This window comes from Nocardia sp. CDC160, assembly GCF_035818795.1.
Taxonomy (GTDB): Bacteria; Actinomycetota; Actinomycetes; order Mycobacteriales; family Mycobacteriaceae; genus Nocardia.
Window position 1 is genome coordinate 518,240 of the sequence record NZ_JAYKYT010000001.1, and the last position, 230,686, is coordinate 748,925.

The following is a 230,686-nucleotide window of genomic DNA, read 5'->3' on the forward strand; positions in this document are numbered from 1 at the left end:
GCCACCACCTGGGTGGCGTTGAGCGAGTTGCCGCCCAGTTCGAAGAAGTCGTCGTCCGCGCCGACCCGCTCGAGCCGCAGCACGGTGGCGAACACGTCGGCGACGGTGCGCTCGGCGGCGGTGGCGGGCTCGCGGTACTCGCGGGCCTGGAACTCCGGCACCGGCAGCGCCTTGCGGTCCAGCTTGCCGGAGGCGTTGAGCGGCATGGCATCCAGGCGCACCACGGCCGAGGGCACCATGTAGGACGGCACGGATTCGCGGGTGTGCGCGAGCAGCTCGGCGTCGGTGACGGACGCGCCGTCCTCGAGCACCACATACGCCACGAGACGGTCGCCGGTGACGGCGCGCACCAGCGTGACCGCGGCCCGGTGCACGGCCTCGTGCGACAGCAGCACCGTCTCGATCTCGCCGAGTTCGATGCGCTGGCCGCGCAGCTTGACCTGGAAGTCGCTGCGGCCCAGGTATTCCAGCGCGTGCCCGTCGCCGTCGGCGACCCAGCGCACGACGTCGCCGGTGCGGTAGAGCCGCTGCCCGTCCGCGTGGGCGACGAAGCGTTCGGCGGTCAGCGCGGGCGCGCCCAGGTAGCCGCGCGCCAATTGCACACCGGCGACGTAGAGTTCACCGGCCGCGCCGAACGGCACCGGCCGCAGCTGCCGATCCAGCACCAGCACCCGGGTGTTGGCGACCGGGCTGCCGATCGGCACCGCGACGCCGTGGGCGCGCTCGGCCGGGTGGGCGGTGACCACGGTGGCCTCGGCCGGGCCGTACCAGTTGACCAGGGCCGTATCCGGCAGGGCCGCCGCGAATTTCGCGGCGCTCTCGGCGGACAGCGCCTCACCGGCGGCGAACACCCAGCGCAGCGACGGATGCCGCCGGGCGGGCTGCTCTTCGAGGGACACGGGACCGTCGAGGTAGGCGTCGAGCATGGACGGCACGAAATGCACGGAGGTGACCGCGTATTCGTCGATCACGCTCGCGATATAGGCCGGATCGCGGTGCCCGTCCGGCTCGGCGACGACCACGGCCGCGCCGGTCTGCAACGGCCAGAACAGCTCCCAGGTGGAGATGTCGAAGGTGATGGGCGTCTTGTGCAGCACCACATCGCCGGGCCGGTGCGGGTAGGTGCGCTGGGCCCACCGGAACTGGTTGGCCATCTGCCGGTGCGTGATCACCACGCCCTTGGGGCGGCCGGTGGAGCCGGAGGTGTAGATGACGTAGGCGGCATTGTCGGCCCGCACCTCGGCGGGTGCGACCTCGACCAGCGGGTCCGCGCCCGCGAGCGCGTCGACGAAGAACAGCGGTACGCCCGAGGCGGTTTCGAAGTCGTCGGCGGCGCGGGTGAGCACGCACACCGGCGCGGACCCGGCCAGCACGTACTCGTTGCGCTCGGCCGGATGGTCCGGGTCCACCGGCACGTACGCGCCGCCGGAGCGCAGCACCGCGTAGATGGCGACCACCAGGTCGATGCCGCGGCGCATGGCCACGGCCACCCGCGATTCCGCGCCCACGCCGCGCAGGGTCAGTTCCTGGGCGAGGCGGCGCGAGCGGGCGTCGAGCTCGGCGTAGCTGAGGGTGGTGCGGCCGAAGATCACAGCCGGGGCGTCCGGCGTGCGCGCCACCTGGGCGTCGAACAGCGTCAGCAGCGTCGAATCGTCCAGCAGCTCCGGCACTTCGGTGGCATTGACGGCGGCCAGTTCGCGGCGCTCCGCGTCGAGCAGCGCGTCCACCTCGGCGACCCGAGCCCGCGGATCGGCGGCAATGCGGCCCAGCAACACCGAGAGCCGGTGCGCGATGGCCTGTGCCGCCTCCTCCTCGAACAGGTCGCGCAGGTACTTCACGCCGAAGCTGAGGCCCCGGCCGCGCGGCTGCACCATGACCGTGAGCGGGTAGTGGGTGCCATTGGTCGCGTGCGCGCCGAGAATGCCCGCGCCGTCGATGGGCGCGGCGGCGTCGTCGAGGGATTCCTCGTCGACCGGGAAGGAGGCGAACACCACGATGGAGTCGAAAAGCCCGTCGACCCCGGCGATTTCCTGGATTTCACCGAGTCCGACGTAGTGGTGGTCGAGCAGGGCGGCCTGCTCGTCCTGCAGCGCCCGCAGCACCTCGGTGACGGTGTCGCCCGCGTGCAACCGCACGCGCACCGGAATGGCGTTGAGGAACAGGCCGATCATGGTCTCGATGCCCGCCAGCTGCGGCGGACGCCCGGACACGGTGGCGCCGAAGACGACATCGTCGCGGTCGGTGCTGCGGCCGATGAGCAGACCCCACGCGGCCTGCACGACGGTGTTGAGTGTGACACCCGCCTCGTGCGCGACCCTGGTCAGCGCGGCGGTGTCGTCCTCGGACAGCTGGAAGACGACTTCGCCGATGCCGGAGGTGATTTCGCGCGACGGGTCGACCGCGGCCAGCGGCGTCGGCTCGGTGAAGCCCGCGAGGGTCTCGCGCCACGCCTCGCGCGCGGCCTCGTGATCGCGGGCGGCCAGCCAGGCCAGGTAGTCGCGGTAGGACCGCACGGCCGGAATCGCCGTCGCGTCGCCCCCGGCCGCGTACAGCAGCAGCATGTCCTGGATGAGCAGCGGCATCGACCAGCCGTCGATGAGGATGTGGTGGCTGGTGACGCAGAAGCGGTAGCGGTCCGCGGCGGTCCGGTACAGGGTCATGCGCAGCAGCGGCCCCGCGCCCATGTCGAAGTGGCGGGCCACGTCGAAGGCCATCAGCCGGTCGGTCTCGGCGACCGCCTCGGCGGGCACCCGGTCGCTGAGATCCAGGTACTGCCACGGCAATTCGACATCGTCCAGCACGACCTGCACCGGATTGCCCGCGCCGTCCTCGGCGAAGACCGCGCGCAGGTTCACGTGCCGGTCCAACATCGCCTGCGCGGCGGCGTGCACGCGCGCCACGTCGATTTCACCGGCCAGGTCCAGCGCGAACTGCACCATGTAGGCGTCGACGGAGGATTCGGCCAGCCGGGCGTGGAACAGCATGCCCGACTGCAGCGGCGTCAGCGGCCACACCTCGGACATGCTCGGGTACCGCTCGCGTAGCCGCGCCTCGTCGGCGGCCGACAGCTCGACCAGCGGCCCGGTCGCGAGTTCCTCGGTGGCCGAGTCGTTCTCGACCGGTACCGCGAGCTCGGCCAGCGCGGCCACGGTGCGGGCGGCGAACATCTCCTTGGGCTTGAAGCCCAGACCGCGGGCCCGGGCCCGGGAGACGATCTGGATGGCGGTGATGGAATCCACGCCGAGGGTGAAGAAGTCGTCGTCGAGGCCCACCCGGTCCAGGTGCAGCACCTCGGCGATGACCTCGGCCACGGCCTGCTGCGCCGGGGTCTGCGGCGCGCGGTATTCGGTGACCTCGAGCTCCGGCTCGGGCAGGGCGCGGCGGTCCAGCTTGCCCGCGGGGGTCAGCGGGATCTCGTCGAGCACCATGATGACCGACGGCACCATGTGCGCGGGCAGCGTCCGCTCGGCGAGGGCCGCCAGCTCGGCGGTGTCGATCGAGAAGCCCGGGGCGGCATGCACATACGACACCAGCGCGGTGGCGCGGCCGTTCACCTCGTGGCCGACGGTGACCGCGAAGTCCACCGCGTCCGGCCCGGCCAGCACGGCGTCGATCTCGCCCAGCTCGATGCGCAGCCCGCGAATCTTGACCTGGAAGTCGTTGCGGCCCACGTACTCCAGTTCCCCGGCGACATTGGCGCGCACCAGGTCACCGGTGCGGTAGAGCCGGGAACCAGTGTCCTCGAACGGGTTCGCCACGAAACGCGAGGCGGTCAGCTCGGGTCGCGCGTGGTAGCCGCGGGCCAGCAGCGCACCGGCGATGTACAGCTCACCGGGTGTCCCGACCGGCACCGGCCGCAGGAATTCGTCCAGCACGTAGGCGGTGGCCCCGCGAATGGCCGCGCCGATGGTGACCGGGCGCTCCGGCGCGAGCGGGTCGGAGATATTGGTGGCAATGGTCGCCTCGGTCGGGCCGTAGGCATTGTGGAAGCGGCGGCGGCCGGTCGCGTCCCCGGCCCAGCGGCGCACCAGCTCGGCCGAAATGGCCTCGCCGCCACCGACGATCGCCTCCATGCCGGTGAGTTGGTCGGGATCCAGCGAGGCCAGCACCGAGGGCGTGATCAGCCCGTGCGTCACCCGCTCGCGCGCGATGAGGCGGCCCAGTTCGTCACCGCCGTAGACCTCGGGCACGGTGACGACCATGGTCGCCGCCGCACCGACCGCCATGAGCAGTTCCATGATGGAGGCGTCGAAGGACGGCGTCGCCACGTGCAGCACCCGCGACTCCGGGCCGATGCCGAAGCGCTCGCGCATCTCCGCGGTCAGCGCGGCAATGCCGGTGTGGGTGACCACGACGCCCTTGGGCAGGCCGGTCGAGCCGGAGGTGTAGATGACGTAGGCGGTGTGCTCGGCGCGCAGCGGGCGCACCCGGTCGGCATTGGTGACCGGTTCGGCCGGATAGCTCTGGGCCGCGGCCGCGATCTCCTCGGTGTCCAGCTCCAGCCAGGGCAGGGTGGTCGGCAGGGTCGAGCGGGTGTCGGTGACGGTCAGGCCGAGCACGGCGCGGGAGTCGGAGACCATGTGCAGCACGCGGTCGGCCGGATAGTTGGGGTCGACGGGGACGAATCCGGCACCGGTCTTGGCGACCGCCCAGACCGCCACCACCGACTCGATCGAGCGGCGAATGCCGACGGCGACCAGATCCTCGGGACCGATGCCGCGCGCGATGAGCAGACGCGCCAGCCGGTTCGACCGCTCGTCGAGTTCGGCGTAGCCGAGTTCGGTCAGGGTGGCGTCCGCGTCGGCGAGGACGACGGCGGTGCCGCCCGGATTCGCCTCGACGGCCGTGGCCAGCAGCTGCGGCAGCGTCGGAACGTGCGGTCCGCGGCGGGTCCGGGTGGGGCGTACGCGAGCCGTGCGGGTCATGCCATTACCGCCACGAGCTCGTTCTTCCGGTCCCCGACCACCCGAATCATGCAGCTGTCCCTCATCCTGTCCGTCATTGCTCGACCGCCCGTGTGCACCGAAAACCTTCATCGGATTCACGCAGGCCGCGTTACTCGACCACGCGTTCGCGGGGCCGAGTGCTCGGCCCCGAGGCGGGGTCGCGCGGCGCTTCCCTCAAGGAGTATTCAGTCCTGCGGGCGGGAGAGCCACTCCGGGCAATTTACCCGGTCCTCATCGGGCGTCGGCGGCTCCGGGAAGGGTGAGGACGGTGCGGCCCGACCACTGCGCCGGGACCGCACCGCTATTCGCCACCGCACCGCGGCCTTCCACCACGACGGCCGCGAGATCATCGAGGTCGGCGGGATCCAGCCCGTCCAGGCGGCCGCGTTCGGCGAAGAGGTGGGTGACCCATTCCTCGGCGAGGGTGTCGGTGAGATCGGATTCCGAGTCCGTCAGGACCATTGACGCCCCGACCCCGCCCGCGGCGATGGCCTCCAGCACCACGAACGGGTGATCCGCGGAAGTCAGGTGGTACGTGCGGGATTCGAAGGTCAGCTCCGTCTCGACGCGGACCCGTTCGGCCAGTTCCGCCACCGCGTCGTAGCTCAGCGACCCCCGGCCGGGTGCGGCGAACGCTATGTCCGCGCCGCGCAGCGCCCGGGTCCGGTGGGCGTAGGTCACCGGCCGCGCGGATTCGGTGGCGATCTCGGCGGCCACGGCCGGATCGTCCACGGCCAGCCAGTCGATGCCGGGCACGGCGATCGGAAGTCCGGTGGTCAGGCCGAGTTTCACGTCGAGTTCGCTCGGTGGCAGCCGGTCCAGGGCGGCCAGGGCGATGACGGCGGCACCGGCCTTGAGCACGGCCCAGGTGGCCACGACCAGGTCGACACCGCGGTCGAAGCGGACCGCCACACCGGTGCCGGGTCCGCAGCCGCGTCCGATCAGGAAGCGGGCCAGGCGGGAGGAGCGGGCGTCGAGATCGCGGTAGGACACCGTCTCCTCGCCCCACACCAGGGCCGGACCGTCGGGGTCGTCCTCGACCGTGGCCGTCAGCGACTGCGGCAGGGCGGTGCCGCGGACGGCGGCGGTCGACACCGGCGTGGGTGCGGGCAGGGACCGGGCGCGCTCGGCCGGGTCCAGAATGTCGATGTCGCCCACCGGAATATGCGAGTCGCGGGTGACGGCAGCCAGAATGCGCAGCAGTCGCGCGCCCAGCGCCTCGATGGTGGCCTCGTCGAACAGTTCGGTGGCGTAGGCGAAGACGACGGCCAGGTCGCCGGGACCGCCGTCGGCGGCGGGCGGGCCGGGCTCGACCGAGATCTGCAGATCGAACTTGGCGGCGGCCAGATCCGCGTCCACGGCGGACACCGTCAGCCCGGGCAGTTCGAGGGCGGCCACCTCGTTGTTCTGCAGTGCCAGCACCACCTGCAGCAGCGGATCGCCCGGACCGCGGCCCGGTGCGGCCAATTCGGCCACCCGCTCGTAGGGCACATCGGCGTGGGCGAAGGCGGACAGATCGGTTTCGCGGGCGGCGGCCACCACCTGGTCGAAGGAGGCCGCGGTGTCGACGGCGGTGCGCAGGGCGAGGGTGTTCACGAACATGCCGACCAAGCCGTCGAGGACCCGTTCGCCGCGACCCGCGACGGCGGTGCCGATGGTGATGTCGGCGCTGCCGGACATGCGGGCCAGCAGTACCGCGACCGCGGCGTGCATCACCATGAACAGCGACGCATTGTGCCGTCGCGCAATGCGATTCAGTTCCGCGTGGATGTCGGCGGGCACCACCGTGTCGACGAGCGCGCCCGCCATGGACGGCACCGCCGGGCGGGGTCGATCCAGCGGCAATGGCTGGCGCGCGGGCAGATTCGCGAGCTGTGCGCGCCAGTAGTCGAGCTGCGCGGCGGCCGTGGAGTTCTCGTCGTCCTCGGACCCGATCACGGCGCGCTGCCAGAGCGCGAAGTCGGCGTACTGCACGGGAAGCGGTGCCCAGCTCGGGGTTTCGCCCTCGGCGCGCGATAGGTACGCGGTCATCAGGTCCCGGGCCAGCGGCGCGAAGGATGCGCCGTCGGCGGCGATGTGATGGGCCACCAGGATGAGCAGATAGTCGTCGGGCGCGTCACCGGTGAGCAGTCGCAGCCGCACCGGAACCCGTTGTGCCACATCGAATCCGGTGAGCACCAGCTCCCGCACCCGTGCGCCGATGTCGTGGGCGCGCTCGATCTCGAGCCCGCCCGGCAGCGCGTCGGCGACGGAGAGGATCTCCTGATAGGGCGCACCGCCGGGACCGGATTCCGGGTAGCGGGTGCGCAGCACCTCGTGCCGGGTGAGGATGTCCTCGACGGCCTGCGCCAGCGCGGGCACGTCGAGTGCGCCGGTCAGACGAATGACCATGGGGATGTTGTAGGCCGGGGACTCCGGATCCAACTGGTTGAGCACCCACATGCGCTGCTGCGCCAGCGACAACGGAATCCGCGCCGGACGCTCCCCCGCCACCAAGGGCGGGCGCGCGCCCGCGGCCGTGCCCGGCACAATGCGTGCGGCCAAGCCGGAAACCGTTGCGGTCTCGAAGAGCTCACGCACCGCGACGGTCGTCTCGAGGGCCTCGTTGATGCGCGATACGGCACGGGTCGCGATCAGTGAATTGCCGCCCAGCTCGAAGAAGTCGTCGTCGGCACCGACCCGCTCGGCACCGAGCAGATCCGCGAACACCCCCGCCACGATCTCCTCGATCGGCGTCGAGGGAGCACGGAACGACTTGGCTTCGAAGACCGGGGCGGGCAGCGCCTTACGGTCCAACTTGCCCGAGGCATTGAGCGGGAACTCATCCAACACCACGATCGCCGACGGCACCATGTACGCCGGAAGCGACTGCGCCAGTGCGGCTTTCACCTCCGCGAGGTCGAGTTCGACGGCGGGCTCACCGACCACATAGGCCACCAGCTGATCACCGGCGTGCGCGTCGGCGCGCACCACGACCACCGACTGCGCGATGCCCGGTCGGGCGAGCAGCGCCGCCTCGATCTCACCGAGCTCGATGCGCAGACCACGCAATTTCACCTGGAAGTCGGTGCGGCCCAGGTACTCCAGCTCGCCCTCGGCCGTCCACTTCACCAGGTCGCCGGTGCGGTATATGCGGTCGCCGTCGCCGAACGGGTCGGCCACGAAGCGATCCGCGGTCAGATCCGGGCGGGCCACATAGCCGGTGGCGAGCTGGTCACCGGCCAGGTACAGCTCACCGGCGATACCCGGCGCGACCGGCCGCAGCCGCGAATCCAGCACGTACAGGCGGGTATTGAACACCGGCCGCCCGATCGGCACCGACACGGTGTCGGCATCGGTGACCTCGTGATAGGTGACGTCGACCGCGGCCTCGGTGGGTCCGTACAGGTTGTGCAGCCGCGCGCCGGTCAGCTCGCGCAGTCGCTGGGCGGTCGGCGCGGGTAGCGCCTCACCGGAGGCGAACACCTGCCGCAGCGCGAGTTCGCCGGGCGCGATCTCACCGCCGAGCGCGGACAGGAAGACCGCGAGCATGGACGGCACGAAATGCGCCGTGGTGACGCCGTGTTCGGCAATGACCCGCGCCAGGTAGATCGGATCGCGGTGCCCGTCCGGCTTGGCGACCACCAGCCGTGCGCCGGTCTGCAAGGGCCAGAAGAACTCCCACACCGACACGTCGAAGGTGGCGGGGGTCTTCTGCAACACGACATCGGCGTAGCTCAGCCGGTATTGCGCCTGCATCCACACCAGGCGGTTCACGATCGCGGCGTGCGAGACGGCGACGCCCTTCGGCCGCCCGGTCGATCCCGAGGTGAACAGCACATAGGCGGTGTGCTCGGCGCGCAAGGGATGCGGCCGTTCGGCATTCGTGATCGGCCCGGCGGCCCGGCGGGTCCGCGCGAGCTCCTCGACCTCCTCGACGAACAGGGTCGGGATGCCGGAGCCGCTGCCGAAGCCGTCGCGCCAGGTGGTCAGCGCCAGCCGGGGCCGGGCGGTGTCGAGAATGTGCTCATTGCGGTCGATGGGCTGTTCCGGATCCAGCGGCACGTACGCCGCCCCGGTCTGCAGGACCGCGTACATGGCCACCACGAGTTCGGTGGAGCGCCGAATGGCCAGGGCCACCAGGGTTTCCGGTCCGACGCCGTAGCCGTCCATGAGCTCGCGGGCCAGTCGGCGGGAGCGCTGCGCCAGTTCCCGATAGGTGAGGCGCTCGTCGTCGAAGACCAGCGCCACCGCCTCCGGGGTCTCGGCCACCTGGGCCTCGAACATCGAAACCAGGGTCGGCACAATGCCTTCCGGCAGGCCGACCGCGGTGCGCACATCGAATTCGGTGTCGTTCCAGTCGGTCAGGACCCGGTGCCGCTCCGCGGCGGAAAGCAGGTCGAGATCGCCGACCGGGGCATCGGGATCGGCGGCGACCAGCTCCAGCACCCGCGCGAAGCGGCGAGCGAAGGAGGCGATGGTCGGCTCGTCGAAAAGATCCGTGGCATAGGAGAATTCGGCGGCCATGCCGGTGCCGTCGCCGCGCTCGTCCACCGTTTCCTGCACGGTGAGCTGGAAGTCGAACTTGGCGAAGGGCACCTCGAGGTCCGCACCGGAGACGGTGAGGCCGGGTAGTCGGAATTCCGTCGGGGCCAGGTTCTGGAACGACAGCATGACCTGGAACAGTGGATTGCGAGCCTGCGAGCGGGCGGGTTCGAGCAGGTCCACCAGGCGTTCGAAGGGCACGTCGGCGTGGCCGAAGGCGCGCACATCCGATTCGCGGACCCGGCCCAGCAATTCGGTGAAGCCGAGCGCGGGATCGACATCGGCGCGCAGCACCAGGGTATTGACGAACATGCCGATGAGATCGTCGAGTTCGGCGTAGCCGCGGCCCGCCACCGGGGTGCCGATCGCGATGTCCCGGGTGCCGGAGAGCGACGCCAGCAGCACGGCCAGCGCGGCGTGCACCACCATGAACGTGGTGCCGTTGCTGCCGCGCGCGAGCCCGCGCACCCCCGCGTACACGGCGTCATCCAGTTCGAAGCGGAACGTTCCGCCCCGATAGGAGGCGACCGGCGGGCGCGGCCGATCCGACGGCAGCACCAGTTCGTCGGGCAGGTCGGCCAGGGTTTCGCGCCAGAACGCGATCTGCCGTGCCAGCGTGGAGTTCTCGTCGTCCTCGGACCCCAGTACCGTGCGCTGCCACAGGGTGTAGTCGGCGTACTGCACCGGCAGCGGCCGCCACTGCGGCACGGTGCCCGAACCGCGAGACACGTAGGCGCTCACCAGATCCCGAATGAACGGCCCCATGGAGAAGCCGTCGGCGGCGATGTGGTGGACCACGCACACCAGCACCTGTTCGCCGGGCGCGAGCCGCAGCACCGCCAGCCGAATCGGCGGGGCGGCGGTGACGTCGAAGCCCGCGCCGCCCAGGGCCATGACCCGGGCGGTCACGGTGTCCGCGTCGACGTCCTCGACCGAAAGGTCCGGCACCGCACGCTCATCGGTGAGCGGCAGCACCTGCTGGTAGCCCTCGCCGTCCACCTCGGGGTAGACGGTGCGCAGCACCTCGTGCCGTTCCACCAGGTCGCGGACGGCCGCGCGCAGCGCCTCGAGGTCCAGGTCGCCGGACAGCCGCACCGCGAGCGGCACATTGTCGACCGCGCTGTTCGGATCGAAGCGATTGAGGAACCACATGCGCTGCTGCGCGTAGGACAGCGGCACCCGGTCGGGTCGCGGTCCGGCGGTCAGCGCGGGTGTGGCATTGTCGGCCGCGACCTCGCCGGTGACCAGTCGGGCCAGGTCGGCGACCGTGGACGCCTCGAAGAGCACGCGCACCGGGACCCGGGTGCCCAGCGCCGTCCCGATTCGGGCGACCGCCTGGGTGGCCAGCAGCGAATTGCCGCCCAGTTCGAAGAAGTCGTCGTCGGAGCCCACCGGCAGCGGCTCCGCGCCCGGCGGCGTGAGCAGGCCCGAGAACACCTCGGCCACAGCCTGTTCGGCCGGTGTGGCGGGTGCCTTGAATGTCTTGCCGGTGAACACCGGTTCCGGGAGCCGCTCGCGATCCACCTTGCCGACCGGGGTCAGCGGGATCTCGTCGAGCACCATGATGGCGGCCGGAACCATGTACGCGGGCAGGGATTCTCCGGCGAAGGACGCCAATTCCGCGGTGTCCAAACGCTTTCCGGGCGACGGCAGCACATAGGTGACCAGGGCGGCCGCACCGGTGGGCAGCGTGGTGCCGAGGGTGACCGCGAAATCCACGTCCGGGTGCCCGACGAAGGCGCTGTCGATCTCCCCGAGTTCGATGCGCAGGCCGCGGATCTTGACCTGGAAGTCGGTCCGGCCGTGGTGCTCGAAGTTGCCGTTCTCCAGGCGTTTGACGAGGTCACCGGTCCGGTACAGGCGCTGTCCGGGTTCGCCGTACGGGCTGGCGACAAAACGCTCGGCCGTCAACGCGGGCCGGTTCAGATAGCCCTCGGCCAGGGCCGGGCCCGCCAGATACAGCTCGCCGACCACACCCGGCGGCACCGGCCGCAGCCCGGCGTCCAGCACGTACGCGCCGATGCCCGGCAGCAGGGTGCCGATGTGGGTGCCGCCGCCCGGTGCGAGGGGCGCGGTGCCGGTCGAGAGCGCGGTGACCTCGGTGGGTCCGTATTCGATGTAGAAGTCGCGCTCGGGGGTGATCCAGCGGTCCACCAGCGCGGGCGGTACCCGTTCACCGCCGCACATGATCGCCTGCAGGTCCTGCGGCACGGCCGGATCCAGCGATTCCAGCACCGCCGGGGTGATGCAGATGTGGGTGACCCGCTCGCGGCGCAGCAGTTCGGACAGCTCCGGGCCGCCGAAGACATCCGGCGGGACCACGACTAGCGTCGCGCCCGCGCTGAACGCGTACAGCATCTCGACGATGGAGAAGTCGAAGCTGGGGGTGGTCAGCTGGGTGATGCGCGAATCCCCGGTCACCGCACGGCTTTCCCGGCGTGCGGCCAGTCCGGCCAGGCCCGCGTGGGTGATGGCCACGCCCTTGGGTTTTCCGGTGGAACCGGAGGTGTAGATGACGTAGGCCAGGTGCTGTTCGGTCAGCGGCCGGGTGCGGTCGGCGTAGGAGATGGGGTGGGCGGGCCGGTCGGCGATGCGGTCGGCGCGGGCCGGATCGTCGAGTTCGATCCAGTAGGCGGCGGTGCCCAGCCCGGGGCGGTGGGCCGCCAGGGTGACGCCGAATTTCGCGCCGGAATCGGTGAGCATGTGCTCGATCCGATCCGGCGGATAGGTCGGATCCACCGGCAGATACGTGGCACCGGTCTTGACGATGGCCCACATGGCCAGCACCGATTCGATCGAGCGGGCAATGCCCATGGCCACCACATCGCCGGGGCCGACACCCAGGGCGATGAGTTCGCGCGCCACCTGCGAGGACTGTTCGTCGAGCTCGCGATAGGTGAGCTCGCGCAGATCCCCGGGCACTCCGGTCGGGTTGAAGCTGACGGCCACGGCATCGGCCGCGGATTCCACTGCGGCGGTGAGCAGTTGCCCGAAGAATGGGCTGCCGGAACGGCGACGGCGACCACCGCGAGCTGATCTGCGAGCAGTATCCATCTTGTTGTTCACCTCACAGGTACAGCAGTCCACACGTGTCGAGACATCTCGACCAGCCCGAACCCGACCAGACCGCGCGGCCGGGCGAACCGGCACAGCATATCCGCGGACGGCTGGTGCGGCGGCTCGAACTGGAAGGGACTATCGCGGCTCCGGTCGCGGCGTTGCAGCATGTGAGCCGCGCCATAGCTATTGAGAATAGCTATGGATCGCGCCGCCGGGAGGTGAATCCGGCGGCGCGAGAAGCGGCTTCGGGACCGCCTATTCGGGCAGCACCAGCACGGTGGCGGACTCCGACCACCGCTCGGCGGCGGGGGTGGGAGCGTCCAGCACCAGGGCGCGAAGATCCTCGAGCGGAGCGGGATTCAGCTCGCCCAACCGGTCGTGCTCGGCGAAGACGTGGGTGACCCACTCCTCGGCGAGGGCCTCGGACAGGTCCGCACCCGACTCCGGATCCACCAGCACCACCGACGCGCCGACCGCACCGGCGGCCACCACCTCGATCATGGCCAGCGCGGTGTCGGCCGCGCCGTGGTGGAAGGTGCGGGATTCGAAGGTGAGGTCCAGGCCGCGGGCCCGATCCACCACGGCGGCCAGGCCGTCGTAGGTGAGTTCGCCGTCGGCCGCCACCCGGGCCAGATCGTCGCCACGCAGCGCGCGAATTCGATGGGCGTAGGTGACCGGTCGCGCCGACTCGGCCGCGATCTCGGCCGCCGTCTCCGGATCGTCGAGGACCAGCCACTCCACACCGCCCACGGATTCGGGTGCGATGCCGACGGTGATGCCGACCTTCACGTCCTGCCCCGGGGCCTCGGCGGAGGCGAGCGGGACCACCATGGTGCCCGCCTTCAGCACCGCCCACACCGCGACGACCTGATCCACGCCGCGGTCCAGTCGCAGCACGACACCCGTGCCCGGACCGCTGCCGCGGGCGATGAGCACCCGGGCCAGGCGCGACGAGCGCGCGTCGAGTTCCTGGTAGGTCAGGGTCTGCTCGCCCCAGACCAGGGCCGGGCCCTCCGGATCGTCCTCGGCCGCGGTGGTGAGCACCTGGGCCAGGGCGGCACCGCGCACGCCGACCCCGGCGGGCTCCGGCGCGGGCTGCGAAAGCGCGTGCACCGCGGTCGATTCCGCCTCGTCCAGCAGCACGATATCGCCGACCGGCAGGTGCGGATCCGCGGCGACCGCGGTGAGCACCCGCTCCAGCGCCCGGCCGAAGGAGTCCATGGAGGACTCCTCGAACAGCTCGGTGTCGTAGTTGAGGATCACGGCCAGCTCGCCCGCCGCGCCGTCCACGCCGGGGCGCGGTTCGACACTGATCTGCAGGTCGAACTTGGCCGTGGCCAGGTCGGTCTCGACCGCGGCGACGGTGAGGCCCGGCAGTTCCAGCACCGGGGTCTCGGTGTTCTGCAGCGAGAGCACCACCTGCAGCAGCGGATTCGCGGGGGTGCGGCCGGGTGCCGCGATCTCCGCGACCCGCTCGAACGGGATGTCCGCGTGCGCGAAGGCCGACAGGTCGGTCTCGCGGGCCCGCTCGACCAGATCGTCGAACGGCGCGGACACATCGACCTGGGTGCGCAGGGTGAGGGTGTTGACGAACATGCCGACCAGATCGTCCAGCGCGCGCTCGCCACGACCGGCGACCGCCGTGCCGAGCACGACGTCCGCGCTGCCCGACAGGCGCGCGAGCCAGGCCGCCACGGCGGCGTGCACCACCATGAACAGCGAGGCATTGTGCTGGCGCGCAAGGCGATTCAGGCCCGCGTGCACCTCGGCCGGGAGGGTGTAGTCCAGCAGCGCGCCGCGCATGGCGGACGCGGCGGGACGCGGGCGGTCCAGCGGCAGCAGCGGGCGGACCGGCAGTCCGGCCAGCTGTTCGCGCCAGTAGTCCAGTTGTGCCGCGGCGGCGGAGTTCTCGTCCTCCTCGAGGCCGAGTGCCGCGCGCTGCCAGACCGCGTAGTCGGCGTACTGCACCGCCAGCGGCGTCCAGGCCGGGGCCGTTCCGGCGGCGTGCGCCAGGTACGCCGTCATCAGGTCCCGGGCCAGCGGGGCCATGGACGCGCCGTCGGCCGCGATGTGGTGGGCCACCAGGACCAGCAGGTAGTCGTCCGGATCGTCGCCGCTGATCAGGCGGATGCGCACCGGAACCCGTTGGGCCACATCGAATCCGGTGCCGACCAGCTCGGCGACGCGGGCGCCGATATCGGCGGCGCGTTCCAGCTCCAGACCGCCCGGCAGCGCGTCGGCGACCGAGAGGATCTCCTGGTAGGCGGGTGCGCCCGGGGCCGACTCCGGGTAGCGGGTGCGCAACACCTCGTGCCGGGTCAGGACATCCTCGACGGCGTGCCGCAGGGCGGGCACGTCGAGTGCGCCGGTCAGGCGAATGACCATGGGGATGTTGTAGGCCGGGGACTCCGGATCCAACTGGTTGAGCACCCACATGCGCTGCTGGGCCAGCGACAACGGGATGCGCGCCGGACGCTCCCCCGCCACCAGCGGCGGACGCGCGACCGCGCCGGTGCCCGGCACGATGCGCGCCGCGAGGCCGGAAACCGTTGCGGTCTCGAAGAGTTCACGCACGGCGACGGTGGTGTCCAGGGCGGCGTTGATGCGGGACACCGCGCGGGTGGCGATCAAGGAGTTGCCGCCGAGCTCGAAGAAGTCGTCGTCGGCACCGACGCGATCCGCGCCGAGCAGATCGGCGAACACCCCCGCCACGATCTCCTCGATCGGCGTCGACGGAGCGCGGAAGGACTTGGTCTCGAAGACCGGGGCGGGCAGCGCCTTGCGGTCCAGCTTGCCCGAGGCATTGAGCGGGAACTCGTCCAGCACAACGATCGCCGTCGGCACCATGTACGCCGGAAGTGCCTGCGCCAGAGCGCTCTTCAGGGTGTCGGCGGTGACCTCGGCATCCGTGGACGCCACGTAGCCGACCAGCTGATCACCGGTGTGCGCGTCGGCGCGCACCACCACGACCGACTGCGCGACACCCGGCTGGGCCAGCAGTGCCGCCTCGATCTCCCCGAGCTCGATGCGCAGACCGCGCAGCTTCACCTGGAAGTCGGTGCGGCCCAAGTACTCCAGCTCGCCCTCGGCCGTCCACTTCACGAGATCGCCCGTGCGGTAGAGGCGTTCGCCGGTCCCGAACGGGTCGGCGACGAAGCGGTCGGCGGTCAGGTCGGGCCGCTCGACATATCCGCGCGCCAGCTGCACGCCCGCCAGGTACAGCTCACCCGCGACGCCCACCGGCACCGGGTTGAGTCGTGAATCCAGCACGTAGACACGGGTATTGAAGACCGGCCGACCGATCGGCATCGACACGGTGTCCGCGTCGGTCGCCTCGTGGTAGGTGACGTCGACCGCGGCTTCGGTGGGGCCGTACAGATTGTGCAGTCGGGCACCGGTCAGCGCGCGCAACTGGCGCGCGGTCGGCGCGGGCAGGGCCTCACCGGACGCGAACACCTGCCGCAGACCGCGACCCGCGTCCGCCAGCTCGCTGTCGTTGTCGAGCGTGGCCACGAAGGCCGACAGCATGGACGGCACGAAATGCGCCGTGGTGATGCGCTGTTCGGCGATGATCTGCGCCAGATACACCGGATCGCGATGCCCGTCGGGCTTGGCGACCACCAGGCGCGCGCCGGTCTGCAAGGGCCAGAAGAACTCCCACACCGACACGTCGAAGGTGGCCGGGGTCTTCTGCAGCACCGCGTCATCCGCGGTCAGCGGGTACTCGTGCTGCATCCACACCAGGCGGTTGACGATCGCGGCGTGCGATACCGCGACGCCCTTGGGCCGTCCGGTCGAACCCGAGGTGAAGATGACGTAGGCCGTGTTCGCCGCCCGCAGCGGCGCGATCCGCTCGGCATCGGTGATCGGGGCACCGCTGTGCCGTTGCAGCGCAACGTCTTCGAGCTGCTCCACCCACAGCAGCGTCAGCTCCCGGCCGCCCGAGGAGAACCCGTCCCGCTCGGTGGTCAGGATCATGCGAGGCTGCGCGGTGTCGAGAATGTGGCCATTGCGTTCGATCGGCTGGTCCGGGTCCAGTGGCACATAGGCCGCACCGGTCTTCAGCACCGCGTACATGGCGACCACCAACTCGACCGACCGCCGCATGGCCAGCGCCACCAGCGATTCCGGTCCCGCGCCGTAGCCGTTCATGATGAGTTCGCGGGCCAGGCGATTGGCACGCTCGGACAGCTCGCGGTAGGTGAGGGTCTCACCCTCGAAGACCAGCGCGACGGCGTCGGGGGTCGCCGCGACCTGCGCCTCGAAACGCGAAACCAGGGTCGCCGCATCGCCTTCCGGCAGTGTGCCCGCCACATCGAAGGCGGTGGCGTTCCAGTCGCCCAGCACCCGCTGCCGCTCCCCCGCCGAGAACAGCGGGAGATCCCCGACCGGCGCGGTCGGGGCGGCGGTCACCGCGGCCAGCACGCGCTGGAAGCGGGCCGCCAGCTCGGCGACCGTGGCCGGGTCGAAAAGGTCGGTGGCGTAGGAGAATTCGGCGGCCATGGCGGTCGCGTCGCCCTGTTCGTCGTGCGATTCCTGCAGGGTGAGCTGCAGATCGAACTTGGCGAAGGGGATCTCCAGGTCCGCGCCCGCCACCGTGAGCCCGGGCAGCTCCAGGCGGGTCGGTGCCATGTTCTGGAAGGTCAGCATGACCTGGAACAGCGGATTGCGGGCCTGCGAGCGGGCCGGGTCCAGCAGTTCCACCAGGCGCTCGAACGGCACGTCGGCGTGGCCGAAGGCGCGCACGTCGGTCTCGCGCACCGCGCCCACCAGGTCCGCGAAGGAGGCGGCCGGGTCGATGTCGGTGCGCAGCACCAGGGTGTTGACGAACATGCCGATGAGGTCGTCGAGTTCGGCCTCGCCGCGCCCGGCCACCGGGGTGCCGATGGCGATGTCGCGGGTGCCCGACAGCCGCGCCAGCAGCACCGCCAGCGCGGCGTGCACCACCATGAACAGCGTGGTGTTGTGGGTTTCGGCGAATCGCCGTGCGGCCGCGTAGATCTCGTCGTCCAGGCGGAAGGCGTGGGTGCCGCCCCGATAGGAGGCGACGGCGGGCCGCGGGCGATCCCACGGCAGCACCAGCTCATCGGGCAGGTCGGCCAGCTCGGCGCGCCAGTAGGCGATCTGGCGGGCCAGCGGCGAATCCGGATCGTCCTCGCCGCCCAGCGACTCCCGCTGCCACACCGCGTAATCCGCGTACTGGACCGGCAGCGGGGCCCACGACGGCACCGCGCCGCGCACCCGCTCGGCGTAGGCGGTGACCAGGTCGCGGGCCAGCACGCCGATCGAAACGCCGTCGGCGGCAATGTGATAGATCGCGGCGACCAGCACGTGCTCGTCGGGCGCGAGACGCAGCAGGCGCAGCCGCAGCGGCGGCGCGGCGGTCACGTCGAAGCCGGTGCCGACCACCTCGGCCACGGCGGCCGGGACCTCGGCGGCGTCGACGTCGACCACCGGCAGCTCCGGCAGCGCGCGCGGATTCTCGATCGAGAGCACCTGCTGGAAGCCCTCGCCGTCCACCTCGGGGTAGATGGTGCGCAGCACCTCGTGGCGCGCGACCAGATCCGCGGCGGCGGCCCGCATGGCATCCACGTCCAGCGCACCGGACAACCGCACCGCGAGCGGCATATTGTCCACGGCGCTGTTCGGGTCGAAACGATTGAGGAACCACATGCGCTGCTGTGCGAACGACAGCGGCACCCGATCCGGGCGCGGCAGCGTACCCAGCGCCGGACCGGTTGCGGCCGGGGCGGTTTCGCCCTCGAGCGCCCGCGCCAGCTCGGCCACGGTCGAGCCCGCGAACAGCACGTGCACCGGAACCCGCACGCCCAGCGCCGTTCCGATGCGGGCGGCGGCCTGCGCCGCCAGCAGCGAGTTGCCGCCGAGCTCGAAGAAGTCGTCGTCCGCGCCCACGCGCGCCTCCGGGTTGTCCGGAATCAGCAGGGCCGCGAAGACTTCCGCGATGAGCTCCTCGGCCCGGGTGGCGGGGGCGCGGAACTCGCGGGCCGCGAACACGGGCTCCGGCAGGGCATTTCGATCCAGCTTGCCGACCGGGGTCAGCGGAATCTCGTCGAGCACCACGATCGCGGACGGCACCATGTAGGCGGGCAGCGACTCGCCGACGTGGGCGGCCAGCGCCGCGGTGTCCAGGCTCGCGCCCGGCCGCGGCAGCACGTAGGACACCAGCGCGGTCGCGCCCGAGGGCAGCGACTTGCCCAGGGTGGCAGCGAAATCCACGTCCGGGTGCGCGCTCAGCGCATTGTCGATCTCGCCCAGCTCGATGCGCAGGCCGCGGATCTTCACCTGGAAGTCGGAGCGACCCAGGTACTCGATGATGCCCGGGCGGTCGGCGTCGGCGGGGGTGCGGCGGACCAGGTCGCCGGTGCGGTACAGCCGCGCGCCCGGGGTACCGGCCGCCTCGCCGAAGGGGCTGGCCACGAAGCGTTCCGAGGTCAGGCCGGGGCGGCCCTTGTAGCCCTGTGCCAGTGCGGGACCCGACAGGTAGAGCTCGCCGACGACGCCGTCCGGCACCGGGCGCAGCCGCGAATCCAGCACGTAGGCACCGACTCCCGGAATCGCCGAGCCGATGGTGATGGCCTCGCCCGGCAGCAGCGGTGCGCTCGAGGTGGCCAGAATGGTGGCCTCGGTGGGGCCGTAGCCGTTGTAGAAGGAGCGGGTCTCGCTGGCCCAGCGCGACACCAGTTCGGGACCGAACTTGTCGCCCGCGACCACGACGGTGCTCAGCTCGGTCAATCCCGCCGGATCCACCGACTCCAGCGCGCCCGGCGTGATCAGCACGTGCGTGACGCGTTCGCGGCCCAGCAGTTCGGCCAGTTCCACGCCGCCGAAGACACCGGCCGGTGCGATGACGAGGGTCGCACCCGCGGTGAAGGTCAGCAGCAATTCCAGCACCGAGACGTCGAAGCTCGGCGAGCAGACGTGCAGCACGCGCGACTCGGGGGTGACCGCGTAGTGCTCGCGCTCGGCGGCCACCAGCCCGGCCAGGCCGGTGTGGGTGACCACCACACCCTTGGGCTTGCCGGTCGAGCCGGAGGTGTAGATGACGTAGGCCGGGTGCTGTTCGGTCAGCGTGCCCAGGCGGTCGGCGTAGGAGATGGGGTGGTCCGGGTGCGCGGCAATGCGCTGCGCCTGGGCCGGATCGTCGAGTTCGATCCACTCGGCCGCGTCGCCCAGCGCGCCGCGGTACTCCCGCGTCGTCAGGCCGAGCACCGCGCCGGAATCGGTGAGCAGGTGTTCGATGCGGTCCGGCGGATAGGCCGGGTCGACGGGCACGTACGCCGCGCCGGTCTTGGCGATGGCCCACACCGACAGCACCGACTCGATCGAGCGGGTGATGCCGATGGCGACCATGTCACCGGGCCCGACCCCGCGCGCGATCAGCTCCCGGGCCAATCGCGAGGACCGCGCGTCGAGTTCGCGGTAGCTGATCTCTCGCTGGTCGGCCGGATTACCGGTAGGGTTGAAACGAATCGCAGTCACATTGGCCGCCGATTCGACGGCGGAGGTGAGCAACTGTCCGAAGAGCGGGCTGCCGGACCGACGCCGACGAGTACCGCGAGCAGAACGGCGGGCAGTCTCCATACGCGTGCAATCACCTCTCGGGTCCGTCTTTTCCGCAGGCCGAAGACACTTCGACCGAACCCCACAAAAGTGACGTCTGTTCCCGGGACGTCGAGAGGGTCAGCGGATCACTCGATCATATCGAGGCGCGCGAGCGGCCTCGAGCGGCCATACACCGCAACTATCGCTGAGCAGCGAAGATTGTTGCTACGAAGTGACTTGGACCACAGGATGTTTACAGCCAGCCGCGGCGTGTCGCCTGCACACCCGCTTGGAAGCGGGTGCTGGCGCCGAGGCGCTCGAGCAGACTTGCGGTGCGGCGCACCACCGTTCGACGCGAGAGGCCGAGGCGGCGGGCGATGGTGTCGTCGGTCGCGCCCATGCTCATGAGGGTCAGGATCGCCTTGTCGCGCTCGTCCAGGGCCTCGGCGGGATTCACCGAGATCGGCGTCGCCATGAGCCACAGCGCGTCGAAGGTCTTGACCAGCAGGTCCAGCGTGGGCGACGGGCCCACGCGCACACCCATGGGATCGCCGCGGCGTTCGTCGGTGTGCAGCACCAGCACCGCGCGCCGGTCGTCGGCGACGATCAGCTTCATGGGCGGATCGGGCAGCGTACGCGCCTGCGCGCCAACCGCATTGGTGGCCAGCACGTGCCGCAGCCGCTCCGGATCCTGGTAGATGGTCTCCTGATACAGGGTCCGGTAGTCGATTCCGGCCTGGATGCGCGAGGACTTGAGCTCGAACATCCGCTCCTCGGTCTCCACATCGGAGAGGAACGGGCCGCGCTCCACCACCTTCACGCAGGAGTGCGCGGTGTGCTGCAGATCCTCGAAATCGGCCAGCAGCTGGCGACGTTCGTACACCGCCACCACCGCGCCGTCGGCATCGGTGGTGCGGCGCACCGAGCGGAAGGTCTCACCCAGGCGCGCGGCGGCCGACTGCATGCGCAGCATGTCCTGATTGCGGCGTCGAGTCTCGGCCTCCGACAAGGCTTCCGGGGCGTGCGCGTCGAAACGCACCACGCCCTTGCCGTCGGTCAGGCGAACCGCGGCCTCGAGCTGGCACAGCGCCTCCAGCGCGGCCTCGGCCACGCGCGGCGGAATGGCCAGGCGCTCGGCCACTTCCGGCACGGTCGAGCGCGGATGCTGCACGAGCACGGCGTAGCAGCGGCCGGGCAGCGAGGCCGGGTCGAAGAGATCGTCCAGTGTCGTCACCGCGCCCACCGGCGTGCGCCGGTCCGGAAAACGTCCGGTCGGGGGAAGCGGTGAACGCTCTACTGGTCCGGTCCCCACTGCTGCTGCATGAGAACGCCCTTGCTGGCTAGCCATGGCAGCGGATCCATCTTGTTGTCGGCGGCGTCCCAGATCTCGAGGTGCAGATGGGGACCGGTGGAGTTCCCGCGGTTGCCCACGGAGGCGATCACATCGCCGGTGTTCACGCGCTGGCCGGTGGTCACGTACATGTCGTTGACGTGGCCGTAGACCGCGGTGGTGCCGTCGTCCTGCTTGACGCGCACCCAGAGGCCGAAGCCCGAGGCGGGACCGGCATCGATGACCGTGCCGCCCATGACGGAGTGGATCGGGGTGCCGATCGGGTCGGCGAAGTCGATGCCGTAGTGCATCGCGCCCCAGCGCATGCCGAAGCCGGAGGTCAGCTGGCCGTCGACCGGCTTGACCACGCCCGGGCCCGGATTGAGCTGCTGCTGAAGGGTTTTGAGGGTCTGCTCGGCCTGCTGCAGCGGGGCGGAGATCTCCGGCGGCAGGTTCTGCAGGCCGAAGGGGGCCGGATCCGGCGTGGTAGCCGCGACGGCCTGCGCCTGCGGCGCGTGCTCGGCGACGGGGGCGGCGTCCGGCTTGGCCTGCTTCAGTTCCAGGGCCGTCTGGTCGGTCGCGGCGACGTCCTCGCCGATGGTGGTCGGCTTCTCGTCGTGGTTGGGTAGGAGCGGGGCGGCGTGCGCGAGGGCGGGGACCAGCTGCGTCGCGGTGCCGATCAGGGCTCCGGCGGCGACGGCCACGCCCGCGGCGGTCTTCACGCGATCGGTGGCGGTGGGTTCGGCCCGGTGCCGTCGACGGGACGGGGTGCCAGCACGGCCAGCACCGGAATCACCAAGCAAATCCATGACTGTTACGGAGTTCGCGGTAGTTCTGTGGTGCGGCACTGCAAGTCCTAGCGTTCGGTGGGTCCGGTAACGATTCGGCATCGCTGTGACGGAAACTGTACTCGGTTGTGACCATTCCGCAACCTTTTGTGCGATAACGCCAGCTCGAGTACTCGAACCCTTGATCACAAAAGGTAACCGACGAGGCACACTTGTGACATGGTTCTCGACGAGTTGGGTACGCCAGTTGTTCTTGCCCCCATGGCCGGTGGGCCCTCGACACCGGAATTGGCCGCGGCCGTGTCCGAGGCCGGGGGGCTGGGTTTCGTCGCCGCCGGGTATCTGCCCGCAGGTGAGCTCGCGGCGCGCATCAAGTCCACCCGGGCTCTGACCACCCGTCCGTTCGGGGTCAACCTCTTCTACCCCTCCGAGCCCAGCCCGACCGCTCGGTTCTCTCCCTATATAGAGGAGCTGTCGCGCGACTACCCCGTCGGCGACGCCAAGCACGACACCGACGACTGGGACGCCAAACTCGACCTGCTCATCGCCGAGCCGGTAGCGGTGGTGTCGAGCACCTTCGGCTGTCCGACGGCATCGGAGATCGCCCGGTTGCACGCGGTGGGCTCCGAGGTGTGGGTGACGGTCACGTCCGTGGCCGAGGCCCGGCAGGCCGTGGCGGCGGGCGCGGACGTGCTGGTCGCGCAGGGCGCGGAGGCCGGTGGGCATCGCGGGACCTTCATTGACGATCCGGCCGACGATCTCGCCGATCCGCTGGGCGTGCTGGCCCTGGTGCAGTTGCTGCGCGCGGCCGTCGAGGTGCCGATCGTGGCGGCGGGCGGGCTCGCCACCGGTGCCGCGGTCGCCGCGGCGCTGGCCGCCGGTGCTTCGGCCGCGCAAGTCGGCACCGCGTTCCTGCGCTGCCCCGAGGCCGGGACCGCACCGTTCATGCGCGCGGCCATCGCCGCCGACACCCCCACCATGCTGACGCGCGCCTTCACCGGGCGCCGCGCGCGCGGCCTGCGCAATCGCTTCATGGTCGAGCATCTCGACGCGCCCGCCGCCTACCCCGAGATCCATTACGCCACCGGGCCTTTGCGCGCCGCCGCGCGCACCGCGGGCAATGCCGAGGAAGTGAATCTCTGGGCAGGTCAGGCGCATTCGCTGGCCCCGGAGCTACCGGCGGGTGAGCTGGTGCGCAAGCTGACGGCGGATGCGAAAATTGCTCTGGAACGGGCACTTTCACTGCGAATCCAGGGTTATTGACAACCGCTTTCATCTACAATCGGCTGACATCTTCCGCCATCCCATGAGGAGAGCGTTATGTCACTCGACGTACCCACCGCCCTACTCGAGCGCGCTGAACGCGGTGAAGTCAGCGACGCAGAGTTCGTCGAATGCGTCCGTAACTCGCTGCCCTACGCCTACGAGGTCGTCAGCCGGGTAGCCGCCGATCTGCGTTCCGGCACGGCGGAATTCGCCGACAACACCATCGCACCACCCGACGAGACGGCCCGCGGCCAACTCCTGCGCGCCATGGCCTCCGACGCCATCCGCGGCGGTCTGGAACGCCACTTCAACATCAAGCTCGCCTTCCAGAACTGCCACCGGGTCGCGGCCTTCCCGCTCTCCTCGGTAGGCAACGACACCTACACCACCTTCATCTCCACCCGCGCCCAGCTCCTCAACCAGAGCCCCGAACTCCGCAACTGCTGAGCGTCCCACCCGGCTTCGGCGCGACCGCACCCCGGTCGCGCCGAACCGTGTTCGCCCGATTCGTCCCGGCTCAGCGGCCGCCGGAGGACCGCCACCGCTGCCGCTCGCGGCGGAATTTCCTGGTCTCCCGGACCGCGAGCCACACGAATATCGCCAACGGGCCCACAAACAGGAACCACGCGATCACCGTCGACCCGGCGTCGCCGAAGCCATTGGTGAAGGTGACCCCGATGGTCCCGATGGTCATGATTCCGAAGAACAAGATCAGCAGGCCCAATACCACCCACCACACCGGCTGCCACGGCCGAATCCGCGGTTTCGGCGGCGGGTTCCCCAGGCTGGAATGGCCCGGCCGCTGCGACGGGTACTGCGGGCCATAACCCGTTCCGCCCGAACCGATTCCACCGTGCGGCGACAGACCCGGCACCGGCGTAGGACCGGCGGGTATTCCGGGCATGACGCTCGGTCGGGGTGTCACCCCGGGCGGCGGTGTCTGCGTCTGGACGTGTTGATGGGGTGCGGAAACATAGGAACGCCCCGGGGGTGGCGTGGGCGCTGGATAACGCATGACCGGCATAGAGCCGGGACCCGGGATGGGTTGGACCTCATCCCATTTCACGGTCGGCGCAGCGCGGCGATTCGGTCCGGGCGACTGCGGTCCCGGAGGCGCGTTCAGCGCCGCGCGTGCCGCCGCGGCCAGGGCACCCGCACTGGCGTAGCGCTGGTCCGGATCCTTCGCCATGCCGCGGGCGATCACCGTGTCGAGGGCGGCGGGGACGAGCGCATTGCGGTCCCCCGCCCGGGGCGGGTCGCTGGTGAGGTGGGCCGCCATCTGCTGCACCGGATCGGTGTGGGCGAAAGGCTTGGCACCGGTGAGGGTTTCGTAGAGCAGGCAGGCCAGGGAGTAGACATCCGAGCGCAGATCCTCGGTGCCGGAATAGCGTTCGGGGGCCATGTACGCCCATGTGCCGACGGCGACACCGGTCGTGGTGATGTTGGCCTGTCCGCCGCCGCGGGCAATGCCGAAGTCGATGAGGTACGCGAAGCCGTTGGGCAGGGTCAGGACATTGGAGGGCTTCACATCTCGATGGACGAGGCCCGCGCGGTGCGCGATATCGAGGGCCTCCGCGACCTGCGTGACGAGATCGACGGCGCGGGCGGGGGTGAGCGCACCCGACTCGCGCAGAATCTTGCCGAGATCGGAGCCGTCGACGAGTTCCATATCGATATACAGGCGACCGTCGAGTTCCCCGAAGGCGTGGATGGGCACCACGTGCGGCCCGCGCAGGCGAGCGGCCAGGCGGGCCTCGCGTTCGAAGCGGCGACGATAGTCCGCGTCGGTGGCCAGCTCGGCGGGGAGAAGTTTCAGTGCCACTTCACGTTCGAGGCGGGTGTCCTGGGCGAGCCACACCTGACCCATGCCGCCCCGGCCGAGCAACTCGACGAGTCGATAGTGGCCGAGTCTGCCGTCGCTCGGCACCTGCCCTCCCCACGCTCGAGCGCATACTGCGCGCGCTCAGCATACGGCCACCGAACCTCGACACGCATCATGCGAAATCCGGCCCGACCGCCGCACCGAATCAGACCTCCAGGAGTTTGCGTTTGAGGATCTTGCCGGTGGGGTTGCGGGGGAGTTCGGGGAGGTAGACGACCTCGCGGGGGACCTTGTAGCGGGCCAGGTTCGATTTGACGAAGTCCTTGAGGTCCGGCTCGGGGAGGGTGTGGCCGTCGTGGAGGACGACGAAGGCCTTCAGGCGGGCGCCGAAAACCTCGTCGGGGACACCGATCACGGCTGCCTCGCGGACGGCGGGGTGGGTGTAGAGCAGTTCCTCGACTTCCACCGGGAAGACGTTCTCGCCGCCCGAGACGATCATGTCGTCGTCACGGCCGTCGATGAAAAGCCTGCCCTCGCTGTCGAAGTGGCCAACGTCGCCGGACGACATGAGGCCGCGAATGATCTCCTTGTGGCCGCCGCCGGTGTAGCCCTCGAACTGAATGGAATTGCCGACGAAGATGCGGCCGGTCGCGCCATTGGGCACGGTGCGGCCGCGCTCGTCGAGGATGCGCACGCGCGCGCCGAGCACCGGTTTGCCCACGCAGCCGGGCTCTTCGGCGAGATCCTCCGGGGTGGCGATGGTGGCGTAGGCGACCTCGGTCGAGCCGTACAGGTTGTAGACCACCGGGCCGAAGGCGGCGGTCACCTCCCGGCACAGTTGCGCGCCCAGCTGGGAACCGGCCACGAAGATGATGCGCACCGCGGACAGGTCGTGCCCGGTCAGCGCGCGGCCGCCCAGATCCATCATGCGCGACAACATGACCGGGACCACGATCACCGTGGTGGCCTTGTGTTCGGCGATGGAATCGATGGCGGTCTGCGGGTCGAAGCGGCGGCGGATCACCAGGGTGGAGCCGAAGCCGAGGGTCAGCATGGCCATGGCGAAACCGAGCGTGTGGAACATGGGGGCGCAGCATTCGGTCACCTCGTTCACCCGGAACGGGACCTTGGACAGCAGACCGCCCAGGGACAGCAGCGATTTCGGCTCCGCGCGCGGCGCGCCCTTCGGGGTGCCGGTGGTGCCGCTGGTGAGCAGGATGATGCGCGGGTCCGCGCCGGGCGCGGGCGGGGCATCGGGTGATCCCTGGGCGATGAGGAATTCGAGGCTGTCCTCGCGCGGCTCCTCGGTCCAGGCCCGGTAGCTACCGCGGCGCGGGTGCACCTCGTCGAGCATGGGGGCGTACTCGTCGTCGTAGACGAGCAGGTCGGTGCCCTCGCGGGTGGCGACGTCGCGAATCTGCGGTCCCGCGAAATCGGTGTTCAGCAGGATGATCTTGGCGCCGCACTTGGCGGCCGCGAAGACGGCCTCGATCAGTCCGCGGTGATTGCGCGCCAGAATGGCCACGCCCTCACGGGGTTTCAGCCCGCGCTCGCGCCAGGCATTGGCCAGCCGATTGGAGCGGTCCTCGAGCTCGGCGAAGGTCAGTTCGCCCAGCTCGTCGATGATCGCGGTGCGCCCGCCGTAGCGGGCCGCCGACAGCCGCAACCCCGCCGCCAGGGTGCCGTAGCGCAGCATGGCGGTGGCCGCCGACAGCAGCACGGTCGGTGATTCGATGCGCGCCAGGCCCGCCTCCAGCACCAGCCGCGCCGATTCCGCCTCCAGATAGGCCCGCTCCCCCAGCGACCTGATCAGCCCGAGAGTCATGCGCGAGCACCCCCGACCACCGATTCACCCTGCGCGCGTCCCGATTCCAGCACCCCGGACCTCCTCGTCCACCCCTGCCGTTTTGGGGGCATCCGCCCTCAAACTAACGGTACGGACGCGCGCCCGCGACCGGAAACCTCCGACCACCTGGTCTCTTCCCTCGGGTCCCCGACTCTCGTCCACTTTTCACCATGACGTGTCTTCTTTGCACCTCGCCCGCACCCGCGCCCGAGCCCAGGATGGAAGCCATGACGACGATCACCGATCCCGCTTCCCTCCCAACCCTTTTCGAGTCTCGCCTGAACGCGGGCGACATCGACGGCGTCCTGGCCCTCTTCGCCCCCGACGCCACCATGCGCACCACCACCGGCACGGTGATCACCGGCCCCGACGCCCTGCGTCAGGAAATCACCGGCACCGTCGCCGCCAACGGCCACCTCACCAACAAGCCCCGCCACGTCCTCGTCGGCGCGGACACGGCCCTGCTGATCACCGACTGGACCATGGAAATCACCACCCCCGAAGGCCGCATCTCCCCCACCGGCAGCACCGCCAACATCGCCCGCCGACTCCCCGACGGCGAATGGCGCTTCGCCGTCCTCAACCCCCTCGGCACCGCCTGACCCCTTACCTGGAATTAAGCGATTCGCCGCGAGGTTGCTGATATGACGGGTACCACCACACGAGCGAAGGGACCGTTCGATGGCGAAGATGACCGGTGAAGAGCGTGAAAAGTTTCTGGCCGAGCTTCATGTGGGGGTGATCGCAATCGAACGACCGGATCGCGCCCCCTTGGCGGTGCCGATCTGGTACGCCTACGAACCCGGCGGCGAGGTCCACATCTGGACCGAATCCGGCTCGGTGAAGGAGAAGCTGATCCGCGCCGCAGGCCGCTTCACCCTCACGGCCCAGGTCGAAGAGCAGCCCTACCGCTACGTCTCGGTGGAGGGCCCCGTCACCGGCATCGAGCTCGGCACCCCGGAAACAGTGGGCCCCATCGCGATTCGCTACCTCGGCGAGGCCGCAGGCACGGCGTTCACCGACCAGAACCTCACCCCCGAATCCCTCCTCATCCGCATGCGGCCCGAACGCTGGCTGACCACGGACTACTCGAAGGAGTGACCGGGCCGGGGGCGGCGGATCAGCCTCGGAAGGCGCGGCGGTAGGCGCCGGGGGTGGTGCCGACGTGGGTGCGGAAGCGGCGGCGGAGGTTGACGGCCGAGGCGAGGCCGACTCGGGTGGCGATGGCCTCGACGGGGAGGTCGGTGTCCTCGAGGAGGGTGCGGGCGGCGGCTATGCGGCGGGACAGGAGCCACGCGCCCGGGCTGGTGCCGAGTTGATCGGTGAAGCGACGGGCCACGGTTCGAGGTGAGACGTTGAGGTGGGCGGCCATGTCGTCGACCGAAAGCGGCTGTGACAGGCGGGCTTCGGCCCAGGCGAGGAGGCCTTCGAGGACGTCGGTCGGTGGGGCGGGCGGAGCGTATTGAATCTGGCCGCCCGTGCGGTGCGGGGGCATGACCATGTGACGGGCGAGCAGGGCGGCATGCGCCGCGCCGTGGTCCTTGCGAACCAGGTGCAGGCACAGGTCGATGCCCGCACCGGCCCCCGCGCTGGTGGCGACATCGCCATGATCGACGTAGAGCGCGTTGGGTTCGACTCGAACACGGGGGAATTCGCGCCGCAGCTGGTCGGCGCGGGCCCAGTGGGTGGTGGCCGATCGGCCGTCGAGCAGACCGGTGCGAGCCAGGGCGAAGACGCCGGAGCAGATGGTGACGATGCGCGCGCCGCGGGCGTGCGCACGCACCAGCGCGCGGTGCACCCGCGGGGAGAGTGGAGTCTCGACCGGAAGCCAGCCCGGGATGATCACCGTGTCGGCGGACGCCAGCGCCGAAAGCCCCTGCGCCACATCCACCGTGTACCCGGAGGTCGTCGGCACCGGCCCCGGCTCCTCGGCGCACACGCTGAACTCGTAGTACTGCGGCACCCCGACCCGCGCCGTGCCGAACACCTCGGCGGCGCAGCCGAGTTCGAAGGTCGACTGCACCGGCCGCACCAGAGCCACCACGCGATGCATGGCAGAAAAGTACCCCATGACGTCATTGCTGACACTGGCCGACCGACTCCGCCCACGGCACCGTGGTGATCATGAACCCCGAGATCCTCGACCAGCCCGGCTACACCTCCATCGCCGTCACGGAATCCCCTGTGCGCGAGATCTTCCCGGGTATCCGCGTACGCCCCCTCTGGAAGGGCCCGTCCGGCGCGAGCGCCCACCTCCTCGAAATGGACCCCAACACCTCCTGGCCGCGCAAAGACATCCACGAGCCCGGCCCCGAAGAGGTCTACGTCGTCTCCGGCATCTTCAACGACGGCGCCCGCGACTACCCCGCGGGCACCTTCCTCCACGCCCCCGCCGGATCCTGGCACATCCCCTCAACCACCACGGGCTGCACCCTGTTCGTCTTCTACCCCGAGGGCTAGCCCCCGAAGCGCCTACGCGCCGAGCACAGACGCGGCGCGGAGCTGGCGGACGTACACGTCCTGCGTCGCGCGAGCGACCGTGTTCCCGTCGGCGTCATAGATCGTGGTGGAATGCGTGGTGATCGACTTGGCGCCGTCGCGGGTGGCCTCCCGAATCTGTTCGGCCCGCGTGGCGTCGAGTTCCATGGTGGCGGTGACGATTCCGCGCCCGGGTGCGACGAATTCGATACCGGATCGGACGCTCCAGACGCGGTAATCATCACCGAGTTGCCCGCGTGCCATGATCCCGAAGAACGGGTCGGTCATCGCATACAGCGTGCCTCCGAACGCCGCGCCGTTGATATTGCGGTTCCAGGGCCGCACGCGATGCGACACCCGCACCGACGTCCAGTCCTCGGCCACATGCTCGACCCGCACACCCGCGAATAACAGCGGCGGATAAGCGCTCATCAGATACCGAAACGCACGCGCCGACGGCAACCGCACCGAATCCCCCACTCCGCTCATCCCCGAGCCACTTTCACACTTGTGCCCTCGGCAGGATTCGAACCTGCGACACCCGCTTTAGGAGAGCGGTGCTCTATCCCCTGAGCTACGAGGGCTGGACGCGCCGGGCGGGCCCGGTCGGCGTGGACGTCGGGGAGTCTACCCGGTGGTGGGGGTTGGGGCCGCATCCGTTGGGTGGGGCGGGTCAGCGGGGGTGGTTGAGGGCGTAGCGGGTGCGTTCGGCGGGGGTGGCGTGCAGGACGCCGGGGGCGTCGAGGGTGGCGGGGAGACCGTGCTGGGTGAGGCGGTGGGCGCGGTTGGGGGCCATGTAGGCGGCGCAGTAGAAGAGGGCGAGGATCAGCGCGAGCAGGGTCATGGCGCAGCGGATCCAGACGGGGCCGGGGAAGGCGAGGAGGAAGGCCGCGAAGATCGGGAGGAACGGGATCATGCCGCGGGTGAGATGCCTTGTGTAGGCGTGCTTTCCGGTCAGGTCGTGGAGCACCCAGTCGCGCAGGTCGGCGGGCATGGGGCGGCCGACGGTGTAGCCGAGCCATTCGGGGAAGCTGGGGCGGCGGCGTTGGCGGATCATGACGGGCTCCTCTCGACCGCGGTGTTCAGCGGTTCCGATTTCAGCCTGCCGCGGCCGACGCCGCCCAGCTAGACGGCGGTTTTCTCGCAGTCCATAGCCTCGTTCTATGCCCGGGGCACTATCGCCGGGTGGCCTGCCCCTCGTCGTAGTCCGACGCCGCGAAGGTGCTCGTCTTCCGGCGGAACAGCAGCGTCGCGCCCGGCCAGTTGTTGGTGATCCGCCCCGAGGCGTTGCGATACCAGCTCGAGCAGAAGTTCCAGGGGGTGTCCTTCAACCGCTTCTGCAGCCAGTCGTCCCAGGCCTGTTCGGCCTCGGCCCGCGCCGACAGGAACCGACCCGGCCGCTCGCCCAGGTACTCGATGACCTGTCGAATGTAGCGGGCCTGCGACTCCAGCATGTAGATGATCGATCCCGACCCGACATTGGTGTTCGGCCCGTACATCATGAACAGGTTGGGGAAGCCGGGCACCGACATGCCCAGGAACGCCCGCGCCCCCTCCGGCGACCACTCGTCGGCGAGCTTGCGGCCTTGCAGGCCATAGATATTCATGGGCGCGAGGAATTCGGTTCCCTTGAACCCGGTCCCGTAGACGATCACGTCCACCGGATGCTCCACACCGTCCGCGGTGCGAATTCCGTTGGGCGTCACCGCCTCGATGGCGGTTGTCTCCACGGTCACATTGCTCTGCGCGAGCGCCGGGAAGTACGCGTTGGAGAACAGTCCGCGCTTGCAGCCCGCCGCGTAATCGGGAGTCAGCTTGGCGCGCAAGGCCGCATCGGGCACCTGCTTCTCGCGATGCCGGTCGGCGATGGCGATGACCGGCGCCTTGATCGCCGGAATGTCGGTGAGCGCCAAGGCCAGCACCTCGAAGAACGACCAGATGGCGAACCGCTCGGCCATCCGCGTCACCGGCACATGCTTGAACAGCGCGTGATGCAGCGGCGTGTACTCGGTGTCGAACTTGGGCAGCACCCAGGCGGCCGACCGCTGGAACAGGGTCAGGTGCTCGACCTGCGGCTGAATCTCCGGAATGTATTGAATCGCACTGGCTCCCGTGCCGATGCAGGCCACTCGCTTGCCGGTGAGATCCACCGAGTGGTCCCATTCGGCCGAGTGGAAGGCCGCGCCGGTGAAGGTGTCGATGCCGGGTAGGTTGGGCAGAGCCGGGCGGGAGAGCTGCCCGACGGCGGGAATGAGCACGTCCGCCAGGTGGGTGACGCCGTCGGCGGTCCGCACCCGCCAGATACCGCCCTGCTCATCGAATTCCGCGTCGACCACCTCGGTGCCGAATTCGATCTTCGACGGCAGATCGTATTTCTCGGCCACCGCGCGCATGTAGTCGTGGATGTCGCGCTGCTGCGAGAACCGCCGCGGCCAATCGGATTTCGGCTCGAACGACCACGAGTACAGCGGCGACGGCACATCGCAGGCAGCCCCCGGATAGGTGTTCTCGCGCCAGACGCCGCCCAGATCGGCCGCCTTCTCCAGGATGGTGAAGTTGTTCAGGCCGTGGCGGCGCAATTCCAGGGCCATGCCCAGTCCGGCGAACCCGGCACCGATGATCAGAATCGACGGCTCTCGCTGCATATCAGCAACGGTAGGGGGCGTTCTCGCTGGTCATGGAGACATCGCCGGTCAGTGAATCGGTATTTTCGGCCAGCTCCGGATGTGGAGGCCGCTTCCGGCATAACTGAGCGCTTGCTCACCTTGCTCACAATTCGCTGTCCGAGTCAGTGAGCGCGTCTGACCTGCGGCGCTGCCGCTCGACTGGACAGCCCGATGTGGGACTCAATATATTCACGGAAGTCTTTGCTCCAATTTTCTTGTCCTGGTTAGTGATTGGCTATTCTGCGACGCCGCAGGGGGTGTCGTCAGCGCGCCGAGCCGCTGACCAGGATCGCGGAACCGGTCGGTCGTCGTGTTGGGCGGCGGCGGATCGGTCACGGGCTGCGGACGGCGAGGGTGGGGTTCGTCGTCCGCAGCCCGAAGTTTTCGTGTCCGATTTCAGCTACGCTCGCCGCTAGTGACTCAGTTCACTCTCCAGTAGGCACATGCAAGGAGCGGTTGGGAAATGTTGAGCACCATGCAGGACGAGCAGCTGTCACTCGCGACACTGCTGCGCTACGCCTCCACCTTCCAGGGCGACAGCCACGTCTCCACCTGGACCGGAGACGGCGTCCGCACCCAGACCTATCGCGAGGTCGGCCAGGACGCGGCCCGGCTCGCCAATGCCCTGCGTGACCTGGGCATCGGGGTGGGCGACCGGGTCGGCACGTTCATGTGGAACAACAACGAGCACATGGTCGCCTACATCGCGGTGCCCGCCATGGGCGCGGTGTTGCACGCGCTGAACATTCGACTGTTTCCCGAGCAGCTGGTGTACGTGGCCAATCACGCCGAGGACCAGGTCGTGATCGTGGACGGCTCGCTGCTGCCGATGTTCGCCCAGTACCTGCCCAACCTGAAGACGGTGCGCCACGTCATCGTCGCCAATGGCGATGCCGCCGCACTGCAGGCGCCCGAGGGCGTCACCGTGCACTCCTACACGGAACTGCTTGCCGCGCAGCCCGATACCTACGACTTCCCGGTCATCGACGAGCGTTCCGCCGCGGGCATGTGCTACACCTCCGGCACCACCGGCGACCCCAAGGGCGTCGTCTACTCCCACCGCTCCAACTGGTTGCACGCCATGCAGGTGATCTCGCCCAACGGCATGGGCTTCACCGCGTCGGACACCGTGCTGGCCATCGTGCCGCTGTTCCACGCCAATGCCTGGGGCATCCCGTACGCCGCGCTCATGTCGGGCGCGAATGTGCTCATGCCCGACCGCTTTCTGCAGCCCGCGCCGCTGCTGGAGATGATGGAGCAGGCGCGCCCGACCTTCGCCGCCGCCGTGCCCACCATCTGGGGCGGCGTGCTGGCCGCACTGCAGGCCCAGCCGCAGGACATCTCGTATCTGCGCACCTGTGTGGTCGGCGGCGCGGCGGTGCCGCCGTCGATGATGCGCGCCTTCGAGGAGCGTCACCATGTGAAGCTGCTGCACGCGTGGGGCATGACCGAGACCTCCCCGCTGGGTTCGGTCGCCCACCCGCCCGCCGGGGCGGAGGGTGAGGAGGCCTGGGCCTACCGCTACACCCAGGGCCGATTCCCCGCCGGTGTGCAGGCGCGCCTGGTCGCCGACGACGGCTCGATCGTCCCTAACGACGGGGAAGCCCTGGGCGAGTTGGAGGTTCGCGGCCCGTGGATCACCGGCTCGTACTACTCGCCCTCCGGCGGCGAGGTCGATCCGGACAAGTTCCACGACGGCTGGCTCCGCACCGGCGATGTCGGCAAGATCAGCCCGAATGGCTACCTGACCCTGGTCGACCGCTCCAAGGACGTCATCAAGTCCGGCGGCGAATGGATCTCCTCGGTGGATCTCGAGAACGCCGTCATGGGTCACCCCGCCGTCGCCGAGGCCGCCGTCATCGGCATTCCGGACGAGAAGTGGGACGAACGGCCCCTGGTCGCCATCGTCCTGGTCGCGGGCGCCGAAACGAAACCCGAAGAACTGCGCGACTTCCTGGCCCCCAAGTTCGCGAAATGGCAACTCCCCGAACACTGGACCTTCATCGACGAGGTCCCCAAGACCAGCGTCGGCAAGTTCGACAAGAAGCGCCTGCGCGCACAGCATGCGGACGGCACGTTGCGGGTGATCACCCTGGCCTGACAGCCGAATGGGCCGATCCCTGCACAATCACACCGAAATTGCCAGGAAACTGTCGTCCAGCAGCGATTTGTGCAGGGATCGGCCCATTTCGTCCGGTCAGGTGAAGCGGGGCCCAGCACCGCCTCGCTACGCCGCATCATGCGCGGTCCACGGTGATCGGCGGGCTTTGTTTCTTGGTCCGGCGCGAGGCTACGCCAGTCCCTGCGCAACACGCTCCCAGGCGTCTCGAACGGCGGCCAGCGCGATCTCGGCACTGATCATCAACCGTGTCTGACCGGCCAACTGCGCGTTCCAGTCATCCTCATTCGGCGCATGATCGAACAATTGCGGGGTTGGGAGCCGGTTGGTCGGACCGTACCTGCGGTACAGCGTCCCTGCATCGCCGTTGATCGCCCCAATGTCGCTGAGCGCCCAGAGATCCCAGAGGTCGCGTGATGCCCGCCGATCGTGCCATGTTGTCGTCCTTCCCGCCGCAAAGGCCGGCAACGTTGGTACGAGCAGCTCGGCCGGTGGCACATCGCTGTATCGCTGTTCGAGACTGCGGAGTTCGGTCGGCCACATCGCTCTGCCCTGGGCCGACAGCAACTGGATCTTGACGAACACACCCGATGCGGAGCGAAGATTGGCGGCCCCGGTATCCGGGACGTCACTCAGCGGCGGTGCCCATTCCAACCGGCCGAAGCTCCGCGCGACCGATCGCGGCAAAGCGGCGTCCAGTTCGGCCGCGAGCATCCTCCGATTGCTCAGTGCCACCAGATCGATGTCTTCGCTGAGCCTGCCGCGCACCAGATGTGTACGGGCAAGTGCGGTTCCACCGATGAAGTGCACCCGATCAGCGAATCCGCGGCTGATTGCTGCTAGCAGATGGGAGATCAGATGGTCGCGCTCGACTTGCTCCGGAGCGACTCCGAATTGTACTGCGACACTGTCACGTTCACCCAAACTCATCCGCGATCCAACCTTCCGCCCGTCGAAGTGCCGCACCCAACCGCTGATCTGCAGCGAGCTGTGCAAGTCTCGACGAATCGCTACCCCGGTAGAGCGTCATGATCGCCGAACGAACCTCCGCCTCGGCGTTTCCCAGTTTCGGGCGTCGGGCAAGATCGAGCACGGTCTGTTCCGGAGTGGTGACCAGCGTTGGGCCCAGTGCCGTTTCGACGCGCTCAGCATCGAGTGTGTCGGTATCACGGCGAACGAAATGAACCTGCGCCGAGCGGTCTGCCAGTGTGATCGGCCGGTGTTGGCTCGGGACCGCGATCACCGCCGTCGCCAGTGCACGAGGTACGGCTCCCAACATGCGCGCTGCACTGATGCCCATGACAATCACCTGATCCGGCCCGTAAATCGACGACGCAATACCTGCGGCGGCTGCCTCGAGCCCGGGCAGCCAGGTCCGGCCGATGTAGTCCGGCGGGACGATGATGTAGTAGCCGTGAGCAACGCGATGCAGCACACCTTGATCGACAAGTCGCGCGACCTCGGGCCGCGGTTGAGCATAGATGTCGGCCAAGTCCTGCGGCCGCACGGTCCGAAGCGGTGTGCGCCAGAGTTCGCTGGGCAACAATGTGCTGCGACGCCCAGCCACCAGCATCACCTCCCTAAAGAGTATGCATTTAGTTGGCCTTTACCCAACGAAATGCATACTACCCCCTCCAGTTCCGACTTCGGCAGGGCCTCGTTCGAGCCTGCGGTGGCGGCGGCACGCGGCCTGCCAGGTCGAGGGGGTCTGGGATGCTGGGCGACATGGCGGAAGGATAGGTCGATTCTGCGGCGGACATGCCGTGGGTGGGCGTGTCAGGTTGGCGTCAGGTCGGTGTCAGCGGGGGTGGGGATAGTCGGTTGCGTACCAGCTACTACCAGCTGAAAGAGCGACTGAGATGAACACTTTCAATACGCCGGGGCCCGTTGGGGTCGAGATCGATGTGCTGTGCGGGAACGTCAGCGTCGCCGCTTCCGATCGGGGGGACACCGTGGTGGAGGTGCTGCCCACGGACGGAACGAAGAAGGCCGATGTGCGGGCTGCGGAGCGGACTCGGGTCGAGATGGTGGGGGGCGTTGTGCGGGTGACGATGCCGAAGGATTGGCGGACCTATACGCCGTTCGGGGGGAATGCCTCGATCGAGGTGAGTATTCAGGTGCCGACGGGGTCTCGGGTTAAGGCGCAGGCGGGGGTGGGGAACATTCGCGGGGCGGGTGGGCTCGGGGAGTGCGAGTTGGAGTTGGCGCTGGGCGACATTGTCGTGGAGCGGCCGCTCGGCTCGGTGTCGGCGAAGAACTGCAAGGGCGATATTCGCATCGGTGAGGCGGTGCGCGGGGCGATGCGGTTGCAGACGTCCATGGGTGATCTCGAGATCGGGATTCGCCCGGGCAGCGCGGTGCAGGTGGAGACCACCTCCCAGAACGGTTCCGCGCGTAGCGCGATGGGGCCGGTCGCCACGGGCCCGGACACGGTGCACGTGTTCGCGCAGACCGCCCTCGGCAATGTCGTCATTCGACACACCGCCGCCGCCTGACCACCAATCAGCTTCTACTACAAGGATTTACGATGACTCAGACCATTCCCGTCCCGCACGGCCTCCCCATGGAACGCAATGCCGGACCGTTCGCCCCGCCGCGTGAGATCTCCGAACTGCGCGCGGCCCGCCCGGTCAGCCCGCTGGTGTTCCCCGACGGTCATCACGGCTGGCTGGTGACCGGCTATGACGAGGTCCGAAAGCTGTTGGCCGACACCCGATTCAGCTCCCGCCTCGATCTCGGTGTGATTCACGTGCCCTACGAGACGCCGGGCATGCCGACCCCGACCGAACCGTCCCCGCAGATTCCGGGCCTGTTCGTCGCCATGGACCCGCCGGACCACACCCGCCTGCGGCACAAGCTCACCGGCGCTTTCACCCTGCGGCGCATGAAGCAGTTGCAGGATCACCTGGCCGAGATCGTGGAACGGCAGCTCGACGAGATGGCCCAATTGACACCGCCGGTCGATCTGGTGCGGCACTTCGCGCTGCCGGTGCCCTCGCTGGTGATCTGCGAAATGCTCGGCGTCCCTTACGAAGATCGCGCCACCTTCCAGGTGAACTCCGCCAAGTTCCTGGTCAAGGAGCAGACCCTGGAGGAGAAGGGCGCGGCCTACGGCGCGATGACCGCCTACCTGGCCGAACTGGTCGTGAGCAAGCGCGCCGAACCCGGCGAGGACATCCTCTCGGATCTGGCGCGCGACCCGGATCTGAGCATCGAGGAGCTGGTCGGCATCGCCTTCCTGCTGCTGCTCGCGGGCCACGAGACCACCGCGAACATGTTGGCGCTCGGCACGTTCGCGCTCTTGGAGCATCCGGAGCAGCTGGCCGAGTTGCGCGCCGATCCGGACCTGCTGCCCGATGCGGTCGAGGAGCTCATCCGCTACCTGTCGGTCGCGGACATCTTCTACCGCTATGCCACCGAGGACATCGAGCTGGGCGGCGAAACCATCACGAAGGGTTCGACGGTCGTCGTCTCCCTGCTGGCCGCCAACCACGACCCGCGGAAGTTCGATGACCCCGACGCCCTGGACATCCATCGCCAGCCGCGCGGTCTGGTGGCGTTCGGGCACGGCGTCCACCTGTGCCTCGGTCACCAGTTGGCCCGCCTGGAGATGCGCGCGGGCTTCGGCGGACTGCTGCGTCGCTTCCCGACGCTGCGGCTGGCCGTCGACGCCGATCAGGTGCCGCTGCGGACCGACATGAATATCTATGGCGTGCACGAACTGCCCGTCACCTGGACGGAGGGCGACCACTGAGCCGGGCCCCGGCCACGTCCGAACGTGATCCGACGACCGGTGGACACGCACGGCAGAATGGCCGGGTGCGAATCAGGACGCTTGGACCGCTCGACATCCGGGCAGACGACGGGAACCCGATCGAGGTGCCGGGTGCTCGACTGCGAGGGCTGCTCATCGCCCTCGCGCTCGAGCCCGGCCGCGCGGTCCCCAAGACGAAACTGGTCGACTGGATTTGGGGCGAGCAGCCGCCCGCCGACGCGGCGAACGCCCTGCAGGCCTTGGTGTCCCGACTGCGCCGACTGCTGCCCGACGGCTCGATCGAGGTGCAGGCGGGCGGCTACCGGCTGCTCGCGCGGCCCGAGAATGTCGATGCCGTCCGCTTCGAACAGCTCGTCGACCAGGCCCGCGGCGGTGACGACGGCCAGCGGGCGCGACTGCTGCGCGAGGCCCTCGAGCTGTGGCGCGGGGAGTTCATGCAGGACATCGGCGTACCCGGCAGTGAGATCGTGGACGCGGTGCTGGTGCGGTTCGAGGGGCTGCGCCTGGCCGCCATGGAGGATCTCTACGAGGCCGAGATCCGGCTGGGCCGCGACGCGGAGCTGATCCCGGAACTGACCGAACTGGTGACCCAACACCCCATGCGGGAGCGACTGACCGGTTCGCTCATGCGGGCCTTGGCCGCCGCCGGACGCACCACCGAGGCCCTCACCGCCTACGAGCGACTGCGCGAAACCCTCGCCGACGAACTGGGCGTGGACCCCGCCCCGGAACTGTCCGCACTGCATCTGGCGCTACTGCGCGGCGAGGTCGGCGCGCGCCAAGAGGACGAGCGCAAGACAAATCTGCGCGCCGAACTGACCACCTTCGTCGGCAAACAGGGCGAGATCGCCGCAGTGCGCGAACTGGTTGCGGCACACCGGCTCACGACCCTGACCGGCCCCGGCGGCTCCGGCAAGACCCGCCTAGCCGTCGAGGTGGCCCACACCCTGCTCGAGGATCTGCCGGACGGGGCGTGGCTGGTGGAGCTGGTCTCCGCCGACGCCAAGGGCGATCTGGCCCAATCCGTGCTGGCCGCACTGGGTCTGCGCGACGCCCTGCTCGGCAGCGGCGCCCACGCCGAACCGATGGACCGGCTCATCGCCGCCCTGCGCGAGCGCGAAACCCTGCTCATTCTCGACAACTGCGAGCACGTCATCGACGCCGCCGCGGCCTTCGCCCACCGCCTGCTGGGGGAATGCCGACGGCTACGGATTCTCGCCACCAGCCGTGAGCCCCTGGGTATTACGGGCGAGGCGCTCTGGCAGGTGCAGCCGTTGAGCCTGCCCGCCGCCGACGCCGACCCGACCGCCATCGCGGCCTCCCCCGCCGTCCAACTCCTGCTGGATCGGGCCCGCGCGGTGCGCACGGACCTCGCGACCGACACCGCGACCCTCACCACCATGGCGCGCGTCTGCCGCGCGCTCGACGGCATCCCGCTGGCCATCGAATTGGCCGCGGCCCGCCTGCGCACCATGTCCCTCGAGCAGCTCGCCACCCGCCTCGACGACCGCTTCCGCCTGCTGACCGGCGGCAGCCGCACCGCGATACCGCAGCATCGGACGCTGCGCGCGGTGGTCGACTGGAGTTGGGAGTTGCTCTCCGACGCCGAACGCATGGTGCTGCGCCGCCTCGCGGTGTTCTCCGGCGGCGCGAGTCTGGAAGCGGCCGAACAGGTTTGCGTCGCGTGCGACCCCGACGCGGGTGACGGGAAGAGCACGGCGGTCGAGCAGTGGGAGGTGCTCGAACTGCTGACCGCGCTGACCGAGAAGTCCCTGCTGCTCGTCACCGAGGACGGCGGCCCGCGCTATCGCATGCTGGACACCATCAGACAGTATGCGCGCGAACGCCTCGAGGAGTCGGGCGAGGCCGATCACGTACGGCGAGCGCATCTTTCGTACTTCACCGACCTCGCCGCGCAGGCCGAACCCCGGCTGCGCCGCGCCGACCAGCTGGAGTGGCTGGCCATCCTCGATCGGGAGCACGACAATATCGCCGCGGCCATGCGCGGCGCGCTCGCGGATCGCGACGGGACCGCGGCCATGCGGCTCGCGGCGGCGGGCGGCTGGTACTGGTGGCTGGCCGGGCACAAGGCCGAAGGCCTGGAGTTCGTCATGGCGGCCGCCGATCTGCCCGCCGAGGTGGATGACGCAACCCGGGTCACGGTGTACGGGCTCGTTTCGCACTTCCTGTCCTCGGGGCCGAACGATCAACGCCAAGTGCAGGATTGGATTCACAAGGCCTACGAGCTGAGTCGCGACGGCCGCGGCGGCGGGCACCCCACGGTGGCACTGGTGGCCGCGTTGGAGCGCCTGTTCCAAGGCCCGGAGGCCATGCTGACCGCGTTCGAGCCGCAGCTCACCGATGACGATCCGTGGGTGCGGGCGCTGGCCCGGCTCCAGATGGGCAAGATGCGGGTGGTGCTCGGCCAGGGCGGTCACGAGGTGGACGAGTATTTCGAGACCGCGCTGGCCGAGTTCCGGGCCATCGGCGAACGGTGGGGAATGTCGTTCGCGCTCACCGAGTTGGCCGAACGCCTGGCCCAGCGCGGCGAATTCGTTTCCGCGTGTGAGCATTTGGGTCAGGCGATCACGGTGGTGAGCGAGGTCGGCACGCTCGAGGACGTGGTCCGAATCCGCTCGCGGCAGGCCCAGTTGTACTGGCTGCTGGGCGATTCGGAGGCGAGTGCCGCCGCCACGGCCGAGGCGCTGCGGGCCGCGGATCGGTCCGGCTGGCCCAATGCCAAGGGTGAGCTGGCGCTGTCGATGGCGGAACTGGCCCGCTGGCAGGGCGACGCCGAGGAGGCGTACCGCCAGATCGACCTCGCGACAACCCAATTGGACAGCGGGCAGGAGCATCAGTACGTCTACGCGCAGATCCATTCCCTGCGTGGCTATCTCACGGATGATCTCGACAAGGCCCGCGAACACCATGCCGCCGCCTTCGAATCGGCCATAGCGGCGGGCCACGCGCAGCTGATCGCCCAGATCATCGTCGGCATAGCGGATCTCGCGCTGCGCAACGACGAGTTCGAGCAGGCCGCGCGGCTGCTCGCGGCCAGCGCACGGGTGCGCGGCGTGCCCGATCGTTCCCTGCCGGATACGGCGCGCATCGAGGAGGCGACACGAGATCGCCTCGGTGAAGCGGGCTTCACCGAGGCGATGAGGGAAGGGGCGGAATCGGATTGGAGCAATCTGGTCTCGATCACGCTCGCTTGTTGAACGTGGCCCGCGACCACACGTATCCGACAATGGCGAACCCGGCGCACCAGGCCAGCGCGGCGGCGGTGTAGCCGCCCGACGGGTGTCCGGTGAGAAACCCGCGCAGGGATTCGATGATCGGGGTGAAGGGCTGGTACTGCGCGAACTGCTTGACACCCGCGCCCATCTTGTCGGCGGGCACGATCGCGCTGCTCAGGAAGGGCAGCATGATCAGCGGCACCACGGACATGCCCGCGGATTCCGGGGTCTTGGCCGCCATGCCCAGCGCCACGACCAGCCAGGAGGCTGCGAACGAGGTCGCGAGCACGATGCCGATCGCACCGAGCCATTCACCGGCGCTCGCCGGGGACCGGAAGCCCAGGGCGAAGGCCACACCGAGCACGGCCGCCAGGGCGATCACATTGGTGAGGATGGTGGCCGCCACGTGGCCGGTCAGCACCGCGCCCCGCGACACGTCCATGACCTTGAACCGGTTGATGACGCCCTTGGCCATGTCCGAGCTCACCGAGACCGCGGTGCCGGAGAGCCCGTAATTGATGGCCAGCAGCAGCATGCCGGGAGTCGCGTAGTCGATGTAGTGCCCGCCGACATTGAAGGCGCTGCCGAAAACGTAGACGAAGATCAGCAGCATCATCACCGGCATGAGCGCGGCATTGAAGACCGTGACCGGGTTGCGGACGATGTGTTTGAAGTTGCGGCGCAGCATGATCGACGAATCGCCGATCGCGGCGGCCAGGGGGCTGGGGGTGATGGTCGCGGTGCTCATTGTGCTTCGGCCTCCGTGGTGGCGTGCCCGGTCAGGGCGAGGAAAACGTCATCGAGATCAGGGGTATGGATGGAGACCTCATCGGCCTCGAGGGAGTGGTCGGCGAGCCGATCCAGCAGCGCGCGCAGGGGTTTCGTGCCGCCATTGCCCGGCACCTGCAGGGTCAGTGCGTCGTGGTCGGGGGTGGCGACGGGCAGCACCCGCAGCGCCGCTTCGAAAGTCGCGCGGTCGCCGAACCGGAGCTGGATGTAGCTGCCGGGCACCTGCCGCTTGAGGTCGTCGGGGGTGCCCTGGGCGACGATGCGTCCGCCGTCGAGCACCGCGATCTGGTCGGCGAGCTGGTCCGCCTCCTCGAGGTACTGGGTGGTGAGGAAGATGGTCACGCCGTCGGCGACCAGTTCTCGCACTATGTCCCACAGGGCGCGGCGGCTGCGCGGATCCAGGCCGGTGGTCGGCTCGTCCAGGAAGACGATTTGCGGCCGGGTGACCAGGGTCATCGCCAGGTCCAGCTTGCGGCGCATACCGCCGGAGTAGGTGGAGGCCTGCTTGCGCGCCGACTCGGTCAGTGCGAAGCGCTCCAGCAGCGAATCGACCACCTGCTTGCGGTCATTGCCGCGCAGCCGGTGCAGATCGGCCATCAGCTGGAGGTTCTCCTCGCCGGTGAGCAGATCGTCGACGGCCGCGAACTGACCGGTGACCCCGATCGACGCGCGGACCGCCTTGGTCTGCGTGGCGATGTCGTAGCCCGCGACCCGCGCCGTCCCGCCGTCGGCAGTGAGCAGCGTGGTCAGGACATTGACCGTGGTGGTCTTGCCCGCGCCGTTGGGACCGAGCAGCGAGAAGATGGTGCCCGCACCGATGGTCAGATCGATGCCGTCGAGGATCGTCTTGTCCCCGTATGCCTTGCGCAACCCGGAGGCCGCGATTGCTGTGCTGTTCATGGCGACAACATTCGCCGGGCCGCCTGATACGGACCTGACACCGACCTGACATGCCCGCTGATACCCGATTTTCCCTGCTCAGACCTGTCTTTTGCGGGCCGGGCTTGCCGCCGTGCTCACCTGCCGCCTAGCGTGAGGGCCGCCGTGGTGCTCGGGAAACCGGTGGGAAACCGGTGCGGCCCTCGCCACTGTGATCGGTTAGTCGGTGCGTCGTCCGGTCCGCTCGCGCGGGCCGGGGTCACGGAATCTCGGTTCCGGAAGACCAGACACGCCGGTGTTCGACCCGTCAGCCAGGAGACCGGCCACGGCACCAACGAACCCCGTCCACGAGGTGCTGGAGAGGCCGCCCTAGATGTCCCTGCCCGAAAACCCGGTCCCGAGAACGCTTCCCGCCCTGCGTTGGGAGCGCCGCGACTGGCTCCGCACCGGCGGACTGCTCGCCGTCATCGCCGTGATGCACATAGTGGCGTTCGGCATTCTGTTCGCGCTGGTGCTGCCCCAGCACTACACCGTCGGCACCCAGGTGTTCGGGGTCGGGCTGGGTGTCACCGCCTACACCCTGGGCATGCGGCACGCCTTCGACGCCGACCACATCGCCGCCATCGACAACACCACCCGCAAGCTCATGGCCGACGGCAAACGCCCGGTGTCCGTGGGCTTCTGGTTCGCGCTCGGCCATTCCACCGTGGTGGTGCTGCTGGCCGCCGGGATCGCGGCCGGGGCCCGGGTGGCCACCACGCTGGTCGACGACGACTCCAGTGCGCGAAAGGATCTGGGCCTGGTCGCCACGCTCAGTTCCGGCACCTTCCTGTATCTGATCGCCGCGCTGAATCTGGTGGCACTGGCCGGAATCTGGCGGGTGTTCAAGGCCATGCGGGCCGGACAGTTCGACGAGCACGAGCTCGAACGGCACCTGGACAATCGCGGTTTCATCAATCGGATCCTGGGACGGTTGACCCGCTCCATCACGCGACCCGGGCAGATGTATCCGATCGGCCTGCTGTTCGGCATCGGCTTCGACACCGCCACCGAGGTGACGCTCATGGTGATGGCCGGGTCCGGCGCGGCCGCGGGCCTGCCCTGGTACGCCATCGTCTGCCTGCCGCTGCTGTTCGCCTCGGGCATGAGCCTGTTCGACACCCTCGACGGCACCTTCATGAATTTCGCCTACCACTGGGCGTTCTCGAACCCGGTGCGCAAGGTGTACTACAACCTGACCATCACCGGGCTCTCCATCGCGGTGGCCTTCCTGATCGGCACCATCGAATTGGTCGGCATCGTCCACGACAAGCTCGATCTCACCGATCCGATCACCGCCTGGATCGCCGGAATCGACCTGAACAATGTGGGATTCGTGATCGTCGGCCTGTTCGTGGCGGTGTGGGCGATCGCGCTGGCCTACTGGCGGCTGGCGAAGGTCGAGTCGCGCTGGTCCTTGACGGCCGAAAGGCCGTAGAGCACAGGGATGATCGGGGCGGTCTCGGGCAGCCGCCACCAGCCGTTGTCGGTGCGGACCATACCCGGCCAGCGCGGCCACGGGAGCGTCTCGGTCTCGGTGAGGCCGGTGATGCGCAGGCCCGCGGCCAGCAGGGCATTGATCACCTCGCCCAGGCCGTGCCGCCATTCGTAGGCGGTGGTGTCGGTGGTGAGGTCCGGGCCGTCGGTGTAGGTGTGGACGCTGTCGCGGCGCTGGGCACCCCGGCCTTCGAGGTAATCGTCGTGCAGCACAAGGCGATTCGGGTCCTCGCCCGGCGCCGGGGTGGGGCCGAGGGCGTGCAGCAGTGGATGGAATTCGACCAGGTAGAACAGCCCGCCGGGCCGCAGGAGATCGGCGATCACGCGGGCCCAGCGGTCCAGGTCCGGCAGGTAGCAGAGCGCGCCCTTGCCGGTGTAGACGATGTCGAAGCCCCTGCCGGTCAAGGACTCTCGCGCGTCGTAGACGTCCGCGCACACGTATTCGACGGTGTCCCCGGCCAATTCGCGGGCATGCCGCACCGACTCCGGCGAGAAGTCGAGACCGACCGTACGGGCCCCGCGCCGCGCGAATTCGATTGTCTCCGTGCCGAGATGGCATTGCAGGTGCAGCACATCGCGATCGCGCACCTCGCCGAGGGCATCCCATTCGAACGGCGCGAACCAATAGCCCGAATCATGGTCCCGATAGAAACTGCTGGCGGCGTGAATGCCCGCGCGGGCATCCCAATTGCGACGGTTCACCGACAGGGGATCGATGCTCACGCCGCCATGCTAGGTCGTCAGAACAGGGACTGGGCGTCGGCCGCGATGAAGAAGCCGTGACCGTCCACCGAGCAGCGCACCCCACTCTGCATGGATTCGCAGATCACCCCGCGCACACCGATGGTCTGACCGTATTCGAGGACCTTGCCGCCACCCTCGTGATTGCCCGGCGCGGTCGAGCCGTCGGTGGGCGGGCCGACGTAGACACCCTGGTTGAGGCAGACGAATTCGGCGGTCCCCTCCCGCACCTGCGCGGCCACCTCGTGGGCGGGGTTGTTGGCACACGACAGCCCGGCCGGAATCACGGTGGCGTTCTTCAGCTGACAGCCCACGGTGTGGATATTGTCCACGTAGATGCCACATTTGATGTTCTTGCTGGGCGACTGGAAGTAGTAGTGACCCTGCGACTCGAAGTCACGGGCGTCCACATTCACGTCGTCGCGGTTCGGGAGGGTCGGCGTCGACTTGGCGGCCGTGGTTCCCGGCGCGGAGCCCGGGGCCGAGGTCGCCACCGGTCCGGACGGGGTCGCCTGGACGGTGGACGCGGGCGCACCGGAGGTACCGGTGTCGGGGTCACAACCGGCCAGCGCTCCGACCATCAGGAGGGCGGCGGCCGCGGTGAGGAGCTTCTTCATGATCACTTCGCTTTCGGTCGTCGAACATGGTCGGTGGCGCGCCTGGCAGATCATTGGCAATTCATTTCCCCCACAGAAACATTCGTTCGAATCGCGATTGTCGTTAGTTGCACTAATAGCCCCAGATTCGAGGGGCTTGACGGTCTAGGCTGTCTGCCATGACGCCGCTGCAGCGCTATATCGCAGAGGAAATCGCCACCGACCACGCCGAAGGCCTGCTCAGCCGCCGGGAGGCACTGCGACGGCTGGGACTGCTCGGCATGGGCACACCCGCCGCGGTGGCCCTGCTCGCCGCGTGCGCGGAATCCTCGAAGCCATCCTCCCCCACCACCCCCGCCACGGGCACGACCGCGTCCGGCGCGCCCGCCGCGCCGCCGGGCACCGCGACGGCCGTCAAGCCGACCGCCATCACCCTGCCCGGCCCCGAGGGCCGCACCCTGCAGGCGGCCTGGGCGGAGGCCGCGCAGCCCAAGGGCGGCGTGCTGGTGATCCACGAGAACAAGGGCCTCACCGACCACATCCGTTCCGTGACAGGCCGTTTCGCGGGCGTCGGCTATTCGGCGCTGGCGGTGGATCTGCTCTCCGAGGAAGGCGGCACCGCCTCCTTCACCGACGAGGCCGCCGCCACCGCGGCGCTGAGCAAGATCCCGCAGGATCGCTTCGTCGCCGATCTGCGCGCCGGGCTGACCGAGCTCGGTAGGCGAGTTCCGGGAAAGAAGCTGGGCGCCACCGGTTTCTGCTTCGGCGGCGGCCTGACCTGGTTGCTGCTCACCTCCGGCACGCCCGAACTGGCCGCGGCCACGCCCTTCTACGGCCCCTTCCCCGACGGCGGTCAGTTCACCGGCTCCAAGGCCGCGGTCCTCGCCGTCTACGGCGCGTTGGACAGCCGCGTCGACGCCTCCCGCCCGGCCGCGGAGGCCGCCCTGGACAAGGCGGGCCTGCCCCACGAGAGCTATGTCGCCGACAATGCCGACCACGCCTTCTTCAATGACACCGGCGCCCGCTACCAGCCCACCGCCGCCGCGGAAGCCTGGCGTCGCGTCCTCGACTGGTACGGCCGCTACCTCGCCTGATCGCCCCTGATGTTTGGATGGGCGGGTGGAGTTGCGTCAACTGCGGTATTTCGTGACGGTCGCCGAGGAGTTGCATTTCGGGCGGGCGGCCGAGCGTTTACACATCGCGCAACCCGCCGTGAGTCAGCAGGTGCAGCGGCTGGAACGGGATCTGGGGGTGCAGTTGTTGGACCGGTCGCCGCGGCGCGTGCGGTTGACCGAGGCCGGATTGCGGTTTCTGCCCGCGGCGCGCACCGTGCTGGCAGCGGCGGATCAGGCGCGGGCGACGGTCGCCGAACTCGCGGGCGGACGGGCCGAGGTGTTCCGGCTGGGGACGGTGACCGGGCTCGGCGAGCGACTGGACGCGGTGCTCGACGCCTTCGCGGACAAGGCACCGCAGGTGCAGGTGGAATTGGTGGCGCTGCCGGTGCGGGAACGGCTGGCGCAGGTGGCCGACGGACGGCTGGATGCCGCGTTCGTGCGGTCGCCGGAACCCGAGGAGAGCCCGGAGCTGGATTTCCTGCCCGCCTGGGATGATCCCCTGGTGGTGGCGCTGCCCGCCAAACACGCACTGGCGAAACAGGATTCGGTGCAGCTGACCGATCTGGCCACCGTGCCGCTGCGGCTGACCGAGCGACGCAATCATCCGGCGCTGGTGGATCTGGTGCTGAACGCCTGTGCCCGTGCGGGATTCGAGCCGGTGCCCGCCCCGACCTCGACCACACTGCAGGACACCCTCGCGGCCATCGGCGCGGGCTCACCCATGTGGACCGTCGTCTACGAGTCGAATGCCCGGCAGGTCCACAACTCCCGGGTGGCGTTCCGCCCGTTCGCGGACGCGGGCATGAGTCTGCCCATCGCGCTGGCGGTGCGCGCGGACGCCGCCTCGCCGAATCTGCGCCTGCTCGGCGCGCTGCTCGCGAATTTCACACGATAAGGATCGCTTATCGCTGCGCTAGCGACCTGGCCATTGGTCGGGGCGCGGAATTCCGGTGAACTGTTCTCAGGCCGCCGAACGGATCGGAACTCGGAGGAAGAACTCCGAGATGGCCTGCACACCAACCTTTTTCGTGAAGGAGAACAGTCATGCCCATCGTCACCGTGCAGCAGGGTCCCCGCACCGTCGAGCTGAAGCGCGACCTGGTTCGCCGCATTACCGACGCCTTCGTCGACGCCTACCAGATCCCGGCCGAGGCCGTGCAGGTCTGGATCCACGAGACCCCCGCCGACAGCTGGGGCACCGCGGGCCGCCTGACCGCCGACGGCAAGTAGCCGGAGCCCGTCGGTCCGCCGCGGCCGCTCGACCCGGGTCCCCGACCCGCCACCGAGTCGCCCGCGGCGCGCCGTCCCGCCCCGGCGCATTCCACACGTTCACTCCCCCAAGGACTTTCCATGCCCATAGCCGTCTTCGCGCTGGCCCTGTGCGCCTTCGCCATTGGACTCACCGAATTCGTGGTCGCGGGGCTCCTGCCCAATATCGCGACCGACCTGCACGCCTCGATTCCGGCCGCGGGCCTGCTGGTCTCCGGCTACGCCCTCGGCGTGGTCATCGGCGCGCCGCTGCTCACCGCCCTCACCGGCACGGTCGAACGCCGCCGTCTGCTGACCGGACTCATGACCTTGTTCCTGTTCGGCAGCGTGGTCTCGGCGCTGGCCCCGGGGTACGGCGTGCTCATGCTGGGCCGCATCCTCGCGGCCCTGGCCCACGGCGCGTTCATGGGCGTGGGCATCGTGGCCGCCGGTGAACTGGTACCCGCCGACAAGCGCGGGCGGGCACTGTCCCTCGTGATCAGCGGCGCGACGCTGGCCACCGTGCTGGGCGTGCCGTTCGGCACCCTGATCGGGCAGCAACTCGGCTGGCGGGCCACCTTCTGGATCGTGGCCGTCTGCGCCGCCGTCGGCCTGGCCGGAGTGGCCACGCTGGTGCCGCGCGCCGAACGCGCCGCGCAGGGCGACCTGCGCACCGAGTTCACCACCCTGCGCCAGCCGCAGGTGCTGCTGGTTCTGCTGATCACCGTGCTGGGCTTCGGCGGCGTCATGACCTCCTACACCTTCATCGCCGAAATGGCCACGCGGGTCACCGGTTTCGCCAGCGGCTCGGTCATCTGGATCACCATGCTGTTCGGCCTGGGCACCGTGGTCGGCAATCTGGCGAGCGGCCGATTCACCGACCGCTACCCGCGCGCGGCCGTACCCGTGGCGCTGGGACTGCTGGCGCTGGTGTTGGCCGTGCTCACCCTCGCCATCCACGACAAGGCCGCCACCTGCGTGACCGTATTCCTCTTCGGTGCTGCCGCTTTCGGCACCCTCGCCCCGCTGCAGATGCGCGTCATGGCCAAGGCGCAGGCCGCGCCCACCCTCGCCTCGGCGACCAATGTGGCGGCGTTCAACCTGGCCAATACGGTCGGACCGCTGCTGGGTGGCGCACTGCTCAATGCCGGATTCGGTTACCCCACGCTGAATCTCGCGGGTGCGCTGGTGACCGCCACCGGTTTGACAGTCGCCCTTCGTAGCCTGGCCGCCGAGCGCCCCCGAACCATCCCGGCCGAACCGGCCCTCATCACGGCCTGACCCCCGACCACACCTTTACGAGAACGGTTGAATCCCATGCCTTTCGCACCCGTCACCCTCACCAACGGCCCCAGCACCGTCGAATACCTCGTCACCGGCAGCGGTCCGGGCGTGGTCCTGGTGCACGGCACCTTCGCCAATGCCGAGGCCAACTGGGCCGAGCTCATGGCGGAACTGGGCGAGCGCTACACGGTCGTCGCCCCCAACTACGCCGGATCCGGTGCCACCGCGGCCCCGGACACGGTGACCGTCGACGATCTGGCCGCCCAGGTCCTGGCCGCCGCCGACCACGCGGGACTGACGAGCTTCCACCTCGCCGGGCACTCGCTGGGCGCGGTCGCGGCGGCCGCGCTGGCCGCCCGGCACCCCGAGCGCGTGAATTCGCTTGTCCTGCATGCCCCCTGGGCGGCCACCGGGATCCGCGCCGCCGCCCAGTTCGAGCTGTGGCAGCACCTGCTGCGCACCGATCCCGCCGCACTCGCCCGACTGCTGCCCCTGACGGTGCTGAAGCCGGAGACCGTGGCGTCGTGGAGCGCGGCCGATTTCGAGGACACCGTCGCCGCCTTCGCCGGTCTCCTCGCGCCGAGCCACGCCGTGCAGGTGGCCGCCGACCGCGACGCCGATATTCGAGACCTGCTCCCGCGCATCACCTCTGCCACACTGGTGCTCGCCAGCGCCCAGGATCAGATCGTCCCGATCGCCGAGCAACGTGAGGTCGCCCATGCCATTCCCGCCGCCGAATACCTCGAGTTCGACGCCGGTCACGCCCTGCCGCTCGAGGACGGCCCGGCCTTCGCCAAGGCCATCACCGAGTTCTTCGACCGCCACACCGACGCCTGAGCGCTCCGGCGAATCCCTCGCGACCGACACCTCCCGGCCCGGACCGACCATCCGGTTCCGCGAGGTGTCGGAGCCGTTCCAACCTGGTATCGAACCAGCATGTTCGCAGGTAGAGGCCGATTTCAGAGGTACAACGACAGCATGAGCGAGCAAGTCGGCAGCGCTGCCGTACCGGCACCGGCGGGACGTTCGGTGGAATTCTGGGGCTACTGCATGTGGGGCCTCGCGGGGCTGGCAATCGCGGTGTCCGAACTCGCGTCGGTCTTCCGACTGGCGAGCTGGCCGACCATCTCCAATACCATCGGGCACCTCGAGACCCAGCACGACTGGGTGCGGCTGATCGTGGTCGCGGTGATCGTGCTGCTGGCCTACTACGCGGTCCCCCAGCTGACCACCCCGCCCGCGCCGGTCGTGCAGTCGGTGGCCGGTCGCACGCTCACCGCGAACGGTCGTGTCACCAAGGGAGATTCACCGGTCACCCTGCTGGGCGCGGGCTACCTGGTGGCCGCCATCGGTACCTACATCTTCGGCGTGCTGTTCGCGGCGGCCGACCGCGGCATGCACCCGAATTCCTATCTGGGCGCGTACGTCCTCTACGGTCTGATCGCCCTCATGTGGGTGATCGTCCCCAGCATCCTGGCCATGTTCTTCAGCCGAGATGTCCCGTTCCCCACCCTGTTTCGCACGATCGGCTATCTGGAGCGGCGCGCCCACCCGGTGGCCGCCATCCTGCTCGCCGGACTGGTCGTCCTACTGATTCACCTGGCCTTCTACCCCTGGCCGGTGGTCGCGAACTGACCCTATTTGCGTCCGCGTAGCACCAGGAAGGCCGCGTAGGCCGCCCCCGCGACACCGACCACTACGACCACACCGATGGTTGTCAGGATTGCGTCCACCCTTGCGATTCTAGGCTTTTCGGCGAGATCCGGCGGCGTGGTCAGCGCGGGTGATGGGGGCGGCGGCGAATCGTCAGCGCGTCGGCGACCGACAGCAGCAGTGTCGTGGTGTCGTCGGTGTGCGCCCACCACCGATGCCGCACACCGGCCGTGCAGTAGAAGGTGTCCCCCGTCCCGAGCACGTGCTCCTCACCCCCGGCCACCACCGTGATCGCGCCCCGCACCACATAGATCAATTCGTCATTGGCGTGGGCGAATTCGCGGTCGCCGTGTGCCGAGCCGCCGGTGAATTCCAAGGCCCGCAGATCACGGTCGCCGTGCACGAGCGAGCGGACCGATCCGTCGGCCGCCTCGGCCTGCGGCAGCCGGGTGTCCTCGTCGGCGCGCACCACGGGCGAGCTCGGCGCGTCGTCGGCCTCGGACAGCAACTCGGTCGCGTTGACGCCCAAGGCATCCGCGATGCGCTGCAACGACCGCAGGCTGGAACTGCTGCGCCCGTTCTCGAATTGGCTCAGGAACGACTGCGACAACCCGGTCGACTCGGCCAGCCGCGCCAGCGTCAGCCCGGCGGCCAGGCGCCGGGCATGCACGACCCGGCCGAGCCGCCGCCAGCGTCCGTGTTCGATATCCACTCCATGCCCTTCGGTCCGCCTCGAGCCGCCCTTTCGGTTTGCCTCGAGCCGATCGGAAATCTTCACCCCGAGAACAATCTACTGAATATTCAGTAAGTCTGAATATTTGGAGGAACCGTGGAGCAGAACACCCTCAAGCGCCGGGGCATCGGACTCATCGACAGCGATCCCGACCTGGCCTTCCCGGGCTACACCCTGTACGCACCGCTGGCCGGGAACGGCGTCGTCGACCTGGTCGATCTCGCGGGCGAGCGCGTGCACCGCTGGCAGTTGCCCTACCGTCCCGGCCGTCACGCCCGGCTGCTGCCCGGCGGCACCCTCGCCTACAACGGATCCACCCTGGCCGCGGGCGTGCTGTTCCCCATGTGGCGCAAGTACAGCGGCGGTTCCATGGGCAAGTACGCGCCCGACGGCACCCTGCTCGCCGAACACCGCGACGACCTGCAACACCACGACGCCCACCACTACGACGACGGCCGCATCCTCTACACCGCGGTCGAACCGCTGACGGGCGCGGCCGCGGCGCGCATTCGCGGCGGCGTGCCCGGCACCGAGGCGGACGGCACGGTGTGGGCCGATGTCATTCGCGAGGTCGACGCGGACGGCACCCTGCTGTGGGAGTGGCAGGCCGCGGCCCACCTCGATCCCGCCGATCACGTACTGCAGCCGCATTATTGGCGCGAGCACTGGCCGCTCATCAACAGCGTGCACCCGCTCGACGAACACACCGTGGTGGCCAGCCTGCGCAGCGTGTCGGCGGTGATCCTGATCGACCGCCGCACCGGCCGCGCCACCACCCTCACCGACCGTTCGACCGTGGCGCAGCAGCATCACGTCACCCCGGTCGGCGACGGCCGCGTGCTGCTCTTCGACAATGGCACCTTCCGCACCGGCGAGTCGGTGACCTACAGCCGAGTCCTCGAAATCGACCTGGCGACAGGCGAACTCGCGTGGACCTACCAGGATTCCCCGCGCGAGGCGTTCTTCACCCCGTACATGGGCGGCGCGCAGCGGCTGGCGAATGGCAACACCCTCATCACCGAGGCGGCGTTCGGGCGCATCTTCGAGGTGACGCCGGATCGGCGGATCTGCTGGGAGTACGTGGTCCCGTCGTTCACCGAATACCCCGACGCCGGGACCGCCGAGACGTTCCCGGGCGTCTCGAACGCGATCTTCCGCGCCTACCGCTACGCCCCCGCGGAGATCCCCTGGCTGTAGTGGGTCCCGGCGCGGCGCGCATGACCGATCGGGTGAACAGGCGTATGCAGGAGGCATGGGTCGCCATCCGCAGCGGACGCCGTTCTATGGGGTGTTGATGCTGATCGGGGTCATGCTCTCCGGGCTCTGGGTCCGGGACTGGCCCTGGTTGTGGCTGCGGGCGATCGGATTCATCGGTTTGTTCGTCATCGCGTTCGTCGGGTTCATCATGACGTTTCGCGATCTCTCATGACGCAAATATTGCATACATAGCGATTCATGCATATGGTGGTCCGGGCACTACCGAAGGAGGGTCATGGGCGGACACGAGCATGCACACGGACACGATCACGCCGGGCATTCGCACGGCGCGACCGCGGACAGCGACAAGCGCTGGCTGGCGGGCGCGCTCGCGGTCATCGTGGCGTTCCTGCTCGGTGAGGTCGTGGTCGGTCTCATCGCCGGATCGCTGGCCCTGCTCTCCGATGCCGCGCACATGCTCACCGACGCGGCCTCGATCGTGCTGGCGCTGTGGGCGATTCGGCTGGCCGCCAAGCCCGCCGAGGGCCGCATGACCTACGGCTGGAAGCGCGCCGAGATCCTCTCCGCCCAGGCCAATGGCCTGACCCTGCTGGGCCTGGCGGCCTGGCTCACCTACGAGGCGATTCGCCGCCTCATCGATCCGCCCGAGGTGACCGGTGGGCTGGTGCTGGCCACCGCCCTCCTCGGCATCGCGGTGAACGTGCTGGCCAGCTGGATGATCTCGCGCGCCAACCGGACCAGCCTCAATGTCGAGGGCGCGTACCAGCACATCCTCAACGACCTGTTCGCCTTCATCGCGACGGCCGTGGCCGGTCTGATCATCATGCTCACCGGCTTCGCCCGCGCGGACGGCATCGCGACGCTGATCGTGGTGGTCCTCATGGTCAAGGCGGGCATCGGACTGGTGCGCGCCTCGGGCCGCATCTTCCTCGAGGCCGCGCCCGCCTACCTCGACCCGATCGAGATCGGCCGGGAGATGGCCCACGTGGACTCGGTGGTCGAGGTCCACGACCTGCACATCTGGGAGATCACCTCCGGCGTCCCGTCACTGTCGGCGCACATCCTGGTCGCCCCGGGGGCCGACAGCCAATCCGTGCGCGCCGCCGTGGCCCACATGCTGGCCGAGCGGCACCACATCGATCACGCCGTCCTCCAGGTCGACTTCACCGATCACGAGGAATGCCCGCCCGACGACCACGACCACGAGCCGCACTGCGCCGAACCCCACGGCCCGGTGCACCGCAAAACCATTGCCACGAACTGAGTTCGGGCGCGCTCAGACGGCGAGCGCGTGCCGTTCGGCGAGGCGGGCCAGCGCCGCCGCGGCCGGGGAATCCGGCGCGGCGGTGTAGAGCACCAGCAGTTGGTCGGGATCACCTGGGAGAACCAGGGTTTCGTAGCCGAGTTCCAGGCGGCCCACTTCGGGATGCTGAATCAGCTTGGCCCCGAAGGTTTTCTCCTTGACCGGGTGGGCCGCCCAGTGGCGGCGGAAGTCGGGGCTGCGGGCGGAGAGTTCTGCGACCAGGGCCGCGATTTTCGGGTCGTCGGGGTGCAGGCCCGCGTCGCGGCGGAGGTAGGCGACGGTTTCACCCGCGACGGTTTCCCAGTCGGGGTAGAAGGTCGGGGCCGCGGGCTCGAGGAAGAGATAGCGGGCCTGGTTGCGTTCCGCGGCGGGTACCCGGGAGAAGCCGGAGACCAAGTCGCCCATGGCATTCCAGGCCAGTACATCCATGCGGCGACCCAGGATGAAGGCCGGAGCGGTGAGGGCGTCGAGAATCAGACGGGCACCCGGCCGAATGGTGTCGGTGTAGACCCCCGAGGCCGTGGTCGGGCGGGCGTCGACCGTTCCGGTGGGGCGGGCCAGGGCGTAGAGGTGCAGGCGCTCCGAATCGGTCAGGCGCAGGGCGCGGGCGACGGCGTCGAGCACCGCGTCCGAAACGTGTTTGCCGCGACCCTGTTCCAGGCGGATGTAGTAGTCGACGCTGACACCCGCCAGTTGCGCCACCTCCTCGCGGCGCAACCCGGGGACGCGGCGGCGGCCGTATTCGCGCAGACCGGCCTCGGCGGGCTGGATGCGGGAGCGGCGGGAGCGCAGGAAATCGCCCAGGTCGTTCGGCATGGTTTCCAGCCTACGAATCGATCCTGGTACTGGCAGACCCAGGAACACCTTCACCCTCGTTGACCCGCTTGCGCGCTCGCAAGATGAGTGCACACCAGCGAGAGCGAAGGAACAAGAAATGAGCTACGAGAACCTGACCGGTCGGACCGCCGTCATCGCCGGAGCCGCCAGCGGCATGGGCGAGGCCACCGCGCTGCTGCTGGCCCGCAATGGGGCCAAGGTGGCGCTGCTGGCGCGGCGCGCCGATCGGCTGGAGACCCTGGCCGCCAAGATCGAGGCCGAGGGCGGCACCGCGCTGGCGGTGGCGGTGGACGTCACCGATTCGGCGAGCGTCACCGCCGCGGCCGAGGCCGTGCACGCCGCGTTCGGGCCCGTCGATCTGGTGGTGAACTCGGCGGGCGTCATGCTGCCCAACCCCATTGCCGACGGCCGCGAGGACGAGTGGACCCGCATGCTGGAGACCAATGTCGCGGGGCGGCTGCGCATGATCCGCGCCTTCCTGCCCGACCTGCTGGCGGCGGGCGAGGCGGGCCGCGCCGCCGATCTGGTGAACATCTCCTCCATCGGCGCGCACGTGCCCTTCCCCAGCTACGCGGTGTACGGGGCGACGCAGGCCGCGATCACCCAGCTGTCCAACGGGTTGCGGAGCGAACTGGGCGCGCGCAAGGTGCGGGTCACCAATATCGAACCCGGTCTGACCGACACCGAACTGGGCAATCACATCGACAATGCCGAACTGAGCGGGCAATTGGACGGCATGTTCCAGGTCATGGAGTCGCTGCGCGCCGACGATATCGCCGATCTCATCGCCTACACCACCAGCCGCCCGGCCCATGTGAACCTGCGCCAGGTCATCGTGCTGCCCACCCAGCAGGCGTAATCGGTTCTCGGGGGCGTGATCACCGCCTGCGTAGGGTGGGATCATGCGGGTGGGACGAGGGCTACCGGGACTGTTGGCATTCGCGCTGCTGATCGCGGTGGTGGTGGCCACCGCGTGGGCACAACAGCCGCACGGGTACCGGGACTCGGACGCACCGGCGGATGTGTTCAGTGCGGCAAGGGCATTCACCACGATCGACGCCATCGCCCGGCAGCCGCACCCGGTCGGGACCGCCGAACACGACAGGGTCCGGGACCAGCTCGCGGACCAGCTGCGAAACCTCGGTGCGCAGACCGAGATTCGCACGGGCGTCGGGCGATTTCCCGTCGGGCTGCTCGACGACAATCCCAATATCGGCCTGGTCCACAATATTGTCGGCCGCTTCCCGGGCACGGACTCCACCGGCACCGTTTACCTTGTCGCCCACTACGATTCGGTGCCGTCCGCCCCGGGCGCGAACGATGACGGGGCGGGTGTGGCGGCAGTCCTGGAATCGGTTCGGGCACTGCGCGCGAGCGGTACCAACCCATTGCGCAACGACCTGGTCGTCCTGCTCACCGACGGTGAGGAACCCGGGCTGCTCGGCGCGGAAGCCTTTGTGGCGTCCGGTGATTACGACCGGAACCACGGCGTGGTCATCAATCACGAGGCACGCGGCACCAGCGGACCGTCCCTGCTGTGGCGGCTCACCCGGCCGGAGGGCGGGCTGATCGCGGCGGTGGCGCGGGCGGTTCCGAATCCGAACACCGATTCGCTCAGCACCGCCATGGCGGGCGACGCCACCTCGAGCAACTCCGATTTCACGGCCTTCCGGCCGGGCGGGCTGCGGGTATTGGACTGGGCGTACACCGGTTCGAGCGCGTACTACCACAACCGGCTCGACGATCCGGCCCACGTGCATCTGCCCACGCTGCAACAACTCGGCCAGAACACCCTGGCTCAGATCCACGAATTCGGCAACGCCGATCTGCGTGACACCTCGGACGATTCGAATCCGGCGTTCTTCCCGCTCCCGTTCGGTCTGCTGGTCGTGGTGCCGGTCTGGGTGATCATCGCGCTGGCGGTGGTGCCGGTCCTCGCGGTGGCGTGGATGATCCGACAGGTGCGGTGCACCGGCGAGGCGAGCCTGCCGCGCCTCGCGCTCGCGGCCCTCACATCGATATTGGCGGTGCCGATCGCCATGATCGCCACGGCCGGGTGGTGGACGCTGATGCAGGCGATTCGACCGGACTACGCCACCGGACCGGTCGACCCCTACCGTCCCGGATTCTTCCAAGCCGCCGTGCTGTTCGTGTCCATCGCGCTGCTGCTGGCCTGGTATGTGTTCGCGCGCAGGGTTTTCGGACCCACCGCGGCACCGGTCGGACTCCTCACCGGCGTCGCGGTGATCGGCGCGGTGTTCGCCGCCGCCGCTCCCGCCGCCGCATCGCTGCTCGTCGTGCCGACCTGCGCCGCGGCCGTGGGCGTGGCGCTCGCGTTCGTGGTGCCGGAGCGTTGGCGACTGCCGCTGATCACCGTATTCCTGCTGCCCGCAGCCGTTTTCCTCGGTCTGGCCGCCTGGTCCGGCTTGCAATCCGGGCTCGCCACCGCGCCGTATCTGGCCGCGCCGGTCACCATGCTGCTGGGCGGACTGCTGCTGCTCGCACCGGCTCACTCCTGGCCGCCGCGCCGCGCCTGGTCGATCCCACTCACCGCGGTGTTGATCGTCTGCGCGTTGACCGCCGCCGGGCTGGCCGTCGACACCTATGACGATCAGCATCCGCGCCGAACCCAGTTGGACTACGCGCTCGACGCGGACAAGGGGGAAGCGCACTGGATTTCGGCGCTCGCACCCGACGACTGGACCCGCGCCTTCGTCACCACCACCGAACCGGATCCCAAGTACACCGGCCTGTCCGACCACGTGGTGTCGAGCGGACCGGCTCCGGTGCAGCAGCTCGCCGCCCCGCACGCCGAAATACTCTCCGACATCACCGATTCCGGTCGGCGCACCCTGCGCCTGCGGCTGACCTCACCGCGCGGCGCGCCCCGCATCGATCTGCGCTGGGACACCGATCTCGGCGCGCTGCGGGTCGCGGGACGTGCGATCACGCCGGTGCCCGCCACGGGTTTCCACTTCTACGCGCTCCCGGCCGAGGGCATCGAGGTGGAGCTGGTGGCCCCGGCCGGTCCGCTCACGCTGCGGCTGGCCGACTACTCCTGGCTACCGGACTCGCACCTCGACGCCCTTCCGACACTGCCGAACGACCGCTACTACCGTCAGGACAGCGACGCGGCCGTATTCAGCACGCTCGCACTGCCGTAACCGACGAGCTGACCGATCGGCACCGATCCGAGTCGGCCGTGATGGTCCAGCTCACCGTCGCCGCGCCAGCAGCCCAGTTCGCCGGTGCGGAACATTCGCTCGCCGGGGCGGCCGTAGGGATCGGCGACGAATCGGCCGCCGGTGAGTCCGGACCGGTGATGGTAGCCGCGCGCCAATCCCGCTCCGGCCACATAGATCTCACCGACCACCCCGGGCGGCAGCGGATTCATCTTCTCGTCCAGCACATAGCAGCGCCCACCGACCACCGGGCCGCCGATGGACACCGCGGCATGCTGCGCCGCCGCGCCCAGGGGTCGGCTCATGGTGGCGCACATGCCCGCCTCGGCCCAGCCGTACCCGGTCACGAACGACCGTCCGGCCGACCAGATTCCGGTCAGCTTGGGCGGGCAGGGCGCGCCCGTGGTGGCGAGCAGTCGCAACTGCGGCAGCGGCTCGGCACCGGGCAGGGTGGCGAGAATGTGCGGGGTCAGCACGGCATGGGTGACCGCGGCGTCGGCCATGAGCTCGTAGAGATCCGCGCCCGCGTAGGGTCCGGCCGGGGCCAGCACCAGGGCCGCCCCGGAAGCCAAGGCCAGCAAGAGTTCCCACACCGCGGTGTCGCGGCCCGGCGCGGCCGCGGCCAGCACCCGGGCGTCCGGATCGGTATCGCAGCGTTGAGCCTGGGTGACCACCAGATTGGCGAGTCCGGCGTGGGTGATGGTCGCGCCGCGCACGATCCCGCTCGACGCCTGCGGGTAGACGACGTACGCCGGATGCTGCAGCCGCAGCGGCCGCACCCGCTCGGCATCGGTGACCGGCGTCGCCAGCGGGAGCGAGAACACCCCGCCCGTACCCGGCGCGCTCTCACCGCTGGTCCGGGCGAGCGGCGCGTGCGCGCCCTCGGCCACCAGTTCGCGGGCTCGCGCGTCCAGCACCGCCGGATCGTCGCCGCCGTCGACCCCGTATCGATCCAGGGGTACGACCGGATCCACGGCCATCCAGCCCAAACCGCCCAATACCGGCAGTTGGTCGCGTCGGTAGTCGGTCGTAATCCCGGCGACCGCACCGGAATCCGCGAGGATCGGCGCGATGCGGGCGGGCGGCGTATCCGGGTCGACGGACAGGAAGGCGGCCCCGGCGTGCGCGACCGCGCACACTGCCACCACCCAGGCCGGGGAGCGCGGCAACGCGACGGCCACCACGTCCTCCGGGCCGATGCCCGCGCCGATCAGTCTGCGCGCCAAGCTGTTCGCATGCTCGGACAGCTCACGGTAGGTGAGGGTGAGGTACCCGCAGACCACGGCCGGGGCCTCCGGATCGTAGGACGCGGCGCGGCTGAGCAGCTGGGGTAGCGTCAGCGCGACGGCCGTGCTGGTGTCGTTCCATTGGCGTAGCTGTCGCTGCCAATCGAACGTGGAGTCGCCGGTGCGGGCGGACTCGGCGGTGCGGCCGTCGAATGCCGGTGTGCTTTCGCAAACATCCGGAGAATCGGCGAGCATTGTCCCTCCCGAGGGTCGAGACCTGCGGATTGCGCCGGAGCGCGGCGGTTTCGCGCTCCGACTGCGGACAGTACAGCACCGGAGCAGCAAGTCCGGCGCTATTCCGGCGTGCCGCGAGCAGTCGATCATCAGGCGTTATGTGGACATGCGATCAAACCGCGCGACACCCACGAGATCGGCCCGATGCGGGTTCACATCGGGCCGATTCTGTCCGCCGGACCGGGCAGTGGCCGGACGGTTCCCGGGGCAGGTGTTCCGGGATCGGGGTCGGAGAGGGATCCGACCCCGAAAACCTACGGTAGCCAAGCCATTCCCCGAGCGGTATCGGTTACTTGTCCTAACTTCTGGGACGCCGCGCGTTTCTCAGGCCGTGCACACCATGACCCGCCCCAGGTTGCGGCGGGTTTCGACGAGTTCGACCGCGGCCTCCATGTCCGACAGCGCGAGCACGGTGTGGCGGGGACGAATTCGCCCCTCCGCCAATAGCGTCCACAGTTCGGCGCGCCACGCGTCGAGCAGGTCGGGACGGGTGCGGCTGAGCAGACCCATGGAGAAACCGGTGACGGTCTTCAGCTCGCCGAGCAGGGTATTGACATCGACACTGCCGCCGTAGGCGCTGAAGGCGACCAGACGGCCGTGCGGGGCAAGGGTTTCCACGCCGCGCTGCACCATGTCCGCCCCGACGCCGTCGAGGACGACATCGACCTTCTCGGTCCAGTCCTGCGCGTAGGTGATCACCTCGTCCGCACCGCAGTCGCGCAGGAACTCGGCCTTGTCGGCGGAGCTGACCGCCGCGATGACCCGGGCCGCGCCGAGCGCCTTCGCCAGCTGCACGGCGAGGTGACCGACCCCGCTGGCCGCGCCGGTGACCAGCACCGACTCCCCCGCGGCGAAGCGCGCCGTCTTCAGCAGCCCGAGCGCGATGACACCGCCGCGAATCACCGCCAGCGCGTCGGCGGCCTCGACCCCGTCGGGGATCTCGGTCATCAATGGCGGTGCGGCGAGGGCGTATTCGGCGTACGCCCCCTCGAAAACCACTCCCCCGACCCGCTTTCCGACCCACTCGGCCAGCTCGGGCCCGGCCGCCACGACCGTGCCGACGATCTCGCCACCATCGGGCCCGCCCGCGCCGCGCTCCAGCATCCGCAGCAGCCCGACGCTCACGCCCGCCAATTCGGTGCGCACCAGCAGCTGCCCCGGGCCGGGCGTGAGCTCCGCGGCGGTGACCACGTCGGCGCGGCGGCCGGAGAACTGAATCTTGCGCATCGGTACTGCCTTTCATCATTTCTTATGACGGACCTAAATTTATGCCAACTAGGTCCGCGTGTCAAACAAAGCGCGGCGGCCGTCCGGAGACGACCGCCGCGCTGGCGTGCGGGGGTGGGCTAGCTGTCGACCTTTTCGTGCTCGACGACCGCGTGATGCTTCGAGCCCCAACCGACGTGGGCCTCGGCGCGCATGCGCTCGACCATGTGCGGGTAGTGCAACTCGAACGCCGGACGCTCCGAACGGACGCGCGGCAGCTCGTAGAAGTTGTGCCGCGGCGGCGGGCAGGAGGTCGCCCACTCCAGGGAGTTGCCGTAGCCCCAGGGATCGTCCACGGTGACCGGTTCGCCGTAGCGGTAGGACTTGAAGACGTTCCACACGAAGGGCAGCACCGACGCGCCGAGGATGAACGACCCGATCGTGGAAATGGTGTTCAGCGTGGTGAATCCGTCACTGGGCAGGTAGTCGGCGTAGCGGCGCGGCATGCCCTGGTTACCCAGCCAGTGCTGCACCAGGAACGTGGTGTGGAAGCCGACGAAGGTGGTCCAGAAGTGCCACTTGCCCAAGCGCTCGTCGAGCATGCGGCCGGTCATCTTCGGGAACCAGAAGTAGATGCCCGAATAGGTGGCGAAGGCGATGGTGCCGAAGAGCACGTAGTGGAAGTGCGCCACCACGAAATACGAGTCCGAGACGTGGAAGTCCAGCGGCGGCGAGGCCAGCAGCACGCCGGTGAGCCCGCCGAAGAGGAACGTCACGATGAACCCGCACGCGAACAACATGGGCGTCTCGAAGGTGAGCTGACCGCGCCACATGGTGCCGATCCAGTTGAAGAACTTCACACCGGTCGGGACCGCGATGAGGAAGGTCATGAACGAGAAGTACGGCAGCAGAACGGCACCGGTCGCGTACATGTGGTGCGCCCACACCGCGATGGACAGCGCCGCGATGGCGAAGGTCGCGTAGACCAGGGTGGTGTAGCCGAAGATCGGCTTGCGGCTGAAGACCGGGAAGACCTCGGACACGATGCCGAAGAACGGCAGCGCGATGATGTACACCTCGGGGTGGCCGAAGTACCAGAACAGGTGCTGGTACAGGATCGCGCCGCCGTTCGCGGCGTCGTAGATGTGCCCGCCGAGGTGGCGGTCGTAGGCCAGGCCGAACAGCGCGGCGGTCAGGATCGGGAAGGCCACCAGGATAAGGAAACTCGTCACGAAGATGGTCCAGGTGAACACCGGCATGCGGAACAGCGTCATGCCCGGGCAGCGCAGGCAGACCACCGTGGTGATCATATTGACGCCGCCGAGGATGGTGCCCAGACCGGAGACCGCCAGACCCAGAATCCACAGGTCACCGCCGACGCCCGGGGAGTGGACGATGTCCGAGAGCGGGGTGTACGCGGTCCAGCCGAAGTCGGCCGCGCCGCCCGGGGTGAGGAATCCGGCGGTGGCCATGCTCGCGCCGAACAGGTACAGCCAGTAGCTCAGCGCGTTCAAGCGCGGGAAGGCGACGTCGGGCGCGCCGATCTGCAGCGGCAGCACCACATTCGCGAAGCCGAAGACGATGGCGGTCGCGTAGAACAGCAGCATGATCGTGCCGTGCATGGTGAACAGCTGGTTGAACTGCTCGGTCGAGAGGAACTGCATGCCCGGGCGGGCCAGCTCGGCGCGCATGAGCAGCGCCATGATCCCGCCGATCAGGAAGAAGGTGATGGCGGTGGTCAGGTACATCATCCCGAGCATCTTGGGGTCGGTCGTGGTGATCGCCTTGTAGATGAACGAGCCCTTCAGACCACGTCGCGCGGGAAACGGGCGCGCCCAGTCCAGATTCTCTTCGGGCTTTGGAGCAACTGCTGTCACCACATCCTCCTCGGGAGGGGTTCCGTCCAGCTCTACCAATCGGGGCACATAGAACGGCGCACAGCGTACCTACAGCAAATAGATCTTCGCCGAAAACACTCCGGGTGGGGCGAATCGGGATCGAACTGCAAGATACTGCAGGGCTATCGCCGGGATGTCGGCGGCCGTCCCGATCGACGCCGGGCGGGCGGCGCGCGGTTCGACGCACGCGGCGCGCAATCCTGGCATCGGGGCGCGAATCGAGTAGGGTCCTGGCCGTGGGGGTCAGTTCGACATCCAGCGAAACCGACCGGCTGGAACCAGTTTTGGTGCGTTTTTCAACGGCAGTTCACCGGCCGACGTCACGAAAACCTCATAGGTCAGGCTTCATTATCACCACCATGTCTCGTTCGCTCCGCGCCCGCATTGCCACCGTCGCCGTGGTCGGCACCCTCGGCACCCTGCTCGCCGCGGGCGCCGCCACCGCCACCGACGAACCCCGGGCCGTCATTCACGGCCGCTCCGAGGTGACCGCGCGCGTCACCGGCGAGAAGCCGGGCAACCGATGCCAGATCGCGGCCGCCGACGTGAGCGGGCCGTGGGGCACCGTCGGCTCCGACGGGACGGTCGCGCTGACCCTCGGCGCCGGGCACGGCAGCGCCAAGAAACTGCGGGTGATCTGCGAGGACCCCAAGCGCGGCGACACCAGCATGCACACCGTCCGCTCCGATCGCGTCACCTTCGACGGCATCCTCTCCCCCATCCGCCAGATCATGCACAACCGCTTCTTCGGGGCTCGATAACAACTCTCGTAACTCGGGCCTCCGCCTCCCCGCGGCCGGGCTTCGCCCCCGAACCCCCTCGAGATTCTGGGGGCGCTTCCCCCGAACCCCCGGTCAGTGTCCAGCGCGGGCGGCGGCTACGGCGGCGCGGACGGCGGGAACGGTTTCGGTGGCGAAGTGGTGGACGGGTTCTTCACCGTCCGGGTCGACGGGGAGCAGGAATTCGCTGATGCCGTGGGACAGGGCCGCTTCGGTGAGCTGGGTGGGGGTCATGGTGGGGTCGATGACGTAGGCGCGGCGGATCAAGGCGGGTACCCGGCCCGCTTCGCGCGCGCCGGTGTCGATGGTGGCCATCAGGTCGGGGAGGCGGTCGGGCGGGGCGTAGCTGTAGCCACCGAGCCAGCCATCGGCGAGCTCCCCGGTCATGCGGAGGGCGCGCGGACCGTAGACACCGAGCCAGATGCCGATCGAATGTGCCGGGGGCGGACCGGGTTTCGCGCCGCGCAGGGGGTAGAACTCACCCGCCAGCTGCGAGCGTTCCCCCTCACCCCAGAGGGCGCGAATCACGGCGATGGCCTCGCGCAGGGCGGCCAGCGCCTGCCCCGGGTCGCGGCGGGTGCCGCCCATCGCCTCGATGGCGTCCCAGAACGCGCCCGCGCCCAGCCCGAGCTCGACGCGACCCCCGCTGAGCAGGTCCAGGCTGGCGGCGGCGCGGGCCAGCACGGCGGGCGGGCGCAGCGGCAGATTCGCGACCGCGGGCATGAGGGTCAGATTCCGGGTGACGGCGGCCAGATAGGACAGCAGCGTCCAGGTGTCCAGGAAGGCCGGTTGATACGGATGGTCTTGTACCGCCAGCACTTCCAGCCCGGCCTCGTCGGCGTGGTGGACCAGGCGCAGCAGCGCGCGCCCGCGTGCCGCCTCGGGCGGAACGAAGATTCCGAACCTGAGCTCATGCCCGTAATCCGCCATAGCGACTATCAAGCTACCGCCGCGGCCGACCGGTCCGGGCCATCCCGCGTCGGCTCGGCGAGTCCCGTTGACCATCTCCGTTTCAGATCGTGATCAACCGGCAATCCGAATCCATAGTCGTTGCCCGCCAACGAATTACAATCGAGATCGGGCCGACGGGGGCGCGGCCCGGTCTTTTCGGCAGTCGGGCCGCGCGCGAGGCGGCCGATGAAAGGACGTGCGGGGTGCAGGTTCACAGCACGATCGATATGGCACGCAAACACCTGCGAAAGGTCGAGCCCTCGGCCCTGCAGCACGCCCGGAACCGCTTGGCGGAGACCGGAATAGCGCGCCTGGGCTTTCTGCTCCCGCACCGGGTCAAACGCATGATGGCCGCCGAGGCGCTGGCCCTGCTCGACCACCACCGGCAGTGGGGCGAACTGCTGCCCGAGGGCGAGGGCACCGCCCGCCAGCGCATCGACCTGACCCAGCAGGAGGTGGCGGCGCACGCGTCCTGCATTCCCGGGCTCTACGACTGTGAACCCTTGCGGCACAGCCTTTCCGTGATCACGGCCGAGCCCGTGCTGCCCTGCCCGGACGCCACCCGCTACACCGTCAGCCGCCTGCATCACGACGACGCGGTGGGCCAATGGCATTGGGACGACTTCGCTTTCGCCCTCACCCTGCTGGTGGAATGCCCGCCGCTGTCGGACGGCGGCTTCGTGCAGACGGTGGCGCACACCCGCCGCGACTGGGACCACGCCGACGTGTATCGGACCTTGACGCGCAACCCGATTCACTCGTGGGAGCTGCATCCCGGGGACCTGTACCTGATGCGCGCGGACACCACCCTGCATCGGGTGCACCCCTTCGTGAACGGCCGCCGCACCACCGTGGCACTGGCCTTCGCCTCGCGCACCGACGCCGAGCGCGAACAGGCGCGGCGGGAGGCCGAACTCGCGCCCCGGTAATACGGGAACTCGGCACCGGAGCAAGCGGTCGGCGCGGGCCGGGACCGGTCGGTCGACACTGCTGGACGTTTGCGCTCACCCGATAGGGGTAACGCGAATCATATAGAGTGGTAACTTGATTCATCGTTAACACAGCGGGGGGCAGTGTCGCCGCACCGTGTCCGCTCCGGGCTGTTCTGCCCTCCCGCTTTAGGCGACCCCCATGGACCTTCTCAATCCTCTCGACGCGATCTTCCTGGCCATCGAATCCCGCGAACACCCCATGCACGTGGGTGGCCTGCAACTGTTCGAACCGCCCGAGGACGCCGGACCCGAGTACACCCGGGAACTCTTCGCGGCCATGACCGCCGCGTCCGAGGTGCGCCCCCGGTTCCGCCGCCAGCCCCGCCGCCTGCTGGGCGGCTTCTCCAGCCTCGCGTGGTCGCATGCCGACACCGTGGATATGGGCTACCACCTGCGCAGATCGGCCCTCCCCGCACCGGGCGGGCTGGACGATCTGCTCGATCTCACCGAGCGCCTGCACGGCATCCTGCTGGACCGGCACCGCCCGCTGTGGGAGGCCCGACTCATCGAGGGCCTGGCCGACGGCCGCTTCGCGGTCTACATGAAAATGCATCACGCCCTCATCGACGGCGTCTCGGCCATGCGGCTGTTGCAGCGCACCCTCACCGACGACCCGTTCGACACCCGACTGACCGTCCCGTGGGGCACGCCGCCACCGGTCCGCGACGACACCGTCGAACCCGAAAGCCCTTGGGCGCACCTGCGCCGGGCGGTGCCCCGCATGCTGCGGGCCACCGGATCGATCGCCGCGCCGTTGCGGGGTGTGCTCGACGGACGCCTCACCCTGCCGATGACCGCGCCGCGCACCCTGTTCAACACCTCGATCGGCGGGGCCCGGCGCATCGCGGTGCGGTCCTGGCCGCTGGAGCGGATCAATGCCGTGCGGCTGACCACCGGGGCCACGGTCAATGACGTGGTGCTGGCCATGAGCGCCGCCGCGCTGCGCACCTACCTGCTCGAGCGGGACGCGCTGCCGGACGAGCCGCTGATCGCCATGGTGCCGGTGAATATTCGCAGCGCCGCCGAATCCGATACCGCCGAGGGCAATATGGTCGCGGCCTGCCTGGCGAATCTGGGCACGCACATCGACGATCCGGCCGAGCGGCTCCGCGTCATCAGCACCTCGATGCGCGAGGCCAAGCAGGTGTTCACGCAATTGCCGAAGCTGGAGGCCATGGCCTTGTCGGCCGCGCTGATGACACCGCTCGGGGTCTCGCTGCTGCCCGGATTCGAGGCGTTGCCGCGCATGCCGTTCAATCTGGTGATCTCGAATGTGCCCGGACCGCGGAAACCGGTCTATATGCAGGGCGCGCGGCTGGACGCCAACTACCCACTGTCGATTCCCTTCGAATCGCAGGCCATGAACATCACGCTGGCCACCAATGGCGACAATCTCGATTTCGGACTGGTCGGCTGCCGACGGACCGTGCCGGATCTGGATCGGATGATCGACCATTTGGAGAACGGTCTGGCCGAGCTGGAAAGGGCCACCGCCTGAGAGGGCGCATCGGGTACCGCCCGAGGGCTCATTAGGCTAGGCCGGTGGAATGGTCCGAACTGCGGGAACAGAGCCTGATTCTCGAGGATGCGGCGGTCTTGGCCCTGAACAAGCCCGCCGGAATCTCGGTGACCGGCGAGCGCCACGACACCGACATCGTGGAAATGGCCGCCGCACAGGGCGAGACGCTGTACCCGGTGCACCGCATCGACAAGGTCACCTCGGGTCTGGTGCTGCTCGCCAAGCAGTTGCCCGCGCACGGTGAGCTCACCCGGCAGTTCAACAAGCGCACGGCGAAGAAGGCCTACTTGGCCGTCACCGAATCCACGGGTCTGCCCGATCATGGCGTCATCGATCTGCCCCTGAGCGTCGGCCGCAAGAACCGGGTCCGCATCGCCGCGCCCCGCGAGAGCATTCGCCGCGCGGGCGATACCTGGCTGGTCGACGAGCAGGATGTGCTCGCGGGCAAGAACTATCCGTCGGTCACCGAATTCGCCACCGTCGCCCGCACGCAGGCGCACACCGTGCTGGCGCTGCGCCCGATCACCGGGCGGCGGCATCAAATTCGCGTGCACCTGGCCTGGATCGGTCACCCCATCGTCGGCGATCCGCTCTTCGACAGGTCCGGCGCGCACGCGCGCACCCATCTGCATTCGTGGCGGCTGAGCCTGGCGGCATCCTGGCGACCGTCCGCTCTGCTGGAACTCGAGGCCGAGCCGGGAGCCGATTTCTGGCAACCGGTCTCGGCGGCGCTCACCGACGACCCGCGGCAACTGTTGAGCAGCGCAAGCGAACTCATGGCGCGGACCACACCGGCCGGGCATTGATATTGGTTCGCTATATTGGGTGGCGGGTCTCACCGATGCACATCCGGGCAGGTCAATTAGCCTCATGGGGGTGACCGCGGTGTGGCGGCACCGCCGGGCGCAATGTCGCGGCCCTTCATAGAAAGCGAACGCCGATGGTTCTGCTGGCTCAGCTCAGTGACACCCATTTCAATATGGGCGCACGCAATGTCGAACGCGTGGAACGGGTCATGGCCTATCTCGCCGAGCTGCCGCAGCGACCGGACCTCATCATCGTCACCGGCGATATCGCCGACGAGGGTGAGGTCGAGGAATATCAGCAGGCGCGCCTGGCCCTCGCCTCCGAGGTGCCGGTCCTGGTGCTCCCCGGCAATCACGACGACCGCGGCAATATGCGCCAGGTGCTCTTCGGTCAGGATCCGAATTACGAACCCATCAATGCCGTACATCGCGGTGACGGCGTGACCGTGGTCCTGTTGGACTCCAGCATTCCCGGCAAGCCCGAGGGCCACCTCGACGAGGTGACCTACGCGTTCCTCGAGGACGCGCTCGCGCAGACCGCCGCCGACGATGTGGTCCTGGTGGCCATGCACCATCCGCCGGTGGCCGTGCAGTCCACCGTGGTGGATCCGATTCGCCTCACCAATCCCGAACGCCTGGCCGAGATCGTGGCGGGCGACGCGCGCATTGCCGCCGTCCTCACCGGCCACGTGCACGCCGGGCTCATGACGAGCTTCGCAGGCAAGCCGCTGATCGTTGCTCCCAGCGTCTCCTCCACCATCGGCTGCGAATGGGAAACGGCCGCACCGGGACACGTGCCCATCGACTTCGCGCCCGACCCGTCGCTGGTGTTCCACTCGATCACCGAGGCCGGGCTGCTGTCGATGTTCCGGCCCGTCGCCATGGGCGGCTGGCTCAGCGAACCTGCGGAGTGAACGCGCCGCGCCGGTAGACCGACGGGGTGGTGCCGGTCCAGCGCTTGAAGGCGTGAATGAACGTGGACGCCTCCGCGTAACCCAGCCGAATGGCCACATCGCTGACCGACAGCGGTGTGGCCGTGAGCATTTCCTCCGCCAGCGCGCGCCGCACCTCGTCGAGCAGCTGCCGGTAGCTGGTGCCCGCGGCGTCCAGGTGACGGCGCAGCGTGCGGGTACTCATATTGAGATCCCTTGCCACGGCGTCGATTCCGGGCGGCACCGCGAAACCGTCCACCCCGCCGCGTGGAACCAGTCGGCCGCGCACCTCGGCCGCGATGCCGGTGCGGGACCGTCGGCGCGACACCAGGTCCCGGCACTGCGCCAGGCACATGGCCCAGGTGTGCTCATTGGCCTGCGGCAGCGGCTGTTCCAGGATGGCCGGGTCCAGCGCGAAGGTGGTGTGCGGCTGGTCGAAATGCGGTTGCAGGCCATAGATCTCGGTGTAGAGGTCCAGGCTCGGCGGGGCCGGGAAGTCGAAGTCGGCGCGCAGCAGTTCGACGCGGTGGCCGAGCAGATCCGAGAGCACCTGGTGCATGGCCGTCACATCCCGTTCCACCAGGAAGCGCCGCACATCCGCGGGCACCCGCTCATCGTGGATGCGGGCCACGAATTCGCCCGGCTGCCAGCGGGCCGCCGGAATGCAGAAGGTGAAGCTGAGTTCCAGGTAGCGCAGCGCGAAGGAGATGGCCTCGCCGAGGGTGGGGCTGCTGACGCAGGCGAATCCGAAGATGCCGAAGGTGGAGATGCGGTACCGCCGCCCCACCTCGAGACCCAGGTTCGGGCGCGCACCCAACTCGCGCACCAGATTCCGAATGACCGCGAGTTCGGTGTGCGCGTCGATCTGCGCGTCCGGGTCCGCCAGTTGCTTCTCGGTGAGCCCGCTGCCCGCCAGCATGCGTGCCGTCGTCACCCCGTGCTCGCGGGCGAAACCCACCATGAGCGCCACACTCGCCACGCCGCGCGGGAAATCCCAGTCCCGTACCCCCGCCTCCTGCACAGTGCTCATAGCCTGATTATGGCCGAAATTCTCGATCTTCTCGCCCACTAAATCGGACCCTCGCTCCTACAGTGAGAAGGGACCTTCGATGTGAGGAGCACCACAATGCCGTCGGTCATCATCATCGGCGCGGGATTCGGCGGACTCGGCATGGCGATCGAGTTGCAGCGCAATGGCTTCGGTGAGTTCACCATCCTCGAGAAGGCCGCCGACCTGGGCGGGGTCTGGCGGGAGAACACCTATCCGGGGGCCGCCTGCGATGTGCCGTCCCCGCTGTACTCGTTCTCCCACGAACCCAAACCCAAGTGGCGGCAGCGGTATTCGACCCGCGAGGACATCTGGGCGTACATGCGCGGGGTCGCCGAACGACACCGCCTGTACGACTCCATCGTGTTCGGGGCCGACGTGACCGAGGCCGAATTCGACGAATCGACCGGCCGGTGGACGGTGTCGACCGCCGACGGCGTGACGCGCACGGCGGACATTCTGGTGTCGGCGGTCGGGCAGCTGTCACGACCGGCCATGCCCGCCATACCCGGGATCGAGCGCTTCGCCGGGGAATCGTTCCATTCGGCGCAGTGGGATCACGCGGTGGAGTTGGACGGCAAGCGGGTAGCCTGCATCGGCACCGGGGCCAGCGCCATCCAGTACGTGCCCGAAATCCAGCCGCGGGCCGCGCATTTGACGGTGTTCCAGCGCACCGCGCCCTGGGTGCTGCCCAAGTTCGACACCGACTACAAGCCGGTGCATCAGCGGATTCTCATCGAGATTCCGGGAATGCCGGTGGCCGAACGCTTTTCCTGGTGGGCCATCGCGGAATTCATCGCGCTGGGGCTGGTGGAGTTCCCCGGCATCGTGCGCATGGTCTCGCGCATCGCCGAGAAGCATCTGGAGGAGCAGGTCACCGATCCGGTGCTGCGCGCCAAGCTCACACCCGACTACCCCATCGGCTGCAAGCGCGGATTGTTCTCCAACGACTTCTATCCCGCCCTGTGCGAACCGAATGTCGACGTCGAGACCACCGCCATCACCGAGATCGTGCCCGAGGGCATCCGCACCGCCGACGGTGTCCTGCACCCCGCGGATGTCATCATCTACGGCACCGGCTTCAAGGGCACGGAATTCCTGTGGCCCATGAAGATTCGCGGCCGCGGCGGACGCAACCTGTCCGATGTATGGGAGGGCGGCGCACACGCCTACCTCGGCCTCACGGTCCCCGAATTCCCCAATTTCTTCATGGTGTACGGCCCCAACACCAACCTGGGCGTCGGTTCCATCATCTACATGATCGAATCCCAGGCCCACTACATCCGCCACGCCATCCAACTGCTCGCCGAACGCCCCCACACCTTCCTCGAGGTCCGCCCCGAGCCCGAACGCGCCTACAACGAGGCCCTCCAACAACGCCTGGCCCGCACCCCCTGGAACTTCTGCACCAGCTGGTACCGCACCGCCTCCGGCCGCATCACCAACAACTGGCCCGGCACCACCCGCAGCTACCGCCGCCGCACCCGCAATTTGAACCTCTCCCACTACACCTTCACCCCGATCCCCGGCTGATCAGCTCTCGGCCGGTCCGGCTTCCGGCTTGCGGAAGTCCCCGGTTTCGGGATCGAAGTGCAGCATGATGCGGGACTGGTAACTCGACAGTGTGGAGAACGCGCCGAGGCCGCTGACCAGGATCACCACACCGGCTATCCACGAGATGTGCCAGAAGGCCGCGCCGACCCCGACGCAGGCCCCGCCCAGGCCCAGCGATTTCGCCATCGACGCCAGCACGCCGAGCACCGGATATCCCTTGGGCGACGGCCAATCCTCGATCAGCACCAGAACGGCCAGGTGCGGGAGCGCCACCGCCCAGGCGATCACCGCGATCATGGCCGCGACACCCATCGACGAGGCGGTCAGAAAGGCTTGCAGGATAACGGTTCCAATGGCGATCAAGCCGCCGTAGGTCAACCGATCCTGCCGCACCCAGGCGGCCCGCTCCTCCGGCGTCGAATGCTCCACCAACCACTCGTTGTCCTCGCCCATGCCCTCATCGTCGGCGATGGAGACGGCTCGGCCGGGCAGGCGTGACCGATTCGGTGACCTATTTGTGGGTCTACTGCGGGGATCGGCGATCTTGCTAGAGTTCGCCGTCGCCCTTTGTCCAGTGACGGTGGGCGTTCGACCAGAGGACCGGGTGGGGATGAAGCGTGTTTTCGGGGTGGCGTCGACATGTGCGGCGGCCGCCCTCGTGACGATGGGCGCGGCGAACGCGGCCATCGAGGATGTCGGCAATGGCGACCCGAATCTCCTGGCCCAGCAGCAAATCCGCCATCTGGCGGTCGGCACCGACATCGCCGCCGACACCTGGGTCTTCACCCCGCCCGCGAGCAATCTCACCTGCTACTGGGCCTACGTCCCCTATCCGGGCCACGACGCCCAGGGCACCCCGTACTCCCCCTGGCCCGACACGGTCCACCTCGTCGGCCCCACCGGCTGGACCGAACACCTGACTCCCAGCGCGATTATCGAGACGAACTGCTACATGCACCGATAACCGGCCTGGGCGGCACCACCGCACACCCCGCGGCAGTGCCTTCGACAAATGATCCGCAAGACATCGACAGTGAGGAACCGATCATGCTCGACATCATCAACGTCCTGTTCAACCTGTTCAGCAAGGGTTTCAACGTCGCGCAGACGGGATCGTCCTACATGCAGCAGAAGCAGCACTGACGGGCTACCGCGTCAGAGCCCCCGTGCTGGCACGGGACCCGGGTCAGGTGGCGAAGGAGCTCAGGCCGGAGGTCCAGGCGGCGGAGAGGTCGGCGTCGGGAGGAAATCGGGCATCGAGCTCGAGGCTGACCATGCCGTGGGCGAAGGCCCACAGGGCTCGGGCGCGAGCCTGATTGCCGCCGACGGCGTCCAGGAGGGGTTGCGCCGCACGCTCTTCCAAGCCGGGCGGCAGGAGATCGCGGCGCAGAGGGCGGTAGTTCATGAGGCGGTAGACGTGGGGGTGGGCGAGAGCGTAGGTACGGTAGGCCTGGGCCACGGCCGAAATACCTTGCGGTGCCGCCGATTCCATCACCGCGGCGATTTCCGCGAAGCCGTCCGCCACCACCAGGGTCTCGAGGGCGGTCTTGTCGGGCACGTGCTTGTAGAGCGACGGGGCCTTGATTCCCAAGGCGTCGGCCACATTTCGCATGGTGAGGGCCGCCGGGCCCTGCTCGTCCAATAGCGCGCGAGCGGCGGCGGCGATCTGCCGCTGCCGCTCGGTGAGCGTTTCGATCGGCTCAGGCACGGATGAATCCGTCCGCGGTGCGCAGGCCGTAGCCAGCGGCACGGTCGATGGCGATGTGCAGCATCCAGGCCAGCAGGAACGTGAAGAGGGCCGGAAGCTGCGGGCCCGCAAGGGCATACGCGAGGGTGAGGGCCAGCGGGATCCAGGTGCGGTGGGCGGCGTTGTAGAAGGGGACCGCCTGGCGGGGTAGCTGTCCCTGCCGCACGGGATCTTTCGCGCCGATCGCGGCGAAGAAGGTCAGATCCGGGGCGATGAGCCCCGCCACCAGCGCCAGCCAGGAGCCGGTGCCGTGATTGACGCCCTCGAGGATGGCGAAGGCGGCGAGGAACAGCGCCCAGGCGATCCAACCGGCCTTGCGGACCGTGGTCGGGAGGCGGTGGTCGGTGGTGGTCGACAGGGTGGCGGGGATGGCGGTCATCGGACCCTCCGAGGTGTCTAACAGGGGCTAACGTTGTTAGCCATCAAGTTAGGCTAACGCCGTTAGCCTGTCAACCCCGAGGTATCAGGCCGCCGTCGGCGCAGCCGCGGGCTCGATGTCGACCGCGGCTTCCTGCTCGTGAAACCCCGGCAGGTACCGGTCTACGAACGGGATCATGAGCTGAATCAGCGGACCGATGCCGAAGGCGTACACCACGGTGCCGACCCCGACGCTGCCGCCGAGAATCCAGCCGACTGACAACACTGTTGCTTCGATCCCGGTGCGAATCAGCCAGACCGGTTTCCCGGTTCGCCGAACCAGGCCAGTCATCAGGCCATCGCGCGGCCCCGGACCCATGCCCGCACCGATATAGAGGACCGTCGCCACCGCGTTCAACAGCACCGCCGCGGCCATGGCCCCGATGCGCACCGGCAGCGCGTGCAATTCGGGCAGCAGCCACAGTCCCGCGTCCACCGAGACGCCGATGACGATGACATTGCTGACCGTGCCCAGACCGGGCCGCTGCCGCAACGGAATCCAGGCCAGCAGTACCGCCGCGCCGACGATCGCCACGATGGTGCCGAAGCTCAGCGGCACGTGATCGGCCACGCCCTGATGGAATACATCCCACGGGTCCAGGCCGAGCGCGGCGCGAATCATGACGGCCATGGAGAAGCCGTACAACCAGAGTCCGACATACAGGGCAATGAGGCGGCGCAACAACATTGACCGATCATGGCGGCAACTGGCATGCAAACGGTAGATCCAGTTGCCAATTGCTGGCCTTCTATCTGGATATATTCTTTCTTACTAAAAACCGCGCAACGTCATGGTTACGACGCGCGGTATGCCGTTGACCCCGCGACACACCCGCAGTTACTTTGGTTCTCCGATGCGCCGGAGTTTCTTATCGGCGCGAAGTGCGAATCCGTGGTCTGGAGCGTCGGCAGAGAAGGCGCTGGAGGGCGTGATGCGGCGGGATGACGCATTGATCGGGGTACGCACGCGCGAAACGGCGGGGCGTTCGCGTGGATTTCGACTGTGGCGGCGCATCGGTCTCCTCGGCGCCGCCACCCTCCTGGCGGCCGCGGTCGCGGTGCCCGGCACCCGGGCCGACATTCCCTATCCGGACGACGACCCGTTCTATGCCGCCCCAATCTCATTGGGAGAGTTCGCCAATGGCGCGATCCTGAACTCGCGGCCGATCGCCGTACTCGGGCTGCCGCTCCCGCTGGCGGGCTGGCAGTTGCAATACCGCACCACCGATTCCGCCGACGAGGCCGCCGCCGATGTGGCGACGGTCCTGGAACCGCTCACCCCCTGGAACGGTCCCGGCGATCGGCCGCTGCTCTCGTATCAGATCGCCGAGGACAGTCTCGGCACCCGGTGCGCGCCCTCGTTCGCACTGCGCGGCGGACGCGACTTCTCCATCGCCACAACACTATTGGACGTGCCGTTCCTGGCCGAGGCGTTGCGCCGCGGCTGGGCGGTGGTGGTCTCGGACTACGAAGGCCCGAAGTCGCGCTTCTTCGACGGCGTGAACTCCGGCCGAGCGGTCCTGGACGGCGTCCGCGCCGCCAAATCCTTTGCACCCCTCAGTATCACCGACTCCAGCCCGCTGGGCGCGTGGGGCTACTCGGGTGGCGCGTTCGCGACCCTGTGGGCCATGCAGTTGCGCGCGAGCTACGCGCCGGAACTCGCCTTCGCCGGTGTGACCTCCGGCGGTGTGCCGACCGATATCCCCGCCATCGCGCGCGGGGTGGACGGCAGCTATCAGGCCGGGCTGGCGGTGCTGATTCTGATCGCCTTGGCGCGCAACGATGCAGGCTCCGGACTGGCCGACATCTTGAACGACAGCGGTCACGCGCTCATGGCCCAGGAGGCGACCTCCTGTGGCGGCGATCTGGTGGTGCACCACTTCTTCCGGCATGTGGACGACTTCTCCACGGTCCCGGATCTGCTCGGCAGCGCTGCCTTTCGAGCCGCCGCCAACCATCAGGAACTCGGCGGCTGGGCCCCCGACGTGCCGCTGTATCTGTACCACAGCAACAACGACGATGTGATCCCGTCGGCGGGCTTCAGCGCCCTGGTCGACCGGTACTGCGCGCTGGGCGCGACCCTCACCGCCGTACACAGCGCGATACCGGGCCACAATCCCGCGGCGGTCGGGGAAGCCTTGGGAGCCATGAACTTCCTGTCCGACCGGTTCGCGGGCAACCCGGTGGCTGCCGGGTGCACCGTGCGATGACGTCAGCACGGGGCACCCGACGTTCAGGGGGTCAGTTGTCCCCGGGCTGTGCCCACTTGGTGGTGCCGGGCGCGCCCGTCAGCGTGCTGATCAGGTCGATACCGGCGATGAGCAGCGTCGGGCCGCCGACCACCAGGGTGCCGATGATCGCGCCGATACCCGCTGCGACCGGTACCGTCGCCAAACCGAAGGCGCCGCCGAGGAATCCGATGGCGCCCACCGCCGCGCCGATCGCGAGCCCGACGAAACTGCCGATGGCGGTGGCGATTCCGAACTGGCTGCTGAAGGCATTCATGGCGCGCTGGTTCTCGTTCAACGAGGCCACCGGGTGCAGAGCCGGGGTGGCGGCCGCGGCGTCCTTGACCGCGGTCAGGCTCAGGGTCGCGCCATTGTCGGTGACGCTGGTGGGCAGCGGGTAGCTCAGGCCGTCCTGTTCGAAGGACAGCGGCAGGGTCAATACCGTCTCACCGGCGGCGTCCTTGATGTTCACCGACGCACCGGTGAGCTCGAAACTGCCATTGGTGAGGGTGGTGACGACCGTATTGCCTAGTAGCTGGGTCTGGTAACCAATATCCGGCACAGCCGGATCCGCGTGTGCCACACCGGCTCCGGCTATGGCAACGGCGGTGACGACCGGAGCAGCGACCGCGGTGATTTTGCGCAGCATCATGGGTAGTCCAATCTCCATCAGGTTTTCTGACGGTAGCGCGCACCACCGACGCTTCGAATAATTTTCGGCTCGAGTCGTACTAAAACAGCAGTTCGACAGCGGCACCCAGGCCGCACATCAAAGCCACCACCAGCAGCGCCACCGCATCGGCGCGCCCGGGTGCGCCGGGGCGGGCGGTGAGCTCGCCGGTCCCGCCGCGGGTGGTGATGGCCTCGCCGAGTTCACCGGCGCGGCGGGTCGAGACGGCCATGCTCGCGGTCAGAATGTCGACCAGCGGGTTCTCCGCCGCGCGGTGCAGCAGCGAATCCTTCGGCCGCAGTTTGCGGGCCGCGCGCAGGATTCGCATCTCCTCCAACAGCAGGGGCAGCCCGCGCAGTGTCAGGGCCACCACCACGGCCCACTCGTCGACCGGGATGGCGTGGCGGACGCCGTGGCGGGTCCAGCCGATCTTCTTCAGCGGCGCGCCGAGTTTGGCCAGCGCCGGGGCGATCTCACCCATCGGGGTGGTCCAGGCGACCAGGAAAGAGGAACCGAGCAGCAGGAATCCGAACAGCACGACCTGCGCGTACCGCAGCAGCGCCGAGGCGCCGACGGGCGCGTTGATGGCCGCGCCGATCGCAATGCCGATCCACACCACCCAGGGGAAACGCGGCAGCGTGCCCAGGGGCAGCTTCGCGAGCAGGAAGACGCCGATCAGGAATGCCGTGGCGAGGCCGAGCAGCCACCAGGACGGAATGAACATGAGCAGCAGGCTGAAGGCGAAGACACCGATCATCTTGGTACCGGCCCAGAGTCGATGCACCGGGCTGTCGACCGGGACCTCGCGGAGAACGACACTGCTCATCGGATGCCTCCGCTGAAATCGTGGGCCGGGTATCGCGTTGTGGCGGCGTCGTTTTCGATCAGACGCCCATCGCGCAGATGCACGGTGCGGTCGCACACCGCGGCCATGTCGGCAACATCGTGGGAGATGACGATCAGGGTGAGACCCGAATCCCGTAGTCGGGCAAGCAGTTCCACCACCCCGGCGCGTCCCTCCGGATCGAGTCCGGCCAGCGGCTCGTCGAGCACCACCACCTGCGGGTGGCTCGCCACGATGGCCGCCAGCACCACCCGTTTGGCCTGGCCGCCGCTGAGTTCTTCGATGGACCGGGAGGCCAGCGCGCGATCCAGACCGACCGCGTCGAGCGCCTTGGCGACCGCGTAGGTGCCGCGCCCGCCCCAGTCCTCGATCTCCTCGCCCACGGTCTGGCGCTGCAGTTGCAGGCGGGAATGCTGAAACGCCAACTGCACGGCCCCGATTCGCTTGTGCACAGGGCGGGTGCGGGTGAATTCGCGCAGCTGGCAGGTGCCCGCCGTGGGCACGGTGAGTCCGGCCATGATCCAGGCCAGGGTGGACTTCCCGGAACCGTTGCCGCCCACGACGAGCAGGGCCTCGCCACGCCGCACACTCAGGTCGATGCCGTGCAGGGCCGGAGCCTCCCACGGGGTGCCGCGGTTGTATGTGTGTGCGACGCCGCGTAATTCGAGCACGGTGTCGCCCATCGGGCGGCGACGCGGATCGCCGAGCGGACGCGGCCACGCGGGCAGATGCTCGACGGCGCGACCGTCCGCCAGGTGGACCACGCGGTCGGCGGCGGCCGCGTCGGCCTCGTGGTGGGTCACCAGCACGACCGCCATGGGGTGTCGTCGGGGCAGGGCGGCCAGCAGGGCGACCAGGTCGCGGCGGCCGTCCGGGTCGATCATCGAGGTGGCCTCGTCGGCGATGAGCAGCGTGGGCTGCCGGGCCAGGGCGGCGGCCACGGCCAGGCGCTGCTGCTGACCGCCGGACAGGGTGGCGGTCTCGCGGCCGCCCATCCCGGCCAGTCCGACCTCCGCGAGCAGGCCCTCGATATCCACCTCGGCGGCATAGTCGGTGGGCAGGCCCCACACCACGTCATCGGCCACGAGCACACCGAGGGTCTGGCTTTCGGGTCGCTGCAACACCATCGCGGTGCCGCCGCGCACGCCCAGGCCCGCCGCGCCCGGCCGGGTGACGGTGCCGCTGGTCGGCGGTCGGCCCGCGAGAATCCTGGTGAGCGTGGACTTCCCGGACCCGTTGTGGCCGACGATCGCCACGAACTCGCCGATATCGACGGTCAGATCGATGCCGTGCAGGGCATCGGCGCGTGCCGTCGGGTAGCGAAAGGTGACCTCCCGCAAGGTGACCGGCAGCGGCGCCACCGGTCGATCGTCGGCGGGCGCGTCCAGCAGATCATTGCGGCCGGGCAGCCAGGTCAGCCGATCCAGCACCGAACCGAGCACGAACCAGGAGAACACGCCGCTGCCCACCATCGCCGCGACAATGCCACCGCCGACGAACGCCCACCACCAGTGCAGAACGGTACTGGTGAGGTCGGCGACGGCCCGGCCCAGCGGTTCCAGCGAAGACTGCCGCGCCGCAAGGTTTTCCACGCCCTTGGCGGAATTGCGAATGGCGTCGAAGAGCAGATGCCGCGATCGGGCCAGCACCAGCAGCATGCCGACGGTCAAGGCGGCCATGATGGTTCCCGCCAGCGCCGAGAGCGCCACCACCGCGGGCAATCCGCCGCGCCTGCGCTTGACGGTCCCGATGATCCCCCCGATCACCGCGACCCCGACCAGGTTCTCCGCCGGGAGCAACCCGGCCGCCACGAAGGTCACCAGCGTCCCCGCGACGGTGGTCGCCAACTGCGTCCGAAATCGATACCGATGCGCCAGCAACCCCATCGGCACCGCCGCCACCAACTGCAGCGCGGCCGCGAACGGCACCAGGGACCCGAGGGTCACCAGCGCGACGGTCGCCCCACCCAAGACGGCCGCCGCCGCCAGTTCGATCGGCCGCAAAGCCCCCGTGGGCAGCGCCACCCTGGAACTCCCGGCGCGGGACACTCCAACCTGGTCACTCAGGCCACCGCGAATCCGGTACGAATCGGTCACGCCTACCAGTCTGCCGTGCCCGACCCCCTACCCACGGCGACCTCTCAACATCTCCACAGACTCGGGGCACCACACCCACAACTCGACCAGCCGGTCTCCGATTGATGTCGGGCCGTCGATCCGCGTCCGTCACGCCGGGCCTCGGGTGTCGATGAGGTCGGCGAAGATTCGGGTGATGCGGGCGGTGAGGGCTTCGGGGGTGGTGCCGGATTGGGTGGCGCGGAGGGCGAATTTGCCGTCGACGGTGAGGGCTGCCATGCCGTGGGCGAGGGACCACCAGGCCAGGGCCATGGTTTCGGCGTCGGCGGCGGGGAGGAAGCCGGAGGTGACGGCGTCGGCGACGGTGGACTCGAGGACGGCGAAGGCGGCGTCGCCCGCGGCCTCGGTGTCGGGGTGTTTGTCGGGTTGGGAGAGTTCGGGGCGGAACATGATTTGGAAGTAGGCGGCGTGGTCGCGGGCGAAATCGACGTAGCCGATGGCCATGGCGATGAGGGCGGCGCGCGGGTCGGGGGCGTTGTCGCGGGCGGATGTCATTGCCGCGCCGAGGATTTCGAAGCCGCGGGCGGCGAGTGCCGACATCAGGGCGGCCCGGTCGGCGAAGTGATGGTAGGGCGCGCCGGGGCTGACGCCCGCCTCGCGGGCGACCTTGCGCAGGCTCACGGCGGCCAGGCCCTCGGACTCGATCAGCTGCAGGGACGCGCGCAGTAGTTCCTCGCGGAGGTCTCCGTGGTGATAGCGGTCCTTGGTCGGCGGCATGGGACGACTGTAAGGGGTTGACGGCTCACGGCCCCGCAATCTATACATTGTTCAGATTCTAAACACTGCTCAGATTGGGGTTCGACCATGTCCGATCTCGTGCTCGTCACCGGCGCCTCCGGCTTCGTCGCGGGCCATGTCATTCAGGAACTGCTCGGTCGCGGCTATCGGGTGCGCGGGACGGTGCGGTCGGTCAAGCGCGCCGCGGAGGTTACGAAGGTGCTGCCCGGGGTCGAACTGGTCGAAGCCGATCTGGGCTCGGACACCGGCTGGGCCGAGGCGGTCGAGGGCTGCCGGTACGTGGTGCACACCGCCTCGCCGTTCCCGTCCACCGAACCGAAGCACGAAGACGAACTGGTTCGGCCCGCCGTCGACGGGACCCTGCGCGTGCTGCGCGCCGCGGCCGCGAGCGGCGTCGAACGGGTGGTCATCACCTCGTCCATCGCGGCGGTCGCGGTCGGGAACGAGGGCCGTACGCTCACCGAGGCCGACTGGTCCGACACCGCGCGGTGCGACGCCTACCAGAAAAGCAAGACCCTGGCCGAGCGCGCCGCCTGGGACTTCGTGGCCGAGCACCCGGAAATCGAACTGGCCGTGATCAATCCGGGCATGATCATCGGCCCGGTGCTGCGCGGCGAGGCCGGTACCTCGGTCGGGGGCATCCGGACCGTGCTGGCCGGTGACATGCCGGGTGTGCCCCGCCTCAACTTCGCCACCGTCGATGTCCGCGATCTGGCCGTCGCGCACCGGTTGGCCATGGAGGTCCCCGAGGCCGCCGGGAATCGCTACATCTGCGCCGGACCCGAGGTCTCCTTCCCCGCCATGGCGGAGATCCTCGCGCAGCGTTACCGCGTCACCACCCGCGTCCTTCCCGACTGGCTGGTCCGGTTGGTCGGGCGTTTCAACCCCGATGCCCGCCTCGCGGCCCGATTCCTCGGCCGCCACGAAATCCTCAGTGCCGCCAAGGCCGAGCAGGAACTCGGCTGGCAGCAGCGCCCGCTCGCCGATTCCCTCTTCGACACCGCCGCCAGCCTGATCGAATTCGGCCTGGTCACCGACCCGGGCTCGCCCAAGGCCCGCGCCGCCTGACACCGCGCTCCCTCACCTCGCCTATCGGCCCTCGCCGCCGCTTGGACCTCCGGACCCTCCGCCCTGCGACAGCCATAAATCTAGGCCGAAAATAGCCACCACCTGCTGTAGTACAAATCGTGTACAGTATTGATATGAGCATTTCATTCCGACCCACCGATGTAGATCGAGCCAAGTTAACCAAGCTAGCGCACCCCGGCGAGAGCCAATCCGACGTCTTGCGCAGAGCGCTCGACGCCCTCGACCAGCTCGACTGGGAACGCGACGCCCAAGCCGCCGCGAGCGCCATCATGGCCTCGGGTGAGAACCTCAATGACGAACCGGACGCCTGGTGAGCTATATCCGCGGTGCAGTGCACCGCATCGACCTCGGCAACGGGCGGGGGCACGAACAAGGTGGCCGACGCTACGGTGTCGTACTGTCGGTCACCGAATGGTCCATGGTCACGGTGGTTCCCACATCAACCTCGGCACAGCCCAGTCCCTTCCGACCCGAAATCGAAATCGGCGGCACCCCGACGCGCCTGTTGGTCGATCAAATGCGTGCTCTCGACGTGGCCTACATGAAGCCGGAGATGGTGGACTTCCTCACCGCGGCCGACCTCACAAAGCTCGAGACGGCAATCCGCCGCTACCTGCGGCTATAGAATTTCGCGGCAGTACCCTCCGGCGTCTCCCGGATTTCGAGATGGCGGTCACCCGGCGGCTCGAAAACGTCAGTCGGAGCTGGGAATCCAGGCCGGATGCCAGAGGCGTCCGGTCTCGGTCCAGTTCTGGAAGCGGACCGTCCCGGTGAGTTTCGGGCTCACCCACACCGCGTCCTTGCGCTCCTCGGCGGTGAGCTCATTGCCGAACGGACTGGTCTTGCGCTCGAGTCGACGCAGCCGATCGGCCAGATCGTTCATCTCCTGCTCGCTGAAGCCCGTGCCGACCCGCCCCAGGTAGTACAGCTCCCCGTCGTGCGGCACTCCCACCAGCAGCGAGGCGAATTGCCTGACCTCCGAACGCCGATACCCGCCGACCACCACCGACAACGTCCGCCAATTCCGGGTCTTGATCCACGACTGACCGCGCCGCCCGGGTAGGTAGATCGAGTCCCGACGCTTGGCGACCACGCCCTCCATGCCGTGATCCTGGCTGTAGCGCAGGGCTTCCGCGCCCGAACCCTTCAGCTGCTGCGGCACGATCAGCGAACGCGCCTGCCCGGCAAGGGCTTCCAACACCCGCCGCCGATCCTCGTAGCGCTTGCGCACCAGCGACGTGCCGTCGAGATAGAGCAGGTCGAAGGCCAGGAACACCGCCTTGGCCTTGTTCTCGCGCAGCAGACCGAGATTCGCGCCGCCGTGATCGTCGAAGACGACCGCCTCACCATCGAGCACCGCGCTGTGGCCGGACAGCTCCGCACCCAGCCCGGCCACGCCCGGATACTTTCCGGTGACCACATGCCCGGCGCGCGAGCGCAGCGTCACCGCGCCGTCCTCGATCTCGGCGATCAGCCGGAATCCGTCCCATTTGGTCTCGAACGCCCAATGGTCGGCATCGAGTGTGGTCACGTCCCCCGGCGTGGCCAGCATGGGCGTCAATCCGTGCGGCATCGGCGCGGGCGTGCGCCTCGCCGAAACCCTTTCTCCCCCATTGCCTTCCGAGCCCGGCCGGGTCTGGTCCTTCATCAGGTGCATGAGCCACTGATTCCCATTGGTCTGAATCAGCGCGTACCGCCCGTCCAGCCGCTCACCCCGCAGCCACACGATGACCTCGTCGTCACGCCACTTCTCGGTCTCGTAGGTGCCGGTATCCCAGATGGTCATCTCACCACCGCCATACTCCCCCTTGGGAATCGACCCGTGAAAGGTGAGGTACTCCATCGGATGATCCTCGGTGTGCACGGCCAGGCGATTCTCGCCGGTATCGGTCGGCGGCCCCTTGGGTACCGCCCAGGACACCAGCACGCCATCTCGTTCCAGCCGCAGATCCCAATGCAAGCGCCGGGCGTGATGCTCCTGCACCACGAATCGATCCCCCGACCCCGCGGCTGGCGGACCCGACGGCACCGGCTCGGGCGTGCGTTGCGGATCGCGCTTGGACCGATAGATCTCGAGCCGGTCCGGAGTCCCCTCCGACTCATCGACCGCGTCCGGCTCCGTCTCGTCTGCCGCCTCCCCCTCGTCAACCGGCTCCGCCTCGCCGATCGCCTCCGGCAGTGGCTCGTCCAGCCCCGCGAGCAGATCCCCCTGCTCCTCCCAGCGCCGCAATACCTCCTCGAACCGCAAGTGCCGCAACCGCTTTGGCTTCTCGATCTCCTCCCACGCGCGCGGCGCGGCCACCCACGGCTCGGCCCGCCCGCGCAGCGAATACGGCGCGATGGTGGTCTTGGCCGGATTGTTCTGACTCCAGTCCAGGAACACCTTCCGGTCCCGCGCGGCCTTGGACATGTTCGCCGTCACCAGTTCCGGGCGCAGCTGTTGCAGATTGGTCGCCACCTGTTTGGCCACCGCCGAGGCCCCGTTCGGCCCCAGCTTGCGGTCCAGTGGCACGTAGACGTGAATTCCCTTGGAGCCGCTCGTCACCGGAAACGCTTCCAGCCCCACCTCACGCACCACATCCCGCAGGATCAGCGCCACCTCCGCGCACTGCGCCAGCCCTGCCCCCGGCCCGGGATCCAGATCGAACACCAGGCGCGTGATGTCCCCGACCTCGGCCCCGTCGAAACGCCATTGCGGCACATGCAATTCCAGCGCCGCCTGCTGCCCCAGCCACGCCATCCCCGCGACACTGTCGATGAGCGGATACGTCACCGGCCGGTCGGAATGTTGAACCGTCCTCCGCTCCAACCACTTCGGCGCGTGCTCGGCCAGATTCTTCTCGAAGAAGGACTGCTCCTCCACCCCGTTCGGCCACCGCTTGCGCGTCACCGGCCGCTCGGCGATATGCGGCAGCAGGGCCGGGGCGATGGCCGTGAAATAGTCGATGACCTCCCCCTTGGTGGTCCCGGTGGCCGGATACAGGACCTTGTCGAGGTTGGTGAGCCCAACCTCGATACCCCCGAAATCCTTGCGGGATCCCATAACAGCAGTTTAGGTCCGTCCACCGACAAAACCAGGCAAGCTGGCGGACCCGCGAAAAGCCAACGGGCCGTTCGGGGTCAGCAGCGGTGATCCCGAACGGCCCGTGACAACGAGCTTTCTGAGCCGGAGGCTCTGCCCTACGGAGCCGGAGGCTCTGCTCTAGGGAGCCGGAGGCTGCTCGCCCTCCGGGGCGGGTTCCGGAGCCGGGGCCGGTTCCGGGGCGGGTTCGGCCGCCGCCTCGGCGGGTGCGGGCTCGGCGGGGGCCTCGGCCGATGCCGGAGCCTCGGTCGGGATGGCGTTCTTGACTGCCTCCGTGCCCTTGTCGATCTGGGAGGAGAACTTCCCCCCGGTCTTCTCGTCGATCACATGCCCGGCCTTGTCGACCGCCTGCTCAATCTTCTCGGCGTTTTGGGCCGCCACCTCTTTGCCCTTGCCGACCAAGCCTTTGAGCGTGTCCATGAAACCCACAGCCCTGCTCCTTCAATCTCGGTCCGTTATTGGCGAACATCTTCCCACCACGCCTCCCGTGGCGGCTGAGCAATCGGGTCGATCCGCTCCCCCGGCTTCGGCACGGCGATGCGTGTCCCGGCCGCCGCAGCCGCCTCGACCAGCCGCGACACCGGCTCCGACCAGCCGTGGAAGGCCAGGTTGAAGGTGGCCCAGTGGATCGGCACCAGCACCCCGTACCCCGGATCGCCGACACACAGATCGGCGTGGGCGCGCACCGCCTCCTCGGGATTCATGTGCACGTCCGGCCAGTGCCGGTCGTAGGCCCCGATGGGCAGCAGCGTCAGATCGAACGGCCCCAGCCGCGCGCCCGCCTCGGCGAAGGCCTTGGTGTAGCCGGTGTCGCCGCCGAAGTAGACGCGCCGCGTCGGCCCGGCGATCGACCAGGACGCCCACAGCGTGGTATTGCGCACCAGCCCGCGCCCGGAGAAGTGCCGCGCCTCGGCGCAGGTGATCACCAGATCGGTACCGTCACCGTGCGCCCGCTCCAGCTCCGACAGCGAAACCGAAGCGGCCCAGTCCAATTCGACAATGCGCTGCTCGGGCACGTCCCAGTGCCGCAGATGCGCGCCGATGCCGATCGGCACGATGAACGGGCAGTCCTGGCTCGCCACCAGCCCGGCCACCGTCTCGCGATCGAGATGGTCGTAGTGGTCGTGCGAGATGAGCACGGCGTCCAGCGGCGGCAGCTCCGACAGCGGCGACGGCACCGGATGCAGCCGGGCCGGACCCACCAGCGGCGACGGCGAAACCCGTTCGCTCCACACCGGATCGGTCAGCACCCGATACCCGTCCACCTCCACCAGGCAGGTGGCGTGCCCGTACCAGGTGACCGCCAGATCCCCGGCCTGGGCGGGCAGTTCCGGCGTCACCAGCGGGATCTCGCCCGGCGGGCGGCCATTGTTGCGCTGGGTGACCAGCTGATAGATCAGTTCGAACGGCGACCCGGTGAGCTGAGAACTCGGCTCGGTGTTGTGGAACTGCCGATTGCGATAGCTTCGCGCGCCCCGAGCCGTCGGCGCGATCGCGGAAATGGACGCGCCCATGGCGGTGGGAATGCCCCACGCCGCCCGGACCAACCAGGAAATACCGAATGCACCCGCAGCCATACCCACCAGTTTCCGCGCATTCGCGGTCCCGCGCTGCCCGTTCATCGGCCCTCGAACTTCGCAGCCCGCTTCTGCTGGCGTGCCGCGCGCGCCTCCTGCGCGTCGTCACTGCGCCACGCCGCGTCGAGGGCGGCGCTCTGCTCGGCGGTGTCGGGGCCGCGGGTGTCGTCGTCATTGAAGACCAGCTTCATGTGCCGCAGCGACAGCGGCGCGAGCTCGGCGATCTGCTTGGCCCAGGCCTGTGCGTCGGCCAGGGTGCCGATCTTGTTGGCGAAACCGAAGCCGTAGGCGTCGGCGGCGGAGACCCGCTCCGCGCCCAGCAGAATGGTGCGCGCCGGGCCGGGCCCGATCAGGTTCGACAGTCGCCGCACGGTCCAACGGTCAACGGAGATACCGAGTTTCGCCGCCGGAATGGCGATGAACGAATCCGCCGTCATGACCCGAAGATCCGAGGCCAGGGCCAGTTGCACGCCCGCACCCAGCGCCCCGCCGTTGATCGCCGAGATCACCGGCACCGGAATCGTCTCGATGGTGCGCAACATGGCGAGCAGCCCACCCAGGAAGCTGTCCGAATACACCCCGTCCAGATCCGCGCCCGCGCTGAACAGCGGCCCCTGACCGGTCAGCAAGATCACCCGCGCCGAGGTCGCGGCCTCCTCGAGCGCCGCCCGCAGACTCCCGATGAGCTCCTCGTTCAGGGCGTTCCGGCGTTCCGGACGCTGCAATTCGATGGTGACGACCTCACCATCGCGGCTGACTCCGAGCATCTGTCCCTTCCCCACTGCGCAACTCACCTGCCCTACCTACCGATGATCGGCTTTCACTCTAAGTGGGCGTACCGTCGGGTCGGTGACCGCAACACCCGATGTCGACATCCTCGTGATCGGTGCCGGGCAGGCCGGATTGTCGGTCGGCTTCCACCTGCGCCGCCTCGGCCTGCGGCCGGAACGCGATTTCCTGATTGTCGATCACTCGCCCGCGCCGGGCGGGGCGTGGCAGTTCCGGTGGCCGTCACTGACATTGAGCACCGTCAATCGGGTGCACGATCTGCCGGGCATGTCCTTCGCCGAGACCCTGCCCGAGGGTTCGGAGAACGCCCAGGCGGCCACGGCCGTGCCGCGCTACTTCGCGCTCTACGAGGAGCGTTTCGACCTGCGGGTGCACCGGCCGGTGTCGGTGACCGTGGTGTGCGACCGCGCCACCGCCGCCACCTGCCCGAACCAGGAGGTCGACGGGCTGCTGCACGCGGAGTGCAAGCCCACCGAGACCCTCAAGGTGCGCGGTCTGGTGAACGCGACCGGCACCTGGGACAAGCCGTTCATTCCGTACTACCGGGGCGCGGAAACCTTCGCGGGCCGACAGCTGCACGCCCACGACTACCGCACCGCAAGGGAATTCGAGGGCAAGCACGTGGTCGTGGTGGGCGGCGGCATCACCGCCGTCCAACTGCTCGACGAGATCTCGCAGGTGACCGACACCACCTGGGTGACCCGGCGCGAACCCGTCTTCCGCCGTGGACCTTTCGCCCCCGAGGACGGCCGCGCGGCCGTGGCCATCGTGGAAGACCGTGTGCGGCGCGGACTTCCGCCCGGCTCGGTGGTGTCGGTGACCGGTTTGCGCGAGGACCCGCGAGTGAAGGCCATGCAGGCGCGGGGCGTGCTCGACCGCCACCCCATGTTCGACCGCATCGAACCCGACGGAATCCGTTGGGCGGACGGCACTTTCCAGCGCGCCGATGTCATCCTGTGGGCCACCGGATTCCGCAGCTCCCTCGACCATCTGGCCCCGTTGCGACTACGCGGGCCGGGTGGCGGCATCAAGATGGCCGGTCACCTGGCGACTCAGGTCGACGCGGATCCGCGTATTCACCTAATCGGCTACGGACCTTCCGCGAGCACCATCGGGGCGAACCGCGCGGGCCGCGCCGCCGCCGTCGAATTGACTTCCTACCTGGGCATTCCCACGCGCGCCGCGGTCTGAGTCCCGCGCGGCGGCGGATCAGGCGGGTGCGTCCATGTCCATGAGGTCGGGGTCCGCGCCCTGGCGTCCGTCCTTGTCGATGCCCGCGATCTGCGTCATCTCGCGGCCGGTGAGCTCGAAGTCGAAGATCGCCAGATTCTCCGCCATGCGCGCGGGGTTCGTGGACTTCGGAATGGCCACGTTCCCGAGCTGCATGTGCCAGCGCAGGATGATCTGGGCGGGCGTGCGCCCCAGCTTGTCGGCCAGCGCGATGATGACCGAATCGTTGAACTCCGCGCCGCGCCCCAGCGGGCTCCACGCCTCGGTCACGATGCCGTGCGCGGCGTGGAAGGCCCGCAGCTCCGACTGCGCGAAATACGGGTGCAGTTCGACCTGATTGATCGCGGGCACCTCCCCGGTCTCCCCGATCAGCCGCTCCAGATGCCGCTTGGTGAAGTTGGAGACGCCGATCGAGACCACCCGGCCCTGCCGCTTGAGCGCCTGCAGCGCGCGAAAGGTGTCGACATAGCGATCGGCCGACGGCACCGGCCAGTGGATCAGGTACAGGTCGAGGGTCTCGAGCCCGAGCCGCTTCATGCTCGCGTCGAAGGCGCGCAGGGTGGCGTCGTAGCCGTGGTCGGCGTTCCACAGTTTGGTGGTGATGAAGACCTCGTCGCGCGGCAGGCCCGACTCGCGAACGGCGCGACCCACGGCGTCCTCGTTGCCGTAGAAGGAGGCGGTGTCGATGCTGCGGTAACCGAGTTCGAGGGCGGTCGAGATGGTGTCGGCGGCCTGCTCCCCGGCAACCTTGTACACACCGAAACCGAGCTTCGGCATGACCTGCCCGTCGGCCAGGACGATTGCCGGAATTGCGCTGGTCTCACTGCGGTAGTTCACCACTCCGACCGTAGCAAACCGGACAGGTCAGTTAACTTTCAGCGTGTTGAGAAATCAGAACGATCAGGACGGGAGACCGAGGCGGCGGTAGCGCCGGTGTCGCTCCGCCGCGAGCTTGTCCATCGACTGCGCGGTCAGCCCCGCCAGCTCCTCGGCAATCGCGGTGACCACGCGCTGCGCGAAGTCCACCGATTCCTCGGCGGCGTCGGGGTACTCGTGCACGATGCGGTCGACAATGCCGTCGGCCTCGAGGTCCACCGCGCGAATGCGCTGGGCGGCGGCCAGGTACGGGGCGTGCCCGATGTCGCGGTGGACGATGGCGCTGGCACCCTCGGGCGGCAGCGGGGCCAGCCAGCCATTGGCGGCCGCCAGCACCCGGTCGGCGGGCAGCAGCGCCAGCGCGCCACCGCCGCTGCCCTGGCCCAGCAGCACCGACACCGTCGGGGTGTCCAGCGTGACGAGATCGGCCAGGCAGCGGGCGATCTCGGGGGCCAGGCCGCGTTCCTCGGCCTCGCGCGAGAGGGCCGCGCCCGCGGTGTCGATCACCAGCACCAGTGGAACCCGCAACTCCGCGGCCAGGTGCATGCTGCGTCGCGCCTCCCGCAGCGCCGCCGGACCCATGGTGTGCTCGGGCGACTGACCCGCGCGATCGTGGCCGAAGACCACGCACGGCTGCCCCCGGAAGCGGGCCAGTGCGTGCGCGACGGTGCGGTCGAGCTCGCCCTGCCCGGTGCCGGACAATGGAACTCGATCGGTGACATGGCGCAGCAGCTCGCGAATCCCGGGCCGATCCCCGCGCCGGGAGATCAGCACCGTCTGCCAGGCGTGCACCTCGGCGGTGTCCCGCACCGCCGGGCCGCCGCGCTCCTGCGGTCCCGCCAGGAACGAACCCCGGCCGGACTTGGGCGGCGTTGCCTCGCTTCGACTTTCGGGCAGCGGCAGCGGTCCGTCGCAGAGCACCGTGAGCGCGCGATGCGCGATGCGCCGGAACACCGACACCGGCACCACACCGTCGATAACGCCATTGCGGTAAAGGTTTTCGGCCGTCTGCACACCTTCGGGGAACCGCTTCCCGTACAGCGCCTTGTACACCCGCGGCCCGAGGAAGCCGACCAGCGCGCCCGGCTCGGCAAAAGTCATGTGCCCCAACGAACCCCACGAGGCGAACACCCCGCCCATGGTCGGGTCGCGCAGGTACACCAGATACGGATGCCCGGCCGCCTTGTGCACGGCGAGGGCACCCGCCACCTTCACCATTTGCACGAAAGCGACTGTGCCCTCCTGCATTCGGGTGCCGCCGGAGGTCGGCGAGGCGAGCAGCGGCAGACCGAGCTCGGTCGCCCGTTCCACCGCCGTCACAATGCGTTCGGCCGCGGCGACGCCGACAGACCCTGCGAGAAACGCGAATTCGCACGCGATCACGGCGACCCGCCGTCCGCGCAGCAACCCCTCCCCGGTGAGCACCGCTTCATCGGTCCCCGCCGTTGCCGCAGCAGTCAGCAACTCGCGGCCATACTGCGGCGATGCCGCCACCCGCACGGGCGGATGATCCCAGCTCACGAAGGAACCGGGATCCAGCAATTCGCCGAGCAACTCCCGCGCCGAGATCGTCACAGCGCGAGCCTAACCGGCCCCGTCGTCAGTACGGCCGACGGCGGTGGCCGGGTGTGTCAGTATCCCTGCACGACCTTGCGCAGCGCGTATTCGGTCACCGCGACCAGGGCCTGCTTCACCGGCTCTCGACGACGCGCGTCGATCGAGAGGATCGGCACGTCCGCGGGCACCGCCAGGGCCTGGCGGATGTCCTCGACCGGATACCGTGGCGCATCGTCGAACTCGTTGATGGCCACCAGGAAGGGTAGGTTGCGCGCCTCGAAGTAGTCGACGGCGGCGAAACTGTCCTCCAACCGGCGAGTGTCGACCAGCACCACCGCGCCGATGGCGCCCTTGATGAGGTCGTCCCACATGAACCAGAAGCGGTACTGGCCGGGCGTACCGAACAGGTACAGCACCAGGTCGTCGGCCAGGCTGATGCGGCCGAAGTCCATGGCCACCGTGGTGGTGGCCTTCGACGGGACCCCGGTCAGGGAGTCCACGCCGACACTGGCATTGGTCACCAAAGCCTCGGTGCGCAGCGGAACGATCTCCGACACGGCACCGACCAGGGTGGTCTTGCCGACACCGAAACCACCGGCCACGACGATCTTGGCCGACGTGGGCTTGCTGGTGCGCGTGTCGACCTGTGTCGTCGAATCAAATACGCCGGAGTCCACTGAGAACCCTTTCGATCAGCTCGCGACGTTCATCGTCGCTGGAATCGTCTTTCAATGTCGCCGATACCCGCACGTGTCCGGCATCGATGAGGTCGGCGACCAGCACCCGCGCGACACCGAGCGGAATGCCCAGTCGCGCGGCCACTTCGGCAACCGACGGCGATTCTCTGCACAACTCCACGATTGACGTCTCGATATTGGTGAGTTCGAACTGCCGCTCGAGGGCGACCGGATGCGATGCGACGAGCGCCTCCAGGGCGAGCTCCACCTTCGGCCGGGTGCGACCGGCCGTCAGTGAATAGGGGCGAACCAAGCTCGGTTCGGCGCTCCCAACGCGTTCGTTGTCTATGTCCATCCCGCCATCAGGAACCCATCGTGACGCGAGGTGTGGCCTGCACCGTCTGGCCCACTCGCTCGACCAACAACGCCATCTCGTATCCCACCTGGCCGATATCGCAGGACGTATTCGTCAGCACCGCCAGGTACGAGCCGTCACCGACCGCCATGAGCAGCAGGTAGCCGTGTTCCATCTCGACCACCGACTGCAACACGGTGCCGCCCTCGAACAAGTTCGACACACCCACCGAGAGGCTCGCGAGCCCCGCGGTCACCGCGGACAGCTGTTCGGCACGGTCCACCGGCAGCTGCGCACTCGCGGCCATCAAAAGGCCGTCAGCGGATACCAGAACCGCGTGCGCAACGCCGGGAACCTCATTGGCGAAATTCGAAACCAGCCAATCCAGCTGACGCTTCGTACCACCTAGATCGGGGTTCATCGGTCTCCTTTATCTCCGGTTAGGTTCATTGCTCTCATGGCGCGGCCATCCCGGACGCCCTGCTGGTGACGACTCAAGCTTGACCTGATGGATTCTGGGTCCCGGTGGGCTGCCTTGTCAGCGTTTCCGTTCACACCGCCGGGCACAAGTCGGTTACCCGGGTCACGCTGCGGCAGACCGGCCGCGGTTCGCTTGTCCGGCGTGGCCTCGACGGCACGCCGCGCGGCCTGCCAACCCTCATCGCCGGGTGATTCGAAGGAGGCGGCCACCTGGGACCGGTCGGCATTCGGATCCGACAGCCACGCCGACATCATCTCCGCGAAGATCGGCGTGCCGCCCATGACCGAGTCGCCGCCGGAATCGGCTGGCTGCAAACGGGTCTGGAAGAACGACGCCGCCTTGGTCGGATTCGATTTGAAGCTGTGGCGTCCCGGCTCCTTGACACCGTCGGTGCCCCGCTGCGGCAGGCCGACACCCGGGATCGGGGCCGGGCGCTGCGGCAGCACCGCACCCGGATCCCGCTGGGGCAGACCGTTCGCACCGCGCTGCGGGAGCGGACCATTCAGCGGATCCGACAACGGATCCGGCTTGGCACCCCGCTGGGGCAGTCCACCCGCGAGCGGATCGCGCTGAGTCAGGCCGCCCGACAACGGATCCGCTCCGGGGGCACCACGCTGCGGCAGACCACCCGCGGAATCCCGCTGGGCCGCTCCACCTCCCAGCGCCTGACCACCGGCCGCGGCACCGCGCTGCGGCAGTCCACCCGCCGCGGGGTCACGCTTGGGCAGGCCGCCGTCGCGCGGCGGGATCCCATCGCGCTGGCCCGCACCACCGCCGAGAGCCTGACCCGGCTTCTCCGAATCCTGCTGCGGAGCCGAACCATTGGCACCGTCCCGCTGCGCGGCGGCACCGCGCTGCGGGAGTCCACCCGGACCCCGTTGCGCCGGAGCGCCATTGGCGCCCGGCTGACGGGTCGGCAGACCACCCGGCGCGGCGTCGCGCTGCGGAAGACCACCCGAGGCCGAATCCCGCTGCGGGAGACCACCGGCGGCGGGCTCACGACGGGTCGGACCCGAATCGCGCTGCGGCGCACCCGGAGCGCCATTGGCACCCGGCTCACGGGTGGGCAGGCCACCCGGGGCCTGGCCACCGGCCGCCGGACGCGGCGGCTGGCCGACACCGGGTTCCCGGCCCGGCGCACCATTGGTGCCCGGCTGACGGGTCGGCAGACCGCTCGGACCCGAATCCCGCTGCGGCGCGGGCGCGCCATCGCGAGGCGGAAGTCCGACGGAGGGATTGCGCTGCGGCATCGCACCCGACTGACCGGGCTGCGGCATTCCCCCCAGACCCGGACCGCGCGGCGCGGCCCCCGGCTCCCCCGGTGCGCCCGGTCGCGGCGGCATGCCGCCCGGAGCACCCTGACGCTTGAGCATATTGGCGGCCAGACCGCCTCGCGGCTGGGCCGGGGCATCGCCCTGGCCACGCTGCGGCAGACTCGCACCCGGCTGTGCCGCGGGCGCGGACGGACCGTGCGCACCCGGATCCCGCTGAGGTAGTCCGGTGGGTCTCGAGCCGCCCGGGGCGGACACGGTGTGCTTGACGGTCGGACCGTTCACGCCGGGCTGACGCACCGGTAGACCGCCGGGCACCTGGGCGCCGGGCTGGCGGGTGGGTAGACCGGTCGCGGCGCTCGCCGCGGCCGGGGTCGGGCTCGGGGCGGCACCGGCCGCCGTGCCCGCCGGAATCGGCCCGCTCCCACCGGGATCCACGGTGACCATGACATTGCCGGTCGCCGTGCGGGTGACCGCGCGCATCTGCATGGAGGACGGCGCACCGGCCTGGTTGCCCGCGCCCGCGGCGGCGGGCTGCGGACGCTGCGGCACGTCCTGCGGCTGCGGCGGCACCGAGATCGGTCCGCCCGCCGACACGATCAGCGGCTTGGGCACGTGCACGGTGACCGTCACGCCCGGATCGCGGGCGGTGTCGAAGGTCGGGCGCAGGCGCACGGTCAGGCCGTGGCGCTCGGCCAGGCGGCCGACCACGAACAGACCCATGTGGCGCGCGGTGTCCGGGCCGACCTCGGCCACGGCCTCGAGTCGGCGGTTGATCTCGGCCATTTCGGCCGGGGGCATACCGATACCGCGGTCGGCGACCTCGATCAGCAGACCCTGATCGTGGGCCTGGGCGAAGGTGAACTTGACGTCGGTCTCCGGCGGAGAGGCGCGCAGCGCGTTGTCCAGGAGCTCGGCGAACAGGTGCGCGAGGTCGGAGGCGGCGGGCTCGACCAGCGAACCACGCGGCGTGGCACCCAGTTTGACGCGTTCGTAGTCCTCCACCTCGGAGATGGCGGCGCGCAGCACGTCGGCGATCTCGACCGGCGCGGACTTGGTCCGGCGCTGCTTGGTACCGGCCAGAATGAGCAGGTTGTCACCATTGCGCCGCATGCGGGCGGCCAGGTGGTCGAGGCGGAAGAGGTTCTCGAGCAGGCGCGGGTCCTTCTCGTCGTACTCCATCGCCTCGATGAGCGAGAGCTGATGATCGACAAGGGACTTGGAGCGCCGGGCCAGGGTCTCGAACATGTCGTTGACCTGGGTACGCATGGCGGCCTGGTCGGCCGCGAGGCGCAGCGCCTGACCGTGGATGTCGTCGACGGCGCGCGCGAGCTGGCCGATCTCCTCGTCGGTGTGCACCGGCATCGGTTCCAGCGGAACGTCTTCGGGGTCCGCGCCGTCGCGCAGCGCGGAAACTTCCTGGCCAAGGTCGTATTCGGCGACGCGCAGGGCGGCCAGGCGCAGACGGCGCAGCGGGACGATCATCGCGCGCGCGATCAGCACGGCCAGCGCCATGGCGCCGAGGATGGTGGCGATGACGATGATCGAGTACCGGATGGCGCCGGAGCGGGCGCTCGAGGCCAGATCATCGACTCGGGAAACGATGTCCTTGGTCGCACCGGTGGCGATGGACTGGTAGCCGTTGATGCTGGCGACCAGGGAATCCTTCAGTTCGGCGACCGGCAGCTGACCGGCCTGCGCCTGCGGTCCGTTGACCAGCTGGACGCGGGTGTCGGCCTGGCGCTGCAGTTCCGCGATGGTGGCGTCGCCGTCCGGGAAGCGGTGGGCGAGCACGGCCAGCATCTGCCGCTCGGTATTGACACCGATCTGGATGTCCTTGAGGCCATCCTTCACGTTGTTGCGTAGGGCCTCCGCCATACCGGCGACCTCGTTGAACAGCATCCACCGGGAGTTCAGCGAGTCGACCAGGCGCAGCTTGGACTGGTCCACGTTCTTGTCGGCGACGCTGGCCACGATGTTCTCCACCGTGCGCACGCTGTCGCCACGAATCCGCTCGACCTGGGTCACCGTGTCGGGAATCGACTTCGACGGGGCCAGGCCCTGGGCCCGGATCGCCTTGGCGCCCACGATCATCTCGTCCAGCGCCTGCCGGGCGCTGGGCATGTCACTCAATCGCGCGGCGGCCTTCTCGGCGAAGGAGATCGCCGTATCCAACTGCGCGAGTTCCGGGTCCGAGGTCAGCGACTGGTTCGGGCCCAGCATGATCATCTGGCCGGAGGCGACCTGGGCCGCGTCCGCACTGAGACCGGTGATCGCCGGGATCACCCCGACGTGGTCGGTCGCTGTCGAGAGTCGGCTCGAGTCCGCGAACTCCGCCGAAATCCTGGACGCTCCCAGCACAACCGCGACCAATAGCGGCACGGCGAGGACCGCCGTGACCTTCCATCGCAGGTCCCAGTTGCTCAGCGCCCAGCGCTTATTGCTGCCGGACCTAGCGGCGTCACGCATCTCCCACTCACTTTCCAAACTGGCCCCAGCCACGCGCCATCAGCGAGCCTCCGCGATCGCACGCTGGGCTCGTCAGGCAGAGCTGACCGAGAACTGCGGCTGGCCGAGAAATTGCGTCCATGACGGCCGAAATATGTGACATGCGATTCTAACGGATCAATAACTTCTTGTGTGACCTCTTGGCAACCACCGGTCCCTGACCTGCCGTTTGCAGGCAAACTTAAAGGTCGCGGCGTCCGCCCGGACGTCGCGTGAAGTCTGCCACAATCAGGTCGATCTATCGAGGCGGGCATCTCAGCGCATCTCAAGGACACAAGGCGGAGCTAGGGAGTCACCGGGTTGAACGCGAAGCAGGAGTACCGACCGGCGTATCAGCTGAGCCTGGTCGATCCCTCGGAGTTCTGGCGGGACGCGGCCGAATCCATCAGCTGGGATGTTCCACCCACCCAGATTCTCGACACCGCGGCTCGTCCGACGGCGCGCTGGTTTCCCGACGCTCGCCTCAACACCTCCTACAACGCACTGGATCGTCATGTGCGCGAGATCACAACTCCAGACGGCACTTCCGGCGGTCAGGAGGGGGGTCGCGCCGATCAACCGGCCCTAATATACGACTCCGCTATGACCGGGTCCAGGCGGATCTACACATATCGGGAGCTGCTGGACGAAGTCGCCCGATTTGCCGGATCCATGCTGCGATTGGGCGTCAAGACCGGTGATCGGGTCGTCATCTATATGCCGATGATCCCGGAAGCCGTGGTGGCCATGCTGGCCTGCGCCCGCATCGGGGCTGTGCACTCGGTGGTCTTCGGCGGGTTCGCCGCGCACGAGCTGGCCGCGCGTATCGACGATGCCGAACCTGTGCTGATTATCACTGCCTCCGGCGGACTCGAGCCCGGCCGCCGCATCGAATACCCGCCCATCGTGCTGGCCGCCCTCGACCTCGCCAAGACCACCGCGCCTCGCACGGTCCTGGTCAAGCAGCGAGAAGGCTTCCCCACCATTCGTTTTCCCGCCGAGCAGGCGGCCACCGAGCACCTGCCCGCCTCCACCGAGACCGTGGTGGCGCGCTGGCTCGATTGGGACGAGGCGCAGATCGGGGCCGAACCGGCCGAACCGGTCTCGCTGGCCGCGACCGATCCGCTCTACATCCTCTACACCTCCGGAACCACCGGAAAGCCCAAGGGCGTGGTGCGCGACAACGGCGGGCACGCGGTCGCGCTGGCCTGGTCCATGCGCAATATCTACGAGGTCGCGGCCGGGCAGACCATGCTCACCACCTCCGATATCGGCTGGGTGGTGGGCCATTCCTACATCGTGTACGCGCCGCTGCTGGTCGGGGCGACCACCGTGCTCTACGAGGGCAAACCGATCGGGACCCCGGACGCGGGGACGTTCTGGCGATTGGTGGACGAGTACAAGGTGGACGTGATGTTCACCGCACCAACGGCTTTGCGGGCCATCCGCCGCGCCGACCCGGACGCCGCGGCCGCCCACCGCCACGATCTGTCCTCCCTGAAGGCGCTGTTCTGCGCCGGTGAGCGCCTGGACCCGGCCACCTACGAGTGGGCCGTGGAGACGCTGCTGGCCGAGTATCCGCAGTGCCCGGTGGTGGATCACTGGTGGCAGACCGAGACCGGCTGGCCGATCTGCGCCAATCCGCTCGGGCTGCAGCAGCTTCCGATCAAGGCCGGTTCGGCCTCGGTGCCGGTGCCCGGCTACCGGCTGCGGGTGCTGGACTCCGAGGGCAATGCGGTCGCGCCGAATACGGAGGGAAACATCGTCATCGGGCTGCCGCTGCCGCCCGGGACGCTGACCACCCTGTGGCGCGACGACGATCGGTACGAGCGCTCTTATCTCTCCGCCTATCCCGGCCACTATCTGACCGGGGACTCCGGCTTCTTCGACGAGGACGGCTACCTCTATGTCCTCGGCCGCAGCGACGACGTCATCAATATGGCCGGGCATCGACTCTCGGCGGGCGGGATCGAGGCGGCCATCGCCGGGCATCCGGCCGTGGCCGAGACCGCGGTGGTCGGCATTCCGGATGAGCTGAAGGGTCAGCGGCCCATCGGCTATGTGGTGTTGAAGACCGGGGTCGACCTCGAGCCCGAGCGCTTGCGGGCGGAGATCATCGAGCGGGTGCGCGAGCGCGTCGGCGCGATCGCCACCCTCTACGACGTGGTCGCGGTGACCGCCCTGCCCAAGACCCGCTCGGGAAAGATCCTGCGCCGCACCATGCGTCAGATCGCCGCGGGCGACTCCTACGAGGTGCCGCCCACCATCGACGACGCCGCCATGCTGCCCACTTTGGAGAAGCAGATCCGCGACGCGGTCACCCTCATGGAGGACAAGGAGCGCATTGCCGCCGCCGAGGCCGCCTCCGCCGCCACCATGCCCATCACCCGCATCGATCCGGCCGCCCTCGACACCGGTCTGGCGGCGCCCGCCACCGATCCCACCGCCCAGGGCTGACGCGCTCGGGGTCTCCCCTCAAGGTTTTCTCAGACTTGGTTCATCGGCCTCCCATCCGCGTGCTTTAGCGTCGGGCGGATGAACTTCATCCGTATCCGCCGTGCCGGTGTCCTCCTCGGAGCTGGCGCGGCGGCCGCCGTGGCCCTCGCCCTCGCGCCCGCCACCGCCTCCGCGTCCCCCGCGGATCTGGTTGCGCCGCTGCTCAACTCGACCTGCACCTTCAACCAGGTGGATGCCGCCCTGCACGACAAGGCCCCGGCGCTGGCCTCGTTCCTGGACCAGAATCCCAGCTACAAGGACGAATTGAGGGCCAAGTTCGAGCTCTCCCCGGCCGAGCGCCAGGCCGAACTCGACCAGTATCTGAAGGACAACCCGGACGCCGCCAACCAGGCGGCCAGCGACCCGCGCGCCGGTGGAATCGCCGCCGCCATCCAGCAGGTCGCCGACTCCTGCCACAACTACTGAGGCAGCGGCTGCCAAAATGGAGTCCGTGGTCGAACGCGGTGAGGTACCCACGGTCCTGGTCGTGGATGACGACGAGGATGTGCTCGCATCGGTCGAGCGCGGGCTCCGGCTGTCCGGTTTCCGGGTGGTGATCGCCCGGGACGGCGCGGCGGCACTGCGCAGCGTCAATGAATCCGCCCCCGATGCGGTCGTGCTCGATATGAACATGCCCGTGCTGGACGGCGCGGGCGTGGTCACCGCGCTGCGCGCCATGGGCAACGAGGTGCCGATCTGCGTGCTGTCGGCGCGCAGCTCGGTCGACGACCGCATCGCGGGACTGGAGTCCGGGGCCGACGACTACCTGGTGAAGCCGTTCGTGCTCGCCGAACTGGTGGCCCGCATCAAGGCGCTGCTGCGGCGGCGCTCCGACGCACCCGCCTCCGCCATTCCGGGCGCGATCACGGTGGGGCCCTTGGAAGTCGATGTCGCCGGATATCGCGCACTGCTCAACGGCACCGAAATCGAGCTCACCAAAAGGGAATTCGAGCTGTTGTCCACGCTGGCCCGCAGCGCCGGGGTGGTGCTGAGCCGGGAACGGCTGCTGGAACTGGTGTGGGGCTACGACTTCGCCGCCGACACCAATGTGGTGGACGTGTTCGTCGGCTATCTGCGCCGCAAGCTCGAGGTCGACGGCACCCCGCGCCTGCTGCACACCATTCGCGGGGTCGGATTCGTCCTGCGCGCACCCAAATGAATTCCCACCGGATCGCGCCCGCGGTGGTCTCGCGCCGCCGCCGCTGGTCCTACACGCTGCGGGTGCGCGTCGCCGCCGCCGCGGCCCTGGGCGCGACCATCATCGTGGCGATTCTGAGCTGGATCACCATCTACGCCATCGGCCGCAGCAATATGGCCCAGGCCGACGAGCAGCTGTCGATGGTGTCGCGGCTGGTGCTCATCCAGCCGGTCTTCGCCGTCAATGTGGTCGATCTGCTCGCGCCCAACAAGGAAATGGCGCTGACCGTGCGCAATGCGGACGGTTCCCTGGCCAGCACGCCGGTGCGGCTGCCCGCGCTGCCGGTCGGCAATGCCACCGTCACCGTGGACGGCGACACCTATCGGGTGCTCACCACCACCGAGGCGCAGCCCGCGGGACGCGTTGTGTCCCTGGGCATTCCGACCAACCAGACCGAGAAGACGATCCACGAGCAGCGGCAGTGGGTGTATCTCGCGGCGGCGCTGGCGGTCACGGCCTCGGCCGGACTGGGCTGGCTGTTCGGCGGGCGCGCGGTGCGGCCCATCGTGAAACTCACCGGGGCCCTGGACGAACGCGGACCCAATGGCGAATCCGGGGCCCCGCTGTCGGTGGCGGGTTCGGGTGTGAAGGAGGCCGACAAGCTCGCCGAGGCGGTCAACACCCTGCTGGAGCGGGTGGATCGGGCGCAGACCGAGACGGCCGCCGCCCTGGAGACCGCCCGCGATTTCGCCGCCGTCTCCGCCCACGAGCTGCGCACCCCGCTCACCGCCATGCGCACCGACCTCGAGGTGCTCTCCACCCTGGACCTGAGCGAGGACCAGCGTCGGGAGATCCTCACCGACCTGCAGCGCGGACAGAACCGGGTCGAGACCACGCTCGCCGCGCTGGAACGGCTGGCCGCGGGCGATCTCACCAACGAGCGCGATCACGTGGTCACCGATGTGGCCGAACTCTGCGATGCCGCCGCGCACGACGCCATGCGGCACTTCCCGCAGTTGAAGGTGCGCATCGACACCGACGCCGAACTGGTCACCCGCGGCCTGCCCACCGGTCTGCGACTGGCCGTGGACAATGCCCTCACCAATTCGGCCAAGCACGGCGGCGCGACCGAGGCCGTGGTGTCCGCGCATCGCTATGTCAACGGGCACCGCTATCCCAACGGCTGCATCGTGATCGCCGTCGACGACAATGGCCGCGGGCTGCCCCCCGAGGAGCGGGAGGCGGTGTTCGAACGGTTCTTCCGCGGCAGCCGGGCCGCCAAGGGTGGATCCGGGCTGGGGCTGGCGCTGGTCGCGCAGCAGGCCCAATTGCACGGTGGCCGAGCCTATTTCGAGGACAGCATGCTGGGTGGCGCGCGGCTGGTGCTGGAACTTCCGGATCGACCGGTCTTTACCGAACCCTCAGACTCTCATCAGAGGTAGGACCATACGCGACCGCTACGGTCTTCATGGTGTTCGGAAAACGCACCCGCTGGGTCCTGATCATCCTGCTGCTCGCCGCCGCGGTCACCGCGGGCACGATCAGCGTCCTGCGGCTGCGCACCGCGCCTTCCGCGGTCGCGCTCATCAACGGTGACAGCGGTCCGCTGGGCGCGCGCATCGCCAAAGAGCTGCAGGACAGCCCGAACCGGCACTGGGACGTGGTGGACGAGGCCAGCACCAAGGACTACGCGGCGGTGATCACGCTGCCCACCGACCTGACCACCGATATCAAGTCGCTGGCCACCGACAAGCCGGTGAAGGCGCAGGTCACCGTGACCACGCACGATCGGGCCGATGCGAATCTGGTCAATGACGCGGTCAACGAGGTGACCAAGAAGATCAGCGCGGCCGGACTGGACACCATGTTCGCGACCATGAACACCGCGCGCCTGCAGCTCTCGCAGATCGCGGGCACGTCGCAGCTGCTCAGCGCGGGTGTGGGCGCGGCGGCCGACGGGGCGGCGCAGTTCTCCGGCGGCGCGGACCAGATGATGGACTTCCTGAATCAGGCGAAAGCCGGTGCGGGACAGCTGACCTCGGGCATCGACGCGCTGAACTCCACGCTGAGCGCCGCCACCACGCAGGCGAATCAGCTTGCCACGGCGCTGGATTCGACCGGCGTCACCATGGGCCAGGTCACCCAGGCGGCGAGCACGCTGTCGGGTGGGCTGAATTTCGTGGTGCCGTTGCTGCAGGCGCTGCCGTTCGCGAACGACCCGCAACTCGCGTCGGTCATCACCCAGTTGCAGGGTCTGCAGACGGTCGCCAATCAGGCGGACGCCCAGTTGAGTGGGTTCGCGAATCTGACCGGCACGCAAGTCACTCCGGATACGCAGGTCGGCCAGTTGCTGCGCGATGCCGCGGCCAAGCTCAACGACGCCAGCGCGCAGTTGAATCAGGGCGCGTCCCTGGCGCAGCAGATCCCGGCCATCGCCGATCAGGCGGGGACCCAGCTGATCGCGGCCATGCAGGCCCTCACCGGTGGCGTGACCCAGCTCCAGGCCGTCACCAAAACCCTGGGCAATCAGACAAATCAGGCGCTCGGCTCGCTCCCTCAGCTGGGAGTTCCCCAGCAGGCGACCATTTCGGCCGCCCTGACCGACCCGGTCGACATCGTCCGCAAATAACGTTCGCAAACAGTTAGCAACAATCGGCGGTGCGCCCGGTTAAACTGTGCCCGAATTGCTCTAATCGACCTGTTTCGGAAGCTCGTCCGCTCTATCCGTTCCCTGGCTTCACCCAGCGCCCCGGTACCGGAGAGGAAACGATCGTGAGCATGCTCATGGCCGCGCACGACATGTACGGCACGGTTCTCGCGCAAATCGGCAATCCCACCGCGGAGACCCCGCCCATGGCCGACAAGATGATGAAGATGTTCCGCTACTTCACCTGGTTCGCCCAGATGTCCGGCATCGCGGCCATCACCTACGGCGGCGGGCGCTTCGCCTGGGAGAAATGGGGCGGCGGCTCGGCCTCGCCGAAGATGGTCGCCAATGCCATGATGGGCGGCGCGGTCGCCACCAGCGGCGGAACCATCATGAATGCCGTCATTGGCTCATAGGTTCGGGAGACAATGCGGAGGGCAATACCCCCGCATCCCCCTGGGGAGGATCCGATGACGTACGGCAACGATCCCTACTCGCAGCAACCGCAACAGCCCGGCTACGGGCAGCAGCCCCCGCCGGGATACGGGCAGCAGCCGCCCGGATACGGCCAGCAACCCCCGGCGGGCGGATACCCGGGCCAGCCCGGCGGCTATCCCCCGGGCGCGGGCCCCGCCGGATATCCCCCGGGGTATGCCGCGTATCCCCAAGCGCCCTATGCCAGTTGGGGCGCGCGCTTCGGCGCGTACCTCATCGACGCGCTGATCATCGGCGTGCCCGCGGCCATCTTCTACGGCATCGGATTCGCCATCGGCTTCAAGAACGCGGACTGCACCACCGAGTCGACCGACTCCTCGTACAGCACCTCGTGCTCGGGCGGGCTGTCGGGTGCGGGAATCGCGCTGATCGCCATCGGCTGGCTGATCGCCGTCATCGGCGGGTTCTACTTCATCTATATGGAGGGCAAGACCGGGCAGACCCCGGGCCGCAAGATGTTGGGCATCAGGCTGGTTCGCGAGGCCGACGGGCAGCCGCTCGGCTTCGGCATGGCGTTCGTGCGGCGACTCGCCCACGTGGTGGACGCGCTGCCGTGCTACGTCGGCTTCCTGTGGCCGCTCTGGGACGCCAAGCGGCAGACCTTCGCCGACAAGATCATGAACTCGATCGTCGTGAAGGTCTGACCCAACTCTCGGATGCTCTCAGGGGCTCCGCCCCTGAAACCCCTCGAGATATCCGGGGGCTCCGCCCCCGAACCCCCATCTCCGGGGGCTTTGCCTCCGAACCCCCGAAAAACCTTGGCCGCCCGCGCTTTTCAGCGCGGGCGGCCATGTTGTCATGACGGACAGCGAGCGTCAGTTCAGGACGTCGAGCAGGTCGATGACGAAGACCAGGGTCTTGCCGCCGAGCGGGTGGCCGGAACCGGCCGAGCCGTAGGCCAGCTGCGGCGGGATGGTGAGCTGGCGGCGGCCGCCGACCTTCATGCCGGGAATGCCGTCCTGCCAGCCCTGGATCAGGCCGCGCAGCGGGAAGGTGATGGCCTCGCCGCGGTCCCAGGAAGCGTCGAACTGGTCGCCGGTGTCGTACTCGACGCCCACGTAGTGCACCTTGACGTTGTCGCCCGGCTTGGCCTCCGCGCCATCGCCCACGGTGAGATCCTTGATCACGAGCTCGGCGGGGGCGGGGCCGTCCTGAAACTCGATTTCCGGCTTGTCGCTCATGGGCTGTCCTCTTCGATTGGATCGGGATCGGTCTTGATCACCCTATCCCCGCGGAAATCGACGCCCGCAATGGAGGCGAAAATGGCACGGTGGCCGAAGTGATCGATATCGACGACCCGGGCGATCCGAGGGTCGCCGATTTCCGCGACCTCAATAACGCCGATCGGCGGCCCGACCTGCCCGGCGGCAAGGGATTGGTGATCGCCGAGGGCGTGGTGGTGGTCCAGCGCATGCTGGCCTCGCGCTTCACCCCTTTCGGATTGTTCGGGGTCGAACGCCGATATGAGCAGCTCGCCGAGGACCTGGCCGGAGTGGATATCCCCTACTACCGGACCAGCGCCGAGGTGATGGCGCAGGTCGTCGGATTTCATTTGAATCGGGGTGTGCTGGCTGGCGCATATAGGCCACGCGAACTCACTGTGGACGAGGTGCTCGCCGACGCGCGGACGGTGGCCGTGCTCGAGGGCGTGAACGATCACGAGAACATCGGCTCGATCTTCCGCAATGCCGCCGGATTGGGCGCGGACGCCGTGCTGTTCGGCGACCGCTGCTCGGATCCGCTGTACCGGCGTGCCGTCCGCGTCTCCATGGGACATGTGCTGCGCGTGCCGTTCGCGCAGCTGCCGCCCTTCCCGGACGGCCTCGACGTCCTGCGCGACAAGGGCTTCCAGATCATCGCGCTCACCCCGAACCCCAAGGCCGACACCCTGGCCCACGCCATGACCGGCGACAAGGTGGCCCTACTGCTCGGTGCGGAGGGCCCCGGGCTCACCGAGGAAACCATGCGGGCCAGCGATACTCGCGCCCGCATCCCCATGACGCCGGGCACCGATTCGCTTAATGTGGCCACCGCAGCCGCCATGGCCTTCTACGAGAGAGTGCGAGCGCAGTGAGCCATCCGCCCGACGGACCGTATGGATACGGATATTCCGAGCCAACCCCGTGGGCGGCCGGGATCGCCGTGCTCGTGCTGGTGGCCGCGCTGACCACGGTGGGCGTGTACGCCTTCGGGGTCGCGCTGGCCCAGATTCATTGGACGCTGTCGGTGGCGGTCAATCTGATCGCGGTGGGCGGGGCCGCGCCGACCGCGTGGCGGTGGCGGTACGCGCCGGTGACCCGCTGGGTGATCGGCGGACTGGGCATCGGCGTGCTGCTGGCCTGGTTCGCCCTGCTGTTCTTCTGATCAGGACACCCGGTCCAATTCAGGAGACCCGGTCGCGGCCCCGCAGCCAGCGCAGCAGGCCGCGCTTGTTGGCGTACTCCACACGCGGTTCGGGCGGGGCTTCCAGGTCGGGCGCTTCTCCCTTGGGGAACAGCGAGAAACCGCACACCTCGATCTGATCGGCGGTCAAATCGTCCTCGGAAGTCTTGCCGTGGTAGCGGAATCCGAGCCACTCCTGATTGGCGGCATCGGCGAAATCGGGCGGATCGAAGGGCAGCAGTTGCGGATCGGGCAGCTCGCCGGGCACCAGTTCGATGGGGTAGTCACCCGCCCAGTACGGACGCTCCCACACCCGCGGCATGCCCTCGTCCTCGAGAATATTGACCCGGGTGGCGCTGAACGAGCGACGGAATTCGCCACGCTCCCATTCGGCGAACGCGCCCCAGCCCAGCGACAGGTCGTAGGAGATGAGGTAGGTGTGTTCGGAGGCGAGCGGGCGCACCAGCAGCTCCGGCAGTTTGGTGGGGCGCGGCAGCGCGGCCTGATTCGAGCAGACGACGGTGACGCCGGGATAGCAACCGATATAGACGGATTCGGGATCGGGCCCTGCCCAGACCTTCATGGTGCCCGACGCGGCGGGCACCACATCGCGGTCGGGATTGAGCTGTTTGGCGAGCGCGAAGGCGGCATCCGGGTCGGGCCCGGGATGTTCGCGCAGGACGGCCACCGCATCGGGGGCGTCGACGTACCACAGGGATGAGACCGTTGACGGCACCCGACGTCACCTCCCTAGTCATTGCGCACAAGATAGCTAATTATGAGCAATACTCGGCGGCCGAACGTCGGCGTCGACGCTGATCGGCCCGGCAATGACCGCCACCAGAAATGAATCTACCCTCGCGGCGGCCGAAATGTCGCTGATGCCAACCCCGTTTCCCGGCGTGCCGGACAGCGCGAAGCTAGAGGGCTTAGCAACCCTCTAGCATCCGAAAAAATCGCGCGGTGCCCGGATCGGCCGGTCGAGATCGACCGTGCGCCTCAGTGGCCCGATCTCCTCAGTGGCCCGAGCTGCGGACGCCTAGGAGCACGTCTTCCCAGGACGGCATCGGAGCCTTGCCGCCGCGCTTCGCGCGATTCGGCTTCTGCGCGTTCTGCTTCGCGGCGGGCTGCGCCGGGGCGGGCGCGGGAGCCGGTTCCGGGGTCACCTCGGCGGCGGGCGCGGCCGGAGCCGGAATTGCCGGGGCCGACGGCTCTTTCGCCGCCGGGGCGGGCGCGGGAGCCGGGGCGGCGGCCGTGACCGGCACGGTGCCGTCACCGACCGCGGCACGCTGCTCGAAGTAGTCCTCCGAGCTCTGCTGCTTGGCGACGCGCGCGGGTGCGGCGTCGTAATCGGCCGCGCGCTCCTCGCGCGGGGCGGGCGCGGGCACGGGAGCCGGGGCGGCCTCCACGACGGCCTCGGTCTGGTCCGGGAGGATGGTCGCCAGGCCGCGCAGGGCCCGGCCGAAGTCGGGATCGATGAGATCGGAGGCCGGATCGTCGAGCGGCACCACCGAGCCGCCGTGCGCGTCGGGCTGGTAGCGCCAGTGCGCGGCGATCACCGAACGGCCCGCCTGCCACTGCAATTGGGCCACCCAGTAGCCCTTCTCGTCCTTCCAGGCGTCCCATTCGGCGACCTCGATATTGTGGCCGCGCTCGGCGAAGGCGGCCGACACGATCTCGATCAGGGTCTCCACGGCGGGACCGTCATTGCGGACCGGGTGCGCCTTCTGCGCCAGCTCGGCGGCCCGGGCACGTTCCAGCAGAACGGGATACGCGAAACGCTCCACCCGCGACAGCGGCATGCCCGACTCTTCGGTGACCTGCTCCACCGAAGCACCCGCGCGGATACGGGCCTGGATATCGCGAGGACGCATCGTGGCTTCCGTTTCGATCTCGATTTGGCCGAATCGGGCAAGATCTCCGCGGGCAGCGGCGCGCAGTTTGTCATCGGCGGCGAGCCGGTACTTCTGGCCGCTCTCGGTATCGATGCACACGATGTGCGTGGAATCGGGCGTCAATCCGATCACTCGAAGTTCACGCACCGTTACCTCCTGTTCGCTGCGTAACTCACAGCTATAGCTAGGCTCGCGACACCGCCCACGTTCTGGAACAGTAGTGCACTTCTGAGAATCATGGGGCAAGACACGCGGCGCGGAAATCTGTTCGAAGACTTCCGCGCCGCATTAGTGTGAGCGATTCGCCTGTGCGGCGAAACCGATTTCAGGCTCTCGCGAAGATCGTGAGAAAACCGTGAATCGGAGCTGTTTTTACTGCTCAGCCGAGCTTTTCGACGACCCAGTCGATGCAGCGGGTCAGCTGCGAGACATCCTCGGGATCGATGGCCGGGAACATGCCGATGCGCAGCTGGTTACGGCCCAGCTTCCGGTACGGCTCGGTGTCCACGATTCCATTGGCGCGCAGCACCTTCGCCACCGCCGCGGCGTCCACGCTCTCGGCGAAGTCGATGGTGCCGACCACCTGCGAGCGCAGCGCCGGGTTCTGCACGAACGGCGTGGCGTACTCGCTGGTCTCGGCCCACGAGTACAGGCGTGAGGAGGAGTCGGCGGTGCGCTTCACGGCCCAGTCCAGACCGCCATTGCCATTCAGCCATTCGATCTGGTTGGCGAACAGCAACAGGGTGGCAAGCGCCGGGGTGTTGTAGGTCTGGTCCTTGGTGGAGTTGTCGATCGCGATCGGCAGCGAGAGGAATTCGGGGGTCCAGCGACCCGAGTTCTTGATCTCCTCCACCCGCTCGAGCGCCTTGGGGCTCATGAGCGCGATCCACAGGCCGCCGTCGGAGGCGAAGCACTTCTGCGGGGCGAAGTAGTAGACGTCCGAATCGGTGATGTTCACCGGCAGGCCGCCCGCGCCGGAGGTGGCGTCGATGGCGATCAGCGCGTGCTCGGAACCGGCCGGACGCGACACCGGAATGGCGACACCGGTGGAGGTCTCGTTGTGGGCCCAGCCGATGAGGTCCACCGACGGGTTCGAGGTCGGCTCGGGGGCGTCGCCCGGCTCCGACTTCACCACGATCGGGTCACCGATGAAGGGGTTGCCCTTGGCCACCGAGGCGAACTTGGAGGAGAACTCGCCATTGCTCAGGTGCAGCGACTTCTCGCGGATCAGGCCGAAGGCGGCGGCGTCCCAGAACGCGGTGGTGCCACCGTTGCCCAGCACGACCTCGTAACCCTCGGGCAGCGAGAACAATTCGCGCAGACCGGAGCGCACCCGGGCCACCACGTCCTTGACCGGCTTCTGCCGGTGGGAGGTGCCGAACACCGAGGCGCCGGTATCCACCAGGGACTGCAGCTGCTCGGGGCGGACCTTGGAGGGGCCGCAACCGAACCGTCCGTCGGCGGGCTTGAGATCGTCGGGGATGGTCGGGAACGCAGAGGTCATGGCGACAAGGGTAGAGGTGCTATCACCCGCGCTCACAGGTGGGTCTCGGGTGGGTCCGGCCCGCGAAAACATTCCTACTTCCCCGGTTCGCGAACCCGCGCGTAACGCTGTGGCGGGCCCCACACAACCATTACGGTTTACCGCCATGGACATGGCCGCACACGAGCGACCGAGCACCACCCCGGACCCGGAATCCGCTTCCGCCCCCACCGCACCCCCGGCCTCGGCGAATTCGGGCCGCCCACAACGCCACCCGTACCCCGAGCCCGGCCCGCGCCTGGGCCTGCTGGCGCGCCTGTCCTCCCAATTCGGCTCCCGCGGCCTGACCCGCCGCGGCCCCGCCCTCGACGACGCCGCCCGCCGCGAACTCCTCCTGCACGGCGTCCAGGGCACCGCCACCATCCTCAGCGTGCGCACCCCGGCGAAAATCGCCCCGGCCGCGCAGGATTCGACGCCGGACCGCGCCGACGGATCGGGCACGAAGATCCACCCGGCCGAAGACCGCTTCCCCGGCGGCGATTCGTCCGCTGTCGATCCGCGCGGGCGGGGCGAGCGGCGGGCGGATATTCGGACTCGGGCGGAGAAGCGGGTGGATGCGCGGGCCGCGGCCGAAAGGCGGGCCGAGACCCGGGGTGGGGATGTGCTCGAGGCCGGGGTTGAGTTCTGGGTGCGGATACAGCTCGAGGATCGGCACGCGTACGACACCCGGGTGCGGCAGCGGGTGAGCGCCGCCGATCGGGAGTGGATGCAGCCGGGGGACATCGTCTGCTGCCGGGTCGATCCAGGGGATCACGATCGGGTGGTGCTGTATCTGCCCGCGCCGGAGGAGACTTCGCGCACCGGCATTGCCAAGATCCTCGCCGACGGGCGGCGGGCTCGGGCCACGGTGTTGGCGGCCACGCCGGTCGCCGCCGATTACACCGGGCGCGACGATCCGGTGTTGCGTCTGGATCTCGAGCTACACGCGTGGGACGAACCCGCTCCGTGGCGGGTCCGGGTGGTGCAGCCGGTTCCGTTGTCGGCCATGGAATTGATCGATCTGGGTCGCCACCTCGAGGTCGCCTTCTTCACCGTCGACCGTGGGGAATCGGTCGCGGTGGACTGGGCCGCGTCGCGAGAAGTGTGACCGCGTCGCGGACGTGTGACGGCTAGGGCAGATGCACGAACTGGAAACCGTTGGCCTTCAGGGCCGGAAGCGCGGCCAGCATGCCCGCGCCGGTACCGGACTTGGGGCGGTGCATGTGGGCCAGCGAGATGCCACCGGCCTTGGCGGCCATCATGTTGGACTGCACCTGATTGGACGAGGCCGTCGCGCCGAAGTCCGCGTTCACCGAGTAGCCGACCGGGGTCTCGCCCAGCTCCTTGACGATGGCGACCGCGACATCGTCGTAATGGGCGGTGCCCGCGCGGAAGAAGCGCGGAGCGTGACCGGTCAGGGCGGTGATGCGCTGGTGATTGCCCCACACCTCGTCCACGGCGGCCGCGGCATTGGCGGTGCCCTTGATCTCGTAGGCGGCGCGGCCGGTGACCGAGAGCGGGCAGTGCGCGGTGCCGTGATTGCCGATCTCGAACAGCGGGTTCGCGGCCAACTGCCCGGCGCGGGCCGGGTTGGCGTCGATCCAGCGCTTGTTCAGGAACAGGGTGGCCGGAATCTGCTGGGCCTGCAGGAAGGCGAGCAGGTTCTCGTCGATGTCATTGTTGCCGGGCCCGCCGCAGGCGTCGAAGGTGACCGCGAACTGCTTACCGGCGGCATTGAATCCGGTGAGGATGCCGTCGACGTCGGTGCCCCACGCCTTCGGGCTCTGACCGGCGAATTTGGCGGCCACGGCGTCGGGATTGACCGTGGACAGCGGTAAGCGCGCCGGGGTGGCGCTGCCGCGCGGCGGCTCCAGGATGCGGTCGGACGAATTGCCGTTCGCCACACCGCATCCGGCGGTGACGAAGCTCGCGGCGAGCGCCGCGCCCGCGGCGAAGAGGCCGCGCCTGGACAGTCCTGCATCGAGCACCGGTGCAGGTTATGTGAATCCGATCTCAGGTTCCAGGACCTGAACCAGGTTTATTTCACCCGTCGCGGTCTGGCAACCAGTTCGCCACCGCAGTTGGGGCAGGTGTAATCCATTGTTCGACCGCAGGATTCACAGAAGCTGCACTCGTACGAGCAGATCAGGGCCGGGCCGTCGGGCAGCAATTCGGCAACCTCGCAGCGTTCACAGCGTGTCCGCATCTCCAACGCCATCTCGGCCCCTTTCCGCTCCCGCCGCCGACCTCGCCGACGCGACTGTGATCGATTTCCAGTTCATCCCGAGGGCCGAATTGCTCCAGACTGTAGCCTGCTCGACCGAATCAACCCTTTTGCAAGGAAGCACATTGACCTACCCGAACAACCCATACCCGCAGCAGCAGCAGCCGGGCTACGGCTACCCGCCCGCCGACCAGCCCGCCCCCGGCGGCTACGGCGCTCCCCAACCGGGCTACGGCGCACCGCAACCCGCCTACGGCGCACCCCAGCAGCCCGCCTACGGCGCGCCCCAACCCGCTTACGGCGCACCACAACCCGCCTACGGCGCACCCCAGCAGCCCGCGTACGGGGCTCCTCAGCCGGGCTATGACGCGCAATCGCCCTACGGCGCTCCGCAGCAGCCCGCCTACGGGGCATCCCAACCCGCCTACGGCGCAGCGCAACCCGCGTTCGGCGCACCGCAGCCCGGCTACGCTCCGTTCGGGGGATACGGGGCGCAGTACGCGAGCTGGGGCGCACGCTTCGGCGCGTACCTGATCGACGCGGCCATCTGGATCCTTCCGGGCGTGATCCTGCGGACCATCGCGGTCACCGCGGGCACATCGAAGGTGCACTACAACATCGACTCCAACTACCACACCACCTACTCGGGTGGCGGCCTGAACGCCTTGGGCTGGATCTGCCTGCTGCTCGCCTTCGTTGTCGGCATCGCGGGCCTGCTGTTCATCAGCTACCAGGAGGGCACGACCGGCCAGACGCCGGGCAAGAAGGTCGTCGGGATCCGCCTGGTTCGCGAATCCACCGGACAGCCGGTCGGTTTCGGCCTCGCCATCGGCCGCCGTCTGCTGCACTTCATCGACGGCCTCCCCTGCTACCTCGGCTTCCTGTGGCCCGCGTGGGACGCAAAGAAGCAGACCTTTGCCGACAAGATCGTGAACACCATCGTCGTCAAGGCTTGACCCAACTCTCGGGGGCTCTCAGGGGTTCCCCCCTGAAACCCCCGAAGATCTCCGGGCCCCGGCCCAAACCCACGAAAAGCCGTGGCCCGCAGCGAATTCGCTGCGGGCCACGGTTGATCCTGCACAAGTTTACTTGTGCGACACCAGGTTCCAGCCCGGCACCGTCTCCGGTCGGCGCGGGGCCGGGCCGGTGTAGATGGCGGCCGGGCGAACCAGCTTGCCCAGCTTCTTCTGTTCGAGGATGTGCGCACACCATCCGGCGGTGCGGCCGCAGGTGAACATGGCGGGCATCATGTGCGCCGGAACCTCGGCGAAGTCCAGGATCACCGCGGCCCAGAACTCGACATTGGTCTCGATGGCGCGGTCGGGGCGGCGCTCGCGCAGCTCGGCCAGGGCGGCCTGCTCCAGCGCGGCGGCGACCTCGTAGCGCGGGGCGGCCAGGCGCTTGGCGGTCTCGCGCAGCACCTTCGCGCGCGGGTCCTGGGCGCGGTAGACGCGGTGACCGAAGCCCATCAGCTTTTCCTTGCGGTCCAGGATGCCCTTGACCAGAGCCCGTGCGTCACCGGTCTTTTCGACCTCTTCGATCATGGGCAGCACGCGGGCCGGGGCGCCGCCGTGCAGCGGGCCGGACATGGCGCCGATGGCGCCGGAGAGCGAGGCCGCCACGTCCGCGCCGGTGGAGGCGATGACGCGGGCGGTGAAGGTGGAGGCGTTCATGCCGTGCTCGGCGGCCGACACCCAGTAGGCGTCGATGGCCTCGATGTGGCGCGGGTCCGGGTCACCCTTCCAGCGGGTCATGAACCGCTCGGTAATGGTGGTGCACTCGTCGATCTTCTTCTGCGGCACCGCGGGCTGGTAGATGCCGCGCGCGGACTGGGCGACATACGACAGTGCCATGACCGAGGCGCGCGCGAGGTTCTCGCGGGCGGTGTCGTCGTCGATGTCCAGCAGCGGCTGGTAACCCCAGATCGGGGCCAGCATGGCCAGCCCGGCCTGCACGTCGACCCGCACGTCGCCGGTGTGCACCGGCAGCGGGAAGGGCTCGGCGGGCGGTAGGCCACGGCCGAATTCGCCGTCCACAAGGAGCGCCCAGACATCGCCGAAGGTGACGTGATTGCCGACCAGATCCTCGATGTCGACGCCGCGATACCGGAGCGCACCGCCGTCCTTGTCCGGTTCGGCGATATCGGTCGTGAAGGCGACCACGCCCTCGAGACCGCTCACGAATCCGTCGGGGACGACGGAATTGGGTACCGCAGCGCTGGCAGTCATGTTGTGACTCTCCTTGCAAATCGGGCTGCCCGATCCCTGGGCAGCCACGCCGATCACCGTGAGCTTAACCCTCGCATTACCCCGGAGTAACGTCTGCCCCATGGTTGACCAGGAGAAATTCGCCACCCCCGCGCTCGATCTGGCGGCCCTGCGGGTCGAGTACGGAGTCGATCAGGGTGACAACCATCCCGCCCGCGACACCGACCTGGACGAGACCTGGCTGGCGCAGGGCTGGGAGCCCTTGCTGCGCAGGTGGATCGAGGATGCCACCGGTGCGGGCCTGACCGATCCCAATGCCATGGTGTTGAGCACCGTCGAGCTCACCGAGACCGGTCCCAAGCCGTCCTCGCGAACGGTCCTGTGCAAGGGGCTGTCTCCCGAAGGTGTGACTTTTTACACGAATTACGAATCCTTCAAGGGCCGTCAGCTCACCCAAACCCCCTACGCCTCGGCCACTTTCGTGTGGACCCCGCTGGGCCGACAGGTGACCGTGCGCGGGCCGGTGCACCGGGTTTCGGCCGAGACCACCGAGATCTACTGGCAGTCCCGCCCGCGCGGCTCCCGCCTGGGCGCGTGGGCCTCGGAGCAGTCGCGGCCCATCGCCTCGCGCGCCGATCTGGATCGACAGATGGACGCGACAGCGGCCCGCTTCGCCGAGGTGGACGACGTTCCGCTGCCCCCGTTCTGGGGCGGCTTCCAAATCCAACCCGAGACCGTCGAGTTCTGGCAGGGCCGACGCAGCCGCATGCACAACCGCATCAAGGTCACCCTGGAGCCGGGCAACACCGACGTATCCGCCATGAAAATCGAACGCCTCCAACCCTGACGGATTCTCTACCCCCGCGAGAGTTGGAAATCTCACGTTCAAATGGTGGGATGATCGGCCCAAAATTCCTAGCCAAGCCCCGTTTCGCCGCTCTAGTGTCTGACCGGTGAAGCTGCTCGCCGACATAACTCCATTGCGGAATCCTGACTACCGCCGGTTGTGGACAACCGGCATCGTCACCGTCATCGGCGCGCAGCTGTCCGTGGTCGCCGTCCCCAAGCAGCTCTACGACATCACCCACAGCTCTTCGTATGTGGGCCTTGCCGGACTCTTCGGCCTCATCCCCCTGATCGTCTTCGGCCTGTGGGGCGGCGCGCTCGCCGACGCCATGGACCGCCGCAAGATGCTGCTCATCACCGGTGCGGGCACCGGCCTGACCGCCCTGGCCTTCTGGGCGCAGGCGGCCGCCGGACTGAACAATGTCTGGCTCGTGCTGGTGCTGTTCGCGGTCCAGCAGGCGTTCTTCGCCATGAACCAGCCCGCCCGCAGCGCCGTCTACCCGCGCCTGCTGCCGCCCGAACAACTCCCGGCGGCCAACTCGCTGAGCATGACCGTCATGCAGTTCGGCGCGATCGCCGGACCGGTGCTGGCGGGCATGCTGATTCCGCTCGCGGGCCTGTCCACGCTGTACCTGCTCGACGCCGTCGCCCTGCTGGCCACCCTGTGGGCCACCTGGAAGCTGCCGCCCATCCCGCCGCACGGCGAGACCCGGCGCGCGGGCCTGCGCGAGGTGTTCGACGGCTTCGCCTACCTGGCCACCCAGAAGATCCTGCTGGCGTCCTTCGCGGTGGACGTGGTGGCCATGGTGTTCGGCATGCCGCGCGCCCTGTTCCCGCAGATCGCGCAGGACAGTTTCGGCGATTCCGCTTCCGGCGGAACGGCTTTGGGTCTGTTGTTCGCGGCCATGTCGGTGGGCGCGGTGCTGGGCGGGGTGTTCTCGGGCTGGCTGTCGCGGGTGCGTCGACAGGGCTTGGCGGTGGTGGTCTGCATCGTGCTGTGGGGTGCGGGCATGGTCGGGTTCGGCCTGGCCGTGGGCCTGGTCGGGCACGGGCTGAGCATGACGCTCGCGCTCTGGATCGCCCTGGGCTGCCTGGCCTTCGGCGGTGCCGTGGACATGTTCTCGGCCGCCCTGCGCACCACCATGCTGCAGTCGGTCGCGACCGACGAGATGCGCGGACGCCTGCAGGGCGTGTTCATCGTCGTGGTGGCGGGCGGACCGCGCATCGGTGATGTTGCGCACGGTTTCGCGGCGGCCGCGGTGGGTACTGCTGTGGCAGCGGCGGGCGGCGGTGCGCTGGTCGTGATCGGCATGATGATCTCGGCCGTGATTTTCCCGGCATTCGTGCGATACCGGGTGGCACGTGCGCATTCCGAGGTCCAGCTCGCCTGATGCGTTTCAACTGTGCAATCTCGCAGTTCGCGCCATTAGCACATGCTCGCCGCTGTCCTCACACGCAAATACGGTGACCGTGAGGTAATAAGAGACACCCTCATTACTCGGGCGTAGTGGACAGCGGCTAGCGTTGACTCGAGCGCATCGCGCGCCGACCGCGTCCGATGCCTACGGTTACAAGCCTGAGAGGGATCCTTCCGTGCCCGCTGAGAACATCATCAACGTCGACGACGACGCCAAGCCGGTACTGCAATACCCGGGCGGCGAGTACCCGATGACCGTCGCCAAGGCTGTCGAGGGCAACGACGGAATCGACCTGGGCAAGCTGCTGGCCAGCACCGGGTACGTCACCTACGACCCCGGCTTCATGAACACCGCCTCGACCAAGTCGGCCATCACCTACATCGACGGTGAGGCCGGTATTTTGCGCTACCGCGGCATTCCGATCGAGCAGCTGGCGGGCAAGTCGACCTTCATCGAGGTCAGCTACCTGCTGATCTACGGCGAGCTGCCGACCCAGGCCCAGCTCGACGACTTCACCAACCGGATTCGCCGCCACACCCTGCTGCACGAGGACCTGAAGCGGTTCTTCGACGGCTTCCCGCGCAACGCGCACCCGATGCCGGTGCTGTCGTCCGCGGTGAACGCGCTGTCGGCCTACTACCAGGACTCGCTGGACCCGCGCGATCCCGAGCAGGTCGAGCTGTCCACCATCCGACTACTGGCCAAGCTGCCGACCATCGCGGCCTACGCCTACAAGAAGTCGGTCGGCCAGCCGTTCCTGTACCCGGACAACTCGCTGTCGCTGGTGGAGAACTTCCTGCGGATGACCTTCGGCTTCCCGGCCGAGCCCTACGAGGTCGACCCGGAGATCGCCGCGGCGCTGGACATGCTGCTCATCCTGCACGCCGATCACGAGCAGAACTGCTCGACCTCGACCGTGCGCCTGGTGGGTTCGTCCGACGCCAACCTGTTCACCTCCGTCTCCGGCGGCATCAACGCGCTCTGGGGTCCGCTGCACGGCGGCGCGAACCAGGCCGTGCTGGAGATGTTGGACGAGATCAAGGCCTCCGGCGGCGACGTCAAGGAGTTCGTCCGCAAGGTCAAGAACAAGGAAGACGGCGTGAAGCTCATGGGCTTCGGGCACCGCGTCTACCGCAACTACGACCCGCGCGCCACGCTGGTCAAGCAGGTCGCGGACAACATCCTGGCCAAGATCGGCGGCGACGACCAGCTGCTCGACATCGCCAAGTCGCTCGAAGAGGCCGCCCTCACCGACGACTACTTCATCGAGCGTCGCCTGTACCCGAACGTCGACTTCTACACCGGCGTCATCTACCGGGCCATGGGCTTCCCGACCCGCATGTTCACCGTGCTCTTCGCCATGGGCCGCCTGCCGGGCTGGATCGCCCACTGGCGCGAAATGCACCGCGAGCCTTTGAAGATCGGCCGCCCGCGCCAGATCTACACCGGCTACGGTGAGCGCGACTACATCGAGATCGCCGGTCGCTGACCACTTTTCGGAACACCCCGCCGCAATGCATCGTTGCGGCGGGGTTTTTCGTTTACAAGGACTTGTTAAGGATCTTGCTGGGGCCCGGCGGCAATCTTGTTCCCGTCAGAAGGACAACCCACGGAGGGGAACATCATGCTCGGACTGCTGGATCTCGGATCCTCGATCGCCGCCAACGCCACCGCCGCGATCGGCAACATCCTCAACATCATCGGGATCCTGACCCATCCCTGATCGATCCGGACTCCGGGTGGGTACCTGCCGCGGCGGGGGCGGCAGGTACCCGCCCGGAGAAAATCGGATGCGACGGCCGAATATTCGTGGGATGTTCGGATCATGGCATCGACGAATGGCTTCCTCGTGCGTTCGGCGCGAGCGGACGAGCGCGCGGAGATCCTGCGCCTGTCGGAGATCTGCTTCGGGATTCGGGTGAACCCGGCCGATACCGAATTCGGCACCCAGGTCTTTCCGACCGAGCGGGCGCTGGTGGCGGTGGACGGCGATCAGATCGTCGGACACGCCAACGACCGCGTCATGACCGTGACGGTCCCGGGCGAGCGCACCGTGCAAGCCAGCGGCGTCACCAGTGTCGTTGTCGCGCCGACGCATCGGCGACGCGGCATATTGCGCGCGCTCTACACGCGCCTGCACGAGCGCAGCGAGTCCGAGAAGCTGCCGCTCACCATCTTCACCGCCAGCGAGGGCACCATCTACGGCCGCTTCGGCTACGGCCCGACCGTGGTGGCCAATGAGATCTCGATTCGCGGGCGCACCGCCGAATTCCGCTCCACCACACCGGATCCCGGTGGCGTCCGGATGGCGACGCTGGAGCAGGCCAAGACCGTCCTGCCCGAAATCTACGACCGCTGGCGGCGTCTCGTCCCGGGCGCGCAGATTCGGCCCGAAGCCCGTTGGCAGCAGCGGGTTTTCGCGGACGCCGTACAGAACGAGGGCGGCTCGCCGCCGTTCTTCCTGGTCCACCCGGACGGTTACGCCATCTTCCGACGAGCCTGGAACGACGCGGGCAAGAACGTCGCGACCGTTCAGGAATTGCGGCCCATCACCCCCGAAGCCCACATCGCGCTCTGGCGGGTGCTGCTGAGCCTGGACCTGGTCAGCACCATCGAGGCCGAGCTCACCGACCACGACCCCCTCCCCTACCTGGTGACCGATCCGCGCCTGGTGAAGGTCACCGGTCGGCACGACGCCCTGTGGGCGCGCGTCATGGACGTCCCGGCCGCGCTGTCCGCGCGGACCTACCGGCGGGATCTGGATATCGTGCTGTCCGTACAGGATCCGTTCCGCGCGGCGGGCGGCAGTTTCGCCCTGCGGGTGCGCGACGGCATCGCCGAATGCGAACCCACCGACCGCGCCCCGGATCTGGAACTCGGCATCGACGTGCTGGGCAGCCTCTACTTCGGTGCGTACCGGGCGCGGGCCTTCGCCGCCGCCAATCGCATCCAGGCCAAGGATCCGGGGACGCTGCGCGCCTTCGACGAGGCGTTCACCTCGGAGCGGGACGCGGAGCTGGGCTGGTTCTTCTGATCCGGCACCCGGGCCGGAAATCAGGGTTTTCCCTGGTGTCGCCGATCCAGGGGCCTGGCATGCTGGGGATTGTGAAACCCATCCAGTTGATACTCAACGTCCTGTGGTTCGTGCTGGTCGGATTCTGGATGGCGCTGGGCTACGTGGTGGCCGGGTTGATCTGCTGCATCCTGATCGTCACGATCCCGTGGGGCATCGCGTCGTTCCGGATCGCGAATTTCGTGCTGTGGCCCTTCGGCCGCGAGGCCGTCCAGAAGCCGGGCGCGGGTGTCGGGTCCATGCTCGGCAATATCATCTGGATCATCGTGGCGGGCTGGTGGCTGGCGCTGGGTCACCTGATGACCAGCATCGCCCTCGCGATCACCATCATCGGAATCCCGTTCGCCTGGGCGAATCTCAAGCTGATCCCGATCTCCCTGTTCCCGCTGGGCCGCGAAATCGTAGACAGCGACCGACGTTTCGGGTACTGAGAAGGGGTTTCAGGGGAAGCCCCTGAGGGCCCGGGGAGTCGGATTTCTATTCGGACTCGTCCACGATCTGTTTCATGATGGCGACGGCCTCGGCGAGCACCTTCAGCTGTTCGGGGCTCAGGCCCGAAAGCTGATCGGTCATCCACGCCTCCCGCGCCTGGTTCTCATCCGCGACGAGCGCCCGCCCGGCCGGTGAGAGCGAGACGATGATCTGCCGCCCGTCGGTCGGGTGCGGATTGCGTTCCACCAGATCCAATTCCGACAGCGACGCGATGACCCGGGTCATGGACGGCGGCTGCACCCGCTCCTTGGCGGCCAGCGTGCCCGGCGTCATGGCACCCTCCCGATTCAGGGTGGCGAGCGCGGAGAGTTGGGTCAGCGAAATCTGGGCATCGGCCCGCCTGCCCCGCAGATGCCGAGTCAAGCGCACCACCGCCAGCGAGAGTTCACCGGCGAGCGCTCGAATATCGGAAGGCGTTGTCACAGAGGCAAACGATACGGGACCGTCCGCGCGGGGGTCGGCTGTTCGGCGCTCAGTTTCCGCTGTTCGGCGCGCACCCCTCCGGTCCGGTGGGGTGACGATTAGTCTGGTCGGGTGACGATGCCGCCCGTGCCGGAGATTCCCCCGCGCTTCACCGACCCGCGCCCCGTCCTGGCCGTGGGCACCCTCGGATTCCTCATCGCCACCATCGCGGTGTGGGCCAATGACGCGTGGGCCACCGCGCGCCCGGTCTGCCTGATGGGCCTCGCCGTCGGTCTGCTCGGCTACACGATTTTCGCCATCCAGCGCCGCGGTGCGCGCCGCGGCGACAAGGGCGCACAACTCGGTTTGGACTGAGGCCCGATACTTCGATTGGACCGACCGCGCGCCCGGGATGCCGGGAATGCCTCGCTGACAGTTGGTCTGGACCACGGGGTAAAAACCAACCTGCGGAGCGTGCGAATTGACTGCGCGCGTCGTGGACGCTTAACTCCCTGGAGTGTCCTCCCGATTGAGCGTCGAAGAACGACGGGCCCACCTTATCGAGGCAGCCATCGGCCTTGCCGAAAAAAAGGGCGTGGCAGGAGTTACCACGCGCGATGTTGCCCAGGCAGCCGGTGTTTCCCTCGGTGTGGTGCATTACTGTTTCGAAAACAAAGATCAGCTGATGACCGAGCTGGTCAAGGCACTCTCGATGGAATTGCGAGATTCCGTCGATGCCAACGAAGCGGTATGGCAAGACGTCGGATCCGGAAAAGAAGCGCTTCAACAATTGGTGCGCGCTGGCCTGGAACTCATGTGGCTCAACATCGAAGCCACTCCGGAGCGCCAACTACTCACCTACGAAACGACCACCTACGCACTACGCGAAGGTGAGCAGACCCCGGCGAAACTCGCGATCGCGCGTGAGCAGTACACGTTCAACGACTCCACCGTCGCCGATGTCTGCGAGCATGCGCGCGAGGCCACCGGCACCCAGTGGACCGTTCCGGTCGGCACCCTGTCGCGATTCATCCTCGCCACCATCGACGGCATCGTGCTGCGGTGGCTGGTCGACAACGACAGTGCCGCCGTCCGTGAGCAATTGGACGTGCTGGCCACCACCGTGGCGGCCCACGCGGCCTGATCCGCGTCCACCGTCATTCCGGCGACTTGCGGCCGGGATCCACGGCGACAGTGTGGATCCCGGCTCATGAGCGCGCCGGGGTGACGCGCGCGCTCAGCGGCGTGCGAGGTTCTGGGGCTGCGCCTGCACGTGCGTGACCCCGTCCTCGTGCCACCAGGCCACCGCCACGGTGGCCTCGTACGCGCCCGAGAGTCGGACGCGCAGTTCGTCGTGCACCACGAGTTCGCCCGGGGGCGTGGTGAAGTCGAACTGCAGGCGCAGCAGCACGCCGAGCGGCTCGGCCGCCCAGCTGGTTTCGCGGCCGGTGCTCACCACCTCGGCGGTGACCGCCTCCGAGGCGAGCGGCAGATCCAGCAGGGTCGCAAGGGGTTTCGCCGAGGTGATGTCACCGACCACCAGGCGGTCGACCGGCAGCGCCGGACCGAACCAGGAGCGATCCAGCACCAGCGCGTCGGCGGCCGGGATCACCTCGCCCGACAGCGCGCGCACCTGACCGGGCAGCACCAGCTCCTCGGTGTCCAGGCGACCGGCGTCGAGCGCCTCGGCCAACAGTTGGTAGGTCCGCGAAATCGATTCGGGGCCGGGCCTTCTCGCCGGATCGGCGAGAGCGTCCAGCAGTTCCTCGGCCAGGGCGGTGGTCAGCACCTCCGGGTCGGCGAGCACGCCGCGCAGCACCGTCAGATCGGTGGCGTCGAAGCCCGGCAGCTGCGGGAGCAGACCGGAGAACAGGGTGTCGTCCGGGTGCCGCATGAGGCCGAGCGGAATGCCGTCGATGTGGGCGTGCTGGCGCAGCCACCAGGCGGTGTAGCCGTCGCGATCGGCGAGCAGCGGGCGGGTGGTCGGGTCGGACAGCAACAGCCGCAGGGCTTCCGGCCATTCGCCGTCGTCCACCAGGTCCAGGTCGCGCACGGCGATCAGCTCGGCGGGATCCTCGGCCAGGCCCTCCCACCAGGTTTCCTCGTCGTCGAGATGGTGGTCGGGTCCGGTCGGATCCGATTCGGCCACCAGGGTGAAGCCCCAGCCGACACCGATGGCGCGCAAGGCCTCCGGGCCGTAGGTCTCCAGTACGTCCTCGGCGACAGTGGCGAACGGCGAATCCTCCACCAGCACCCGGCCGAGCGGTGCGTCGGGGAGCAGCAGTTCGTCGGCGGGCGTCGATTCGCCGGAGACGTCCGGCAATTCGAGCAGGCCCAGCCAGGACGGCAGCATCCCCGGAGCGGCCAGGGTGTGCGCCGCCAGCTTCAGCACCGCGTCCACGGTGTCGGGATCGCTCGGGTCGTCCTCCAGCACCGCCCGCAGGCCGGGATCATTCAGCAGATCCTCCGGCGAGGCCTGTCGCGCGCCGAGCCGACCCAGCAGCTCGTGGGCCGCCTCGGGATGCACCAGCCGCGCCCAGTGCACCGGAATCGCCGACTCCAACCGGTCGTCCAGCACCACGGTGCGCGGACCGGTCACCAACCGACCGTCGGTCAGCGGCACCGCGAGCGCACCCAGTTCCTCCACCGCCAGTGGGTCCACCGCGAACGACTCCAGGGCGTCGTAGAGCGAATACCACCACTGCGGTTCACGTTCCAGGCTGCTCGACAGCTCGGCGATCCGCGCGAGTCCGATCCGGTGCACGTCCAGCACCGACAGGGCGTCGGCGTACATGCGGCCCGACAGTTCCGGAATCACCAGCGGCCCAACCATATCCGCCAGATGATCGGCCAATTCGGCGGTCACACCGGTGAATACGCTGGCCCGTCGGGGAGCGGCCACCGCTCCCCAGGAATCCGTGCCGGTACCCGTGCCCGCGGATTCATCCACAGCCATCCCCAAGGGCGAAAGGTCCGCGACCGCTTCGAGATCGGCGAGATCACCGGATTCGGCGGTGTCGAAGGTGGCGACCACATCGTGCGGTCCGATCGCATCGTGGGGTTCGACAGCGCCGCGGGGTTCGACAGCGTCGGACGCGGAGTCGTCCGACTGGGGGAGGTCCCACAGCGGCAGCATCTCCTGCTCCCACGCCTTGACCGGGCGGGCCCCCGATGCGGCGGGTGCGGGCCGATCGGCCGAGGCGTCCACCGGATCAGCCGCGGCCTCGGATTCAGCATTGCCCGCGGCCTCGGATTCCGCATCGGCCGTGGCTTCCGGAAGTCCCAGCGCGGCATCGAGATCCGCAGGGGGCACGCCGTATTCGCCACCGGTGTCGGTGCGGGCGGTGAGGACGGGGAGCCATTCGTTGTCACGCAATTCCGCGACCAGGGCCTCGCGCAGCGCGCTGTCGGCCTCGCTGCGGGCGAAGCCGGGCAGCGGCACAAGAACCAGGCGGTCGCGCGGCGGCAGGGCGCGCGCGAAATCGGCGTAGCCGGTGGCCAGGTCGGGCAGGTGGGCGCCGGGGAGCAGGCGGCGGCGATCCGGCTGCATCGGAATGTCGGCGATGAGCAGGGCCGGGATGGACAGCTCCTCGTCGGAGCGGGTCGGCGCGCGCAGGACGTCCGGGTGGGCGGCGACCGGGCGGCCGTCGCGCACCGGGAGCAGCCAGCGGGCCCGCTCGGTGCGGAACTGCCACCACAGCTGCTCGTCGGAATTCGGGCCGGTGACACGGAGTTCGGTGAGTCCGCGCTCGAGATCGCGTTCGACGCGGGTGATCTCGTCGTCATTGATCCGGATGCGGTGCAGCGCGGGCAGTTCCAGCAGCAGGTCGGCCGCCTCCGCGCGCATTTCGGCGAGCAGGGCGACGGTGTCGACATCCTCGCGGAGCCGCAGCACGATCTCGCTGTCGAACCCGTCCGCGGGGCGCTCCTCGATGGCCCAGGCCAGTCGCAGCGCCGGGGGCTCGAAACCGCCCGGCACCTCCGGGATCTCGATGCCCTGCGCGCCCAGCAGGGCCCAGGTCTCGGCGCGCGAGAACCGCACCGAACCGCTGGTCGAGCGCAACTCCACCTCGTCGGAGACCGTCAGCACCGCGGTGAAGCCCACGCCGAACTTGCCGACCGCCGCGCCCTCGGTCTTGCCGGAGGCGCGCAGCGCGGTCAGCGCGTGCACACCCGAAACGTCCAGGGCCGCGCCGCTGTTGGCGACATGCAGGGTGCGCCCGTCCAGCCAGACCGCGACGCGCCCCGGCACCCCGGCTTTGACCGCCGCGTCGGCCGCGTTCTGCGCCAGCTCGGTCAGCAGTCGATCCCGGTAGCCCGACCGCACCAGATCGGCCTCGGTGGCGGCGTCCTCGCGCAACCGCGTGGGCGATCCGCGCCACGCGGCCACCACTCCGGCCCGCAGCGCCTCGGTCCCGAACGGATCCCCCAGATCGGTCGCGATCACGGCCTACACCCCTTCCCGCACAACGGTTTCATGGCACGCCCGCACCTCGGGTCTCTCGCACGCCCGCGGCGTTTCTGGCACGCCCGCAGTTGGTTTCTGACACGCCAGAGCCAAGCATCCGGTCAATTCACAGAATTCCGGCGCACTTCGCCGGGAAACAGGTCCGCCGCACCGATTTCACCGGTGCGGCGACAGGCTAACGGCCCAGAGCGACTCAGCGCGACTCCGCAGCTCCAGAATCGGGCTCCACCCGCACCGCGTTCACGGCCCAGGCATCGTCATACACCGAATCCGGATCCACCTCGAACAGCCCGACCGGACCATCCGCCACCGCCGTCTCGGGCGCGGCAGCCGGAGCCGACTGCGGCGACTCGCCCGAATCAGCGGCAGCATCTTCCGATTCGGCCGCGCCCGCATCGGCCGTGCCGGGCTCATCGACCGTGCCCGCCGTCTCGGGCGCGACCGCCGGAGCCACCTCGAGCGAATCCGCGGCCTCCGCGGTGGACTCATCGGCGGCGTCGACCTCATCATCGGAGGCCGTTTCCACAGCCACGTCCGACTTGCCCTCTTCAGCGGATTCCGCTTCGGCGGCGGGGGTTTCCGGGCGCAGGTCGGCGGTCGGGATCAGTTCGACGGCCGCGTCGTCGTAGGCCTCGTAGAGGGGCGAGCCGCCACCGGTGGGCAGCTCCACATCCGAGTGCGCGCCGCAGCCGTAGGCGACGTGCACGACATGCCCGTCGGCTCCCATGGCATTGGCGCACACGCCGAAGGCGGCTCGCATCGCACCGGCGAGGGGGACGTAGAAGCCGCACAGGCCGCAGGTGGACGGGGCGGCGCGGGCCATGTCGGTGTCGGGACCGTATTCGGAGAACCAGCGCTCGGCGGCCTCCTCGCGTCCCTCGCGGGAGAGCACGCGGGTGCGGCCGAGACCGATCTCGAGGGCCACCTCGTCCACGGCCGGATCGCCGGTGGCCACATAGCCGGGCACCAGGCGCGGGTCGTCGGGCGGCGGGGCCAGCAGATCGCCGGGCGCGAGATCGCCGGGGCGAATGCGCTGTTCCCACGGAATGAAGTCGGGGGCCACCAGGGCGTCGGGGCCGGGCAGCAGCGCCGACTCGCTCACCGTCACCGTGTCCGCCTCCGGCGGGGCCGCCACCACGACCGCCCACTGCCAGCCGCGATAGCCGGGCAGCGTGGCCTCGAAATGGTGGGTGGCCGAGGATTCGTCCTCGGCGGTCACGCCCAGATGCGCGCCCACACCGATCGGCTCCAGATCCAGGAGCGCACGGCGGGCCAGCTGGACCGCCTCCGCCAGGATCGGTCGCACACCGGACTCCGAAACTCCAACCGCGCTCACGCCCTACATTTTGCCGTATGGAGCGCAAACGCCGTGCACCGGTAGCGGCCGCCACGATCATGCTGTGCGCGGCCGTGGCCCTGGCCGCGACCGCGACCGGCTGCACCAGCAGGGACAACACGCCGAAGCTGCGCCTGGAAGTCGTCGCGACTCGGCCGCACGATCCGGGCGCGTTCACCGAGGGCTTAGAGGTCGACGGGTCGGTGCTCTACGAGAGCACCGGGCTCTCCGGTCACTCCTATATTCAGGCGACCGACCTGAGCAGCGGAGCCGAGCTGGCCCGCGTCGACCTGCCCGCACCCCTGTTCGGGGAGGGCATCACCCGGGTCGGGGACCTGCTCTGGCAACTCACCTACAAGGACGGCATCGCCATCGCGCGAGACCCGGCCACCCTCACCGAGATCCGCCGGACCCGGTTCGACGGCGAGGGTTGGGGCCTGTGCACGCGCGGCAATCGGGTGCTCATGAGCAATGGCGGCGCGACCCTCACCTTCCGCGATCCGCAGACCTTCGCCGTGACCGGCACGGTCACGCTCACCAGCCACCGGGACGCGCGGCTCAATGAACTCGATTGCGCCCCGGACGGTTCCGTCTACGCCAATACCTGGCCCACCGACACGATCCTGCGCATCGACCCCGACACCGGTGCGGTGCTGGCGAGCATCGATGCCTCCGGCCTGCTCCCGCGCTCGGCCCGCACCCCGGACACCGATGTCCTCAACGGCATCGCGAACATCCCCGGCACCGACCGCTTTCTCCTCACCGGGAAAAAGTGGCCGACGTCCTACGAAGTCCGCTTCGTACCCGCCTGACAGCCCCTCGCGAGGGGCCTTTTGTCCCCTTTGTGGCGGCCCACACCGCCCGTAGTGCAGCCACCGGCCTGCGGCACTGCAAGAATTGGGTGCGTGACTCCTCCCCGTGACCCCGGTGCCGACCCAGGTCGCTGGGGCGACGAGGACTCCCCCATGATCGAACGGCACCCGGGGTACGACCGCTATCCGCCCGCGAACCGCGCGGGCCGCCGCCCCGCGCCACCGCCGAGCGAGCCCGAAGTGCCGGAATTCCTCACCCGCCGCGCCCCCGGGCAACCCGTCGACCCGCCCCGCGCGAGCACCGAACCACCGTACGGACCGAGCAATGAGGCTCGGCGTGGCCGCGGCGACGAGCCCCCGCACGAATCGGAGGCTCGCACGTCACGCTGGTCGCGCCGCCGCCACGACAAGTCGGCCAAGGACAACCCGCCGACTCGCCCGTACGAAACCCGCTCGCCCGCGGCCACTCCGCCCGAGCCGGACGCATGGCAGCAGCCGCACGACTTCGGAACCGGCCGACCGGTTCGCTACGACCCGGACGCCGGACCCGTCCACGAATCCAAGCGCTCGCACCGCCACCAACCGGACCCACATCGTCCCGACCCGGACCGGACCCGCCCGTACGACGCGGACACCACCCGGCCATACGGTTCGGACACCACCCGGCCGTATGACTCGAACCCGAAGCGGCCGTACGACTCCGAGGGCTCTCATGGTGCGGACCCCCGGCGACCCTACGACGCGGAGCAAACCCGCTCGTACGACGCGAAGGCCGGGCGCGCGCATCGCCACGGAGCCGAGTCCGGACCGCCCGCACGGCGGGACGAGGGCTACGCGACACGCCCGGACGCCGGTCGGCATCCCCATGAGCCGCCGCGCCCGGATCCGGCCGAGCCGCAATCGTTCGCGCAACAACCGGATTCGCATGACAGCGGCGGTCTGAACAAGCCGCCGCGCAAGCTCACCGTCACCCGGGTCGCGGCGCGCCGCAGCATCGAGCTGACTCAGAGCGGATTCGCGACCTTCCAGCGCGCGGCCAAGGCCGACGGCGCGGAGGAATCCGGCCTCACCGCGCTGATCTACGCCACCATGGCGAATTTCGCGACCGACGCGGCCATCGCGGTGGCGCTGGCCAACACCCTGTTCTTCGCCAGTGCCACGGCGGAATCCAAAACCAAAGTGGCGCTGTACCTTTTGATCACCATTGCCCCGTTCGCGGTGATCGCGCCGGTTATCGGTCCCATGCTGGACCGGCTGCAGCGCGGCCGAAGGGTCGCGCTGGCGGGCTCTTTCGCGCTGCGTGTGCTGATCGCGGGCCTGCTCATCTTCAATATCGACAACTGGGCGCTGTATCCGCTGGCCCTGTGCATGCTGATCCTCAGCAAGTCGTTCTCGGTGCTCAAATCCGCGGTCACGCCGCGCGTACTGCCACCCGGAATCGACCTGGTGCGCACCAACTCCCGGCTCACGGTGTTCGGTCTGGTCGGCGGCACCATGGTCGCGGGCGGCGTGGCCGCGCTGGCCGCCAAGATCGCCGGTTCGACCGGGGCACTGCTGGTGGCGGCGGCGCTGGCGGCCGCGGGCACGGTGCTGAGCCTGCGCATCCCGTCCTGGGTGGAGGTCACCGAGGGCGAGGTTCCCGCGACCATCGGCTATCACGGCGACGACGCGCGCACCGAGGTGCTGGACCCGAGCCGGGCCGACGAGGTGCAGCCCTCCAAACGCCGCCAGCCGCTGGGTCGTTCGGTGGTGACCGGCCTGTGGGGCAACGGCACCGTCCGGCTGCTGACCGGTTTCCTCTTCTTCTACCCCGCCTTCGTCGCCAAGGGCACCGAACATCGGCCGGTCCAGCAGATCGCCATGCTCGCGGTGATCGCGGTGGCCGCGGCGATCGGCAATTTCGCGGGCAATGCGACCGGCGCGCGCATGAAACTCGGTCGCCCGCAGTTGATCGTGCTCAGTTGCACCATCGCCTGTGTGGCCGTCGCGGTCGTCGCGGCGATCACGGGCAATCTGCTGGGCGCGGCGATCGCCACCCTGGTGGCCGCGGGCGCGAGCGCGCTGGCCAAGGTCTCACTGGACGCCTCCATCCAGGACGATCTGCCCATCGAGTCCATCGCCTCCGGTTTCGGGCGCTCGGAGACCGTGTTGCAGCTGGCCTGGGTCTTCGGCGGCGCGCTGGGCGTGCTGCTGCCCACGAAGTGGTGGATCGGTTTCACTGTGATCTCGTCGGTGATGGCGCTGGGCTTGATCCAAACCGTGGTCAGCTACCGTGGTCATTCGCTACTGCCCGGTTTGGGCGGTAACCGACCTCAGCACGCCAAGCAGGAGGTCCCCGGTGCGCACGGCGCGGGGGAACCCACTCCATGACGGACAGGACAAACCCCGTGAGCCAATCCAAAACCCGCACGATCGTCGCCCTGGCCGGAGCGGCACTGCTGGTTTTCGTGGCGGCGGTGGCCGCCGTGGTCACGATCGCGGTACGCCATACCGACCAGCCGAGCCCGGAGATCACCGCGTACGCGCACGGTAGGTCCGTCTCGGTGAACCCGTACCTGTACTGCGATCTGCAGGTCTCCAAAGAGCGCTTGGCCGTGGGGAAATGCGATTCCACCAAGGCCGTCTCCGACCTCGACGTCCCGCCGGGCTCCCCGCTGCAGCTGTCGCTGCCCAAGGAGATCGCCGACGCGCCGTGGGAGATCCTGCTCGGCTACCGCATCCCGGGTCCCAAGGGCGACACCGCCGAGCCGGTGCTGATCACCTCGCAGGACTATCCGGACAAGCCGCTGGCCATCACCATCAAGACCCCGGCCAATGAGCATGTGCGCCTGGCGATCATGGAACTGCACCTGCCCATTCCGGCCCGCGACGAGGCGGGCAACGAGGGCGTCGTCTCGCGTGGCATCTGGTCCATCCAGACCCCCGCCTTCGACCCCGCCCTCTTCAGCTGAGGCCGCAAGCCCCCCACACGAAACGGGCCCCGGTGATTCGAATCACCGGGGCCCGTTGGCTTCTCGAAGCGACCTGTTGGCCTTGCGAAGCGACTAGTGGTCGAGCTCGCGCGCCACGCCGCGCACCACTTCGGCAATGCGCTGGGCGGTCTTGCGATCCGGGTACTTGCCGCGCCGCAGATCCGGCTGCACCTTGGTCTCCAACAGCGTGATCATGTCCTCGATCAGACCGTGCAGCTCGTCGGGCTCCTTGCGGTTGACGGGGGCGTCGCCCCGGCCGCCACCGCGCCGGTCGCCGCGCTCACCGCGGCCGCCGCGGTCCTCGCGGAGGTTCGGGGTCTCCAGCAGCTTCAGCGAAAGCGCCTGCGGGCCACGGCGACCCGCGGCCATTCCGAATTCCACACGCTGTCCCGGCTTGAGCGCCTCGACCCCATCGGGCAGCGCCGACGAGCGAACATAGACGTCCTCACCCTCATCCTGGGAAAGGAAGCCGAAGCCCTTTTCGACGTCGTACCACTTCACCTTGCCGGTCGGCACTGCGCTCACCCGTTCGTCACTAAAGCCCGGGCAGCGCCGGGCACACTCACGGTCACGAGGATTCGCACCCCCGCAACCTTTCCGTTTGCGAAAAGAACGCGCCCCACACAGCTATGCAGGACGCGATAGACACCGAGTCTACCCCGGTGTGAATAGCGCGAGCACATCAGTTTTACGGTCGAGAGGTGTCCGACACCTCTTCCAAGCAGGCGCCCCGCGGTTCGGCGAGCGTGCTGCTGTATATCGCCTTGGGCCTGTTCGCGATTGGATTGCTGGCGGTTTTCGCAATCTTCGGCGTCCATCTGTGCAGCGATGCCGACCCGGGGCTGTGGCTGTATCTGCTCGCCATGTGCGCGCCGTTGGGGTTCCTGCTCGCGATCGTGTTCGCGCTCTGGTCGGGTCGCCGATCGCGCTGACGCGGACTCGGGCTGCGACACGCAGAATGCCCCGTTCGTTACCCGAGCATGCGTGTGATCTTCATCACATAACGAGAAGGTCACAGGGCGGTGACAGACCCCTATCGGCCGAGACTCGCCGTGACCACCTGCGCAGAAGCCAAGCGGAACCCCTTGCGCCGGTTAGTGACCCGGACAGACACGACGGTTACCAAAAGGAGACTTTTCGCGGCAGTCGTCGTAGTGTTCTCCACCAGCCGGGTCAGCCCGGCGCCACCGGCCCGCCGCACCGAACTTCGCCCCGCGGGTACGGACCCCCAACTGGAATCAGGGGCGAAGACGAGGAACAGCGCACACCATGTGCGCCGGGCCGGACGACCTCTCAGTTCGACCCCGGTAGTCGGCCTCGCAGGCGCGTACGAGAGGAAAGACCCGAAAATGAGTGGACGCCATCGCAAGCCGACCAACACCGGCCGCACTGTCGCCAAGGTTGCCCTGACGGGCATCGCTCTCGGCGGCGCGGGAGTGGCCATGGCAGGTAACGCCAGCGCGGCACCCGACTCCGACTGGGACCGTCTCGCCCAGTGCGAGGCAGGCGGTAACTGGGGTATCAACACCGGCAACGGTTTCCAGGGCGGGCTGCAGTTCTCGCCCGGCACCTGGACCGCACACGGCGGTGGCGAATACGCCCCCACCGCCAACCAGGCCACCCGCGAGCAGCAGATCGCGGTCGCCGAGAAGGTGCTCGCCACCCAGGGCTGGAGCGCCTGGCCCTCCTGCTCCGCGAGCCTCGGCCTGCACAGCGCCCCCACCCCCCGCACCTCCCCCGCGCCCGCCGTGGACACCCCGCAGTGGAACCCGGCCCAGCCCGGCCCCGGCGCCGGGTCCGACGGCACGCAGGAAGTCTTCCAGGCCGTCGACCGCGCAATCGCGGTCGCGCAGTCGCAGGGCATCAACATCCCCCAGCCCGCCCTGGACTTCCTCAACGCCACCAAGGCCAGCGGCACCAAGCTGGACCCGAACGTCGTGAACTTCTTCGAGGCGAACAAGGGCCTGCTGCCCCAGTAGCTCTCTCCCCGAATGCCCCGCGTCAACGCCGACGCGGGGCATTCGCGCGTTCGGGGCCCCCAGAGTTACGAGGGTTGTCCTCGATAGCTGGCGAGACGCCCTGCCGGGGGCAAACTTCCGGGTGCCGGAGGGGGCGGTCTTGTCACCCTCATGCCAGAATGAGCGGCGTGGTGAACAAATCGAAGAAGCCCTATGTCGACAATGGCTGGCCGGACCTGGCCAACGGCGATCACGCGGTCACCGAACTCTCGTCGACCCGCTCCGGCGGACTGTCCCCGTACGGCGAGGACACCGAGTTCCCGCTTCCGGTCGATCAGCTGCCCTACGTGCACCCGCACACCATCGTCAACCGCTGATCCGACGCACGACCGACAACCATGCGGTTAACGGCGCTCGGCCCCGGGCGGCCGCCGCGCATACGACTCCAGGCCCCTACTACCGCCTGGTCTCCGCGGCGGCCGCTGACCCGCGCCCGCGTGAGTCTCGTCCGCGCCGTACCGGATTCGTCGACAGCCCGATGGATCGGGTGAAGTGACCGAAACGCCCTCCCCCGCCGCGACCGGCACCGGGGCTGACGCCGCCGTTCCCGGCGAACCCCCCGCCGCCGCATCCGGCGCTCCCGCCAAGAAGTCCCGCACCGCCGCCGCGCGGGCGGATGTGACTCTGGCCGAATGGCTTTCCAAGCGCTCCGACGACGATCTGGTGACGCTGCTGGAACTGCGCCCGGATCTGGCCGTCCCCCTGCCCGCCTCGATGGCGGTGCTGGCGGCGCGCACCGAGCAGCGCGCCTCGGTGCTGCGCGCGGGTGAGGAACTGGACACCCTCGACTTCGCGATTATCGAAACCCTTGTCGTGCAAGGGGCCGCGGACGGCCGACACGGTGCGCCCCTGCCCGCCAAGACCCTGCGCAAGCTGCTCTCGGATCTGGTTCCGGCGGCGACAGTGAATGCCGCGGTGCAGAAGCTGCGCGCCCGCGCCCTCGTGTGGGGTCCGGACACCGGGCTGCGGCTCACGCCGTCGGCGCAGGACGCGCTGCCGTGGCCGCTGGGCAGCACCACCGAACTGCCGGACGCGCTCACCGAACCCGAGATCGTCGCGGCCCTGGCCGAATCCACGCCCCAGGACCGCGCGCTGCTCGACAAGCTGGCCACCACCGGACCCCGCGGCCGCACCCGCGATGCCGCGCCCGGCACCGCGAGCGACCGCCCGGTCCAGCGGTTGCTGTCGCGGCGCCTGTTGAACTGGATCGACGAGGAGACCGTCGAACTGCCGATCGCGGTCGGCCAGGTGCTGCGCGGGGAACCGGTCACCGATCCGCACGCGCTCACCGCCCCGCATCCCGATGTCACCAAGCACGCGCCCGCCGACATCAATGCCGTGGCCGCGGGCGAGGTGGGAGAGCTGTTGCGGCACAGCGCCGCCGTGCTCGACGTGCTGGGCCAGGCCCCCGCGCCGGTACTGCGCTCCGGCGGCCTCGGGGTGCGCGAGCTGCGCCGGATCGCCAAGCAGACCGGCGTCGACGAGACCCGCCTCGGCCTGCTGGTCGAAATCCTCACCGCGGCACGGCTGCTCGACAAGGGCACCCCCGAGCCCGCGCCCGAGGGCGACGGCACCGAGGACTACTGGACGCCCACCACCACCTCCGACGCCTGGCGCGCGGTGGTACCGCCGCGCCGCTGGGTGGTGCTGGCGCAGGCCTGGCTGGAGCTGGATCGCTTCCCGTGGATGATCGGCCTGCGCGACGCCAATGACAAACCGCTGGCGGCGCTTTCGGCGGAGCTGCGCACCGTGCACGCGGTGCGCGACCGCCGCGCCATCCTGGACCTGCTGGCCGAATTCCCGCCCGGCACCGAGGTTTCGGCGGCGGACCTGGGTCGCATCCTGGCCTGGCGGCAGCCGCGCCGCCGACGGCACTATCGCCGCGAAGCGGTGGAAAGCACACTGGCGGAAGCGGAGTCGCTGGGTCTGGTGGCGCGCGGGGCGGTGACCTCGGCGGGCCGGGCCCTGTTGCACGGCAGCCCCGAGGACGCCGAATCCGAGATGGCGACCGCGCTGCCGGAACCGGTGGACCACGTGCTGGTGCAGGCCGATTTGACGATCATCGCGCCCGGCCCGCTCACCCCGGAACTCCAGGACCGGATTGCCATGGTCGCCGATGTCGAATCGGCCGGTGCCGCAACGGTATACCGGCTCAGCGACACCTCGGTGCGGCGCGCCCTGGACGCGGGCGCGACGGCCGCGGAACTGCACAATCTGTTCACCACGCATTCCCGTACGCCGGTCCCGCAGTCGCTGACCTACCTCATCGACGATGTGGCCCGCCGCCACGGCCGCCTGCGCGCGGGCATGGCGCAGAGTTTCGTGCGCAGTGAGGATCCGACGCTGCTGGCCGAGGTGCTCGCCGCACCCGTCGCCGGGGAACTGGCCTTGCGCGCGGTCGCGCCCACCGTCGCGATCTCCCAGGCGTCCCTGGGCGAGGTGCTGGAGCGCTTGCGCGCCGCGGGTTTCAGCCCGGCGGGCGAGGATTCCTCCGGGGCCATCGTCGATCTGCGGCCGCGCGGTGCCCGCCTGGCCGCGCGCCAGCAGTCCCGATCGGCCTGGCGGCCCAACCCGCCGACCACCGAACAGCTGCGGTCCCTGGTCTCCGAACTACGCGCGGGCGAGCGGGCCGCCAATGCCCGTTCCGGCGAAGCGGTGCGCGCCGACGGCTCACGCACCAGCACCGCCGCCACCCTCAACCTGCTCCAGCTTGCCGCCCGCACCCGCAGACCCGTGCACATCGGCTACGTGGACGCGCAGGGCGTCGCCACGCAGCGAGTGGTGGAGCCGCTCAAGGTGGGTGGCGGCCAACTCGACGCGCTGGATCCCGTCACCGGCGCGGTCCGCCACTTCACCCTGCACCGCATCGCCTCGGTCGCCCTGGTCGAATAGCGAAAGGCCCGGTGCGACAGCGTTGTCGGCTGTCACCCCGGGCCTCTCGAAAGCTGGTTTACCCCTTCGGGTTTCCTAGGCAAAACGTGGTCTTCGGCTCCGGCACGATCCGGAAGCCGATGGCCGAGTTGGCGTCGCAGGCGAATTCGTCGGCCTGTCCGTCGATACGCTTCAGCACCTTGAACGACGCCTCGGGGGCCGTGCACGCCACGAACTTGTACCCGGTGGTCTTGCTCTCGTTGTAGCAGGCCCCTTCCTTGAAGTTCGGGCTCAGGCACAGGAACGCGGTGGTGCCGCCATTGAGGGTTTCCTCGTAGGAGGTCTGCTCCTCCTTGCAGTCGGTCTTCTTGTCGTAGACCGCCGCCACCTTGTAGACCGCCTTCTCATCCGTGCACGCGACGGGCGCGGTCTTGGAGTCGGTGGCGGAGCCCTCGATGACGTTGATGCAGTCACCCACCTTCGACTTGGCGGTATCGGACTTGCTGGCGTCCTTCAGCATCGAACAGCCGGAAACGGCCAGCACGGCCACGGCCACCGCCACGAGGGCGAGCACGAGGCGCACCAGCGTCCTCGTTCCTGCGAGCTTCACTAGCGAAAACCTTTCTCACCGAACAGTTCACGGCTGTGAACGCGGTGAGAATACCTGTGCCGTGACCGAATCCGCATCCGACGTGCGGGTTATGCCGATCTCCTATGAAATACTCAGCGCAGCACCGGCAGGGCCATCATGCCGCGCATGCCCAGCAGCGACAGATTGACGAGGAGGGTGGGCAGCGTGCTGAGGAACTGCAGGCTCAGGGCGTTCATGGTCGTACCTCTCGATCGGAACTAACTGAACAAATGTCCAACGTGGCCCCCGCGCTCTGTGTCGCTCCCCACGCTTGTGTCGTTACATAAGCACGTCAACGGGTTTCGCGCTCATCGCGCGGAGCCGGTCCCGGATCCACTCCCCGAGCCGCTGTCCGCCGAGCCGGTCCCGGAACCGCTGTCCGCCGAGCCCGTTCCGATGGGTCCGTCGGGCACGGTCGCGCCCTTGGATCCGGGCCGGTTGATATAGACGGTCACCGGGGTGGACGCATCGGCCTCGACCGTCACCACCCGCGCCCCGGCCGCCGAGGTGACATGGCCGCCGTCCACGCGCACCGCGTACCCGGACGGGTAGTGCACGTCCGACACGTAGATCTCGGTGATTCCCGCGCGCGGGGTGTAGCGATAGGCGAAGTCACCGGAGTCCGGATCGAAGATCATCCGGCCGGGAGTGCCCGCCGTGGCCCGCGGATAGGTGCGCACCAATTGCTTGCCGATATCCCCGGCGAAGGGATCGGGCTTGGGTCCCGAGGGGCCGAAACTCGAGCTGTAGTGCCAGTACTGCCAGCTCACAAATCGATTGTCGGCATTGACGAGGGTATTGCGCAGGACGCTCGCGTCGCCGTCGCCGAATTCGGTGACCAGCGTGGGCAGTCCGGTTCTGGCGGTGAAGGAGTCGATATTGCTCCAGGTCTTGTTCTGCTGTGCCGGGCACAGACCGCGCAGGAACGCGGGCAGTCCCATATAGATGGCCAACTGGCTGGGGATGCAGTAGTCGTGCGGCGCGAACGCGATATCGGGCGCGCTGATCGGCGGATTCTTGCCCAGGTTGGTGGGCATGGTCTCGTTCCAGGTGACATTCGGCTCCCACAGCACCATGAGATCGCCATTGCGCGACCGCACGGCATCGGTCAGCTTCTGCATGGCCGCCTGGTATTTCACGTCGAAGCCGGGGCAGCCGTTGGGATAGCAGGACAGGAATGCCGATCCGGGCCACGGCTCGTTCAACAGCTCGATGCCGAGCGCACCCGGGTGGCCGCTCACCCGCACCGCGAGCGCCCCGAGCGCGTCGCCCAGGTAGTCCAGTACGCCATAGGTGTTGTCCCACACCTCATCCCAGCCCTGATTCATGCTCGGCATCAGGTAGTACAGCGGGAAACCGACGTTCGGCTCCCCCGCGCCGGGCCGCGCGTGGATGGCCCACTCGGGAAATCCATTGCCGCCCCACACCTTCGACAGTCCGTCCTGGTGATTGTCGAGCACAGTGTGAATCCCGTAGCGCGCCAAGGTATCCACCACCCCGGCGATCCGATCGAGGTACGCGGTGTCGAGCACGCCGCGGGTGGGCATGAGCCCGTCGAACGAAACCCCGAGCCGGACCGTATTGAAGCCGTGCCGGGCGAGCAGCGCCGCGTCGTCGGCGGTGAGGGTGAACCCGTCGCCGGGTTCGATATAGGGCGGTTCCTTGTCCACATTGTTGACACCGTGCAGCAGGATCACCCGCCCGCTGTCGTCCACGAAGCGCGGGCCGTCGGTATGGATCCGCGCGATCGCCGTCGCGTCCGGCGCACCGGACGCGGTCGCCGCGGGCACGAGCAGCGCGCCCGCGAGGGCCGCGATGACAGCCCTCGCCATCCATCCCCGCGCCCGCCGCCACCGACTTCGTGCCGTTCTCCCGCGCATCCGCACCCCTGTTCAGTTGAATCGGACCAACGCCAAAATGGACAAGCGTCCAAGTTTCGAGTGATCGTAGCCACAGAAACTCGCGTCTTGACCGTTTTCGCCGAATCCACCACCCGTCGCACCGACCCCAACGGGCTAGCGACCTGCGCTGTCAGCGAAAAGGACGCAGGTCACGTGGCCTTGTCGGTGGCTTCCTGGAGAATGGACGAGGCTCATTCGAGCCGGACAAGCCAGGAGGTGTTCGTGAGCGACGGCCCACTCATCGTGCAGAGCGACAAGACGCTGCTGCTGGAGGTCGATCATGAGTCGGCCGATGCGGCGCGGCAGGCCATCGCGCCGTTCGCGGAGCTGGAACGCGCGCCCGAACACGTGCACACCTACCGGGTGACACCCCTGGCCCTGTGGAACGCGCGGGCCGCCGGGCACGACGCCGAGCAGGTGGTGGACGCGCTGGTCAGCTTCAGCCGGTACGCGGTGCCGCAGCCGCTGCTGGTGGACATTGTCGACACCATGGCCCGCTACGGGCGCCTGCAGTTGATGAAGCATCCGGCGCACGGGCTGGTGCTGAACAGCCTGGATCGCGCGGTGCTCGAGGAAGTGCTGCGGCACAAGAAGATTCAGCCCATGCTGGGCGCGCGCATCGATGACGACACGGTCGTGGTGCATCCCTCCGAGCGCGGGCGCATCAAGCAGATGCTGCTCAAGATCGGTTGGCCCGCGGAGGATCTCGCCGGGTACGTGGACGGCGAGGCGCATCGGATCGATCTGGATTTCGAGTCCAGTGATTGGCATCTGCGCGACTATCAGGAGCTGGCGGCGGACTCGTTCTGGGCGGGTGGCTCGGGCGTGGTGGTCCTGCCCTGTGGCGCGGGCAAGACCATGGTGGGCGCGGCGGCCATGGCGAAGGCCAAGGCGACCACGCTGATCCTGGTCACCAATACCGTCGCCGGGCGGCAGTGGCGGCGCGAGCTGCTGGCCCGCACCTCGCTCACCGAGGACGAGATCGGCGAATACTCCGGTGAGCGCAAGGAGATTCGGCCGGTCACCATTGCCACCTACCAGGTGATCACGCGAAAGACCAAGGGCGAGTACCGGCATCTGGAGCTGTTCGACAGCCGCGACTGGGGCCTGGTCATCTACGACGAGGTGCACCTGCTGCCCGCGCCGGTCTTCCGCATGACCGCGGATCTGCAGTCGCGCCGCCGCCTCGGACTGACCGCCACCCTGGTGCGCGAGGACGGCCGCGAGGGCGATGTGTTCTCCCTCATCGGCCCCAAGCGCTACGACGCGCCCTGGAAGGACATCGAGTCGCAGGGCTGGATCGCGCCCGCCGACTGCGTCGAGGTGCGGGTCACCCTCACCGATGCCGAGCGCATGGCCTACGCCACCGCCGAGCCGGAGGAGCGCTACAAGCTCTGCTCCACCGCGCGCACGAAACTGCCGGTGGTGGAATCGATTCTGGCCAAGCACAAGGACGCGCCCAGCCTGGTGATCGGGGCCTACCTGGATCAGCTGGACGAGCTGGGCGAGCATTTGAACGCCCCGGTCATCCAGGGTTCCACCCGCACCAAGGAACGCGAGGAGCTCTTCGACGCCTTCCGCCGCGGCGAGATTCCGGTGCTGGTGGTGTCGAAGGTGGCCAACTTCTCCATCGACCTACCCGAAGCGTCTGTGGCCGTGCAGGTTTCGGGCACCTTCGGCTCCCGGCAGGAGGAGGCGCAGCGGCTCGGGCGGCTGCTGCGGCCCAAACACGATGGCGGCCAGGCTCACTTCTATTCCGTGGTCGCACGTGACACGCTGGACGCCGAGTATGCCGCGCACCGGCAGCGTTTCCTGGCGGAACAGGGGTATGCCTATCGCATCACCGATGCCGACGACCTGTTGGGGCCGACGATAGGATAAGTGGAGGAAGAGCCTCCATAAGGCGGGAGGAACGCACGTGCGGCGCTTCGAATTCGCGGTGGACCGCGACCATGCCCGGGCGGTCAATGAGGTCGTCGCGTACCTGCGCCGACTCCGGATCTGGGCCTACACCGCGGCCGTCGTACTCGGGCTGGGCGTCGCGTTCCTGGTGTGGGTGAACCATCCGTGGTCGTGGCTGCTGGCGGTGGCGTTCCTGCTGGCCGCGGTCACCGCGCTGTTCATCGGGTATTGGCAGCCGCATCGCGGCCGGGTCGACAAGCTGTACGCCGCGGGCGAACTGGTGCCCGCGGTGGTCTCGGAGACCACTCGGCACGGGGCGACCCTGCTGGCGCTGGTCGATCTGGCCAAGCCCGATACCGACGGCCCGCGCTACGCGCTGGTGACCCGCACGGTCCGCTCGCTACCGGGCCACCGGACCCGCGCCGGGGAACGCGTCCCCGCCGTGACGGTGCGCACCGGCACCGCCCCGAATTCGGTCGGTGACCTCTGGCAGTCGGTGAGCGCCATGCCCATTGCGTGGGGCACCCGGGACCTGAACATCATCGAGCGCGCCCGCGAGGAGATTCACGAGGTGGAGTGGAAGCTGCTCACCGACAATCTTGATCTGGCGGCCAAGGTGCGCGGGGCCGATTCCAAGCGGCTGCTGCTGGACCCCCAGCAGCTGCCCGACGAATTGCGGGGCTGAAACCCGATCGATCGCGGCTGAAATTCGGGGCGACACGACGAGCGCTGGAAAATAGAATGATCCGATGATTCCCGCCGCAAACCTGCTGGCGTTCCTCGTCGCATCCACTGTCATCATCATAATCCCAGGTCCCGGTGTGCTTTTCGTGATCGGCCGGGCCCTGTCCTACGGCCGTCGCGCCGCCTTGCTCTCGGTGCTGGGCCATTCCATCGGCGTCCTGGTGATCCTCGGTCTGGTCGCGGCCGGGCTGGGCACCGTCCTGGCCGCCTCGGCCATCGCGCTCGCGATCGTGAAGTTCGCCGGTGCGCTGTATCTGATCTTCCTGGGCGTCCAGGCCATTCGGCACCGGCGTTCGCTGCGGGAGGCCTTCGAGGCCAAGGCCGAACCCGTGGCCCAGGGTCGGGCGCTGCGGCAGGCGGTGCTGGTCGGACTGACCAACCCGAAGGCCATGATCTTCTTCTCCGCGGTGCTTCCGCAGTTCGTGGAGCCCAAGGCGGGCGCGGTGCCGTTGCAGATGCTCATCCTCGGCACGGTCTTCCTGCTGATCGCGCTGATCTCCGACTCGGTGTACGCGCTGCTGGCCGGGACGGCCCGGGAGTGGTTCGCCCGGTCGCCCAAGCGCCTGGAGGCGGTCGGCGGCGCGGGCGGGGTCATGATCATCGGGCTGGGTGCCAGCGTGGCCGTCTCCGGTAGCACCAACTGAGCCGTGTCGGGCGGCACCAACTGAGATCGACGCCGATTAGCATCGGGCTGGTCGGGGTATCGGGCGTGGAAAGGGTCGGCGGGAGCGCATGAGACGGAACTGGCGGTACATGGCGGTGGGGGCGGTACTGCTGGCGGGCGCGAACGCGGCTCCGGCACAGGCGGATTCGGGTGATCCCTTGACGGGCGCGCCCGGGGCCGGGGATCCGTACTACCCGATGGACGGCAATGGCGGCTATCACGCGAGCCATTACGACGTCTCGGTCTCCTACGATCCGCCGTCGCATCAGCTGACCGGGAACACCCGCATCGACGCCGTGGCCACGCAGGCGCTGCGGACGTTCGACCTGGATTACAGCGGCCCGCAGATCTCCAAGGTGACGGTCAACAATCTGCCCGCCTGGTTCGATCGCACCGATGAGCACGAACTCGTCGTCACCCCGATGATCCCGCTGCTTCCGGGCCTGCCGTTCACCGTGCAAGTCGAGTACGCGGGCCCGGTCACCGGGACCGACGGCGAGGGTTGGGTCTTCTCGCCCAGCGGCGGGGCTTTCGTTGCGGGCGAACCGCATTCGGCCAGCAGCTGGTATCCGCTCAATGACACGCCCTTGGACAAGGCGACTTTCACGCTGCACGCGACCGTCCCGCAGGAGTGGGAGGTGATGTCCAATGGCGACAAGGTCTCCGACACCGTGTCGGGCGCGAACCGGACCGTCTCCTGGGAGATGCGCCAGCCCGTCGTGGGCTATCTGACCACCATCGCCATCGACAAGTTCGAATTCCTGGAACAGCGGCGCGCCAATGGAACTCCGCTGCTGAGCGGGTTCGCGCCGGACGCGCTGAAGGCCAAGGAGGTGGAGTCGCGGCTGCCGGAGATCCTGGACTTCCAGGAGCAGCTCTACGGCCCCTATCCGTTCGACACCGCGGGCGGCATCTACGTCGATACCGATCTGCAGTTCTCGCTGGAGACCCAGTCGCGGCCCATCTACGCGCCCTGGACCGACCTGGACACCGTGGTGCACGAGATCACCCACCAGTGGTGGGGCGACTCCATGTCGGTGAAGCAGTGGTCCGACATCTGCCTGAACGAGTGCTTCGCCAGCTACACCGCCGACTACCTGTGGCCGGAACGCAAGGACGGCAAGGACGTCGACGCGATGTACCGCGAGACCGTCGCGAAATACCATGACGATCCGAAGTTCTGGGAGATCGCGCTCCAGAACCCCGGCAAGGGCGACGAATTCACCTCGGTCTACTACCGGGGCCCGCTGTTCCTGCACGCCCTGCGCCGCACCATGGGCGATGACGCCTACTTCCCGGCGGTGCGCGATTTCGTCATGGGCCACAAGTACGGCAATGCCTCGATGCCGGAGTTCCGCCAGTTCATGCAGTCCCGCACGGGCCATGACCTGTCCGGCTTCTTCGCCGCCTGGCTGGATCGCACCGATCGCCCCGCCGACGAGTTCCTCTACCCGGGCTCGCTGCGCTCGTGAGATGTTGCCCGCCACGGGGATTCGTGGCGGGCACACCGGTCAGGCCGGGAGCGGCCGGGTTCGATCGTTGAGGACGAGCGCAGCCATGGCGCCGAGCACCGTGCCGGTGACGAAGCGCTGGGCACGCAGCCAGAGCGGCCGCCCGGCGAGGAAGGTCGCGATCGCCCCGGCGCTGAGCACGATCAACCCGTTCACGGTGATGGCGATGGCGATCTGGACCGCGCCCAGGCACAGGCTCTGCAACCAGACGCGGCCGTGCGCGGGCACCACGAACTGCGGGATGAGCGCCATGTACAAGATGGCGATCTTGGGATTCAACAGATTGGTGACCAGCCCCATCGTGAACAGCCGCCGCGTCGGATCCGCGGGCAGCTCGGTCGGCGTGAACAGCCCGGTTCCACCCGGCCGCAAGGTCTTCCACGCCAGGTAGAGCAGATACACCGCCCCCGCCACCTTCAAGCCCACATACAGCGCGGGCACCATGGCGAACACCGCCGTGATCCCCGCCGTCGCGGCCGCGAGATACACCCCGAACCCCACCGCGACCCCGGCCAGCGACACCAGCCCGGCCCGTCGCCCCTGCGACACGGTCCGCGACACCAGATACATCATGTTCGGCCCCGGCGTCAGCACCAGCCCCAACGCCGCCGCAGCCACTCCAAGCACCGCAGTCGTCTCAATCACACGACCAATACTCGCGCCCCATACCGCGTGATGTCGCGGTCCACTTCCCAACGGCTGGACCGCCTTCGAGGAGCCAAAGGACTGGACCGACGCCCCACCGTTCCGCAGTCGCGGACATCCAGGGGCGATTCGCTACCGGACCGCCTCGGCGCTGTGGCCCGCGCGGAGGCGGCGGACGCCCTCGGCGATGGTTTCCTCCTTCTTGCAGAAGGTGAAGCGCACCAGGTGGTTCCAGGCGGGCTTGTCGTCGGCGAAGACGCTCACCGGGACGGCGGCGACGCCGAGGCGTTCGGGGAGTTCGCGGCAGAAGGCGTAGGCGTCGGTCGCGCCCAGGGGGGTGATGTCGGCGCAGACGAAATAGGTGCCGTCGCTGCGCTTCACGCCGAATCCGGCGTCGGTGAGGGCCGCGGAGAGGCGGAGTCGCTTCTCCGAGAGGGTGTCTCGCAGCGCGGACACCCACGGCTGCTCGTGATTCAGGGCATGGGCGACGGCGGGCTGGAAGGGGCCGCCGCCGACGAAGGTGAGGAACTGCTTGGCCGCCAGCACCGCGTCCAGCAGCGGCGCGGGCGCGCAGGCCCAGCCGATCTTCCAGCCGGTGACGCTGAAAGTCTTGGCGGCACTGGAGATCACGACGGTGCGCTCGAACATGCCGGGCAGGGTGGACAGGCTGATGTGCTCGTGCCCGTCGAAGGTCAGGTGCTCGTACGCCTCATCGGACATGACGTAGAGATCGTGCTCGATGGCGAGCTCGGCAATGGCGGTGAGATCGGCCCGCGACAGCACCGTCCCGGTCGGGTTGTGCGGCGAATTCACCAGCAGCAGCCGGGTTTTCGGGGTGATGGCGGCGCGCAGGCTGTCCAGGTCGAGCGCGAAGCCGTCCCCGTCGGGCACCAGCCGCGCGGTGCGCCGATTCGCACCCGCCAGCGCGATGGCCGCCGCGTAGGAGTCGTAATAGGGCTCGATGAGCACCACGTCGTCGCCGGGCTCGACCAACCCCAGCACGGTCGCCGCGATGGCCTCGGTGGCCCCGACGGTGACCAACACCTGACTGTCCGGGTCGTAGTGGGTCCCGTAGCGCCGAGCCCGGTCGGCGGCGATGGCCTGGCGCAGCGCCGGGACGCCGCGTCCGGGCGGGTACTGGTTGAACCCGTCGGCAATGGCCTGCCGCGCCACCTCGAGCATTCCCGCCGGTCCGTCGCTGTCCGGGAACCCCTGGCCGAGGTTGACCGCGCCATGGCGCACGGCCAGCTCGGTCATCTCGGCGAAGATCGTCGAGGCGAACGGCTGCAGACGGGTGACGGTCGGAATACGCGACGGCATGACCGGAGCCTAGTGCGGCACCCGGACACCGCCGAGCTTGGCCGGGTTGACCACGTCGTAGACGCCCCACACCTTGTCGTCGCGCACGGTGAAGGCGTACACCCGCGGCGGGCTGCCCGGAATGCCGTCGTGCGGGGCGCGCTCGTGGGCGAGAATCCCGAACTGACCGTTGACCAGCACCGGCTCCAGCTCGCGCTCCGGGCCGATGCGCTCGAGGTCGAAGAGCCGGAACCGGCGGAACAGCCCCGTCCACAGCTTCACATTGCGGTCCACGCCCGCAACCACATTGATGGCGGTGGACACCTGCCCGCCGCCGTCGCCGACGGTGCGCACGTCCGGATGCAGCGCCGCCACAATGGCATCCACGTCTCCGCTGGACAGCGCCGAGAGCAGCCGCTGCACGGCGGCATTGTGTTCATCGTCACTGACCGCCGCCGGACCCTGCGCCACCGCCTTGCGCGCCCGCGCCGCCAGCTGCCGCGCCGAGTCCACGGAAACATCGAGGATGTCGGCGATTTCGCTGAACGGCACCGAGAAGCCGTCGTGCAGAACGAAAGCCACGCGCTGCGGCGGTGTGAGGGTGTCCAGCACCACCAGGGCGGCGAAGCGGAACTCCTGTTTGCGCACCACCGCCGCGAGCGGGTCGAGCGTGCTGGAGGGTGTCACCGCGGTGACCACGGGCTCCGGGAGCCATTGCCCCACATACTTTTCCCGCCGGACCGCCGCGCTGCGCAGCCGGTCCACGCAGATGTGGCTGACCACGGTGGTGAGCCAGGCGCGCAGATCCTCGATCTCGGATTGGCGGGCCACCGAGAGCCGCAGCCAGCTCTCCTGCACCGCGTCCTCGGCATCGCTGACACTGCCGGTGAGCCGGTAGGCCACCGAGAGCAGATGCGGCCGATGTGTTTCGAACAAGTCGGCGAGAAGAGCGGCAACCATCGGATCGATCCTACGGTCGGGGTCCGACACGCCCCGCACCGCCCCGACGCGGCGACCCCGCCGCACCCGATCCCGGTGCAAGCGCAGCCGCACCCGACCGGAAACACAATGCGCCCGCGCCCGTTTCCGTGACAGCATGACCGCATGGACGCGGAATTCCTCACCGACGGCGCGGTCTGGCTGTCACCGCCCGCCGTCTCCGATATCGACACCATCACCGCCCTGTGCCAGGAACCGTCCATCGGCGCGTGGACCACCATGCCGGTCCCCTATCAGCGCGCCGACGCCGAGAAGTTCGTCTACGACATCGTCGGCCCCGGCTGGGCCGGGCGCAGTCCCACCTGGGCCCTGCGCCGGTCCGAGAACGGCCCGGTCGTGGGCATGATCGGCCTGAGCCCGCTCTATCCCCGCCGCGACGACGACACCGCCGAGATCGGCTACTGGCTCTCCCCCGCCGCGCGCGGTGCGGGCCTCATGACGCGGGCCGCCGCCCTGGTCTCGGGCGTCGGCCTGGACCCCGCGACCCTGAATTTCGACCGCCTGGAATGGCGCGCCTTCGTCGGCAACCACCCCTCCGCCGCCGTGGTTCGCCGCAATGGCTACCACTACGAGGGCCTGCTCCGCGGCGGTGGCGTGCAGCGCGGCACCCGCCGCGACATCTGGGTCGCGGGCCGCCTGCGCACGGATCCGCCCACCCCGAGCGCGCACTGGCCCGCGGGCGTCTGAGCCGAAAGAAGGTCTCAGCCGAAAGAAGTTCGGCCCACACCCGCCGGACTGGGTGTGGGCCGAACTCAGTGTGCACGCCGATCTCGTTCTACGCGAGGCGAACTCGCTCCGAGCGGGTGCGGGTCGGGAGGCGCGGGTCAGGCGCGGGCCGCGCGACGACGGGTGACGGCGTCGGCGAGCCGGTCGAGCTGGGCGGCGGTGGTGTCCCAGTCGATGCACGCGTCGGTGATGGACTGCCCGTAGGTGAGGTCCTCCGGGTGGCCCAGGGTGAGGTCCTGGCGGCCCGCCACGATGAACGATTCCATCATGAGCCCGACCACGGTGTCCTCGCCGCCCGCGATGCGCTCGGCGATATCGGTCACGACATCGACCTGGCGGTTGTGATCCTTGTTGGAGTTGCCGTGCGAGGCGTCCACCACCAGCCGCTGCGCCAGCGACGACTTCTCCAGGCGCAGCAGGGCTTCCGCGCAGGAGGCGGCGTCGTAGTTGGTGCCATTGCTGCCGCCGCGCAGGATGACGTGGCAGTCCGGGTTGCCCGCGGTGCGGATGAGCGCGGAGCGCCCGTCCAGATCGGTGCCGGGGAACACGTGCGAGGCGGCCGCGGCGCGCACGCCGTCGACCGCGACCTGCACGTCGCCGTCGGTGCCGTTCTTGATGCCGACCGGCATGGACAGCGCCGAGGACAGCTGCCGGTGCACCTGGCTGGCCGCGGTGCGCGCGCCGATCGCGCCGTAGGCGACCAGGTCCGCGATGTACTGCGGGGTGATCGGGTCGAGGAACTCGCACGCCACCGGCAGCCCGAGCGCGGTGATGTCGACCAGCAGGCGGCGACCCAGGTCCAGTCCGGTATTGATGTCGAAGGTGCCGTCCAGGTGCGGGTCGTTGATCAGACCCTTCCAGCCCAGCGTGGTGCGCGGCTTCTCGAAGTACACGCGCATCACCACGTGCAGCCGGTCGGAGACCTCGGCGGCCTTGGCGGCCAGGCGGCGCGCGTAATCCATCGCGGCCTCGGGATCGTGCACCGAACACGGGCCGACGATCACCATGAGGCGGTCGTCGTCGCCGTTGAGCACATCGACGGTGGCCTTGCGGCCCGCGCGCACGGTGTCGGCGAGGGTGTCGTCGATCGGGTGGGCGGCACGGACCTCGCGCGGGGAGCTCAGCGGGCTCACGCTGAGCGTGCGCTGGTCGTCGAGATCGGCGTGCCGGTCGAGATCGGCGGTAGTCATTGCGGGTTTCCTTGTCCCAGGCCGACCCGCGGAGAGTTGTGCGAAACCCCTTGGAGCCGGTCTGATTTCGTCCGGCTCGGGGGTGGAGGATGTCAGCGCAGGTTCACGCCGCTCGACCCACCCGGGCCGGGCTGGCTAAACCAGAAATACACGCGCTGCATGCCCGGCACTGTACCAGAGATCGCGAATCGTGCGTGTGGCGTAGGACACCATCGGTGGGATACGCGTCCCAATATCTGGGAGAGCCCCGGTCAGCCCGCAGGATTCCGGGTGATCAGCGCAGGATGTAATGCAGAATCACGTCGTGCACGTGGCGCGTCTTCTCGTCGCCGCGGAACTCCACCTCGTAGGTGTGGTGCCCGGTGCTGATGGCGATGTGCCCGGAGGAGAAGAACTGTCCGGCGAACGACTTGTTGGTCAGGATGCTGACGCTCGAGATCCGCGAGTACGGGATGCTCGTGATCGCGATCTTCTTCCCGACGAACGAGTTGTCCTGGATGACGACCCGCCGATCGGTGAGCCCGAGGAATCCGGTGCCCACCCCGATGGCGTCGTAGACGGCCAGGATCTGTTCCCCGGGGAGCAGCCCCTGCTGGATCTTGTCGAACTGATCGCGCCGGTCGAATGGAATGCTCACGTCTCCCGGCCCCCGGCTACTTGCGAACGAACGGATAGTTGATCTTGGTGAGCTGTTCGGACAGCTCCCACAGCCGTCGCGCCGTGACCTCGTCCTTGGAGGCGGCGGTCGAGGTGCTCGGTCCGGGATAGCCGCGCATACCGCGCAGCCCGGTCGGCCCGTAGAAGCCACCCGGCTCCACCTCCGCGGTCGCCGCGAAAAGGGTTGGCAGCGCGCCCATTTCGGCACTCTGCGCGAAGATCTTGTTGCCGATCGACATGAGCGTGTCGTAGAGGGACTCGGTATGCCCCTGCAGCCCGGTCGCGGCATAGCCGGGATGGGCCGCCACCGACACCTTGGCCGATCCGGCGGCGCTCAAGCGGCGCTGCAGCTCTCGCGCGAACATGAGATTGGCCAGCTTGGACTGCCCGTAGGCGGCCCAGCGCTGATACGAGCGCCGCTCCCAGTTCAAGTCCTCGAGATCGATGCGGCCGATGGCGTGCATGCCGCTCGACAGCGTGACCACCCGATCGCGAATCTTGTCCAGCAGCAGGCCGGTCAGCGCGAAGTGGCCGAGATGGTTTGTGCCGATCTGCATTTCGAAGCCGTCGGCGGTGCGGGCGAGCGGCACCGCCATCACGCCCGCATTGTTGATCAGCACGTCGACGCCGTCGATGGAGTCGGCGAATTCGCGAATCGAGGCCAGGTCGGCCAGGTCCAGCCGCCGCACCACGGCATTGGGACCGATCTCGTCGGCCACCGACCGCGCCTTGAGTTCATTGCGGCACGCCATGATCACGCGTGCCCCGGCGCCCGCGAGCGCCCGGGCGGTGACCGCCCCCAGCCCGCTATTGGCTCCGGTCACGATGACGGTACGACCCGCTTGATCGGGGATGTCGGAGATGTCCCAACCGCTCACGGGGTCGAGTCTAGGGGCGCGGAGCCGCGCCCGTCTGGTCTCGGCCGGAACCGGTTCCGATCCCGACGTTTGCCGGTCACGGGTCGGAGTGACCGCGCGCGGCGTGTCCGACTCGCCTTCAACGCCTTTGACCTGCGCAGCAGGTAGCGTCCGCGACTATGGACACGCTGATACTCGCGGGTTTGCTGGGCATTGTGTTCCTGATCTGGAAACAGAGTCCCCGCACGCGCATCCTGGCGGCCTGGTGGGTCGTCGCCCTGGTGTGCGCCGGGCTGCTGAAGTACCACATCACCAGCAGCCTCGGATTGGGGCTGACATGGTGACGGCGACCGATGCCGAGACCACCGGAACCGGCGGCGGGTTCGCCGGGCAGATCCAATACTGGCTGGCGGTCATCTTCATCGTCGGCTGGACCGGCGTGGTGTGCGGCGGCCTCGGCGTCCAGTTCGGGACCTGGGACTACCCGTGCCCGCTGTGCATGCTGCAGCGTTATTTCATGATGCTGGCCGCGCTGGGCGCCGCCTACATCGTGCGAAAGGGCATGACCGGCAGCCTGGTTCGGCGCGACTACATGGTCGGCTGGGGCCTGGCCATTGTGGCCTGCTTCGGCGGCGGCTTCACCGGGTGGCGGCAGACGATGCTGCACATCCTGCCCGGCGATCCGGGGTACGGCGGGGCGGTGCTGGGGCTGCATCTGTATGTGTGGGCGTTCGTGCTGTTCATCGCCGCCATCACGACAATCGGTGTGGTGCTGTCGTTCTCGTACGCGACGGCCGCCGAGACGATTCCGGCGACACCGCATCGGATGGTCGGCACGCTGGCAATCGGGTTCCTGGCGCTGATCATCGTCATCAACCTGGTGGCGACGTTCTTCCTGGAAGGCTTCCACTGGGTGCTTCCGGACGACCCGTCGTGCTATAAGCTGCTGCACGATCTGGGCATCCTGCACGACGGCTGCGTGCTCCCGGCCTCGCACTGAGAAGTGTTCGCCGATCCCCGCGCCCTGCGAAAAGGGCGCGGGGATCGCGCTTTTCAGGACAGGGCGAGGATCTCCTCGTCGGTCATTGCGGTGACCTCCAGGTAGAGCCGCGCCACCTCGTCGAGACGGCCCGTGGCTCCGGCTTGCCGCTCCCGTTCGAGCAATCGACGGCTCAGACCCTCGACGGTACGGGCGGCGAAAAAGTCGGCCACCACGGTGTCCGGGGAGTCCAGCCACTCCCGCACGCGCGCGACCACGGCGGTGGCGAGCACGGAATCGCCGCCGAGAGCGAAGAAGTCGTCCGTCACGCTGATCGACTCCCGGCCCAGCACCGTGGCCACGATGTCGGCCACCGCGCGCTCGACATCGGTTCGGGGAGCGATGGTTTCGCCCTCCGACTCGCCCTCGGCCAGCAGCGCGAGGATGGCCTTGCGATCGGGTTTGCCGTTCGAGGTGAAGGGCAGTTCGGCGAGTAGTTCGACGCGGCTCGGAATCATGTAGGCGGGCAGCAGCTCCGCGGCGGCCGCGAGCAGATCCGGAACCTCGAGCACGACGCCTTCCTCGCCGACCACGACGGCCGCGAGTTTCGGTGCGGCCGAACCGATCACGGCGGCGATGGCGTGGCGGACCCCCGGCAGGGCCCGCAGCGCGCTCTCGACCTCGCCGAGCTCCACGCGGTAGCCGCGGATCTTGACCTGGTGGTCGGCGCGTCCCAGGAACTCCAGGTAGCCGTCGGGCAGGTACCGCGCCAGATCCCCGGTGCGATACCAGCGCAGGCCCTCGTGGGTGACGAACCGGTCCGCGGTGCGCTCGGGGTCGCCACGATATCCGGCGGCCACGCCCGCACCGCCGATCCACAGCTCGCCGCTCACCCAGTCCGGGCAGTCCTGCCCCGACGGGCCGACCACCCGGCAGCGCACATTGCGCAGCGGCGTCCCGTACGGAACCGCCGACCAGGCTTGCGGCACTTCGGCATTCACGACCTCGCAGATGGTGGAGTGGATGGCCGTCTCGGTCGCACCGCCCAGCCCCGCGAACCGGCACTTCGGGGCCACCGCCGCGAGCCGACCCGGCAGCGCCACATCGACCCAGTCACCGCCCAGAATCACCATCCGCAAGCTGTCCACAGGGCTCCCGGCGGCGGCTTCCAGCAGCATGTCCAGCAGACTCGGCACACAATTCAGCACCGAAATCCCGTGTCGCCGAATCAATTCGACCCACCGCCGCGGCTCGCCGCGCTGTCCCTCATCCAGCGCGACCACCGCACCCCCGGCGCTCAACAGCCCGAAGATGTCGTACACGGACAGGTCGAATTCCAACGCCGACAGGGCAAGTACCCGATCCCCGGCCCCGACCCCGAACCGCTCATTGAGATCGTCGATGGTGTTCATCGCCGCCCGATGCGGCACCTCCACACCCTTCGGCTTTCCGGTCGACCCGGAGGTGAACAGTACATAGGCGATGTCCGCCGGATCCGGAATCACGGCCTCCGCCAACGGTTCCGGATACACCCGAGCCGCACTCAACGCGAGGGTCCGCACCTCCGGCACCTCGGCCCCGGCCGTCACCGCGGCGACGACCTCCCCGGTCCGCAGAATCTCGGCGCGCCGCGCCGCGGGCTGATCGAACCCGATCGGCACGTACACTCCGCCCGCCGCCAGCACGCCCGCGGTAGCCACGATCTGATCCGGCCCCTTCGGCAATTGCACGGCGACCGCATCACCGGGCCGCACGCCCGCCGCCCGCAACGCACCCGCCACGGCGAGCGCCTCGGCCGCCAACTCGCCATAGCTCAGCACCCGTGTCCCGACCGGTTCGGATTCCCAGATCACCGCGGGTGCATCGGGATTCGTGGCGGCGAACTCGAACAGCCCGCTGTGCAGCACACGCCCACTCACCGGCCCGTCGGTGGCATTCACGCGAGCGCGAACCACCGCCTGCTCAATGGGAATTCGCACGGCGGCCTCGGCGTCCCACCCCGCACTACCGCGAGGCGGCTCACCGGCCGCGCCTTTGGAGAACGGCTCGACCGCGGGTGCGGCAGTGCCGTCCGAGGCCGCGTCATCGCTGCCCGCGAGGCGTAGGACGGCGTCGATGTAGCGGGTGAACATGGTTTCGACCAGGTCGGCGGGGAAGGCGTCGGCGCGGACGTCCCAGTTCAGGAGGAGGCCGCCGCGGACCTCGGTGACCTGGGCGTCCAGCAGCACCTGGGGGCCCTGGGAGATGATCCAGACCGGGTCGCCGAAGGTCGCGGTGACCTGGTCGGCGAAGAGTTCGCCGAGGTTGATGGCGCTGGTGTAGACGATCGGGGCCAGCACCGGCTCACCGCGCAGGCGGCCCAGATCGCGCAGCACCTCGAGTCCGGTGTACGCGGAATGCGCTCCGGCAGCATGCAATTCACGCTGCAGGGTGCGGGCACGCTCGGTGACGGTAGCGGGCTCGGTGACATCGACCTCCAGCAACACCGAGGAGGTGAAGTCCCCGACCACCCCGTCGACCTGCGGGTGCACCGGTTCCCGATGGAACAGCGGCAAATTCAACAGAAACCGCCGCTGCGCCGACCACCCACCAATGGTCTCGGCAAACACCGAGGCCAGCGCCATGGCCGGGGTGATCCCCCGCGCATGCGCCGCCGCGAACATGCGCCCCTTGGCCTCCGGCGACAGCCACCGATGCAACCGCACGGTCCGCGCCCGCCGCGCTCCCCCGGCAGCCTCGGACGCGGGTTCCGACACCGCCGTTGCGGTCGCGGCACGCGGTAGCTCCGGGGCTCCCGGGAGATCCGCGAGGCGGTGCTGCCACCAGTCCCGGTGCACATCGTGTTCCGGTGCGGGACCGCCGTGTTCGGCGAGATACTGCCGGAAGGTGTAGGTCTGCGGCGGCAACTCTTCACCGTGGTAGAGCCGCGCCAGATCGGCGACCAGAACCCGGTAGCTCATGGCATCGGCCGCGAGCATGTCCACATCCAAGTGCAGACGCGTCCGGCCCTCCGGCAACAGGGTGAGCGAGACATCGATGACCTGCCCGTCCTCGACAGCCATCAACTGATGAGTTCGGCTGTCCCGCAACTCCTCCAGCGCCCGCTCCACCGATTCCGCATCCACATCCCGCAGATCGGTAACGCTCCACACCTCACGCCCCGGCCGTTCCAGCGTCTGCTGCGTCCCATCCGCCAGAAACCGAGTCCGCAGCATCGGATGCCGCCGCACCAACCCCTCGACCGCCACCCCCAACCGCTCGGAATCGACTCCGCCCCCATCGAATTCGACATACAGATGCGCCGCAACCGCCCCCAATTCCTGCCCCTCGGACCGCCCAACCCAGTACGCGTGCTGCATAGGCGCGAGCCCGAACGGACTCCCGTCGTCGGCCATACCGGCGCTGGGCACGTCTGCCGCCGGTGCGACAGCGGCAGCGAATCCGCTCGGATCACCAAGAGCAGCGCCATGATTCACCTCGACGGCGGTCCCATTCCGCGCCAGGTCAGCACCACCACCATGGGGAGCACCGTCCGCCGGATCGACCGCCGAGTCCGCCGACGCGGCGACGTCGGCCACCGTGGGCTCGCGGTCAGCCGCCGTTCCGCCCGAATTGGGCTGGTCAGCAGGTCGTTCCCCGGCAGCGTCGGATTCGGCTGCGTGGCCGGGTGCCGACCCGCCGAGGAGGGCGTGCCAGGCCGCGAGGGTGGGTTCGGCGGCGAGTTGGGCGAAGTTCACGGGGAGGCCGCGTTTGCGCCAGGAGCCCGCGAGTTTCATGGTGCGGATGGAGTCGAGGCCGAGCTGGATGAGGTCGTCGTGGTCGCCGATGGCGGACGGGTCGAGGCCGAGGTGGGCGGCGAGGGCGGTGCGGATCTCGTCCCGGGCGATGCTCGCCGACCCCTGTGGTGACTCCATTTCCGCTGGTACTCCTTGCTCGAGGGGAGGTGGTGGCCGCTATCGATCCGGCGATTCGGATGTGGTTCGACAGCAGCGTAACTCATTGAGATAGGGTTGCCTAACTTATGCAAGGCCACCCTAACTAGCCAGAGGTCAGAGCTGTGACATCGCCCGCATCCGCCGAGACATCGACCGCATCCGCCACCACGGACCATCGCGACGGCTTCGTTCCCTTCCCCGCCGAGTTGGCCGAGCGGTACCGGCGGGCCGGTTACTGGGCGGGCAAACCGCTGGGCGAGCTACTGCGCGACGCGGCCCGGCAATGGCCCGAACGGCCCGCGATCCTGGACGAGCACACCACCACCTACGCGGACCTCGACCACGCGGCGGATCGGATGGCACACGGCTTCCTGGCATTGGGCATCCGACCGGGCGATCGGGTGGTGGTGCAGTTGCCGAATGTTCCGGAGTTCATCCCGGTCCTGTTCGGGTTGCTGCGCGCCGGAATCATTCCCGTCCTCACTCTCCCCGCGCACCGCCGCGCCGAAATCGAGCATCTGACAAGACTTTCCGGAGCGGTCGCGTACATCGCTGCCGACCGTCTCGGCGACTTCGACTGCCGCACCCTCGCCGCCGAGGTGAGCGCGACCGTGCCGACCCTGCGCCACGTTCTGGTGCTCGGCGACCCCGGCCCCTTCACTGCCCTGAATTCGGTTCCCGCCGAGGGCGATTCCCTCCCCGATGTCGATGCCTCCGACATCGCCCTCATGCTGGTCTCGGGCGGCACCACCGGCCTACCCAAGCTCATTGCCCGCACCCACGACGACTACGCCTACAACGCACGCGCCAGCGCCGAGGTCTGCGAGCTCGGCCCGGACGACGTCTACCTCGCGACACTCCCTGTCGCCCACAACTTCCCGCTGGCCTGCCCGGGCGTGCTGGGCACGGTCGCCACCGGCGGGGCCATGGCCTTCGTGACCGACCCCAGCCCGGAGAGCGCCTTCGCCACCATCGAACGTCACCGCGTCACCGTCACCGCGGTGGTGCCGCCGCTGGCCCAACTGTGGTGCGCGGCAGTGGAATGGGAGGACGCTGACCTCTCCTCGCTGCGCCTGCTCCAGGTCGGTGGCGCGCGACTGGCCGAGGTGAATGCCCGCGATGTCGCGCCCGCCCTGAACGTGCGGCTCCAGCAGGTGTTCGGCATGGCCGAGGGCCTGCTCAACTACACCCGCGCCGAGGACTCCGACGATCTGGTCTGCACGACCCAGGGCCGCCCCCTCTCCCCTGCCGACGAGGTGCGCGTGGTGGACGAGCGGGGCCGCGACGTCCCCGACGGCGAGGAGGGCGAACTCCTCACCCGCGGCCCCTACACCCTGCGCGGCTACTACCGTGCCCCCGAACACAATTCGCGCGCCTTCACCCCCGACGGCTTCTATCGCAGCGGCGACCTGGTCCGGCGTCTCCCCTCCGGCCACCTCATCGTCTCCGGCCGCATCAAGGACGTCATCAACCGCGGCGGCGAGAACATCTCCTGCGACGAACTCGAGGAGCACCTGCTCGCCTACCCGGGCGTCCGCCACGCCGCCGCCGTCGGCCTGCCCGATCCGGCCCTGGGCGAGAAGGTCTGCGTCGTGCTCGTCACCGCAGGCGATCCGCCCACCCTCGGCGAGGTCAAGACCTTCCTCACCGCCCGCGGCCTGGCCACCTACAAGCTCCCGGATGTGTTGCGACAGGCCGATTTCCTGCCGGTCACCGCCGTCGGCAAGATCGACAAGAAGGCCCTCGCCGCGCACATTTGACCCACCCGCCATAGAGTTCATCTATGGGCGGCGCGTGGAACACCTCGAATATTCCTGATCAGACCGGTCGAATCATCATCGTCTCCGGCGCCACCAGCGGCCTGGGCGAGGCCACCGCGCGCGCCCTGGCCGCCGCTGGCGCGCGGGTGATCCTGGCGGTACGCAATGAGATCAAGGCCCAGGCGGTGGCCCGCACCATGCCCGGCGACGTACAGATCCGCCCGCTGGATCTGGCCGATCTGGCCTCGGTGCGCGCCTTCGCCGATACGGTCGAGCGGGCCGATGTGCTCATCAACAACGCGGGCGTGATGGCGGTGCCCAAGCGCCGGACCGCCGACGGCTTCGAATTGCAGATCGGCACCAACTATCTCGGCCACTTCGCCCTGACCGGCCTACTGCTGGACCGGATTTCGGAGCGGGTGGTGAACACCTCCAGCATCACCCACTTCATCGGCCGCATCGATCTGGAGGACCTGAACTGGGAGCGGCGCGCCTACTCCCGCTTCGGCGCGTACGCGCAATCCAAGCTGGCGCTGCTGCTGTTCACCTACGAACTCCAGCGGCGGCTCACGCTCACCGGCTCCGCCAAGCTGTCGGTGGCCGCGCACCCCGGCTACGCGGCCACCGAGATCAGCTCCGAGACCCAGAACCTCCTCGAGCAGATCGTCGGCCTCGGCAACCGTCTGGTGGCGCAGAGCGCCGAAATGGGCGCGCTGCCAACCCTGTACGCCGCCACCGCCGAGGTCGAACCCGGCGGCTACTACGGCCCCGACTGGTTCAACTGGCGCGGCCACCCGACCAAGGTGAGCTCCAACGCGGCCTCCCACGACGAGAAAACCGCCCGGCAGCTCTGGGAGCTGTCCGAGCGGTTGACCGGCGTCGAGTTCCGCGTCTGACCCCACGCCGGGGCTCTCACGCCCGCACGGTGTCCCTCACGCCCGCACGATGTAGGGCGCGACGCTGCCCAATTTCTCGCAGGTCTCCTCGAACTCGCGCTCCGGCCGGGACTGGCCGACCACGCCCGCGCCCGCGCGCAGCCACGCGCCCGCGCCGGTCTGGTAGACCGCGCGCAGCACCAGGGTGGCCTCCAACTCCCCGTCGGGCGAAACCGTCACCACGGCACCGGAATACAGCCCGCGCGGGTCGTGGTCGAGACGGAAGACGGCGTCCACGCCCTCGGCCTTGGGTATGCCCGAGGCGGTGACGGACGGGAACAACATCTCCAGCGCATCCCACGGGCTGCGGTCGGCGGCCAGCCGTCCGCGCACGGTGGAGGCCAGATGCTGCACGCTGCCGCGCTCGCGCACGGCCATGAAGTCACTGACCGCGGTGCTGTCGGGCTCGGCCACGGCGGCGATCTCGGCGAACGAGGTCTGCACCGAGATGGCGTGCTCCACAATCTCTTTGGGGTCGCGCACCAGTTCGGCGCGGGCCGCGAGATCGATATCGTCGCCGCGCCCGAAGGCACGGGTTCCGGCCAGTGGCTCGGTGGTGACCACGCGGTCGCGGTCCACCGACGCCACCAGTTCGGGGCTGAAGCCCGCCGCCTCGAGCCCGCCCAGCCGCAGCAGGAACGAGCGCGCGGGCGTGTTGTGCAGGCGGCCCAGGCGATAGGTGGCCGGAATGTTCACCGCGAAGGGCAGTTCCACCTTCCGCGACAGAATCACCTTCTGATACTTGCCCGCCCCGATCTCGGCGACACCGGTCGCCACCCGATCCCGGTAGCCCGTCGGATCCACGGTGACGTCGACCGGATGCGCCCGCGGCGGGGCGGACCGCTGGGCGTCGGCGATCAGTGCGTGAATGTCGCCGGTCTCGGCGGGCGTCGCGCCGGACACCCGCACCCCGCCCGCGTCGATGCGCACCTCGATGCGCGGAATCATCAAGTGCGCCAGCGTCGCCCGCGGATGCACGTGCTCGGTGGCACCGAGCGACCAGGCGCAGAACTCGAATCCGATCCAGCCGTAGGCATTGCGACCCTCCAGCGGCAGCCCGGCCAGGGCGCGATCCACGGTCTGCGCCGGACTGCCCGTCCACGGGCCCGCGGTGGTGTGCCCGGCCCAGCTCACCCGGAGTTCGTTCGCGTCCAACTCGACCCCGCCGAGCGGGTCGGCGGCGAACACCCATTCGCCGGGTCGTTCGTAGACCACGTACTCACCGAAGCGATCCGCCGCCGCGAGCGCGGAGACCGCCGCGACCGGATCGGTGACGTGTTCGCCCCACCGCTGCTCCCCCGCGACCCGCACCCGTTCGTCAGCGACCGACACCAGACCTCCAAGGTTATGCTTACCTAACTTTGCGAGTGAGGTTAGCATTACCTTTCCCAGAGCGGGGAGGGCTCGATCGCGACCTCGGTCACGGTGGCCGCACTCCACGGCGAAACCCCGGAACCGACCGGCTAATTGCGCGACCTGCCAACCCGCCGCGTCCGTTTGGGCTTCAATGGATCGCAGCGGCTCATGCGGAGGGAACAACGATGCTCGATCATGACAGTCGGCTCCCCGAAGCCGCGCTCACCGCTCCGCAGTCCGTGGTCGCCCTGGTCGACGCCGCCTCCCCGGTGGAACGCGAACTCGTCGGGCACTGGCTCGCCGAGGGCGGCATCACCCAGGAGTTCGGCACCGCCGCACCCGTCACCCAATTGGACCTCGATCCCGCCGCCGTCACCGATCGACTGGTCGGGCGCAGCGACGATCCGCTGGTGGTGCCGGTGCGCGTGCTGTGGCTGCCGCCGGAGCGAGACGGCGTGCGGCGCACCACCTTCAGCGATCTGCTCACGCTGTCGAATCCGCGCAAACCGCACCGGCTCATGCAGCGGCGGCTGCTGAGCAAGGCCCCCGACCGGCATCTGGTGCTGACCGGAGCGCCCGCCCGGCTCAGCGAGCTGCGCGCCAACAATCCCGGAACCGCCGGTGTGCCCGACGCTTTCGGGCGCGCCATCGTGCGCGCGGGCATTGTCGCACTGGAACGCGCGGAACGTGCCGTTATCGGCGACCGGTACAAGGTGCCGCGGCTGGTGGTGGAGGAGATTCTCGATTCGCCGGAATTCCTGCGGCGGCTCGACGCCATCGCCGACGAGTCCGGCGCGCCCGCGCGCGAGGTGTACCGCCGCGCCGAGAAGGGGCTGCGCGAGCTCGTGGCCGCGCAATCGCGACTGGTGTCGGACCTGTTCACCCAGGCCATGCGGCCCGTGCACGCCTCCACCTGGAAGGTCGATTCCGACGAGTCCGGGCTGGACCGACTGCGCACCCTGAACCGCCGCTACCCGCTGGTCTTCCTGCCCTCGCACCGCTCCTACGTGGACGCCTTCGTGCTCGGAGACATCCTGGCGCGCAACGACTTTCCGCCCAATCACGTGGTCGGCGGGGCCAATCTCAAGTTCTGGCCGATCGGGCCGATCGCGCGGCGCACCGGAACCGTGTTCATCCGCCGCAGTTTCGGCGACGACGAGGTGTACAAGGCGGTCGTCGAGGAGTACTTCGCCTACCTGCTGGCCAAGCGCTTCAATCTGGAGTGGTACTTCGAGGGCGGGCGCACCCGCACCGGCAAGCTGCGCCCACCGCGCTACGGGCTGCTGAATTACCTTGCGGCGGCGCTGCGTTCGAAGCGCATCGACGACGTCATGCTGGTGCCGGTCTCCATCACCTACGAGCGGCTCAACGAGATCGGGGCCATCGCCGACGAACAGACCGGCGGCCGCAAGCAGGCCGAGGGCCTGGCCTGGCTGGCCCGCTACGTCCGCAATCAGCAGCACTCCGCGGGGCACGTGTACGTCCGCTTCGGGACCCCGCTCTCGGCGCGCGACCGGTTGGCCGTGCACGGCGATCCGCTGACGGCACACCCGAATCCGGCACCCGACCAGGTCCTCGAACTCGAGCACCGGGCGGTGCAGCGGCTGGCCTTCGAGGTCGCGGTCGGCATCAACGACGTCACGCCCGTCACCGTCAACGCGCTCACCACGCTGGTGCTGCTGGGCGTCCACGAGCGCGCCCTCACCCGGCACGAACTGCGCGCCGCCATCGCGCCCGTGCTCGGCTATGTCGAGAAGCGGGGACTGCCGGGCGGCGAACTCGCCACGCTCCGAGACGATCACGGGCTCGCCGTGGTGCTCGAGCAGTTGGCCGTCGCCAAGGTGGTGACGGTGTATCGCGGCGGGCTGGAACCGGTGTACGCCATCCAGGCCGGTGCGCATCTGGAGGCGGCGTTCTATCGCAACAGCGCGGTGCACTGGTTCGTCAATCGCGCGATTCTCGAGCTGGCCATCCTCACCGCCGTGGAAGCGCCCGAGGGGGATCAGCTGCGGGTCGGCTGGGAGGCCGCCTACCGCCTGCGGGATCTGCTCAAGTTCGAGTTCTTCTTCCCCGAGCGCGCCGAATTCACCAGCCAGCTCACCGCGGAGATGCTGCTGGTGGATCCGGAATGGCATCGCCGCACCGCCGCGGGCACCGTCGGCTCCGAAATCCTCGCGCGGCTGGCCGAATCCGGGTTCATGATGGCGCACCGCGTGCTGCGCTCCTTCTTCGACGCCCAACTCGTGGTGGCCGAACGGCTCGCCGCCCGCGACCCGCTGCTGCCGGTCGACCGGAAGACCTTCATCGACGAATGCCTGCACGTCGGCAAGCAGATGCTGCTGCAACAGCGTCTGCACAGCCCCGAATCGGTGTCGTCCGAATTGTTCGGCAGCGCACTCAAACTCGCCGACAACCACGGCCTGCTCACGGTGTCCGAGGATCCGGCCGACCTGGCCGCCCGCCGCGTGCGCTTCGCCGGGGAACTGCGCGCCATCGGCGGCCGCATCTCCCGCGCCGCCACCCTCGACCCGTCCAATCGGGCGGAGACACTATGACGCATCGGGTCCGGGGGATAGCGGGACGGTCCGCCCTGCCGCTCCGGCCCGGCGTCGGCGTCACCCAACGGCCCATCGGCGCAATGGAACTCGAAGAAGCGCTCGAAGCCGTACGCACCGGACCGCAGGGCCCCGGCGTCGCCGCCATCTTCGATTTCGGCGGCACCGTGGTGGGCGGCTTCGATCCACCGCCGCTGACCCGACGACTGTTCCGGCGCAGCAGCACCCAGGCCGCGCTCAGCGCCGACCTGCTCGGCAATATTCGCGGTGCGCGCAGCGAAGGCGAATACGAGCGATTCCTGCAGTCGGCCATGTACGGCTGGTCCGGTGTCCCCGAATCGGAGCTGGAGGCGGTGGGCCGACAGCTCTTCGCGCGCAGCGTGTACGGGCACATCTACCCCGAGGCGTGGCGGCTGGTGCGCGAACACGAAGCGGCCGGGCACACCCTGGTCCTGGTCAGCTCGGTGACCCGCTACCAGGTCGAACCGGTTGCCGAGGAGCTCGGCATTCCGAACGTGCTGTGCACCACCATGGCCGTGCAGGACGGCGTGCTCACCGGACACGTGGCGGGAAAACCGCTGTGGCGCAGTGGCAAAGCCGACGCCGTCCGGCGCTTCGCCATCGCCCATGACATCGACCTGACCCGCAGTTACGTCTACGCCGACAGCGCGGCCGACCTGCCGCTGCTGCAGACCGCGGGCCATCCTGTGGCCGTCAACCCGGATCCGCGGGTGGTGCTGGAGGCGGCCGAAAGGGATTGGCCGGTACTGCATTTCCGGCCCCGGCTCTCACCCAAGGCCACCGACTACCTCCGCACCCTCGCCGGATTCACCGGGCTGCTGGGCGGCGCGCTGTTCGGCATCGCCGCCAAGGCGCACACCAAACAGCGCCGCCAGATGGCGGATTCGATGATGACCCACGCCGCGGACTCGACACTGCGCGGCACCGGCGTGCAGGTCCGCGTGGTCGGCGCGGAGTACACGCGGGCCCCGCGCCCGGCGGTGTTCATCTTCAATCACCAGAGCCAGTTCGACATCGTGGTGCTCGCCGAGGTGCTCGGCACCGGATTCACCGGCATCGCCAAGAAGGAGATCACCAAGAACCCGGTCTTCGGTCCCCTCATGCGATTCGTGGAGGTGACCTTCATCGACCGCGCGAATACGGTGGCCGCCAAGGCCGCCCTGGAGCCCGTCGTCGAAACCCTGCGCGGCGGACTGTCGGTGGTGATCGCGCCCGAGGGCACCCGCTCGCTCACCCCGCGCGTCGGCCCGTTCAAGAAGGGCGCGTTCCACATCGCCAGGCAGGCGGGCGTCCCGATCATTCCGGTGGTGATCCGCAATGCCGGTGAAATCGCCTGGCGCAATTCGGCCGTCGTGCGCAAAGGCGTCGTGGACGTGGCCGTCCTACCGCCGATAGATGTCGGCGGCTGGGATCCGGCCGAGATGGATGCCGAGGTGGAGCAGGTGCGTCAGCTGTTCGTGGACACCCTGCTCCACTGGCCCAAAACTTAGACCGCGCGACCGAACAGCAGCTTCCACGGCATGGCCGCGGACTCCAGCTGCACCTTCAGGCTCATCTTGGACGCGCCCTTGGTGCGCTCCTCGAAGCGGATCGGCACCTCGGCGATCGTGATGCCCTGCTTGACCGTCCGGTAGTTCATCTCCACCTGGAACGAGTAGCCGTTGGACTTGATCGAGGCCACGTCGATGGCGCGCAGGGTGCTCGCCTTCCAGGCCTTGAAACCGGCGGTGGCGTCCTTGACGCCCAGGCGCAGAATCGTGTTCACGTAGAAGTTGGCCCAGGCCGAGAGCGCCTTGCGGTACCACTTCCACTCCGCGGCGGTGGAACCGCCGGGGACATAACGGGACCCGAGCACCACGCCCGCGTCGGTGGACTCCAGCTTGTCCAGCATGGCCGGGATGACCTCGGCCGGATGCGACAGGTCGGCGTCCATCTGAATGACCACGTCCGCGCCTTCGTCCAGCGCCTTGGTGATACCGGCGATGTACGCGCGGCCCAGTCCGTCCTTCTCGGTGCGGTGCAGCACGGACACCACGTTCGGCAGGTCGGCGGCGAGCTTGTCGGCCACCTCACCCGTGCCGTCCGGGGAGTTGTCGTCCACCACCAGCACATGCAGGTCGGCCACCGGTAGCGCGGTCAGCCGCTCCACCGCCACCGGCAGGTTCTCCCGCTCGTTGTAGGTCGGCACCACCACGGTGACCTTCAAGGTATGCCCCTCCGCTTGGTCGTTTTCTGGCTACGAAACCGTACCTGGTCAACCTGAGTGCCTCGTGAGCGCACCAACCAGTACGTCCACCCCCACCACTCCGGCGTCAGTCGTCCTCTTGATCGGACCGCCGATTCCGTTCTCGCACAATATCCAACGCCCGCTCCGCTGTCGCCTTGTCCGGGTACGGCCCCATCCGCTCCGCGAACCAGTGCTGCTTACCCTGCTCGGCCCGATGATGCTTGAGGCAGTAATACCACTGATCGTCAGCCATGAATCCAGCATGGCACCAAGATCAGAAGCACAGACAGGAAAACACGCTAAGGATGCACGATTCGGACTGATCGACCCCGGGAGCGGGGGTCCGGGGGCGGAGCCCTCCGGCTGGGGTGTGGGGGCTTGGCCCCCACAAGTTATACGGAGAGAGCCCCGGCTCGCGCTTTCCGCGAGCAGGGGCTCCCTGCGATCGAAGTGGCCAAGGCCGGGATCGAACCGGCGACCTTCCGCTTTTCAGGCGGACGCTCGTACCAACTGAGCTACCTGGCCGAAAGGCACCCGATTCGAATGCCAAGCGTTGTACTGCGACCCTGACGGGACTCGAACCCGCGACCTCCGCCGTGACAGGGCGGCGCGCTAACCAACTGCGCCACAGGGCCTTGCTACTTGCTCCGACAACCATGTTTCCATGGTTGTACCCCCTACGGGATTCGAACCCGCGCTACCGCCTTGAAAGGGCGGCGTCCTAGGCCGCTAGACGAAGGGGGCCCGCCGGATCTCTCCGGACCGTTTGCTCAACGGCTTCCGTTGGGAGCGGAGATAGCTTATGACAGGCTCCGCGTTATTCCCAAATCAGCTGGTCAGAGTCCCAAGTTGAGATCTTCGAGCTTTGCGGACACCCGCCAGCCGGTGCGGCGGAACTCCTCGGTCCACTCCGGTGTCGCGGTGGCGTCCACGATCACCTCGAGCGCCTCGGCGAAGCGCGCCCGCAGATCCACCGGACCCGAGAGCACATCGGAGATGTAGCGCTGACCGGCCAGCGCCGCCGCCAAGGTGCGGGTGAAGCGGTCCGGATCGGAGTCCGGTCGCAACTGCTTGTGCTCGGCGGCCTTCACCGCGAGCTGCCGGATGGCACGCCCGAGGATCCGGGCCCCGCCGGCCTGGATGTCGCGATAGAACTCCGGCTCGATGATGAGCCGGAACTCGGCCTGGATGATGATGTCGTTCTCCAGCCGTAAGGCGATCTCGTCGATCATGCCGTGCAGCACGTCGAGCGGACCGAGATCGGTTCTGGCAAGCCATCTTTCGGTCGAGACGCGATAGCGGTCGACCGCGGCCTCCAGCACCGCGCGCGCCAGATCCTCCTTGGAGTCGAAGTGAAAGTACATGGCCCCCTTGGTCGCCCGGGAGCCTTCCAATATGCGGTTGAGCGATGCAGCGGCATAGCCGCTCTTCCCGAACTCAACGGCGGCGGACCTGATGATCGCCGCGCGTGTCCGGCGGGCCCGCTCTTGCTGCCGTGCCATGCTCGAAACGCCTCCGAAGCTAGCTAACCGTCGCCGACCGGATACCCGGCCCCGACGCAAAGTTACGTGTCTTTCAAATACTTCAAATGGGGCTTTGCCCCGAATTACCAAACCTTTGGTACGAAAAAGCGCGAAAAACTTGAAACACACCAACTGGTATAGTTTTTCCCGCCCGGGTGCACCGCAGGGGGTGCGCACCCGGGCGATCACGTCGTTTCGGTCCGCCTCCCCGCAGCTTCATCTGTTGGAGCCGCGATCGGCCAGACCGGTCGCGACACGTTCGGGCACTTCAACGATAAGCCGAATCCCGTGCCGCCGGGGCAATCCCGGTTCTTCGGGAATTCACCAGTCGGTCACCGTACCCGGAAAGCGCACCCAGCGTGAGGTGTACCGGAAAGTCAGTTAGCCAGCACACCCCCTTTCGAAAACCGCAATTTCCCAGCAATCGTATGGACGATTGGTCCGAATCGACGAATTCGCCCATATACCACCGATGTTGGGCACACCGATCACCCCGGCGCGCGCCGTCCCCGCCGACGCCGCATCGCCGTCGAGCCGCCGCCCACATCCCTGCGGCCGCTCCGACCGATCCCCACCCCCTGCTCCAAATTGGTTGCCACGCATCACCATTGGATGATATTCACACTCCGGCGCCACGAAACAAATTGAGTGGCAAGGTGATTGCCGGGCGATTGGGCGGCATCGGCCAGCGCCCGCTTACCGCGAGGGTCCGGAACCACCGGCCCGTGGAAACCCACCGGAACTCGGGCACGGCTCAGCCGCACCGCCACTCCGCCCCACCCACACTCCGCGCCGACCCCTTTGGTCCCCCGGGTCCGCGTTTTTGCGATCCGACACCGTCTCGCGGTGCCGCACCGACCGGTCCGCACCCTCACAGAGCCACATCGTCCCCCCAACGCACCCCCTCGAGATAGCGAGCCCGTTCGATCGGCACGACCGGTCACCCCAACGGCACGTCGCGTCATCCCCTACCTCACCCGCACCACGCCCCACCGCACCCCGCACCACCACTCCGCCGGTTACCCGCGCCGCTGCGCCCGTAGCCCGACGAAACCAACATGACCTGCGCAAACACCATCTGCCAGACCACAATCGGATACTCGTTTAACACTTACGGGGTCGGCCCATTAAACTGACGTCCCGCACGCCCCTATAGCTCAGTTGGTAGAGCTACGGACTTTTAATCCGCAGGTCCCAGGTTCGAGCCCTGGTGGGGGCACAGGTATGCGGAGGGGCCCGGAATCGTACCGCCGGGCCTCTCGCCACATCCGCGAATCTGTGGCAATCTGTCCGGATTTCACCTACGGTGACGTGAGCAGAGCTTTTCCCGGGCACCATCACCTCAGGCGGAGTTCATGACTTCCTTCGATGACCTGCTCTCCACTGTCCCCGTCGCACAGATCGCCGAGAAGCTCGGCGTCGACGAGGCCACCGCGAAGACCGCGATCACCGCGGCCGTCCCCGTGCTCCTCGGGGGATTCCAGGCACAGGCTGGCAATCCCGAGTCCGGTCTGAATCTGGAGAACGAAGTCGCCAACCAGCCGCATGCGCTACTCGACGGCGGTGTCGACATCAATCAGGTAGATGTGAACAACGGCAACCAGATCGTCGATCAGACCTTCGGCGCCGAGAAGAACACCGTGCTCAGCGCGCTCGGCAATGTCGGCGGCAGTGCCATCAGCCAGGATCTGATGGGCAAGCTGCTGCCGATGCTCGCGCCGATCGTGCTGGCCTACCTCGGCAAGAAGGCCCTCGGCGGTGGTGGCGGCGCGGCCGCGCAGTCCGGCGGCGGCGGTATCGGCGACATCCTCGGTAGCCTGCTGGGTGGGGCCACCGGAGGAAACAAGAGCGGCGGCCTGAGCGACATCCTGGGCAAGGCCGTGGGCCAGAACGCGGGCAACGTCCTCGGCAATGTGCTGGGCGGTTTGCTGGGCAAGAAGTGATGACGCATCCGAAAGCGATGCGCGGCTAACGAACTGCGGCCCACGGCGATACACCCGTCGCTGTGGGCCGTTGTCTTATGACATCCCTCACCCGCACCGCAATGCTGCGCATGTGAGTTTCACATCACCCTACGGTCACGTAAGGTATGGGCGCGGCGGCAGGCCGGCGAGGGTACGACAGCACGACGCACGAACACGAAGGGCACATGTATGGCAAAGGATCTGACTCAACTCGAGCTGCTGACGGAGTTGGAGCCGGTTGCCGCGGAGAACGTCAATCGCCACCTCTCCCTGGCCAAGGAATGGCATCCGCACGACTACGTGCCGTGGGATGAAGGCCGCAACTTCGCTGCCATGGGTGGTGTGGACTGGGATCCCGAGCAGTCGAAGCTGAACGAGGTCGCCAAGGCGGCCATGATCACCAACCTGCTGACCGAGGACAACCTGCCCTCCTACCACCGTGAGATCGCCGAGAACTTCTCGCAGGACGGCGCCTGGGGCACCTGGGTCGGTCGCTGGACCGCCGAGGAGAACCGCCACGGCATCGTCATGCGCGACTACCTCGTCGTCACCCGCGGCGTCGACCCGGTCGCCCTCGAGCAGGCCCGCATGGTCCACATGACCAACGGATTCGCCTCTCCCACCGAGGAACTCGAGAAGATTCCGGGCAGCGCCGGATTCCTGTTCTCGGTGGCGTACGTGACGTTCCAGGAACTGGCCACCCGCGTCAGCCACCGCAATACCGGCAAGGTCTGCGACGACCCCATCGCCGACCGCATGCTGCAGCGCATCGCCGCCGACGAGAACCTGCACATGATCTTCTACCGCAATATGTGCGGTGCGGCCCTGGACCTCTCGCCGGACCAGACCCTCGAGGCCATCACCCTCATCCTCGAGAACTTCCAGATGCCCGGCGCGGGAATGCCCAACTTCCGTCGCAATGGCGTGCTGATGGCCAAGCACGGCATCTACGACCTGCGCCAGCACCTCGAGGAGGTGGTGAACCCGGTGCTCAAGAAGTGGAAGATCTTCGAGCGCAACGACTTCACCGCCCGCGGCGAGGAGACCCGCGAGCGCCTGGGCAACTTCCTCGAGAAGCTGTCCAAGGACGTGGTGAAGTTCGAGGAGCAGCGCGACCGCATGCTGGCCCGCGAGGCCGCCAAGCGCGAGAAGGAACTGGCCGCCACCGGCAGCTGACGGCCCGACCGATGCCCACGGCCCCCTCCGAATGCCGATTCGGAGGGGGCCGATGGTGTGATCGGCGGCACTGCGCGGGGTACGCGGCTCTGGCCCGGTAGGCGCGGATGAGAGACTGGACGACGTGACTGCCTCGCTAGCCGCCCCCGAGACCGATTCGGTCGGGGCCCCCAGGACCGAGTTGCGGATCGGGCCCTACCCGCTCGACCCGCCGGTGGTGCTGGCTCCCATGGCGGGTATCACCAATGTCGCGTTCCGCACCCTGTGCCGGGAGTTCGGCAGCGCCACTTCGCTGTACGTGTGCGAGATGATCACCGCGCGCGCCATTGTCGAGCGCAATGAGAAGACGCTGAACATGATGGCCTTCGGGCCGGACGAATCGCCGCGGTCCATGCAGCTCTACGGCGTGGATCCCAAGACCCTCGGCGAGGCCGTGCGCATCGTTGTCGGCGAGGGCTGGGCCGATCACATCGATATGAACCTGGGCTGCCCGGTGCGCAAGGTGACCCGGCTCGGCGGCGGCTCCGCCCTGCCGTACAAGCGCCGCCTGTTCCGCGAGATCGTGCGCGAAATGGTCTCCGCCGCAGGCGATGTGCCGGTCACCTTCAAGTTCCGCATCGGCATCGACGACGAGCACCACACCTATCTCGACACCGGACGGATCGCGGAAGAGGAAGGCGCGGCGGCGGTTTCGCTGCACGCCCGCACCGCCGCGCAGCTCTACTCCGGCCAGGCGGACTGGAGCCACATCGCGCGGCTCAAGGAAACCGTCACCACCATCCCGGTGCTCGGCAACGGCGATATCTTCACCGCCGACGACGCCCTGCGCATGATGGCCGAAACCGGTTGCGACGGTGTGGTTGTCGGCCGCGGCTGCCTGGGCCGCCCGTGGCTGTTCGCCGAACTCAGCGCCGCCCTGCGCGGTGAGCCGATTCCCGCGGGCCCCACCCTCGGCAAGGTCGGCGAGATCCTCTACCGCCACGCCGCCCTGCTCACCGAGCACGACGGCGAGGACAAGGCCATGCGCGACATTCGCAAGCACATGGCCTGGTACCTGATGGGCTTCCCGGTCGGCTCGGCACTGCGCCGCCAGTTCGCCACCGTCACCAGCCTGGCCCAGATCGGTGACCTGGTCGCCCAGCTCGATCCGGACGTGCCGTTCCCGGCCGACGCGCTGGGCCCGCGCGGCCGACAGGGTTCCCCGCAGACCAAGGTCGCCCTCCCCGACGGCTGGCTCGACGACCCGGAGGACGCCACCGTTCCGACCGCGGCCGATGTCATGCACTCCGGCGGCTGATCGGCCGCACCTTCGGCTCGATCGAATTACGCCCGGCGCAGCTCCCGGGTGTAGCGCCGACACCCTGGCACACTTTTCTGACGCGCCCCTCCGGGCTCCGAAATAACCCGACAAAGCACCAAAATCGGACCTACCTCGGTGGACATGCGTTCGAATGGCCCACCGTGGCGAAATCGTTATCATGGCCCTCGGTATCAAGAGCGAAATGAGGTTCGTTGGTGGGTGACGATCGGTACGGGCGTACGCCACGGCCCGGAGGTCGCGCCCCCTGGGAGCGCTACCCGGCGGACACCGACGAGTCGGCGCGCACGGGCCGTCGCTCCCGGCACACCGACGAATCCGACTCCGCCTCCGGATCGCTCTCGGTGCAGGACCTCGTGGATCGGGTGGACAGCGAGCGGCAGACCCGCCGCCGCCGACGCGCCGAGGCGAACGATCCGGCCGATTCGACTCCCGTGCAGCGGGAACCGGCCGTCCCGTCGGACCCCGTGACCGCCGAGGAATCCCTGCCCGCCAATGGTTCCGCGCAAGCCAATGGTTCCGCGCCCGCGGCGACCACCGGCGCGCAGCGGACCGCGCGCGACACCAGTCACCTACGCCGGGTGGCCAATGCGCCCGGCACCGGAGGCAACCGGGCGGTACCGCGCCCGGCCCCTCCGACCGCCGACCCCGTCACCGAGGAACTACCCCCGGTACAGGCGGCCACGCCGCCCTCGATCCCGCCCGCCGAGCGCGCCAAGGCGCTGCTCTCGCGAAAGATCTTCTCGCCCGCCGACTATCCGACCACCGCGCTGCCCGCCGCGGTGGGAACCGAACCGGCCAAGCGCATTTCACCCGCTCGCCGACGCCGCAACCGCCGCATGGCGCTGGCCGGTCGCGCCACCCTCGCCATCGTCGCGGTCATCGCGCTCATCGTCACCGGCGGCGGCTGGAGCTATCTGCGCGCCAAAGACAACAACTTCCAACAGGTTTCCGCGCTCGACGACAACTCCCCCGACGTGGTCGACGCCGACGGGCAGACCGGCGACGAGAACTTCCTCATCGTCGGCACCGACACCCGTGCGGGCGCGAACGGCCAGCTGGGCGCGGGCACCGAGGACGATGCCGAGGGCGCCCGTTCCGACACCGTCATGCTGGTCAACATCCCCGCCAGCCGGGCACGCGTGGTGGCCGTGTCCTTCCCGCGCGACCTGGATGTCACCCGACCCGACTGCGAGGGCTGGGACAACGGCAAGGCCGCCTACACCGGGCAGAAGTTCCCGGGCGCCGCGGGCGACAAGCTCAATGCCACCTACGCCCTGGGCGGGCCCAAATGCCTGACCAAGGTGATCACCAAGATGTCCGGCCTGAAGATCAATCACTTCGTCGGCATCGACTTCTCCGGCTTCGAATCCATGGTCGACGTGGTCGGCGGCGTCGAGGTGTGCACCACCAAGCCGCTGGTCGACGACGTCCTCGGCACCGTGCTCACCACCCCGGGCAGGCAGGTCGTGAACGGTTCCACCGCACTGGATTACGTGCGCGCCCGCCACGTCTACGGCGAGGAGCGCAGCGACTACGACCGCATCAACCGGCAGCAGCGCTTCCTGTCCTCGCTGTTGCGCAGCGCGCTGTCGAGCAAGGTGCTCTTCGATCCGGGCAAGCTCAACGGGTTCATCAACGCCTTCGCCCAACACTCGTTCATGGACAATGTCAGCACCAAAGACCTGCTGACACTGGGCCGTTCGCTGCAGAAGATGCAGGCCGGGAACATCACCTTCCTGACCGTGCCGACCGCGGGCACCACCTCCTACGGCAATGAGATTCCGCGCGAATCCGATATCAAGGCGATCTTCCGCGCCATCATCGACGATCAGCCGCTGCCCGGCGAGAAGAAGACCGACGCCCCCGCCAGCACCAGCGCCGCCCCGGCCCCGAAACCCAAACTGTCGGCGGTGGATCCGAGCACCGTCTCCCTGCAGGTGTCCAATGGTTCGGGCCAGGCGGGCATCGCGGGCACCACCGCGACCAAGCTCGCCAATCAGGGCTTCCAGATCTACAGCACCGGCAACTACGCCGACGGCGTCTCCGCCAAGACCAAGGTCCGCTACTCCGGCGGGCACGAGGCCGAGGCCGGGACCGTGGCCAGCGCCATCCCGGGCGCGGTCCTGGAACAGGCGAGCGGACTGGGCAGCATTGTCGAGGTGGTGGTCGGCTCCGACTACACCGGCACGGTGAAGGCCCCGACCGCGTTCGGCCAGACCCTGCCCGACACGCCGAGCGATGCCGGAGGCCCGAGTGCGCCGCCGGTCACACTTCCGTCCGATCTGGAGCATGTGAACGCGGCCGACGACATCTGCAAGTAAGGGGCAGTCCCACTCACCGGAACTGCGGCGACTTTGCTGGGACCGACCGGCACCCACGGTTAACCCGCAGTTGGTGACTTGGTCAGCGGTGCGCACTAATGTCTTGACCTATGCGTGTCATCTACAACGAACAAATGGCCGAGCTCGCCGATCTGCTCGGCGGCATGGCCGGGCTCGCCGGATCGGCGATGGAGCGGGCCACCCAGTCCCTGCTCAACGCCGATCTCGAGCTGGCGGAGCAGGTGATCAGCGAGTACGACCGCATTGCCGAGATGATTCAGCTGGCCGAGGAGAAGGCCTTCGCCCTGCTGGCCCTGCAGGCACCGGTCGCCGGTGATTTGCGGCAGGTCGTCAGCGCGATCCAGATCGTCGCCGATGTGAACCGGATGGGCGTGCTCGCGCTGCACGTCGCCAAGATGACGCGCCGTCGCTTCCCGGCCCACGCCGTGCCGGAGGCCGTGAACAGCTACTTCGCCGAAATGGGCCGGGTCGCCGTGAAGATGGGCGCCACCGCCAAGGAGGTGCTGGAGTCCCGCGATCCCGAGCGGGCCGCCAAGCTCACCGACGACGACGAGGCGATGGACGATCTGCGCAAGCACCTGTTCACGCTGATCATGGATCGCGACTGGCAGTTCGGCGTGGCCTCGGCCGTCGACGTGGCGCTGCTGGGCCGCTACTACGAGCGGTTCGCCGACCACGCCGTCGAAATCGGCCGTCGGGTCGTCTTCCTGGTCACCGGCGTGCTGCCGCCGGACCCGGATTCGGAAAAAGAGAGCATCTGAGAAACCGAAAGGGTTTCCGGCAGGCCCGGAAACCCTTTCGTTTCACCGCGTGTCAGTCCTCGTCGGACTCGCGCCAGCCCATCAGCACCGAACTTCCCTGCTCCACCCGCCACGGAAGCGTCGCGGCCACGATGACCGCGCACACGACCAGGGTGCCGACCGCGATATAGGACGCCGCCTCGGCCCCCTGCATGGCCGCGACCTTCATGGCCTCGATGAGATTCGTCTTCGCCTGCGCCAGGAGCGGATTCACCGGCGCCTTCACGATCTCCAGCACGCTGATCGGCGTATTGCTCGCCAGCTCCTTCTGATGCGGGTTCATGATCTGATCCGGAATCGCGGTGATCTTGCCCGCGATATTGGTGCTGTAGACCGAGGCCATGACCGAGCCCAGCAGTGCCACCCCGAGCGCGCCACCCACCTCACGCGTGGTGTCGTTGACCGCGGATCCCGCGCCCGCCTCTGCCAAAGGCACCGCGCCCATGATGGATTCGGTCGCCGGGCCCTGAACCACCGCGAATCCCAGGCCCATCAGGATCATGGACACCACAACCGGTCCCAGATAAGGGGTTTCGACCCGGGTCTGACCCGCGATGTACATGGCCACCGCCAGGATCAGCAGCCCGGACACCACCATGGCCGTGGTGCCCAGCCGCTGCGCGAGCATGGTCGCGATGGGTGCGCCGAAGCCGACCGCCACCGCGAAAGGCAGCGAGTGGATGCCGAATTCGAGCGGCGAGAGCTCCTTCACGCCCTGGAAGTACTGGGTGATCAGGAACAGGAAGCCGAACGCGGCGAAGTAGGACACCGTGATCGCCAGCGACGGCAGCGCGAAGCGGCGGTTGCGGAACAGCCGCATGTTCAGCACGGGGGTGGGCGTGCGCAGTTCCCAGGCCACGAACGCGGCCAGCAGGACGGCCGAAACGAGGTAGCCCACCAGGCTTTGGGTGGCGAACCAGCCGTGCTTGGGTGCCTCGATGATGGACCACACCAGCGCGGTGACCGCGGCCAACGAGAGCACGACGCCGACGCGGTCCAGCCGATCCACGTGGTCCGCACGGGATTCCGGCAGGGTCAGCAGCGCCGCCGCGATGGCCACCAGCGCCACCGGGACATTGATCCAGAACACCGAATGCCAGGAGAAGTACTTCAGCAGCCAGCCGCCCACGGTCGGACCGATGGCGACCGCGACGCCCGCCATGGCCGTCCACAGCGCGATGGCCGCGGCCCGTTCGCGTTTGGCGGTGAAGATATTGGTGATCAGCGCCAGCGTGGCCGGGAAGACCACGGCCGCGAACACACCCATGCCCGCCCGCGCCGCGATGACCTGGCCGAGCCCGCTCGACAGCGCGCCCGCCGCCGACATGACCGCCACACCGCTCAGACCGATGATCATGAACCGCCGCCGCCCGTACCGATCGCCGAGGTGTCCCATGGCGAGCAGCAGGCCGGAGAAGGCCAGGGTGAACGCGTCCACGATCCACTGCAGCCCGCTCATGTCGGCCCGCAGCTGCACCGCCATGGACGGCAGGGCCACGTTCACCAGCGTGTTGTCCAGTACGACAAGCAGTTCCGCGAGACAGATGGCGACCAGCGCCGCCACCTTCGCCCGCTGCGACAGCCCCGTCGCGGTCCGTCCGGATCCCAGGCTCGCCATTGAGACGGTCATCCGACACCTCCTTACTAAACCGATCGGTTTACCAGCAAGCCCAGAGTAACCGTGACGGACGGTCCCACACAATTGCCCGCGCCCAATATGACGCGCGCCACACAGCGCCCGCTCACCGCGCGTGACCTGCGCAAACAAAACGACCCCTGCCAAATGGCAGGGGTCGTAGACGCCGGAGAGTCGATGTTTATCCGAAGCGGCCGGAGATGTAGTCCTCGGTCTGCTTCTGCGACGGGTTGGAGAAGATCTTCTCGGTCTCGTCGATCTCGATGAGCTTGCCGGGCTTGCCCTGCGCCTCGAGGTTGAAGAATGCCGTCTGGTCACTCACGCGCGCGGCCTGCTGCATGTTGTGGGTGACGATGACGATGGTGAACTCCTTCTTCAGCTCGGTGATCAGATCCTCGATCGCGAGCGTGGAGATGGGGTCCAGGGCCGAACACGGCTCGTCCATGAGCAGCACGTCGGGCGACACCGCGATGGCGCGGGCGATGCACAGGCGCTGCTGCTGACCGCCGGACAGGCCGCCGCCCGGCTTGTCCAGTCGGTCCTTGACCTCGTTCCAGAGGTTGGCGCCGCGCAGCGACTGCTCGGCCACCTCGTCCAGCTGGCCCTTGTTGCGCACGCCCTGCAGCTTCAGCCCGGCCACCACATTGTCGCGAATCGACATGGTGGGGAACGGGTTCGGCCGCTGGAACACCATGCCGATGGTGCGGCGCACGCCGACCGGATCGACCTGGGCGCCGTAGATGTCCTCGCCGTCGAGCAGCACCGCGCCCTCGACGCGGGCCTCCGGGGTCACCTCGTGCATGCGGTTGAGCGCGCGCAGCACGGTCGACTTGCCACAGCCGGAGGGACCGATGAACGCGGTCACGCTGCGCGGCAGCACCGTCAGACCGACATTGGCGACGGCGTGGAACTTGCCGTAGTAGATATTGAGGTCTTTGACGTCAATTCGCTTGGCCATCAGTCTTTCCTTCTATCGGTTCCGCGTCAGCAGCTTGTTGACCGCCGCGGCGGCGACGTACAGCAGCGCGATGATCAGGATCAGGGTCAGCCCGGCGCCCCAGATGCGCTCGCGACCGGCGGGCGTCGGGTTGGACAGCTCCTGGTACATCAGCAGCGGAAGCGAGGCCATATTGCCGTGGAAGACATCGAAGTTGATGGCCTTCGAGTAACCCACCAGCACCAGCACCGGCGCGGTCTCACCCATGACGCGGGCGACGGCCAGCAGCATGCCCGAGATCATGCCCGGCGCGGCGGTCGGAATCACGATCCGCACAATGGTTTTCCACTTGGGAATGCCGAGAGCGTAAGAGGCCTCGCGCAATTCGTCCGGAACCAGCTTGAGCATCTCCTCGGTGCTGCGCACCACCACCGGCAGCATGAGCAGCACCAGGGCCAGCGACACCGCGAAGGCGCTCTGCGGGAAACCCAGGGTGGCGATCCACAGCGCGAAGATGAACAGGGCGGCCACGATCGAGGGCACACCGGCGAGGATGTCCACCATGAACGTGGTGGTCTTGGCCAGCCACCCGCGCCCGTACTCGACCAGGTAGACCGCGGCCATGATGCCCAGCGGCACCGCGATGATGGCGGCCATGCCCGCCTGGATCAGCGTGCCGTAGATGGCGTGGTAGACGCCGCCCGCATGCGATTCCGGCAGCACGCCGTTCTGCGACATGCTGAACCAGCCCGAGCGGGTCAGGGCGACCGCGCCGCGCTGGAGCACGACGTAGAGCACCCACAGCAGCGGCACCAGGGCGATGCCGAAGCACAGCCACACCACACCGGTCGCGACGTTGTTCTTGATCCGCCGCCCGACGCTCACGTGCCGGAAGGTCGGCGCCTTGATCGGCTTGTCGAGTGTGGTCGTCATCCGTTGACCTTCCCGCCCGCCACGAGTCGAGCCAGTGCGTTGACGACGAACGTCAGGGCGAACAACACGAAACCGGCGGCGATGTAGGCGCCGGTCGGCAGCTTGGAGCTGAATTCCGAAGCGGCCGAGGCGATCTTGGAGGCGAAGGTGTAGCCGCCGTCGAACAGCGACCAGCTCCCGGCCTTGGTCGAGGTGCGCAGCACGATGAGGACCGCGATGGTCTCACCGAGCGCGCGACCCAGGCCCAGCATGGAACCGGCGATCACGCCCGAGCGGCCGAACGGCAGCACGGTCATGCGCACGACTTCCCACTTGGTGGCGCCCAGCGCCTGCGCCGCCTCGATGTGCATGCGCGGGGTCAGGCCGAAGACCTCACGGCTGACCGAGGTGATGATCGGCAGGATCATCACCGCGAGCACCACGCCCGCGGTGAAGATGGTGCCGCCACCGGCAATGCTGACATTGCCGTCGGAGAACAGGAACAGCCAGTTCAGGTGCTTGTTCAGGAAGTCCTGGAAGGGGCTCAGCTTGGGAGCCACGACCAGGACGCCCCACAGACCGAACACGATGGACGGCACCGCCGCCAGCAGGTCCACGATGATCGAGAACGGCCGTGCCAGCGCCTTCGGCGAATACTGCGTCAGGAACAGCGCGATGCCCACCCCGATCGGCACCGCGATCGCCAGCGCGAACAACGAGCTCAACACCGTGACCATGAACAGGTCCTTGATGCCGAAGCGCAGGTTGTTGTCGTCCTTGACGTTGAACTCGGTGGCGGTGAAGAAGTTCGCCTTGTTCGCCATGATCGAGGGCCACGCCCGGATCAGCAGGAACAAGGCGATCAGGGCGATGGCGGCGACGATGATTCCACCGGCGGCCGTGGCCGCCGAGCGGAACGCGAACTCCGCGCCGAACTTCTTGGGTGCGCCGCGCCCCGCGGCCGGTGTGGTGCTGGGTTCGGTCGGCATCAGCGCAGTATCCCCCGGCAGTTGGGCACGGTCTTCCCGCGGGTCGGTCGAAACGGACAGACCCGCGGAGGCAGCTTCGTCGTGCACGGTCATCGTGTTTTTTCGATCAGGCGATCAGGAAATGGCGTTGATCGCGGTGGTGAGCTTGGTCTTGAACGCGTCCGGCAGCGGCACGTAGCCCGCGTCGGCGAGACCGGTCTGACCGTTGCCGACGGCCGAGGTCAGGAACGCCTTGACGGCCTTGGCGGTGTCGGCGTCGCTGTACTTCGAGCAGACGATCTCGTAGGTGGCCAGCATGATCGGGTAGGCGCCACCGGTGGTGGGCTTGTAGATCGAGCTGTTGTCCAGCACCAGGTCGTTGCCCTCGCCCTTGACCTTCGCGGCGTCGACGGCCTTGGCGGCGGTCTCGGCGGTCAGCTCGACCGGCTTCGGGTCGTTGGAGGTGGCGGTGGTCAGCACGCGCACGGTGGACAGCTTCTGCGCCTTGGCGAAGGACCACTCGGTGTAGGTGATGGTGAACTTGGTGTTGGCGACCGCGGCCGAGGTGCCGTCCGAACCCTTGGCGCCCTCACCGGTGCCACCGTTGAACGCCTTGCCCGCGCCCTTGGTGTAGCCACCGGCGGCGGTCAGGTACTTCTGGAAGTTGTCGGTGGTGCCCGACTCGTCGGAGCGGAAGATCACGCCGATCTTGTCCGAGGGCAGCTTGTCGGCCTTGTTGGTGTTCAGGGCCTTGATCGCCTGGTCGTTCCAGGTGGTGATGTCACCGGAGAAGATCTTGGCGATGGTCGGCGGGTCGAGGACCAGGTCGTCGATGCCGGGGACGTTGTAGGCGACCGCGATCGGGCCGAAGACGGCGGGCAGGTTCCACGCCGGGCTGCCACAGCGGGCGGCGGCCTTGTCGGTCTCACCCTTGGCGGCGTCCAGCGGCGAGTCCGAACCGGCGAAATCGGTCTGGTTGCCGAGGAATTCGTTCACACCCGCGCCGGAGCCCGAGCCGGTGTAGTCCAGCTTGGCACCGCTGCAGTTGGCCTGGTACGCGGCGACGAAGCGATCCATCGCGTTCTTCTGCGCGGTCGAGCCGCTGGCCTTGAGCGACGACTTGCCGCCACACGCGACATTGATCTTGGAGGTGTCGCCACCACCGGCGTTGTTGTCACTGCCACACGCGGACAGGGTCAGGGCACCGGCCGCGGCCAACACACCGAGCAGGGCGCTGCTGCGCTTGAGATTCACCTATTCCTCCGGGAATCACGGTTGCACGTCCAACCCCTCAACGGTCGGACGGGCGCTGATCTGGCGGCTGTTCGCTGCGAACTAGCGCACCGGGCAACGGAATGCGGCCCACTTGCAACGTAGGGGCGCTCGGTTGACAGTTGGACCTGGGTAGGTGAACGAGAGATGAACAACCCACCCCGATTGCGGCGTACGTTATGTGACATTAGCCGCACTGTTGCCGGGCGTAATTACGACACGGCGGAGTAGGCGACGTCGATGTGGAATCGGGTGAAATCGAGCCGGGTGTAGGTGTGCACGGCGGCCGTGTTGTCGCCCTCGGTGTAGAGCAGCACCGCGCCGAGACCGCGGTCCTTCAGATAGTGCAGACCGTCGAGAGTGAGCAGCCGACCGAGACCGCGGCCCTGCGCCGCCGGATCGATGCCGACGACATAGACCTCGCCGATCGGCGGGTTCTCCTCGGAATGCACCTTGGTCCAGTGGAATCCGAGGATGCGCTGCGGATCGGCCGGGTCGACGGCGATGAACAGACCCTTGGGGTCGAACCAGGATTCCGCGCGGCGGGCCGCGATATCGCGCTCGGTCCAGCCACCCTGTTCGGGATGCCAGGAGAAGGCCGCATTGTTGACGCGGAGCAGTTCGGCGTCGTCGGAAGGCCCCGCGTAGGTGCGCAATTCCAGACCGTCCGGCACGATCAGCTCGGGTAGCTCAGCGTTCGCCAGTTCCCGTCGCATTTGCCACAATTCGCGCGAAACGGACAGTTTCAGCCGGGCCGCGACGGCCTGCGCGGGCGGCAGATTCCCGTGCGCCCAGACCCGCGTCCCGGGGCCACCGGCCGCCAGCGCCGCGGCCACCAGACCGGCGCCGATGCCCTGTCCGCGGGCGGCGGGATCGACCGCGACCTCCGCCATGGCCGGGTGTTCCCCGTGCGCGGGAACGAGATTCGCGTAGCCCGCCACCGCGCCGTCCCGAATGTCCACCAGATGGCGTGCGGGAGAATCGTTTCCGAGCGAGAGCACGGCCTGCTCCGACACGGGTGCGACCCCATCGGCGGCGGTGGCACGCTCCAGCACGGCCTTCACCGCCGCGGCGGTCTCGGGGGACAGCCGGTCGGTCCAGGAAGTCATCAGAGCGTGCCGTTCGCCGTCGTCAGTTCGGAGTCGTCGCCATCGGCGTCGGGGAAGGTGACCGCGTCGCCCTTGCCCGCCGACCGCGACGGGCGCACCGCCTTGTAGCCGACATTGCGGACCGTGCCGATGAGCGATTCGTACTCGCTGCCGAGCTTGGCGCGCAGGCGTCGCACGTGCACGTCCACGGTGCGGGTGCCACCGAAGAAGTCGTAGCCCCAGACCTCCTGCAGCAGCTGCGCGCGGGTGAAGACCCGGCCCGCGTGCTGCGCGAGGTATTTCAGGAGCTCGAACTCCTTGTAGGTGAGGTCGAGCGGGCGGCCGCGCAGCCGCGCGGTGTAGGTGCCCTCGTCGATCACCAACTCACCCAGGGTGATCTTGCCGGTGTTCTCGGGGCTGGCCACGCCGCCGTTGCGGGCCACCAGCAGCCGCAGCCGGGCATCGAGTTCGGCGGGTCCGGTGCCAGGCAACAGGATGTCGTCCAGTCCCCAGTCCGCGTTCACCGCGACCAGACCGCCCTCGGTCAGCACAGCCACCACCGGCACCGAGGATCCGGTGCTGCCCAGCAAACGACACAGGCCGCGCGCGGCGGCCAGATCGGTGCGGGCATCCACCAGCGCCACATCGGCGGATCCCGCCTCGAGCAGGGATGCCACCTCGGTCGGCGCGGGCCGCACATGGTGCGGTAGCAACGCCAGCGACGGCAGCACCGCCTCGGGGTTGGGGTCGGAGGTCAGCAGGAGCAGCTCCATGGGGGCCCTCCATCCCATCTGGCATGTGTGTGGCTACCGCACTGTCGGCCACTACCCCATGCAGGTCATCACAGGTAATCGCTGCCTACATTAGCGTGTGTGGACCGACAGGCTCGTATCTCGGGGCACCGTCGCTACCAACCGGTCCGGTCCACCTGTCTTTCATTTCCTTTTCACCGGCCCGCGACCTGCCCGTGTCGCACCTCGACCCCCGATCGCCCCGCCCTCGCCGACTAGTGTGCAGGCTATGCGTTTCCGGAGGCTCCTCATCGGATTGCTCTGCCTGGCAGGGCTGGCCGTGCTGCTCGACTTCGGGGTGGCGGCCTACTCCGAGTACCGGGTGTCGCGGCTGTTGCGCACCGGTTCGAACCTGAGCGCCGACCCGGCGATCAACTTCCAGGAATCGCTGCGGCATCCGTTCGTGGTCCAGGCCATGGACGGCGACTTCCTCGGCATGGGCATCGGCGCCCGGACCATGCGCTCGGACATTCCCGGCCAGATCTCGGTCGAGGCCGACCTGACGGGCATTCACCTGAGCATGCGCAATCTCATCGACGGCAATGTGCGCAAGGTGCCGGTGGACGAGGTGACCGGACGCGTTCGGTTCGAGCCGACCGAACTCGGCCGCCTGTTCCAGATTCCGGATCTGCAGGTCTACGGGCCTTACGCCGACAGCTCCGATATCCCCGCCGACGCGGATGCCGCCGCCTCCACCGCGACCCCGACCAAGGTCGCCGCCCTCATCCTGCAGGGCACCGTGCCCATCGGCCCCGACGCCGACGCCGTCTCGGTCACCGACCCGCGCGATGACGGCCGAGACCACACCACCAAGAAGACCAATGCGGTCAAGGTGCACGTGCTGGCCGAGATGCGGCTCGACGGCGACCAGATCCGCATTACCGCCACCGCGATCTCCGGCCGGGATCTGCAGGCCGACACCGATTCCGTGCTGCCCGGCCAACAGCGGACCGTCGTCCCCGAACAGGATCGGCCCGCGGTGCTGGCCCACTTCACCCGCACCATCGACATCAAGAACATGCCGTTCGGGATGGCGCCCGCCAAGGTGCAGGCCAGCGGCGGGCAGCTGGTGGTGACGGGCACCGCCTCCGATACGACCGTCGATCTGAATCGGCTACAGCCGTGATCGCGCTCGCGATCCTCGCGGTCTTCCTGCTCGCGGCGCTCGTCGTGGGAATCCTGGTGCGCCGCAATGAGGGCCGGGTGCGCGCCACCGCGAGCCCCGCGAAACCGTCCACCGCGGCCACCGCGAATCCGCCGGAGGCCGAATCGAATCGGGCCGCGCTGCTGACCGCGGCCGGTGTGGTCGCGGGCCGACCCACCGTGCTGCACTTCTCCGCCGACTGGTGCGGCCCGTGCGCCGCGGTGCGCCGGGTGGTCGCGGGCGTGGTGGCCGAACTGGCCGACACCGAGCACCCGCCGCTGGATCTCGAGGTCGATATCGACGCCAACCCGGCGCTGGCGCGGGAGCTCAATGTGCTCTCGCTACCCACCACCTTCGTCTTGGATTCTCGAGGATTGGAACGCTTCCGGATCTCCGGCGTTCCGAAGGCGGCGGATCTGCGCACGTCATTGGGGCCTTTAACGGTCTCGGGCTCCGCCGAGTGATCAGCATTACGGACCCGGGGTCCAATTTCCCCCGAAAATTGGGTAAACTCCCCCACGTGCAATCCAACCGCGAGCTGATGCTCACCCGACGCCGCACGGTAGACCTGTGTCGGCTCGGTGGTTGTTGCTGCCTGTGCCGCTAGCCGGTCGGCCTTTCGTATTCCTTTGTCGCCGACCGGATTTGTCCCCCGCTGTCGAGAGATCACATCGATCCTCCGGCGCTCTGGCCAATACCCCTTCCGCACAGGAGTACTCCCATGTCGAACCCTCAGCAGAGCCCCTTACCCAACGGTCAGGTCGATGTTCGAGGCCCGCGTTTCGCGGCCTGGATCACCACCGCCGTATTGGCCCTCGTCCTGATCGTCGCCGTCTTCTCCGTCCCCGCCGCCACCGTGCTGCTGGCCCTGCAGGCCATCGTGTTCGGGCTGAGCGCCGCCTACGGTCCGCGCCATAGCCCGTACGGCCGGATCTACGCGGCCGCCGTCGCGCCCCGGATCGGTGCGCCGACCGAGCTGGAACCCGTTGCGCCGCTGCGGTTCGCGCAGCTGGTCGGTCTGGTGTTCGCGGTGCTCGGCGTGCTCGGGTTCGCGGCGGGCAGCACCGTGGTGGGCGCGATCTTCACCGGTTTCGCGCTGTTCGCGGCGTTCCTGAACGCGGCCTTCGGAATCTGCCTGGGCTGCAAGATCTATCCGCTCGTCGCGCGGTTCCGCACCACCGCGACCTCCAACTCCTCCGTATAACCACCACCTCAACCACACACGAACGCACCGCCGCTCCTGGCACCGCATCGAAAGGAACAACATGGCTCGCTCCGATGTCCTGGTCTCCGCAGACTGGGTCGAAGAGAACCTGAACACCCCGGGCGTCGTCCTCGTCGAGGTCGACGAGGACACCTCGGCCTACGACCTCGGCCACATCGAGGGCGCGGTGCGTCTGGACTGGAAGAAGGATCTGCAGGACCAGGTCCGTCGCGACTTCGTGAACCAGGAGCAGTTCTCGGCTCTCCTGTCCGAGCGCGGCATCGCCAACGACGACACCGTCGTGCTCTACGGCGGCAACAACAACTGGTTCGCGGCCTACGCCTACTGGTACTTCAAGCTCTACGGCCACCAGGACGTGAAGCTGCTCGACGGCGGACGCAAGAAGTGGGAGCTGGACGGCCGCCCGCTGACCAAGGACGTCAAGGTCCGCCCGGCCACCGACTACAAGGCCTCGGCGCAGGATCTGTCCATCCGCGCCTTCCGTGACGAGGTCATCGAGGCCATCGGCACCAAGAACCTGGTCGACGTGCGCTCGCCCGACGAGTTCTCCGGCAAGATCCTGGCCCCGGCCCACCTGCCGCAGGAGCAGTCGCAGCGTCCGGGCCACATCCCGTCCGCCATCAACGTCCCGTGGTCCAAGGCCGCGAACGAGGACGGCACCTTCAAGAGCGACGCCGAGCTGGCGGAGATCTACAAGGAGGCCGGTCTGGACGGCGAGAAGCAGACCATCGCCTACTGCCGCATCGGTGAGCGTTCCTCGCACACCTGGTTCGTGCTGCAGGAGCTGCTGGGCCACCAGAACGTCAAGAACTACGACGGGTCCTGGACCGAGTACGGGTCCCTCGTCGGTGCACCGATCGAGTTGGGAGCGTAATTACCTATGTGTGCTGCACCTACCCAGGGCCAGGCCCTGCCCGCCAATGTCGATGTCGAGAAGGAGACGGTCATCACCGGCCGCGTCCTGACCGCTGACGGCCAGACCGTCGGTGGCGCGTTCGTCCGCCTGCTGGACGGCAATGGCGATTTCACCGCCGAGGTCGTGGCCTCGGGCACCGGTGACTTCCGCTTCTTCGCCGCGCCGGGCACCTGGACGCTGCGCGCGCTGTCGGCGTCGGGCAACGGCACCGTCGAGGTCTCGCCGGAGGGCGCGGGCATCCACAACGTGGACGTCACCGTCGCCAAGTAAGCGGCGAATTATCAAGAACGGCCCCGGGATTCATGATCCCGGGGCCGTTCTCGTCTCGGCCCGAGATTTTCCCGGGGTCGTTCTCACCTGATCTCGCCGGTGGGATTAGACTCCGAGACGTGGTGCTTACCTTCGAGATTCTGCTGGTCATCTGCTCCGTGCTGATTGCCTGGTTCGGTCTGTACGTCCTCTACCGGCTGTTCACCGAGTCGTGACAGATCCGGCCCACGAGCACATCGAAAACGGAGTGGCCAACGGTTCGTCGTCGACGACGCCGATCGTTCGCCACGAGGAGGGCCGACGCAGCGGTGACCAGGCGGTCGCCGATGCTGCCGAGCGGGCCAAATCGACCGGGGTGCTGAACGTTCCGACGCTCCCGGATCTGCCGCTGCCCGTCGACACCGCGAACCTGCGGCTGGGCCCGGACCTGAGTTCCTCCATGCTCGCGCTGCTGCCGCTGGTCGGTGTGTGGCGCGGTGAGGGCGAGGGCAACGAGCCCGAGACCGGCGACTACCGCTTCGGTCAGCAGATCATCGTCTCCCACGACGGCGGCGACTACCTGACCTGGGAGGCGCGCTCCTGGAAGCTGGACGCCCAGGGTCAGTACGCGGGCCCGGATCTGCGCGAGAGCGGCTTCTGGCGGGTCGGCATCGACGGTGACGACGAGGTGCTCGAGCTGCTGCTCACCCACTCGTCCGGCATTGTCGAGCTGTTCTACGGCCAGGCGCTCACCCAGTCCTCCTGGGAGCTGGCCACCGACGTGGTGATCCGCAGCCAGTCCGGCATTGTGGTCGGCGGCGCGAAGCGGCTCTACGGCATTGTCGAGGGCGGCGACCTGGGCTACGTCGAGGAGCGCATCGCGGCGGACGGCGCCCTGGAGCCCCGGCTCTCGGCCCGCTTGCAGCGCTACATCGGGTAGCAGATTCGACGAAGCCCCGTCGACCGATTGGTCCGACGGGGCTTTCTCGTATACGGGTGTCCCGGAAAAGGGTACGGCCCCCGAGTTGTATCGGCGGAGGATGCAACATTCTCACGCTGATCCGGCCGGACAGGCCGTAACTCGGGGGCCGGGTGGCTGCCTTGGATTCGCGAGGGCTCGCGCGATCGGAATCCGATTGCAGCGGTAGCGCCTAGCTGGCAGCCACCTCACGCGTCCTAGAAATCATTCTCGAACCACCTCCTTCCTGTGTACCGACGAAATTAGTCGGTTGAGCCAGAGGCGGCAACGTATTTTCTCGCACTGCGAAACCGCAGGTCAGGCGGGAATAAATCGATCGATCGAGACGGCACCGCCCGGCTGGACGCGAACGATGGTGTCGGCCTTGGCCTCCGGTGGCAGCTGATGGGTGACCACCACGACCGTCCGGTCCCGATCCACCAGGCCGCCGGATTCGTCCAGCAGGCGGCACAGCAGTTCCGCACCCGCCTCGGCCTCCAGGTGTTCGGTGGGCTCGTCCAGCAACAGCACGCGAGCCGGGGAGAGCAGGGCGCGGGCCAGCAGGATACGGCGGCGCTGACCGCCGGACACCGCGGCCGCGCCGCCGACCAGGTCGGTCTCGACCCCGTCGGGCAGGGAGTCCAGCCAGTCCCCGGCTCCGACTGCGCGCAGGGCGCTTTCGGCCTCCGCCACGGTGATGTCGCCGCGCGCCACCCGCAGATTCTCCAGCACCGTGGTGCCGAACAAGTGCGCGTCCTCGGCGAAGAAGGTGACGCCCGGACGGGGCGTGTCGAAGAGTTCGGCCCACGCCATGAGCAAGGTGGTCTTGCCCGCGCCGCTGGGACCGACCACCGCGATGCGACGCCCCTCGGGCAGTGGCGGGAACGTCGGTGCGGGAGTATCGGATTCAGCGCGCTCGAGCCGGTCCAGGCGGTGCAGGGCGGCGCGGCCGGTGGTCAGGGCCTGAGCGGCGGCCGGGAGGACCGCGACCGCCTCGAAGGCGGACAGCGGCACCAAGACCAGCACCGTCAATGCCATGGGTGTGATGCCACCCGGCGCGACGGTCTGGAAGCCCGCCGTCGGAATGGGAGTCCCGCTGCCGTACAACACGATTCCGATCAGGAGTGCGCCGAGCACGCTCGCCCCGATGGACAGCGGCAGCACGGCGGCCGCCCACGCGCCGCGCGCGGCCGCCCGGTCCTCGGCGGCCACGGCGCGCTGTCCCGCGGCCCGGGCGAGGCCGACCGCGTCGGAAAGCCGTCCCGCGACCCGCAATTCGGGGGCGTGGTCGAGGACGGTGAGCGCCTCGGCGGTGAACTCGGTGCGATCCGCCTTGACCGCCAGCTCCGCCTCGCGGGCCGCCCGCGCCGACAGCCACGGCGCGATGATCCCCGAAAGACCCAGTGCCACTGCCAGAATCACCGCCGCGAGCACCGAAATGCTCGCCAGCAGCCCCACGGCGAGCAGCGACAGGATCAGTGCCACGGCGATGGGCACGAACGCGCGCACCACCACGGCCCCGAGATCGTCGATATCGCTCATGACCCGGCCGAGCAGTTCACCGCGGCGCAACTGGGTCGGATCACCCTGCCGGACTTCGGCTTCCGGGCTTTCGGCCAGGGCACCGGTCCGCCGGGGCCGCCAGATATCGGCCCCCGCCAGCGCGCGATAGGTGGTGGTCCGCGCCGTGGTCATGGCCCGCAACGCCACATCGTGGGTGGCCAGGCGTTCCAAATATCGGCACAGCCCACGCGAGATGCCCAGGGCGCGCACCGTCACCACCGCAAGGCTCAAATCCAGCACCGGCGGCATCTGCCACGCCCGCGCAATCAGCCAGGCCGCCAAGGCCGCCAGCCCCAGCCCACTGCCGAGCGCCAGCACCCCCCACCCCACCGACAGTGCCATTCGCCCCCGCGACAACTCGAGCAACTCCCGAATCCGCCGGAAGTCGGCCAGTACCGCCCTCATCGTGCCGACACCTCCACCGGTCCCGAACCCAGCGCGGCATATTCATCCGCATCGGCCGAAAACCTCTCCGCCACAACCTCTCGGACGCCGATCTCCTGCCCCGGCTCCGCGGGGACGGAGGAGTGGACTTCGACGATGTGATCGGCGATCGCCAGCACGCTCGGGCGGTGCGCGACCACCACCACGGTCGCTCCGGCGCGGGCGCGGGCGGTCAGGGCCGCGAGCACCGTTGCCTCGCTGGCGTCGTCGAGGTGGGCGGTGGGTTCGTCGAGGAGCAGGATGGAGCGGGGCGCGGCGAGGGTGCGGGTGAGGGCCAGCCGCTGGCGCTGGCCGAGGGACAGCCCCAGGCCGCCCGCGCCCAGGACGGTGTCCCAGCCGTCGGGAAGGTCGGCCAGGACCGCGTCGAAACCCGTGGCCGCGCAGGCGGCCTCGATCTCGCGGGTTCCGGCGGGCGGGCCCAGCAGTTCGAGGTTCTCGCGCAGCGTGCCGGGGAGGAGAACGGGCCGCTGGGGCAGCCAGGCCAGGTAGGACCACCAGTCGTCCGGGTCCAGGTCCGGGACGGGTATGTCGTCGACCAGTACCGTTCCGGAGTCGGGGGTGAGCAGGCCCAGAATGGCTTGCAGTGCGGTCGATTTCCCGCAGCCATTGGGTCCGGTGATCACGGTGACGCGACCGGGCTGGATGTCGGCGGAGAGCCGGTCGGGGGCGTATCCGTCGCGGGCCCGCACGGAGAGATTTCGAATGTCGATGTGGCCACGCGTATTTCGTCGAACCGGTGGCGGCGCGGCGGCGACAGCGGGGCGGTCGGGTACGTCGGTGTCGGGCTCGATGATCGCGAAAGCCCGTTCGGCGGCGGCCATTCCGTCCCGGGCCGCGTGGAAGCGTTCGCCGACGGCCCGCAGCGGCAGATAGACCTCGGGGGCGAGGATGAGCGCCAGCAGGCCCGCGTACAGGCCCATGTGGCCGAAGACCAGTCGCATGCCGATGGAGACGGCGACCAGCGCCACGCAGAGGGTGGCCAGCATTTCCAGGACCATCGACGACAGGAAGGCCAGGCGCAGGGCCGACATGGTCCTGCGGTGCAGCACCTCACCGAGCTCGCGCACCCGGCCCGCCATGCTGCGCGATGAATCACCCACTCCCCCTGCCGTTTCGCGGCCCAGGGCGCGCAGCGTCGGCATCCCGGCAAAGAGATCGAGGAGTTGATCCGAGAGCCGGGTCGTGGCCGCGAGGGTGTCGGCGGACTTCCCCTGGGTGAGCAGCCCGATCAGGATCATGAAGATCGGGATGAGGGGCAGGGTGACGAAGATGATCGCGCCGGAAACCCAATCGTGCACGGCGATCACGGCCAGCACTACGGGCGGGACCAGGGTGGCCAGGATCAGCGCGGGCAGGTACCCCGCGAGATAGGCGCGCAGTCCGCTCAGGCCGGAGCCGACCACGACCGCGATTTCGGTTCTGCGGCTTTCTAATTCGCGAGGCGGCAGGTGTGCCCCGGCGTCGAGGACGGCCGTCTCGAGTTCGGCGACGACCTGCGCCCCGGCCCGGTGGGCGAGGCGGGACTGCCACCAGGTGGCCGCCACCCGGCAGCCGACGGCCAGCGCGAAGACCACCAATTCGACTGTCCAGGAATCGATCCGGCGGTGGTCCGGTTCGGTGATGACACCCGCGAGAACCCGCGCCAGCGCCAGCGCGCCGATGACGATGCACCCGGTGGTGATCAGCGAGAGGCCCACACTCAGTCCGAGATACCGCCGCGCCGAGCGGGCATGCCGCCACAGTCGCGGGTCCACCGGTCGTGCCATGGTCGATCTCCTCTACGAAAACGGGCGCACCGTCGATTGCGGTGCGCCCGTTCCCCATTCAGCTCTTGGCGGTTTGCATGGGCAGCCCGATCGGAGCCGGGATCTGCTCCATGGTGAGCCGCTTGCGGAACACCCAGTACGTCCAGGCCTGATAGACCAGCACGACCGGGACCAGTGCCACCGCGACCCAGCTCATCACCACCAGCGTGTAGTGCGTCGAGGACGCCGACACGGTGCCGTCGCGTCCGTCCACGGTGAGGCTGAACGCGTCATTGATGGTGGACGGCAGCACATCCGGGAACAGCGACCCGAACAGCAGCACGGTGGCCGCGGCAATGGTGACGGCGGTGCCGGTGAAGGCCCAGCCGTCGCGCCCCTGGCTGGCCGCGAAGCCCGCCACCACGAGTCCGATCACGGCCAGCACCAACGGAATCCAGGTCCAGCCCTGCCCGTAGGCGAGCTGGGTCCAGATGCCGAAGGCCGCCACCACCACGGCGGTGGGCACGAACAGCAGGCGGATGATCCGCTGCGCGTCGTCGCGCACGTCATTGCCGGTCTTGAGCGCGATGAACACCGCACCGTGCAGCAGGAACAGCAGCAGCGTGGTGAGCCCGCCGAGCAGCCCGTACGGGTTGAGCAGGTCGAACAGATTGCCCTCGATCCGCTTGTGCTCGTTGAGCTGCACGCCGTGCACGATATTCGCGAAGGCCAGGCCCCAGGCCAGCGCCGGGATCCAGGAGCCGAGCGCGATGCCGATATCGCACCAGTTGCGCCAGCGCGGATCATTGATCTTGCCGCGCCATTCGATGGCGCACGCCCGCGCGATCAGCCCGACCAGAATGAGCAGCAGCGCCAGGTAGAACCCGGAGAACAGGCTGGCGTACCACTCCGGGAAGGCCGCGAACATGGCGCCGCCGCCGGTGAGCAGCCACACCTCGTTGCCATCCCACACCGGCCCGATGGTGTTGAGCACCACGCGCTTCTTCACCTCGTCGCCGCGCCCGATGATGGGCAGCAGCATGCCGACGCCGAAGTCGAAGCCCTCCAGCACGAAATAGCCGGTGAACAGGACCGCGATCAGCAGAAACCAGAATTCAGGGAGACTCATCCTCGGCTCCTAGTAGGCGAAGGAAAGCTTCTCGACGGAGTCCCCGGTCATCTTCGGGGTTTCCGCCTCGGCGGCGGGTTGGTCCGGTCCGGCGATCACGTACCGGCGCATGAGGTAGAACCAGCCGATGGCCAGCAGACCGTAGAGCGCCGTGAACACGATCAGCGAGGTGAGGATCGTGCCCGCCGAGACCCCGGACACGCCCTGCTGCACCGTCATTCGGATGTGCTGGTCGCCGGTCGGGTTGGGTGCCACCACCCACGGCTGGCGGCCCATCTCGGTGAAGATCCAGCCGGAGATATTGCCCAGGAACGGGGTGGCGATGGCGATCAGCGACAGCCACGAGAACCAGGTCTGATCCGGGATCCGGCCGCGGCGGGTGACCCAGAATCCGGCCAGCACCAACAGGATCGAGCCCGCCATCCAGGTGATCATGGCGCGGAAGGACCAGTAGGTGACGAACAGGTTGGGCCGGTAGTCGCCGATGCCGTACTTCTCGTTGTAGGTCACCTGCAGGTCCTTGACGCCCTGCAGGGTGACGCCGGTGAAGTCGCCGGTGGCCAGCCACGGCAGCACGTAGGGCACCTCGATGAGGTGGTCGACGCTGTCGCAGTTGTTGTGGGTGCCGACGGTCAGGACGGAGAAGTTCGGATCGGTTTCGGTGTGGCACAACGATTCCGCGGAGGCCATCTTCATGGGCTGCTGTTTGAACATGAGCTTGCCCTGGATGTCACCGGTGAAGACGAGCGCGACGGCCGCGATGAGGATCACGTACAGGCCCAGGCGCGCGCTCGGCCGCCACATGGTGCGGGCCTCCTCGAGCGGGGCCTCGCTGTTCTCGGCCTTGGCCTTGCGCGCGTTGCGCACCATCCACCAGCCCGCGATGCCCGCGACGAAAGTGCCGGAGGTGAGGAAGGATCCGGCCACCACGTGTGGGAAGGCGGCGAGGGTGGTGTTGTTGGACAGCACCGCCCAGATGCTGTGCAGTTCGGCGCGGCCGGTGTTCGGGTTGTACTCCGCGCCGACCGGGTGCTGCATGAACGAGTTGGCGGCGATGATGAAGTACGCCGAGGCGTTGACGCCGATGGCGACCAGCCAGATGCACGCCAGGTGCACCTTCTGCGGTAGTCGCGTCCAGCCGAAGATCCACAGGCCCAGGAAGGTCGACTCCATGAAGAAGGCGACCAGTGCCTCCATGGCCAGCGGTGCGCCGAACACGTCGCCGACGAAGCGGGAGTATTCGCTCCAGCCCATGCCGAACTGGAATTCCTGCACGATGCCGGTGGCGACGCCGAGGGCGAAGTTGATCAGGAACAGCTTCCCGAAGAACTTGGTGAGCCGCAGCCAGTGCTCTTTCCCGGTGATCACCCAGGCGGTCTGCATGCCCGCGACGAGCGGAGCGAGGCCGATGGTGAGTGGCACCAGGATGAAGTGGTAAACGGTGGTAATTCCGAACTGCCAGCGCGCCAAATCTACGACGCTCATCCGACCTCCCTGCCGATCTACGACATGACGTAGTAACCGACACTACGCCCACTGGTCTTCAGATCAACATGCGCCGCGCCACAGTGCGCCGAAAATTTGCCGAGTGGTGACCTATTGCCTGCCAAGGACTCCGCGTCGCCCGGGCGAAACGGGGACCAAATCAGGCGAAAGGCCCTAGAACCCGCATCACCAATCGGCGAGGCTGCCCGGCAACGCGATCCCGCGGTTCACCATCTCGATGATCTCGCCCGCGTTGTCGGGGGCCGACATCCGCAGCCCGTCCAGCGAATTGACCCGCGCGGCCAGGGTTACCGAGGACAGCAGCCACACCGCGTCGGCGGTGATCAGGTCCGCGATGAACAGCGGCTCGTACTCGCACTCCCAGCCCGCCTTCTCCGCCTGCGCGAACAGCGCGCGCTGAGTGGTGCCGGGCAGCACGCCATTTCGGGCGGGCGGGGTGATGAGCTTGTTGTCGCGCTGCACGACGACCGTGGAGCGCGGGCCCTCGAGCACCCGGTGCTCGGTGCTGGTGAAGATGACGTCGTCCGCGCCCATCCGCTGGGCGAAGCGCAGCGCCGACATATTGGTCGCGTAGGACAGCGTCTTCGCGCCCAGCAGCAGCCACGGCGCGTTCTGCGCCAGATCGATGGAGATGCCCCGCGACAGGGTGATCACCGAAACACCCTCGGTGCGGGCGATTTTCACGCGCTCGGGGACCGGGACCACCAAAACGTAACCGGTGCTGGCGGGTTCGGCTCCGGCCAGGTCCCCACCCTTGTTTGCCGATACGTTGCCAGAGGTGCCGTGATCGCTGTCACGCCCGCGGGTGAGCACCATGCGCAAGGTCCCCTCGCGCTCGCTGCCCCACTCCTCGGCGGCCATCTCCACCGCGAACCGCCAGGCCTCGAGATCCGGCGCGGGCAGATCCAGCGCCTCGGCCGAGCGCCGTAGTCGCGCCAGATGCAATTCCAATGCGCACGGCACGCCCCCGCGCACCAGCACCGTCTCGAAGATGCCGTCGCCCCGCAGCACACCGATGTCGTCCGCATACAGCAACGGCGCGTCCGGATCCCGGATCGCGCCGTCGAGAGTCACCAGAACCCGTTCCACCATGGCCTCGACCCTATGACAGATGGCCCGCCGACGAGCGATTACCGGATTGGCAAATGCCGCCCGCCGCCGCGCCCGCGCCCGGTCGGCGACGGCGATCACCGCCGTCGGCGCCCGGTCGAAGGCCGGATCAACCACCGATTCCGGGGATAGCTGCGACGATTCCGGTCCTGCGGTCAGTGGCCCTCGCGCACAGCGGCCCCGACCCGATGGACACCACTGGAAGCCGGGTTGACAGCCGGTCGCCGAATCCGCGCCGGGCGTAGAGGAATCGCCAAGGCCGTGCACGCAGTGTGAGACCGCACGGCCCCGCGGGTTAGTGTGGGTTTGTGTCCTCCTCGGTTGCGCCCAGTCCGATCCTGCAGGTTCCCGGGGCTGTCGCGGGGCTGCCGGAGTCTCCGGATGCCGCGGTCGCGTGGCATTACGGCGATCCCTTCGGCGAGCAGCGCGCGGCCGCAACGCGAGTGGCGGTGGTCGATCGCTCCCACCGATTCGTGCTCGCCATCACCGGAAAAGAACGGTTGAGCTGGCTGCACACCATCTCCAGCCAGGCCGTGGCCGACCTGCGCGACGGTGAGTCCGCCGAGAATCTGGACCTGGATCTGAACGGCCGGGTGCTCAATCACTTCGTGCTCACCGAGCTCGACGGCACGGTGTGGATCGACACCGAGGGCGCGCGCGGGCCGGAGCTGCTGAGCTTCCTGCAGAAGATGGTCTTCTGGGCCGACGCCAAGCCGGTCGAGGCCAATGACCATGCCGTGCTGAGCCTGCTGGGCCCCGGTGTGGCCGACCTCACCGAAACCCTCGGCATCCCGGCCCTTCCCGAGACCTACCGCGCCGTGCCGCTGCCCGGCGGCGGCTTCCTGCGCCGCATGCCCTGGCCCACCGCCGATTCCTTCGACCTCGTGATCCCGCGGGATCGGCTGGTCACCTGGTGGACCAAGCTCCGCGACGCGGGCGCGGCGGCCGCGGGCATGTGGGCGTTCGAGGCGCTGCGGGTCGAGGCGCTGCGCCCCCGCCTGGGCCTCGACACCGACGAGCGCACCATCCCGCACGAGGTGAACTGGATCGGCGGCCCCGCCGAACACGGTGCCGTGCACCTGAACAAGGGCTGCTACCGCGGCCAGGAGACCGTGGCCCGGGTGCACAATCTGGGCAAGCCGCCCCGGCACCTGGTGCTGCTGCACCTGGACGGCTCCGCGGATTCCCGTCCCGCGCCGGGTGATCCGGTGACCGCGGGCGGCCGCGCGGTCGGCGTGCTGGGCACGGTCGTCGACCACTACGAATTCGGGCCGATCGCACTGGCTTTGATCAAACGCACCATCCCCGTCGACACCGAGCTCACGGCGGGCCCGTGCGCCGCGTCCATCGATCCGGATTCGGTGCCCGCCCACGACGAGCCGCAGGCCGGTCGGCTCGCCGTCGAGAAGCTGCGCGGCCGGTGAGCACCACCGCCATCGGCCGGGTGCTGGCCGTCTGCGTCGTGCACGCCGAACTCGAGGTGCCCGCCAAGTCTTCCAAGGTCGGCCGCACCGCCATCGACAAACGTCCGGTCCCGCACCGGGTTCCGGTGCGCGCGCTGGGCCTGGACGGCGATCACGTCTGCGACACCAAGCACCACGGCGGCGTGCACCAGGCCGTCTACGCCTACGCCGAGGAGGACGCCCGGCGCTGGGCCGACGAACTCGGCCGCGCCCTCGAACCGGGCTGGTTCGGCGAAAACCTGCGCCTGTCCGGCCTTCCCGTCAGTGACGCGGTGCTCGGCGCCCGCTGGGCCATCGGCGACACCCTGCTCGAGGTCTCCGCGCCGCGCGTGCCCTGCGCGACCTTCCAGTGGCGCACCGGCGAGCCGCAGTGGGTGAAACGCTTCACCGCGCAGGCGGATACGGGCGCCTACTTCCGGGTGCTGGCCGAGGGCACGATCGGGGCGGGCGACGAGGTTCGCGTGGTGCACACGCCCGAACACGGCGTCACCGTGCGCGACCTGTTCACCGGCGCGCACCCCGAACGCCTGGACGCGCTGCTGGAATCCGAGCCCACCCTTTCCGACGACGTGCGCATGCAGATCGAGCGCCACCGTCGCCGCCGGGCCGGGGCGGTCGCCCGATGACATCGACAGCGGAAGGGAATTCGCGAATGAGCGTGGATCTCGTCGAGGTGGTGCGCTCCGGATTCCGGGAGTGCGTGCATCGCGGTTCGGCGGTGATCCTGCGCCCCGACGGGGAACCGCTGGTGGAGGTCGGCGCGGTGCACGGCCCGATCTTCCCGCGCTCGACCAACAAGCCGCTGCAGGCACTAACCCTGCTGCGCAATGGTTTCGAACCGGTCGACGACGCCGAATTGGCCATCGCGACCGCCTCCCACTTCGGCGAGCCCGACCACGTGGAGCTGGTGCAGCGCCTGCTGGATCGCTTCGGATTCACCGAGGACGACCTCGAATGCCCGCCGGACCTGCCCTTCGAGGAGCGGGCCCGCGCCCAGGTGCTGGCGGGCAGCGACCGCGCCAAGGCCGCCCGACGCGTCTATATGAACTGCTCCGGCAAGCACGCCGCCATGCTCGCCACCTGCAAGATCAACGACTGGCCCACCCGCGGCTACCTCGAGGTCGGCCACCCGCTGCAGCAGGCGGTGCTGGAAACGGTCGCCGATGTGACCGGCGAACCGGAGACCGATCTGGGCATCGACGGCTGCGGCCTGCCCATCGTCCCGGTCTCGCTGGTGAATCTGGCCCGCGCCTACGCCACCTTCGCCACCGCCGATCCCGGTACCCCCGAACGCCGGATCGCGGACGCGATTCGGGCCCATCCGCGAGTGATTTCCGGCACTGACGGGCCGGACTTCCGCGTCATGTCCGCAACCCCGGGTCTGGTCTGCAAGATCGGCGCGGACGGTGTGCACGCCGGTGCGCTGCCGGACGGTTCGGCCTTCGCCTACAAGATCGACGATGGCGCGGATCGTGCGCGACTTCCCCTGACGCTGGCCATTCTCCAGCGTATGGGCATCGAATGGACCGACGAGCACGCCGAACTCGCGGCGCCCGCGGTGCTCGGCGGAGGGGCCCGGGTGGGCGTCCTGCGAGCCATCCCCGGGGTCCTATAGCCCCCGGTCGCCAGGCTTTTTCCGGGGCACCAAGATCGGGTGCGCCCGGCCCCGGAACGTTTATCCCCCACTCCTGGAAGCGCGACTGCCAGACACACGCTAAAGTGTTCGTCAGGAAGAGTATTAATTCGAACGGGGCCGCCAAACCCACCCCAGGCCGCCCCGCAGTGACGCGAGGGGGTCAGCCATGGGCCGTGGCCGGGCTAAGGCAAAGCAGACCAAGGTCGCACGGGAGCTCAAGTACAGCTCGCCGACGACCGACTTCTCGAGCCTTCAGCGAGAGCTGTCGGGGAGTCCCTCCGACTCACAGCGGAGTGGTGTGCTTTCCGAAGAGCATGACGCGAGCGATTCGTCGTCGCGCTGGGACGACGAAGACAGCTACGACGACTGGCGTCGCTGACTCCGAGATCGACGTAATGCAGGGGGAGGCCAACGGCTTCCCCCTTTAGCACGTCGTTTTCAGCCGAGACGCAGGCGACGCTGAGGGTTTACCAGCAGCACTAGCGTCCCGTCCGCAACCTTGGACGGGACGTTGATTTGTGTATTCGCGGTGTGTGAGAGTTGCCGTGCCGCACAAAGATTCGGACATACGAATAGCCCCGGTCACTCACTACGAGTGACCGGGGCTTTCGGTTTCGGGGGTTCGGGGGGCGAAGCCCCCTGAGAGTCCCGAGAGTTGGGTTTTCCTCAGAAGCGCGGGTGGTCGCCCACGAGGATGGCGCGCGGGGCGTCGGCGTCCTTGGCCTTCTTCACCGTGCCGAGGGTCCAGCAGTCGATGTGGCGGGCGGTGAGGACGGCCAGCGCGCGGTCGGCGTCCTCGGGCGCGACGACGGCGACCATGCCGACACCCATATTGAAGGTCTTCTCCATCTCGAGCCGCTCCACGCGGCCGCGCTGGGCGATCATCTTGAAGACCGGTGCCGGGTTCCAGGTGCCGCGATCGAGCTCGGCGACCAGACCGGCCGGGAGCACGCGGGCCAGGTTGGCGGCCAGGCCGCCGCCCGTCACGTGGCAGAAGGTGCGCACATCGGTTTCGGCGATCAGCGCCAGGCAGTCCTTGGCGTAGATCTTGGTCGGCTCCAGCAGTTCCTCGCCGAGGGTGCGGCCGAACTCCTCGACGTGTCCGGTGAGGGACATGCGGTCGATGTCGAGCAGCACCTTGCGGGCCAGTGAGTAGCCGTTGGAGTGCAGGCCCGAGGCGCCCATGCCGATGACCACGTCGCCGGGGCGGACCCGGTCCGGGCCGAGCACGGCGTCGGCTTCCACGACGCCGACGCCGGTGCCGGAGATGTCGTAGTCGTCGGCGCCCATCAGGCCCGGGTGCTCGGCGGTCTCGCCGCCGAGCAGGGCGCACCCGGCGATGACGCAGCCCTCGGCGATGCCCGACACGATCTGCGCGACCCGTTCCGGGACCACCTTGCCGACGGCGATGTAGTCCTGCAGGAACAGCGGTTCGGCACCGCAGACCACCAGGTCGTCGACGACCATGGCGACCAGGTCCAGGCCGATGGTGTCGTGCTTGTCGAGGGCCTGGGCGACCGCGATCTTGGTGCCGACGCCGTCGGTGGAGGCCGCGAGCAGGGGCTCCTTGTAGCCGCCCTTCAATGCGAACAGTCCTGCGAAGCCGCCGAGTCCGCCCTGCACTTCGGGACGGCTTGCCTTCTTCGCCAGCGGCGCGAAGAGCTCGACCGCGCGGTCACCGGCTTCGATATCGACACCGGCCGCCGCGTACGAGGCACCGGCGCCGCTGGGGGTCTGTTCAGTCATTGTCGGGGAGAGCTCCAAGCCGAATCGACGGATAGATGCCTGCTCACGGTACCGGAACGCGATAACGACCTTGCACTCGCTACGGTGCCTGCCATGTGTCAGGGCGTGCCCGCCCCCGCGAACAATGTCGCGGTTTCGGTGCGACGACGCCTTTGCTCCAGCGGATCGGGGACGGGCACGGCGGCGACGAGTCGCTGCGTGTACTCCTCGCGCGGGCGGCGCAGAATGTCGTCATTGTCACCCTGTTCGACCACGGACCCGTTGCGCAGCACCACGATCCGGTCCGCCAGCTGATCGACCACCGCCAGGTCGTGGCTGATGAACAGGCACGCCCAACCGCATTCGCGTTGCAGCTCGGCGAACAGCTCGAGCACCTTGGCCTGGACCGAGACGTCCAGGGCACTGGTCGGTTCGTCGGCCACCAGCAGGTCCGGATTCAGCACCAGGGCGCGCGCCAGGCTGACACGCTGGCGCTGACCGCCGGAAAGCTCGTGCGGGTACCGGTTTTCCACCCCGGCCGGAAGCTGGACGTCATCGAGGAGATGCCGCACGCGGTCGCGGGCGGCCGCGCCCTTGGCCTCCTTGTGCACGAGCAGCGGTTCGGCCACGCACTCACCAATGGTGAGGCGCGGGTTGAGGGAGGTGGCCGGGTCCTGGAAGACGAAGCCGAAACGGCGGCGAATGGGCCGCAGCTTACGTTCGGAGAGTCCGGCGATATCGGTGCCCAGCACCCGCACGCTGCCCGCGGTGGGGCGTTGCAGTGCGGCCACACAGCGGCCGATGGTGGACTTGCCGGAGCCGGATTCGCCGACCAGGCCGAGGGTTTCACCCCGGCGCAGCGACAGGGTCACGTCGTCGACGGCCCGGAAGGCCGGGCGGCCGAGCGGGGCCGGAAATTCGACGACCAGGTTCGCGACCTCGAGCACCGTCTCGGCGTCGGCCGGAACGGGTTCGCGGGCGGTGGCCCTCGCCAGACCCGTGCCCGCCACCGCCGCGCAGTCGGCGGAGTGGTCGGCTTCCCAATTATCCGGCAGCACATGCAGTTTCGGCACGGCCGCCAACAGGGCGCGGGTGTACTCGTGCTGTGGGTCGGTGAAAAGCCGGTCCACCGTGGCCTCTTCGACAATGCGGCCCTCCCGCATCACCACCACGCGATCGGCGAGGTCGGCGACCACGCCCATATTGTGGGTGATGAGGACGATGGCCGCGCCGATGCGATCGCGCAGATCCCGCAGCAGTTCCAGGATTTCGGCCTGCACGGTGACATCTAGCGCGGTGGTGGGCTCGTCGGCGATGATCACCTTCGGTTCACAGGCGATGGCGATGGCGATCACCACGCGCTGCTTCTGGCCGCCGGAGAGCTGATGCGGGTAGTAGTCGACCCGCGCCTCCGGATCGGGCAGCCCGACCGCGCGCAGCAGCTCGATCGCCTTGGCGCGGGCCGCCTTTCGCTTCATGCCGGAGTGCGCGCGCAACGCCTCGCCGATCTGGAAGCCGACCGTGAACAGCGGGTCCAGGGCCGCGCCCGGCTCCTGGAACACCATGGAAATGGCCCCGCCGCGCAGCGCGGTGAGTTCGCGCTCGCTCATCTTGGTGACGGCCTTGGTGCCGAGTGTGACCGCCCCGCGCACGCTGGCGGTGGGCGGCAGCAGGCCCATGGCGGTGCGGGAGCTCACCGATTTGCCGGAGCCGGATTCGCCGACCACGGCCAGCACCTCACCCGGATACACCTGGTAGGACACGTTTTTCACGGCCGTGACCGACCCGGCGTCGGTGGCAAAGGTGACGGTGAGGCCGTCGAAGGACAGGACGGGTTCAGGCATTGTCAGCCTCCTTCGCGGATTCCGTGGGGTCGGCCTCCGCCGCGGGCGCGGTGGCGGCGCGGCGGGTGCGCAGCAAGGGGTTGAGCACCTCGTTGAGGCTCTCACCGACCAGGGTCATGCCGAGCACCACCAGCACGATGGCCACACCGGGCCACACGCCGGTCCACCAAATCCCGTTGGAGACATCGGAGAGCGCCTTGTTGAGGTCGTAGCCCCATTCGGCGGCCTGGGTGGGTTCGATGCCGAAGCCGAGGAAGCCCAGGCCCGCCAGCGTCAGAATCGCTTCCGCGCCGTTGAGGGTGATGAGCACCGGCAGCGACTGGGTGACATTGGCGAGGATGTGCCGGAACAGGATTCGCACGGTGGACGCGCCGGTGACCCGCGCGGCGTCCACATACGGTTCCTGCTTCACCGAGATGGTGGCATTGCGCACCACCCGGAAGTACTGCGGCACGAAGATGACGGTGATGGCGATGGCCGCCGACAGGATGCCGCCGAAGCTCGACGACTGCCCGCCCGACACCACGATCGACACCACGATGGCCAGCAGCAGCGACGGGAACGCGTACATGGCGTCCATGAACAGCACCAGGATGCGGTCCACCCAGCTGCCCAGGTAGCCGGACACCAACCCCAGGGGCACGCCGACGAACAGCGACAGCACCAGCGACACCGCGATGACCGACAGCGCGGTGCGCGCACCGAAGATGACGCGCGAGAACACGTCCTCGCCGCGCACCGAGGTGCCGAACCAGTGCGCTGCCGAGGGCGCCTGCTGCCGCGCGAAATCGACGCCGTCCGAGGCGCTCTGGGCGAAGCCGTAGGGCGCGATGAGCGGTGCGAAGATGGCGACCAGGATGAAGCCCGCGACCAGTGCGAGCCCCAGCAGCAGCGTGAAGCGCTGCAGCCCGGAGGTCATGCGCACCAGGCCCATGCCCGGGATGCGCAGCTTGCTTCTGGTGGGTGGTACCGGCGCTTCGACGCCGGTTTCGATGACGGTCATCAGAACCTCACCCTCGGGTCGATCAGCGCCACGATCAGGTCCACCAGGAAGCTCATGACGGCCACCACGATGGCGATGAACGCGACAATGCCCTGTACCGCGACGAAGTCGCGCGACTGCAGGTAGGAGGCGAGCTGGTAGCCCAATCCCTTCCACTCGAAGGTGGTTTCGGTGAGCACCGCGCCGCCGAGCATCATGGCGATCTGCATGCCCATGACGGTCACGACCGGAATCAGGGCATTGCGGAAGGCGTGCCGCCCGGTGACGACGCGGTCGGAAAGCCCACGGGCACGGGCGGCTTCGACGTAGCCCGAGCGCAGCGTCTGGATCAGGTTGATCCGCACCAGGCGCAGGAAGACGCCCGCGGTGAGCAGACCCAGCGCGATCGCGGGCAGCACAGCGTGTTTCAGCACATCCACGATGTAACTCGTGTCGCCGTAGAGGATCGCGTCGACGATCATGATGTTGGTCTTGGGCGACACGTGCTGCAGCTGCAGCTCCACATTGGTGCTGGCCCGCCCGGCGACCGGCAGCCAGCCCAGCTTGACCGAGAAGATCAGCTTGAGCAGCAGGCCGACGAAGAAGACGGGTGCCGCGTACACCAGGATGGCGAACAGCCGCAGGCTCACGTCGCGGGCCGAATCCCGTTTGGTGGCAGCGTATCTGCCCAGCGGCACGCCGACCACGAAGGCCACGATGAGCGACCAGAAGACCAGCTCCAGGGTGGCCGCGCCGTAGGTGACGATGACGTCGCTGATGGCCCGATTGTCCTGGGAGCGGCCGAAATCGCCCTTCAACAGCCCGGACAGGTACTCCCAGTACTGGGTCAGGATGGGTCGGTTGAGCCCGGCGGCCTCCTTGCGCTCCTGGATCTGTTGAGGGCTCAGGCGGCCACCCATGGCGGCGCTGATCGGGTCACCGATCACGCGCATGAGGAAGAACACCAGGGTGACCAGGATCCAGGTGGTCGGGATGATGAGCAGCGCCCTCACCCCCAGGTAGCGCAGCAGCGCACTGTAGCGGGAACTGCTGCCGCGCGGTCGCTTTCCCTCGGGGCGCGCCGGAACCAGCGCGCCCTTCTCCTCGATGGCGGTCACTTGCTCAGCACACCGAAGCGGAACTTGAAGGTGGGGTCGAGGGTGTCGGCGACGCCCTGCACGTTCTTGCCCGCGACCGCGATATTGGTTCCGGCCAGCAGCGGCAGCATGGGCAGGTGGTCATTGGCCAGCGAGAATTGCACCTTCTTCAGGATGTCGGCTCGCTTGGCCGGGTCGGGTTCGGTGGTCTCCGCGGTGAGCAGCGCGTTGATCTGCGGATCCTCGAAGTGGTTCTGCAGCGTGTTGTTCGGTGCGAAGAACGGGGTCAGGTAGTTGTCGGCGTCCGGGAAGTCCGGGAACCAGCCGAACTGGTACAGCGGGTAGGAGTCCTTCACCCGTTCATCCTGATACGAAACCCACTCGGTCGACTGCAGATTCACCTTGAACAGCCCGGTGGCCTCGAGCTGGTTCTTGATGGCCGCGTACTCCTCGGAGCTGGAGCCGCCGTAGTGATCGGAGTTGTACTGCAGGTTCAGCGTGACCGGAGCCGCGACACCGGCGTCGGCCAGGAACTTGGCGGCCGCGTCCTTGTTCGGCTTGGCGCCGTAGAGGTCCTTGTACGGTTCGGTCGCGCCGGTCGCGCCGGGCACCACCGAGGAGTAGGCGGGCTTGTAGGTGCCCTTGTAGACGCCGGTGGCCAGGGCGTCGCGATCGACGCTCGAGGCGATCGCCTTGCGCACGGCCAGCTTCTGGGCCGGGGTGCCGCCGGGCATGGTGTTCATGTTGAAGACGATGTAGCGCAGCTCGCCACCGGGCCCCTCATGCACGGTGACCTTGCTGTCGTTGCGCAGCGAGTCGACATCGGTGGGGCTCAGGCTCCGGTAGGCGACGTCGATATTGCCGTTCTGCACATCGAGTTTCAGGTTGGCCATCTCGGCGTAGTACTTGACCGAGACGCCGCTGTTCTTGGGCTTGCCGAACAGGCCGTTGTAGTCCGGGTTGGCCTTGTAGTCGACCAGCTTGTTCTTCTCGTAGCTGGTGATGGTGTACGGACCCGAGAACGCGTTGGTCTTGACCACGTCGTTGTCGTCGAGCACCTTGTCGGCCGGGAAGCTCTTCTCGTCCACGATGATTCCGGCCTGACTGGGCAGCACCGAGGCGAAGGTCTGGTCGTTGGCGACCTTCAGCGTGAAGTTGACGGTCTTCTCGTCGGGCGCGTCGGTGTGGTCCAGGTTGCCCAGCAGCGAGGCGGGACCGTTGGGATCGTTGATCTTCAGGATGCGGTCGAAGGAGAACTTCACGCTCTTGGCGGTGAGCGGGTTGCCATTGGCGAACTTCAAACCGGGCTTCAGGGTGCAGCTGTAGACGGTCGGCGCGGTGAAGCCGCACTTCTCGGCGGCGTCCGGTTCGGGAACGGTCTTGCCGGGCGCGAAGTTCAGCAGGGTCTGGTAGATCTGCGTCTCGGCCTGCAGCGAGCCATTGTCGTAGGCGAGGGCCGGATCCAGCGAGAAGATCTTGTCGGTGGTGCCGACCACGAGGCCCGCGCCACTTCCCCCGTCCCCGGTGCGCCCGGAGCCGCAGCCCGCGGCCACCAGTGCGATACCTGCCATGCCGACCGCGGCGAAGGTCCTCGCCCGGTTCGTCTTCGAACCCATAGTGCTCAACTCTCGAACGTCGGGCGGCGGACGTCCGGATCGCAGACCTCACACCGCCACAGCTTGATGTGTCTCGGCGCACCGTAGTAACGGAATGTTGCCGCTGTGTTGCTTTTGGACAGATGAATAAATCGAACTCTGCCGAACCTGGTTATAACCAGCAAAAACTCCGGCAAAATTCTTCTCTGCGTGAATAATTTTTAGTTCTCTTGAATAACTAGTTACCGGCCCGCCCGCCCCTCATTGCCGGGCGGGCCGGAACCGGTTATTTGCTCAGCACACCGAAGCGGAACTTGGAGGACGGATCCAGCGTGCTGTCCACGCCCTGCACGTTCTTGCCCGCGACGGCGATCTGGTTACCCGTCAGCAGCGGGACGATGGGCAGGAAGTCCGCCATCAGATCGTGCTGCAGGGTAGCCAGTACGGCGGCCCGCTTGGCCGGATCACCCTCGGTCAGTTCGGCATTCAGCTCGGCGGTGATCTTCGGGTCCCCGAAGTGGTTGCGCAGGAAGTTGTCCTCGGTGAAGAACGGGCGCAGGTAGTCGTCGGCGTCCGGGTAGTCCGGGAACCAGCCGAACTGGAAGGCCGGGTAGCCGTCGGAGGACCGGGCCTTCTGGTAGGCCACCCATTCGGTGGACTGCAGGTTCACCTTGAACAGGCCGGTGGCCTCGAGCTGGTTCTTGATCGCCGCGTACTCCTCCGAGCTGGCCGAGCCGTAGTGCTCGGTGGTGTACTGCAGGCTCAGATCGACCGGCGTGGTCACACCCGCGTCGGCCAGGAACTTGGCGGCCGCGTCCTTGTTCGGCTTGGCGCCGTAGATGTCCTTGAGCGCCTCGGTCGCGCCCGGAACACCCTTGGGCACCGGCGAATACAGTGGCGACCAGGTCCCCTTGAAGACATTGGTGGCCAGCGCGTCGCGGTCGATGGTGGTGGCGACGGCCTTGCGAATGGCCAGCTTCTGCGCGGGATTGCCGCCGGGCTGGGTGTTCAGGTTGAACACGATGTAGCGGGTGTCGCCGCCGGGCGACTGATGCACGGTCACCTTGGAGTCGTTGCGCAGCGAGTCCAGGTCGGTCGGCGAGAGGGTGTGCCAGGCGACGTCGATATTGCCCTGCTGCACATCGAGTTTCAGGTTCGACGCCTCGGCGTAGTACTTCACCGTGACGCTGTCGTTCTTGGGCTTGCCGAACAGGCCGTTGTAGTCCGGGTAGGACTTGTACTCGACCAGCTTGTTCTTGTCGTAGCTGGAGATGGTGTACGGGCCGGAGAACGGCTTGGCCTTCACGATGTCCTCGTCGGCGAGGACCTTGTCGGCCGGGAACACCTTCTCGTCCACGATGGCCGCCGCCTGGGTGGGCAGGATGGCCGGGAAGGTCTGGTCATTGGCCTGCTTCAGGGTGAAGTTGACCGTCTTGTCGTCGGGCGCGTCGGTGTGATCGAGGTTGTCCAGCAGCGCCTTCGGGCCCTGCGGGTCGTCGATCTTCACCATGCGGTCGAAGGAGAACTTCACGCTCTTGGCGGTGAGCGGGTCGCCGTTGGCGAACTTCAAACCCGGCTTCAGGGTGCAGGTGTAGACGGTCGGGGTGCTGAATCCGCACTTGTCGGCGGCATCCGGCTTCGGCGTGGCGTCACCCGCCGGGAAGTTCAGAAGGAACTGGTAGACCTGGGTTTCGGCCAGGAGGGAACCATTGTCGTAGGCCTTCGCCGGATCCAGCGAGGTGACCTTGTCGGTGGTGCCGACCAGAATTCCGCCACCACCGCCGCCCCCGGTCTTCCCGGAGCCGCAACCGGCTATGGCGAACACGGCCAGTCCGGCGAACCCGACTGCCGCAATTCTTTTCGCGCGCATGTACTGCCCTTGCTCTCGAACACGCAGCGCCGACGGCCGGGTCACTGGCCCGCCGCGCCGCGGTGGACATCCTTTGGCTGGGCACAGTATCGACCGGTTATAACCGCAGTGTTGCGTTTCTGGACAATCGGTACACAAGTTGCGACATCCGCGCGCACACGCCGATGTCTCAACTGCGCCACCGCAATTCCCCGGCACGCACGGGAAATGCGCGGCGCACGTGCGTGATCAGGGCGGACGCGCACGACCGCACCCGAAACGCAACGTGCCCGCCCACTTTTCGGTGGGCGGGCACGAAAACCGTTGTGTTACGGACGGCTCAGATGATCAAGGACGACCGAGCCGATCAAGGACGACTGAGCGCGGAGGCATTGGCGTTGTCCGCCAATAGCTCCGACTCGGTCGCACCGGTGAGCATGCCCTCGAGCACGTTCTTGCCGATGGCCGACTCGACCGGCAGCGCGATCGGGTACTCGCCGTCGAAGCAGGCGCAGCACAGCCGTGAGCGCGGCTGCTCGGTGGCGGCGATCATGCCCTCGAGCGAGATGTAGCCGAGGCTGTCCGCGCCGATGGAGCGGCGCACACCCTCCACCATGTCGTCGAGGCTCTCGCCCGCGATGCCGTCGGGGCCCGCGCCATTGGCGATCAGCTCCGCGCGCGAGGCGAAGTCGATGCCGTAGAAGCAGGGCCACTTGACCGGCGGCGAGGCGATGCGCACGTGGATCTCCAGCGCGCCCGCCTCGCGCAGCATGCGAATCAACGCGCGCTGGGTGTTGCCGCGCACGATGGAGTCGTCCACCACGATGAGCCGCTTGCCGCGGATGACCTCGCGAAGCGGGTTGAGCTTCAAGCGGATTCCGAGCTGGCGGATGGTCTGGCTGGGCTGGATGAAGGTGCGGCCCACGTAGGCGTTCTTCATCAGGCCCTGGCCGTAGGGCACGCCGGAGCCCTGGGCGTAGCCCACGGCGGCCGGGGTGCCGGACTCCGGCACCGGGATGACCAGGTCGGCCTCGATGGGATGCTCGGCGGCCAGGCGGCGGCCGATGTCCACGCGGGTGGCGTGCACCGAGCGGCCGGAGATGGTGGAGTCGGGCCGGGCCAGGTAGACGTATTCGAAGACGCAGCCCTTGGGGGTCGGGTTGGCGAAGCGCAGCGAACGCACTCCGTCGGCGTCGATGGCCAGCAGTTCGCCGGGCTCGATCTCGCGCACGAACGACGCGCCCACGATGTCCAGGGCCGCGGTCTCGCTGGCAACCACCCAGCCGCGATCCAGGCGGCCCAGACATAGTGGGCGCACGCCGTGCGGATCGCGTGCGGCATAGAGGGTGTGCTCGTCCATGAAGGTGAGGCAGAAGGCCCCGCGCAGCGTCGGCAGCAGCTCCATGGCGGCCTGCTCGATGCTCTTGTCGGCGGCCGCGTGCGCGAGTAGCGCGGTGATCACGTCGGAGTCGGAGGTGGCGGCCATGGTGCCCGCCAGGCGGCCGGTGACCAGGCCGAGTTCCCGTGCCCGCGTGCTCAGTTCGGCGGTGTTGACCAGATTTCCGTTGTGCCCCAACGCGAGTCCGGTACCGACCGCGGTGGTGCGGAAGATGGGCTGGGCGTTCTCCCAGGTGGTGGAGCCGGTGGTGGAGTAGCGGCAGTGGCCGACGGCGACGTGGCCGGGCATGGCGGCCAGGGTCTGCTCGTCGAAGACCTGGCTCACCAGGCCGAGATCCTTGAAGACCAGCACCTGCGAGCCGTCGGCGACGGCGATGCCGGCCGCCTCCTGACCGCGGTGCTGTAGTGCGTAGAGTCCGTAGTACGTGAGCTTGGCCACATCTTCGCCCGGGGCCCAGACACCGAACACACCGCACTCTTCGCGCGGTTCGTTCTCGTCGTGGTCGGAGGTGGTGGCGGCGGAGGGGAGAGTCACCGTTTGCTCCCTGTTCGGCGGGCGGGGGCCGTCAGCCATTCTACGGGTAACCGCAAGGCAACCCACCGTTGGGATAACCGGGATGGCAGGCGGTTTGCTGTTAGCGTTCGCTCGTGACGAGCACCGACACCGATGGCAGCCCGGAACCCGCCCCGCCACGTCGGCACCTGAGCCCGCTGCGGTGGGCCTTCCCCATCGTCGTCGTCACGCTGCTGGCCTCGCTGCTGGGCGTGATGTACCTCGACTACGTGGTCGATCCGGAGAAGAACCTGCACGACTTCCCGATCGCCCTGGTCAATCAGGACGTCGGCGACGATATCGGCGGCAAGCACGTCAACTTCGGGGATCAGGTTTCCGAGGGGCTGCAGAAAGCGGTGCCGTCGGACAAGATCGATCTGCGGGTGCTCGGCATCAACGAGGCGCAGCTGCAGATGCAGTCGGCGCGGGTGTACGGCACCATCATCATTCCCAGCGACTTCTCCAAGCGGCTGGGCATTCTCGGTGTCGGCTCGGTGGTGCCCGGCGACATCACCAAGCCGGTGCTGACCCTGCAGACCAATCCGCGCACCGGCGCGTTCGCGACCGCGGTGGTGCAGAAGTTCGGTGAGCAAGCTCTCACCCAGGTCAATACCCAAGTCGGACAGCAGCTCACCGAGCAGGTGAAGGCGCAGCTGACGCCGCCGCCCGGCGCGCCACCCACCGAGTTGTCGGCGGCGACCCGGCTGGTGCTGGCCCAGCCGCTGAACATCGTGGTCGACCAATTCCGGCCGCTGCCCGGTGGCTCCGGGGAGGGGCTGACCGCCTTCTTCTACAGCCTGCTGCTCCTGCTGATCGGCATGGTCGGGGCGATGATCATCCACCAGCTCATCGACTCGGCGCTGGGCTTCCTGCCGACCGAATGGGGCCCCTGGTACGTGCACTATCCGCGGGCGTCCATCTCGCGGGTGAAGACCCTGCTCATCAAGTGGTCGGCGGTGGTGGTCATGGCGCTGGCGGTCTCGGGTGCGCTGGAAGGCATCGCCGCGATCCTGGGCATGCCGCTGGACAAACCGCTGCTGCTGTTCATCTACGGCGCCTTCGCCATCATTGCCGTCGGCTTCACCTGCACCTCGATGCTCGCGGCGGTCGGCACCTCCGGGTTGATCATCAACCTGATCATCTTCGTCATCCTGGGCCTGCCGTCCTCGGGCGGCACCATCCCGATCGAGGCGACACCCAAGTACTTCGGCTGGCTGGCCAGGTTCGAGCCCATGCACCAGGTCTTCCTGGGCATCCGCTCGATCCTCTACTTCAACGGCAACGGCCAGGCGGGTCTGACCCGTGGCGTCTGGATGGCCGTGCTGGGGTTGGCCATCGGCGTGGTCGGCGGCTTGTTCATCACCCGCTTCTATGACCGGAAGGGCTTGGAGCGCAAGCCCGTGAACCTCGATTCCGGCTCCGGCAAGCACGCCAAGCCCGCCGACGCCTGACTCAGCGGGAAAGCACCGGGCTCACAGCGACATCCCGGCTCACAGGGGCACGACCGGCAGCCACCGGGCGACCTCGCCCGCGCGGCTGCCGGAGGCGCTCAGCGCGCCGCCGTCCACCGCGTCGGCGAACTCGAGCAGGCCGGTGGCCAGCAACAGCCATGTGCGCGCATCGGTTTCGACCACGTTCGGCGGCGTCCCGCGGGTATGCCGCGGGCCCTCGATGCACTGCACGGCCACGAACGGCGGTACCCGTACCTCCACCGAATGCCCCGGCGCATCGGCCGCCAGCGCCCGCGCCGTCCCCCGCACCGCCGCCGCGATCTCGGTCCGCGCGGGCTGCGACACGGTCTCGTCCCGCAGCCACTCCCCCACCGCGGCCACCGCCGCCCGCACCTCCGCCGGATCCACCGCACCTCGTCGCGCCATGCCGCGAGGCTACCGCCGACCCCCGACGAGACGGCGGGCCAGGCGGGGCGCGAGCGCACCCCCGGCATTGAGGGCCAGGTGCAGCAGGGCCGGGGCGGTGGCGCTGCCGGTGTGGCGACGCAAACGGTCGAAGAGCAGGCCCGCGCCGGTGGTGAGGGCGACGGTGGCGGCAATGGGATCGGCTGCGGCGCGGGCGGGTTGGATGTGGGACAGACCGAAGGCGAACGCGCCCAGCGCCGTTCCCGCACCGCCCGCGGTCCGCTCGAGCAGCGGGGTCAGCGTCGAGCGGTAGACGAGTTCCTCGGTGAGGACCGTGCCGCCCGGAATGTGCAGGGCGGTCCATTCGACGGTGTGCACGGCCGGGCCGCGATCGTCGAGTCCGGCCAGGTGGCGGCGGGTGGCCGGAATCGCCAGGGCCGCCGCGTATCCGGACAGCACCAGTCCGGCCGCGAGCGCACCGGCGCGGAATCCGCGCGGCGACAACCAGTTCGGCGTCCCGCGAAACGCGAGCGCGTAGGCGACGGCGAAGGCGGTATTGGCGGCGGTGCGGCCCCGGATATCCAGCTCGAGCGCGGGCAGGACGCGATTGCTCCACAGCGGTGGAAGGACCGCCGCCACCAGTGGTTTCAGGTGCACGGCTACTTCACCGCGCGTTCGTAGGCTTCGGCGAGTTCGATTTGGGTGCGAATGCGTTCGGCCTGGTCCTGGTCCCAGTCCGGCGGGGCGGCAATGGCGGCCCAGCCGTCGAGCACCAGGGAGCCGTAGCGGTGGCCATGGCCGTCACTGACGCCCTGGGCATTGGTCAGATCCGCGACCACCTGCCAGAACGTGACGAAGGGCCACCACCGCATTTGCGAGGAGACATCCGCGCCGCGCGGTTCGGACAGCCAATCCGGTTGGGAGAAGATGAGATCCGAGGACCACCAGACAATGGGGTCCGAGGGATGCTGCAGGTAGGCGATGCGCGGCTTGCGCCAATCCGGCGAGGGCCGGTTCAAATCGGCCGCGGTGGCGGCGAATCGAACCACCAGGCCGTCGGCGTAGATGGGATCCACCTCGCGGGTGCCCGGATCGCGGCGCTGAACGAACTGCTGCCACAGCCGATTCGAGTTGGGCGGGCCGACCCAGAGCGCGCCGTCCACCTTGGAGCGCAGGTCGGCCAGGCCGTCGAAGGCCGCTTCGGAGCCCTGCGAGCCCAGACTCTCCCCGTACACCAGCAGTTTCGGGCGATGGTCCGGCGGCCGCAGCGACCAGTGCCGATACACCGCGTCGAACATGGTGCGGCCGTTGACCGCCACCTTCTGCCGGTCGGCCAGGAACGACAGCACGCTGGGCAGATACGAGTACTGCGAGGCCACGATGGCGGTGTCGCCGCCCCACATGTATTCGATGGCCGCCGCGGCCTCCCCGTTCACCCAGCCGGTGCCGGTGGTGGTGGCCAGCACCAGCACCTTGCGGTCGAAGGCCCCGGTGCGTTCGAGTTCGGCGACGGCCAGGTCCTCCTCGGTGAGGTCCTTGGTCGCCGATTGCAGTCCCACGTACACCCGGATCGGTTCGCGCGCGGGCTTTCCGGTGGCGGCGCTGATCAGCAGGGGGTCGGGTCCGTGCGAGACGAACCAGCGCCCCTCCGAGCCGAGGGTCTCCCATTTCGCCAGGGACGCCGGGCTGCCCGAGCGTTCGGGCTTGGTGGGCTGCACGGCGTACTGGGTCATCTTGTCGTTGCGCACGCTGAACGCCGAGTTGGCGACCGCGAAGAAGGCGCGGGTGGCGACGCCGTTGAACAGCGTCACGATGAGCACGGTCAGCAGCAGGGCCCCGGTGGCGGGCGCGAGGGCGGGCGGCACCCGCACCCAGCGGCTGAGCAGCCGCGCCAGCAGGCGCACCGCCGTCCGCAGGGTCCGGTACACCGCGACGACCAGTGCGCCGACCGCGAAACTCAGCCCGCCCGTGCGCAAATAGGCCGCACGGGTGGTGCCCTCCATGCCCATGAGCGTGGTGATCTCGCGCTGCCAGTCGGCCGACAGCACCAGCATGCGGGCCGCCACCAGCACGCAGGCGATCACCACCACGACCTTGACCAGATACCGCACGCCTTCCGACGGCGTCTCGAGCTTGATGCGCGGCCGAATCCACTTGCGGAACAACCACTGCAGCACACAGCCCACGCCGTAGCCGATGGCGGCATTGATGCCGGAGATCAGCCCTTGGAACAACCAGTCGCGCGGCACCAGCGACGGCGTCACCGACCAGGCGAAGAAGATGGTCGCCACCACCAGGCCGGTGTGATTGAGATCGATGACGTCCTCGACCTTGCGCGCGAACACCGCCACCCTGCGACCCCAGCCGCGCCGGAACAGCTTCCGATACGCCACCGTGCCGCGCGCGTAGAGCACGGTGCCGCGGGTGCGCAACCGTGTCAGGGCGTCGGCGGTGTCCAGCACCCGTCAAGTATCTACCCACGTCACTCGAGTAGTTGTACTCGGTCGAACAATCATGGTCGCGGACAGACTCACAGACCATGAGCACACCGAGCGCACCGACCAAGAGCACCACCGCGTTTCTGGCTCAGGCCACGATCGCCTTCGGAATCAGCTTCTGCGCCTTGATCATCGGCATCGCCTACCTGCCCCTGGACATCTGGCAGCGCGGATTCCTGCTGATGGCAATGCTGTTCCTGGTGAGCAGCACCTTCACCCTCGCGAAAGTGATTCGCGATCAACACGAGTCCAGCAAGGTCACCCAACGAATCGACGAGGCCCGAATGGAAAAGCTCATGGCCGAGCACGATCCCTTCAAGATCAACTGAGCTGTCCCGCGCATGCGGAGACGACGAGAGCCCGCCGGAACGAGGGGAACCGGCGGGCTCTCAGTATGTCCACGGCACCGATACTCGAAAAGTTCAGTGCTCGAAGGCTTTATCTCTGTGCGCGGTAGCTATCTCAGTGTTCGAAGGTCCCGAACAGCGCGGGCAGCGTGCCCTCGTGGGCGGCGCGCAGATCGTCCAGCTTCACGCTGAACTGGCCCTGCACCTCGACCGAGTCCGAGCCGTCGTCGACCACGCCGATGCGCACCCACGGCAGGCCGCGGGCATCGCACATCTTGGTGAAGCGGGTCTCCTCCGAGCGCGGCACGGCCACCAGCACGCGGCCCGCCGACTCCGAGAACAGGGTGACGAACGGGTCCGCGCCCTCGGGAAGGATGATGCGGCAGGCGGTTTCACCGGCCAGCGCGGCCTCCACGACGGTCTGGATCAGGCCGCCCTCGGAGACGTCGTGGGCGGCGGAGACCATGCCGTCGCGCGAACCCGAGACGAGAATCTCGGAAATCAGCTGCTCGCGGGCGAAGTCGACCTTCGGGGGCAGGCCGCCGAGGTGGTCGTGCTCGACCTGCGCCCAGATGGAGCCGTCCAGCTCGTCGCGGGTCTCGCCGAGCAGGATGAGGCTCTCGCCGGGCTCGGTGCCCAGACCGGTCGGGATGCGGCGGTGCACATCGTCGATCACGCCGAGCACGCCGACCACCGGGGTGGGCAGGATGGCGGTCTGGCCGGTCTGGTTGTAGAAGGACACATTGCCGCCGGTGACCGGAATGCCCAGCGCCGCACAGCCGTCCGCGAGACCGCGCACGGCCTGCTGGAACTGCCACATGACGCCCGGATCCTCCGGCGAACCGAAGTTCAGGCAGTTGGTGACGGCCTTCGGGGTGGCGCCGGTGACCGCGACGTTTCGGAAGGCCTCGGCCAGCGCCAGCTGCGCGCCGGTGTAGGGATCCAGCTTGGTGTAGCGGCCCGAGGCGTCGGTGGCCAGCGCGATGCCGCGGCCGGTCTCCTCGTCGATGCGAATGACACCGGCGTCGGCGTTCTCGGCCAGCACGGTATTGCCGCGCACGTAGCGGTCGTACTGCTCGGTAATCCACTTGCGCGAGCACAGCTGCGGGCTGGCCAGCATCTTCAGCAGGGTGTCGCGCAGTTCCTCACCGGTCTTGGGCCGGTTCAGGCGCGCGGCCGAATCCGCGTTCAGCGCATCCTGATCCGCGGGCCGCTGCACCGGGCGCTCGTAGACCGGGCCCTGGTGGGCGACGGTGCGCGGCGGCACGTCCACCACGATCTCGTCGTGCCAGGTGATGACCAGGCGCTCGCCGTCGGTGACCTCGCCGATGACGGTGGCGGTGACATCCCACTTCTTGCAGACGGCCATGAAGGCGTCCACGTTCTCGGGGGTGACGACCGCGCACATGCGCTCCTGCGACTCGCTCGAAAGGATCTCGGCGGGAGTCATATTGGCGGCGCGCAGCGGCACCTTGTCCAGGTCGATGCGCATGCCGCCGTCGCCCGCGGCCGCGAGTTCGGAAGTGGCGCAGGACAGCCCGGCGCCGCCGAGGTCCTGGATGCCGACGACCAGTCCGGCGTGGTACAGCTCGAGACAGCACTCGATGAGCACCTTCTCGGCGAACGGGTCGCCGACCTGGACGCTCGGGAGCTTCTTACGGCCCGAACCGGATTCGTCGCCGGAGAAGGTGTCCGAGGCCAGCACGGACACGCCGCCGATGCCATCGAGGCCGGTGCGGGCGCCGAACAGAATGATCTTGTTGCCCTGGCCGGAGGCGAAGGCCAGGTGCAGATCCTCGACCCGCATGACGCCCGCGCACAGCGCGTTGACGAGCGGATTGCCCTGGTAGGACGGGTCGAACACGGTCTCGCCGCCGACATTGGGCAGGCCCAGCGAATTGCCGTAGCCGCCGACACCGCGCACCACGCCGTCGACCACGCGCCGGGTGTCCGGGTGGTCGGCCGCACCGAAACGCAGCTGGTCCATGACCGCGATCGGGCGCGCGCCCATGGCCATGATGTCGCGGACGATGCCGCCGACGCCGGTGGCCGCGCCCTGGTAGGGCTCCACATACGAGGGGTGGTTGTGCGATTCGACCTTGAAGGTCACTGCCCAGCCGTCGCCGATGTCCACCACGCCCGCGTTCTCGCCGATGCCCGCGAGCATGGACTTCTTCATCTCCTCGGTGGTGGTCTCACCGAAGTAGCGCAGGTGCACCTTGGAGGACTTGTAGGAGCAGTGCTCCGACCACATCACCGAGTACATGGCCAGTTCGGCGTCGGTGGGTCGGCGGCCCAGGATCTCCTTGATCCGCGCGTACTCGTCGTCCTTGAGGCCGAGTTCCTTGTAGGGCTGCGGGTGGTCCGAGGTGGCCGCGGCGTTGCTGACGGTATCGACGTGGCTGGTCACGGGAATACCAGAGTCCTTTCGGCCGGGCAGGTCACAAGCGATCGCCCGCGTTGCTGGATGTCGGCGAGATATACGATCGCGAGTCTAATTCCCAGCGATTTCAGCTCTTTACCCCGCCCATGGATGTGGTAGAGGCCACTTAGCTCGTATGCCGAAGCGACAACTGATTTGTCGCCGACCGGGGTAACTCCCCGGGTACCCCCAAAATCGGTTCGGCACCCAACCGGCGGCCCGCATGTGGGACTGGCCACGGCACCCCAGCCGTGCGCTAAAGGTTCGGGGAGGCGGGGGAGCTACTCTGTGGCGGTGAACGATCGATCCGGGGTCGCGGATCCGACCGAGAAACCTATGACCACTGCGCGCGGGCTGACCACACGGCAACGGCAACTGCTGTTGGTCGCGGTCGCCCTCTTCGCGGTGTCGGCGGTGATCAGCTATCTGACCAAGTGGCACGGGTACATCGATCTACGGGTGTATCGCAACGGTGCCCGGGCCTGGCTGGATGGCAAGGATCTGTACGGGCCGATGCCCGCGGTCTATGGGATCGGGCTGCCGTTCACGTATCCGCCGCTGGCCGCGCTGTTCTTCGCGCCGCTGGCGCTCATGCCGCTGGCCGTCGCCGAATGGGCGGTGCTCGTCGTGTCGGTCGCCTCGCTCGGGGTGACGCTGTGGCTGGTGCTGGATCGGTTGCGGCCGAGTCTGGCTTGGCCGACCCGGCTCGCGCTGGTCATCGGCGCGGTGGCGCTGACCCAGCTGCTCGAGCCGATTCGCGAGACCTACGGATTCGGTCAGATCAATCTGGTGCTGATGGCGGCGGTGGCGCTGGATTGCCTGGCGCGCAGGACATTCTGGCCGCGCGGCATGCTGATCGGCATCGCGGTGTCGGTGAAGCTGACGCCCGGCGGATATCTGCTCTACTTCCTGCTGCGCAAGGATTGGAAGGGCGCGATCACGGTGGTCGCCTCCACCATCGGTGCGGTGGCGGTGGGTTGGGCGCTGTTCCCGCATGATTCGCCGCAGTACTGGTTCCACACCCTGGCCGACACCGGCCGCATCGGGCCGCCCTGGTACGCGGGTAACCAGTCCATCAAGGGTTTCGTCTTCCGGCTCGGCTTCTCCACCTCGGTCGCGACGCTGCTGTGGCTGCTGCTGTCGGCGGCCGCCGTGGCCCTGGCCGCGGTGTGGATGAAACGCCTGCTGGACGTGGACGCGACGGTGGCCGCGCTGATGGTGAATGCCGCTGCGGTGCTGCTGGTTTCCCCGGTCTCCTGGTCGCACCACTGGGTGTGGATCGCGCCCGCGCTGCTGGTGGCCGCCGACGCCGTCGCCCGCGGCCGCCGCAACCCGTGGTTCCTGGGTGCGGTCGGGCTGGCCGTGGCCATGTTCGCCGTCGGCCCGATGTGGCTGCTCCCCCACAATGCCGATCGCGAGCTCACCTGGAACTGGTGGCAGCAGCTCCTCGGAAACAGCTACGTGCTCTTCACTTTCGCGGTCTTCGTGGTGGCAGCACTCACGTACCGACCGACGCCGACCGCCCCCGAATCGGCCGAGGCCTAGCGGGTCGCCTCCGGCGTCAGGAAGGCGGCCAGGGCCGCGGCGTAGGCGGGAACGTCTGCGGCGCCCATCATTTCGCGCGCCGAGTGCATGGCCAGCTGGGCCGCGCCGACATCCACGGTCGGCATGCCGGTGCGGGCCGCGGTCATCGGGCCGATGGTGGAACCGCACGGCAGATCGGCGCGGTGGACGTAGCGCTGCAACGGCACCTCGGCCTGGGCGGCGGCCAGGGCGAACGCACCCGCGCCGGTGGCATCGGTGGCGTAGCGCAGATTCTGATTGACCTTGAGCACCGGCCCGCCGTTCACCTCGATGCGGTGCGAGGGCTCGTGGCGCTCCGGGTAATTCGGATGCGTCGCGTGGGCCATGTCACCGGAGGCGCAGATGGAACCCGCCAGCGCCGCCAGGTATTCGGCGCGCCCGCCGCCGCGGGTCAGCACGATGCGCTCCAAAACCGTGGGCAGCAGCCCGGATTGGGCGCCGCGATCGGACTGGCTGCCGACCTCCTCGTGATCGAACATGGCCAGCACCGGCACCGCCGCACCGGGTTCGTTGATGGCCGCCAGGAAGGCGCGCAGCCCGGCGTAGCAGGTGCCCTGATTGTCGAGCCGGGGCGCGCTGATCAGATCCAGATCGCGCCCGATCAGCTTGGAGGGCACCAGATCATGGGTCATGAGCTCCCAGCCCAGCACCGCGTCCGGTTCGATGCCGGAGCGCTCGGCCAGGAAGGCCAGGAACGAGCGCGGCTCGCCGCCGATCCCCCACACCGCGTTCACGTGCCGCTGCGGATCCAATTGCACACCGCGCCGATCCTCGGACAGGTGGATGGCCAGCTGCGGCACCCGCAGAATCGGTTCGTCGATGCGAATCAGGCGCTCCCGCACCACATTTCCGTCGCGCAGCGAGATCCGCCCGGAAATGCCGAGGTCGCGGTCCAGCCACGAGTTCAGCCAGGCCCCGCCGTAGGGTTCCAGCCCCACCAGCTGCCAGCCCGCCGCGGCCAGATCCGGATGCTGCTTCACCCGCAGATTCGGGCTGTCGGTGTGCGCCCCGACCACCCGGAAGGGAGTGGCCTGCCCGCCGCGGAAGGCCGACGGCGTACCCGCACCCCCGTCGGCCCAGGCGACCAGCGAACCGCCGCGCACCACGTAGTACCGGCCCGCGCTACTGGACGGCCACGGCGCGGCCTCGGAAAGTCTGGTGAAGCCGTGATCGTCGAGTTCCGCTGCGACAGTGCGGCAGACGTGGAACGGCGACGGGGAGGCATCGATGAATTCACACAGTCCGGCGGCGGTCGCGGTGGTCTCGACAACTGGCATGCCGTCGATCCTAAGCAACCGTTATTCAGTTTCCGCTGAACAGGTCACCCTCAGCGGTACCGGTGTGTTACTCCGGGACCGGCACTTCGGCGATGCGCCCGAGCAGCCGCACCAGTTCCAGATAATCGTCGCTTCCGAGACTGCGGCGCATCTGCGCCTCGGCCCGCACCTCCTCGACCCGCACCTCCTCGACGAGTTCCTCGCCGCGTCGGCTCAGCCCGATGAGAATGCGGCGGCGATCGTCGGCGGCGGCCACCCGGAAGATGAGCCCGCGCTCGGCCAGATGGTCGGCGTGGCGGGTCGCCGAGGACGGCGGCAGCTGGGCCCGGGCGGCCAGCTCGCTCATGGTGATGCCGACGTCAGCGGACAGATTGGTGAGCATGCACCACTGGTCTGCGGTCAGTCGCCTGGCACACAGCGCGGCGTCCAGGTGACGAAGCCAACTCCGCTCGGCCGCTCGGAGGGCTCCATGCAAGGTGGAAAATCCACCTAGAATTGTCGCCATATTTCCCGCCCGTCAGAAAACCGCTTGAACGAGGGGAAGGTTAGCCCATGTCCCCGTTCGACGGGAATCCCGAGAACACCATCGAGATCATCAACATAGTTCCGCAGCAGGGTCCCGGCGGTATCTTCGCACCTTCCTGTGAGGCGGCCATTTCTCTGGCGTTGGAAGAAATCAACTCGGGTTCGGGAATTCTGGGAAGAGAATTGCGCGTCACCCACATTGACGGCGGCCGGGAACCGAACGTGGTGGCCGGGGAAGTCGCGGCGCTGGTGGCCACGGGCATGGTGCACGCGGTGACGGGCTGGCACACCTCGGCGGTGCGGCGGGCGGTCGAGCAGGTCACGGGCGGTCGGGTGCCGTATTTGTTCGCCACCGACCACGAGGGCCTGGACTACACCCCGGACGGGCTGTTCATGATCGGCGCGGACCCGAAACACCAGATCCTGCCCGCGCTGGACTGGCTGCACCGGTCCTTCGAGGCCACCCGGTGGGCCATTATCGGCAACGATTACGTGTGGCCGCGGCGCACCGCGCAGGCCGTGCGGGCGGCGCTGGCCGATCCGGCGGCCATCGCGCTGGAGATGTTCGTACCCATGAACACTCGCGACTTCCGCCCGTTTCTCGACGACCCGCGCCTGGACGCGGCCGACGGCATCATCGTGCTGCTGGTCGGCGCGGATGTCGCGCGCTTCAACCTGCAGTTCTCGCGCACCGGGCGGTCGGATCAGCAGGTGCGGGTGAGTCCGGCGGTGGATGAGAACGTGCTGCTCGCGGCGGGCGGCGGGGCCAACCACAATCTGTTCGTGCCGTCCGGCTTCTTCGTCAACGGCCCGCACGATCGGGACCGGCTGGACCGGTATCACAAGCTGCACGGCTGGTTCGCGCCCACGCTGACCAATTTCAGCAATACCAGCTACGAGGCCATCCACACCCTGCGCGGCATGGCGGAGTTGGCCGGATCCCTGGATGTGCGGCATCTTCAGCGCGCGCTCGCGGACCGGCCGATCATCGAAACCCCGTGGGGCGAGGTCGGATTCGAGGGCAATCAGGCGATCCGCCCGACCTGGCTGGCCAGGGCGGGCGGCGTCGACTTCGAGATCCTCGACGGGATCTAGTTACGCCGAGACGAGACTGTCGAGAACCGACAGGAACAGGCCGAGGCCGTCATCGCTCGGGCCGGTGAGCGGCTCGGTGGCGTGCTCGGGATGCGGCATGAGGCCGACGACCCGGCGATTGGCCGAGGTGATGCCCGCGATCTCGCGCTGCGAACCATTGGGGTTGCCGCCCGCGTAGCGGAACACCACGCGACCCTCGCCCTCGAGCTCGTCGAGCACCGCCTCGGAGGCCTGGTAGCGGCCCTCGGCGTTCTTGACCGGCACCAGGATCTGCGCGCCCTTCTCGTAGCGCGAGGTCCAGGCGGTGTCGGTCTGCTCGACGGTCAGCCACTGGTCGCGGCACACGAAGTGCAGGCCCTCGTTGCGGGTCAGCGCGCCCGGCAGCAGGCCCGCCTCGCACAGGATCTGGAAACCGTTGCAAATGCCCAGGATCGGCATGCCGCCCTCGGCCGCCTTGATGACCGAGCCCATGACGGGGGCCATGGCGGCGATGGCACCGGCGCGCAGGTAGTCGCCGTAGGAGAAGCCGCCCGGGACCACGACCGCGTCGACCTGCTTGAGGTCGGCGTCGGCGTGCCACAGCGAAACGGCTTCGGCCCCGGCCAGTTTCACCGCGCGGGCGGCGTCGACATCGTCGAGGGTGCCCGGGAAGGTGATGACACCGATGCGGGCGCTCACAGCCGGACGACCTTCCAGTCCTCGATGACCACATTGGCCAGCAGCGATTCGGCGATCTTCTCGAGATCGGCGTCGCTCACGCTGTCGTCCACCTCGAGCTCGAAACGCTTGCCCTGCCGCACATCCGAAACGCCCGGGTACCCGAGACGCCCCAGCGCACCGCCGATGGCCTGTCCCTGCGGATCCAGGATCTCGGCCTTCGGCATCACCTCGACCACGACACGTGCCACGCGTTGCTCCTCAGCTGGTGGGGCGGCACCCGGCTCTATGGCGGCCGGGTTGATTCGCTGCTCAGACTAGTTGGCGTGGGCCGCGGCCAATGCGCCGGGGCAAGGCGCATGTGGTCCCCGACACAGCGGAACCTCCAAGCTCGGCCGGAGTCCCGCGCCGCGGACTTGGACGGAGCTACGGTTGGGTATGCGCATAGCCCATTTCGGACATTCCTGCATTCTCGTGGAGATGAACGGCGCGCGGATCCTGTTCGATCCCGGCACTTTTTCGCACGGTTTCGAGGGCATCACCGGATTGGACGCCATTGCCGTCACCCATCAGCATCCCGATCACATCTGCCCGAACCGAATCAACGCGCTGATCGAGGGGAATCCGCAGGCCAGGCTGCTGTCGGACCCGCAGACCGCGCTCATGCGGGGCGAGCCCTGGGAACCCGTCCATGCCGGAAATGTCCTTAAAGTCGGTGATGTCCAAGTAACCGGCGGCGGTGGTCGGCACGCCGTCATTCATCCCGACCTTCCGGTCATCGACAACACGGTTTTCCAACTCGGCACGCCCGAGGAACCGGCGCAACTCGTGCACCCCGGCGATTCCCTCTGGGTACCGCCGACCCCGGTGGGCGTGCTCGCCATTCCGGCGGTCGCCCCGTGGATGCGGATCAGCGAGGCCGTGGATTACCTGCGCGCGGTAAATCCCCGGGTCGCCTTCCCTATCCACTACGGCATCATCGCGCCCGAGGCCCAGGGCATCTATTTCGGTCGGCTGAACGAAATGGGACCGGCGAAAACCGAATTCAAGATCATCGAACCGGAGGACAACGCCGAATTCTGACGGCGGTTATAACCAGCCGACAGTTCAATGCGTCAGCAGCTCTTCCCGATCCGCCGCCTCCCGCTGCTGGATCTCGCGCAGGCGCGCGCCCTCCACGTCGATATCCGGCACGATCTTCGACAGCCAGCTCGGAATCCACCAGGCCCACTTGCCCATGAGCACCAGCAGCGACGGGATGAGCACCATGCGGACCAGGAAGGCGTCGAAGAAGACGCCCGCCGCGAGGGCGAAGCCCATGGACTTGGCGCTCACGTCGGGCTCCATCATGAAGGAGCCGAAGACGAAGATCATGATGATGGCCGCGGAGGTGACCACCCGAGCGCCGTGGTGGTAGCCGGAGATCATGGCCTCCTTCGGCGATTTGCCGTGCACGTACTCCTCGCGCATGCGGGTCACCAGGAACACCTGGTAGTCCATGGCGAGACCGAAAACCAAGCCGATCAACATGATCGGCATGAAGCTGATGATCGGCCGCGGTTCGGAGATGATGCCGAGCCTGCCGTCCTGGAAGATCGCGACGGTCGCGCCGAAGGTCGCGGCCATGGACAGCAGGAAGCCCAGCGCCGCGGTCAAAGGCACCAGGATGGAACGGAATACGGCGATCAGCAGTAGGAACGCCGCACCGGCCACAATGGCCAGATAGGGCACGATCTTGCCGAGCAGCACGTGGTCGATATCGGCGTAAATGGCTGTGGTGCCGGTGATTCCGTACTCCATGCCGTACTGGGACTTGAACTGTGACTCGGCGTCGCGGGCGTCGCGCACCAGATTCTTGGTGTCCTGGTCATTGGGCCCGGTCTTGGGCACGGCCTCGAGCCGCGCACCCTGCTTGTCCGGGCTGAAGACCGGGTTGGTCACGTAGTTCATGTCCGAGTATCCGGCGAGCTTGTCGCGCAACGCGTTTACCGCCGCCTCACGCTGGTCCGGCTGCACATTCGACAGGTCGACGGCGACCTGCAGCACGCCGTTGCTGCCGACACCGAAACCTTCGGTCCGTAGCTCGTATGCCTTTCGCGCAGTGGAGGTCTTGGGCAGGCTGTCCTCACCGGGCAGTCCGAGTTGCAGGTGAGCGGCGGGTGCGGCGATCAAGCCCAGCACCACGATGCTCAGAATCAGGGTGAGCACGGGCACCCGGCCGATCGTCCGGGCGACGCGCACACCATTGGTGACCTGGCTGTCGTCCTCCGGATCGCTCTGGGCGATGATGGGCAGCTTCGGCCTGAAGATGAAGCGTCCGAACGCACCGAGCAACGCGGGCATGAGCGTGAGTGCGACCAGCACCGCGAACCCCGCCGCGACCGCGCCGCCCAGTCCCATGAAGGTCAGGAATCGCACGCCGACAATGCTCAGCCCGACCAGCGCGATAATGACGGTCATACCGGCGAACACCACCGCGGAACCCGCCGTACCCAGCGCCACGCCCGCCGCCTCTTCCGGCGAATCCTGCACCGACAGTTCATGTTTGAAGCGGGACACGATGAACAGCGCGTAGTCGATGGACAGCGCGATGCCGATCATGGACGCCAGGAAGGTGGTGAAGCTGGGCACGTCGATGAAGGCGGTGCCGACGAGGATCGTGGCGGTGGCCGCGCCGAGCCCGACGAAGGCGGTGACGATCGGGACGAAAGCCGCGATGAGCGCACCGAAGCAGACGATCATGACCACGAAGGCGAAAGCCATACCGACGAGCTCCGATTTGCCGCTCGGCTGCTGCTGCTCCATGGCGATGGTGCCGGAGAGTTCGACGGTCAGGCCCGCATTGCGCGCGTCATCGGCCACGTCGTATGCCGCCTTGCGGTCGTCGGCGGTGATCGCGCCGAAGTCCTTGATGGCGAAGGGGACACTGAGCACGGCGACCGTGTCGGGCTTGTCTGGGTTGAGCACGTTCAACGGTGCGTTGCTGCAACGGCTCACGAAGTCCTTGGAGGTGCGGTCGCCCGCGAGGCAGCCCATCTGCTCGGCGGCGGTGATCGGATCGGCGAGGGGTTTGGCGTGGTCGACGATGCCGAGCCCCTTCAACTTCTGCACCAGACCCTCGACAGCCGCCCGGTTCGCGGGGTCGGTGAGCGTGGTCCCGGCCGGTGCGCCGATCACGTAGACGCCGGTGACGGCGTCCGGCGCGTATGCCTGCGACATGCCCGGAAAGTGCTCGTCGAGAATGTGGTTGGCGCGCTCCGACGGCAGGTTCGGGATGTCGAAGGAGTTGCTCATCGGCTTGTGCAGCGCACCGCCCAGGATGCCGAGCACCGCTACAAAAATCAGCCAGATAGGCAGCACGATCCACTTGCGGCGATATGCGAACCTGCCCCACCGGTACAGATAGACGGACACGAGCTCTCCTAGCGGTCGCCGGGCGTGCTGTGGTCTTCGTGCTACCGATTGTTGAGTTTGCTATCGAATTGCCCTCGAAGCAAGCGATCTTGATCGAATTGACGCCGCACCGCCGGGCAGGCGCGGACACCGCCCGGCGGCGCGAACCTCGAGGACCGCTGTCGCGCTAGCGGTAGGAGGCCAGGAAGCGCTAGCGGTAGGAGGCCAGGAACAGGGCCTCGGCCAGCGCCATGTTCTCGATCTCGGTGGGGTCCACACTCTCGTTGGGTGCGTGGATCAGGCACTTGGGCTCCTCGACGCCCATGAGCATGATCTCGGCGTCGGGGTAGGTGTCGGCGAAGACATTGCACAGCGGAATCGAGCCGCCCTGGCCCTCGGTGGTGGCGGGCCGACCGTACGCGGCCGCCATGGCCGCCGCCATGGCGGTGCGGGCGGGGCCGTCGGTGCTGCCGACGAACGGCGAGCCGGTGGCCTCGGTCTCGATGGTCAGCTTGGCATTCCACGGGGTATGCGACTTCAGGTGCGCGGTGAGCGCTTTCAGCGCCTCGTCGGGCTTGGTGCCCGGCGGGATGCGCAGGTTGAGCCGCGCCCGTGTTTTGGGCTGGATGGCCGCCGAGGAACCCACTACCGGCGGGACGTCCATGCCCAGCACGGTGAGAGCCGGTCGAGCCCAGAGCATGTCGGCCACCTTGCCGCTGCCGAGCAGCTCCACACCGCCGAGAACGTCGGCGTCGGAACGGAATTGGTCGGCGGGATACTCGTGGCCATCCCACACCTGATCACTGCGCAGCCCGTCCACCGTGGTGTTGCCGTGCTCGTCGCGCAGCGTGCCGAGCAGGCGGATCATGGCGGCCAGGGCATCGGGGGCCGCGCCGCCGAACATGCCGGAATGCAAAGGCCCGGACAGGGTTTCGAGGGTCACGACCACATTCACATTGCCGCGCAGCGTCTGGGTGAAGGTGGGCACGCCGACCGCGAAATTGCCGCAGTCGCAGATCAACAGGGTGTCGGCGCGCAGCAGATCCGCATTGCCCGGCACGAATTCCTCGAGGCCGCCGGTGCCCTGCTCCTCGGAGCCCTCCGACACCAGCACCAGCCCGACCGGGAAATCGTCGCCGTACACCTTGCGCAGCGCCCGCAGCGCGGTCAGGTGCATGACGATATTGCCCTTGCAGTCGGCCGCGCCGCGCCCGTACCAGCGGCCGTTCTTTTCGGTGAGCTGCCAGACCGGAGTCTCCCAGGCGGCGTCGTCGAGCGGCGGCTGCACGTCGTAGTGGCAATAGAGCATGACGGTCGGCTTCCCGGCCGGGGCCTTGCCGCGCGCCACCACCGCATTGCTGCCGTCGGGCGTCTGGTGCAGGCCCACGTCGGTGAGCCCTTCCGCCTTGAAGGCGTCCGCGACCCACCGCGCGGCCTTCTCGCATTCCTCGATCGGGAACTGCCGGGCGTCGTAGACGGATTTGAACGAGACGAGCTGCGCGAGATCGCTTTTGGCGCGCGGCATGAGTTCGCGCACCGCGGCGCGCAGGGCCGCGGTAGTCGAATCGTCCTTGGTCTCAACCGTACTGGTCAAGTCGTCCTCCCTGTTCACTTGTTCTGCTCGTCGGGTTTGACGGTGTCACCAGTCTTCAGGTCGCCGGTGTCTTTCAGGTAAGAAGCCAGCTTGTCGGGGCAATAGGTCTCGATGGCCAGCGCGGTGCCCTTCAGCACATCCTCATCGGCGATGACCGGTCGAGCGCCGGGTCCGGACGCGCCATTGCTGATCGCCGCCAGATACTGCGCCTTGATCAGCGGCGACGACGGGTCCTGGCACACCAGGCCGCCGTCGGTGCCCAGCGAGTCGGCGATGGTCTGCGCGTCCGGGGCGGTGAGCCCCGCCTGCTCCAGCCGCGAATGCAGTTCGCGCGCCTTGGTCAACGCCGCGTCGTCGTCCTTGCGGGTCTGCTGGAACACGATCACCCCCGCGACCGCGACGGCCACCAGCACCAGCGCCACCGCGAGATTGATCAGCCGCCGGTTGCGGGTCTGGTCGGGCCGCTCGACGAAGGTCATGCCAGTGCCTCCTCGGGAACCTCGCCCTGCCAGTCCGGCTTGCGGAAGCGCAGGAACAGGTACGGAATCAACAGTCCGACAATGCCCATGCCCGCGGCGATGATGAGCACGTACACCACCGGATTGGAGCTGGCGTACTGCGAGGGCGGCACGAAGCCGATGACGAACGCCGCGATGGAGGCCACCGTGCCGACCACGCACAGGGTGACCAGGATCGGCGCGCGATAGCCGCGCGGATGGTCGGGTTGGTTGCGCCGCAGGCGAACCGCCGCCGCGAACATGAGCACGTACATGATCAGATACACCTGCGTGGTGATCACCGACAGAATCCAGTACGCGCTCGACACATTCGGGATGAACGCGTACAGGCAGGCCAGGATCGTGGTGACGAAGCCCTGCGCGATGAGCATGTTCTGTTGCACCCCATGCTTGTTCACCCGGGTGAGGATGGGCGGCAGGAAGCCGTTCTGCCGTCCGATCAGCAACAGCCCCTTGGAGGGCCCGGCCAGCCAGGTGAGCATGCCGCCCAGCGCCGCGGCCACCAGCATGATGCCCAGGATCGGGGTCAGCCAGCCGATGCCGAAGTGGTTGAAGAAGCCGTCGAAGGCCTGCATGACGCCCGCGGTCAGGCTCAGGTTCGCCGACGGCACCACCCAGCTGATCACCAGGGCCGGAATGATGAAGATGGCCAGCACCAGCAGCACCGCCACCAGCATGGCCTTCGGGTACTGCTTGCCGGGATCCTTCAGCGAGGACACGTGCACGGCGTTCATCTCCATGCCCGCGTAGGACATGAAGTTGTTGACGATGAGCACCAGGCTGGCCAGACCGGTCCAGGCGGGCAGCAGATGCGAGGCGTCCATGGGCGCGGCGGACGGATTGCCCTGCGCCAGGAACACCAGGCCCAGGATCACCAGCAACGCGCCCGGAATCAGGGTGCCCACCACCAGGCCCATACTCGACAGTCCCGCAACGGTTTTCGTGCCCTGCGAGGAGATGTACACGGCCACCCAGTAGATGGTGATGATGACGATGGCCACGTACAGGCCATTGCCCGCCAACGATGGGTCGATGATGTAGGCGAAGGTGCTCGCCACATACGCCAGCAGCGTCGGGTAGTAGAAGATCGTCATGGCGAACTGGCACCACACGGCCAGGAAGCCGAGCTTCTGCGACAGCCCCTCGCCGACCCATTTGTAGACCCCGCCGGTCCATCCGGAGGCGAGTTCGGCGGCCACGAACGCGGTCGGCAGCAGGAACACGATGGCGGGCAGCACGTAGAGGAACACGCAGGCCAGACCGTAGACCGCCATGGTGGGCGAGGCCCGCAGGCTGGCCACCGAACTGGTGGTCATGAAGGCCAGCGTCAGCCACGAGATGTACTTGGTGGCGGTCGCGGGCTTCGCGTGCGCGGGCTGCCTGGTGGTCGTTTCGGCCATGCCGTTCGCTCTCCGTTCCGATGCCGGGGAAACGTCGAAAGTGCTTTCAGAAAACCGAGAATTGGCCCGCGCGCACGAACGCCTCCAGCGCGACCAGGCCGGACGCGGAGTTGCCCTTGGCGTCCAGACCCGGGCCCCACGCCGCGACCGAGCATTGATCCGGCACCACCGCCAGCAGCCCGCCGCCCACGCCGGACTTGGTGGGCAGCCCGACCTTGTACGCGTAATCGCCTGCGCCGTCGTAGGTTCCGCACATGGTCATGAGCGCGGTGATGTGTCTGGCATCCTCGCGGGCGAGCAGGCGACTGCCGTCGGCGCGCAGCCCGTGCCGGGCGATGAGCAGTCCGGCCTTGGCCAGTTCCGCGCAGGTGATGCTGAACGAGCACTGCCGGAAGTAGTGGTCCAGCGCGAGATCCACGCTGTTGCGCATGTTTCCGAAGCTCGCCATCAGATAGGAGATGGCGCGGTTGCGGTCGCCGGTGCGCAGTTCGGATTCGGCGATGACACTGTCCACGTCGAGGGTCGCGTTGCCGGTCTCGGCGCGCAGCAGCTCGCGCAGGGCGTTCACGGCATCGCCGGTATCGGCCAGCAATTGGTCGGCGACGACGATGGCGCCCGCGTTGATGAACGGATTGCGCGGAATCCCGTTCTCCAATTGCAATTCGATCAGGTCGTTGAAGGCCAGGCCGGACGGTTCGCGCCGGACCCGTTTCCAGACGTCGGTGTCCTTGCGGCTCAGCACCAGAGCGAGCGCGAAAGCCTTGGAAATGCTTTCGATGGCGAAGGGAACGTCCACGTCGCCGCCGGTGAACAGCTGCCCGTCGACCGTCGCGACGGCGAAGCCGAATTGGTGGGGGTCGACCTTGGCCAGGCCGGGAATGTAGTCGGCGACCGCACCCTCCCCGATGTGCGGCTTCGTGGCGGACATCACCTGCTCTATGACATGCTGATAGTCCATAAGGCTGAATAGTAACCGTTCAGCAACTATCCCTTGATTACGAAACGGTAGCTTGCAGAACCAGTTTCGATCATTGATACGTGGCTACCATCATCTCGGCAAACACCTGCCGAAATTCGATCGGAGGCCGAATGACCGCCTTGGAACCCGACGACGTCTTCGCGATGCCCGGCATCAGGCGTGCCGCACCGCACCGGGGCTTCCCCGACCACGAGATCTTCCCGCAGGTCGCCTACCAGATCGTGCACGACGAACTCATGCTCGACGGCGTCTCCCGCATGAACCTCGCGACCTTCTGCACCACCTGGGTCGACGACCAGGCGCGGCGGCTGATGAACGAATGCCTCGACAAGAACATCGTCGACAAGGACGAGTACCCGCAGACGGCCGAACTCGAGCAGCGCTGCGTGCACATGCTCGCCGACCTGTGGAACTCCCCCGACCCGCTGGGCACCCTCGGCACCTCCACCACCGGATCCAGTGAGGCCGCCATGCTGGGCGGGCTGGCCGCCAAGTTCCGCTGGCGCAAGAAGGGCGGGACGGGCGTCCCCAATTTCGTGTGCGGCCCTGTCCAGGTGTGCTGGGAGAAGTTCGCGCGCTACTTCGATGTGGAGATCCGGCAGATCCCCTTGCGCGGGGAGCGCTACACCATGCATCCGGACGATGTCGCGGCCTACTGCGACGAGAACACCATCATGGTGGTACCGACTTTCGGCCAGACCTTCACCGGACTGTTCGAGGATGTCGAGGGCATCAGCAAGGCCCTCGACGACCTCGAGGCCAGGACCGGCCTGGACATTCCGATCCATGTCGACGGGGCCAGCGGCGCGTTCCTCGCGCCGTTCACCGCCCCCGAAATCTGCTGGGATTTCCGGCTTCCCCGCGTCAAGTCGATCAATGCCTCCGGCCACAAGACCGGGCTGGCCCCGCTCGGCGCGGGCTGGGCCATCTGGCGCACCAAGGACGACCTGCCCGAGGACCTCATCTTCAATGTCGACTACCTCGGCGGCAATATGCCCACCTTCAACCTGAACTTCTCCCGGCCCGGCGGGCAGGCCGTGACCCAGTACTACGAGTTCATTCGGCTGGGTCGCCCCGGGTATCGAAAGGTGCAGTCCGCCATCTATATCGCCAGCCAGCATCTGGCCAAGGGCATCGCCGAGACCGGGCGCTTCGAACTCATCCACGACGCCGATCCGCGCCGCGGCATCACCGCCGTCTCGTGGAAGTTGGCCAAGGGCGAGGACTTCAACCTCTACGACCTCTCGGACCGGCTGCGCACCCGGGGCTGGCTCATCGCCGCCTACCCGCTGCCCGCCGACCGCGAGGACGAGACCATCATGCGCGCGGTGCTGCGCCACGGTTTCACCATCGACATGGCCGATCTGCTGCTCGCCGACCTGGACCGCAGCCTGAAGGTGCTGGGCAAGCACCCGATGAAGGTCCCGCTCACCCGCGAGGAGGCGGGCGGCTTCCCGCACAACGCCCGCGCGGCGGTGCCCACACCTCAGGCGAAACCGGTGCGGGCCAAGGCATCCGGAGGCAGGGCAGCCACGAATGGGAAGGCGGACGGAAAGATGACCGGTAAGACGGCCAAGGCGGGTAAGGCGGCAAAGTCCAAGGGCGGCAAGAAGTGAGCGCGGCCGAGAGTTCGTCCGCCGCAGGCACTTCCACCGCGATCCCGGCGAAAAGCGCCGGGACCACGAAGTATCTCAGCACCGTCGCTCTCGGCTTCACCACCGCCGCCGCCATTGTCACCAGCCTGCGTGGGCTGCCCGCCATGGGCAAGGAAGAACTGACGATGTTCTTCTACATCGCGTTCTCGGTGATTCTCTTCCTCATTCCCGCCGGACTGGTCTCGGCCGAACTCGGCAGCGCCTACGGCAAGCAGGCCGGTGGCCTGTATGCCTGGATCAGCGGCGCGTTCGGCAAGCGCGTCGGGTTCTGGGCGATCTTCCTGTCCTGGTTGCAGGCCATGGTGTTCTACCCGACCGGCCTGAGCTTCGCGGCCGCGGGCGTCGCCTTCGCCATCGACAAACCCGATCTGGCACAGAACCATTGGTACGTCGGCGTGTTCTCGGTCCTCGCCTACTGGCTGTGCACCGCCGTGGCGCTGCGCGGAAATCAGTTCGCCGCCAAGGTGACCCAGGCCGGATTCTTGCTGGGCACCGCCATTCCCGGGCTGATCCTGGTCGGGCTGTTCCTGTGGTGGTTGCTGGGCGGGCACTCGATCGGCTGGCAGCACACCACCGATCCCGCGGTGACCGTCCACCACGACGGCCACGACGGGCCGCGCTTCATGCCCTATATCGCCGGGCTGTCCTCGCTCGCCTTCCTCGGAAACATCCTGGAGAACTTCACCGGCATCGAATCGCAGGCGGTGCACGCCACCGAATTGCGGAACCCGGGCCGGGAGTACCCGGTGGCCATCGCCATTGCCGCGGTGGCCTCGGCGGGCATCTTCACCCTGGGCGCGCTGGCGATCGCGGGCATCCTGCCCTATGACGAGATCAACCTGAACTCGGGCGTTTTCGACGCCATGCGGTCGGGATTCGGCACGCTCATGAACATCGGGTGGCCCGTGCTGATTCTGGCGGCCATGATCGCCTACGGCGCGCTGGCGGGCACCCTGGCCTGGGTCACCGGACCCAGCCGCGGTGTGCTCGCCACCGCGCACGACGGCATGCTGCCGCCGGTCCTGCAGAAGGTGAATCCCCGTGGCGTGCAGGTGAACATCCTGCTCGTCCAGGGCATCGCGGTGACGGTGCTGTGCGCGCCGTACTTCGTCATGACCGATGTCAGCAGCGCGTTCTTCCTCATCACGGCCATGGCGGTCGGCATCTACATCATCATCTACCTGTTCATGTACGCCGCCGCCGTCCGCCTGCGCTACACCCAGCCGACTATGCCGCGCCCCTTCGCGATCCCCGGCGGCCGCGCGGGCATGTGGGGTTTCGCCGGAATCGGCTTCCTGGCCATGGCTTTCGCACTGGTCACGGCCTTCGTGCCGCCCGACCAACTGCCGATCGGCAACCCGACCACCTACATCCTGCTGGTGGCGGGCGGCACCGTCTTCTTCTGCGCCATCCCGATCGTGGTGGAGCGGTTGAAGAAACCCGATTGGGCCGCACCGGATCACGAGAAGGTCAAATCACACGGCCCGAGCAGCGAACTGCGGGAGCGCCTGAACCGGCGTTAGCCGACCAGCGCGCCCAACGGCAGCCCGATCGCGATGGCCACCAGGATGAACAGGGTGTTCGGCAGCTGGAAGGAGTGATCCAGCACGAATCTGCCGATGCGGGTGCTGCCCGTCTGATCCATGGCGACCGTCGCGATCTGGGAACCGTTGGCGGGCAGGATGTACATGCCCTGGCAGGCGGGCCACATTCCGGTGATCACCGCGGGCGACAGACCCAACGCGATGCCGATGGGCACGATGGCCTGCGTCGTACTGGACTGGCTGGTCGTCAGCATGGCGACCACCGCCAGCGCCACCGCGAACAACCACTTGTGATCGCTCACCGCCTGTCCCAGCGAATGTTCGATCTGCTGGTGGTTCTCGGCCACGAAGGTGTTCGCCAGCCAGGCCAGACCCAGGACCGCGACCGCGCCCACGATGCCCGGTCCGAAGATGGACTGCTTGGGCACCTGGGCCGGATCCGCCTTGCAGATCAAGAAGATCAGGACCGTCACCAATCCCATGACCAACTCGATGGTGGTGGTCACCGACAGCCGCTCCCCGCCGACCACCGGGCGCAGCTGGGAGATCAGGCCCATGGCCACCACCAGCAGCACGCCGCCGAGGAAGATCAGGGCCGAATTACGCGCCGGGGCAGGCAGTTTCGAGGTCAGGTCGATCGGTTCGGGCGGGGTGATGTGCCCTTCGGCCAGTCGGCGCTGAAATTCCGGATCGGCGGCCAGATCCTTGCCCACGCGGGTCTCCACCAGCGCCGCCACGACCAGCCCCGCAATGCAGGCGGGCCACATCACCAGCAGGATCTTGCCGAGCGCGAAGCCGTGCGGCTCCAGCAAGACCGCCAGCGACGCCGTGGCCGCCGACACCGGGCTGGCCAGAATTCCCGCCTGGGAGGCCACCGCCGCCATCGCCAACGGCCTTTCGGGCCGCAGCTTCTGGTTGTAGGCGACGCTGTAGATCACCGGCAGCAGGGCGTAGTAGATGAATCCGGTGCCCGCCCCGACGGTGAACAGGAACGACATGGCCGGGGCCAGGAACACCACGGCCTTGGGGCGGCTCATGATCACCCGGGTGGCCTGGCGGACCATCCAGTCGGTGCCGCCGACCGTCTGCATCACCGAGGCGGCCGTCACCACCAGCAGGACGATGAGAATGATGTCGACGGGCGGATTGCCCGGCTTCACATGGAATCCGAAGACCAGCACCAGCAGCCCGACCAGACCCCACGCGCCGATGCCGACGCCACCCGTGCGCACGCCCAGCAGGATCGCCAGAATGACGACCGCGCCCTCGATGGCCATCATCATGCGCTCGGCCCGATCCCCGGGCCGCCGGTGCTCACCAGATGCCGTACCGGAATCGGGGTTTCGACGATCCGATCCCCCTCGGCCGCCACCCGCCACGCCTTGCCGTCGGCCTGCGAGGACACCGCGCCGACCAGTTCCGCACCGTGGAAGTGCAGCGACACCAGATTATCGATGGCGTAACCCGGTGGTAGCTCACCTTTTTGAATGGCCCGGTGAAACAGCGGCTGGCGCTGGTCCTCGGCGTCGTAGTGCGGGCAGCAGCTGCCCGCCAGCAGGCCCAGCCCCTCCGGCAGGATTTGCAGCGTCGGGCCGTAGGAGTCGGTGGTGCCGCCCTGGAACCAACAGATCGCCCCGGCGCTGCCGCCGGTCATGACCGCGCCGTTCTCCCACGCCTCGCGCAGCAACACGTCCACGCCCTGGCGTCGCCAGACATCCAGCATGTTCGCCGTATTGCCGCCGCCGACGTGGACCACGTCCATGCTCAGAATGAATTCGCGCAGGTCGGTAATGCTGCGAGAGAACAGGCGGAGGTGGAACGGCGCGCAGCGGTCCGCGGTGTAGGTCTCGTAGAAACTGACGATGTAGTCCGGGTTGTCACCGGTCGCGGTGCCCAGGAACAGCACTCGCGGCTTCGGCTTCCCCGTCAGGCCCAGGATGAACTCGTGCAGCGGATCTCCCCGCCGGTCCATCATCGCCCGACCCGCGCCCGTGGCTACCACGTGACCGACCATGAATCCGCCCCTCTCCGAGCGAGATCACCGATGTCGGTTCACATGGTAGCTACGCGATTGCCTCCTATTTGTCAGCCAGGCCGACAGTGTCTTTGTCGGCCAAGCCGACAGTGTCGAGGACCCAGGCGAATTCGAAGGCCACTTCCTTCCACTTCTCGTAGCGGCCGCTGACGCCGCCGTGGCCCGCGCTCATCTCGGTCTTCAACAGCAGTTGCTGGTGGCCGGTCTTGGTGGCGCGCAGCTTGGCCACCCACTTGGCCGGTTCCACGTACAGCACCCGGGTGTCGTTGAGGCCGGTGATGGCCAGCATGGCCGGATAGTCCTGCGCCGTCACGTTCTCGTACGGCGAATAGGACTTCATGTAGTCGTAGACTTCCTTGTCCTCCAAGGGATTACCCCACTCGTCCCATTCGGTGACGGTGAGCGGCAGGGAGGGGTCCAGGATGGAGGTCAGCGGGTCCACGAACGGCACATTGGACAAAATGCCCGCGAACAGGTGCGGGGCCATATTGGCCACCGCGCCCATGAGCAGCCCGCCCGCGCTGCCGCCGTCGGCCACCATGCGGTCGGGCGCGGTCACCTCGGAATCCACCAAATGCTGTGCGACCGAGACGAAGTCGGTGAAGGTGTTCTTCTTGGTGAGGGTCTTGCCATGCTCGTACCAGAGCCGACCCATCTCACCGCCGCCGCGCACATGCGCCACCGCGAACACCATGCCGCGGTCCAGCAGCGACAGCCGCGCCACCGAGAAGTACGGGTCGATGGCGGCCTCGTAGGAGCCATATCCGTAGAGCAGCAACGGCTTCGGACCCTCGACCGCATCCCGGCGCATGACCAGCGAGATCGGCACCCGGGTGCCGTCCGCGGCCACCGCCCAATCGCGTTGCTGCACATAGTCGTCGGCGTTGTAGCCGCCCAGCACCACCTGCTCCTTGCGCAGCAGCAGCTCACCGGTCTCGGGCACGTAGTCGAAGACCTGGGTGGGGGTGATGAAGGAGGTGAGCCCGATGCGCAGCATGGGCTGCTCCCACTCCGGGTTCGAGCTCAGCCCGGCCGAGAACAGGGCCAGATCGAAATCGATGTCGCGCAGCTCGCCGTAGCCCTCGGAGGTCAACGGCCACACCGCGACTCGCGGCAGCGCCTCGCGGCGGTAGCTGAGCACCAGCTTGTCGGCGAAGGCGTCGATGTCCTCGAGCCGCACGTCGTCGCGGTGCGGAATCAGAATGCGCTGCTGGGCCGGATCCGACAGCGGGGCCTCGGCGAGCACGAAG

192 protein-coding genes, 5 tRNA genes, 1 pseudogene and 1 riboswitch (2 of these 199 cut by a window edge) are annotated in these 230,686 nt (G+C 68.3%); of the genes and pseudogenes, 93 read left to right on the forward strand and 105 right to left on the reverse strand.

What is annotated here, in order from left to right; all coding sequences use genetic code 11:
• From VMT40_RS02230 to VMT40_RS02250, 5 genes and pseudogenes are all read right to left on the reverse strand, one after another.
• A pseudogene (locus VMT40_RS02230) lies at window positions 1-4,883 on the reverse strand (amino acid adenylation domain-containing protein) (its annotated part extends 10,072 nt beyond the left edge of the window); the annotation flags it as partial.
• 294 nt (window positions 4,884-5,177) lie between these two features.
• On the reverse strand, window positions 5,178-12,524 hold the full coding sequence (locus VMT40_RS02235) for a non-ribosomal peptide synthetase (RefSeq protein ID WP_326356301.1): 7,347 nt from the start codon (window positions 12,522-12,524) through the stop codon (window positions 5,178-5,180).
• Window positions 12,525-12,785: 261 nt separating this feature from the next.
• Window positions 12,786-20,132 carry an amino acid adenylation domain-containing protein gene (locus tag VMT40_RS02240; RefSeq protein ID WP_442789887.1) on the reverse strand — a complete coding sequence of 2,449 codons (7,347 nt, stop codon included), beginning with the start codon at window positions 20,130-20,132 and terminating at the stop codon, window positions 12,786-12,788.
• Between the two features lie 214 nt (window positions 20,133-20,346).
• On the reverse strand, window positions 20,347-21,327 hold the full coding sequence (locus VMT40_RS02245) for a helix-turn-helix transcriptional regulator (RefSeq protein WP_326356303.1): 981 nt from the start codon (window positions 21,325-21,327) through the stop codon (window positions 20,347-20,349).
• Between the two features lie 59 nt (window positions 21,328-21,386).
• The gene (locus VMT40_RS02250; protein ID WP_326356304.1) at window positions 21,387-22,232 is read right to left on the reverse strand and encodes a M23 family metallopeptidase; all 846 of its coding nucleotides are present in this window, start codon (window positions 22,230-22,232) and stop codon (window positions 21,387-21,389) included.
• A 198-nt stretch (window positions 22,233-22,430) separates the two neighbouring features.
• Between VMT40_RS02250 and VMT40_RS02255 the strand changes: the two genes are divergently transcribed.
• Both VMT40_RS02255 and VMT40_RS02260 read left to right on the forward strand, forming a co-directional pair.
• Window positions 22,431-23,474 (forward strand): nitronate monooxygenase, encoded by a 1,044-nt coding sequence (locus VMT40_RS02255; RefSeq protein WP_326356305.1) that lies wholly within the window; start codon window positions 22,431-22,433, stop codon window positions 23,472-23,474.
• A 57-nt stretch (window positions 23,475-23,531) separates the two neighbouring features.
• Complete coding sequence (locus VMT40_RS02260; RefSeq protein ID WP_040812982.1) at window positions 23,532-23,924, forward strand: SCO5389 family protein; 393 nt, start codon at window positions 23,532-23,534, stop codon at window positions 23,922-23,924.
• 70 nt (window positions 23,925-23,994) lie between these two features.
• Here VMT40_RS02260 and VMT40_RS02265 read toward each other — a convergent pair whose 3' ends face one another.
• Both VMT40_RS02265 and VMT40_RS02270 read right to left on the reverse strand, forming a co-directional pair.
• The gene (locus VMT40_RS02265) at window positions 23,995-25,404 is read right to left on the reverse strand and encodes a protein kinase domain-containing protein (protein WP_326356306.1); all 1,410 of its coding nucleotides are present in this window, start codon (window positions 25,402-25,404) and stop codon (window positions 23,995-23,997) included.
• Window positions 25,405-25,504: 100 nt separating this feature from the next.
• The gene (locus VMT40_RS02270; RefSeq protein WP_326356307.1) at window positions 25,505-27,124 is read right to left on the reverse strand and encodes an acyl-CoA synthetase; all 1,620 of its coding nucleotides are present in this window, start codon (window positions 27,122-27,124) and stop codon (window positions 25,505-25,507) included.
• A 248-nt stretch (window positions 27,125-27,372) separates the two neighbouring features.
• Between VMT40_RS02270 and VMT40_RS02275 the strand changes: the two genes are divergently transcribed.
• A complete protein-coding gene (locus VMT40_RS02275; protein ID WP_326356308.1) occupies window positions 27,373-27,747 on the forward strand; it encodes a YybH family protein in 375 nt (124 codons plus the stop codon).
• 79 nt (window positions 27,748-27,826) lie between these two features.
• Window positions 27,827-28,246, forward strand: a complete 420-nt coding sequence (locus VMT40_RS02280; protein WP_326356309.1) for a pyridoxamine 5'-phosphate oxidase family protein — start codon at window positions 27,827-27,829, stop codon at window positions 28,244-28,246.
• A 19-nt stretch (window positions 28,247-28,265) separates the two neighbouring features.
• On the opposite strand, the gene VMT40_RS02285 is transcribed toward VMT40_RS02280, so the two are convergent.
• Entirely contained in the window at window positions 28,266-29,216 is a 951-nt protein-coding gene (locus VMT40_RS02285; RefSeq protein ID WP_326356310.1) for a GlxA family transcriptional regulator, read from the reverse strand.
• Window positions 29,217-29,269: 53 nt separating this feature from the next.
• Between VMT40_RS02285 and VMT40_RS02290 the strand changes: the two genes are divergently transcribed.
• Window positions 29,270-29,605, forward strand: a complete 336-nt coding sequence (locus VMT40_RS02290; protein WP_326356311.1) for a cupin domain-containing protein — start codon at window positions 29,270-29,272, stop codon at window positions 29,603-29,605.
• Between the two features lie 12 nt (window positions 29,606-29,617).
• Here the strand turns inward: VMT40_RS02290 and VMT40_RS02295 are convergent, their stop codons facing one another.
• From VMT40_RS02295 to VMT40_RS02310, 4 genes are all read right to left on the reverse strand, one after another.
• The gene (locus VMT40_RS02295; protein ID WP_326356312.1) at window positions 29,618-30,112 is read right to left on the reverse strand and encodes a DUF4442 domain-containing protein; all 495 of its coding nucleotides are present in this window, start codon (window positions 30,110-30,112) and stop codon (window positions 29,618-29,620) included.
• A gap of 22 nt (window positions 30,113-30,134) precedes the next feature.
• Window positions 30,135-30,207: transfer RNA gene (locus VMT40_RS02300), tRNA-Arg, on the reverse strand.
• A gap of 89 nt (window positions 30,208-30,296) precedes the next feature.
• Window positions 30,297-30,680: a DUF5313 family protein gene (locus VMT40_RS02305; RefSeq protein ID WP_326356313.1), complete on the reverse strand. Its 384-nt coding sequence runs from the start codon at window positions 30,678-30,680 to the stop codon at window positions 30,297-30,299.
• 118 nt (window positions 30,681-30,798) lie between these two features.
• On the reverse strand, window positions 30,799-32,268 hold the full coding sequence (locus VMT40_RS02310) for a flavin-containing monooxygenase (protein ID WP_326356314.1): 1,470 nt from the start codon (window positions 32,266-32,268) through the stop codon (window positions 30,799-30,801).
• Between the two features lie 484 nt (window positions 32,269-32,752).
• Here VMT40_RS02310 and VMT40_RS02315 point away from each other — a divergent pair, with 484 nt between their 5' ends.
• Entirely contained in the window at window positions 32,753-34,390 is a 1,638-nt protein-coding gene (locus VMT40_RS02315) for a long-chain fatty acid--CoA ligase (RefSeq protein WP_326356315.1), read from the forward strand.
• A 189-nt stretch (window positions 34,391-34,579) separates the two neighbouring features.
• On the opposite strand, the gene VMT40_RS02320 is transcribed toward VMT40_RS02315, so the two are convergent.
• Together VMT40_RS02320 and VMT40_RS02325 are read right to left on the reverse strand one after the other, a co-directional pair.
• Complete coding sequence (locus VMT40_RS02320; RefSeq protein ID WP_326356316.1) at window positions 34,580-35,338, reverse strand: nucleotidyl transferase AbiEii/AbiGii toxin family protein; 759 nt, start codon at window positions 35,336-35,338, stop codon at window positions 34,580-34,582.
• Window positions 35,325-35,981 carry a type IV toxin-antitoxin system AbiEi family antitoxin domain-containing protein gene (locus tag VMT40_RS02325; protein ID WP_326357162.1) on the reverse strand — a complete coding sequence of 219 codons (657 nt, stop codon included), beginning with the start codon at window positions 35,979-35,981 and terminating at the stop codon, window positions 35,325-35,327. The genes VMT40_RS02320 and VMT40_RS02325 overlap by 14 nt, the downstream gene beginning before the upstream one ends.
• 286 nt (window positions 35,982-36,267) lie before the next feature.
• Between VMT40_RS02325 and VMT40_RS02330 the strand changes: the two genes are divergently transcribed.
• The 3 genes from VMT40_RS02330 (at window position 36,268) to VMT40_RS02340 (ending at window position 41,401) form a co-directional block, all read left to right on the forward strand.
• Window positions 36,268-36,903, forward strand: a complete 636-nt coding sequence (locus VMT40_RS02330; RefSeq protein WP_326356317.1) for a hypothetical protein — start codon at window positions 36,268-36,270, stop codon at window positions 36,901-36,903.
• A 32-nt stretch (window positions 36,904-36,935) separates the two neighbouring features.
• Window positions 36,936-38,162, forward strand: a complete 1,227-nt coding sequence (locus tag VMT40_RS02335) for a cytochrome P450 (protein ID WP_326356318.1) — start codon at window positions 36,936-36,938, stop codon at window positions 38,160-38,162.
• 65 nt (window positions 38,163-38,227) lie between these two features.
• The gene (locus VMT40_RS02340) at window positions 38,228-41,401 is read left to right on the forward strand and encodes a BTAD domain-containing putative transcriptional regulator (protein WP_326356319.1); all 3,174 of its coding nucleotides are present in this window, start codon (window positions 38,228-38,230) and stop codon (window positions 41,399-41,401) included.
• Here VMT40_RS02340 and VMT40_RS02345 read toward each other — a convergent pair.
• Together VMT40_RS02345 and VMT40_RS02350 are read right to left on the reverse strand one after the other, a co-directional pair.
• Complete coding sequence (locus VMT40_RS02345; RefSeq protein WP_326356320.1) at window positions 41,385-42,167, reverse strand: ABC transporter permease; 783 nt, start codon at window positions 42,165-42,167, stop codon at window positions 41,385-41,387. The genes VMT40_RS02340 and VMT40_RS02345 overlap by 17 nt on opposite strands.
• Window positions 42,164-43,108 carry an ATP-binding cassette domain-containing protein gene (locus VMT40_RS02350; RefSeq protein ID WP_326356321.1) on the reverse strand — a complete coding sequence of 315 codons (945 nt, stop codon included), beginning with the start codon at window positions 43,106-43,108 and terminating at the stop codon, window positions 42,164-42,166. Before VMT40_RS02350 ends, VMT40_RS02345 begins: the two co-directional genes overlap by 4 nt.
• Before the next feature lie 128 nt (window positions 43,109-43,236).
• Window positions 43,237-43,429, forward strand: a riboswitch (cobalamin riboswitch).
• Between the two features lie 31 nt (window positions 43,430-43,460).
• Here VMT40_RS02350 and VMT40_RS02355 point away from each other — a divergent pair.
• Window positions 43,461-44,564 carry a HoxN/HupN/NixA family nickel/cobalt transporter gene (locus VMT40_RS02355; protein WP_326356322.1) on the forward strand — a complete coding sequence of 368 codons (1,104 nt, stop codon included), beginning with the start codon at window positions 43,461-43,463 and terminating at the stop codon, window positions 44,562-44,564.
• Here the strand turns inward: VMT40_RS02355 and VMT40_RS02360 are convergent.
• Together VMT40_RS02360 and VMT40_RS02365 are read right to left on the reverse strand one after the other, a co-directional pair.
• Complete coding sequence (locus tag VMT40_RS02360; protein ID WP_326356323.1) at window positions 44,507-45,346, reverse strand: class I SAM-dependent methyltransferase; 840 nt, start codon at window positions 45,344-45,346, stop codon at window positions 44,507-44,509. The genes VMT40_RS02355 and VMT40_RS02360 overlap by 58 nt on opposite strands.
• 17 nt (window positions 45,347-45,363) lie before the next feature.
• Window positions 45,364-45,981, reverse strand: coding sequence for a hypothetical protein (locus VMT40_RS02365; protein ID WP_326356324.1), 618 nt, complete (start codon window positions 45,979-45,981; stop codon window positions 45,364-45,366).
• Window positions 45,982-46,139: 158 nt separating this feature from the next.
• On the opposite strand from VMT40_RS02365, the gene VMT40_RS02370 reads away from it, so the two are divergent.
• The 6 genes from VMT40_RS02370 (at window position 46,140) to VMT40_RS02395 (ending at window position 51,242) form a co-directional block, all read left to right on the forward strand.
• Entirely contained in the window at window positions 46,140-47,054 is a 915-nt protein-coding gene (locus tag VMT40_RS02370; protein WP_326356325.1) for a dienelactone hydrolase family protein, read from the forward strand.
• 25 nt (window positions 47,055-47,079) lie between these two features.
• Window positions 47,080-47,970, forward strand: coding sequence for a LysR substrate-binding domain-containing protein (locus VMT40_RS02375; RefSeq protein WP_326356326.1), 891 nt, complete (start codon window positions 47,080-47,082; stop codon window positions 47,968-47,970).
• 149 nt (window positions 47,971-48,119) lie between these two features.
• A complete protein-coding gene (gene dmpI / locus VMT40_RS02380; RefSeq protein ID WP_036545806.1) occupies window positions 48,120-48,305 on the forward strand; it encodes a 4-oxalocrotonate tautomerase DmpI in 186 nt (61 codons plus the stop codon).
• Between the two features lie 120 nt (window positions 48,306-48,425).
• Window positions 48,426-49,604, forward strand: coding sequence for an MFS transporter (locus VMT40_RS02385; RefSeq protein WP_326356327.1), 1,179 nt, complete (start codon window positions 48,426-48,428; stop codon window positions 49,602-49,604).
• Window positions 49,605-49,640: 36 nt separating this feature from the next.
• Entirely contained in the window at window positions 49,641-50,444 is an 804-nt protein-coding gene (locus VMT40_RS02390) for an alpha/beta fold hydrolase (protein ID WP_326356328.1), read from the forward strand.
• A 141-nt stretch (window positions 50,445-50,585) separates the two neighbouring features.
• Window positions 50,586-51,242 (forward strand): hypothetical protein, encoded by a 657-nt coding sequence (locus tag VMT40_RS02395; RefSeq protein ID WP_326356329.1) that lies wholly within the window; start codon window positions 50,586-50,588, stop codon window positions 51,240-51,242.
• Window positions 51,243-51,381: 139 nt separating this feature from the next.
• Here the strand turns inward: VMT40_RS02395 and VMT40_RS02400 are convergent, their stop codons facing one another.
• A complete protein-coding gene (locus VMT40_RS02400; RefSeq protein WP_326356330.1) occupies window positions 51,382-51,972 on the reverse strand; it encodes a helix-turn-helix domain-containing protein in 591 nt (196 codons plus the stop codon).
• Between the two features lie 117 nt (window positions 51,973-52,089).
• Here VMT40_RS02400 and VMT40_RS02405 point away from each other — a divergent pair, with 117 nt between their 5' ends.
• The 3 genes from VMT40_RS02405 to VMT40_RS02415 all read left to right on the forward strand — a co-directional run bounded on the left by VMT40_RS02405 (window position 52,090) and on the right by VMT40_RS02415 (window position 54,475).
• A complete protein-coding gene (locus tag VMT40_RS02405; protein ID WP_326356331.1) occupies window positions 52,090-53,190 on the forward strand; it encodes an aryl-sulfate sulfotransferase in 1,101 nt (366 codons plus the stop codon).
• A 55-nt stretch (window positions 53,191-53,245) separates the two neighbouring features.
• Window positions 53,246-53,422 (forward strand): hypothetical protein, encoded by a 177-nt coding sequence (locus VMT40_RS02410; RefSeq protein ID WP_326356332.1) that lies wholly within the window; start codon window positions 53,246-53,248, stop codon window positions 53,420-53,422.
• 63 nt (window positions 53,423-53,485) lie between these two features.
• Complete coding sequence (locus VMT40_RS02415; protein ID WP_326356333.1) at window positions 53,486-54,475, forward strand: cation diffusion facilitator family transporter; 990 nt, start codon at window positions 53,486-53,488, stop codon at window positions 54,473-54,475.
• A 12-nt stretch (window positions 54,476-54,487) separates the two neighbouring features.
• Here VMT40_RS02415 and VMT40_RS02420 read toward each other — a convergent pair whose 3' ends face one another.
• Window positions 54,488-55,330 (reverse strand): helix-turn-helix transcriptional regulator, encoded by an 843-nt coding sequence (locus VMT40_RS02420; protein ID WP_326356334.1) that lies wholly within the window; start codon window positions 55,328-55,330, stop codon window positions 54,488-54,490.
• Window positions 55,331-55,448: 118 nt separating this feature from the next.
• Between VMT40_RS02420 and VMT40_RS02425 the strand changes: the two genes are divergently transcribed.
• Both VMT40_RS02425 and VMT40_RS02430 read left to right on the forward strand, forming a co-directional pair.
• Window positions 55,449-56,210, forward strand: coding sequence for an SDR family oxidoreductase (locus VMT40_RS02425; protein WP_326356335.1), 762 nt, complete (start codon window positions 55,449-55,451; stop codon window positions 56,208-56,210).
• A 43-nt stretch (window positions 56,211-56,253) separates the two neighbouring features.
• A complete protein-coding gene (locus VMT40_RS02430; protein ID WP_326356336.1) occupies window positions 56,254-58,515 on the forward strand; it encodes a M20/M25/M40 family metallo-hydrolase in 2,262 nt (753 codons plus the stop codon).
• Here the strand turns inward: VMT40_RS02430 and VMT40_RS02435 are convergent.
• The 3 genes from VMT40_RS02435 to ctaD form a co-directional block, all read right to left on the reverse strand.
• The gene (locus tag VMT40_RS02435) at window positions 58,470-60,014 is read right to left on the reverse strand and encodes an AMP-binding protein (protein ID WP_326356337.1); all 1,545 of its coding nucleotides are present in this window, start codon (window positions 60,012-60,014) and stop codon (window positions 58,470-58,472) included. The genes VMT40_RS02430 and VMT40_RS02435 overlap by 46 nt on opposite strands.
• Window positions 60,015-60,377: 363 nt before the next feature.
• On the reverse strand, window positions 60,378-61,280 hold the full coding sequence (locus VMT40_RS02440; RefSeq protein ID WP_326356338.1) for a quinone oxidoreductase family protein: 903 nt from the start codon (window positions 61,278-61,280) through the stop codon (window positions 60,378-60,380).
• 119 nt (window positions 61,281-61,399) lie between these two features.
• Window positions 61,400-63,136 carry an aa3-type cytochrome oxidase subunit I gene (gene ctaD, locus VMT40_RS02445; RefSeq protein ID WP_326356339.1) on the reverse strand — a complete coding sequence of 579 codons (1,737 nt, stop codon included), beginning with the start codon at window positions 63,134-63,136 and terminating at the stop codon, window positions 61,400-61,402.
• A gap of 380 nt (window positions 63,137-63,516) precedes the next feature.
• Here ctaD and VMT40_RS02450 point away from each other — a divergent pair, with 380 nt between their 5' ends.
• Entirely contained in the window at window positions 63,517-63,918 is a 402-nt protein-coding gene (locus tag VMT40_RS02450) for a hypothetical protein (RefSeq protein ID WP_326356340.1), read from the forward strand.
• Between the two features lie 93 nt (window positions 63,919-64,011).
• Here VMT40_RS02450 and VMT40_RS02455 read toward each other — a convergent pair whose 3' ends face one another.
• Window positions 64,012-64,866, reverse strand: a complete 855-nt coding sequence (locus VMT40_RS02455) for an LLM class flavin-dependent oxidoreductase (RefSeq protein ID WP_326356341.1) — start codon at window positions 64,864-64,866, stop codon at window positions 64,012-64,014.
• Window positions 64,867-65,090: 224 nt separating this feature from the next.
• On the opposite strand from VMT40_RS02455, the gene VMT40_RS02460 reads away from it, so the two are divergent.
• The 4 genes from VMT40_RS02460 to VMT40_RS02475 all read left to right on the forward strand — a co-directional run bounded on the left by VMT40_RS02460 (window position 65,091) and on the right by VMT40_RS02475 (window position 69,118).
• Window positions 65,091-65,816 (forward strand): HalD/BesD family halogenase, encoded by a 726-nt coding sequence (locus VMT40_RS02460; protein WP_326356342.1) that lies wholly within the window; start codon window positions 65,091-65,093, stop codon window positions 65,814-65,816.
• A gap of 202 nt (window positions 65,817-66,018) precedes the next feature.
• Window positions 66,019-67,377, forward strand: coding sequence for a WS/DGAT/MGAT family O-acyltransferase (locus VMT40_RS02465; protein ID WP_326356343.1), 1,359 nt, complete (start codon window positions 66,019-66,021; stop codon window positions 67,375-67,377).
• A gap of 44 nt (window positions 67,378-67,421) precedes the next feature.
• On the forward strand, window positions 67,422-68,204 hold the full coding sequence (locus VMT40_RS02470) for an RluA family pseudouridine synthase (protein ID WP_326356344.1): 783 nt from the start codon (window positions 67,422-67,424) through the stop codon (window positions 68,202-68,204).
• A gap of 134 nt (window positions 68,205-68,338) precedes the next feature.
• The gene (locus VMT40_RS02475; RefSeq protein WP_326356345.1) at window positions 68,339-69,118 is read left to right on the forward strand and encodes a metallophosphoesterase; all 780 of its coding nucleotides are present in this window, start codon (window positions 68,339-68,341) and stop codon (window positions 69,116-69,118) included.
• Here the strand turns inward: VMT40_RS02475 and VMT40_RS02480 are convergent.
• Window positions 69,099-70,166: an AraC family transcriptional regulator gene (locus VMT40_RS02480; RefSeq protein ID WP_326356346.1), complete on the reverse strand. Its 1,068-nt coding sequence runs from the start codon at window positions 70,164-70,166 to the stop codon at window positions 69,099-69,101. The two genes, VMT40_RS02475 and VMT40_RS02480, sit on opposite strands and share 20 nt — an antisense overlap.
• A gap of 96 nt (window positions 70,167-70,262) precedes the next feature.
• Between VMT40_RS02480 and VMT40_RS02485 the strand changes: the two genes are divergently transcribed.
• A complete protein-coding gene (locus tag VMT40_RS02485; protein WP_326356347.1) occupies window positions 70,263-71,717 on the forward strand; it encodes a flavin-containing monooxygenase in 1,455 nt (484 codons plus the stop codon).
• Here the strand turns inward: VMT40_RS02485 and VMT40_RS02490 are convergent, their stop codons facing one another.
• Complete coding sequence (locus tag VMT40_RS02490; protein WP_326356348.1) at window positions 71,718-72,191, reverse strand: hypothetical protein; 474 nt, start codon at window positions 72,189-72,191, stop codon at window positions 71,718-71,720.
• 157 nt (window positions 72,192-72,348) lie between these two features.
• Between VMT40_RS02490 and VMT40_RS02495 the strand changes: the two genes are divergently transcribed.
• Together VMT40_RS02495 and VMT40_RS02500 are read left to right on the forward strand one after the other, a co-directional pair.
• A complete protein-coding gene (locus VMT40_RS02495) occupies window positions 72,349-72,702 on the forward strand; it encodes a hypothetical protein (protein ID WP_326356349.1) in 354 nt (117 codons plus the stop codon).
• 35 nt (window positions 72,703-72,737) lie between these two features.
• Complete coding sequence (locus tag VMT40_RS02500; RefSeq protein WP_326356350.1) at window positions 72,738-72,881, forward strand: hypothetical protein; 144 nt, start codon at window positions 72,738-72,740, stop codon at window positions 72,879-72,881.
• Between the two features lie 43 nt (window positions 72,882-72,924).
• Here VMT40_RS02500 and VMT40_RS02505 read toward each other — a convergent pair whose 3' ends face one another.
• The 3 genes from VMT40_RS02505 to yczE all read right to left on the reverse strand — a co-directional run bounded on the left by VMT40_RS02505 (window position 72,925) and on the right by yczE (window position 74,590).
• Window positions 72,925-73,446 carry a TetR/AcrR family transcriptional regulator gene (locus VMT40_RS02505; RefSeq protein WP_326356351.1) on the reverse strand — a complete coding sequence of 174 codons (522 nt, stop codon included), beginning with the start codon at window positions 73,444-73,446 and terminating at the stop codon, window positions 72,925-72,927.
• Window positions 73,439-73,864 (reverse strand): DUF4260 family protein, encoded by a 426-nt coding sequence (locus tag VMT40_RS02510; RefSeq protein ID WP_326356352.1) that lies wholly within the window; start codon window positions 73,862-73,864, stop codon window positions 73,439-73,441. Before VMT40_RS02510 ends, VMT40_RS02505 begins: the two co-directional genes overlap by 8 nt.
• 84 nt (window positions 73,865-73,948) lie before the next feature.
• Window positions 73,949-74,590 (reverse strand): membrane protein YczE, encoded by a 642-nt coding sequence (gene yczE, locus VMT40_RS02515; protein WP_326356353.1) that lies wholly within the window; start codon window positions 74,588-74,590, stop codon window positions 73,949-73,951.
• 244 nt (window positions 74,591-74,834) lie between these two features.
• Here yczE and VMT40_RS02520 point away from each other — a divergent pair, with 244 nt between their 5' ends.
• Window positions 74,835-76,112 carry a lipase family protein gene (locus VMT40_RS02520; protein WP_326356354.1) on the forward strand — a complete coding sequence of 426 codons (1,278 nt, stop codon included), beginning with the start codon at window positions 74,835-74,837 and terminating at the stop codon, window positions 76,110-76,112.
• 31 nt (window positions 76,113-76,143) lie between these two features.
• Here the strand turns inward: VMT40_RS02520 and VMT40_RS02525 are convergent, their stop codons facing one another.
• The 4 genes from VMT40_RS02525 to VMT40_RS02540 all read right to left on the reverse strand — a co-directional run bounded on the left by VMT40_RS02525 (window position 76,144) and on the right by VMT40_RS02540 (window position 80,496).
• Complete coding sequence (locus VMT40_RS02525) at window positions 76,144-76,782, reverse strand: ammonium transporter (RefSeq protein ID WP_326356355.1); 639 nt, start codon at window positions 76,780-76,782, stop codon at window positions 76,144-76,146.
• Window positions 76,783-76,861: 79 nt separating this feature from the next.
• On the reverse strand, window positions 76,862-77,626 hold the full coding sequence (locus tag VMT40_RS02530; protein ID WP_326356356.1) for an energy-coupling factor transporter transmembrane component T family protein: 765 nt from the start codon (window positions 77,624-77,626) through the stop codon (window positions 76,862-76,864).
• Window positions 77,623-79,740 carry an ABC transporter ATP-binding protein gene (locus VMT40_RS02535; RefSeq protein ID WP_442789888.1) on the reverse strand — a complete coding sequence of 706 codons (2,118 nt, stop codon included), beginning with the start codon at window positions 79,738-79,740 and terminating at the stop codon, window positions 77,623-77,625. The genes VMT40_RS02530 and VMT40_RS02535 overlap by 4 nt, the downstream gene beginning before the upstream one ends.
• Before the next feature lie 129 nt (window positions 79,741-79,869).
• The gene (locus tag VMT40_RS02540) at window positions 79,870-80,496 is read right to left on the reverse strand and encodes a TetR/AcrR family transcriptional regulator (protein WP_326356357.1); all 627 of its coding nucleotides are present in this window, start codon (window positions 80,494-80,496) and stop codon (window positions 79,870-79,872) included.
• An 87-nt stretch (window positions 80,497-80,583) separates the two neighbouring features.
• On the opposite strand from VMT40_RS02540, the gene VMT40_RS02545 reads away from it, so the two are divergent.
• From VMT40_RS02545 to VMT40_RS02555, 3 genes are all read left to right on the forward strand, one after another.
• Window positions 80,584-81,585: an SDR family oxidoreductase gene (locus VMT40_RS02545; protein WP_326356358.1), complete on the forward strand. Its 1,002-nt coding sequence runs from the start codon at window positions 80,584-80,586 to the stop codon at window positions 81,583-81,585.
• Window positions 81,586-81,719: 134 nt separating this feature from the next.
• Complete coding sequence (locus VMT40_RS02550; protein WP_326356359.1) at window positions 81,720-81,920, forward strand: hypothetical protein; 201 nt, start codon at window positions 81,720-81,722, stop codon at window positions 81,918-81,920.
• Complete coding sequence (locus tag VMT40_RS02555; RefSeq protein ID WP_326356360.1) at window positions 81,917-82,231, forward strand: type II toxin-antitoxin system PemK/MazF family toxin; 315 nt, start codon at window positions 81,917-81,919, stop codon at window positions 82,229-82,231. The genes VMT40_RS02550 and VMT40_RS02555 overlap by 4 nt, the downstream gene beginning before the upstream one ends.
• 69 nt (window positions 82,232-82,300) lie before the next feature.
• Here VMT40_RS02555 and VMT40_RS02560 read toward each other — a convergent pair whose 3' ends face one another.
• The 4 genes from VMT40_RS02560 to VMT40_RS02575 form a co-directional block, all read right to left on the reverse strand.
• Window positions 82,301-84,649, reverse strand: coding sequence for an ATP-dependent DNA ligase (locus VMT40_RS02560; RefSeq protein WP_326356361.1), 2,349 nt, complete (start codon window positions 84,647-84,649; stop codon window positions 82,301-82,303).
• 159 nt (window positions 84,650-84,808) lie between these two features.
• Window positions 84,809-85,108, reverse strand: coding sequence for an antitoxin (locus VMT40_RS02565; protein WP_326357164.1), 300 nt, complete (start codon window positions 85,106-85,108; stop codon window positions 84,809-84,811).
• 35 nt (window positions 85,109-85,143) lie between these two features.
• Entirely contained in the window at window positions 85,144-86,265 is a 1,122-nt protein-coding gene (locus VMT40_RS02570) for an MBL fold metallo-hydrolase (RefSeq protein ID WP_326356362.1), read from the reverse strand.
• Window positions 86,266-86,306: 41 nt separating this feature from the next.
• On the reverse strand, window positions 86,307-87,032 hold the full coding sequence (locus tag VMT40_RS02575) for an enoyl-CoA hydratase (RefSeq protein ID WP_326356363.1): 726 nt from the start codon (window positions 87,030-87,032) through the stop codon (window positions 86,307-86,309).
• 82 nt (window positions 87,033-87,114) lie between these two features.
• On the opposite strand from VMT40_RS02575, the gene VMT40_RS02580 reads away from it, so the two are divergent.
• Complete coding sequence (locus tag VMT40_RS02580) at window positions 87,115-88,245, forward strand: FAD-dependent oxidoreductase (RefSeq protein WP_326356364.1); 1,131 nt, start codon at window positions 87,115-87,117, stop codon at window positions 88,243-88,245.
• A gap of 18 nt (window positions 88,246-88,263) precedes the next feature.
• Here the strand turns inward: VMT40_RS02580 and VMT40_RS02585 are convergent, their stop codons facing one another.
• The 6 genes from VMT40_RS02585 to VMT40_RS02610 all read right to left on the reverse strand — a co-directional run bounded on the left by VMT40_RS02585 (window position 88,264) and on the right by VMT40_RS02610 (window position 95,970).
• Window positions 88,264-89,121, reverse strand: a complete 858-nt coding sequence (locus tag VMT40_RS02585) for an aldo/keto reductase (protein WP_326356365.1) — start codon at window positions 89,119-89,121, stop codon at window positions 88,264-88,266.
• A gap of 63 nt (window positions 89,122-89,184) precedes the next feature.
• Entirely contained in the window at window positions 89,185-90,735 is a 1,551-nt protein-coding gene (locus VMT40_RS02590; RefSeq protein WP_326356366.1) for a carboxyl transferase domain-containing protein, read from the reverse strand.
• A 56-nt stretch (window positions 90,736-90,791) separates the two neighbouring features.
• Window positions 90,792-91,394: a GTP-binding protein gene (locus tag VMT40_RS02595; protein ID WP_174391578.1), complete on the reverse strand. Its 603-nt coding sequence runs from the start codon at window positions 91,392-91,394 to the stop codon at window positions 90,792-90,794.
• Entirely contained in the window at window positions 91,375-91,749 is a 375-nt protein-coding gene (locus tag VMT40_RS02600; protein WP_033085504.1) for a DUF742 domain-containing protein, read from the reverse strand. Before VMT40_RS02600 ends, VMT40_RS02595 begins: the two co-directional genes overlap by 20 nt.
• Window positions 91,750-91,756: 7 nt before the next feature.
• The gene (locus VMT40_RS02605; RefSeq protein WP_029930951.1) at window positions 91,757-92,170 is read right to left on the reverse strand and encodes a roadblock/LC7 domain-containing protein; all 414 of its coding nucleotides are present in this window, start codon (window positions 92,168-92,170) and stop codon (window positions 91,757-91,759) included.
• Window positions 92,167-95,970 (reverse strand): ATP-binding protein, encoded by a 3,804-nt coding sequence (locus tag VMT40_RS02610; protein WP_326356367.1) that lies wholly within the window; start codon window positions 95,968-95,970, stop codon window positions 92,167-92,169. Before VMT40_RS02610 ends, VMT40_RS02605 begins: the two co-directional genes overlap by 4 nt.
• A gap of 339 nt (window positions 95,971-96,309) precedes the next feature.
• Between VMT40_RS02610 and VMT40_RS02615 the strand changes: the two genes are divergently transcribed.
• The 7 genes from VMT40_RS02615 to VMT40_RS02645 all read left to right on the forward strand — a co-directional run bounded on the left by VMT40_RS02615 (window position 96,310) and on the right by VMT40_RS02645 (window position 103,408).
• Window positions 96,310-98,445, forward strand: coding sequence for an AMP-binding protein (locus VMT40_RS02615; protein ID WP_326356368.1), 2,136 nt, complete (start codon window positions 96,310-96,312; stop codon window positions 98,443-98,445).
• 78 nt (window positions 98,446-98,523) lie between these two features.
• Window positions 98,524-98,910, forward strand: a complete 387-nt coding sequence (locus VMT40_RS02620) for a hemophore-related protein (RefSeq protein WP_326356369.1) — start codon at window positions 98,524-98,526, stop codon at window positions 98,908-98,910.
• Between the two features lie 25 nt (window positions 98,911-98,935).
• Window positions 98,936-99,643, forward strand: a complete 708-nt coding sequence (locus tag VMT40_RS02625) for a response regulator transcription factor (protein WP_326356370.1) — start codon at window positions 98,936-98,938, stop codon at window positions 99,641-99,643.
• Complete coding sequence (locus VMT40_RS02630) at window positions 99,640-101,064, forward strand: sensor histidine kinase (RefSeq protein ID WP_326356371.1); 1,425 nt, start codon at window positions 99,640-99,642, stop codon at window positions 101,062-101,064. Before VMT40_RS02625 ends, VMT40_RS02630 begins: the two co-directional genes overlap by 4 nt.
• 26 nt (window positions 101,065-101,090) lie before the next feature.
• A complete protein-coding gene (locus tag VMT40_RS02635) occupies window positions 101,091-102,251 on the forward strand; it encodes a hypothetical protein (RefSeq protein WP_326356372.1) in 1,161 nt (386 codons plus the stop codon).
• Between the two features lie 149 nt (window positions 102,252-102,400).
• Entirely contained in the window at window positions 102,401-102,685 is a 285-nt protein-coding gene (locus VMT40_RS02640; RefSeq protein WP_326357165.1) for a hypothetical protein, read from the forward strand.
• A gap of 54 nt (window positions 102,686-102,739) precedes the next feature.
• Entirely contained in the window at window positions 102,740-103,408 is a 669-nt protein-coding gene (locus VMT40_RS02645; protein WP_326356373.1) for an RDD family protein, read from the forward strand.
• A gap of 171 nt (window positions 103,409-103,579) precedes the next feature.
• Here VMT40_RS02645 and VMT40_RS02650 read toward each other — a convergent pair whose 3' ends face one another.
• On the reverse strand, window positions 103,580-103,945 hold the full coding sequence (locus tag VMT40_RS02650; RefSeq protein ID WP_326309728.1) for an FKBP-type peptidyl-prolyl cis-trans isomerase: 366 nt from the start codon (window positions 103,943-103,945) through the stop codon (window positions 103,580-103,582).
• A gap of 89 nt (window positions 103,946-104,034) precedes the next feature.
• Between VMT40_RS02650 and VMT40_RS02655 the strand changes: the two genes are divergently transcribed.
• Both VMT40_RS02655 and VMT40_RS02660 read left to right on the forward strand, forming a co-directional pair.
• Entirely contained in the window at window positions 104,035-104,838 is an 804-nt protein-coding gene (locus tag VMT40_RS02655) for a TrmH family RNA methyltransferase (RefSeq protein WP_326356374.1), read from the forward strand.
• Window positions 104,835-105,128, forward strand: a complete 294-nt coding sequence (locus VMT40_RS02660; RefSeq protein WP_326356375.1) for a DUF2537 domain-containing protein — start codon at window positions 104,835-104,837, stop codon at window positions 105,126-105,128. Before VMT40_RS02655 ends, VMT40_RS02660 begins: the two co-directional genes overlap by 4 nt.
• Window positions 105,129-105,147: 19 nt before the next feature.
• Here VMT40_RS02660 and VMT40_RS02665 read toward each other — a convergent pair whose 3' ends face one another.
• The 3 genes from VMT40_RS02665 to serC form a co-directional block, all read right to left on the reverse strand.
• Entirely contained in the window at window positions 105,148-105,882 is a 735-nt protein-coding gene (locus VMT40_RS02665) for a DUF6928 family protein (protein WP_326356376.1), read from the reverse strand.
• A gap of 280 nt (window positions 105,883-106,162) precedes the next feature.
• Window positions 106,163-107,188, reverse strand: coding sequence for a septation protein SepH (gene sepH, locus VMT40_RS02670; RefSeq protein WP_326356377.1), 1,026 nt, complete (start codon window positions 107,186-107,188; stop codon window positions 106,163-106,165).
• A 232-nt stretch (window positions 107,189-107,420) separates the two neighbouring features.
• Complete coding sequence (gene serC / locus VMT40_RS02675; RefSeq protein WP_326356378.1) at window positions 107,421-108,545, reverse strand: phosphoserine transaminase; 1,125 nt, start codon at window positions 108,543-108,545, stop codon at window positions 107,421-107,423.
• 145 nt (window positions 108,546-108,690) lie between these two features.
• Here serC and VMT40_RS02680 point away from each other — a divergent pair, with 145 nt between their 5' ends.
• Complete coding sequence (locus tag VMT40_RS02680) at window positions 108,691-109,671, forward strand: hypothetical protein (RefSeq protein ID WP_326356379.1); 981 nt, start codon at window positions 108,691-108,693, stop codon at window positions 109,669-109,671.
• A 22-nt stretch (window positions 109,672-109,693) separates the two neighbouring features.
• On the opposite strand, the gene VMT40_RS02685 is transcribed toward VMT40_RS02680, so the two are convergent.
• On the reverse strand, window positions 109,694-110,551 hold the full coding sequence (locus VMT40_RS02685; protein WP_326356380.1) for a polysaccharide deacetylase family protein: 858 nt from the start codon (window positions 110,549-110,551) through the stop codon (window positions 109,694-109,696).
• A gap of 50 nt (window positions 110,552-110,601) precedes the next feature.
• Window positions 110,602-110,781, reverse strand: a complete 180-nt coding sequence (locus tag VMT40_RS02690; protein ID WP_326356381.1) for a DUF1272 domain-containing protein — start codon at window positions 110,779-110,781, stop codon at window positions 110,602-110,604.
• Between the two features lie 131 nt (window positions 110,782-110,912).
• On the opposite strand from VMT40_RS02690, the gene VMT40_RS02695 reads away from it, so the two are divergent.
• Window positions 110,913-111,743, forward strand: coding sequence for an RDD family protein (locus VMT40_RS02695; RefSeq protein ID WP_326356382.1), 831 nt, complete (start codon window positions 110,913-110,915; stop codon window positions 111,741-111,743).
• Window positions 111,744-111,872: 129 nt separating this feature from the next.
• Here VMT40_RS02695 and VMT40_RS02700 read toward each other — a convergent pair whose 3' ends face one another.
• The gene (locus tag VMT40_RS02700) at window positions 111,873-113,015 is read right to left on the reverse strand and encodes a citrate synthase 2 (protein WP_326356383.1); all 1,143 of its coding nucleotides are present in this window, start codon (window positions 113,013-113,015) and stop codon (window positions 111,873-111,875) included.
• Between the two features lie 100 nt (window positions 113,016-113,115).
• Here VMT40_RS02700 and pdxH point away from each other — a divergent pair, with 100 nt between their 5' ends.
• The 5 genes from pdxH to VMT40_RS02725 all read left to right on the forward strand — a co-directional run bounded on the left by pdxH (window position 113,116) and on the right by VMT40_RS02725 (window position 118,762).
• Window positions 113,116-113,841: a pyridoxamine 5'-phosphate oxidase gene (pdxH, locus tag VMT40_RS02705; RefSeq protein ID WP_326356384.1), complete on the forward strand. Its 726-nt coding sequence runs from the start codon at window positions 113,116-113,118 to the stop codon at window positions 113,839-113,841.
• A gap of 106 nt (window positions 113,842-113,947) precedes the next feature.
• Window positions 113,948-115,231: an MFS transporter gene (locus tag VMT40_RS02710; protein WP_326356385.1), complete on the forward strand. Its 1,284-nt coding sequence runs from the start codon at window positions 113,948-113,950 to the stop codon at window positions 115,229-115,231.
• Window positions 115,232-115,433: 202 nt separating this feature from the next.
• Window positions 115,434-116,747 (forward strand): citrate synthase, encoded by a 1,314-nt coding sequence (locus tag VMT40_RS02715; protein ID WP_326356386.1) that lies wholly within the window; start codon window positions 115,434-115,436, stop codon window positions 116,745-116,747.
• A gap of 336 nt (window positions 116,748-117,083) precedes the next feature.
• Window positions 117,084-118,292: a GNAT family N-acetyltransferase gene (locus VMT40_RS02720; RefSeq protein ID WP_326356387.1), complete on the forward strand. Its 1,209-nt coding sequence runs from the start codon at window positions 117,084-117,086 to the stop codon at window positions 118,290-118,292.
• A gap of 59 nt (window positions 118,293-118,351) precedes the next feature.
• Window positions 118,352-118,762 (forward strand): YccF domain-containing protein, encoded by a 411-nt coding sequence (locus tag VMT40_RS02725; protein WP_326356388.1) that lies wholly within the window; start codon window positions 118,352-118,354, stop codon window positions 118,760-118,762.
• A gap of 46 nt (window positions 118,763-118,808) precedes the next feature.
• Here the strand turns inward: VMT40_RS02725 and VMT40_RS02730 are convergent, their stop codons facing one another.
• On the reverse strand, window positions 118,809-119,246 hold the full coding sequence (locus VMT40_RS02730) for a MarR family winged helix-turn-helix transcriptional regulator (protein ID WP_326356389.1): 438 nt from the start codon (window positions 119,244-119,246) through the stop codon (window positions 118,809-118,811).
• A gap of 117 nt (window positions 119,247-119,363) precedes the next feature.
• On the opposite strand from VMT40_RS02730, the gene VMT40_RS02735 reads away from it, so the two are divergent.
• Complete coding sequence (locus tag VMT40_RS02735; protein WP_326357166.1) at window positions 119,364-119,600, forward strand: DUF2530 domain-containing protein; 237 nt, start codon at window positions 119,364-119,366, stop codon at window positions 119,598-119,600.
• Between the two features lie 154 nt (window positions 119,601-119,754).
• On the forward strand, window positions 119,755-120,369 hold the full coding sequence (locus VMT40_RS02740; protein WP_326309745.1) for a TetR/AcrR family transcriptional regulator: 615 nt from the start codon (window positions 119,755-119,757) through the stop codon (window positions 120,367-120,369).
• 93 nt (window positions 120,370-120,462) lie between these two features.
• Here the strand turns inward: VMT40_RS02740 and VMT40_RS02745 are convergent, their stop codons facing one another.
• Both VMT40_RS02745 and VMT40_RS02750 read right to left on the reverse strand, forming a co-directional pair.
• Window positions 120,463-123,618: a sacsin N-terminal ATP-binding-like domain-containing protein gene (locus VMT40_RS02745; RefSeq protein WP_326357167.1), complete on the reverse strand. Its 3,156-nt coding sequence runs from the start codon at window positions 123,616-123,618 to the stop codon at window positions 120,463-120,465.
• 268 nt (window positions 123,619-123,886) lie between these two features.
• Window positions 123,887-125,029, reverse strand: coding sequence for a DUF3027 domain-containing protein (locus VMT40_RS02750; RefSeq protein WP_326356390.1), 1,143 nt, complete (start codon window positions 125,027-125,029; stop codon window positions 123,887-123,889).
• 17 nt (window positions 125,030-125,046) lie between these two features.
• On the opposite strand from VMT40_RS02750, the gene VMT40_RS02755 reads away from it, so the two are divergent.
• The 3 genes from VMT40_RS02755 (at window position 125,047) to VMT40_RS02765 (ending at window position 128,792) form a co-directional block, all read left to right on the forward strand.
• A complete protein-coding gene (locus tag VMT40_RS02755; protein WP_326356391.1) occupies window positions 125,047-125,841 on the forward strand; it encodes a glutaminyl-peptide cyclotransferase in 795 nt (264 codons plus the stop codon).
• 93 nt (window positions 125,842-125,934) lie between these two features.
• Window positions 125,935-128,211, forward strand: a complete 2,277-nt coding sequence (locus VMT40_RS39320; RefSeq protein WP_442789889.1) for an MFS transporter — start codon at window positions 125,935-125,937, stop codon at window positions 128,209-128,211.
• 17 nt (window positions 128,212-128,228) lie between these two features.
• A complete protein-coding gene (locus tag VMT40_RS02765) occupies window positions 128,229-128,792 on the forward strand; it encodes a DUF2771 family protein (RefSeq protein ID WP_326356392.1) in 564 nt (187 codons plus the stop codon).
• Window positions 128,793-128,885: 93 nt separating this feature from the next.
• On the opposite strand, the gene VMT40_RS02770 is transcribed toward VMT40_RS02765, so the two are convergent.
• Window positions 128,886-129,329, reverse strand: coding sequence for a cold-shock protein (locus tag VMT40_RS02770; RefSeq protein WP_326357168.1), 444 nt, complete (start codon window positions 129,327-129,329; stop codon window positions 128,886-128,888).
• Between the two features lie 185 nt (window positions 129,330-129,514).
• On the opposite strand from VMT40_RS02770, the gene VMT40_RS02775 reads away from it, so the two are divergent.
• The 4 genes from VMT40_RS02775 (at window position 129,515) to VMT40_RS02790 (ending at window position 133,723) form a co-directional block, all read left to right on the forward strand.
• A complete protein-coding gene (locus VMT40_RS02775; protein WP_326356393.1) occupies window positions 129,515-129,745 on the forward strand; it encodes a hypothetical protein in 231 nt (76 codons plus the stop codon).
• 417 nt (window positions 129,746-130,162) lie between these two features.
• The gene (locus VMT40_RS02780; protein ID WP_326356394.1) at window positions 130,163-130,792 is read left to right on the forward strand and encodes a resuscitation-promoting factor Rpf1 domain-containing protein; all 630 of its coding nucleotides are present in this window, start codon (window positions 130,163-130,165) and stop codon (window positions 130,790-130,792) included.
• Between the two features lie 167 nt (window positions 130,793-130,959).
• Complete coding sequence (locus tag VMT40_RS02785) at window positions 130,960-131,148, forward strand: hypothetical protein (RefSeq protein WP_326309752.1); 189 nt, start codon at window positions 130,960-130,962, stop codon at window positions 131,146-131,148.
• Between the two features lie 301 nt (window positions 131,149-131,449).
• Entirely contained in the window at window positions 131,450-133,723 is a 2,274-nt protein-coding gene (locus VMT40_RS02790; protein ID WP_326357169.1) for a helicase-associated domain-containing protein, read from the forward strand.
• A 58-nt stretch (window positions 133,724-133,781) separates the two neighbouring features.
• Here VMT40_RS02790 and VMT40_RS02795 read toward each other — a convergent pair whose 3' ends face one another.
• Window positions 133,782-134,312, reverse strand: a complete 531-nt coding sequence (locus VMT40_RS02795) for an LppU/SCO3897 family protein (protein ID WP_326356395.1) — start codon at window positions 134,310-134,312, stop codon at window positions 133,782-133,784.
• A gap of 329 nt (window positions 134,313-134,641) precedes the next feature.
• Window positions 134,642-136,165, reverse strand: coding sequence for an endoglycoceramidase I (locus tag VMT40_RS02800; RefSeq protein WP_326356396.1), 1,524 nt, complete (start codon window positions 136,163-136,165; stop codon window positions 134,642-134,644).
• Between the two features lie 291 nt (window positions 136,166-136,456).
• Between VMT40_RS02800 and VMT40_RS02805 the strand changes: the two genes are divergently transcribed.
• The 4 genes from VMT40_RS02805 (at window position 136,457) to VMT40_RS02820 (ending at window position 141,016) form a co-directional block, all read left to right on the forward strand.
• Window positions 136,457-138,115 carry a DNA repair helicase XPB gene (locus VMT40_RS02805; protein WP_326356397.1) on the forward strand — a complete coding sequence of 553 codons (1,659 nt, stop codon included), beginning with the start codon at window positions 136,457-136,459 and terminating at the stop codon, window positions 138,113-138,115.
• Between the two features lie 37 nt (window positions 138,116-138,152).
• Window positions 138,153-138,821, forward strand: a complete 669-nt coding sequence (locus tag VMT40_RS02810) for a DUF3239 domain-containing protein (RefSeq protein ID WP_326356398.1) — start codon at window positions 138,153-138,155, stop codon at window positions 138,819-138,821.
• Window positions 138,822-138,885: 64 nt separating this feature from the next.
• Window positions 138,886-139,524, forward strand: a complete 639-nt coding sequence (locus tag VMT40_RS02815) for a LysE family translocator (protein WP_326356399.1) — start codon at window positions 138,886-138,888, stop codon at window positions 139,522-139,524.
• 88 nt (window positions 139,525-139,612) lie between these two features.
• Window positions 139,613-141,016, forward strand: a complete 1,404-nt coding sequence (locus VMT40_RS02820) for a M1 family metallopeptidase (protein WP_326356400.1) — start codon at window positions 139,613-139,615, stop codon at window positions 141,014-141,016.
• A 39-nt stretch (window positions 141,017-141,055) separates the two neighbouring features.
• Here VMT40_RS02820 and VMT40_RS02825 read toward each other — a convergent pair whose 3' ends face one another.
• The 3 genes from VMT40_RS02825 to VMT40_RS02835 all read right to left on the reverse strand — a co-directional run bounded on the left by VMT40_RS02825 (window position 141,056) and on the right by VMT40_RS02835 (window position 143,959).
• Window positions 141,056-141,700: a LysE family translocator gene (locus VMT40_RS02825; RefSeq protein ID WP_326356401.1), complete on the reverse strand. Its 645-nt coding sequence runs from the start codon at window positions 141,698-141,700 to the stop codon at window positions 141,056-141,058.
• A gap of 132 nt (window positions 141,701-141,832) precedes the next feature.
• Window positions 141,833-143,020 (reverse strand): pyridoxal phosphate-dependent aminotransferase, encoded by a 1,188-nt coding sequence (locus VMT40_RS02830; RefSeq protein WP_326356402.1) that lies wholly within the window; start codon window positions 143,018-143,020, stop codon window positions 141,833-141,835.
• Window positions 143,021-143,029: 9 nt separating this feature from the next.
• On the reverse strand, window positions 143,030-143,959 hold the full coding sequence (locus tag VMT40_RS02835; RefSeq protein ID WP_326356403.1) for a sigma-70 family RNA polymerase sigma factor: 930 nt from the start codon (window positions 143,957-143,959) through the stop codon (window positions 143,030-143,032).
• Between the two features lie 144 nt (window positions 143,960-144,103).
• Here VMT40_RS02835 and VMT40_RS02840 point away from each other — a divergent pair, with 144 nt between their 5' ends.
• Window positions 144,104-144,685 (forward strand): GNAT family N-acetyltransferase, encoded by a 582-nt coding sequence (locus VMT40_RS02840; RefSeq protein WP_326356404.1) that lies wholly within the window; start codon window positions 144,104-144,106, stop codon window positions 144,683-144,685.
• Window positions 144,686-144,822: 137 nt separating this feature from the next.
• On the opposite strand, the gene VMT40_RS02845 is transcribed toward VMT40_RS02840, so the two are convergent.
• The 3 genes from VMT40_RS02845 to VMT40_RS02855 all read right to left on the reverse strand — a co-directional run bounded on the left by VMT40_RS02845 (window position 144,823) and on the right by VMT40_RS02855 (window position 147,449).
• The gene (locus VMT40_RS02845) at window positions 144,823-145,914 is read right to left on the reverse strand and encodes a 3-deoxy-7-phosphoheptulonate synthase (protein ID WP_326309763.1); all 1,092 of its coding nucleotides are present in this window, start codon (window positions 145,912-145,914) and stop codon (window positions 144,823-144,825) included.
• A gap of 274 nt (window positions 145,915-146,188) precedes the next feature.
• Window positions 146,189-146,551: a PH domain-containing protein gene (locus VMT40_RS02850; protein ID WP_326309764.1), complete on the reverse strand. Its 363-nt coding sequence runs from the start codon at window positions 146,549-146,551 to the stop codon at window positions 146,189-146,191.
• A gap of 16 nt (window positions 146,552-146,567) precedes the next feature.
• Window positions 146,568-147,449 (reverse strand): oxidoreductase, encoded by an 882-nt coding sequence (locus VMT40_RS02855; protein ID WP_326356405.1) that lies wholly within the window; start codon window positions 147,447-147,449, stop codon window positions 146,568-146,570.
• A gap of 158 nt (window positions 147,450-147,607) precedes the next feature.
• On the opposite strand from VMT40_RS02855, the gene VMT40_RS02860 reads away from it, so the two are divergent.
• Window positions 147,608-147,772 (forward strand): DUF5993 family protein, encoded by a 165-nt coding sequence (locus tag VMT40_RS02860; RefSeq protein WP_326356406.1) that lies wholly within the window; start codon window positions 147,608-147,610, stop codon window positions 147,770-147,772.
• Complete coding sequence (locus VMT40_RS02865; RefSeq protein WP_326356407.1) at window positions 147,766-148,428, forward strand: disulfide bond formation protein B; 663 nt, start codon at window positions 147,766-147,768, stop codon at window positions 148,426-148,428. Before VMT40_RS02860 ends, VMT40_RS02865 begins: the two co-directional genes overlap by 7 nt.
• 53 nt (window positions 148,429-148,481) lie before the next feature.
• Here the strand turns inward: VMT40_RS02865 and VMT40_RS02870 are convergent, their stop codons facing one another.
• Complete coding sequence (locus tag VMT40_RS02870) at window positions 148,482-152,321, reverse strand: non-ribosomal peptide synthetase (RefSeq protein ID WP_326356408.1); 3,840 nt, start codon at window positions 152,319-152,321, stop codon at window positions 148,482-148,484.
• 143 nt (window positions 152,322-152,464) lie between these two features.
• On the opposite strand from VMT40_RS02870, the gene VMT40_RS02875 reads away from it, so the two are divergent.
• Complete coding sequence (locus tag VMT40_RS02875) at window positions 152,465-154,102, forward strand: (2,3-dihydroxybenzoyl)adenylate synthase (RefSeq protein ID WP_326356409.1); 1,638 nt, start codon at window positions 152,465-152,467, stop codon at window positions 154,100-154,102.
• 23 nt (window positions 154,103-154,125) lie between these two features.
• Window positions 154,126-154,998: an oxidoreductase gene (locus tag VMT40_RS02880; protein ID WP_326356410.1), complete on the forward strand. Its 873-nt coding sequence runs from the start codon at window positions 154,126-154,128 to the stop codon at window positions 154,996-154,998.
• 36 nt (window positions 154,999-155,034) lie between these two features.
• Here VMT40_RS02880 and VMT40_RS02885 read toward each other — a convergent pair whose 3' ends face one another.
• The gene (locus VMT40_RS02885) at window positions 155,035-156,417 is read right to left on the reverse strand and encodes a salicylate synthase (RefSeq protein WP_442789890.1); all 1,383 of its coding nucleotides are present in this window, start codon (window positions 156,415-156,417) and stop codon (window positions 155,035-155,037) included.
• Window positions 156,418-156,578: 161 nt separating this feature from the next.
• Here VMT40_RS02885 and VMT40_RS02890 point away from each other — a divergent pair, with 161 nt between their 5' ends.
• Both VMT40_RS02890 and VMT40_RS02895 read left to right on the forward strand, forming a co-directional pair.
• Window positions 156,579-158,948: a glycerol-3-phosphate 1-O-acyltransferase gene (locus tag VMT40_RS02890; protein WP_326356412.1), complete on the forward strand. Its 2,370-nt coding sequence runs from the start codon at window positions 156,579-156,581 to the stop codon at window positions 158,946-158,948.
• Window positions 158,945-160,459, forward strand: a complete 1,515-nt coding sequence (locus VMT40_RS02895; RefSeq protein ID WP_326356413.1) for an HAD-IB family hydrolase — start codon at window positions 158,945-158,947, stop codon at window positions 160,457-160,459. The genes VMT40_RS02890 and VMT40_RS02895 overlap by 4 nt, the downstream gene beginning before the upstream one ends.
• Here VMT40_RS02895 and VMT40_RS02900 read toward each other — a convergent pair.
• The 6 genes from VMT40_RS02900 to VMT40_RS02925 all read right to left on the reverse strand — a co-directional run bounded on the left by VMT40_RS02900 (window position 160,456) and on the right by VMT40_RS02925 (window position 162,698).
• Window positions 160,456-161,157: a polyprenol monophosphomannose synthase gene (locus tag VMT40_RS02900; protein WP_326357170.1), complete on the reverse strand. Its 702-nt coding sequence runs from the start codon at window positions 161,155-161,157 to the stop codon at window positions 160,456-160,458. The genes VMT40_RS02895 and VMT40_RS02900 overlap by 4 nt on opposite strands.
• A 124-nt stretch (window positions 161,158-161,281) precedes the next feature.
• Window positions 161,282-161,449: a hypothetical protein gene (locus VMT40_RS02905; protein WP_326309774.1), complete on the reverse strand. Its 168-nt coding sequence runs from the start codon at window positions 161,447-161,449 to the stop codon at window positions 161,282-161,284.
• Window positions 161,450-161,647: 198 nt separating this feature from the next.
• Window positions 161,648-161,721: transfer RNA gene (locus VMT40_RS02910), tRNA-Phe, on the reverse strand.
• Window positions 161,722-161,757: 36 nt separating this feature from the next.
• A tRNA-Asp gene (locus tag VMT40_RS02915) sits at window positions 161,758-161,831 on the reverse strand.
• 36 nt (window positions 161,832-161,867) lie between these two features.
• A tRNA-Glu gene (locus VMT40_RS02920) sits at window positions 161,868-161,940 on the reverse strand.
• Between the two features lie 92 nt (window positions 161,941-162,032).
• On the reverse strand, window positions 162,033-162,698 hold the full coding sequence (locus tag VMT40_RS02925) for a TetR/AcrR family transcriptional regulator (RefSeq protein ID WP_326309775.1): 666 nt from the start codon (window positions 162,696-162,698) through the stop codon (window positions 162,033-162,035).
• 1,167 nt (window positions 162,699-163,865) lie between these two features.
• Between VMT40_RS02925 and VMT40_RS02930 the strand changes: the two genes are divergently transcribed.
• The 6 genes from VMT40_RS02930 to phoU all read left to right on the forward strand — a co-directional run bounded on the left by VMT40_RS02930 (window position 163,866) and on the right by phoU (window position 170,283).
• Window positions 163,866-163,938: transfer RNA gene (locus VMT40_RS02930), tRNA-Lys, on the forward strand.
• A 136-nt stretch (window positions 163,939-164,074) separates the two neighbouring features.
• Window positions 164,075-164,662: a DUF937 domain-containing protein gene (locus VMT40_RS02935; protein WP_326356414.1), complete on the forward strand. Its 588-nt coding sequence runs from the start codon at window positions 164,075-164,077 to the stop codon at window positions 164,660-164,662.
• Window positions 164,663-164,872: 210 nt separating this feature from the next.
• Window positions 164,873-165,859: an acyl-ACP desaturase gene (locus VMT40_RS02940; protein ID WP_326309777.1), complete on the forward strand. Its 987-nt coding sequence runs from the start codon at window positions 164,873-164,875 to the stop codon at window positions 165,857-165,859.
• A 124-nt stretch (window positions 165,860-165,983) separates the two neighbouring features.
• Entirely contained in the window at window positions 165,984-167,156 is a 1,173-nt protein-coding gene (gene dusB, locus VMT40_RS02945) for a tRNA dihydrouridine synthase DusB (RefSeq protein WP_326356415.1), read from the forward strand.
• A 218-nt stretch (window positions 167,157-167,374) separates the two neighbouring features.
• Window positions 167,375-169,501 carry an LCP family protein gene (locus VMT40_RS02950; protein WP_326356416.1) on the forward strand — a complete coding sequence of 709 codons (2,127 nt, stop codon included), beginning with the start codon at window positions 167,375-167,377 and terminating at the stop codon, window positions 169,499-169,501.
• A 110-nt stretch (window positions 169,502-169,611) separates the two neighbouring features.
• Window positions 169,612-170,283 (forward strand): phosphate signaling complex protein PhoU, encoded by a 672-nt coding sequence (gene phoU, locus VMT40_RS02955; protein ID WP_326356417.1) that lies wholly within the window; start codon window positions 169,612-169,614, stop codon window positions 170,281-170,283.
• A gap of 52 nt (window positions 170,284-170,335) precedes the next feature.
• On the opposite strand, the gene VMT40_RS02960 is transcribed toward phoU, so the two are convergent.
• The 7 genes from VMT40_RS02960 to VMT40_RS02990 all read right to left on the reverse strand — a co-directional run bounded on the left by VMT40_RS02960 (window position 170,336) and on the right by VMT40_RS02990 (window position 177,908).
• On the reverse strand, window positions 170,336-171,940 hold the full coding sequence (locus tag VMT40_RS02960; RefSeq protein ID WP_442789920.1) for an MFS transporter: 1,605 nt from the start codon (window positions 171,938-171,940) through the stop codon (window positions 170,336-170,338).
• 199 nt (window positions 171,941-172,139) lie between these two features.
• On the reverse strand, window positions 172,140-172,916 hold the full coding sequence (pstB, locus tag VMT40_RS02965) for a phosphate ABC transporter ATP-binding protein PstB (RefSeq protein ID WP_213558211.1): 777 nt from the start codon (window positions 172,914-172,916) through the stop codon (window positions 172,140-172,142).
• A gap of 12 nt (window positions 172,917-172,928) precedes the next feature.
• A complete protein-coding gene (gene pstA, locus VMT40_RS02970) occupies window positions 172,929-173,828 on the reverse strand; it encodes a phosphate ABC transporter permease PstA (protein WP_326356419.1) in 900 nt (299 codons plus the stop codon).
• Window positions 173,825-174,796: a phosphate ABC transporter permease subunit PstC gene (gene pstC / locus VMT40_RS02975; RefSeq protein WP_326356420.1), complete on the reverse strand. Its 972-nt coding sequence runs from the start codon at window positions 174,794-174,796 to the stop codon at window positions 173,825-173,827. Before pstC ends, pstA begins: the two co-directional genes overlap by 4 nt.
• Window positions 174,797-174,910: 114 nt before the next feature.
• Window positions 174,911-176,029 (reverse strand): phosphate ABC transporter substrate-binding protein PstS, encoded by a 1,119-nt coding sequence (pstS, locus tag VMT40_RS02980; RefSeq protein WP_326356421.1) that lies wholly within the window; start codon window positions 176,027-176,029, stop codon window positions 174,911-174,913.
• Between the two features lie 230 nt (window positions 176,030-176,259).
• On the reverse strand, window positions 176,260-177,156 hold the full coding sequence (gene mshD / locus VMT40_RS02985) for a mycothiol synthase (protein ID WP_326356422.1): 897 nt from the start codon (window positions 177,154-177,156) through the stop codon (window positions 176,260-176,262).
• Window positions 177,156-177,908, reverse strand: coding sequence for a winged helix-turn-helix transcriptional regulator (locus VMT40_RS02990; RefSeq protein WP_326356423.1), 753 nt, complete (start codon window positions 177,906-177,908; stop codon window positions 177,156-177,158). Before VMT40_RS02990 ends, mshD begins: the two co-directional genes overlap by 1 nt.
• A gap of 247 nt (window positions 177,909-178,155) precedes the next feature.
• On the opposite strand from VMT40_RS02990, the gene VMT40_RS02995 reads away from it, so the two are divergent.
• The 6 genes from VMT40_RS02995 to VMT40_RS03020 all read left to right on the forward strand — a co-directional run bounded on the left by VMT40_RS02995 (window position 178,156) and on the right by VMT40_RS03020 (window position 182,400).
• A complete protein-coding gene (locus tag VMT40_RS02995) occupies window positions 178,156-179,052 on the forward strand; it encodes an LmeA family phospholipid-binding protein (protein ID WP_326356424.1) in 897 nt (298 codons plus the stop codon).
• The gene (locus VMT40_RS03000) at window positions 179,049-179,534 is read left to right on the forward strand and encodes a thioredoxin family protein (protein WP_326356425.1); all 486 of its coding nucleotides are present in this window, start codon (window positions 179,049-179,051) and stop codon (window positions 179,532-179,534) included. The genes VMT40_RS02995 and VMT40_RS03000 overlap by 4 nt, the downstream gene beginning before the upstream one ends.
• 257 nt (window positions 179,535-179,791) lie before the next feature.
• Window positions 179,792-180,274 carry a DUF4395 domain-containing protein gene (locus VMT40_RS03005; protein ID WP_326356426.1) on the forward strand — a complete coding sequence of 161 codons (483 nt, stop codon included), beginning with the start codon at window positions 179,792-179,794 and terminating at the stop codon, window positions 180,272-180,274.
• Window positions 180,275-180,335: 61 nt separating this feature from the next.
• Window positions 180,336-181,169 carry a sulfurtransferase gene (locus VMT40_RS03010; protein WP_326356427.1) on the forward strand — a complete coding sequence of 278 codons (834 nt, stop codon included), beginning with the start codon at window positions 180,336-180,338 and terminating at the stop codon, window positions 181,167-181,169.
• 6 nt (window positions 181,170-181,175) lie between these two features.
• A complete protein-coding gene (locus VMT40_RS03015) occupies window positions 181,176-181,481 on the forward strand; it encodes a DUF1416 domain-containing protein (protein ID WP_040854871.1) in 306 nt (101 codons plus the stop codon).
• Between the two features lie 247 nt (window positions 181,482-181,728).
• Window positions 181,729-182,400 (forward strand): FABP family protein, encoded by a 672-nt coding sequence (locus VMT40_RS03020; RefSeq protein ID WP_326310308.1) that lies wholly within the window; start codon window positions 181,729-181,731, stop codon window positions 182,398-182,400.
• Between the two features lie 336 nt (window positions 182,401-182,736).
• Here VMT40_RS03020 and VMT40_RS03025 read toward each other — a convergent pair whose 3' ends face one another.
• From VMT40_RS03025 to VMT40_RS03045, 5 genes are all read right to left on the reverse strand, one after another.
• Complete coding sequence (locus VMT40_RS03025; RefSeq protein WP_326356428.1) at window positions 182,737-184,386, reverse strand: ATP-binding cassette domain-containing protein; 1,650 nt, start codon at window positions 184,384-184,386, stop codon at window positions 182,737-182,739.
• Window positions 184,383-186,191: a thiol reductant ABC exporter subunit CydD gene (cydD, locus tag VMT40_RS03030; RefSeq protein WP_326356429.1), complete on the reverse strand. Its 1,809-nt coding sequence runs from the start codon at window positions 186,189-186,191 to the stop codon at window positions 184,383-184,385. The genes VMT40_RS03025 and cydD overlap by 4 nt, the downstream gene beginning before the upstream one ends.
• Before the next feature lie 58 nt (window positions 186,192-186,249).
• Window positions 186,250-187,299 (reverse strand): cytochrome d ubiquinol oxidase subunit II, encoded by a 1,050-nt coding sequence (gene cydB / locus VMT40_RS03035; RefSeq protein WP_326356430.1) that lies wholly within the window; start codon window positions 187,297-187,299, stop codon window positions 186,250-186,252.
• A 9-nt stretch (window positions 187,300-187,308) separates the two neighbouring features.
• Entirely contained in the window at window positions 187,309-188,784 is a 1,476-nt protein-coding gene (locus tag VMT40_RS03040; RefSeq protein ID WP_326356431.1) for a cytochrome ubiquinol oxidase subunit I, read from the reverse strand.
• 186 nt (window positions 188,785-188,970) lie between these two features.
• Window positions 188,971-189,897: an aminodeoxychorismate lyase gene (locus VMT40_RS03045; protein WP_326356432.1), complete on the reverse strand. Its 927-nt coding sequence runs from the start codon at window positions 189,895-189,897 to the stop codon at window positions 188,971-188,973.
• A 326-nt stretch (window positions 189,898-190,223) separates the two neighbouring features.
• Here VMT40_RS03045 and ygfZ point away from each other — a divergent pair, with 326 nt between their 5' ends.
• From ygfZ to VMT40_RS03065, 4 genes are all read left to right on the forward strand, one after another.
• Entirely contained in the window at window positions 190,224-191,339 is a 1,116-nt protein-coding gene (gene ygfZ / locus VMT40_RS03050; RefSeq protein WP_326356433.1) for a CAF17-like 4Fe-4S cluster assembly/insertion protein YgfZ, read from the forward strand.
• On the forward strand, window positions 191,336-192,004 hold the full coding sequence (locus VMT40_RS03055) for an MOSC domain-containing protein (protein ID WP_326356434.1): 669 nt from the start codon (window positions 191,336-191,338) through the stop codon (window positions 192,002-192,004). Before ygfZ ends, VMT40_RS03055 begins: the two co-directional genes overlap by 4 nt.
• Before the next feature lie 26 nt (window positions 192,005-192,030).
• Complete coding sequence (locus VMT40_RS03060) at window positions 192,031-192,993, forward strand: asparaginase (RefSeq protein WP_326356435.1); 963 nt, start codon at window positions 192,031-192,033, stop codon at window positions 192,991-192,993.
• Window positions 192,994-193,180: 187 nt separating this feature from the next.
• A complete protein-coding gene (locus VMT40_RS03065; protein WP_326309800.1) occupies window positions 193,181-193,393 on the forward strand; it encodes a DUF3073 domain-containing protein in 213 nt (70 codons plus the stop codon).
• Window positions 193,394-193,680: 287 nt separating this feature from the next.
• Here VMT40_RS03065 and purM read toward each other — a convergent pair whose 3' ends face one another.
• The 7 genes from purM to purF all read right to left on the reverse strand — a co-directional run bounded on the left by purM (window position 193,681) and on the right by purF (window position 204,039).
• Window positions 193,681-194,760: a phosphoribosylformylglycinamidine cyclo-ligase gene (gene purM, locus VMT40_RS03070; protein ID WP_326356436.1), complete on the reverse strand. Its 1,080-nt coding sequence runs from the start codon at window positions 194,758-194,760 to the stop codon at window positions 193,681-193,683.
• Window positions 194,761-194,858: 98 nt separating this feature from the next.
• Window positions 194,859-196,583, reverse strand: a complete 1,725-nt coding sequence (locus VMT40_RS03075; RefSeq protein ID WP_326356437.1) for an ABC transporter ATP-binding protein — start codon at window positions 196,581-196,583, stop codon at window positions 194,859-194,861.
• Window positions 196,576-197,586 carry an ABC transporter permease gene (locus tag VMT40_RS03080; protein ID WP_326356438.1) on the reverse strand — a complete coding sequence of 337 codons (1,011 nt, stop codon included), beginning with the start codon at window positions 197,584-197,586 and terminating at the stop codon, window positions 196,576-196,578. The genes VMT40_RS03075 and VMT40_RS03080 overlap by 8 nt, the downstream gene beginning before the upstream one ends.
• The gene (locus VMT40_RS03085; RefSeq protein ID WP_326357171.1) at window positions 197,586-198,656 is read right to left on the reverse strand and encodes an ABC transporter permease; all 1,071 of its coding nucleotides are present in this window, start codon (window positions 198,654-198,656) and stop codon (window positions 197,586-197,588) included. The genes VMT40_RS03080 and VMT40_RS03085 overlap by 1 nt, the downstream gene beginning before the upstream one ends.
• Before the next feature lie 23 nt (window positions 198,657-198,679).
• Window positions 198,680-200,233 (reverse strand): ABC transporter substrate-binding protein, encoded by a 1,554-nt coding sequence (locus VMT40_RS03090; RefSeq protein ID WP_442789921.1) that lies wholly within the window; start codon window positions 200,231-200,233, stop codon window positions 198,680-198,682.
• Between the two features lie 310 nt (window positions 200,234-200,543).
• On the reverse strand, window positions 200,544-202,127 hold the full coding sequence (locus VMT40_RS03095; RefSeq protein ID WP_326356440.1) for an ABC transporter substrate-binding protein: 1,584 nt from the start codon (window positions 202,125-202,127) through the stop codon (window positions 200,544-200,546).
• A gap of 346 nt (window positions 202,128-202,473) precedes the next feature.
• Entirely contained in the window at window positions 202,474-204,039 is a 1,566-nt protein-coding gene (gene purF / locus VMT40_RS03100; protein ID WP_326309806.1) for an amidophosphoribosyltransferase, read from the reverse strand.
• Window positions 204,040-204,152: 113 nt separating this feature from the next.
• Between purF and VMT40_RS03105 the strand changes: the two genes are divergently transcribed.
• Entirely contained in the window at window positions 204,153-205,508 is a 1,356-nt protein-coding gene (locus tag VMT40_RS03105; RefSeq protein ID WP_442789891.1) for a YhgE/Pip domain-containing protein, read from the forward strand.
• 39 nt (window positions 205,509-205,547) lie between these two features.
• On the opposite strand, the gene VMT40_RS03110 is transcribed toward VMT40_RS03105, so the two are convergent.
• The 3 genes from VMT40_RS03110 to VMT40_RS03120 are packed head-to-tail and all read right to left on the reverse strand — an operon-like array spanning window position 205,548 to window position 208,375.
• The gene (locus VMT40_RS03110; RefSeq protein WP_326356441.1) at window positions 205,548-205,934 is read right to left on the reverse strand and encodes a sterol carrier family protein; all 387 of its coding nucleotides are present in this window, start codon (window positions 205,932-205,934) and stop codon (window positions 205,548-205,550) included.
• Between the two features lie 9 nt (window positions 205,935-205,943).
• A complete protein-coding gene (locus tag VMT40_RS03115; RefSeq protein ID WP_326356442.1) occupies window positions 205,944-206,570 on the reverse strand; it encodes a CPBP family intramembrane glutamic endopeptidase in 627 nt (208 codons plus the stop codon).
• A 2-nt stretch (window positions 206,571-206,572) separates the two neighbouring features.
• The gene (locus tag VMT40_RS03120) at window positions 206,573-208,375 is read right to left on the reverse strand and encodes an alpha/beta hydrolase (RefSeq protein WP_326356443.1); all 1,803 of its coding nucleotides are present in this window, start codon (window positions 208,373-208,375) and stop codon (window positions 206,573-206,575) included.
• Window positions 208,376-208,452: 77 nt separating this feature from the next.
• Between VMT40_RS03120 and VMT40_RS03125 the strand changes: the two genes are divergently transcribed.
• Window positions 208,453-208,740 carry a YiaA/YiaB family inner membrane protein gene (locus VMT40_RS03125; protein ID WP_326356444.1) on the forward strand — a complete coding sequence of 96 codons (288 nt, stop codon included), beginning with the start codon at window positions 208,453-208,455 and terminating at the stop codon, window positions 208,738-208,740.
• 133 nt (window positions 208,741-208,873) lie between these two features.
• Here VMT40_RS03125 and purL read toward each other — a convergent pair whose 3' ends face one another.
• Window positions 208,874-211,168 (reverse strand): phosphoribosylformylglycinamidine synthase subunit PurL, encoded by a 2,295-nt coding sequence (gene purL, locus VMT40_RS03130; RefSeq protein ID WP_326356445.1) that lies wholly within the window; start codon window positions 211,166-211,168, stop codon window positions 208,874-208,876.
• Between the two features lie 348 nt (window positions 211,169-211,516).
• Between purL and VMT40_RS03135 the strand changes: the two genes are divergently transcribed.
• Window positions 211,517-212,725, forward strand: a complete 1,209-nt coding sequence (locus tag VMT40_RS03135) for a glycosyltransferase 87 family protein (protein ID WP_326356446.1) — start codon at window positions 211,517-211,519, stop codon at window positions 212,723-212,725.
• On the opposite strand, the gene VMT40_RS03140 is transcribed toward VMT40_RS03135, so the two are convergent.
• The gene (locus VMT40_RS03140; protein WP_326356447.1) at window positions 212,722-214,041 is read right to left on the reverse strand and encodes a M18 family aminopeptidase; all 1,320 of its coding nucleotides are present in this window, start codon (window positions 214,039-214,041) and stop codon (window positions 212,722-212,724) included. The genes VMT40_RS03135 and VMT40_RS03140 overlap by 4 nt on opposite strands.
• A gap of 67 nt (window positions 214,042-214,108) precedes the next feature.
• Window positions 214,109-214,546, reverse strand: coding sequence for a MarR family winged helix-turn-helix transcriptional regulator (locus tag VMT40_RS03145; RefSeq protein ID WP_326356448.1), 438 nt, complete (start codon window positions 214,544-214,546; stop codon window positions 214,109-214,111).
• Window positions 214,547-214,593: 47 nt separating this feature from the next.
• Between VMT40_RS03145 and VMT40_RS03150 the strand changes: the two genes are divergently transcribed.
• A complete protein-coding gene (locus VMT40_RS03150; protein WP_326356449.1) occupies window positions 214,594-215,661 on the forward strand; it encodes a substrate-binding domain-containing protein in 1,068 nt (355 codons plus the stop codon).
• Here VMT40_RS03150 and purQ read toward each other — a convergent pair whose 3' ends face one another.
• Complete coding sequence (gene purQ / locus VMT40_RS03155) at window positions 215,662-216,339, reverse strand: phosphoribosylformylglycinamidine synthase subunit PurQ (protein WP_326356450.1); 678 nt, start codon at window positions 216,337-216,339, stop codon at window positions 215,662-215,664. It lies immediately after the preceding gene.
• Window positions 216,336-216,569: a phosphoribosylformylglycinamidine synthase subunit PurS gene (gene purS, locus VMT40_RS03160; protein ID WP_326309817.1), complete on the reverse strand. Its 234-nt coding sequence runs from the start codon at window positions 216,567-216,569 to the stop codon at window positions 216,336-216,338. Before purS ends, purQ begins: the two co-directional genes overlap by 4 nt.
• A 187-nt stretch (window positions 216,570-216,756) precedes the next feature.
• Here purS and VMT40_RS03165 point away from each other — a divergent pair, with 187 nt between their 5' ends.
• Window positions 216,757-217,401 (forward strand): MBL fold metallo-hydrolase, encoded by a 645-nt coding sequence (locus tag VMT40_RS03165; protein WP_326357173.1) that lies wholly within the window; start codon window positions 216,757-216,759, stop codon window positions 217,399-217,401.
• A gap of 24 nt (window positions 217,402-217,425) precedes the next feature.
• Here VMT40_RS03165 and VMT40_RS03170 read toward each other — a convergent pair whose 3' ends face one another.
• From VMT40_RS03170 to VMT40_RS03190, 5 genes are all read right to left on the reverse strand, one after another.
• The gene (locus tag VMT40_RS03170) at window positions 217,426-219,732 is read right to left on the reverse strand and encodes an MMPL family transporter (RefSeq protein WP_326356451.1); all 2,307 of its coding nucleotides are present in this window, start codon (window positions 219,730-219,732) and stop codon (window positions 217,426-217,428) included.
• Window positions 219,733-219,922: 190 nt separating this feature from the next.
• On the reverse strand, window positions 219,923-221,305 hold the full coding sequence (locus VMT40_RS03175; RefSeq protein WP_326356452.1) for a dipeptidase: 1,383 nt from the start codon (window positions 221,303-221,305) through the stop codon (window positions 219,923-219,925).
• Between the two features lie 14 nt (window positions 221,306-221,319).
• Window positions 221,320-221,784 carry a hypothetical protein gene (locus VMT40_RS03180; RefSeq protein ID WP_326356453.1) on the reverse strand — a complete coding sequence of 155 codons (465 nt, stop codon included), beginning with the start codon at window positions 221,782-221,784 and terminating at the stop codon, window positions 221,320-221,322.
• Window positions 221,781-223,223: an APC family permease gene (locus tag VMT40_RS03185; protein WP_326356454.1), complete on the reverse strand. Its 1,443-nt coding sequence runs from the start codon at window positions 223,221-223,223 to the stop codon at window positions 221,781-221,783. Before VMT40_RS03185 ends, VMT40_RS03180 begins: the two co-directional genes overlap by 4 nt.
• A 46-nt stretch (window positions 223,224-223,269) precedes the next feature.
• The gene (locus VMT40_RS03190; protein ID WP_326356455.1) at window positions 223,270-224,181 is read right to left on the reverse strand and encodes a glutaminase; all 912 of its coding nucleotides are present in this window, start codon (window positions 224,179-224,181) and stop codon (window positions 223,270-223,272) included.
• Between the two features lie 131 nt (window positions 224,182-224,312).
• Here VMT40_RS03190 and VMT40_RS03195 point away from each other — a divergent pair, with 131 nt between their 5' ends.
• Together VMT40_RS03195 and VMT40_RS03200 are read left to right on the forward strand one after the other, a co-directional pair.
• A complete protein-coding gene (locus VMT40_RS03195; protein ID WP_326356456.1) occupies window positions 224,313-225,818 on the forward strand; it encodes a glutamate decarboxylase in 1,506 nt (501 codons plus the stop codon).
• Window positions 225,815-227,380, forward strand: a complete 1,566-nt coding sequence (locus tag VMT40_RS03200) for an amino acid permease (RefSeq protein WP_326356457.1) — start codon at window positions 225,815-225,817, stop codon at window positions 227,378-227,380. The genes VMT40_RS03195 and VMT40_RS03200 overlap by 4 nt, the downstream gene beginning before the upstream one ends.
• On the opposite strand, the gene VMT40_RS03205 is transcribed toward VMT40_RS03200, so the two are convergent.
• The 3 genes from VMT40_RS03205 to VMT40_RS03215 all read right to left on the reverse strand — a co-directional run.
• Window positions 227,377-228,684: an anaerobic C4-dicarboxylate transporter family protein gene (locus VMT40_RS03205; protein WP_326356458.1), complete on the reverse strand. Its 1,308-nt coding sequence runs from the start codon at window positions 228,682-228,684 to the stop codon at window positions 227,377-227,379. The genes VMT40_RS03200 and VMT40_RS03205 overlap by 4 nt on opposite strands.
• Window positions 228,681-229,415: a peptidase E gene (locus VMT40_RS03210; RefSeq protein ID WP_326356459.1), complete on the reverse strand. Its 735-nt coding sequence runs from the start codon at window positions 229,413-229,415 to the stop codon at window positions 228,681-228,683. Before VMT40_RS03210 ends, VMT40_RS03205 begins: the two co-directional genes overlap by 4 nt.
• Before the next feature lie 64 nt (window positions 229,416-229,479).
• A protein-coding gene (locus VMT40_RS03215; RefSeq protein WP_326356460.1) for a S9 family peptidase crosses the window boundary here: on the reverse strand, window positions 229,480-230,686 show its 3' portion. The gene runs 974 nt beyond the window's last position; 1,207 of the gene's 2,181 nt are visible here — the last part of the coding sequence; the start codon falls outside the window, past its right edge; it ends in the stop codon at window positions 229,480-229,482.

Coding starts and splice junctions, on each gene's coding strand:
- VMT40_RS03010 (WP_326356427.1), top strand. CDS start 180,336: ATGGCTCGCTCCGATGTCCTGGTCTCCGCAGACTGGGTCGAAGAGAAC.
- cydD (WP_326356429.1), bottom strand. CDS start 186,191: ATGGCACGACCGGTGGACCCGCGACTGTGGCGGCATGCCCGCTCGGCG.
- purM (WP_326356436.1), bottom strand. CDS start 194,760: ATGACTGAACAGACCCCCAGCGGCGCCGGTGCCTCGTACGCGGCGGCC.
- pdxH (WP_326356384.1), top strand. CDS start 113,116: ATGGTTGACCAGGAGAAATTCGCCACCCCCGCGCTCGATCTGGCGGCC.
- yczE (WP_326356353.1), bottom strand. CDS start 74,590: ATGTTGTTGCGCCGCCTCATTGCCCTGTATGTCGGACTCTGGTTGTAC.
- VMT40_RS03110 (WP_326356441.1), bottom strand. CDS start 205,934: ATGGCGCGACGAGGTGCGGTGGATCCGGCGGAGGTGCGGGCGGCGGTG.
- VMT40_RS02270 (WP_326356307.1), bottom strand. CDS start 27,124: ATGACTCTCGGGCTGATCAGGTCGCTGGGGGAGCGGGCCTATCTGGAG.
- VMT40_RS02620 (WP_326356369.1), top strand. CDS start 98,524: ATGAACTTCATCCGTATCCGCCGTGCCGGTGTCCTCCTCGGAGCTGGC.
- VMT40_RS02320 (WP_326356316.1), bottom strand. CDS start 35,338: ATGAGTTTGGGTGAACGTGACAGTGTCGCAGTACAATTCGGAGTCGCT.
- VMT40_RS02290 (WP_326356311.1), top strand. CDS start 29,270: ATGAACCCCGAGATCCTCGACCAGCCCGGCTACACCTCCATCGCCGTC.
- VMT40_RS02570 (WP_326356362.1), bottom strand. CDS start 86,265: ATGGCTGCGGGTGCATTCGGTATTTCCTGGTTGGTCCGGGCGGCGTGG.
- pstB (WP_213558211.1), bottom strand. CDS start 172,916: ATGGCCAAGCGAATTGACGTCAAAGACCTCAATATCTACTACGGCAAG.
- VMT40_RS03150 (WP_326356449.1), top strand. CDS start 214,594: ATGTCCCCGTTCGACGGGAATCCCGAGAACACCATCGAGATCATCAAC.
- VMT40_RS02575 (WP_326356363.1), bottom strand. CDS start 87,032: ATGCTCGGAGTCAGCCGCGATGGTGAGGTCGTCACCATCGAATTGCAG.
- VMT40_RS02330 (WP_326356317.1), top strand. CDS start 36,268: ATGAACACTTTCAATACGCCGGGGCCCGTTGGGGTCGAGATCGATGTG.
- pstC (WP_326356420.1), bottom strand. CDS start 174,796: ATGCCGACCGAACCCAGCACCACACCGGCCGCGGGGCGCGGCGCACCC.
- VMT40_RS02260 (WP_040812982.1), top strand. CDS start 23,532: ATGTCACTCGACGTACCCACCGCCCTACTCGAGCGCGCTGAACGCGGT.
- VMT40_RS02295 (WP_326356312.1), bottom strand. CDS start 30,112: ATGAGCGGAGTGGGGGATTCGGTGCGGTTGCCGTCGGCGCGTGCGTTT.
- VMT40_RS03135 (WP_326356446.1), top strand. CDS start 211,517: ATGACCACTGCGCGCGGGCTGACCACACGGCAACGGCAACTGCTGTTG.
- VMT40_RS02350 (WP_326356321.1), bottom strand. CDS start 43,108: ATGAACAGCACAGCAATCGCGGCCTCCGGGTTGCGCAAGGCATACGGG.
- VMT40_RS02410 (WP_326356332.1), top strand. CDS start 53,246: ATGGGTCGCCATCCGCAGCGGACGCCGTTCTATGGGGTGTTGATGCTG.
- VMT40_RS03210 (WP_326356459.1), bottom strand. CDS start 229,415: ATGGTCGGTCACGTGGTAGCCACGGGCGCGGGTCGGGCGATGATGGAC.
- VMT40_RS02610 (WP_326356367.1), bottom strand. CDS start 95,970: ATGCGTGACGCCGCTAGGTCCGGCAGCAATAAGCGCTGGGCGCTGAGC.
- VMT40_RS02600 (WP_033085504.1), bottom strand. CDS start 91,749: ATGGACATAGACAACGAACGCGTTGGGAGCGCCGAACCGAGCTTGGTT.
- VMT40_RS03065 (WP_326309800.1), top strand. CDS start 193,181: ATGGGCCGTGGCCGGGCTAAGGCAAAGCAGACCAAGGTCGCACGGGAG.
- VMT40_RS03005 (WP_326356426.1), top strand. CDS start 179,792: ATGTCGAACCCTCAGCAGAGCCCCTTACCCAACGGTCAGGTCGATGTT.
- VMT40_RS02280 (WP_326356309.1), top strand. CDS start 27,827: ATGGCGAAGATGACCGGTGAAGAGCGTGAAAAGTTTCTGGCCGAGCTT.
- VMT40_RS02240 (WP_442789887.1), bottom strand. CDS start 20,132: ATGGAGACTGCCCGCCGTTCTGCTCGCGGTACTCGTCGGCGTCGGTCC.
- VMT40_RS02415 (WP_326356333.1), top strand. CDS start 53,486: ATGGGCGGACACGAGCATGCACACGGACACGATCACGCCGGGCATTCG.
- VMT40_RS02490 (WP_326356348.1), bottom strand. CDS start 72,191: ATGGGCGAGGACAACGAGTGGTTGGTGGAGCATTCGACGCCGGAGGAG.
- VMT40_RS03165 (WP_326357173.1), top strand. CDS start 216,757: ATGCGCATAGCCCATTTCGGACATTCCTGCATTCTCGTGGAGATGAAC.
- VMT40_RS02325 (WP_326357162.1), bottom strand. CDS start 35,981: ATGCTGGTGGCTGGGCGTCGCAGCACATTGTTGCCCAGCGAACTCTGG.
- VMT40_RS03045 (WP_326356432.1), bottom strand. CDS start 189,897: ATGGTGGAACGGGTTCTGGTGACTCTCGACGGCGCGATCCGGGATCCG.
- VMT40_RS02780 (WP_326356394.1), top strand. CDS start 130,163: ATGAGTGGACGCCATCGCAAGCCGACCAACACCGGCCGCACTGTCGCC.
- pstA (WP_326356419.1), bottom strand. CDS start 173,828: ATGACGACCACACTCGACAAGCCGATCAAGGCGCCGACCTTCCGGCAC.
- VMT40_RS02440 (WP_326356338.1), bottom strand. CDS start 61,280: ATGCGCAAGATTCAGTTCTCCGGCCGCCGCGCCGACGTGGTCACCGCC.
- VMT40_RS02865 (WP_326356407.1), top strand. CDS start 147,766: ATGGTGACGGCGACCGATGCCGAGACCACCGGAACCGGCGGCGGGTTC.
- VMT40_RS02885 (WP_442789890.1), bottom strand. CDS start 156,417: ATGCTAACCTCACTCGCAAAGTTAGGTAAGCATAACCTTGGAGGTCTG.
- VMT40_RS02540 (WP_326356357.1), bottom strand. CDS start 80,496: ATGCCGCCGACCAAGGACCGCTATCACCACGGAGACCTCCGCGAGGAA.
- VMT40_RS02285 (WP_326356310.1), bottom strand. CDS start 29,216: ATGGGGTACTTTTCTGCCATGCATCGCGTGGTGGCTCTGGTGCGGCCG.
- VMT40_RS03185 (WP_326356454.1), bottom strand. CDS start 223,223: ATGGCCGAAACGACCACCAGGCAGCCCGCGCACGCGAAGCCCGCGACC.
- VMT40_RS02830 (WP_326356402.1), bottom strand. CDS start 143,020: ATGCCGTCGCGTATTCCGACCGTCACCCGTCTGCAGCCGTTCGCCTCG.
- VMT40_RS02565 (WP_326357164.1), bottom strand. CDS start 85,108: ATGGACACGCTCAAAGGCTTGGTCGGCAAGGGCAAAGAGGTGGCGGCC.
- VMT40_RS02435 (WP_326356337.1), bottom strand. CDS start 60,014: ATGCTCGCCGATTCTCCGGATGTTTGCGAAAGCACACCGGCATTCGAC.
- VMT40_RS03040 (WP_326356431.1), bottom strand. CDS start 188,784: ATGAGCGTCGTAGATTTGGCGCGCTGGCAGTTCGGAATTACCACCGTT.
- VMT40_RS02510 (WP_326356352.1), bottom strand. CDS start 73,864: ATGACCGCCATCCCCGCCACCCTGTCGACCACCACCGACCACCGCCTC.
- VMT40_RS02650 (WP_326309728.1), bottom strand. CDS start 103,945: ATGAGCGACAAGCCGGAAATCGAGTTTCAGGACGGCCCCGCCCCCGCC.
- VMT40_RS02550 (WP_326356359.1), top strand. CDS start 81,720: ATGAGCATTTCATTCCGACCCACCGATGTAGATCGAGCCAAGTTAACC.
- VMT40_RS02450 (WP_326356340.1), top strand. CDS start 63,517: ATGTCTCGTTCGCTCCGCGCCCGCATTGCCACCGTCGCCGTGGTCGGC.
- VMT40_RS02935 (WP_326356414.1), top strand. CDS start 164,075: ATGACTTCCTTCGATGACCTGCTCTCCACTGTCCCCGTCGCACAGATC.
- VMT40_RS03205 (WP_326356458.1), bottom strand. CDS start 228,684: ATGATGATGGCCATCGAGGGCGCGGTCGTCATTCTGGCGATCCTGCTG.
- VMT40_RS02905 (WP_326309774.1), bottom strand. CDS start 161,449: ATGGCTGACGATCAGTGGTATTACTGCCTCAAGCATCATCGGGCCGAG.
- VMT40_RS02640 (WP_326357165.1), top strand. CDS start 102,401: ATGCTCATGGCCGCGCACGACATGTACGGCACGGTTCTCGCGCAAATC.
- VMT40_RS03060 (WP_326356435.1), top strand. CDS start 192,031: ATGAGCGTGGATCTCGTCGAGGTGGTGCGCTCCGGATTCCGGGAGTGC.
- VMT40_RS03025 (WP_326356428.1), bottom strand. CDS start 184,386: ATGAGGGCGGTACTGGCCGACTTCCGGCGGATTCGGGAGTTGCTCGAG.
- VMT40_RS02465 (WP_326356343.1), top strand. CDS start 66,019: ATGGACCTTCTCAATCCTCTCGACGCGATCTTCCTGGCCATCGAATCC.
- VMT40_RS03075 (WP_326356437.1), bottom strand. CDS start 196,583: ATGCCTGAACCCGTCCTGTCCTTCGACGGCCTCACCGTCACCTTTGCC.
- VMT40_RS02735 (WP_326357166.1), top strand. CDS start 119,364: ATGCCGCCCGTGCCGGAGATTCCCCCGCGCTTCACCGACCCGCGCCCC.
- VMT40_RS02425 (WP_326356335.1), top strand. CDS start 55,449: ATGAGCTACGAGAACCTGACCGGTCGGACCGCCGTCATCGCCGGAGCC.
- VMT40_RS03140 (WP_326356447.1), bottom strand. CDS start 214,041: ATGCCAGTTGTCGAGACCACCGCGACCGCCGCCGGACTGTGTGAATTC.
- dmpI (WP_036545806.1), top strand. CDS start 48,120: ATGCCCATCGTCACCGTGCAGCAGGGTCCCCGCACCGTCGAGCTGAAG.
- VMT40_RS02845 (WP_326309763.1), bottom strand. CDS start 145,914: ATGACTACCGCCGATCTCGACCGGCACGCCGATCTCGACGACCAGCGC.
- VMT40_RS02820 (WP_326356400.1), top strand. CDS start 139,613: ATGAGACGGAACTGGCGGTACATGGCGGTGGGGGCGGTACTGCTGGCG.
- VMT40_RS03080 (WP_326356438.1), bottom strand. CDS start 197,586: ATGACCGTCATCGAAACCGGCGTCGAAGCGCCGGTACCACCCACCAGA.
- VMT40_RS02310 (WP_326356314.1), bottom strand. CDS start 32,268: ATGCAGCGAGAGCCGTCGATTCTGATCATCGGTGCCGGGTTCGCCGGA.
- VMT40_RS02630 (WP_326356371.1), top strand. CDS start 99,640: ATGAATTCCCACCGGATCGCGCCCGCGGTGGTCTCGCGCCGCCGCCGC.
- VMT40_RS02815 (WP_326356399.1), top strand. CDS start 138,886: ATGATTCCCGCCGCAAACCTGCTGGCGTTCCTCGTCGCATCCACTGTC.
- VMT40_RS02755 (WP_326356391.1), top strand. CDS start 125,047: ATGGAGCGCAAACGCCGTGCACCGGTAGCGGCCGCCACGATCATGCTG.
- VMT40_RS02960 (WP_442789920.1), bottom strand. CDS start 171,940: ATGGCGAGCCTGGGATCCGGACGGACCGCGACGGGGCTGTCGCAGCGG.
- VMT40_RS02455 (WP_326356341.1), bottom strand. CDS start 64,866: ATGGCGGATTACGGGCATGAGCTCAGGTTCGGAATCTTCGTTCCGCCC.
- VMT40_RS02605 (WP_029930951.1), bottom strand. CDS start 92,170: ATGAACCCCGATCTAGGTGGTACGAAGCGTCAGCTGGATTGGCTGGTT.
- VMT40_RS02305 (WP_326356313.1), bottom strand. CDS start 30,680: ATGATCCGCCAACGCCGCCGCCCCAGCTTCCCCGAATGGCTCGGCTAC.
- VMT40_RS03125 (WP_326356444.1), top strand. CDS start 208,453: ATGAGCACACCGAGCGCACCGACCAAGAGCACCACCGCGTTTCTGGCT.
- VMT40_RS02475 (WP_326356345.1), top strand. CDS start 68,339: ATGGTTCTGCTGGCTCAGCTCAGTGACACCCATTTCAATATGGGCGCA.
- VMT40_RS02895 (WP_326356413.1), top strand. CDS start 158,945: ATGACGCATCGGGTCCGGGGGATAGCGGGACGGTCCGCCCTGCCGCTC.
- VMT40_RS02235 (WP_326356301.1), bottom strand. CDS start 12,524: ATGGATACTGCTCGCAGATCAGCTCGCGGTGGTCGCCGTCGCCGTTCC.
- VMT40_RS02925 (WP_326309775.1), bottom strand. CDS start 162,698: ATGGCACGGCAGCAAGAGCGGGCCCGCCGGACACGCGCGGCGATCATC.
- VMT40_RS02890 (WP_326356412.1), top strand. CDS start 156,579: ATGCTCGATCATGACAGTCGGCTCCCCGAAGCCGCGCTCACCGCTCCG.
- VMT40_RS03195 (WP_326356456.1), top strand. CDS start 224,313: ATGACCGCCTTGGAACCCGACGACGTCTTCGCGATGCCCGGCATCAGG.
- VMT40_RS03180 (WP_326356453.1), bottom strand. CDS start 221,784: ATGACCTTCGTCGAGCGGCCCGACCAGACCCGCAACCGGCGGCTGATC.
- VMT40_RS02370 (WP_326356325.1), top strand. CDS start 46,140: ATGACGCCGCTGCAGCGCTATATCGCAGAGGAAATCGCCACCGACCAC.
- VMT40_RS02315 (WP_326356315.1), top strand. CDS start 32,753: ATGTTGAGCACCATGCAGGACGAGCAGCTGTCACTCGCGACACTGCTG.
- VMT40_RS02495 (WP_326356349.1), top strand. CDS start 72,349: ATGAAGCGTGTTTTCGGGGTGGCGTCGACATGTGCGGCGGCCGCCCTC.
- VMT40_RS02530 (WP_326356356.1), bottom strand. CDS start 77,626: ATGAGCAGTGTCGTTCTCCGCGAGGTCCCGGTCGACAGCCCGGTGCAT.
- VMT40_RS02485 (WP_326356347.1), top strand. CDS start 70,263: ATGCCGTCGGTCATCATCATCGGCGCGGGATTCGGCGGACTCGGCATG.
- VMT40_RS02860 (WP_326356406.1), top strand. CDS start 147,608: ATGGACACGCTGATACTCGCGGGTTTGCTGGGCATTGTGTTCCTGATC.
- VMT40_RS02720 (WP_326356387.1), top strand. CDS start 117,084: ATGGCATCGACGAATGGCTTCCTCGTGCGTTCGGCGCGAGCGGACGAG.
- VMT40_RS02545 (WP_326356358.1), top strand. CDS start 80,584: ATGTCCGATCTCGTGCTCGTCACCGGCGCCTCCGGCTTCGTCGCGGGC.
- VMT40_RS02800 (WP_326356396.1), bottom strand. CDS start 136,165: ATGGCGAGGGCTGTCATCGCGGCCCTCGCGGGCGCGCTGCTCGTGCCC.
- VMT40_RS02365 (WP_326356324.1), bottom strand. CDS start 45,981: ATGAAGAAGCTCCTCACCGCGGCCGCCGCCCTCCTGATGGTCGGAGCG.
- VMT40_RS03090 (WP_442789921.1), bottom strand. CDS start 200,233: ATGGCAGGTATCGCACTGGTGGCCGCGGGCTGCGGCTCCGGGCGCACC.
- VMT40_RS02480 (WP_326356346.1), bottom strand. CDS start 70,166: ATGAGCACTGTGCAGGAGGCGGGGGTACGGGACTGGGATTTCCCGCGC.
- VMT40_RS02395 (WP_326356329.1), top strand. CDS start 50,586: ATGAGCGAGCAAGTCGGCAGCGCTGCCGTACCGGCACCGGCGGGACGT.
- VMT40_RS02345 (WP_326356320.1), bottom strand. CDS start 42,167: ATGAGCACCGCGACCATCACCCCCAGCCCCCTGGCCGCCGCGATCGGC.
- VMT40_RS02390 (WP_326356328.1), top strand. CDS start 49,641: ATGCCTTTCGCACCCGTCACCCTCACCAACGGCCCCAGCACCGTCGAA.
- VMT40_RS02525 (WP_326356355.1), bottom strand. CDS start 76,782: ATGATGCTGCGCAAAATCACCGCGGTCGCTGCTCCGGTCGTCACCGCC.
- VMT40_RS02940 (WP_326309777.1), top strand. CDS start 164,873: ATGGCAAAGGATCTGACTCAACTCGAGCTGCTGACGGAGTTGGAGCCG.
- VMT40_RS02335 (WP_326356318.1), top strand. CDS start 36,936: ATGACTCAGACCATTCCCGTCCCGCACGGCCTCCCCATGGAACGCAAT.
- VMT40_RS03145 (WP_326356448.1), bottom strand. CDS start 214,546: ATGGCGACAATTCTAGGTGGATTTTCCACCTTGCATGGAGCCCTCCGA.
- cydB (WP_326356430.1), bottom strand. CDS start 187,299: ATGAGTCTCCCTGAATTCTGGTTTCTGCTGATCGCGGTCCTGTTCACC.
- VMT40_RS02385 (WP_326356327.1), top strand. CDS start 48,426: ATGCCCATAGCCGTCTTCGCGCTGGCCCTGTGCGCCTTCGCCATTGGA.
- VMT40_RS02690 (WP_326356381.1), bottom strand. CDS start 110,781: ATGGCGTTGGAGATGCGGACACGCTGTGAACGCTGCGAGGTTGCCGAA.
- VMT40_RS02250 (WP_326356304.1), bottom strand. CDS start 22,232: ATGGATTTGCTTGGTGATTCCGGTGCTGGCCGTGCTGGCACCCCGTCC.
- mshD (WP_326356422.1), bottom strand. CDS start 177,156: ATGACTTCCTGGACCGACCGGCTGTCCCCCGAGACCGCCGCGGCGGTG.
- VMT40_RS03095 (WP_326356440.1), bottom strand. CDS start 202,127: ATGCGCGCGAAAAGAATTGCGGCAGTCGGGTTCGCCGGACTGGCCGTG.
- VMT40_RS02275 (WP_326356308.1), top strand. CDS start 27,373: ATGACGACGATCACCGATCCCGCTTCCCTCCCAACCCTTTTCGAGTCT.
- serC (WP_326356378.1), bottom strand. CDS start 108,545: ATGACCTCTGCGTTCCCGACCATCCCCGACGATCTCAAGCCCGCCGAC.
- VMT40_RS02635 (WP_326356372.1), top strand. CDS start 101,091: ATGGTGTTCGGAAAACGCACCCGCTGGGTCCTGATCATCCTGCTGCTC.
- VMT40_RS02430 (WP_326356336.1), top strand. CDS start 56,254: ATGCGGGTGGGACGAGGGCTACCGGGACTGTTGGCATTCGCGCTGCTG.
- VMT40_RS02680 (WP_326356379.1), top strand. CDS start 108,691: ATGGACATGGCCGCACACGAGCGACCGAGCACCACCCCGGACCCGGAA.
- VMT40_RS02840 (WP_326356404.1), top strand. CDS start 144,104: ATGGACGCGGAATTCCTCACCGACGGCGCGGTCTGGCTGTCACCGCCC.
- VMT40_RS03015 (WP_040854871.1), top strand. CDS start 181,176: ATGTGTGCTGCACCTACCCAGGGCCAGGCCCTGCCCGCCAATGTCGAT.
- VMT40_RS02995 (WP_326356424.1), top strand. CDS start 178,156: ATGCGTTTCCGGAGGCTCCTCATCGGATTGCTCTGCCTGGCAGGGCTG.
- VMT40_RS02700 (WP_326356383.1), bottom strand. CDS start 113,015: ATGACTGCCAGCGCTGCGGTACCCAATTCCGTCGTCCCCGACGGATTC.
- VMT40_RS02420 (WP_326356334.1), bottom strand. CDS start 55,330: ATGCCGAACGACCTGGGCGATTTCCTGCGCTCCCGCCGCTCCCGCATC.
- VMT40_RS03190 (WP_326356455.1), bottom strand. CDS start 224,181: ATGGACTATCAGCATGTCATAGAGCAGGTGATGTCCGCCACGAAGCCG.
- VMT40_RS02355 (WP_326356322.1), top strand. CDS start 43,461: ATGTCCCTGCCCGAAAACCCGGTCCCGAGAACGCTTCCCGCCCTGCGT.
- phoU (WP_326356417.1), top strand. CDS start 169,612: ATGCGTGTCATCTACAACGAACAAATGGCCGAGCTCGCCGATCTGCTC.
- VMT40_RS02520 (WP_326356354.1), top strand. CDS start 74,835: ATGCGGCGGGATGACGCATTGATCGGGGTACGCACGCGCGAAACGGCG.
- VMT40_RS02725 (WP_326356388.1), top strand. CDS start 118,352: ATGCTGGGGATTGTGAAACCCATCCAGTTGATACTCAACGTCCTGTGG.
- VMT40_RS02880 (WP_326356410.1), top strand. CDS start 154,126: ATGGGCGGCGCGTGGAACACCTCGAATATTCCTGATCAGACCGGTCGA.
- VMT40_RS02870 (WP_326356408.1), bottom strand. CDS start 152,321: ATGGAGTCACCACAGGGGTCGGCGAGCATCGCCCGGGACGAGATCCGC.
- VMT40_RS02990 (WP_326356423.1), bottom strand. CDS start 177,908: ATGGAGCTGCTCCTGCTGACCTCCGACCCCAACCCCGAGGCGGTGCTG.
- VMT40_RS02645 (WP_326356373.1), top strand. CDS start 102,740: ATGACGTACGGCAACGATCCCTACTCGCAGCAACCGCAACAGCCCGGC.
- VMT40_RS02255 (WP_326356305.1), top strand. CDS start 22,431: ATGGTTCTCGACGAGTTGGGTACGCCAGTTGTTCTTGCCCCCATGGCC.
- VMT40_RS02560 (WP_326356361.1), bottom strand. CDS start 84,649: ATGGGATCCCGCAAGGATTTCGGGGGTATCGAGGTTGGGCTCACCAAC.
- VMT40_RS02835 (WP_326356403.1), bottom strand. CDS start 143,959: ATGGTTGCCGCTCTTCTCGCCGACTTGTTCGAAACACATCGGCCGCAT.